199 protein-coding genes, 4 pseudogenes, 1 riboswitch and 1 other annotated feature are annotated in these 224,194 nt (G+C 46.6%); of the genes and pseudogenes, 31 read left to right on the top strand and 172 right to left on the bottom strand.

Annotated features, from left to right (window positions below):
- Window positions 1–213 precede the first annotated feature (213 nt).
- Both ACFO8Q_RS02885 and ACFO8Q_RS02875 read left to right on the top strand, forming a co-directional pair.
- Window positions 214–672, top strand: a pseudogene (locus ACFO8Q_RS02885) (ATP-binding protein); the annotation flags it as partial.
- Between the two features lie 322 nt (window positions 673–994).
- The gene (locus ACFO8Q_RS02875; protein WP_465251874.1) at window positions 995–5,599 is read left to right on the top strand and encodes an alpha amylase N-terminal ig-like domain-containing protein; all 4,605 of its coding nucleotides are present in this window, start codon (window positions 995–997) and stop codon (window positions 5,597–5,599) included.
- Between the two features lie 67 nt (window positions 5,600–5,666).
- On the opposite strand, the gene ACFO8Q_RS02870 is transcribed toward ACFO8Q_RS02875, so the two are convergent.
- Window positions 5,667–6,077 (bottom strand): SRPBCC family protein, encoded by a 411-nt coding sequence (locus ACFO8Q_RS02870; protein ID WP_380024174.1) that lies wholly within the window; start codon window positions 6,075–6,077, stop codon window positions 5,667–5,669.
- Between the two features lie 203 nt (window positions 6,078–6,280).
- Here ACFO8Q_RS02870 and ACFO8Q_RS02865 point away from each other — a divergent pair, with 203 nt between their 5' ends.
- Both ACFO8Q_RS02865 and ACFO8Q_RS02860 read left to right on the top strand, forming a co-directional pair.
- Window positions 6,281–7,399, top strand: a complete 1,119-nt coding sequence (locus ACFO8Q_RS02865) for a virulence factor (RefSeq protein WP_380024173.1) — start codon at window positions 6,281–6,283, stop codon at window positions 7,397–7,399.
- A gap of 371 nt (window positions 7,400–7,770) precedes the next feature.
- On the top strand, window positions 7,771–8,043 hold the full coding sequence (locus ACFO8Q_RS02860; protein WP_380024172.1) for a YkgJ family cysteine cluster protein: 273 nt from the start codon (window positions 7,771–7,773) through the stop codon (window positions 8,041–8,043).
- A 98-nt stretch (window positions 8,044–8,141) separates the two neighbouring features.
- Here the strand turns inward: ACFO8Q_RS02860 and ACFO8Q_RS02855 are convergent, their stop codons facing one another.
- From ACFO8Q_RS02855 to ACFO8Q_RS02795, 13 genes are all read right to left on the bottom strand, one after another.
- Window positions 8,142–8,909 carry an alpha/beta hydrolase family protein gene (locus ACFO8Q_RS02855; protein ID WP_380024171.1) on the bottom strand — a complete coding sequence of 256 codons (768 nt, stop codon included), beginning with the start codon at window positions 8,907–8,909 and terminating at the stop codon, window positions 8,142–8,144.
- Window positions 8,906–9,319 (bottom strand): FixH family protein, encoded by a 414-nt coding sequence (locus tag ACFO8Q_RS02850; RefSeq protein ID WP_380024169.1) that lies wholly within the window; start codon window positions 9,317–9,319, stop codon window positions 8,906–8,908. Before ACFO8Q_RS02850 ends, ACFO8Q_RS02855 begins: the two co-directional genes overlap by 4 nt.
- Window positions 9,320–9,361: 42 nt before the next feature.
- Window positions 9,362–9,730 (bottom strand): YidH family protein, encoded by a 369-nt coding sequence (locus ACFO8Q_RS02845; protein WP_380024168.1) that lies wholly within the window; start codon window positions 9,728–9,730, stop codon window positions 9,362–9,364.
- Between the two features lie 139 nt (window positions 9,731–9,869).
- Window positions 9,870–10,991 (bottom strand): molecular chaperone DnaJ, encoded by a 1,122-nt coding sequence (gene dnaJ, locus ACFO8Q_RS02840; protein ID WP_380024167.1) that lies wholly within the window; start codon window positions 10,989–10,991, stop codon window positions 9,870–9,872.
- 101 nt (window positions 10,992–11,092) lie between these two features.
- Window positions 11,093–12,913 carry a molecular chaperone DnaK gene (gene dnaK / locus ACFO8Q_RS02835; protein WP_380024166.1) on the bottom strand — a complete coding sequence of 607 codons (1,821 nt, stop codon included), beginning with the start codon at window positions 12,911–12,913 and terminating at the stop codon, window positions 11,093–11,095.
- Between the two features lie 120 nt (window positions 12,914–13,033).
- Window positions 13,034–13,591, bottom strand: a complete 558-nt coding sequence (gene grpE / locus ACFO8Q_RS02830) for a nucleotide exchange factor GrpE (protein WP_380024165.1) — start codon at window positions 13,589–13,591, stop codon at window positions 13,034–13,036.
- Window positions 13,592–13,631: 40 nt separating this feature from the next.
- Entirely contained in the window at window positions 13,632–14,660 is a 1,029-nt protein-coding gene (hrcA, locus tag ACFO8Q_RS02825) for a heat-inducible transcriptional repressor HrcA (protein ID WP_380024164.1), read from the bottom strand.
- Between the two features lie 78 nt (window positions 14,661–14,738).
- Entirely contained in the window at window positions 14,739–15,878 is a 1,140-nt protein-coding gene (gene hemW / locus ACFO8Q_RS02820; RefSeq protein WP_380024163.1) for a radical SAM family heme chaperone HemW, read from the bottom strand.
- Window positions 15,878–17,170, bottom strand: a complete 1,293-nt coding sequence (locus ACFO8Q_RS02815) for a tetratricopeptide repeat protein (protein WP_380024162.1) — start codon at window positions 17,168–17,170, stop codon at window positions 15,878–15,880. Before ACFO8Q_RS02815 ends, hemW begins: the two co-directional genes overlap by 1 nt.
- Before the next feature lie 13 nt (window positions 17,171–17,183).
- Window positions 17,184–18,992 (bottom strand): translation elongation factor 4, encoded by a 1,809-nt coding sequence (gene lepA / locus ACFO8Q_RS02810; protein ID WP_380024161.1) that lies wholly within the window; start codon window positions 18,990–18,992, stop codon window positions 17,184–17,186.
- A gap of 105 nt (window positions 18,993–19,097) precedes the next feature.
- Complete coding sequence (locus tag ACFO8Q_RS02805; RefSeq protein ID WP_380024160.1) at window positions 19,098–19,460, bottom strand: DUF3679 domain-containing protein; 363 nt, start codon at window positions 19,458–19,460, stop codon at window positions 19,098–19,100.
- Window positions 19,461–19,559: 99 nt separating this feature from the next.
- Complete coding sequence (gene spoIIP / locus ACFO8Q_RS02800; RefSeq protein ID WP_380024159.1) at window positions 19,560–20,693, bottom strand: stage II sporulation protein P; 1,134 nt, start codon at window positions 20,691–20,693, stop codon at window positions 19,560–19,562.
- Window positions 20,694–20,827: 134 nt separating this feature from the next.
- Window positions 20,828–21,559 carry a cell wall hydrolase gene (locus ACFO8Q_RS02795; protein WP_380024158.1) on the bottom strand — a complete coding sequence of 244 codons (732 nt, stop codon included), beginning with the start codon at window positions 21,557–21,559 and terminating at the stop codon, window positions 20,828–20,830.
- Window positions 21,560–21,750: 191 nt separating this feature from the next.
- Here ACFO8Q_RS02795 and ACFO8Q_RS02790 point away from each other — a divergent pair, with 191 nt between their 5' ends.
- Window positions 21,751–22,674, top strand: coding sequence for a S66 peptidase family protein (locus tag ACFO8Q_RS02790; RefSeq protein ID WP_380024157.1), 924 nt, complete (start codon window positions 21,751–21,753; stop codon window positions 22,672–22,674).
- 82 nt (window positions 22,675–22,756) lie between these two features.
- On the opposite strand, the gene gpr is transcribed toward ACFO8Q_RS02790, so the two are convergent.
- Window positions 22,757–23,764: a GPR endopeptidase gene (gene gpr / locus ACFO8Q_RS02785; protein ID WP_380024156.1), complete on the bottom strand. Its 1,008-nt coding sequence runs from the start codon at window positions 23,762–23,764 to the stop codon at window positions 22,757–22,759.
- 153 nt (window positions 23,765–23,917) lie between these two features.
- Between gpr and rpsT the strand changes: the two genes are divergently transcribed.
- Window positions 23,918–24,184, top strand: a complete 267-nt coding sequence (gene rpsT / locus ACFO8Q_RS02780; protein ID WP_380024155.1) for a 30S ribosomal protein S20 — start codon at window positions 23,918–23,920, stop codon at window positions 24,182–24,184.
- Between the two features lie 28 nt (window positions 24,185–24,212).
- On the opposite strand, the gene ACFO8Q_RS02775 is transcribed toward rpsT, so the two are convergent.
- The 11 genes from ACFO8Q_RS02775 to ACFO8Q_RS02725 all read right to left on the bottom strand — a co-directional run bounded on the left by ACFO8Q_RS02775 (window position 24,213) and on the right by ACFO8Q_RS02725 (window position 30,967).
- On the bottom strand, window positions 24,213–24,521 hold the full coding sequence (locus ACFO8Q_RS02775; RefSeq protein WP_380024154.1) for a small, acid-soluble spore protein, alpha/beta type: 309 nt from the start codon (window positions 24,519–24,521) through the stop codon (window positions 24,213–24,215).
- Between the two features lie 45 nt (window positions 24,522–24,566).
- On the bottom strand, window positions 24,567–25,583 hold the full coding sequence (gene holA, locus ACFO8Q_RS02770; RefSeq protein ID WP_380024153.1) for a DNA polymerase III subunit delta: 1,017 nt from the start codon (window positions 25,581–25,583) through the stop codon (window positions 24,567–24,569).
- A gap of 59 nt (window positions 25,584–25,642) precedes the next feature.
- A complete protein-coding gene (locus tag ACFO8Q_RS02765; RefSeq protein WP_380024152.1) occupies window positions 25,643–26,827 on the bottom strand; it encodes an NAD(P)/FAD-dependent oxidoreductase in 1,185 nt (394 codons plus the stop codon).
- A 237-nt stretch (window positions 26,828–27,064) separates the two neighbouring features.
- A complete protein-coding gene (locus tag ACFO8Q_RS02760; protein ID WP_380024150.1) occupies window positions 27,065–27,325 on the bottom strand; it encodes a hypothetical protein in 261 nt (86 codons plus the stop codon).
- A 117-nt stretch (window positions 27,326–27,442) separates the two neighbouring features.
- Window positions 27,443–28,432 (bottom strand): cation diffusion facilitator family transporter, encoded by a 990-nt coding sequence (locus ACFO8Q_RS02755; RefSeq protein ID WP_380024149.1) that lies wholly within the window; start codon window positions 28,430–28,432, stop codon window positions 27,443–27,445.
- Between the two features lie 164 nt (window positions 28,433–28,596).
- On the bottom strand, window positions 28,597–29,379 hold the full coding sequence (locus tag ACFO8Q_RS02750; RefSeq protein WP_380024148.1) for a hypothetical protein: 783 nt from the start codon (window positions 29,377–29,379) through the stop codon (window positions 28,597–28,599).
- A gap of 155 nt (window positions 29,380–29,534) precedes the next feature.
- Window positions 29,535–29,681, bottom strand: coding sequence for a hypothetical protein (locus tag ACFO8Q_RS02745; protein ID WP_380024147.1), 147 nt, complete (start codon window positions 29,679–29,681; stop codon window positions 29,535–29,537).
- A gap of 13 nt (window positions 29,682–29,694) precedes the next feature.
- Window positions 29,695–29,877, bottom strand: a complete 183-nt coding sequence (locus tag ACFO8Q_RS02740) for a hypothetical protein (protein ID WP_380024146.1) — start codon at window positions 29,875–29,877, stop codon at window positions 29,695–29,697.
- On the bottom strand, window positions 29,877–30,116 hold the full coding sequence (locus ACFO8Q_RS02735) for a hypothetical protein (protein ID WP_380024145.1): 240 nt from the start codon (window positions 30,114–30,116) through the stop codon (window positions 29,877–29,879). The genes ACFO8Q_RS02740 and ACFO8Q_RS02735 overlap by 1 nt, the downstream gene beginning before the upstream one ends.
- Window positions 30,116–30,622, bottom strand: a complete 507-nt coding sequence (locus tag ACFO8Q_RS02730) for a hypothetical protein (protein ID WP_380024144.1) — start codon at window positions 30,620–30,622, stop codon at window positions 30,116–30,118. Before ACFO8Q_RS02730 ends, ACFO8Q_RS02735 begins: the two co-directional genes overlap by 1 nt.
- A gap of 135 nt (window positions 30,623–30,757) precedes the next feature.
- The gene (locus ACFO8Q_RS02725) at window positions 30,758–30,967 is read right to left on the bottom strand and encodes a small, acid-soluble spore protein, alpha/beta type (protein ID WP_380024143.1); all 210 of its coding nucleotides are present in this window, start codon (window positions 30,965–30,967) and stop codon (window positions 30,758–30,760) included.
- 144 nt (window positions 30,968–31,111) lie between these two features.
- Between ACFO8Q_RS02725 and ACFO8Q_RS02720 the strand changes: the two genes are divergently transcribed.
- A complete protein-coding gene (locus ACFO8Q_RS02720) occupies window positions 31,112–31,336 on the top strand; it encodes a spore germination protein (RefSeq protein ID WP_380024142.1) in 225 nt (74 codons plus the stop codon).
- 28 nt (window positions 31,337–31,364) lie between these two features.
- On the opposite strand, the gene speB is transcribed toward ACFO8Q_RS02720, so the two are convergent.
- The 14 genes and pseudogenes from speB to ACFO8Q_RS02650 all read right to left on the bottom strand — a co-directional run bounded on the left by speB (window position 31,365) and on the right by ACFO8Q_RS02650 (window position 49,395).
- Window positions 31,365–32,321: an agmatinase gene (gene speB / locus ACFO8Q_RS02715; RefSeq protein WP_380024141.1), complete on the bottom strand. Its 957-nt coding sequence runs from the start codon at window positions 32,319–32,321 to the stop codon at window positions 31,365–31,367.
- Window positions 32,322–32,665: 344 nt separating this feature from the next.
- Window positions 32,666–33,856: an NADP-dependent malic enzyme gene (gene ystJ, locus ACFO8Q_RS02710; protein WP_380024140.1), complete on the bottom strand. Its 1,191-nt coding sequence runs from the start codon at window positions 33,854–33,856 to the stop codon at window positions 32,666–32,668.
- Window positions 33,857–33,910: 54 nt separating this feature from the next.
- Window positions 33,911–37,351 carry a pyruvate carboxylase gene (gene pyc / locus ACFO8Q_RS02705; protein WP_380024184.1) on the bottom strand — a complete coding sequence of 1,147 codons (3,441 nt, stop codon included), beginning with the start codon at window positions 37,349–37,351 and terminating at the stop codon, window positions 33,911–33,913.
- Between the two features lie 429 nt (window positions 37,352–37,780).
- Window positions 37,781–38,920, bottom strand: a complete 1,140-nt coding sequence (locus ACFO8Q_RS02700) for a glycerate kinase (RefSeq protein ID WP_380024139.1) — start codon at window positions 38,918–38,920, stop codon at window positions 37,781–37,783.
- A gap of 1 nt (window position 38,921) precedes the next feature.
- Window positions 38,922–39,230 (bottom strand): annotated as a pseudogene (locus ACFO8Q_RS02695) (TRAP transporter large permease subunit); the annotation flags it as partial.
- Window positions 39,231–39,453: 223 nt separating this feature from the next.
- Window positions 39,454–39,882: an IS200/IS605 family transposase gene (gene tnpA / locus ACFO8Q_RS02690; protein WP_380024137.1), complete on the bottom strand. Its 429-nt coding sequence runs from the start codon at window positions 39,880–39,882 to the stop codon at window positions 39,454–39,456.
- A 390-nt stretch (window positions 39,883–40,272) separates the two neighbouring features.
- Window positions 40,273–41,244: a sugar phosphate isomerase/epimerase family protein gene (locus ACFO8Q_RS02685; RefSeq protein WP_380024136.1), complete on the bottom strand. Its 972-nt coding sequence runs from the start codon at window positions 41,242–41,244 to the stop codon at window positions 40,273–40,275.
- A gap of 11 nt (window positions 41,245–41,255) precedes the next feature.
- A complete protein-coding gene (locus ACFO8Q_RS02680; protein WP_380024135.1) occupies window positions 41,256–42,410 on the bottom strand; it encodes a Gfo/Idh/MocA family protein in 1,155 nt (384 codons plus the stop codon).
- A 42-nt stretch (window positions 42,411–42,452) separates the two neighbouring features.
- On the bottom strand, window positions 42,453–43,439 hold the full coding sequence (locus tag ACFO8Q_RS02675; RefSeq protein ID WP_380024134.1) for an ABC transporter permease: 987 nt from the start codon (window positions 43,437–43,439) through the stop codon (window positions 42,453–42,455).
- Complete coding sequence (locus ACFO8Q_RS02670) at window positions 43,420–44,919, bottom strand: sugar ABC transporter ATP-binding protein (protein WP_380024132.1); 1,500 nt, start codon at window positions 44,917–44,919, stop codon at window positions 43,420–43,422. The genes ACFO8Q_RS02675 and ACFO8Q_RS02670 overlap by 20 nt, the downstream gene beginning before the upstream one ends.
- 97 nt (window positions 44,920–45,016) lie before the next feature.
- Window positions 45,017–46,183: a levoglucosan dehydrogenase gene (locus tag ACFO8Q_RS02665; RefSeq protein WP_380024130.1), complete on the bottom strand. Its 1,167-nt coding sequence runs from the start codon at window positions 46,181–46,183 to the stop codon at window positions 45,017–45,019.
- Between the two features lie 23 nt (window positions 46,184–46,206).
- The gene (locus ACFO8Q_RS02660) at window positions 46,207–47,379 is read right to left on the bottom strand and encodes a substrate-binding domain-containing protein (protein WP_380024128.1); all 1,173 of its coding nucleotides are present in this window, start codon (window positions 47,377–47,379) and stop codon (window positions 46,207–46,209) included.
- Between the two features lie 72 nt (window positions 47,380–47,451).
- Complete coding sequence (locus tag ACFO8Q_RS02655; RefSeq protein ID WP_380024127.1) at window positions 47,452–48,273, bottom strand: sugar phosphate isomerase/epimerase family protein; 822 nt, start codon at window positions 48,271–48,273, stop codon at window positions 47,452–47,454.
- Between the two features lie 120 nt (window positions 48,274–48,393).
- Entirely contained in the window at window positions 48,394–49,395 is a 1,002-nt protein-coding gene (locus ACFO8Q_RS02650) for a LacI family DNA-binding transcriptional regulator (protein ID WP_380024126.1), read from the bottom strand.
- Between the two features lie 424 nt (window positions 49,396–49,819).
- On the opposite strand from ACFO8Q_RS02650, the gene ACFO8Q_RS02645 reads away from it, so the two are divergent.
- Window positions 49,820–51,865, top strand: a complete 2,046-nt coding sequence (locus ACFO8Q_RS02645; protein WP_380024124.1) for a LacI family DNA-binding transcriptional regulator — start codon at window positions 49,820–49,822, stop codon at window positions 51,863–51,865.
- Between the two features lie 317 nt (window positions 51,866–52,182).
- Here ACFO8Q_RS02645 and ACFO8Q_RS02640 read toward each other — a convergent pair whose 3' ends face one another.
- Window positions 52,183–54,600 carry a DNA internalization-related competence protein ComEC/Rec2 gene (locus ACFO8Q_RS02640; protein ID WP_380024123.1) on the bottom strand — a complete coding sequence of 806 codons (2,418 nt, stop codon included), beginning with the start codon at window positions 54,598–54,600 and terminating at the stop codon, window positions 52,183–52,185.
- Window positions 54,601–54,638: 38 nt separating this feature from the next.
- Window positions 54,639–55,259: a helix-hairpin-helix domain-containing protein gene (locus ACFO8Q_RS02635; RefSeq protein WP_380024122.1), complete on the bottom strand. Its 621-nt coding sequence runs from the start codon at window positions 55,257–55,259 to the stop codon at window positions 54,639–54,641.
- Window positions 55,260–55,429: 170 nt separating this feature from the next.
- Here ACFO8Q_RS02635 and mntR point away from each other — a divergent pair, with 170 nt between their 5' ends.
- The 3 genes from mntR to ACFO8Q_RS02620 all read left to right on the top strand — a co-directional run bounded on the left by mntR (window position 55,430) and on the right by ACFO8Q_RS02620 (window position 57,481).
- Complete coding sequence (gene mntR / locus ACFO8Q_RS02630; RefSeq protein ID WP_380024121.1) at window positions 55,430–55,876, top strand: transcriptional regulator MntR; 447 nt, start codon at window positions 55,430–55,432, stop codon at window positions 55,874–55,876.
- 57 nt (window positions 55,877–55,933) lie between these two features.
- Entirely contained in the window at window positions 55,934–57,019 is a 1,086-nt protein-coding gene (locus tag ACFO8Q_RS02625; protein WP_380024119.1) for a D-alanine--D-alanine ligase, read from the top strand.
- 72 nt (window positions 57,020–57,091) lie between these two features.
- Window positions 57,092–57,481, top strand: coding sequence for an acyl-CoA thioesterase (locus ACFO8Q_RS02620; protein ID WP_380024118.1), 390 nt, complete (start codon window positions 57,092–57,094; stop codon window positions 57,479–57,481).
- 12 nt (window positions 57,482–57,493) lie between these two features.
- Here the strand turns inward: ACFO8Q_RS02620 and ACFO8Q_RS02615 are convergent, their stop codons facing one another.
- On the bottom strand, window positions 57,494–57,772 hold the full coding sequence (locus ACFO8Q_RS02615; RefSeq protein WP_380024116.1) for a YkvA family protein: 279 nt from the start codon (window positions 57,770–57,772) through the stop codon (window positions 57,494–57,496).
- A gap of 73 nt (window positions 57,773–57,845) precedes the next feature.
- On the bottom strand, window positions 57,846–58,358 hold the full coding sequence (locus ACFO8Q_RS02610) for a YdcF family protein (RefSeq protein ID WP_380024115.1): 513 nt from the start codon (window positions 58,356–58,358) through the stop codon (window positions 57,846–57,848).
- A gap of 222 nt (window positions 58,359–58,580) precedes the next feature.
- Here ACFO8Q_RS02610 and ACFO8Q_RS02605 point away from each other — a divergent pair.
- Window positions 58,581–59,057, top strand: a pseudogene (locus ACFO8Q_RS02605) (MFS transporter); the annotation flags it as partial.
- A 45-nt stretch (window positions 59,058–59,102) separates the two neighbouring features.
- On the opposite strand, the gene ACFO8Q_RS02600 reads toward ACFO8Q_RS02605, so the two are convergent.
- The 7 genes from ACFO8Q_RS02600 to ACFO8Q_RS02570 form a co-directional block, all read right to left on the bottom strand.
- On the bottom strand, window positions 59,103–59,573 hold the full coding sequence (locus ACFO8Q_RS02600) for a redoxin domain-containing protein (protein ID WP_380024114.1): 471 nt from the start codon (window positions 59,571–59,573) through the stop codon (window positions 59,103–59,105).
- Between the two features lie 116 nt (window positions 59,574–59,689).
- Window positions 59,690–60,478, bottom strand: coding sequence for an enoyl-CoA hydratase/isomerase family protein (locus ACFO8Q_RS02595; protein WP_380024113.1), 789 nt, complete (start codon window positions 60,476–60,478; stop codon window positions 59,690–59,692).
- A gap of 165 nt (window positions 60,479–60,643) precedes the next feature.
- A complete protein-coding gene (gene leuS / locus ACFO8Q_RS02590; protein WP_380024112.1) occupies window positions 60,644–63,106 on the bottom strand; it encodes a leucine--tRNA ligase in 2,463 nt (820 codons plus the stop codon).
- Between the two features lie 72 nt (window positions 63,107–63,178).
- Window positions 63,179–63,422: a binding site (T-box leader), on the bottom strand.
- 124 nt (window positions 63,423–63,546) lie between these two features.
- Window positions 63,547–64,839: a glycoside hydrolase family 18 protein gene (locus ACFO8Q_RS02585; protein ID WP_380024110.1), complete on the bottom strand. Its 1,293-nt coding sequence runs from the start codon at window positions 64,837–64,839 to the stop codon at window positions 63,547–63,549.
- 75 nt (window positions 64,840–64,914) lie between these two features.
- On the bottom strand, window positions 64,915–67,044 hold the full coding sequence (locus ACFO8Q_RS02580) for an MMPL family transporter (RefSeq protein WP_380024108.1): 2,130 nt from the start codon (window positions 67,042–67,044) through the stop codon (window positions 64,915–64,917).
- An 89-nt stretch (window positions 67,045–67,133) separates the two neighbouring features.
- The gene (locus tag ACFO8Q_RS02575; RefSeq protein ID WP_380024106.1) at window positions 67,134–67,703 is read right to left on the bottom strand and encodes a cob(I)yrinic acid a,c-diamide adenosyltransferase; all 570 of its coding nucleotides are present in this window, start codon (window positions 67,701–67,703) and stop codon (window positions 67,134–67,136) included.
- 24 nt (window positions 67,704–67,727) lie between these two features.
- A complete protein-coding gene (locus tag ACFO8Q_RS02570; RefSeq protein ID WP_380024104.1) occupies window positions 67,728–69,257 on the bottom strand; it encodes a cobyric acid synthase in 1,530 nt (509 codons plus the stop codon).
- A 92-nt stretch (window positions 69,258–69,349) separates the two neighbouring features.
- Window positions 69,350–69,425: riboswitch (adenosylcobalamin-variant (AdoCbl-variant) riboswitch) on the bottom strand.
- Between the two features lie 133 nt (window positions 69,426–69,558).
- Here ACFO8Q_RS02570 and ACFO8Q_RS02565 point away from each other — a divergent pair.
- Window positions 69,559–70,920, top strand: a complete 1,362-nt coding sequence (locus tag ACFO8Q_RS02565; protein ID WP_380024102.1) for a flagellin N-terminal helical domain-containing protein — start codon at window positions 69,559–69,561, stop codon at window positions 70,918–70,920.
- A gap of 67 nt (window positions 70,921–70,987) precedes the next feature.
- Window positions 70,988–71,329, top strand: coding sequence for a hypothetical protein (locus ACFO8Q_RS02560; protein WP_380024100.1), 342 nt, complete (start codon window positions 70,988–70,990; stop codon window positions 71,327–71,329).
- An 11-nt stretch (window positions 71,330–71,340) separates the two neighbouring features.
- Here the strand turns inward: ACFO8Q_RS02560 and ACFO8Q_RS02555 are convergent, their stop codons facing one another.
- From ACFO8Q_RS02555 to ACFO8Q_RS02515, 9 genes are all read right to left on the bottom strand, one after another.
- Entirely contained in the window at window positions 71,341–72,105 is a 765-nt protein-coding gene (locus tag ACFO8Q_RS02555; RefSeq protein WP_380024099.1) for a class I SAM-dependent DNA methyltransferase, read from the bottom strand.
- 190 nt (window positions 72,106–72,295) lie between these two features.
- Window positions 72,296–72,643, bottom strand: coding sequence for a ribosome silencing factor (rsfS, locus tag ACFO8Q_RS02550; RefSeq protein ID WP_380024098.1), 348 nt, complete (start codon window positions 72,641–72,643; stop codon window positions 72,296–72,298).
- Window positions 72,644–72,703: 60 nt separating this feature from the next.
- A complete protein-coding gene (gene yqeK / locus ACFO8Q_RS02545) occupies window positions 72,704–73,279 on the bottom strand; it encodes a bis(5'-nucleosyl)-tetraphosphatase (symmetrical) YqeK (protein WP_380024096.1) in 576 nt (191 codons plus the stop codon).
- Window positions 73,257–73,871, bottom strand: a complete 615-nt coding sequence (nadD, locus tag ACFO8Q_RS02540) for a nicotinate-nucleotide adenylyltransferase (RefSeq protein ID WP_380024095.1) — start codon at window positions 73,869–73,871, stop codon at window positions 73,257–73,259. Before nadD ends, yqeK begins: the two co-directional genes overlap by 23 nt.
- Window positions 73,872–73,895: 24 nt before the next feature.
- Complete coding sequence (yhbY, locus tag ACFO8Q_RS02535; protein WP_380024093.1) at window positions 73,896–74,189, bottom strand: ribosome assembly RNA-binding protein YhbY; 294 nt, start codon at window positions 74,187–74,189, stop codon at window positions 73,896–73,898.
- 123 nt (window positions 74,190–74,312) lie between these two features.
- Window positions 74,313–75,158, bottom strand: a complete 846-nt coding sequence (gene aroE / locus ACFO8Q_RS02530) for a shikimate dehydrogenase (protein ID WP_380024092.1) — start codon at window positions 75,156–75,158, stop codon at window positions 74,313–74,315.
- Between the two features lie 120 nt (window positions 75,159–75,278).
- Window positions 75,279–75,500 (bottom strand): hypothetical protein, encoded by a 222-nt coding sequence (locus ACFO8Q_RS02525; protein ID WP_380024091.1) that lies wholly within the window; start codon window positions 75,498–75,500, stop codon window positions 75,279–75,281.
- A 115-nt stretch (window positions 75,501–75,615) separates the two neighbouring features.
- On the bottom strand, window positions 75,616–76,731 hold the full coding sequence (gene yqeH, locus ACFO8Q_RS02520; protein WP_380024089.1) for a ribosome biogenesis GTPase YqeH: 1,116 nt from the start codon (window positions 76,729–76,731) through the stop codon (window positions 75,616–75,618).
- Between the two features lie 4 nt (window positions 76,732–76,735).
- Window positions 76,736–77,251 (bottom strand): YqeG family HAD IIIA-type phosphatase, encoded by a 516-nt coding sequence (locus ACFO8Q_RS02515; RefSeq protein ID WP_380024088.1) that lies wholly within the window; start codon window positions 77,249–77,251, stop codon window positions 76,736–76,738.
- 212 nt (window positions 77,252–77,463) lie between these two features.
- Here ACFO8Q_RS02515 and ACFO8Q_RS02510 point away from each other — a divergent pair, with 212 nt between their 5' ends.
- Together ACFO8Q_RS02510 and ACFO8Q_RS02505 are read left to right on the top strand one after the other, a co-directional pair.
- Window positions 77,464–77,742, top strand: coding sequence for a hypothetical protein (locus tag ACFO8Q_RS02510; RefSeq protein WP_380024086.1), 279 nt, complete (start codon window positions 77,464–77,466; stop codon window positions 77,740–77,742).
- Window positions 77,739–78,653, top strand: coding sequence for a glycosyltransferase (locus tag ACFO8Q_RS02505; protein ID WP_380024085.1), 915 nt, complete (start codon window positions 77,739–77,741; stop codon window positions 78,651–78,653). Before ACFO8Q_RS02510 ends, ACFO8Q_RS02505 begins: the two co-directional genes overlap by 4 nt.
- A gap of 26 nt (window positions 78,654–78,679) precedes the next feature.
- Here the strand turns inward: ACFO8Q_RS02505 and ACFO8Q_RS02500 are convergent, their stop codons facing one another.
- On the bottom strand, window positions 78,680–80,470 hold the full coding sequence (locus ACFO8Q_RS02500) for a M3 family oligoendopeptidase (RefSeq protein ID WP_380024084.1): 1,791 nt from the start codon (window positions 80,468–80,470) through the stop codon (window positions 78,680–78,682).
- Window positions 80,471–80,503: 33 nt separating this feature from the next.
- The gene (locus ACFO8Q_RS02495; RefSeq protein WP_380024083.1) at window positions 80,504–81,292 is read right to left on the bottom strand and encodes a DUF3891 family protein; all 789 of its coding nucleotides are present in this window, start codon (window positions 81,290–81,292) and stop codon (window positions 80,504–80,506) included.
- Between the two features lie 324 nt (window positions 81,293–81,616).
- On the opposite strand from ACFO8Q_RS02495, the gene ACFO8Q_RS02485 reads away from it, so the two are divergent.
- Window positions 81,617–82,054 (top strand): hypothetical protein, encoded by a 438-nt coding sequence (locus ACFO8Q_RS02485; protein ID WP_380024081.1) that lies wholly within the window; start codon window positions 81,617–81,619, stop codon window positions 82,052–82,054.
- Window positions 82,055–82,111: 57 nt separating this feature from the next.
- Here the strand turns inward: ACFO8Q_RS02485 and hutI (ACFO8Q_RS02480) are convergent, their stop codons facing one another.
- From hutI (ACFO8Q_RS02480) to ACFO8Q_RS02355, 26 genes are all read right to left on the bottom strand, one after another.
- Window positions 82,112–83,395 carry an imidazolonepropionase gene (gene hutI / locus ACFO8Q_RS02480; protein WP_380024079.1) on the bottom strand — a complete coding sequence of 428 codons (1,284 nt, stop codon included), beginning with the start codon at window positions 83,393–83,395 and terminating at the stop codon, window positions 82,112–82,114.
- A 65-nt stretch (window positions 83,396–83,460) separates the two neighbouring features.
- On the bottom strand, window positions 83,461–85,125 hold the full coding sequence (hutU, locus tag ACFO8Q_RS02475) for a urocanate hydratase (RefSeq protein WP_380024077.1): 1,665 nt from the start codon (window positions 85,123–85,125) through the stop codon (window positions 83,461–83,463).
- A gap of 92 nt (window positions 85,126–85,217) precedes the next feature.
- Window positions 85,218–86,729 carry a histidine ammonia-lyase gene (gene hutH, locus ACFO8Q_RS02470; RefSeq protein WP_380024076.1) on the bottom strand — a complete coding sequence of 504 codons (1,512 nt, stop codon included), beginning with the start codon at window positions 86,727–86,729 and terminating at the stop codon, window positions 85,218–85,220.
- Window positions 86,730–86,941: 212 nt separating this feature from the next.
- Complete coding sequence (locus ACFO8Q_RS02465; protein ID WP_380024075.1) at window positions 86,942–88,261, bottom strand: amidohydrolase family protein; 1,320 nt, start codon at window positions 88,259–88,261, stop codon at window positions 86,942–86,944.
- Window positions 88,258–89,538 carry a Zn-dependent hydrolase gene (locus tag ACFO8Q_RS02460; protein ID WP_380024074.1) on the bottom strand — a complete coding sequence of 427 codons (1,281 nt, stop codon included), beginning with the start codon at window positions 89,536–89,538 and terminating at the stop codon, window positions 88,258–88,260. Before ACFO8Q_RS02460 ends, ACFO8Q_RS02465 begins: the two co-directional genes overlap by 4 nt.
- Complete coding sequence (gene hutI, locus ACFO8Q_RS02455; protein ID WP_380024072.1) at window positions 89,535–90,809, bottom strand: imidazolonepropionase; 1,275 nt, start codon at window positions 90,807–90,809, stop codon at window positions 89,535–89,537. Before hutI (ACFO8Q_RS02455) ends, ACFO8Q_RS02460 begins: the two co-directional genes overlap by 4 nt.
- A 12-nt stretch (window positions 90,810–90,821) precedes the next feature.
- On the bottom strand, window positions 90,822–92,483 hold the full coding sequence (gene hutU / locus ACFO8Q_RS02450) for a urocanate hydratase (RefSeq protein ID WP_380024070.1): 1,662 nt from the start codon (window positions 92,481–92,483) through the stop codon (window positions 90,822–90,824).
- Window positions 92,484–92,604: 121 nt separating this feature from the next.
- Entirely contained in the window at window positions 92,605–94,173 is a 1,569-nt protein-coding gene (locus ACFO8Q_RS02445) for a helix-turn-helix domain-containing protein (protein WP_380024068.1), read from the bottom strand.
- An 11-nt stretch (window positions 94,174–94,184) separates the two neighbouring features.
- Complete coding sequence (gene hutU / locus ACFO8Q_RS02440) at window positions 94,185–95,825, bottom strand: urocanate hydratase (protein WP_380024182.1); 1,641 nt, start codon at window positions 95,823–95,825, stop codon at window positions 94,185–94,187.
- Window positions 95,826–95,854: 29 nt separating this feature from the next.
- Window positions 95,855–97,381: a histidine ammonia-lyase gene (hutH, locus tag ACFO8Q_RS02435; RefSeq protein ID WP_380024066.1), complete on the bottom strand. Its 1,527-nt coding sequence runs from the start codon at window positions 97,379–97,381 to the stop codon at window positions 95,855–95,857.
- Between the two features lie 6 nt (window positions 97,382–97,387).
- Window positions 97,388–98,374, bottom strand: a complete 987-nt coding sequence (locus ACFO8Q_RS02430) for an ABC transporter ATP-binding protein (protein WP_380024064.1) — start codon at window positions 98,372–98,374, stop codon at window positions 97,388–97,390.
- Window positions 98,375–98,438: 64 nt separating this feature from the next.
- A complete protein-coding gene (locus tag ACFO8Q_RS02425; protein ID WP_380024062.1) occupies window positions 98,439–99,392 on the bottom strand; it encodes an ABC transporter substrate-binding protein in 954 nt (317 codons plus the stop codon).
- A 27-nt stretch (window positions 99,393–99,419) separates the two neighbouring features.
- Entirely contained in the window at window positions 99,420–100,061 is a 642-nt protein-coding gene (locus ACFO8Q_RS02420) for an ABC transporter permease (protein WP_380024060.1), read from the bottom strand.
- A gap of 22 nt (window positions 100,062–100,083) precedes the next feature.
- Complete coding sequence (locus ACFO8Q_RS02415) at window positions 100,084–100,701, bottom strand: ABC transporter permease (protein ID WP_380024058.1); 618 nt, start codon at window positions 100,699–100,701, stop codon at window positions 100,084–100,086.
- 240 nt (window positions 100,702–100,941) lie between these two features.
- Window positions 100,942–102,306, bottom strand: a complete 1,365-nt coding sequence (locus ACFO8Q_RS02410; RefSeq protein ID WP_380024056.1) for a sigma-54-dependent transcriptional regulator — start codon at window positions 102,304–102,306, stop codon at window positions 100,942–100,944.
- Window positions 102,303–104,315: an ATP-binding protein gene (locus ACFO8Q_RS02405; RefSeq protein ID WP_380024181.1), complete on the bottom strand. Its 2,013-nt coding sequence runs from the start codon at window positions 104,313–104,315 to the stop codon at window positions 102,303–102,305. Before ACFO8Q_RS02405 ends, ACFO8Q_RS02410 begins: the two co-directional genes overlap by 4 nt.
- A 249-nt stretch (window positions 104,316–104,564) precedes the next feature.
- Window positions 104,565–106,304: a nitrilase-related carbon-nitrogen hydrolase gene (locus ACFO8Q_RS02400; protein ID WP_380024054.1), complete on the bottom strand. Its 1,740-nt coding sequence runs from the start codon at window positions 106,302–106,304 to the stop codon at window positions 104,565–104,567.
- 15 nt (window positions 106,305–106,319) lie between these two features.
- Complete coding sequence (locus tag ACFO8Q_RS02395; protein ID WP_380024052.1) at window positions 106,320–107,618, bottom strand: (Fe-S)-binding protein; 1,299 nt, start codon at window positions 107,616–107,618, stop codon at window positions 106,320–106,322.
- Complete coding sequence (locus ACFO8Q_RS02390; RefSeq protein WP_380024050.1) at window positions 107,619–109,022, bottom strand: FAD-binding oxidoreductase; 1,404 nt, start codon at window positions 109,020–109,022, stop codon at window positions 107,619–107,621.
- A gap of 23 nt (window positions 109,023–109,045) precedes the next feature.
- On the bottom strand, window positions 109,046–109,969 hold the full coding sequence (locus ACFO8Q_RS02385) for a DUF6282 family protein (RefSeq protein ID WP_380024047.1): 924 nt from the start codon (window positions 109,967–109,969) through the stop codon (window positions 109,046–109,048).
- Between the two features lie 90 nt (window positions 109,970–110,059).
- Window positions 110,060–110,983 carry an alpha/beta hydrolase gene (locus tag ACFO8Q_RS02380; protein WP_380024045.1) on the bottom strand — a complete coding sequence of 308 codons (924 nt, stop codon included), beginning with the start codon at window positions 110,981–110,983 and terminating at the stop codon, window positions 110,060–110,062.
- A 48-nt stretch (window positions 110,984–111,031) separates the two neighbouring features.
- A complete protein-coding gene (locus ACFO8Q_RS02375) occupies window positions 111,032–112,351 on the bottom strand; it encodes an MmgE/PrpD family protein (RefSeq protein ID WP_380024044.1) in 1,320 nt (439 codons plus the stop codon).
- A 13-nt stretch (window positions 112,352–112,364) separates the two neighbouring features.
- Window positions 112,365–113,315: a glycine betaine ABC transporter substrate-binding protein gene (locus tag ACFO8Q_RS02370; protein ID WP_380024043.1), complete on the bottom strand. Its 951-nt coding sequence runs from the start codon at window positions 113,313–113,315 to the stop codon at window positions 112,365–112,367.
- Window positions 113,316–113,339: 24 nt separating this feature from the next.
- A complete protein-coding gene (locus tag ACFO8Q_RS02365) occupies window positions 113,340–114,077 on the bottom strand; it encodes an ABC transporter permease (RefSeq protein ID WP_380024041.1) in 738 nt (245 codons plus the stop codon).
- A 12-nt stretch (window positions 114,078–114,089) separates the two neighbouring features.
- A complete protein-coding gene (locus ACFO8Q_RS02360) occupies window positions 114,090–115,094 on the bottom strand; it encodes an ABC transporter ATP-binding protein (protein WP_380024039.1) in 1,005 nt (334 codons plus the stop codon).
- An 18-nt stretch (window positions 115,095–115,112) separates the two neighbouring features.
- Window positions 115,113–115,781: an ABC transporter permease gene (locus tag ACFO8Q_RS02355; protein ID WP_465251873.1), complete on the bottom strand. Its 669-nt coding sequence runs from the start codon at window positions 115,779–115,781 to the stop codon at window positions 115,113–115,115.
- A gap of 384 nt (window positions 115,782–116,165) precedes the next feature.
- Here ACFO8Q_RS02355 and ACFO8Q_RS02350 point away from each other — a divergent pair, with 384 nt between their 5' ends.
- Both ACFO8Q_RS02350 and ACFO8Q_RS02345 read left to right on the top strand, forming a co-directional pair.
- Window positions 116,166–117,059, top strand: coding sequence for an AEC family transporter (locus tag ACFO8Q_RS02350; protein ID WP_380024038.1), 894 nt, complete (start codon window positions 116,166–116,168; stop codon window positions 117,057–117,059).
- A gap of 95 nt (window positions 117,060–117,154) precedes the next feature.
- Entirely contained in the window at window positions 117,155–118,414 is a 1,260-nt protein-coding gene (locus ACFO8Q_RS02345) for an MFS transporter (RefSeq protein WP_380024036.1), read from the top strand.
- 14 nt (window positions 118,415–118,428) lie between these two features.
- Here ACFO8Q_RS02345 and ACFO8Q_RS02340 read toward each other — a convergent pair whose 3' ends face one another.
- From ACFO8Q_RS02340 to glcT, 22 genes are all read right to left on the bottom strand, one after another.
- Window positions 118,429–119,373: a zinc dependent phospholipase C family protein gene (locus ACFO8Q_RS02340; RefSeq protein ID WP_380024033.1), complete on the bottom strand. Its 945-nt coding sequence runs from the start codon at window positions 119,371–119,373 to the stop codon at window positions 118,429–118,431.
- Window positions 119,374–119,411: 38 nt separating this feature from the next.
- The gene (locus ACFO8Q_RS02335; protein WP_380024031.1) at window positions 119,412–119,825 is read right to left on the bottom strand and encodes a VOC family protein; all 414 of its coding nucleotides are present in this window, start codon (window positions 119,823–119,825) and stop codon (window positions 119,412–119,414) included.
- A gap of 29 nt (window positions 119,826–119,854) precedes the next feature.
- On the bottom strand, window positions 119,855–120,850 hold the full coding sequence (locus ACFO8Q_RS02330; protein WP_380024028.1) for an N-acetylglucosamine kinase: 996 nt from the start codon (window positions 120,848–120,850) through the stop codon (window positions 119,855–119,857).
- Window positions 120,847–122,358: an argininosuccinate lyase gene (gene argH / locus ACFO8Q_RS02325; protein ID WP_380024027.1), complete on the bottom strand. Its 1,512-nt coding sequence runs from the start codon at window positions 122,356–122,358 to the stop codon at window positions 120,847–120,849. Before argH ends, ACFO8Q_RS02330 begins: the two co-directional genes overlap by 4 nt.
- A 23-nt stretch (window positions 122,359–122,381) precedes the next feature.
- Window positions 122,382–123,131, bottom strand: coding sequence for a creatininase family protein (locus ACFO8Q_RS02320; RefSeq protein ID WP_380024026.1), 750 nt, complete (start codon window positions 123,129–123,131; stop codon window positions 122,382–122,384).
- Between the two features lie 74 nt (window positions 123,132–123,205).
- Window positions 123,206–125,740 carry an NEW3 domain-containing protein gene (locus ACFO8Q_RS02315; RefSeq protein ID WP_380024023.1) on the bottom strand — a complete coding sequence of 845 codons (2,535 nt, stop codon included), beginning with the start codon at window positions 125,738–125,740 and terminating at the stop codon, window positions 123,206–123,208.
- A 121-nt stretch (window positions 125,741–125,861) separates the two neighbouring features.
- On the bottom strand, window positions 125,862–127,595 hold the full coding sequence (locus ACFO8Q_RS02310) for an ABC transporter permease (protein ID WP_380024021.1): 1,734 nt from the start codon (window positions 127,593–127,595) through the stop codon (window positions 125,862–125,864).
- Between the two features lie 12 nt (window positions 127,596–127,607).
- The gene (locus ACFO8Q_RS02305) at window positions 127,608–128,681 is read right to left on the bottom strand and encodes an ABC transporter ATP-binding protein (RefSeq protein WP_380024018.1); all 1,074 of its coding nucleotides are present in this window, start codon (window positions 128,679–128,681) and stop codon (window positions 127,608–127,610) included.
- Window positions 128,682–128,730: 49 nt separating this feature from the next.
- Complete coding sequence (locus tag ACFO8Q_RS02300; protein ID WP_380024016.1) at window positions 128,731–129,822, bottom strand: extracellular solute-binding protein; 1,092 nt, start codon at window positions 129,820–129,822, stop codon at window positions 128,731–128,733.
- 10 nt (window positions 129,823–129,832) lie between these two features.
- A complete protein-coding gene (locus ACFO8Q_RS02295; RefSeq protein ID WP_380024014.1) occupies window positions 129,833–131,041 on the bottom strand; it encodes an ROK family transcriptional regulator in 1,209 nt (402 codons plus the stop codon).
- 137 nt (window positions 131,042–131,178) lie between these two features.
- Window positions 131,179–132,087: a response regulator gene (locus ACFO8Q_RS02290; RefSeq protein ID WP_380024012.1), complete on the bottom strand. Its 909-nt coding sequence runs from the start codon at window positions 132,085–132,087 to the stop codon at window positions 131,179–131,181.
- Window positions 132,087–133,355 carry a sensor histidine kinase gene (locus ACFO8Q_RS02285; protein ID WP_380024010.1) on the bottom strand — a complete coding sequence of 423 codons (1,269 nt, stop codon included), beginning with the start codon at window positions 133,353–133,355 and terminating at the stop codon, window positions 132,087–132,089. The genes ACFO8Q_RS02290 and ACFO8Q_RS02285 overlap by 1 nt, the downstream gene beginning before the upstream one ends.
- Window positions 133,356–133,398: 43 nt before the next feature.
- The gene (locus tag ACFO8Q_RS02280) at window positions 133,399–134,049 is read right to left on the bottom strand and encodes an amino acid ABC transporter permease (protein ID WP_380024008.1); all 651 of its coding nucleotides are present in this window, start codon (window positions 134,047–134,049) and stop codon (window positions 133,399–133,401) included.
- A 12-nt stretch (window positions 134,050–134,061) separates the two neighbouring features.
- Window positions 134,062–134,718 carry an amino acid ABC transporter permease gene (locus tag ACFO8Q_RS02275; RefSeq protein ID WP_380024007.1) on the bottom strand — a complete coding sequence of 219 codons (657 nt, stop codon included), beginning with the start codon at window positions 134,716–134,718 and terminating at the stop codon, window positions 134,062–134,064.
- 80 nt (window positions 134,719–134,798) lie between these two features.
- Window positions 134,799–135,650, bottom strand: a complete 852-nt coding sequence (locus tag ACFO8Q_RS02270) for a transporter substrate-binding domain-containing protein (protein ID WP_380024006.1) — start codon at window positions 135,648–135,650, stop codon at window positions 134,799–134,801.
- 55 nt (window positions 135,651–135,705) lie between these two features.
- A complete protein-coding gene (locus ACFO8Q_RS02265) occupies window positions 135,706–136,434 on the bottom strand; it encodes an amino acid ABC transporter ATP-binding protein (protein WP_380024005.1) in 729 nt (242 codons plus the stop codon).
- Window positions 136,435–136,633: 199 nt separating this feature from the next.
- On the bottom strand, window positions 136,634–137,992 hold the full coding sequence (locus ACFO8Q_RS02260; protein WP_380024004.1) for a glucose-6-phosphate isomerase: 1,359 nt from the start codon (window positions 137,990–137,992) through the stop codon (window positions 136,634–136,636).
- Window positions 137,993–138,055: 63 nt separating this feature from the next.
- A complete protein-coding gene (gene fba / locus ACFO8Q_RS02255; protein WP_380024002.1) occupies window positions 138,056–138,919 on the bottom strand; it encodes a class II fructose-1,6-bisphosphate aldolase in 864 nt (287 codons plus the stop codon).
- 45 nt (window positions 138,920–138,964) lie between these two features.
- The gene (gene ptsP / locus ACFO8Q_RS02250) at window positions 138,965–140,722 is read right to left on the bottom strand and encodes a phosphoenolpyruvate--protein phosphotransferase (RefSeq protein ID WP_380024000.1); all 1,758 of its coding nucleotides are present in this window, start codon (window positions 140,720–140,722) and stop codon (window positions 138,965–138,967) included.
- Complete coding sequence (locus ACFO8Q_RS02245) at window positions 140,715–140,987, bottom strand: HPr family phosphocarrier protein (RefSeq protein ID WP_380023998.1); 273 nt, start codon at window positions 140,985–140,987, stop codon at window positions 140,715–140,717. Before ACFO8Q_RS02245 ends, ptsP begins: the two co-directional genes overlap by 8 nt.
- Window positions 140,988–141,049: 62 nt before the next feature.
- Window positions 141,050–143,080 (bottom strand): glucose-specific PTS transporter subunit IIBC, encoded by a 2,031-nt coding sequence (gene ptsG, locus ACFO8Q_RS02240; protein WP_380023996.1) that lies wholly within the window; start codon window positions 143,078–143,080, stop codon window positions 141,050–141,052.
- 277 nt (window positions 143,081–143,357) lie between these two features.
- Entirely contained in the window at window positions 143,358–144,212 is an 855-nt protein-coding gene (glcT, locus tag ACFO8Q_RS02235; RefSeq protein ID WP_380023994.1) for a glucose PTS transporter transcription antiterminator GlcT, read from the bottom strand.
- Window positions 144,213–144,379: 167 nt separating this feature from the next.
- On the opposite strand from glcT, the gene ACFO8Q_RS02230 reads away from it, so the two are divergent.
- On the top strand, window positions 144,380–144,538 hold the full coding sequence (locus tag ACFO8Q_RS02230) for a hypothetical protein (protein WP_380023992.1): 159 nt from the start codon (window positions 144,380–144,382) through the stop codon (window positions 144,536–144,538).
- A gap of 13 nt (window positions 144,539–144,551) precedes the next feature.
- On the top strand, window positions 144,552–144,983 hold the full coding sequence (locus ACFO8Q_RS02225) for a substrate-binding domain-containing protein (RefSeq protein ID WP_380024179.1): 432 nt from the start codon (window positions 144,552–144,554) through the stop codon (window positions 144,981–144,983).
- Window positions 144,984–145,114: 131 nt separating this feature from the next.
- Here ACFO8Q_RS02225 and sigK read toward each other — a convergent pair whose 3' ends face one another.
- From sigK to ACFO8Q_RS02210, 3 genes are all read right to left on the bottom strand, one after another.
- Window positions 145,115–145,816 carry an RNA polymerase sporulation sigma factor SigK gene (sigK, locus tag ACFO8Q_RS02220; RefSeq protein WP_380023990.1) on the bottom strand — a complete coding sequence of 234 codons (702 nt, stop codon included), beginning with the start codon at window positions 145,814–145,816 and terminating at the stop codon, window positions 145,115–145,117.
- Between the two features lie 143 nt (window positions 145,817–145,959).
- Entirely contained in the window at window positions 145,960–146,256 is a 297-nt protein-coding gene (locus ACFO8Q_RS02215) for a Dabb family protein (RefSeq protein WP_380023988.1), read from the bottom strand.
- A 105-nt stretch (window positions 146,257–146,361) separates the two neighbouring features.
- On the bottom strand, window positions 146,362–147,642 hold the full coding sequence (locus ACFO8Q_RS02210; RefSeq protein ID WP_380023986.1) for an MFS transporter: 1,281 nt from the start codon (window positions 147,640–147,642) through the stop codon (window positions 146,362–146,364).
- 170 nt (window positions 147,643–147,812) lie between these two features.
- Between ACFO8Q_RS02210 and ACFO8Q_RS02205 the strand changes: the two genes are divergently transcribed.
- Both ACFO8Q_RS02205 and ACFO8Q_RS02200 read left to right on the top strand, forming a co-directional pair.
- Entirely contained in the window at window positions 147,813–148,043 is a 231-nt protein-coding gene (locus ACFO8Q_RS02205) for a LysR family transcriptional regulator substrate-binding protein (RefSeq protein ID WP_380023985.1), read from the top strand.
- The gene (locus tag ACFO8Q_RS02200; protein WP_380023982.1) at window positions 148,040–148,369 is read left to right on the top strand and encodes a LysR family transcriptional regulator substrate-binding protein; all 330 of its coding nucleotides are present in this window, start codon (window positions 148,040–148,042) and stop codon (window positions 148,367–148,369) included. Before ACFO8Q_RS02205 ends, ACFO8Q_RS02200 begins: the two co-directional genes overlap by 4 nt.
- Before the next feature lie 169 nt (window positions 148,370–148,538).
- On the opposite strand, the gene ACFO8Q_RS02195 is transcribed toward ACFO8Q_RS02200, so the two are convergent.
- The 20 genes from ACFO8Q_RS02195 to ACFO8Q_RS02100 form a co-directional block, all read right to left on the bottom strand.
- Window positions 148,539–149,696 carry an iron-containing alcohol dehydrogenase gene (locus ACFO8Q_RS02195; protein WP_380023980.1) on the bottom strand — a complete coding sequence of 386 codons (1,158 nt, stop codon included), beginning with the start codon at window positions 149,694–149,696 and terminating at the stop codon, window positions 148,539–148,541.
- Between the two features lie 14 nt (window positions 149,697–149,710).
- Window positions 149,711–151,144, bottom strand: a complete 1,434-nt coding sequence (locus ACFO8Q_RS02190; RefSeq protein WP_380023978.1) for an aldehyde dehydrogenase family protein — start codon at window positions 151,142–151,144, stop codon at window positions 149,711–149,713.
- A 12-nt stretch (window positions 151,145–151,156) separates the two neighbouring features.
- Complete coding sequence (locus ACFO8Q_RS02185; RefSeq protein ID WP_380023976.1) at window positions 151,157–151,861, bottom strand: ABC transporter ATP-binding protein; 705 nt, start codon at window positions 151,859–151,861, stop codon at window positions 151,157–151,159.
- Entirely contained in the window at window positions 151,854–152,579 is a 726-nt protein-coding gene (locus ACFO8Q_RS02180) for an ABC transporter ATP-binding protein (RefSeq protein WP_380023974.1), read from the bottom strand. The genes ACFO8Q_RS02185 and ACFO8Q_RS02180 overlap by 8 nt, the downstream gene beginning before the upstream one ends.
- Complete coding sequence (locus ACFO8Q_RS02175) at window positions 152,545–153,558, bottom strand: branched-chain amino acid ABC transporter permease (protein WP_380023973.1); 1,014 nt, start codon at window positions 153,556–153,558, stop codon at window positions 152,545–152,547. Before ACFO8Q_RS02175 ends, ACFO8Q_RS02180 begins: the two co-directional genes overlap by 35 nt.
- Window positions 153,559–153,573: 15 nt before the next feature.
- Window positions 153,574–154,449 (bottom strand): branched-chain amino acid ABC transporter permease, encoded by an 876-nt coding sequence (locus ACFO8Q_RS02170; RefSeq protein ID WP_380023971.1) that lies wholly within the window; start codon window positions 154,447–154,449, stop codon window positions 153,574–153,576.
- Between the two features lie 54 nt (window positions 154,450–154,503).
- The gene (locus ACFO8Q_RS02165; RefSeq protein WP_380023968.1) at window positions 154,504–155,772 is read right to left on the bottom strand and encodes an ABC transporter substrate-binding protein; all 1,269 of its coding nucleotides are present in this window, start codon (window positions 155,770–155,772) and stop codon (window positions 154,504–154,506) included.
- Window positions 155,773–155,916: 144 nt separating this feature from the next.
- Window positions 155,917–156,915 carry a LacI family DNA-binding transcriptional regulator gene (locus ACFO8Q_RS02160; protein WP_380023967.1) on the bottom strand — a complete coding sequence of 333 codons (999 nt, stop codon included), beginning with the start codon at window positions 156,913–156,915 and terminating at the stop codon, window positions 155,917–155,919.
- A 286-nt stretch (window positions 156,916–157,201) separates the two neighbouring features.
- Window positions 157,202–158,623, bottom strand: a complete 1,422-nt coding sequence (locus ACFO8Q_RS02155) for an aldehyde dehydrogenase family protein (RefSeq protein ID WP_380023966.1) — start codon at window positions 158,621–158,623, stop codon at window positions 157,202–157,204.
- A 19-nt stretch (window positions 158,624–158,642) separates the two neighbouring features.
- Window positions 158,643–160,001, bottom strand: coding sequence for a 4-aminobutyrate--2-oxoglutarate transaminase (gabT, locus tag ACFO8Q_RS02150; protein WP_380023964.1), 1,359 nt, complete (start codon window positions 159,999–160,001; stop codon window positions 158,643–158,645).
- A gap of 214 nt (window positions 160,002–160,215) precedes the next feature.
- The gene (locus ACFO8Q_RS02145) at window positions 160,216–161,328 is read right to left on the bottom strand and encodes an APC family permease (RefSeq protein WP_380023962.1); all 1,113 of its coding nucleotides are present in this window, start codon (window positions 161,326–161,328) and stop codon (window positions 160,216–160,218) included.
- A 174-nt stretch (window positions 161,329–161,502) separates the two neighbouring features.
- Window positions 161,503–163,287 (bottom strand): sigma-54 interaction domain-containing protein, encoded by a 1,785-nt coding sequence (locus ACFO8Q_RS02140; protein WP_380023960.1) that lies wholly within the window; start codon window positions 163,285–163,287, stop codon window positions 161,503–161,505.
- 14 nt (window positions 163,288–163,301) lie between these two features.
- Window positions 163,302–164,279: a 5-oxoprolinase subunit C family protein gene (locus ACFO8Q_RS02135; RefSeq protein WP_380023959.1), complete on the bottom strand. Its 978-nt coding sequence runs from the start codon at window positions 164,277–164,279 to the stop codon at window positions 163,302–163,304.
- Complete coding sequence (locus ACFO8Q_RS02130; RefSeq protein ID WP_380023957.1) at window positions 164,280–165,164, bottom strand: 5-oxoprolinase subunit B family protein; 885 nt, start codon at window positions 165,162–165,164, stop codon at window positions 164,280–164,282. It abuts the gene before it with no gap.
- 12 nt (window positions 165,165–165,176) lie between these two features.
- Window positions 165,177–167,243 (bottom strand): sigma 54-interacting transcriptional regulator, encoded by a 2,067-nt coding sequence (locus ACFO8Q_RS02125; RefSeq protein WP_380023955.1) that lies wholly within the window; start codon window positions 167,241–167,243, stop codon window positions 165,177–165,179.
- Window positions 167,244–167,416: 173 nt separating this feature from the next.
- Window positions 167,417–168,187 carry a LamB/YcsF family protein gene (locus ACFO8Q_RS02120; RefSeq protein WP_380023953.1) on the bottom strand — a complete coding sequence of 257 codons (771 nt, stop codon included), beginning with the start codon at window positions 168,185–168,187 and terminating at the stop codon, window positions 167,417–167,419.
- Window positions 168,188–168,205: 18 nt separating this feature from the next.
- On the bottom strand, window positions 168,206–169,555 hold the full coding sequence (locus tag ACFO8Q_RS02115) for an acetyl-CoA carboxylase biotin carboxylase subunit (protein WP_380023950.1): 1,350 nt from the start codon (window positions 169,553–169,555) through the stop codon (window positions 168,206–168,208).
- Between the two features lie 26 nt (window positions 169,556–169,581).
- The gene (locus tag ACFO8Q_RS02110) at window positions 169,582–169,830 is read right to left on the bottom strand and encodes an acetyl-CoA carboxylase (protein WP_380023948.1); all 249 of its coding nucleotides are present in this window, start codon (window positions 169,828–169,830) and stop codon (window positions 169,582–169,584) included.
- 19 nt (window positions 169,831–169,849) lie between these two features.
- A complete protein-coding gene (locus tag ACFO8Q_RS02105; RefSeq protein ID WP_380023947.1) occupies window positions 169,850–170,827 on the bottom strand; it encodes a 5-oxoprolinase subunit C family protein in 978 nt (325 codons plus the stop codon).
- The gene (locus ACFO8Q_RS02100; protein ID WP_380023945.1) at window positions 170,820–171,695 is read right to left on the bottom strand and encodes a 5-oxoprolinase subunit B family protein; all 876 of its coding nucleotides are present in this window, start codon (window positions 171,693–171,695) and stop codon (window positions 170,820–170,822) included. Before ACFO8Q_RS02100 ends, ACFO8Q_RS02105 begins: the two co-directional genes overlap by 8 nt.
- A 420-nt stretch (window positions 171,696–172,115) precedes the next feature.
- Here ACFO8Q_RS02100 and ACFO8Q_RS02095 point away from each other — a divergent pair, with 420 nt between their 5' ends.
- The 3 genes from ACFO8Q_RS02095 (at window position 172,116) to ACFO8Q_RS02085 (ending at window position 177,774) form a co-directional block, all read left to right on the top strand.
- Window positions 172,116–173,504, top strand: coding sequence for a purine-cytosine permease family protein (locus ACFO8Q_RS02095; RefSeq protein ID WP_380023944.1), 1,389 nt, complete (start codon window positions 172,116–172,118; stop codon window positions 173,502–173,504).
- A gap of 261 nt (window positions 173,505–173,765) precedes the next feature.
- On the top strand, window positions 173,766–175,856 hold the full coding sequence (locus tag ACFO8Q_RS02090) for a hydantoinase/oxoprolinase family protein (protein WP_380023943.1): 2,091 nt from the start codon (window positions 173,766–173,768) through the stop codon (window positions 175,854–175,856).
- Complete coding sequence (locus ACFO8Q_RS02085) at window positions 175,813–177,774, top strand: hydantoinase B/oxoprolinase family protein (RefSeq protein WP_380023942.1); 1,962 nt, start codon at window positions 175,813–175,815, stop codon at window positions 177,772–177,774. Before ACFO8Q_RS02090 ends, ACFO8Q_RS02085 begins: the two co-directional genes overlap by 44 nt.
- Window positions 177,775–178,005: 231 nt before the next feature.
- Here the strand turns inward: ACFO8Q_RS02085 and ACFO8Q_RS02080 are convergent, their stop codons facing one another.
- From ACFO8Q_RS02080 to ACFO8Q_RS01950, 27 genes are all read right to left on the bottom strand, one after another.
- Entirely contained in the window at window positions 178,006–178,962 is a 957-nt protein-coding gene (locus tag ACFO8Q_RS02080; RefSeq protein ID WP_380024178.1) for a carbohydrate kinase family protein, read from the bottom strand.
- 19 nt (window positions 178,963–178,981) lie between these two features.
- The gene (locus ACFO8Q_RS02075) at window positions 178,982–179,734 is read right to left on the bottom strand and encodes a ThuA domain-containing protein (protein ID WP_380023940.1); all 753 of its coding nucleotides are present in this window, start codon (window positions 179,732–179,734) and stop codon (window positions 178,982–178,984) included.
- Window positions 179,735–179,982: 248 nt separating this feature from the next.
- A complete protein-coding gene (locus tag ACFO8Q_RS02070) occupies window positions 179,983–180,957 on the bottom strand; it encodes an aldo/keto reductase (protein ID WP_380023939.1) in 975 nt (324 codons plus the stop codon).
- Between the two features lie 36 nt (window positions 180,958–180,993).
- Window positions 180,994–182,481, bottom strand: coding sequence for a glycoside hydrolase family 32 protein (locus tag ACFO8Q_RS02065; protein ID WP_380023937.1), 1,488 nt, complete (start codon window positions 182,479–182,481; stop codon window positions 180,994–180,996).
- A gap of 18 nt (window positions 182,482–182,499) precedes the next feature.
- Entirely contained in the window at window positions 182,500–183,711 is a 1,212-nt protein-coding gene (locus tag ACFO8Q_RS02060; RefSeq protein WP_380023936.1) for an MFS transporter, read from the bottom strand.
- A gap of 221 nt (window positions 183,712–183,932) precedes the next feature.
- Entirely contained in the window at window positions 183,933–186,122 is a 2,190-nt protein-coding gene (locus ACFO8Q_RS02055) for an alpha-galactosidase (RefSeq protein WP_380023935.1), read from the bottom strand.
- Between the two features lie 52 nt (window positions 186,123–186,174).
- Window positions 186,175–186,990: a carbohydrate ABC transporter permease gene (locus ACFO8Q_RS02050; protein ID WP_380023933.1), complete on the bottom strand. Its 816-nt coding sequence runs from the start codon at window positions 186,988–186,990 to the stop codon at window positions 186,175–186,177.
- The gene (locus tag ACFO8Q_RS02045; RefSeq protein ID WP_380023931.1) at window positions 186,990–187,925 is read right to left on the bottom strand and encodes a carbohydrate ABC transporter permease; all 936 of its coding nucleotides are present in this window, start codon (window positions 187,923–187,925) and stop codon (window positions 186,990–186,992) included. The genes ACFO8Q_RS02050 and ACFO8Q_RS02045 overlap by 1 nt, the downstream gene beginning before the upstream one ends.
- A gap of 58 nt (window positions 187,926–187,983) precedes the next feature.
- Window positions 187,984–189,270, bottom strand: a complete 1,287-nt coding sequence (locus tag ACFO8Q_RS02040) for an ABC transporter substrate-binding protein (RefSeq protein ID WP_380023928.1) — start codon at window positions 189,268–189,270, stop codon at window positions 187,984–187,986.
- A 178-nt stretch (window positions 189,271–189,448) separates the two neighbouring features.
- Window positions 189,449–190,483, bottom strand: a complete 1,035-nt coding sequence (locus ACFO8Q_RS02035; protein ID WP_380023926.1) for a LacI family DNA-binding transcriptional regulator — start codon at window positions 190,481–190,483, stop codon at window positions 189,449–189,451.
- Between the two features lie 322 nt (window positions 190,484–190,805).
- Entirely contained in the window at window positions 190,806–192,035 is a 1,230-nt protein-coding gene (locus ACFO8Q_RS02030; RefSeq protein ID WP_380023924.1) for an ROK family transcriptional regulator, read from the bottom strand.
- A gap of 149 nt (window positions 192,036–192,184) precedes the next feature.
- Entirely contained in the window at window positions 192,185–193,171 is a 987-nt protein-coding gene (galE, locus tag ACFO8Q_RS02025) for a UDP-glucose 4-epimerase GalE (protein ID WP_380023921.1), read from the bottom strand.
- Complete coding sequence (locus tag ACFO8Q_RS02020; protein ID WP_380023919.1) at window positions 193,159–194,352, bottom strand: galactokinase; 1,194 nt, start codon at window positions 194,350–194,352, stop codon at window positions 193,159–193,161. The genes galE and ACFO8Q_RS02020 overlap by 13 nt, the downstream gene beginning before the upstream one ends.
- Window positions 194,349–195,335: a galactose-1-phosphate uridylyltransferase gene (gene galT, locus ACFO8Q_RS02015; protein ID WP_380023918.1), complete on the bottom strand. Its 987-nt coding sequence runs from the start codon at window positions 195,333–195,335 to the stop codon at window positions 194,349–194,351. Before galT ends, ACFO8Q_RS02020 begins: the two co-directional genes overlap by 4 nt.
- Before the next feature lie 156 nt (window positions 195,336–195,491).
- Window positions 195,492–196,205: an urease accessory protein UreH domain-containing protein gene (locus ACFO8Q_RS02010; protein WP_380023916.1), complete on the bottom strand. Its 714-nt coding sequence runs from the start codon at window positions 196,203–196,205 to the stop codon at window positions 195,492–195,494.
- 45 nt (window positions 196,206–196,250) lie between these two features.
- Window positions 196,251–197,069, bottom strand: coding sequence for an urease accessory protein UreD (locus ACFO8Q_RS02005; RefSeq protein WP_380023914.1), 819 nt, complete (start codon window positions 197,067–197,069; stop codon window positions 196,251–196,253).
- Window positions 197,066–197,743, bottom strand: coding sequence for an urease accessory protein UreG (ureG, locus tag ACFO8Q_RS02000; protein WP_380023912.1), 678 nt, complete (start codon window positions 197,741–197,743; stop codon window positions 197,066–197,068). The genes ACFO8Q_RS02005 and ureG overlap by 4 nt, the downstream gene beginning before the upstream one ends.
- Window positions 197,744–197,779: 36 nt before the next feature.
- Window positions 197,780–198,496: an urease accessory protein UreF gene (locus tag ACFO8Q_RS01995; protein WP_380023910.1), complete on the bottom strand. Its 717-nt coding sequence runs from the start codon at window positions 198,494–198,496 to the stop codon at window positions 197,780–197,782.
- 84 nt (window positions 198,497–198,580) lie between these two features.
- Window positions 198,581–200,638 (bottom strand): urease subunit alpha, encoded by a 2,058-nt coding sequence (gene ureC, locus ACFO8Q_RS01990; protein WP_380024177.1) that lies wholly within the window; start codon window positions 200,636–200,638, stop codon window positions 198,581–198,583.
- Window positions 200,638–200,982: an urease subunit gamma gene (locus ACFO8Q_RS01985; protein WP_380023909.1), complete on the bottom strand. Its 345-nt coding sequence runs from the start codon at window positions 200,980–200,982 to the stop codon at window positions 200,638–200,640. Before ACFO8Q_RS01985 ends, ureC begins: the two co-directional genes overlap by 1 nt.
- 15 nt (window positions 200,983–200,997) lie before the next feature.
- Window positions 200,998–201,693, bottom strand: coding sequence for an urea ABC transporter ATP-binding subunit UrtE (gene urtE / locus ACFO8Q_RS01980; protein WP_380023908.1), 696 nt, complete (start codon window positions 201,691–201,693; stop codon window positions 200,998–201,000).
- On the bottom strand, window positions 201,687–202,442 hold the full coding sequence (gene urtD, locus ACFO8Q_RS01975) for an urea ABC transporter ATP-binding protein UrtD (RefSeq protein ID WP_380023907.1): 756 nt from the start codon (window positions 202,440–202,442) through the stop codon (window positions 201,687–201,689). The genes urtE and urtD overlap by 7 nt, the downstream gene beginning before the upstream one ends.
- Window positions 202,405–203,481: an urea ABC transporter permease subunit UrtC gene (gene urtC, locus ACFO8Q_RS01970; protein ID WP_380023905.1), complete on the bottom strand. Its 1,077-nt coding sequence runs from the start codon at window positions 203,479–203,481 to the stop codon at window positions 202,405–202,407. Before urtC ends, urtD begins: the two co-directional genes overlap by 38 nt.
- A gap of 20 nt (window positions 203,482–203,501) precedes the next feature.
- The gene (gene urtB, locus ACFO8Q_RS01965; RefSeq protein WP_380023904.1) at window positions 203,502–204,407 is read right to left on the bottom strand and encodes an urea ABC transporter permease subunit UrtB; all 906 of its coding nucleotides are present in this window, start codon (window positions 204,405–204,407) and stop codon (window positions 203,502–203,504) included.
- Between the two features lie 96 nt (window positions 204,408–204,503).
- A complete protein-coding gene (urtA, locus tag ACFO8Q_RS01960) occupies window positions 204,504–205,688 on the bottom strand; it encodes an urea ABC transporter substrate-binding protein (protein ID WP_380024176.1) in 1,185 nt (394 codons plus the stop codon).
- A 554-nt stretch (window positions 205,689–206,242) separates the two neighbouring features.
- Complete coding sequence (psiE, locus tag ACFO8Q_RS01955) at window positions 206,243–206,713, bottom strand: phosphate-starvation-inducible protein PsiE (RefSeq protein ID WP_380023903.1); 471 nt, start codon at window positions 206,711–206,713, stop codon at window positions 206,243–206,245.
- Window positions 206,714–206,809: 96 nt separating this feature from the next.
- The gene (locus ACFO8Q_RS01950; protein WP_380023902.1) at window positions 206,810–206,935 is read right to left on the bottom strand and encodes a hypothetical protein; all 126 of its coding nucleotides are present in this window, start codon (window positions 206,933–206,935) and stop codon (window positions 206,810–206,812) included.
- A 348-nt stretch (window positions 206,936–207,283) separates the two neighbouring features.
- Here ACFO8Q_RS01950 and ACFO8Q_RS01945 point away from each other — a divergent pair, with 348 nt between their 5' ends.
- Entirely contained in the window at window positions 207,284–207,367 is an 84-nt protein-coding gene (locus tag ACFO8Q_RS01945; protein WP_380024175.1) for a putative holin-like toxin, read from the top strand.
- A gap of 194 nt (window positions 207,368–207,561) precedes the next feature.
- Here the strand turns inward: ACFO8Q_RS01945 and ACFO8Q_RS01940 are convergent, their stop codons facing one another.
- From ACFO8Q_RS01940 to ACFO8Q_RS01920, 5 genes are all read right to left on the bottom strand, one after another.
- On the bottom strand, window positions 207,562–208,479 hold the full coding sequence (locus ACFO8Q_RS01940; RefSeq protein WP_380023901.1) for a pseudouridine-5'-phosphate glycosidase: 918 nt from the start codon (window positions 208,477–208,479) through the stop codon (window positions 207,562–207,564).
- Window positions 208,476–209,570: a PfkB family carbohydrate kinase gene (locus ACFO8Q_RS01935; RefSeq protein WP_380023900.1), complete on the bottom strand. Its 1,095-nt coding sequence runs from the start codon at window positions 209,568–209,570 to the stop codon at window positions 208,476–208,478. Before ACFO8Q_RS01935 ends, ACFO8Q_RS01940 begins: the two co-directional genes overlap by 4 nt.
- A gap of 116 nt (window positions 209,571–209,686) precedes the next feature.
- Window positions 209,687–211,324, bottom strand: a complete 1,638-nt coding sequence (locus ACFO8Q_RS01930) for an MDR family MFS transporter (RefSeq protein WP_380023899.1) — start codon at window positions 211,322–211,324, stop codon at window positions 209,687–209,689.
- A gap of 8 nt (window positions 211,325–211,332) precedes the next feature.
- The gene (locus ACFO8Q_RS01925) at window positions 211,333–211,773 is read right to left on the bottom strand and encodes a MarR family winged helix-turn-helix transcriptional regulator (RefSeq protein WP_380023897.1); all 441 of its coding nucleotides are present in this window, start codon (window positions 211,771–211,773) and stop codon (window positions 211,333–211,335) included.
- Between the two features lie 221 nt (window positions 211,774–211,994).
- Window positions 211,995–212,579: a Uma2 family endonuclease gene (locus ACFO8Q_RS01920; protein ID WP_380023894.1), complete on the bottom strand. Its 585-nt coding sequence runs from the start codon at window positions 212,577–212,579 to the stop codon at window positions 211,995–211,997.
- A 393-nt stretch (window positions 212,580–212,972) separates the two neighbouring features.
- Here ACFO8Q_RS01920 and ACFO8Q_RS01915 point away from each other — a divergent pair, with 393 nt between their 5' ends.
- Both ACFO8Q_RS01915 and ACFO8Q_RS01910 read left to right on the top strand, forming a co-directional pair.
- Window positions 212,973–214,316, top strand: coding sequence for a hypothetical protein (locus tag ACFO8Q_RS01915; protein WP_380023892.1), 1,344 nt, complete (start codon window positions 212,973–212,975; stop codon window positions 214,314–214,316).
- Window positions 214,317–214,321: 5 nt separating this feature from the next.
- Window positions 214,322–214,972: a hypothetical protein gene (locus ACFO8Q_RS01910; RefSeq protein ID WP_380023890.1), complete on the top strand. Its 651-nt coding sequence runs from the start codon at window positions 214,322–214,324 to the stop codon at window positions 214,970–214,972.
- A gap of 586 nt (window positions 214,973–215,558) precedes the next feature.
- Here ACFO8Q_RS01910 and ACFO8Q_RS01905 read toward each other — a convergent pair.
- From ACFO8Q_RS01905 to ACFO8Q_RS01880, 6 genes and pseudogenes are all read right to left on the bottom strand, one after another.
- Window positions 215,559–215,873: a DEAD/DEAH box helicase gene (locus tag ACFO8Q_RS01905; RefSeq protein WP_380023889.1), complete on the bottom strand. Its 315-nt coding sequence runs from the start codon at window positions 215,871–215,873 to the stop codon at window positions 215,559–215,561.
- Between the two features lie 38 nt (window positions 215,874–215,911).
- Complete coding sequence (locus ACFO8Q_RS01900) at window positions 215,912–216,631, bottom strand: DEAD/DEAH box helicase family protein (RefSeq protein WP_380023887.1); 720 nt, start codon at window positions 216,629–216,631, stop codon at window positions 215,912–215,914.
- Between the two features lie 29 nt (window positions 216,632–216,660).
- A complete protein-coding gene (locus tag ACFO8Q_RS01895; protein WP_380023886.1) occupies window positions 216,661–216,825 on the bottom strand; it encodes a hypothetical protein in 165 nt (54 codons plus the stop codon).
- Window positions 216,822–217,880, bottom strand: a pseudogene (locus tag ACFO8Q_RS01890) (TOTE conflict system archaeo-eukaryotic primase domain-containing protein). Before ACFO8Q_RS01890 ends, ACFO8Q_RS01895 begins: the two are co-directional and overlap by 4 nt.
- Before the next feature lie 202 nt (window positions 217,881–218,082).
- Complete coding sequence (locus ACFO8Q_RS01885) at window positions 218,083–218,535, bottom strand: type IIL restriction-modification enzyme MmeI (protein WP_380023885.1); 453 nt, start codon at window positions 218,533–218,535, stop codon at window positions 218,083–218,085.
- 990 nt (window positions 218,536–219,525) lie between these two features.
- Window positions 219,526–221,403 carry an SWIM zinc finger family protein gene (locus ACFO8Q_RS01880; protein WP_380023884.1) on the bottom strand — a complete coding sequence of 626 codons (1,878 nt, stop codon included), beginning with the start codon at window positions 221,401–221,403 and terminating at the stop codon, window positions 219,526–219,528.
- Window positions 221,404–222,029: 626 nt separating this feature from the next.
- On the opposite strand from ACFO8Q_RS01880, the gene ACFO8Q_RS01875 reads away from it, so the two are divergent.
- Both ACFO8Q_RS01875 and ACFO8Q_RS01870 read left to right on the top strand, forming a co-directional pair.
- Window positions 222,030–222,296 (top strand): hypothetical protein, encoded by a 267-nt coding sequence (locus ACFO8Q_RS01875; protein ID WP_380023883.1) that lies wholly within the window; start codon window positions 222,030–222,032, stop codon window positions 222,294–222,296.
- On the top strand, window positions 222,296–222,577 hold the full coding sequence (locus tag ACFO8Q_RS01870; RefSeq protein ID WP_380023881.1) for a hypothetical protein: 282 nt from the start codon (window positions 222,296–222,298) through the stop codon (window positions 222,575–222,577). Before ACFO8Q_RS01875 ends, ACFO8Q_RS01870 begins: the two co-directional genes overlap by 1 nt.
- 392 nt (window positions 222,578–222,969) lie before the next feature.
- Here ACFO8Q_RS01870 and ACFO8Q_RS01865 read toward each other — a convergent pair whose 3' ends face one another.
- A complete protein-coding gene (locus ACFO8Q_RS01865) occupies window positions 222,970–223,770 on the bottom strand; it encodes a hypothetical protein (protein ID WP_380023880.1) in 801 nt (266 codons plus the stop codon).
- Window positions 223,771–224,194 lie beyond the last annotated feature (424 nt).

The following is a 224,194-nucleotide window of genomic DNA, read 5'->3' as shown; positions in this document are numbered from 1 at the left end:
AATCGGTCGTTTAATCTTACATATTATGGATTATCGTGTGTTGTTGCATTTATTCTTGCAATTTAAGCACGATTTGCGAGTCAAATTGGGGCTTGAAGAAGAGTTGCCTTTTTGAAAATGTTATCCCCCGATTAGACAAGTTCCTGTTTTCACAGGTGGGGGAAAATTAAATGAGCGAATGGCGGAATTTTCAGTTGACAAATACATGGCGGGTATATTCATGACAAGCTTAATATCATCGTCATGGGTGCATCGGGGGCAGGAAAAACCTACTTGGCCTGCGCCTTTGGCATCGCTGCGTGCAGAAATTTCTTTCCGGTCAAATATGTGCGTTTGCCAGAGTTATTAAACGAATTGGCAGTTGCACGAGGAGAAGGAATCTACCAGAAAGTGATGAAAACCTATAAAAAGGTGCCCCTGTTAATTCTGGACGAATGGCTCCTTGTCTCGCTAAAAGAGAGCGAAGCCAGAGATCTGCTCGAAATCGTGGAAGCCCGCCATCAAAGAGGATCTACCATTTTCTGCTCGCAGTTCGCTCCTGCTGGTTGGCATGGCAAAATCGGAGAAAGCACGTTGGCTGATGCCATACTCGACCGCATCGTGCATAATTCCTACACTATTACGATCGAAGGCATCGACTCAATGCGTAAGCGAAAAGGAATTATCAAGTAACTGATTTGAAATCACGGGGGCTGTCGAAAGTTGGCGGCTCTCCTTACCAGAAAGGTGGCTCACTTTTTCCGGAAGGCTGGCTCACTCTTCATCGGAATGGTGGCTCTACCACATCGAAATATTCACCGATTCTGGTCATTCCGAATCTTTCGATAAAAAAGAGGATTTTTTCAAACGGTGTCCAAATATAATTTTGTGTCAGTTTTTCACGCAGATTGGTGCAAACGGTTGCACAAGTCCATCACACTCCAACCTAAGGGGGAGAGGCCCAGTCAGATTCCTGCATTTCGAGTACCATCACTTTTTCGGGAGGGATTTTCGGTTGACTTACTCTGTATGTCGTAAACAAGCAGCTTTTTGGACAGCACTTCTCATGCTGTTGTACATCTTCACCGGAGTTGTTCCACCGCAATCATTCGCGGCGGCTCCGAGCGTAACACTGGTCGGTTCGCTGCAGACCGCGCTCGGTGCAGCGAGTGACTGGAACCCGGCGGAACCCAAAACTCAAATGACCGACAAAGGAAACGGTCTGTACGAGTTCTCGGGCAAACTCCCCGCAGGCAGCTATGAATACAAGTTTGCCTTAAACGGCAGCTGGGCTGAGAACTATGGAGCGGATGGCACGAAGGACGGTGCCAATATCAAACTTGATCTGGTATCCGAGCAACAGGTTGCTTTCTGGTTCCACCTGGGTACAAAAAAGAGTGCGAATTCAACGCACTACACTCCGATAGAAAGCGCTGCCATTCCCCATCTCGTGGGAAATCTGCAGACCGCACTGAATGCCGGGTCGAACTGGTCGCCGGAAACTTCAACAGCCTTGATGTATGACTACAACTTCGACAACGTCTACGAATTCACCGGAACGCTGCCGAAAGGAACCTACGAATACAAGGTGACACTTGGCAGCAACTGGGCGGAGAACTATGGACAAAACGGGCAGCGGGACGGCTCGAACCTTATACTGAAGATTATAGACTCATCTGCTGAAGTCACATTTTACTTTAACAACACTACCAAGCAGATCTCGACCAACTATGCGGGTCAATTGTCCGGATCGGACGACACTATTTATTGGGATAACGTAAAACACGATACGCATCAGCTGATCTATCGAGCGCCTTTTGGTGCGGCAAAGACCGGTGAACCGATTCGTTTGCGGATCTCCACCCGCTATAACGATTTAACGGAAGCATCCGTGTCTTATTGGGATGATACCCAGAAGAAGAGGTTCCAGGCACCGATGCGAAAAATCGGCTCCGATGCCGAGAAGCAGCATGACTATTGGGAAGCGGTTCTGAAATCGGATGTTCCAACCCGCTACTGGTATCACTTTGTTCTGAAGGATGGTAAAGCAAAAGCTTTTTACGGTGACGATCCTTCCCAGAACGGCGGAACGGGCCGCATGGTGAACGATAACCCGGCCGATTTTCAATTAACGATTGCAGATAAAGATTTCAAGACGCCGGATTGGATGAAGAACTCGATCGTTTATCAAATCTTCTTGGATCGTTTCTCGAACGGTGATCCAAAGAACGATACACGCAAAGACGATATGGGCAGCCGCGGGTCCACCCCGATCGAGCACAATAAGTGGACCGATCTGCCAGACAATCCGCGGCTGATGGAAGATAAGAACAATGACGGGCAGCCGGATTGGGATGCGGACGGGGACGGCAAACCGGATTACGCCCTTTCCTATGATGAAAAAGGCAATCCGCTCTACAACAAAGACGGTCAGTGGAGCAACGATTTTTATGGCGGTGATTTGGAAGGACTCCGAAAAAAACTGGACTATCTGAATGAAATCGGCATTAAAACCATTTACCTGAATCCGATTTTTAACGCCGCTTCCAACCATAAATATGACGCATCCGATTATTCACGCATTGATGCAATGTTCGGCAGCGGCGGCCAATTCCGTCAACTTGCCAAAGAAGCCAAAGAACGCGGCATGACGATTATTCTTGATGGTGTATTTAATCATGTAGGCGACGACAGCATTTACTTCGACCGTTACGGAAAGTTCTTTAACAACCTCGCTTACTGGGGCAATGATGAGAAAGCCCGGAATCAGAATATCGGCGCGTACCAGGCTTGGAGGATGAAGAACCGGGATAAGCTTTCTGCGGAGGAACAAGCAGAGGTCCCTGCTTGGGATCCTGCAATCCACCACTCCCCTTACGAAGAATGGTTTGACATCAAGCCTGACGGTTCCTATGAAGGATGGTGGGGCTATGACAGCCTGCCTGTCATCAAATCGGTTAACGGCAGCGAGTTGAATGCAGGCGGCAAAACAGGGCTGAATTTCGGAGATTACATTATCCGTAACAACGAATCCATTGCCCGTCAGTGGGTGAAAATGGGCAGCAGCGGGTGGCGTCTGGACGTTTCCCCTGAAGTGGCAGATAACTTCTGGCGGGAATTCCGCAGTTACTTAAAAGGCATTGACAAAGACACCCCCGGCAAGCTGAAATTCCCCAACGGAGAACCGATCATGCTTGCGGAAAACTGGGGTGACGCATCCCATGATTTCCTGGGAGATAAATTCGATTCCACCATGAACTATCGCTTCCGCAATGCTGTAATCGATTTCATGTTGGATCAGCCGTTTAACGACACGGACATCAACCACTCCCCCATCAACGCGCAGGAATTGGATGTGCGTTTGACGGAAATCTATGAGGATTATCCGAAGGAAGCATTCTATGCCTTGATGAATCTGATGGGGTCGCATGACACCATGCGAATTAAACGGGTGTATGGCGATCTTGAACCGGGTGTAATGCATCCGGATAAGTTCAAAGGCCTCACTCCCGAACAAATTCAGGCACGCAATCAATCGGCGAATGACCGGTTAAAGCTGACCTGGATTTTGCAGATGGGCTATCCGGGCGCACCGACCACCTATTACGGGGATGAAATGGGCATGACCGGATATGACGATCCGGATGATCGCCGTTCCGTTCAATGGGATAAAATTGACAAGCCATTGCTTGAGTTCTATAAGAAACTCACGGCCATTCGCAATCAGAATCAGATATTGAAAACAGGGGACCTCAAAACCCTCTACGCGGATCAAAAAACGTATGCAATTGGACGCAGTCTGGTTGGTGACAAAGACGCTCTTGGCCGGACCGAGTACATCACCAACTATGACACCAATGAAAAAATCCGCATCAAAGATGTCAACGGCAAAGCGATAGTACTGATCAACAAAGATCAGGAAAAAACGGTGGAAATCGATGTTTCGCAATTTGCCCGGGACGGCCTTGTCTTCGTGGATGAGCTGAACAATCGCAAGGAGTACACTGTGACAGGCGGCAAACTCACGGTTCAAGCAGGTGGTATGCACGGGTCCATTTTGATCGCGAAAAAAGGTCAGGATCTCCTCCCGCCCCAACAGATTTCTGACTTGAAGGCAGCAGTTGACACAGAAAACACGAAGAAAGTGAATCTCACCTGGACTGCTGTAAAAGATGCGGTGCGTTATACGATCTATCGTTCCACCGTTGCGGGAGGAAGCTATGAGCGAGTAGCAAATGTGAATACAACGGTTTACAGCGAGCAGCCAATCGAGCCCGGCCAAGCATATACGTATGTGATAGTGGCTGTGGACGAAGCAGGCAACCAGAGTGTGTACTCGAACGAGGCAACCGCGGTGCCTTATGCACAAGTTGGTTGGGCGGGTAATCTAACAGGCAAAAATACGGATCATATGATCGGATACACCAACGCTATCACAGACGCCGGTCTTGAAATCTGGGTGGACGGGATTACAAATCAAGCGGGACCCGCTCAAAATCTGGTTGTAGAATTCGGATATGGCCAAATACAGGATCGCAGCGACTGGACTTGGACTGCTGCCACTTTCGCAGGGGAAGCGGGAAATAACGACAAGTATGCCGGTACGTTTACCCCGGATCGGGTGGGGACCTGGTACTACGGGTTCCGCTTCTCGACGAAAGGTTTATCAACGACGAATACGGATTGGGTGATTCCGTCACAAACCCAATATGGAAGCAAGGACGGGAAAGACGATGTCCGGTCAGTTCCTGTCATAGCGAACACCGACACAACCGCACCTCCCGCTCCCACCTCTTCCCACAAAGGGGTCCAGAATACGCGTGTAACCCTGGAATGGGCGGTTCCGGCAAAGGATGACATCGTTGCGTTCCATGTTGTAAGACAAGCAGCGGGAGAAACTTCGTTCCGTGAAGTGGCGCGTGTAGGAGCGGAAGCCGCCTCATTCGTTGACACAACGGTTGTGAACGGAACCGCATATGAATACAAAGTAGTGGCAGTTGATGCTGCTTACAACCGGACCGACTCGAATACTGTGTCCATCACACCGAATGTAGTACCGGTGAAAGTCACGTTCCGTGTAACCGTCCCCTACTATACAGGAACCAACTTCCCGGTACATGTGGCCGGAGAGTTCCCGGGAGCCGCCTGGAATCCTGGTGCATCCGATTATCAATTCGAGTACAAAGGCAATGACATTTGGGAGAAAACAGTAACCCTCGAAGAAGGAATGCAGATTCAATACAAGTACGCGCGCGGCAGTTGGGATCGTGTAGAAAAGGACGGCAACGGGCAGGAAGTCTATAACCGTCTCTTGGTGGTCCGGGATTCCGGCAACGGCACGATGGTGGTCCAGGATACGGTGGCCCGCTGGAGAGATATGAACCTGGTTGTTACCGAACCTGCAAGTGGAACGGTAACTACATCGGCTGAAATTGCTGTGAAGGGAAATACCATTCCGAATTCCAGGGTGACAGTCAATAACGTTGCGGTCACAGCAACTGACAACGGTGATTTCTCCACGATCGTCCCCCTGCAACCGGGAATCAACCAGATTACCGTACATTTTACTGCAGAAGGCTTTTCGACTGAAACGAAGAAAATTACCGTTACCAGACAGTGAGAACGGATTGTGAAATCACAACAACCCAAGAGAAAAGTCCCTTGGGTTGTTGTGATGTTGAGCATTATTAAGAATTGTTGAAATCGCCCTCGAGTACGTTTTTCAAGGTTCTTAAATCCCTCTCTACCAATCCGGCATCCTCCAAATACTTATCATCTGACATACCAGGGAGCTGAAACAGTGTAAAAATTACTTCACTCCCGGAGCCATTCGGTATAACCCGCATGGGATTCAAGATCTCTTGTCCTGGCATCGGACTCACGTAGTGATCCAGCGCCCCGAACTTATTCCTTTCTACGAACCTGATTTTCATCGGACCATCTGGTGTTTCCACAATCCACTCACCATCTGATTTTGTGACTGACTTACAGAACGCTGTGGCCCATTTGGGAAGGTTTTCGGGGTCTGAAATGAATTCATAAACCTTTTCGGGTGGACATTCAATGGAAACACCCAATGTTTTTGAATTTGCAACCAATGACATCTAAATCTCTCCTTATTAACATTAATTAATACGCGCCCCCAGGCATTATAACGATTTTGGACATAAAGTCTTGTAAACAAAATTCAATACAGGCAATGTTCGCCTTTTTTGTGGAGTATCCTCCCCGTTAGCGAACAAGTTTGGACTGGAATATAATATAATAAAGGCACCATTCCAGAATATCGGGGGGAACTATTGTGAAGATCAAGTCAATTGAACCCACGCCCAATCCCAACAGTATGAAAATCACACTGGACGAATGCCTCCCACAAGGGATTCACAAAACATTTTCGCAAAGTGAAATCGCGAATGCCCCGCGTTTTATACAAGACATCCTGAAAATATCAGGAGTTAAAAGTGTCTTTCATGCAATGGATTTTCTCGCCATCGAACGGAGTCCAAAACAAGGTTGGGAGTCGATTTTGACGCAGATCAAAGCAATTTTTGACAGTGCCTTGCCGTCACAATTGCATTCTTATGAAAATGACCCATATGGATCTGCAAAGGTGTTTGTCCAAATGATAAGTGGGATCCCTATGCAGGTTAAAGTACTTACGGAAACGGCAGACGATCGTTTTTCCCTTCCGGATCGATTCACAATAAGAGCAAGTCAGGCAGCTTCGGCTTCCGCTGATTTCTTGAAAGAACGGCAATGGATTCCGCAAGGGATCCGTTACGGTGTCTCACAAGAAATTGGGGAAGAAGTTGTTTCGGAACTGTCAGCCAAATATGATGATGCTACGCTGGATCGTCTATTGAGCCAAGCTTTAAACCAAACCGCTGCAGTAACAGAATCAGTTGAATTCGGAAATTATACTCCGACTGAACCGGATCCTGCAAAACGCTATGCGGCACTTGAACAAATGGAACCCTCCGCCGAAATCCTCCCCCTCCTGATCCAAGCAATGCAGGATACCAGCCAGTCCGTACGGCGTCTTGCAACTGCTTATATGGGAAGCATTGAGGATGATGAGGTCGTACCGCACTTGATAAAAGCATTGAAAGACCAATCAGTTGCAGTACGCCGAACTGCCGGAGATGCTTTGTCAGATCGAGGTGAACAGGAGGCAATTCCCGTAATGACGGAAGCTCTGAAAGATCCCAGTAAAATTGTAAGGTGGCGTGCAGCTCGCTTTCTCTACGAAGTCGGCGACAAATCTGTGCTTTCTGCATTGCGGGAAGCATTAGATGATCCGGAGTTTGAAGTAAGGCTGCAGGTGAAACTGGCAATTGAGCGGATCGAAAGCGGAAGTGAAACGATAGTCCCCGCTTGGCAGAAGCATATGAAAGATTTGATCGGTGATGAAGAAAAGTAATAGGTGCTAAGTCTTTCCTTTCCGGATATCCTATCAGGTTGTTCCAGAGATAAGCTGCTTCCCGCACTGCATCCCGTCCCAATCGAGAGGTTCGCCGGTCTGGGTAAAAACTCAGCCGTTTACTTTAAAGGTTGTCTGACCAAAGCCATCGATCATGTAGGCAATATTATTTTTGTATGGCATATTGAGCCCCTGACTTTCGAAGAAGTTTGGAAACTCCTTAATGAAATAAACATGATTTTCACTAATAAAAGCTTCATTCAATGCAACAATATCCCTAACTGTGATATCTAGCACAAAACAAACATGTTATAATGAACCAATAAAGTGGTGATGGATAAATGCTCAATGAAAGAGAGGGGGGCTGAATTTTGGATTGCCGTGGAGGGTGTGGAGCTTGTTGTATTGTCATCTCTATCTCTTCTCCTATTCCCGGAATGCCCGGAGGGAAACCGGCCGGTGTCCCTTGCGTACACCTTACAACCGAATACAAATGTGGCTTGTTTGGCAAACCCGAGCGCCCAGCTGTCTGCCGCAATTTGCAACCTTCGGAAGATATGTGCGGATCTTCTAACGAGGAAGCCTTTGAGCTCTTGGAAGCCCTCGAAAAAGCGACGAAACTACCGACCCTCGATCCCCGTTGAAACACCCGCCGCTTAGAGATTAAGACGGATTGTATAATACTGTACGATAGTCCCCAACCAATTTGGAACATTTTATGTTTTATCTGATCGACATTTCGTCACTGACCTCTGCACCATTGAAACATTCGGGAGAATGCCTCTTCCCAAACGGCAGCGGAAAAGAAATGCCCCCACCCTTCATAGAACAGGCAGGTGTATGTCTTTCCGTTATCTTTCAGGGCGGCTGCAAGTCGAAGCGAATGTTCAATTCCCACCTGTTCATCCTTGGTTCCATGCACGAGTAAAACAGGGCATGACAATTCATCGACACGGTAGATTGGAGATCGCCACGCGTAGGCTTCAGGTACTTTTTGCGGGGAATCGCCGACCACTCTTTTTAGCATCCGCCGTAAATCGATCCGTTCTTCGTAGGTTAAAGCCAGATCCGACACACCGCCCCAGACAATCACCGATTTGACAAAAGGAAACTCCATTGCTGCAAATAGAGCCATAATCGCTCCCCTGGAAAATCCAAACAGATGAATTTCACTCTTGTTAACTTGAGAAAGTTCACTGAGCCAAGACAGAGCGTCCAGAACATCATGACGATCCTCCCCGCCAAAATCCTCTCGTCCTTCTCCTCCTCGGTTTCCCCGATAAAAGGGAGCAAACACGATATACCCCTCACTCACGAACCGGCTTACCCAAGCCAACCGTGTCATTCCCACATTTCGGATTCCGCCGCGGCAATAGACCAACAAAGGAAAAGGCCCTTCCCCAGCCGGAATCGCGAGATAGCCCTTTACCCGCAGGCCTTGAGAAAGATACGTCACGAGAAAAAGCTCTGCATAGGGGTGGAACTCCGGGATCTCCACTTGATCGATCATTTGCCGGTACTCTGACCTACTTGAAAATCCACCGTTGGCATCTGATGAATTTCGCTTGTAGTAGTATGGATCGTTACATGATATAACCCCGCTTCAGGGAAGGTTTTCTTGAGATGATAAGCCCCTTTTTTATCCGGCTTGGTTTCCAGCATTTCATGTTTTTCAGTTCCGTCCCGCCAGATCTCCAAATCCACGTCGGCATCTTTGACAGGTTCACTGCCCTTGGACACCCGGGCAATCAGCTCAACTTCCTTGCCTGGTTGGATCTCCTTGGGATTAGTAGTGAATTCGATCGTTAATTTTTGTGGGTGGTCTGCATGTCTGCTGTGATCCTCTTGATTGGAGCCGCACCCCGGTAGAGCCACCAAACCAGCTAGAACAAAAGGGCACAGCATTTTTGCGAAACTCATTTCTTTTGCATCCCTTCCAGAAATATTTGATTCACACCTTAATCAATAAAACAACAATACGGCAACGACAAGTATCAAACAGGTGTTGATTAACATCAAACTGACGAAAATAAACGAAACGATTTTACTTGGAGCCCGAAACGTTTCAGTATTGATCCCCTTTCGCTTCTCATAATAATCTTTCGTGGCGAACGCGAACACCAGGCTTCCAAGAATAACCGAACCAATACCAACAACAGCCGAAATGGTATTGGCCAAATGCGTATACGGGGTTGATCGAAACACCACTCCTGCTGCCAGGAAGCCAAGCCCAACAATCGTTATGCTTGTCCGTATCCACGCCAGAAAGGTTCGTTCATTTGCAAGATGTTGTTGAACGTATTTTGAATCTACGGTCTTTTCCTTTTCCATATTTCCACTTCCCGATTCAATACTTCAATCTTCTCGCTCTACCAAAAGCATACACGAAACAACCATGTTGTGCTAAGCGATTTTAGTCACAAAAAAACAAGGGGAAGTCGTTCAGAGAACGCCTTCCCCCTATTTTTCCCTAATCCCAATTCAACGCGTCTTTCGCCGCATCTTTGACTTTCTCGAAGAAGGTCTTTTGCTGTTCGGATGGCTTTACGCCCAATTCATCTCCAAGCTGCCGCAAAATGTCCCGTTGTTTTTCCGTCAAATCCGTTGGCGTGACGACAATCACACGAACGTGCTGGTCACCGCGGTAGCTGCTGTTTATACGCGGCATGCCTTTCCCGCGAAGACGGAACGAGGTTCCTGTCTGGGTCCCCTCGGGGATCCGCAGCTTCACTTTGCCGTCCAGTGTTTCAACCTCAATTTCGTCGCCCAGCGCCGCCTGCACGAAGCTGATCGGCACCCGGCAGAAGATGTCATCTCCGTCGCGGTCAAAGAATCTGTGTTCCCGAACGTAAATCACAACAAAGAGATCGCCCGGTGGCGCTCCTTTGTCACCCGTTTCCCCTGCCCCACTGATTCGAATTCGATTCCCTGTGTCAACACCAGCGGGGATCTTCACATGGATCCGCTTTCGAACTTTGATCGAACCGTTTCCGTGGCACTGCGTACACGGGTTCTTAATGATTTTTCCGTCACCGCCGCACGCTTGGCAGGGACGACGGTTCACCATACGGCCAAGCGGTGTATTGATAATCTGTTCCTGCGTACCTGTTCCCCGACAGACAGAACAGGTATCCGGGTGGGTACCCGGTTTCGCGCCGGAACCGTGACAGGTTGGACATTCTTCCGTTCGCGGAATCTCAATCTCTTTCTCGGTGCCTTTCGCCGCTTCTTCAAACTCGATCTGTAGATTATACTGAAGGTCGGCTCCTCTGCGCGGTCCTCGTTGACGACCACCACCGCCAAAGAACATATCGAAGATATCGCCAAATCCTCCGAAGTCGCCGGCACCGCCGCCGCCAAATCCTGCGCCCGGGTCCGCGTGGCCGAATTGATCGTACCGAGACCTTTTTTCCTTATCGGACAGCACTTCGTACGCTTCCGTTACTTCTTTAAATTTAACCTCCGCGTTCGGATCATCCTTGTTCACGTCCGGATGGTATTGACGAGCCAGCTTGCGGTACGCTTTTTTTATTTCGTCTTCAGTCGCATTCCTGCTGACACCAAGAACTTCATAATAATCGCGCTTACTCAAGAATGGACCTCCTTCCTCAACTGCGTAGCTCCATCTCATACAGAAGAAAAGCCAAAGCCGGGATTTAAACCTGCGACTTTGACTTTTCGCCGCTTGCTATCTTACTTCTTTTCCTCGTTTACCTCAGTATATTCGGCATCGACAACAGTGTCATCCTTCTTGCCTGCGTCTGCGCCAGCTTGCTGCCCCTGTGCAGCCTGTTCGTACAACTTGATGGACAACTGCTGCACAACCTGGCTGAGTTCTTCCGACGCTTTCTTGATTGCTTCGATGTCGGTGCCGTTCAAAGCTTCCTTCAGCTTCTCTTTTGCCGAATTTGCTTTCTCAACTTCCGCTTGATCCACCTTGCCTTCGAGATCTTTCAGAGTCTTTTCGGTGGTGTAGACCAGCGTGTCTGCATTGTTGCGAATTTCTACTTCTTCACGGCGCTTGCGGTCTGCTTCCGCATTCATTTCCGCTTCTTTCACCATACGCTCCACTTCATCCTTATTGAGGCCGGATGAAGATGTGATCGTGATCTTCTGGCTCTTGCCGGTTCCAAGATCCTTCGCCGACACGTTTACAATCCCGTTCGCATCGATATCGAAAGTAACTTCGATTTGCGGAATACCGCGTGGAGCAGGCGGAATGTCGGTCAAAGTAAAGCGGCCGAGCGTCTTGTTGTCGCGAGCGAATTCGCGCTCCCCTTGCAGAACGTGGATTTCCACGGAAGTTTGGTTGTCGGCTGCCGTCGAGAATACTTGACTCTTGGAAGTCGGAATTGTCGTATTGCGTTCAATCAGCTTCGTCATCACACCGCCCAGTGTTTCAATCCCGAGCGAGAGCGGAGTTACGTCAAGCAGCAGGACGTCTTTTACTTCCCCGGTGAGAACCCCTGCTTGAATAGCTGCACCAACAGCTACCACTTCGTCCGGGTTTACCCCTTTGGTCGGCTCTTTGCCGATCAATTTCTTGATTGCCTCTTGCACTGCCGGAATACGAGTCGAACCACCGACGAGAATCACTTTGTCAATCTGGCTTGCAGACAAGCCTGAATCGCTCAGGGCCTGACGAGTGGGTCCAAGTGTTGCTTCCACCAAATCCGCAGTCAGTTCCTCGAATTTGGCACGAGTCAGATTCACTTCCAGGTGCTTCGGGCCAGTAGCGTCAGCCGAAATGAACGGCAGGGAAATCGTTGTGGTTAATACGCCAGACAACTCTTTTTTAGCTTTTTCAGCCGCATCCTTCAGACGCTGCATGGCCATCTTGTCTTGTGAAAGGTCAATGCCTGTATCGCGTTTGAACGTATCAATGAGAAACTTCATAATACGCTCGTCAAAATCGTCTCCACCGAGACGGTTGTTCCCGCTTGTTGCTTTCACCTCGAATACGCCGTCGCCGAGTTCGAGAATCGAAACGTCGAACGTACCGCCTCCGAGGTCATATACAAGGATGGTTCCTTCTTCTTCTTTGTCAAGGCCGTAAGCCAAAGCGGCTGCGGTCGGCTCGTTGACGATACGAAGAACTTCCAATCCGGCAATTTGACCCGCATCTTTAGTAGCTTGACGCTGGGAGTCATTGAAATAAGCCGGCACGGTAATCACCGCTTGTGTTACCGGTTGTCCCAAGTAAGCTTCTGCATCAGCCTTCAGCTTCTGCAGAATCATCGCAGAGATTTCCTGCGGAGTGTATTCTTTTCCTTCGATCGTTTCCTTATGGTTGGTACCCATATAGCGTTTGATGGAGATGACCGTATTGTCCGGGTTGGTCACAGCCTGGCGTTTTGCCACGTCGCCGACCAGCCGCTCCCCGTTCTTGATTGCAAGCACGGACGGGGTAGTACGTCCACCTTCCGCGTTCGGGATAACAACCGGTTCGCCGCCTTCCATTACGGCAACACAGGAGTTTGTTGTACCTAAGTCAATGCCAATAACCTTACTCATGCGAATAGCCTCCTAATTATATGCTGACTGATAGATTATCTTCGAAGTCCCAGAGGTTTTCCGGGTCCCCATTAAAGTACTCGGACTATGCTACGGAGCCTTACGTCACTTTAATGGGTACTATCTTGATACCTTAACCATTGCCGGTCTGACAACCTTGTCATGCAGCAAGTACCCCTTGCGGAGTTCTTCCACCACGGTGCCCGGTGCATACTCATCGCTTTCCACCTGCATTACCGCTTCGTGGAAGTTCGGATCAAACGGTTGCCCAACCGCGTTCATTGCAACTACACCTTCGCGTTCTAGGGTGCTTTCGAATTGACGGAATACCATTTCAACACCTTTTTTCAAAGATTCGGCATCTGAGGTTTCCGCCGCCAACGCAAGTTGGAAATTGTCCACTACAGGCAGAATTTCTTGTACCAATCGCAAAGTTGCGTAGTTGCTCAGATCCTCTTTTTCCTGGCGCGCCCGCTTTCGAAAATTATCGAAATCGGCAGTGCTTCGCAGCAATCGGTTCTGAAGCTCCTGCATCTCCGCAGTCAAACGGGTTACTTCAGCCAGAAGCTCCTCCCGACTGCGAGTATCATTCAGATCTGCATTTTGCTGTTCAGTTGTTTCGGGAGTTTCGCCGTTTGCTTCCGGTGTTTCCTCCATTTGCTTCTGTTCCTGGTTCATACTGTCCCTCCCACATAGCTTGCCAACTCAATGGCGGAAATCATTTGTGAAGCCGCGTTAACAGCTCCGACATTGTTTCGGTAAGATAGTCTAACACACTGATCACACGGCCATATTCCATACGTGTCGGACCGAGCACTCCGATAGTTCCCGCAACATTGCCGTCAATATGATAAGTCGCGGTAATGATGGAGCAATTCTTGAGCTGCTCAAGTTGATTTTCAAGCCCGATCCGCACCTGGATGCCAGGCGTATTTTGCTGATTTAACAGATGGATCACCGTTTGGTTGGTTTCCAATATATCAAGCAGCGGGCGGAGTTTCTCCACATCACGGAATTCCGGTTGATTCAGGATTTTGGCCGTACCTCCGAGATAGACGCGGTCATCTTTTTCCGGCTGGACAATCTGATTCAAGAGGTTCATGACCCCTTCGAACTGATCCATATACCGGTTCAATTCGCCCATAATTTCGTGATAAAGTTTGGTCTTAACAAGGTTTAGCGGAACCCCGGTCATTTTGTCATTGAGAATCGCAACAAATTTGCTGATCTCATCTGTGGAGATACCCTCGGGAACGGAAACCTTCTTGTTCTCCACGTGTCCTGTATCCGTCACAATAATGGCAACTGCCGTATGCTCGGATAAAGGAACCAGTTGAATATGCTTCAGCTTGTTCTCGTGGACCTGCGGCCCCAACACAAGTGAAGTATAGTTGGTCAAGCTCGAAAGAATCTGAGCGGTGTGTTGAACGACCCGCTCCATTGCATCGATCTTTTCCACAAATACTTTCTTTATCTGAAACAACTCTTCCGATGAGAGAGAGAACGGGTTCATTAAATGGTCGACATAGAAGCGATACCCTTTATGCGAAGGGATCCGGCCTGCTGAAGTATGCGGCTGTTCCAAATATCCCATTTCTTCAAGATCAGCCATTTCATTGCGAATCGTGGCAGGTGAGAATGCCACTTCCGAATGCTTGGAGATTGTACGTGAACCAACGGGTTCGGCAGAATGAACATAATCTTCAATGACCATCCGCAAAATCATCTGTTGGCGCTCCGAAAGCATGCTTCTCCCTCCTTGTTAGCACTCTGTCACATCGAGTGCTAATCACTACGTAAAAAATAACAAATCCCGCCAATAGTGTCAACTGATCAGGAATCCTGAAAACACTTCATTTGCGATCGGCAAAGCTTTTTTTGTGAGGCAAACCGCCTCCGCATTGTCTGTCAGCAGCCCTTCCTGCACAAAACGCTCAATTTCACGGCCAAACACGTTGTGCATGTCAACCCCATGCCGTTCCTTAAAACGAGCATGTTCCACTCCCCGAATCATCCGCAGTCCCAGAATCATGGTGTCTTCCCGTTGAATTTCTGCGGGGATTTCTTCCCGTTCGACCACGGGGCGCTTTCCGGACAGACAAGTCTCAATATAACCGGGAACGCTTGACTGGATCACATACCGGACATCGTTGACATAACCGTGTGCACCTGCCCCGGCGGCCAGATACGGCTCATTTCGCCAATACACCTGGTTATGGCGGCAGTCATGGTCTTTTTTTGCAAAATTGGAAATCTCATACATCTGATATCCGTGTGCCTCCAACGTATCCATCAGCAATTGATACATCGCTAGATCCTCTTCTTCGGGCGGCAGCTGCAGCTTGCCGCGCTCCTGCCAGATCGCAAACGGCGTACCTTCTTCCACTTTAAGCGAATAGGCCGAAATATGTTCCGGTTGCAGTTCCACAATTCGCCGGAGGCTGTCTTCAAAGATCGGGATCGTTTGCCCCGGCAGCCCAAACATCAGGTCCAAATTAATTGATGAAAATCCGGCCTGACGCGCTTTTTCGTAACTATGGTACACGGTGAGACTGTCATGCAGTCGGCCCAGCTTTTTTAAAATCGGATCGTGGAAGGACTGAACGCCAAAAGAGAGCCGGTTCGCCCCGCCCTCTTTCAACACTCTTAGTTTCTCCAGATTGACCGTGCCGGGATTCGCTTCGACCGAAATTTCCGCACCTTCAGCGAGACGGAAAAACCGATTTAGGATATTCATCATTCGTTCCGTTTGCTTTACGTCAAACATCGTTGGCGTACCGCCGCCAAAAAAGACGGTCTTCAACGGTTCCCACGGAAGTTCCTTCGACAGCAGTTCCATTTCTTTTTCCAGACCATCCAGATAACGGTCCATCACTTCACCGGTTGAAACATAGGAGTTGAAGTCGCAATAGTAGCATTTGCTTGCACAAAACGGAATGTGGATATAAAGTGAACTCGGTTTCATCAGTATCGGGCTCCACCCAACGCGGAATGAACAAAAAATTTCTTGCGCGGGACATCGATCTGGCTGCCCGCAACGATTTCCGCTTTGCGTTCTTTGTAATAATCATGTATGCGACCCACCCATTGCATATCGGTATGAAGCACCCGATCCAGGATGCCGCGTGCAATCTCTTCCGCTGGACGATCATCCGGCGGAATCACAGACGGCTCCCCGTCTTCCGAAAACTCCAGTCTTTCCTGCCAAGGCAGGCGTGCAGCCTGTGCAAGATACCCGATAACTTCGGGCAGGGTATTGGTTTCCTGGGTCCAGGACAAAGCAAACGAGAAGAGCAGAACATCACCGCGTTCCCAGACATCCGCCCCGATTTCTTGCAACTCGTCGGAGAACGAAGTGATCACTATTCCTTTTTGTCCGGAGGCAAGTCCGTCGGCCAGCGGTTTCACCGGGAGCATCAGCATCCTGCCAAATGCATGGGCGAGCGGCTCGCTTGCCTTTCCGGCGGCCGCCACATACTCATATTTTGGAAACACATCGATTGTCCCAATCGTAGTTTGCAGCGCGGCGAGTACGGAAGCAACCTGTTCATAGCTGAAGTTTACAAACGTAAATCGACCGTTTGAATGGTTCGGTTCATCCGGGTAATCTTCTTCAAAGGTGCGCAACAATAATGTCCCATACTGGACAAAATGCCAGTCGCGGATCGTCTCGGCTTTATGGGCACGATAGCGGCGGAGCATTCCTTTGGTATATTCCAACTGCATTTCACCTTCGCCCGATTCCTTCACTTGTTCCTCAAGTTTAGACACGAATAAGGTTGCTTCACCAGAACGCCCCAGGAAAATCAGCAATTGGGCAATGTAAAACGTCATGCTCATCGCCTGTTCCTGCTCGTAAGCTTTCATGAAAAAATGAAGTGCTTCTTCGTTGTAGAACTCCTTCATCAGCGCAAAAGCGAACTCATAATTGGCGGCAGCCGCGTCAGGAACCAGTTGAACACAGCGTGACAACGGTCCGAGCGCCGACCCGTACATGCCTTCCTGAACCAGTTGATACCCCAAACGAAAATAGGCTTCCGCATCTTCAGTATCCGCCACGACCGCCTCAAACAACCCAGCCGCTTCGTGTTTACCCGACATACGCAGCACAAACGCAAACTTCTCGTAGACCCGCACGTCAAACTCGGGCCGGCGGAGAGCGAAGTGGAGAATCTCCATCGCCCTTTCGTAATTATCTGCTGCAATCTGTTCCTCCGCGTCAGCTAAAATCTGGTGCACTACGTTATCGTTACCCATGGGTCCCCCCTGTTTAGTCCATTTTGAGTACGGCCATAAATGCTTCCTGCGGAACTTCCACCGAGCCGACCTGCTTCATGCGCTTTTTCCCCTCTTTTTGCTTTTCGAGGAGCTTCCGCTTCCGGCTGATGTCCCCGCCGTAACATTTTGCGAGAACGTTTTTGCGCATCGCTTTAATCGTTTCACGGGCAACCACTTTCGTGCCGATAGCCGCTTGAATCGGAACCTCAAAGTGTTGGCGGGGAATCAGATCTTTCAATTTCTCACACAAAATCCGGCCGCGATCATATGCCTTATCCCGGTGAACGATGAAGGAGAGCGCATCCACCACTTCTCCATTCAGCAGAATGTCCATTTTAACCAGATTGGAGGCACGGTAGCCGATCAATTCATAATCGAAAGATGCATACCCTTTGGTGCTCGATTTCAAACGATCGAAAAAGTCGTATACAATTTCCGTCAACGGAACTTCATAGACCAGAGTGACACGGGTTTGATCCAGATACTGCATGTCGATGAAGACCCCGCGTTTTTCCTGACACAGCTCCATTACGGCACCGACATAATCTTTGGGTACGATAATGGATGCCTTCACATACGGCTCTTCCACACGCTCAATCTTGCCTGTTTCGGGCATTTTGCTCGGGTTGTCGATTTGGATCATTTCCCCGGAGGTTGTGTAAACATGATATACCACGCTCGGTGCAGTCGTAATCAAAGTCAAATCGTATTCCCGCTCCAGACGTTCCTGGATCACTTCCATGTGGAGCAATCCCAAGAATCCGCATCGGAAGCCAAACCCGAGGGCACTTGAAGTTTCCGGTTCATATTTCAACGCGGCGTCGTTGAGTTCAAGCTTCTCAAGCGCTTCGCGCAGATCGTTATAATCGGCCGTGTCGACCGGATATAGTCCGCAGAATACCATCGGATTAATTCCCCGATACCCAGGCAGCGGTTCGGCAGCCGGTGCTTTCGCATCCGTTACGGTATCCCCCACGCGGGTGTGTTTTACGTTTTTGATCGATGCGGCAATATAGCCGACATCCCCGACCATTAATTCATCCACTGGTGTCATGCGCGGTCGCAGGGCTCCGATTTCAACCACTTCGTATTCTGCTTTCGTTGCCATCATGCGAATCTTCATCCCGGGTTTAATCGAACCGTTCACGACACGAACATAAATAATTACGCCCTTATAAGGGTCGAAATGAGAGTCAAAAATCAACGCCTGCAGCGGCTTATCCGGATCTCCCTCCGGGGCAGGCACTTTCTGGACGATCTGCTCCAGAATCTCCTCAATGCCAATTCCCGCCTTTGCAGAGGCAAGCACCGCTTCCGATGCGTCAAGCCCGATTACCTCTTCAATCTCCTGCTTGACCCGCTCCGGTTCGGCCGATGGAAGGTCAATTTTATTAATCACAGGGAGGATTTCCAGGTTATTCTCCAATGCCAGGTAAACGTTCGCGAGTGTCTGGGCTTCAATCCCCTGTGCGGCGTCAACTACCAGCAAGGCTCCCTCGCAAGCTGCCAGCGAACGGCTGACTTCATAAGTAAAGTCGACGTGTCCCGGCGTATCGATCAAGTGCAGAATATAGTCCTTGCCGTCCTTCGCACGGTAATTCAAGCGGACCGATTGCAGCTTGATCGTGATACCGCGCTCACGCTCCAGCTCCATATTATCCAGGACCTGCTGCTGCATCTCGCGAGCCTGCAGAGTGCCTGTATATTCCAAAATCCGGTCAGCCAAGGTGGACTTCCCGTGGTCAATATGAGCGATAATCGAAAAATTTCGGATAGATTTTTGTCGTTCTCTCGCGTCCATCACAGATTCTCCTCATAAAAATGCTATCGTACATTATAGCATGACCGGTATAAAATAGCACGACCCGCAAAAACACAAAAGCGATGGCCATGTTACCTGCCATCGCTATCCGATCCATTGCGCTATCAACGAAGCGATCCATTCGATGATCCGCTCCGACAAATTCTGCAAGATGCGACCGATCCCAATACTCACTTCATTCATTGTTTCCCCGAATTCACTTTTGGCAGCCTCAATCTGGCGACTCCACTTGTCGCCAAGAGTGGGTTTGGGCTGGACCACTTCTTTCCCCAGTACGGTCACCTGAATCGCCTGATTGTCCGTGTTTACATGGATCGATTTCGGGGGTCCCCCCGTTCCGACAATCGACTGAATCCCCTGTTCCGCTGTATGAAAACCTACACCGACGAACACCACTGTCATGAACACGAGTCCGGTGTACAGCAGGAACCTTCGCAACCTCCACATGATCCTGAAGCCTCCCTGTCTCCTACCGTCCTATCAATTCTAGCTTTTAGTCCCAGTATGTTCGGGAGGATGCCGTTCTATACCCGGCTTTGCTTAAGATTACTTCGCATTTTGCCCTTCTTTTGCAAGTTCGGTGATCACGTTCGACAGTAGGTCTGTTGTTCGATACACTTCTTCCATCGTATTTTCCGGTCCACCGATTTCAATGATGATCGATTTGGGATGGAGGTCTTGATTGTATCGAGTGTCGAAACGATTATCCTTTTTTGTAAAAGCACCTTTTGAGACTCCCGGATACAGTTCCTGCATTTTTTTATGAACCTGCTTTGCGAACTCCTCGTTTTTCTTGGAGTTTGGATTCATGCCTCCAACTATGAAACTAACCCTTGCAACATCTTGACCATTCCACTTTGCGGTTGTAAATTGTCTCGCCAGTGAATCCCGATGTATATCGAAAACCATCCTGATACCGTTGTTTTTGCTTAAAACTTCTTGCACCGTTTTTCTTGAAAAATCATAGGACTCCTCAAACTTTCCTGGTACCCAGTAATCTGTTTTCGTCTGTATGGATTCGATTTTCTTCTCTTTCAGATCTTTGACCAGACGCTCACCTGCAAGAGTAATATTTTTGTCTTTGTCATATGCTTGGTTAAATTCTTTTACATTGTTAAGTTCAGGCAAATACGCTTCCCTGTTGTGTGAATGATAAATGTAGACAATTGGTTTTCCGTTAGACGGTACTGGTTCCGGTTGCTCTGTTGGCGGCTGGGGTTGAGGCTTTCCCATATCGGCAGGAGGAATGTCTTCACCCGGTGATTCTTTAGAATCTTCCGTCAAAGGTTCAAAATTACTAACCGACATCGCCGCAATCGAACCTCCCAGCATTGTTTCCGGGTGATCGACATCAATATCTGTGAACAAATAAAACAGCAACGAAGTCCACTTCGAACGGGACTCTGGCGGTTTGCCGATTTGCTTGGGATCGGCCGATGCGTAAACTGGAATCTCCTGCCCCATAATGGAATTTAACGACTGGTTGCTGACCGAATGGAGGACGCGGGATGCCAGGGAATGCTGGTTGTTGGCGGCCATCAACTGCACAGCGATCGCACATATGAAAAGGAACAAGACCGCAATCATCAGACTCATGGTGATCACCATGGTCCGCATTCTGCGTGTTCCGACATTTAGTGTCATGGATCGAAAATATCTTGGACGCGGCTCACGGTTCATAGGACTTGCTCCTTTCATTCGATATCTACGAGAATCATATGTTACGAGATTTCCCTTTATGCCTGTTGATGAAAAGTAAAGAGCGCCCATCGGGCGCTCTTTCATAGATTTATCTTGCTAGAGTTTGAGCAAAATTATTTCGCAAATACGTGGTCACCAATTTTCACGGTAACCGTTCTTTGTCGAATCCAATTGGTCGGACTGACGAGATCCGGATTATAGAAATACAAAGCGTCGAAAGTCGGATCCTTTCCGTTTAACGCTTCTTGTACGGCCCTCCTTGCCTCGTCATCGGCCGGCTTGTGAATTTCCCCGTTGTCTACAGGACTGAAGGCAGGAATCGAACCGTAATATTGAAGAATAACTCCACGAATTGTATTCGGAAACTCCGGGCTTTTCACGCGGTTCAGAACCACACTGGCAACGGCTACTTTTCCTTCATACGGTTCCCCTTTTGCTTCCGCATTGACCAAACGTGCAAACAAATCCAAATCCGCTTCATTCATCGATTGGGTTTGCACTCCTGTTGGAATGTACACCGTGTCTCCAATGTTCAGCAAATCATCGTACTCATTATTCACGAATTGAAGTTTCGCAAGAGGAACACCAAACGTTCTTGACAAGTTCCAAAGAGTGTCCCCACGCTGCACAACGTGCTTGGAAGGAATCAACAACGTTTGTCCGGCATTGATCCGGTCGCTTTGCAATTGGTTGGTTCTCTTGATCACTTCCCACGGAATCCCGTACTTTTCACCAATTTTATACAAAGATTCTCCGTTTGCAGCCGTGTGTGAGGAGGAAGCTTCCGCAACACCTCCAAACATCACCCCAAACAGCATCATCAAAAGAGCAATTTTGCGTTTCATCCAATCACTTCCTTTCTTAATTTACCATACCCATTCCTTCCCTTCGCAGAGCATTTTATAATCTATCCGGACCATCTACTACCCTAACACAGAACTGCAGTTGTTTGGGCGTGTAATTTTTGGCATGTCCGATTTTCAACGATCCCGATTTTCTGACATATAATATAGGTGATTGACAGGGGGGCATATCTATGGCAACCAGGCCCGTACTTTTGCGCAGTGGAGATACAATTGGCATCGTTACATTGGGAAGTCCGCTTTCTGCCGATGTAATTGACGCAAGAATTGCCACACTGAGAAATATGGGATTTAATGTTGTGCTCGGAAATTATGTATATTCCTTTCAGGGCTATCTTGCCGCATCAGATCAAGAGAGGGCCTCCGATCTGATGGACATGTTCCGCAACCCTTCGGTAAAAATGATACTCCCCACCAGGGGGGGTGTAGGAGTAGCCGGAATTTTCCCCTATCTTGACTTTAACGTTATAAGAAGAAACCCAAAGATAGTCACAGGTTACAGCGACATAACGGTTCTACTGAACGTATTGCATCAATACGCCGATCTGATCACTTTTAATAGTCTGCTACTGATTGATTTTCGGCCAGAGACTCCTCCATATAACTACGATCAATTTTTTTCCGCTGTGGCCTCAACTAGTTCCCCAAGGAGAATTGAGAACCCTCTAGGCATTCCTTTAATAAGCAGAGTCGCGGGAGACGTAACCGGTCCCATCGTTGGGGGCAATCTCAGCTCTTTTGTGGATGCTCTGGGCACACCTTATGAAATCGATACAAGAGGAAAAATACTTCTGTTGGAGGAAACGCACGAACCGGTTAACAAGGTCTACAGGTTCATGAATCATTTAAAACTGGCGGGGAAATTCAGGGATTGTCTAGGCATCGTAATCGGGGAATGCACAGGTTGTGCGGAAGCATACGGCAAAACATTTGATGATTTGATTGACGAATTTCTTGTTCCGCTCGGAAAACCGCTGATGACCAACTTGGCCACCTCACACGGGGTATTTAAGGCAGCCATCCCAATAGGCGCAAGAGTGAATCTGAATACGACCAACAATACATTGACTGTAATGGAGCCAACAGTAAGAGTCTAGAATAGAGTAGGCGCATGCATTACCGCATGCGCCTCTCACAGATCCGTACGTGCGGGTGACCGGGGGCCTGTTGCGGCACGCATTAGTGTAAAAACATGGCCGCATCTTCCGGCGTGATTGAAGAATGCAGTGCCATATTCAATCCGTTAGCCACCACAGTGGCGATATCGTCAACAAACTGGTCAATCTCCTTTGGTGTAACCATCAGATTCTGCCCAAGCGGCTGCAGAATCTCAAAGATCAACTGTCTCTTTTCCTGTTCGTTAAAATTGCCGAGTATTTGGCTGCATTGATTCCCGGGTACCTCTTGTTCAATGCGCTTGATCAAAAGATCGATCGTGTCGTGAGCGATCGTAACAGCGTCAACAACAGTGGGAACGCCAATGGCGACAACAGGAACACCAAGCGTTTCCCGATTGAGTCCTTTCCGTTTGTTGCCGACACCCGCTCCTGGCGTAATCCCTGTATCCGCCACTTGAATAGTGGTATTCACCCTGTCTAAAGCGCGGGAGGCCAAAGCATCTATTGCAATCACCAAGTCGGGCTTTACATTCTGGACGATGCCCTGAACAATCTCACTCGTCTCAATACCGGTAATCCCAAGCACTCCGGGAGATACGGCGGCGACTGGCCGGAAACCGTCATCTAAAAGCTCGGGCATATGGCTGTAAAGATGACGAGTGACGAATACTTTTTTCACTACCAGCGGACCAAGCGCATCCGGTGTTACGTTCCAGTTTCCCAAGCCGACAATCAAGACCTTGGCGTTGTCCGGAAGATTCAAGAAGGCTCGCAGCTCTTCCGCAAAACGCTTGGCCACTTTTTCCTGCAAATCGGCATCTTTCTGGCGAAGTCCAGGCACCTCAAAGGTAAGGTAATTCCCCACCATCTTCCCGATCCTGCGAGCTCCATTTTGATCCTTCACCTTTAATTTGGTTACCCTCATTCCTTCTTCTTGGTCTACGTCGGTTTCCACGCCCGGTATCTCAGGGATTCCCTGCGCCGCACCCGCCATCTGGTGAGCCTCAACCGCAAGATCAGTCCGCACCGAATACCCGTTCCAGTCCATTTCTTCCTGTGTTTCATTCATCCCTTGTTCCCCCTGTAGTAACGTCCTTTTGGGTAACATTCGCAAAAATGTTTAGGGTTATTCAAATTGGAGTTGCGCTACCACCTATCACGTGATAAAATATCCATTGTCCGTTTAAAAGGATCGTATCCGTGCTGTAAGGAGGTGAACAGGGTGCCGAACATCAAATCCGCAATCAAAAGAGTAAAGATTACCCGTACTCGTACCCTTCGTAACGCTGCGGCGAAATCCGCCCTTCGTACAGCGATCAAGAAATTCGAGCTTGCTGTTGTCAACAACGATCTCGAGAACGCTAAAGATCTGCTTCAAAAGGCTGCTCGTACGCTTGATAAAGCTGTATCCAAAGGCCTCATTCATAAGAATGCAGCTGCCCGGAAGAAGTCTCGTTTGACGAAGAAATTCAACAAATTGGGTGCGTAAATTAAAAGATAACGACGCAAACCCCGATTCACCGCGAATCGGGGTTTTTCCCTGTTGCTTGCTCCAGTTGCTGCTGCGCCAATTCCACTAACCGGCGCACCATGGAACCACCTATTTGTCCACCCACTTTGCCCACTTCGCGGGCGGTCAAATCGCCGTTATCTCCAGGGACAAGCGGCACTCCCACTTGCTGTGCGACTGTATACTTGATGTCATTCGGGTTGGTCGTACAGGACACGTCCTCAGATTTAGTCTTATCCTGTATAATCTCACATTTCAAACGGTCCAACGCCTCTCTTGCTTCCGGTACAAGCAGGCGGTTTCTTCGTCTTGCCACAGACCTGCACCTCCTGTCTGTTTTTAAGGTGCCCCGATCATCAACCTACGATGCATCCGACATGGACAGCAGGAACATTTCAAGTGCCTGTCGATCCTCTATTTTGCCGGTTTTGATTTTATAGTCAATATCTCCTAATTTGGCCAGTAATGCTTCTAACGCTTGTCTTGTGTAACGCTTCGCCTGTTCTCCCGCGATTTTGCATGCATAAGGGTGTACTCCTGTTTGTTGGGCAATTTGTTGAACGGAAAGGCCGCGTGAACTTAGAATCTTTACCTGCAGCATGATTCGGATTTGACGTGTAATCATGAACAACAGGTAAATAGGAGCCTGCTTGCTTTTTATCAGATCCCGCATTAAACGCATTGCTTTTTCCTTCCGCAATCGAACCGCTTCATCGACAAAAACGAATATGTCCTGGTCAAGAGTTCTCGAAACCAGCAGGTTCACGGTTTCTTCTTCAATTGTTCCGTTTTCCCCTGCAAATAATGACATCTTCTCCAGTTCTGTCGAAAGCAGCGTTAGATTCGACCCGCAGACCAAGATCAGCCTGGCGATCGCATCCGGCGTAATGGAAACTTTAAGCTGCCGGGTTTTTTCAAGTATCCAATCGCGCAGTTCCTGTTCTTTAAGCGGCAGGAAAGCGGCCACTCGTCCATTTTTTTGAGCGGCTTTTGTAATTTTCTTTCGTTCATCCAGTTTATCCGCAAGCACGGTCAAAACAACCGTTGAAGTTGGGGAGGGATTCTCCAAATAACGAAGGAGCGCATCAGTATCGTGATCGTTCCGCGGCGACTTGGCTCCCGTAAAAAGAGTTGCATTCTGGACGATCACCAACCGTTTGTCACTCAGGAACGGCAGAGTTTCCGCTTCCCGAACCGCCGCCTGAATCGGTGTCTCATCACAGTGAAAACGAAGCGTGTTTAACGAGTCATCCGGATTCACGGCCTGTTCAAGCGCTTCTACCACTTCCCGAATCAGCAGCTGTTCAGTACCGTAAAGAACGTAGACAGGATGAAGGATCCCTTTTTTGATTTCTTGCATCATCTCACGATAAGACATCAGGATCTAACTCCTAAAAAGCCGTGCTTTCCAGTTTGAAAAGCACGGCTCGAATGGTTTTAGTAAGACTTTGTAAACTGTTTGTTTTTCTTCGCCAGCAGACTCAAACCGCCCAGATTGATCAGCCATTTCGCTTTGGAAGCTTCTTTCATGAGCGACGCTGTAACTCCCTTTGCCCTGAAGCCCTTCACGTTGCCGACACCAACTTCAGCGCCAATCGACGCCAAGGTTCCCATATAATTGAAGACAAATTTCTTCATCGGTTCGCCTTTCATCAAGGCTTGCAGGTTATCTACCACATGATCTCCCATTTGTCCAGCCAATTGCGCGGTTGGCGGGAGCGGACGTCCGTCTTCACCGATAAAGCAGGAAGAGTCCCCAATTACAAAAATGTCCGGATAATCGACAGATTGCAGGAACTCGTTTACTTTGGCACGTCCACGGGGATCACAGTCAAAACCCGCTTCAGAGAGCAGCGGATTCGCTCGAACACCACCGGTCCAAATAATAGTCCGTGCATTGATTTTCTCGCCGGTAGCCAATTCTACCTCATTTTCACCAACCCGAACGATTTTCTCGTTGGTGCGAACCTGCACCCCTTTGTTGGTCAAGACTTCAAGAGCCGTTTCCTGAAGGCGCTGATCCAGCATTGGCAAAATGGTCGGTGCAGCTTCCAAATTGATCAGTTCAATCTTGTTATCCGGAACGCGATACTTGCTTGCCAAGTGCGGAAGGTATTCGGCGAGCTCGCCGCACAGTTCAACTCCGGTCAATCCTGCACCACCCACAACAATACGAAGGCGGGACGGATCTTTGTCAGCCGCATACGCAGCAAAATTTTCTTCAATATGCGAGCGGATTTCTTTTGCTGTTTCAAGGCTCCGCAGCAGCAGGCTGTGTTCCTGCAGTCCAGGAATCCCAAAAAATTCAGGTGCATTCCCCAGTGCATAAATCAAATAGTCATAGGAGTGTTCGCCGTTTTTGCCAATAACCTTTTTCTCCGCCGGTTTAATTCCCTTGATCTCATCTTTTACAATCGTTGCTTCCGGACCTTTGAGAACTTCGGATAATTCAACAGAATAAGGTTCGAAATCGTTACGTCCGCCTGCCGGCTCATGCAACAACGTAGTGAAATAATGGTAGGAATGTTTATTCACGATTGTGAATGGAATTTTGGCTTTCTGCATTTTCACTGCTGCAGCCAAACCGCCATATCCGGCACCTAAAATCAATACTTTTGACATCGTTGTCAATCCCCCTAGAAGTCGGCGCTTGTAAGTGAATGATTAAAGATTAGTGTTCGAATAAGTTCGTCGTTGCATGCACCAACCATTTATGTAGACTTTGTGAAAAATTGTACCTACTTCATTATATCACATTCACTTAATCTGTGAACCAAAAACTTGCTACTTTTTTCACAAACTTTTTCAAATTCCGTAAATGCCCATGAAAACGACAAAACAAAAGCACCCATCGGGTGCTTAGGTCGGCGTTTGTCCCACATATACCGGTTGCTGAGGGACTTGTTGTTGATTCGTATTGATGCGATATGCCATTTCTTCAAACGCCCGTATTTCCGAATCGACATTCAATTCCTGCCAACCATAAATCTCATTCGTTCCACTCTTCTGGGCCATCGCCAGATAGCGGTTCCCTTCATCTCTGCAAATACATATTTCCCAGTGCTCGGGCCGGTTGAAAACGTCTTCCGTCGGATACAGGTAAGTTGTCATCTGGTTCATCAAACCACCCCCTGCATCCTATTCTCCGCAATTGATGAGCGGTTATGCCGTCGACTATCCGCCTCACTGAATAAGCGGACGTCTTGTTCGAAAGCAAAAAAGCCGCCAATGGCAGCTTTACGCGCCTGCAGAGATTCCGGATGGCGGACAATGGGTAACAGGACAAGTCTGACAGTGATCGAGCCGGACTTCATGATGGTAACAAGTGTTGCAAGACTGCGTTTCCAATTGGATCGTCGTATGCCCGATTCCAAACCGGGTCCACATCAGTTCGTGCACTTTTCTTATCACCTGTTCTCCTTCTTCAATGGTGGTAACCGTAACTGCCAGATGGCATGACATCATAATCTGGTTCTGGGTCAACGCCCAGATATGAAGATCGGTTACTCCCGTGATCTCCGGAAGTCCCAGCAGGGCTTTTTCGACTTGATCGGTCTGAATATGATTCGGTGCAGCTTCCAGAAGAATCTTCACACCGTCCCAGGCCATCTTTGCCGCGGCAGCCGCAATCACCAACCCGATCAAGACGGAGAGTATGCCGTCAATTTGGTACCAACCGGTGTAGTAGATCACAACCGCCCCGACCAACACTGCCAGGGACGACAATGCATCCCCCAAAAAGTGCAGCCAGGCGCTCTTGGCATTCATATTGTCTTTTTCTCTTCCCATTAGATACGTCAGAGCCGTATAGATTACAAGCCCGAGCAGTGTAATCCCAAAAACCCAAGCTCCCGATACGGGGTTCGGATTCAAATACTGCTGATATCCCTCATAGATAATAAACAATCCAACTGCAATAAAAATCAGATTGGCCAGAAATGCCGTAAGAATCTCAACCCTGTACATTCCGAAAGTATGCCGGCGGGTAGCAGGTTTTGAAGATTGTTTGACTCCCCACCAGCTGAGTAAAAGAGTAACGAGATCTCCGCCCAAGTGCCATCCGTCAGACATTAGCGCCAATGAACCGGTCAAAAATCCCCCTGCGATTTTCAGTCCAAATACAACGAAGGTCAGAAGGATTCCGTAGCGGATGATGCGTTCCGACGAAGCAAGTGTGTCGTGAAAATGATGGCTTGTATGGTGATTGGCAGAGTGATTCGCAGGCATGGGTATTCCCCCTTTCCCAACTCCTATAACTACTATATCACGATAAACGGAGAAAAGGAACAAAAACAGGAGAATACCCACCGTTATTTCAACGAGAATGCTTATCATTTCCGTTTTTGGAGTTTTACATGAGATTGAAAATTGTTCTCAATAATAATTCTAAACTAAGCTTTTGGGTTCACCATATTCACTCTGGTCATACGACTGCCTGCTGTCTTCGAGGTTCTCCAGTAATAAACCAAAATCAGTATTATGGCGGAGATTCCTCCTGCCAAGATCAGATTCTTTATTGTTTGAGCCGATATCGTAGACGAGGCTGGTACATTTAATTTCACCGCCATCGGGTGGTTTTTAATTTCTTCTTCTGTAAGCAAACGCTGTTGAACCGTATTGAAAAATACATTTTTTCGGTAGGTCATCAGTCCCTTGTTAATTGCTGCTTGCGTGTAAACAATCGTGTCCAGCTCTTTATAAGCGAGAAGTTCCTGTTTTCGGGTCTCCAATTTGCTGAGACTTTCCTTTAACTGATCATTTGTTACCTTGTACTTGTCCACTTTTTCGCCAAACAATTTCACGAGCATGTCTGCGTCCGCTTTCGATAACTTGCCGTTTGAAAAATCGGTCTCCACTGCTTTGATCGCCCGCTGCCCGTCTGCAATGGCGGCTTCCGCTTCGCTCTTTTCTTTCCTAATCGGGGCTGCTTTCTGTTCGATTTTTGACAGCTCTTGCTGACGCTGTTCGACTGTGGGAAGATCGGTTGGCAAAGGAAGCGGCTTCCACTCTCCGAATCGAATGTCTTCCGGATCCACTCCCTTATATTGATTCTGCAAGGCGGTTCTCGCTTTGGTTTCCCGCAGATCATCGGAACTGGCTTGTCCGCCGCTTAATCCCCAGCTTATTCCGAACACAATAGCCAACAGTCCTCCCGCAATCCATTTGCGTTTCATTTGCTCATCTCCTCCACTTCCAGAAAAATCACATGATCTGTTTTTATGTATATTTCTACTGAGTCTATTAATTCATAGAAAAGAAAAAAGAATTGTTTCGAAGAATCGCGAAAAAAGCCTCCGCCAATTGAATTTACGGGCGGAGGCCTTTCGAATCAGTAACTCAGCTTTTTCACCTGTGTCCAAGTACTCCAGTTGTTCCCCGATGATGAGGATTTTTCCCCCGATACTGCCGGTACCGGTTGAAAGGAGAGTGCTGTAATCAAACTCAGGGCGGTCAGAGCGAATACCCATTTTTTCATGACGAGAGACCTCCTATTTGTCCGGCTCCCCAAACCACTGGCCGGTTAGAATATCGACATTGCTGGTAGGAAGCGGTTCCGAATGACTGCAGTACGGACACACCAGATAAAGAATTCCCTGTACCATATCTCCATACAGGCTGCTTTTGTCCAGTTCCATGGTCGCGTGACACCGATCGCATACCGCTTTTGTCATTAACTCTTTCCCCCATCCTCCGTATCCGAAATGTCAGTCGGTTGTTTCTCCGTGTGAATCTCGGGCAGCTTCCCCGTTTGCACCATTTCGGCCAACATTTGATTTTCCTGTTGAATCGGATCAGGATCGGCTCGTATGATCCATTCCCACCGGGGGAATAAATCACGCCGCAGCATTTGTGAAAGAGTCAGTTTTTCAGGCTCCCAATCCCATTCCGGCGGCAATTTGTCATCCATCATTATTCCTGACTCCATGTCACGAGATCTTCTCCACCCTGCTCTTCGGAGAAGATAGGCTGAAAACCGCCTGCTTTCATTATTGCCACGATCTTTTCAGAAATATCATGTGTCACCGAATTGGAATTCTGATCGTCTTTTGCAAAGTCTATTTCCATATGTCCCGTTACTACATAAGTCGCTTCGTGGCGCCCGTCAATCGATTGCAGAACGGACACCGAATCCACTTCACCTGCCTGATGAACCTGATTCATAAACTCTTCATCCGTTATTTGGTCATTCGCCGGGATATGAGCAATGTAATCCAGGTAGCAGCCGGAACCATTCGGTGTAAGCACAACATCCGCGTAAGGACTGGTGTCATCAAGCAAATCAAGTCTTGTGTGAATCAAGGTACTTTGGTCACCCTCCACTGCACCCAGAGGCATATCGATCCGGTTGCGAACCAAAGTCACCGGCGCCCGTTCGTCCATAATATCAATAAAATGCTTTACGAATGTTTCGTACACGTAGGTACCTCCTTTATGCCTTGCGCTTCTCTTCCATTTAGAATTGGAAGGGAACACATGTCTTATGCAATCACAAGAAAATAAACCGGCCACCCGGCGGGACACGCAGATCCCGCAGGTGACCGGCAAGGGACGTTACTTCGACCGCTTCGCCATCTCCGCTTCTGCAAAACTGATCATCTTGCGGACCATGTTCCCGCCGATTTTGCCGACTTCACGGGTGGTCATGTTCTCCCACCCTCTTTGCTGAATGTCGTCATCAAGCCCCAATTCGGATGCAACCTCATATTTGAGGCGATCCAACGCACGGCCTGCGTTCGGATTCAGAACCTGGCGATTGGCCATGAAGTCACCCCCCTGTGAGGTAGGGTGTCATTTATGGGCGGGATTGATACCAAGTTCGGTCTTTTGGGCGGGTGCCCAGAACTGATGACTATAGACTAACATACCCTATCAACATGGAAGCAAACACTGAGGAGCGGATTTACAATGCCGTCATTTATAGCTGGCCCAATTAAAATCAACAGCGTTGCGACGGGAGCGACCATCCTCTTCGGCGATACATTATTTGTTGCACCCAAGACGGCTACCAAATCGTATTCCGGTTCCGGCGGCGGCGCAAACGGGGATTTCTCGGTGCAAAATAACTTCATTAGCAGTACCAACACGATTGATTCCGATTTAATGGATGATACCTTGACTTCCGGTACCTAGGTTCCAGAATATTCTTTTTATGATGAATTCATTTCCCTTTTTGTCGTTTCTTCAATGCAATCAATGTAATAAATTCAAATACGATGTTGGAAGCGGCGGCCGCTGTAATTTGTCCGCTGTCATAAGCGGGAAGAACCTCAACCAGATCAAAACCGACAAAGTGCAAATCGGTCAGACCTCTTACTAAAGCCAATGCATCGTCAATACTCACACCCGCAACTTCAGGAGTACCGGTTCCGGGAGCATAAACGGGGTCGAGGAAATCGATATCAAACGACAAGAAAACGGGCCCTTCCCCAACCCTCTCTCGAATTACCTTAAGCATTTTTGTTACTCCGACTTGCTTAAATTGATTGGTTGTCCAAACTTCAAAACCCAATTCCCGGGCATCCTGCAAGTCTTCCGGTGCGTACAACCCTCCACGCATTCCGACTTGAATGGAACGGGACACATCAAGCAGTCCTTCTTCCACCGCCCGGCGAAACGGTGTTCCGTGGTTGTATTTTTGACCAAAGTAACTGTCCCATGTATCCGAATGTGCATCGAAATGCACTACTGCGACCGGACCGTGTTTCTTGGCAATTGCCCGGAGCTCTCCCAAAGTGATCGAATGATCCCCTCCCAACACTATGGGCAGAATCCCTCTATCAACGATCGGATACAATCCTTCCACGATCTTGTCATAGGTTTCCGCAATATATCCGGGGACTACAGGGAGATCCCCATAATCGACACCGGAAACATATTCAAACAAATTGATGTCTTGCTCAGGATTGTAGGGACGCAACAGAATCGAGAAATCTCGGATCGCCGACGGTCCGAATCTGGCACCCGTGCGAAACGATTGTCCCGAATCGAATGGAATACCCGCAATGACAAAATCCATCTGATCATCAAGTTGATCAATATACGGCAAACGCATAAACGTACGTGGGTCGCAAAATCTTGGAGACTGAAATGAATCTTTCGGTTGGTACTTCGTCATGATTGCCCTCCTTACATGCATAATCTCTGCACGACCTCTGTGATTGGCAAACCGGCTGCAATTGACCGGCCCCCTCTGCCTGTAACTTTCTAAAATAGTTGTTGAAATTGCTGAAAAATAAACAAGCAATTTTTGTGCCAATCAGAAAACGTAGGGTTCACGCCAGATTCCGCCTGTAGGGCTCTATAATCTATTCAATATTGAATAGTTCTATTTATTTTTGAAACATAAAAAAGGAACCCAAGCGGGCTCCCTCCATTCACACACGTTCCAGCAGCAAAGCAACTCCAATTCCCCCGCCTACGCAGAGGGTAGAGATTCCGTATTTCTGATTCTGATGATGGTTACCTAACCAGCATTTTTCTTGCAACTCCGCTGTTCACAGCAGCTAAAGCAACTGACCGGGCTACTTGAGGTGCTACCCTGCTGTCAAATGGCGCAGGGATGACATAATCCTCGGACAATTCTTCAGGTGTGACCAACTCGGCAATTGCATAAACGGCTGCCAGTTTCATTTCTTCATTGATATCCGTGGCATGTACATCCAGCGCTCCCCTGAAAATCCCTGGAAAGGCGAGTACGTTATTCACCTGATTCGGAAAATCGGAACGCCCCGTACCGACCACTTTTGCCCCAGCGGCTTTTGCGTCCTCCGGTAAAATCTCAGGATCAGGGTTGGCCATAGCAAAAATGATAGGATCACGGTTCATTGACCTGACCATTTCCTGCGTAACCGCTTTCGCTACAGACACCCCGATAAACACATCGCTACCTGCGATCACATCGACTAAAGATCCCTGCCGTTTTCTCTTGTTTGTCTGTTTGGCGATCTCTTCCTTCATCCGATTCATTCCCTCGATTCGTCCCTCAAAGATCGCTCCCTTGGTATCGCACAGGATGATATCCTGAACGTCCATACTCAAAAGGAGTTTCGTTGTGGCAATCCCTGCGGCTCCGGCCCCGTTGACAACCACTTGGATCTCGCTTAAGCTCTTGCCCACCACTTTTAATGCATTGATCAGACCGGCTACAGTCACAATGGCCGTTCCATGCTGATCATCGTGAAAGATCGGAATGTTCATTTCTGCCTTCAATCTTTCTTCGATGTAAAAGCAACTGGGGGCCGCAATGTCTTCCAGGTTGATCCCCCCGAATGTCGGTTCGAGCAGCTTCACCATTTCAACGATCTTATCCGCATCATCCGTGTTGAGGCAGATCGGAAATGCATCCACCCCGGCAAAAGATTTAAAGAGAGCCGCTTTCCCTTCCATCACCGGCAGGGCTGCCTCGGGACCAATATTCCCGAGACCCAATACAGCCGTCCCGTCCGACACCACAGCGACAAGATTCCCTTTTATGGTGTAATCATAGACTTTTTCCCGATCCTTGAAAATTTCTTTACACGGTTCAGCTACACCAGGGGAATAGGCAAGACTTAAATCCCGCTGGTTGGCAATCGACATCTTGGTATTTACCGACAGTTTCCCCTGATACTTCTGATGCAGCTGCAATGCTTCTTCCCGTAGATTTGACATGTTCCACTCCACCCTTTTCCCATTCTATTGATTTCTTTCTTTCGCTCGTACCCATTACTTTTTCTTTTCCAATAGAATCAGTAGATCGCCCGTCTCGATGCTGTCTCCGGATTTGATGAAAATTTCTTTCACGACCGCGTCAAAAGGCGCCTGAACCGTTGTTTCCATTTTCATCGCTTCGGTAACAAGAAGGTATTCTCCTTTTTTGACCTTATCGCCAGGCTCCACCATCACCTTGAGTACTTTGCCTGGCATGGAAGTGCCAATCTGTTCGGGATCGGCAGAGTCAGCCTTACGGCGTGATTCCACGGCAACTTCGGCAGACAGGTCTCGTACGGTCACTTCCCTGGGCTGACCGTTGAGTTCGAAGTAGATGGTCCGATTTCCATCCGGGGTCAGGGCACCAACGGAAATTAACTTGACGATCAGGGTCTTTCCTTGTTCAATGTCAACCGCAATTTCCTCTCCAAGCCGCAGTCCATAGAAGAAAGTGGGGGTCTCCAACACCGAAATATCTCCATATTCGCCGGAAATTTTTTCTTTATCCAGGAAAACTTTCGGATACATAATATAGGACATGATGTCATAGTCATTCACAGAACGCCCGACTTTCTCTTCCAGTTCCTGTTTCACTTTGTCAAAATTAACAGGAGGGAGCAATTCACCGGCCCGACAGGTAAAATAATCCCGCCCCTTTAGAACGATCCGGCGGAGCTCTTCAGGGAAACCGCCCGGCGGCTGTCCGAGATAACCCTGGAAGAATTGAACGACAGACTCCGGAAAATCAAGGTGATCTCCTTTTTCATAGACATCCGCCTCGGTCAGGTTGTTCTGCACCATGAACAAAGCCATGTCGCCCACGACTTTGGAAGAAGGCGTGACTTTTACAATATCCCCAAACATCAGGTTGACGGTATGGTAGGCCTCCTTCACCTCTTCCCAGCGATCTCCAAGTCCCACTCCTTTCGCCTGTTGGTGAAGGTTGGTATATTGGCCTCCGGGCATTTCATGAATATAGATTTCGGAACTTGGCGATTTCATGCCGCTTTCAAATCCGGCATAATAGGGACGGACATCTTCCCAGTAATCGGATAATTTTTGCAGGTTTTTCAGATCCAAGCCGGTTTCTCGGTCCATTCCCTGAAGAGCAGCCACCAGTCCGTTCAAACTCGGTTGTGAAGTCATTCCTGACATCGAGCTCAAAGCGCCGTCGACAATATCCACCCCGGCTTCATAGGCTTTAACGAGGGTGGCCAGCTGATTCCCACTGGTGTCGTGAGTGTGCAGATGGATTGGGATTCCCACTTCCTGCTTCAAGGCCCGAATTAATTCATAAGCGGCGTATGGCTTGAGCAGACCTGCCATATCCTTGATGCAGAGAATATGGGCGCCCGCTTTTTCCAATTCCTTGGCCAAGTCAACATAATACTTGAGAGAGTATTTTTGACGATTCGGATCCAGAATGTCCCCCGTGTAACAAATGGCGGCTTCCGCAATCTTTCCGGATTGGCCGACCGCATCAATCGCCAGCCGCATGCCTTCGATCCAGTTCAAGCTGTCAAAAATCCGGAAGACATCAATTCCCGCGTCGGCGGACAGCTGGACAAACTTGTAGATCACATTGTCCGGATAATTTGCATAGCCAACCGCATTGGCTCCCCTTAAGAGCATTTGGAACAAAATATTCGGAATCCGTTCCCGCAACAGATGCAATCTTTCCCATGGGTCCTCATTGAGGAAACGCATACTGGTGTCAAACGTTGCCCCGCCCCACATTTCCAGAGAAAACAGATCAGGGGCTAACTTACCTGTGGCCTCCGAAATTTGCAGCAGATCGTAGGTCCGGACCCTTGTAGCCAGAAGGGATTGATGGGCATCCCGGAAGGTCGTATCGGTAAGAAGCAGCCGTTGCTGGCCTTTGATCCATTCGACCAATCCCTTGGGCCCTTGTTGTTCCAAAAGCTGCTTGGTTCCTTCAGGATAGGCCTGCTTGACGGAAGTGACCGGAACCCGGGGCTTGGCAAAAGTTGGCTTCTTTCCTTTTGGCAGACCCGGATGGCCGTTCACAATCGTTTGTCCGATATACGTGAGCAGTTTCGTTCCTCTATCTTTTCTCTTCGGGAATTCAAACAGCTCTTTCGTGTTGTCAATAAACGAGGTGTCGTACTTTCCAGTAAGAAAATCAGGATGCTGGACGACATTTTCCAAGAACGGAATGTTGGTTTTTACCCCTCGAATCCGGAATTCCTTTAAGGTGCGAAGCATTTTGTTCGCGGCTTGCTCATAGCTGGTTGCCCAAGTGGAGACTTTCACCAAGAGCGAATCGTAATAGGGAGAAATCACGGCTCCCGGATATCCGTTTCCTCCATCCAGGCGAACCCCGAATCCACCACCGGAACGATAAGCTAATAGACGTCCCGTATCTGGAGTAAATCCTTTTTCAGGATCTTCCGTTGTAACCCGACATTGAATCGCATACCCGTGAATTTGAATCGATTCCTGTGACGGAATCCCCACTTCCTCGAGAGAATGCCCTTCTGCAATGCGGATTTGTGACTGCACGATATCGATTCCCGTAATTAATTCCGTAATGGTATGCTCCACTTGAATGCGCGGATTCACTTCAATAAAGTAAAATTTATTCTCCGGGGTCACAAGAAATTCCACCGTTCCGGCATTTCGATAACCCGATTTTGACATGAGTTGAATAGCCGCCTGACAGATCTGTTCACGCAGTGCAGCATCAAGAGAAACGCTTGGAGCCACTTCCACTACTTTTTGATAGCGACGTTGAATGGAGCAATCCCTTTCATATAAATGGACAATGCCCTCATATTGATCGGCTAAGATCTGCACTTCAATATGCTTGGGATTCTCTATGTATTTTTCAATGTATACGGCCGTATTTCCAAAAGCCGATTTCGCTTCAGATCGTGCTCGCTCGATAGCCTCTTGCAATTCTTCCGGCGATCGGACAACACGCATTCCTCGTCCGCCACCACCGGAAGCTGCCTTAATGATCAAAGGGTATCCATGTTCCTTGGCGAACAGGAGCGCCTCCTGCATGGAACCAATCGGCTCCTCTGTACCAGGAATGACAGGAATCTGTGCTTCAATTGCCATTTTCCGCGCTTCCACTTTATCGCCAAACATTTTAATTTGTTCGGCGCGAGGTCCAATAAACACAATTCCCTCTTCCGCACAGCGTTGAGCAAAGCGGTCGTTCTCCGACAGGAATCCATATCCCGGATGAATCGCATCGACATCATTACGCTTGGCAATTTCAATAATCCCTTCAATATCGAGATAGGCTTCGATAGGACCTTTGCCTTCACCAACAAGATAGGCTTCATCCGCCTTAAAGCGGTGAAGAGCCGTATTATCCTGTTCGGAATAAAGAGCCACTGTTCGGATCCCGAGTTCGGTGCAAGCACGGAAAATTCGAATGGCGATTTCCCCGCGATTTGCAACCAAAATTTTCTCGAATTTCTTCATAGTCACTGGATTTCGCTCCTTCCTACCCTCAATCCACAATAAGTATTTTTATCTAAAGTATGAAAACTAAGTAAGAAAACCAACCGGTTAGTATGGTAATTGAGCTAGACCATTTAATCTGTAAATTCAAATAATTGTTCCAAAACCTCGGTCTAGAGTTCTGGCCTCCTTTTCTTGCAGAAAATGACTCTGCGGGTATACTTAACAGTCGATTCTACTTGCTATCATAGTTTATTTATTTTATCACATCAAGAATTTTTCGAAAAATACACGAATACTTCACAAAGTCATCTTTAAACAGTTACAAGAAAGTGACAGATTCCCGTCATGCAAACAAAAACCTCCGGTTATTCCGGAGGTGTCAGGTGTGGTTTACTCTTCTCTCAATTTACTCTCCCTGCTCTATCTTTCAGATATGCTTCAGCCGCTTCAATTGCTTCTAAAAAACTGGAATAAACGGAGGATTTGCTCTGTTCGATCTCCTGCCCAGGATGATGTATGTTCAAACGCCTGCTCGAGTGAACAAGGTCCGGGAACAATGGAAAAGGCTGCTGTCACTTGCAGCATATCCAACTGATCACCGGTGAGATCCATTGCCCCACATATCGCGATCACGGGGATATTATAGTGTCGTGCTTGTCGACTGATTCCAGCAATGCCCTTTCCCGAAAGTGTCTGAAAATCCAGTTTTCCTTCTCCAGTGATCAATAAGTCAGCTTCCTTAAGGTGTTGACGGACGTTCATTGCCTCCATGACCACCTCAATGCCCTGTTTTAACTCAGCTTGGAGAAATGCCACCAGTGCCGATCCCATCCCTCCTGCCGCCCCTACTCCGGGGATGCTGCGTATTTCCATACCCTTTTGTTTCAACACGATGTCCGCAAAGTAATTCAAGCATGCATCCAAATGCTTTACCATCTCTGGGGTTGCCCCCTTTTGTGGACCAAATACGGCGGAAGCCCCCTCCGGTCCGCATAACGGATTCGTTACATCACAAGCCACAGTAAAGGAAGCCTCTTTCACACGGGGGTCAAACTGGGTATCATCCATTGAATATAAATCACGGAGAAACCCTCCTCCCTGCGGCAAAGGTATACCGTTACGGTCATAAAACTCCATCCCGAGTGCTTTGAGCATACCCGTTCCAACATCGTTTGTGGCACTCCCACCAATCCCGATAACAAATTGACGATATCCCTGATCTAGAGCATACCGAATTAATTCTCCTGTTCCGTAGCCGGTGGCGTGCAGCGGGTTTTTCTCCGATTCAATGACAAGCGGAAGCCCCGAAGCTTGAGCCATCTCAATGACAACCGTTTTTCCATCTCCTAGTACACCGTAGGCAGCATGGACCGGTCGTCCATAAGGGCCTGTAACCTTTACCTTGTAAATCGTTCCATTGGATGCAGTAACCATATTTTCCATCGTACCCTCCCCGCCGTCCGCCAAAGGCAGCTCAATAAAACCTGCTTGGGGAAAAACCCGGAGATCTCCTTCCTTAATCGAAGCGCAAAGTTCCCTGGCATTGATGGATCCCTTAAAAGAATCTGGTGCAATGACGATTTTCATTTTATCTGATCAACCACCCCAGCGGAACGGTGACAATGGAAGGGAACAAAATGAGCAGAATCAAAATAATAACTTCAACCAATAAAAACGGCCAAATCCCCTTCATAATATCATCCATGCCAATCTTTCCAACGCCGCAAGCGACATTTAATACCGTGCCAACCGGAGGGGTAAGTAATCCGATAACGTTATTCAGAATAAAAAGGACACCGAAATAAACAGGGTCAATTCCTGCAGCCTCAATGACCGGCATAAGGACAGGGGTCAAAATTAGAACGGTCGGAGTCAGATCCATGGCTGTACCCACAACTGAACGACTACCGGCTAAAGCCGGTAGGTTCCTCTGAGCGACTGAAAGTCGCTGTTCAGGCTAAAGCCTGCTGAAAAGCAACCAGTGGCTAAAGCCACCTAAAGGTTTCGACTGTAACTCGACCTTGCGGCTCAAAGCCGCCGGTCTAGGCTAAAGCCTGCTGAAAGCCACCTATGGCTGAAGCCATCTGAAGTTTCCGACTGAAACTCGGACTTCTTCTAAGTTATTCTTCAATGTCAAAGACATCATCGCCTTCGACTTGCTGACCTTCTATATAGCGGCGGATCGTTTCTTCATTCACCGCTCCGACTGTTGCACAGAAATATCCTCTAGCCCATAAATGCTGGCCCCAGTACCTCTTTTTGAGATGGGAAAACTCGTCCTGCAACATTCGTGATGATCTTCCCTTGAGATACTGAATTACCTTTGATGGAGCCATTGTCGGTGGGCATGATACCAGCAGATGGATGTGATCTTTCCCTACGCTTCCTTTTACAATCGTGATCCCCCGACTGAAGCAGCATTGTCGTATGATTTCTCGTGCTCGTGCCGCCACTTCCCCAACGAGCTCGTGATATCGATATTTTGTTACCCACACGAAGTGGTACTTGATGTCATATACAGAATGTCCACCGGTTTGATAGTCGACCATACTGCTCACCTCTCACTTTATGTTAGAGGTGCTCCGATACACTGTCAACGCGCTGGAAGCTGACCGGCTAAAGCCGGTGGGTTTAGACCTGGCGCATGGAAACTAAATAAGGAATTAATATCTATACTCAAAGAGAGTAGGTGGCTACTCTCTGATACCGAGCAGACTGATCGTTTCACAAATACGGTAGAATATCATAAAATCTTCCATTTCACCCAATCGTTCTAAGCACCTATGAATATTCCAGGATATATTGAATACACAATTTTTTATATACCTGCCGCAAATCATATCCTAAAGGGCGCCGAAACTATTCATATGATTAGAAAAGGGCAGAACGAATTGAACAAGTTCGTCTGCCCTTTATGTCCATCAATAAGTTTTTTGAAATTAAGCCCACCACATCTCGGGTACTTCTTCTTTAAAAAGCACTACTTTAAGGAGTCCAATTGACTTGGATAATCCTTCATCAATGGAAGCCAGCATATCTTCATGTTCAATTGAGAGTACATAATCATATCCCACTGCACGGAGTGCGCTTACAATATCACGCCACATCTTTTCATTCTGACCATACCCTACGGTACGGAACACCCAAGATCGATCCAGTATCTCACTGTAGTGTTTTGTATCAAGCACTCCGTTTACCCGAATATTCGCCTGATCCAAATAAGTGTCTTTTGCATGAACATGGAAAATCGCATTCTCTCGGCCTAACTTTTTTATTGCCTCAACAGGATCGATCCCCTGCCACAAGAGATGACTTGGATCAAAATTGGCTCCTATGCTGGGGCCCGCTTGTTCCCGCAATTTCAGCAGTGTTTCAGGATTGTAAACGACAAAACCGGGATGCATCTCAAACGCAATTTGGCGAATCCCATGAGATTCCGCGAATTTTGTTTCTTCTCTCCAATAAGGAATTACAACCTCATCCCACTGCCACTTAAGAATCTCCATATATTCCGGCGGCCACGAACATGTTACCCAGTTTGGAAATTTCGCTCCGCTGTGATCACCGGGGCATCCGGAAAATCCGTTGATAACGGGAATCTCTAACCTTTCAGCCAGCAGAACTGTTTTCCGCCAAGTGTCATGAGATTGCTTTGCAAATTCCTTATCCGGGTGGAGTGGATTCCCATGACAACTTAATCCACTGATGCTTAAGCCTCGGCTTTCAACAGCTCTCTTGAAAGCGGTTGCTTTTGCCGGATCTTCTAGCAGTTCATCCGGATCGCAATGCTTGTTCCCTGGATAATTCCCTGTACCCAACTCAACAGTTTCTACTCCCATCTCGGCAACCTTATCGAGCATCTGTTCAAAAGGAAAATCTTGATATAAAACCGTAAAAACGCCTAACTTCATTTCGATTCCCCCTATTGAGCAGGTAGCTGAATCCACGATTTGGTATGATTGCTCTCCAAAATAGCATCTATTAATTCCATAATCCGATGACCGTCTTCAAACGTCGCAAAGGAAGAAGTACCTTCATGGTCATTACCGGCTTTTCTTCTGCTGACAGCTCCGTAAAAATCAATAAACAGATTTTTAACGGCATCAGGCCACCCTTCTTGGTGCCCACCAGGGTAATGTGCCAGTACAGCAGCTTGAGGTGAAAGGAGAGATGGATCACGCATGAGTTCCATGTTAGGGTCATCGCGTTTCCCTACCCACAATCGATTTGGGTTTTCTTGATCCCAAGCCAGTGTGGAGTTTGCTCCGGCAATCTCAAAATACAATCTGTTCTTACGCCCGGCGCTTACCTGTGATACAGTAAACACCCCATGGGTCCCATCTTCAAAATGGACCAGTACACTACCGTAATCTTCCGTAGTGATTTTAATTGCTTCTCTGTCGTGCTGTTCGCTTGAGCTGAATGTGCTTACTTCCCCTTTTGGCTTGAAACGAACAGGATGAACCGTTTTCAGATCAGCAAATACTTCCACAATTTTTTTCCCAAGTACATGTTGAACTGTATCACACCAGTGGGAGCCAATATCGGCAATTGCCCTCGAAGCTCCGTTTTGTTCGGGAACCAATCTCCAGTTGTAATCTGTTTCATATAAAAGCCAGTCCTGACAATAGCCCCCATATACTAAATTGACTTTCTCATTTGCAACCAATTCCCGGGCTTGAACGACCATGGGGTAGTGGCGATAGTTAAAACAGACCCCACTGATCCCCGGACTTTTTTTAGCTAACTCCTTTAATTCAAAAGATTCTGCACTGGTTAAAGCCAGTGGTTTTTCCGACAAAACGTGTTTTCCCGTTAATAAAACTGCACGATTAATATGGAAATGCAGATGGTTAGGAGTGCAGTTATGAATCACCTCCACTTCCGGATCTTCGATTAACTCATTAAAGTCTCCATATGCTTTTGGAATACCGAACTCCTTGGCTTTTTCTTCAGCAAGTACCTTAGTAATAGACGCTATGGCTACAACCTTTACATTATTGATGCGTTTCAATGCCTCCAAATGGAATGTTGCAGAAAAACCTGTTCCGATAATTCCAACTTTGATTTGTTCCATAAAGTTTCTTCACTCCGTGCATTCAATTTTTACTGATATTGTTTATCTTTTTATCGTTCGACGACCGAAAGCTACTGCCAAGATAATGATTAATCCTTTTACCACCATTTGTTGGCTTACATCGAGTCCCATTATGATCAAACCGTTATTGATCATACCGATCATCAAAGAACCAAACACAGTACCTATGACAGTACCCATTCCACCGAATAAACTGGTCCCACCCAGAATTACGGCCGCAATAACGGACAATTCATCCCCCTCGCCGAACGTAAACCGGCCTGCGTGCATACGTCCTGCATACAACATACCAGCCAAACCAGCCAATAATCCCGAACCGACCAACACCAAAAGTTTGATTTTTGCCGTATTCACACCGGTGAATCTTGCAGCGCTTTCGTTGCCGCCAGTTGCAAGGGTTTGACGTCCAAATGCGGTTTTTCGGAGCAAAATGTGGCCGATTACCGCTATAACTAAAGTCCAGATAAGCAAGACAGGAACAGGACCAATATCACCGGAACCGAAGACAAAGTTATAAGTTTTGTTTAAAATCGGCACAGGGGCTGTGTTCGTGATCCACATAGCGAGCCCTTTGGCTATCCCCATCATGCCTAATGTGACAAGAAATGAGGGAATCGCCACTCTGGTTACAAGAATTCCATTGATTAATCCTATAAGGGCCCCGGTTCCCAGCCCTGCTACTATACCTCCGGCCACACCGAAACCCGCTTTCATTGCCAGGGCGGCAGTTAATGAAGAAAGTGCAGCGATAGAGCCCACAGAAAGGTCTATCTCAGCGGCTGAAATAACAAACGTCATCGCCACAGCCATAATTGAGATCATTGCCGTTTGACGAGCAATGTTAAGAAGATTATTGCTGGACAAAAAACCTTGATCATAGAGACTGATTGAAAAGTAAATAAACACACCAACGAAGGCAATATAAACGATATATCTTTTCCAATCGAACTTTGCTAAACGATTCGTATTTTGAATAGTATTCGTCATATTAGACGACTTGGATTGCATGTTGCAGTACCTCCTCTGATGCGATCTCCTTACGATCCATTTCCTTCGTTACTCTTCCTTCGTTTAAAACAATGACGCGATCACTTAAGGCAAGAAGTTCAGGAAGTTCCGAGGAGATCACGATAATAGCTTTCCCGCTGTCAGCCAACGAACGGATGATCTCGATAATCTCGGTTTTTGCTCCAATGTCCACCCCGATTGTCGGTTCATCCAAAATCAAAATCTCAGGAGAGTTGGCCAACCATTTGGCCAATACAATTTTTTGCTGATTTCCTCCCGACAGCAACCGGGACGTTTTGAATATATTGTCGGTCTTGATATTCAATCTTGTTACAAACTCCGACGCTATTTGGTTCCCTTTTGCATCATCGATAAACATCCCTTTTTTTATGTTGCTCAAAATCGGCAAAAGGATATTGTCTTTTACACTGTGATCCAGGATCAGCCCCTGCATTCTCCGATCCTCAGGAACAAGGGCTATCCCGGCTTTTATTGCATCCTCAGGTTTTTTAATGGACAGCTTTTGACTATTCATAAGAATTTCACCGCTATCGATTGGATCGATGCCAAAAATGGCACGAACCATTTCGGAGCGCCCGCTTCCCATCAGACCCGCAATTCCAAGTATCTCTCCACGGTATAAATCAAAGCTTACTCCATTCACCCTACGACCTGATGTAAGATTTCTCACCTGGAGTACCGGCTCTTGATTCCTTTGATAATTACGATCTTTCCACTCAAAGGCGTGTTCCAAATTTCCCCCTACAATATGTTGAATAACGGTTTCCATCGTTAATTCACTGCAAGGGGATGTCATCACGTGTTTGCCATCCCGCAAAATGGTAATTCGATCACATATCCGAAAAATTTCGTCCATCCGATGTGAAATGTAGATGATAGAGATTCCCTTTGCTTTTAATTTATCGATCAGTTCAAACAACACTTCTGTCTCGTTTTTTGTCAGAGAGGATGTAGGTTCATCCATAATTAAAATTTTCGTGTTTTGAGAAAGTGCCTTTGCAATCTCTGTCATTTGCCAGTATCCAACACCAAGCTGTTCTACCGGGATATTGCGATCAATATTTACGTTCAATTCATTCAGCAGTTGTTCTGTTTGGCGAATACATTCCTTTTCGTCAATAAAACCTAGATTGTTTCTTGGCTCCCGTGTCAGAAAAATGTTTTGCGCAACGGTCAAGGTGGGCACCAAGCTGAATTCCTGAAAAATCATGGAGACCCCATTTTCTTTCGCATCATTAGGTTGTTGAATACTTACCTCGGAACCGTCGATAAAAATTTGACCCTCATCACCTTGGTAAACACCAGTCAAAATTTTCATCAATGTGGACTTTCCTGCCCCGTTTCCTCCCATCAGGGCATGGACTTCCCCACGTCGCAACTCAAAATCCACGCTGTTAAGCACTTTGATTCCGTTAAACGACTTTGAGATCTGAGACATTCTTAATATAGGTTTTTCCATGTCCATCATCCTTTTTCAGTGATCTGAATGAGGCCGCCATTGATAAATAGCGGTCTCATTCAGATTATTTGCTGGAGATCGAATCACGCGGATGTTCTTACTTTTCAATTTTTACCCATGCATTTTTTTCGGCGGATTTCAAAATTGCGTCAGAAATCAGGGCAATTTGATAACCGTCATAAAAATTCGGGGCTATATCGGTGTCTTCTACGATCGCCTTGAAGAAGTCATAGACCTCGATAATCTTCGTTTCGCCATAACCGATACCCAATGCAGGAATAGGCCATAAGCCTTCACCGTACGGATGAGCCGGACCGGTATAAATGGTTCTGAATCCACGGCGGTCTGCCGGATCGTCAGCGAAGCAAACTTGCAATTCATCTCGTCGCTCATAGTTAAAGTAAATGGAGCCTTTTTCTCCATGAATTTCGAATGTTAAGAAGTTGTTGCGTCCCCATGCGTTTCGGGTTGCTTCAACGCTGCCGATCGCTCCGTTCTCAAAATTGACCAATGTGATGAACTCGTCATCAACGTCTACCGGTTTTTTCGGAACGTCTTGGGATGCTTTTACCGTCCCCAACTTATCTGCCCCGCCAGCTTGAACAGGACGCTCTTTGATCCAAGTTTGTGCGGTAGCCATTACTTCCGTTATTTCACCTACCAAGTAGCGGGCGAAATCGATGACATGAGTTCCAATATCCCCAAGCGTACCGGATCCCGCAACGCTTTTTTGAAAACGCCACGACAAAGGAGAATTGGGATCGGCTGACCAATCCTGCAAATAAGTTCCACGGAAATTGAGGATTCTACCAATTGCACCTTCTTCAATATACTTCTTAGCCAGAGCGACCGTGGGAGTCCGCCGATAGTTGAATGCAACCATATGTTTTACACCGGCTTCTTTAACTGCATCCAGCATCAACTTTGCTTCAGCGGCATTTCGCGCAAGCGGTTTTTCCGAAATGATATGCTTTCCCGCTTTAGCTGCTGCAATTGCAATTTCTGCATGGGAATCATTCGGTGTTGCGATGTCGATAATATCGATATCAGGATTCTCCACCACTCGTCTCCAATCGGAGGTGTACTCATCGTACCCAAAACGAGCGGCAGCATCTTTGGCAGCTGCTTCAGTTACATCAGCAATCATTTTTCGATGGGGAATCGCAGGGGCCGGCCAGAAAAACATCGGCATTCCCGCGTAAGAAAGCGAGTGTGCTTTTCCCATAAAACCAGCGCCAATCATTCCAACGTTTAATTTTTTCATAGATCATCAACCTCCCTAATCGATTACTTCGCAGCATCATGAACTGCCTTAGGAGCATCCTGGTTATAAACCATTTTCCAGGCCTCGAACACGTTTTCCTTAGTTACTCTCAATGCAGGCACAGCAACATATGCAGGCGCTTCTTTGCCAAGTAGCGAATATCCCGCGAGTATAGCCTCCGCGACACCCTGGTCATAAGGGAGTTGTGCGCCAAGCCCTTTAATGGGGCCACCCTGTGCAATATCCAATGCAACGTTTGTACCGAGATCAATCGTTGTAATGATTAAGTCGTTGCGTCCGGCTGTACGGGCAGCTGCCAATGCACCTTCCGCCGGTACATCCCATACAACAAAAATCCCCTTGAGATCAGGGTTTTTCGTCAGCATAGCGGAAGTGACTTTTTCCCCGTCATTCGGTCCGATGATGCCACCGCGATCAACAATTTGAATATCCGGATATTTTTCCTTGATGGTCTTCTCAAACGCATCGGTTCTCTGTTTGGTAACGAAGAAATCCGAGTCGTGGAAAATGACCCCCACTTTCCCTTTACCCCCAAGCTTTTCGGCCATAATCTTCGCAGCTTCCACACCGTTTCCATAGTTGTCGGCTGAAACTACGCTGACGTAATCCTCTCCGTGCTTTAAGTCGTTGGGCGTATTGTCCATAAACACCAACTTTACGCCTTTTTCAGCTGCTTTTTTATAAGCGCTTGCCGTTGAAACCGGATCTACCGGAATACTCACAATGATGTCCGGATTCTTTGCCAATACTGTTTCAATATCAGCAACTTGCTTTTCCGCTTTAAATTGAGCGTCGGTCACGGCTACGACTTCAATTCCCATCTTGTTGAATGCGGCCTTCAAACCCTCAACTTGGGCGGTCGACCAGTCATTGCCAGCATAATGCATTACAATAGCTGCTTTATAACGCTTTTCCTTGATTTTCTTCAGATCATCTTCCGTTAATTTCAGGGTCTTGGCGGAAACAGCTGTTTCACCATGCGGTCCCTTGCTTAGAATTTGACTGTCCGGAAGTGCCTGATTTACAGTAAGTGGACCATTAGTTTCGGCCGGTTTGGTTTGAGTTTCTGTTTGCGGAGTCTTTACTTCTTGGGCTTGGTTTCCGCCGCACCCAGCCAGTAAACCGGCAATCAAGGCGGAACCGAGAAGCAAGGCAGAGTATTTTTTCGCTTTCATAGAACTTACCCCCGTTTTTAAATAAAATTGTATATTCCCAAGCGTTGAAAGACGCTAAGAAATTGGAATCGATTACAGATCAAATAGCTCAAAATTGGATTTCAAATAATCTTTGCTGATTTGAGCACCCTCTTTTGGATCCTCAAAACTATCCAATTCGACCGTTACCCACCCCTGATAGTTTGCTTTCTTCAGTACTTGCATGATCTCATGATAGTTTTGTTTCCCTTTCCCTAAAGGCAAAAATTCACCATTTTCATAATCTTTTAGATGGACATACTTAATTCGATCTGCATATTTTTTGATAATTTCGGCCGGATTTCCGCCACCTGCCTCAATATGCGCCGTGTCCGGACAAAGATTGATGGAAGTAAGAGGCATCAATTTATCCAATTGTTCCGGTGACTGAACGATGGTTCCCAAGTGTGGATGATAGCTTGGAATCAAACCGTACTTTTCAGCAATCGCAACAACCTTATTAAGGCCGTCAGCCAAAGCATTATAATCCGTCTCCAAGACTCCGTTAGCCCGGATAGCTCCTCCACCTACTACCAGGTGTTGAGCGCCCATTTCTGAGGCAAATGCAGCAACCTTTTCAATCTTCCATAATTCTTCTTCCAGGATCTCAGCGAAAATGAAGTTTGCTCCTGAATAAACAGCAATAAACTCCAATGAATAGGTTGTTAACAGATCCTGAAAGCGATTTTTGCGGTCGATGTATTGCATCAAGTTGCCATCAAAAAGTTCAAATCCTTTGTACCCTACTGCCGAGATGTCAGTCAAAGCTTGTTCTGTGGAACCATTTGCAAGATAGTACAAATCTTTTACAGATGTTACTCCCGCGGGATGACCAACCACTCCACCCCATGTATTGGTTTGATATCCTAATTTCATCGAAAACGCCTCCTGGAATAATCCTTTAAATGAAATAATTCTTGTGTGCCTTAGTGCTTATAGGAACAGAGTTCACTATCCCAAATCACCTCCCCAAGCGTAATCGATTACATTATTTGGTTAACATGCATTTCCACCACAGGTTTCCCGGATAATCAGTTGATCCTCAAGTACATACTGCCGTCTTTTCAACTGGTTTCCGTTAATCAATTTTACAAGTAGCTCCATTGCAGTTGTCCCGATCTCATACATCGGCTGAGCAATCGTCGTTATGGACGGTTCAAAAATTGAGGCAATTTTGACATCATCAAATCCCACAACCGCTATATCTTTAGGAACATTCAACGACTGTTCTCTCACAGCTTTTACCGCACCAATGGCCATATCGTCACTGGCAGCAAAAATAGCGGTTGGCGGATTTTCCAAAGCAAGAAATTTCATCGCGAGATTGTAACCGATTTCATAAGAGAAATCACCTTCCTGAATGAGTACAGGATCAATTTCTAATTCGTACTGTGTCATAGCCTGTTGGTATCCCCGCAAACGGTCACGGCTTAAAACGATATTCATTGGACCCGAAATGTGAGCGATCCGCCGATGTCCCAACTGAATCAAATGCTCTGTAGCCTTTCGGGCACTGCTGATGTTATCGATCGATACAGTGGGTATTCTGGAACCCTCCAGATATTCACACGCAAGTACCACTGGAAATTGTTCCGCTATCTCCTCAATCTCCTCTCGATTCATCCGGGCAGTCAACAGAATCATTCCATCAACCTGCTTTTGTCGCAGGAGATTCAAATATTCAACTTCGAGGTGAACACTGTTTTGCGTATCCACCAAGAGAACCTGATAGCCGCTCTTGACAGCTACCGATTCAATCCCGAGCAAGATTTTCGAAAAAAAAGAATTTGTAATGTCTGGTACTACTACAAGAACAGTTTTTGTTTCCATCCTGCGAAGATATCTCCCCAAGATGTTCGGTTGGTACTTCAATCGTTGTATAGCCTCTAACACTTTTTCTCTCGTTTCCTCTGTTACGTTATCCGCGTTACTTAAAACCCGCGATACAGTAGCCGTGGATACATTAGCCAGTCTAGCTACATCGTTTATTTTCGCCATAATTGAAAACCCTTTCATTTTCCAGTTAAACAATCGTGTAATCGGTTACATCGATGCCCTCTAGTCTTCATTTTTCAGAATTCACCGTAATTTACGTAAATATAATTTTGCATCTGGCTTAAATTATATCCACCGATTCTGATTAAGTCAAACTATTTCTAGTTTTTTTAAAAAAGAACCTATTAAGAGGCTTTTTTGAACAACAAGTTTTTTAGTTTACGCAAAAAGTTCTTCTTGGGGTCTATCTTCGCTGACTTTCTCTGTAATTACTGCATATAGATCCTTTTATCTCGTCAAGAACGAATAGATTCATGTGAAATATAGCCTTTTTGATATTCTGGTAGGGATAGTTGACTTTTTTTAAAATTAAAGAATACAATGTTTATGAACTGATTAATGTTATATTTACGTAAAAGGTGATGTTATGGCTACGATAAAAGACGTTGCATTAAAAGCAGGTGTATCGATCGCCACTGTCTCACATGTGATCAATCGAACTAGATATGTTAGTAACGAATTGGAAATGCGTGTTACGAAAGCAATGAACGAACTTAATTATAATCCCACGGATAGCTTGCGTATCTCTAAAAAGGCAAAAACACAAACAATCGGTATCATCACAACCGCCATTGGTGACGAGCTGCTTAACGATTTAGTTCAAGGATTAGATCAATTATTACCTAAAGAAAAGCTTTACCAAATTGTTACTCTATTATTTAAAGGTAACAAATTAACGGTTAAGGATATAAAAAACTATCAACAGCATTATAATCTTGATCATATTATTATTTATGACTGTTTAATTAATGAAAATTTCGATCAAAAATTTAATCCTAAATTCCCAATCATATCTATTGGGCAAAAACAAGCGATCTGTCACAATGCTTTCTGCATTGATTTAGATTATGAAGGCGGTTTGGAAAAATCCCTCAAACATCTTATTAGAAGCGGGCATGAAGAGATTGGCATTATTACGTACCATGGTCAACAATCTTTTAATGAACGGCTTAGAAGTAAAACAAATCAATTGTTTGAACAGTTCGGACTACCTCATAAGCACAATTTGTTTTTCGAAATAGGGAAATCGGAAACAGAAGATACCTATCGTTTGTTTTTTGAAGATGTATTGAAAACGTCTAAAAATATCTCATCTATTATAACGATGCACCCGAATATTATGATTAAGCTATTGGAATATGCGAATCAACAACAAATTAAGATTCCGGATGATATTTCGGTTGTTTCTGTGGGAGGATTTATAACCTTTCCTTTAATGCACCCAAGCATAACGCATGTTTCTATTGATATTGCTGATCTGATCAACTGTTGTATTGGGTATATTGAAGAGGTAAATACAAATCAAATTAGCAAAATCTCATCTAACCTTATTGCATTGGAATCAAGTGTTTCAATTGCTAGGGGCCCTTTTGGTGAAAAAGCTCAGCCGCCACAGGTACTTGAGTTAACCAGTGAGGAAGTTAAGCTATTAAAAAAATCTAACTACTCGGTTGCAGTTTCTTTTCATTGTGCAGGTAATGTATGGGCTAGACTACATGAGCAAGGGATGAAAGATTGCTTTAATAACCTAGGAATTAAAATGCTAGCTGTTACAAATGCCCATTTTGATCCGGAACTGCAATCGATTCAACAGGATGGGCTCTTATCTATGAAACCAAATGCCATTGTTAGTATTCCAGTTGATGAGATTAAAACAGCTGAAAGCTATAAACGAATTGCTGAAAGTAACACAAAGCTAGTTCTTATAAACAACGTTCCGGAAGGATTAACCCAAGAGGATTATGCAACCTGCATATCTGTCAATGAGATGGAAAACGGGAGAATCGCTGCAAGAATATTGGGTAAACATATGTTGGAAACGGGAAGATCAAACTTTGGAATGGTTAATCATGGTGCAGCTTTTTTTGCAACCAAACAACGTGATTTGACCGTTGAAAATACAATGAAAAATGATTTTCCATCACTTAATTTGGTTGCAAAGTGTCAATTTCACAATCTCAGCAATGTTTATGACGTTTGCCGGGAAATGATCCTTCAGCACCCCGAAATTCAAAGCTTATATGTATGCTGGGAAGAGCCTGCACAACAAGTATTAAAGGCTTTAAAAAGTTTAGGAAGAGAAGACATAACGATTGTCACAACAGACCTCGATTATGAGGTTGCGCTAAACATCGCGCGCGGCGGTAATATTATCGGACTAAGCGCGCAGCGTCCGTATGAACAAGGACGGGCTATGGCACTAGCGGTGGCCAACACCCTTTTAGGAAAAAAAATCCCTTCTTTTATTGGTGTTGAACCGTACGCAGTAACTCATGCTAATCTCCAAAAAGCATGGGTTGATATTCTAAAAGAAAAGCCGCCAAAAGAGCTAACCGAAAGTCTGTCATCCACCCAAGCCGGAAATAACCATGTATGGAGTCATGATTATGAATTTAGCGAACAGAAAAAATGAACCTGTTATTTTCCCACAATTTTCAACGCTATTTTTGTTTTTTAACCAAAACAGCGAGAATTTCCCCGCCTTTATAGGCGGTGGGATGAAATCGCTGATAATTACTGCCATCTACACTGGACAGTATACTTCCGTATAGAACGAGTTACTACAGAAGAAGGTGGAAATATCGAAAGTCGTTCTGGATGCTTGGACTTTCATTTGGAAGACGAAGGCGCCTTTTTTTACCAACGCTTTTTTGATCAGAGGTCGATCCCCAGCCAGATAAAATCATATCCATCACGAAGGAATCCCACCATTCCTGCCACTATGCTTGCTTACCTGAATTCGCGAATCGCGTCGATCCATCGGATGGCGGTATGAACCTCCAATTTCTTCCCATCGGTGATGACTGTGATTGCCCCCTGTTGATCCGTTCGAAACACCTTTGAACCGATTCGTTCCAACCTTTTCAGCAGTTCCTTGTGGGGATGATGGTACATATTTCTTTTGCCCGCCGATATGACGGCATAGTGCGGACGAACCCGTTCCAAAAAAGCATCCGTAGTGGAATGCTGACTGCCATGATGGGCAACCTTCAGCACGTCCACAGGTCGAACATAAGGCAGCAGATCCGGCTCCACTTCCCCCTCAACATCTCCTGTGAGCAGAAATGACCTTTCTCCGTAATTCAACTCAAAAACAACCGAATTTGCATTGGTATCACTCCGTGTTCCCGTTCGGATTTGACCGGGATGAAGAAACCTCCATTTCACCCCCGGTTCTACATCCCAGCCAATTCCCGCCTTCGATTCATAAATCGGAATTCCCTTCTCCCGCGCTTTTCGGAGTAACTTTTGAAACACTGGGCTGGGATCGTCATAACCGGATACGATCAGATTGCGAACAGCAATCCGATCCATAATCGTTAACAATCCCAGAACATGATCTTCATCAGCATGTGTGGCAACCATGAAATCGATCGTTCGTACTCCTCTGTGCCTCAAGAATGGAACTACAATTTTTTCTCCCGTGTCAAAATCGGATCCCAGATAAGACGGAACCCCGCCTCCATCCACCAGAATTGTGTTCCCGCCAGGTGTCTCGATCAGTGCGCTATCCCCCTGACCAACATCAAGAAACGTCACGCGCAATACAGGTGTGGGCCAAAGCCAAGCTACAAATAGGGTTACCGATATCATGGCGATCAAGCCAACAACCAAACGGCGAAAACTGCTGCTTAAAAATGGCTTGATCCGGAGGAAGATACTCCACACTTGCTGCCGATACAGGGCCAACAAAAGGCAACCATACATCATCCACACACCCCACGCGGGAGGGCTGGGAATTGTCCAGGTCCAATTCGCGGTTGTATCAGCCAGCCAGACGATCGGTTTGATGAGGAGCCATAGTAACATGCGATAAAACCCAACAAAAGGAAGTGCTGCCCATGGGTGAATTGAGCCCGCAATCAGCAATCCAAACCCAATCGTCACAAGCAGAAAGGTCAACGGCATGATGTACAGATTCGCAAGCAACGCAAACGGGGAAAATTGGTTGAAATGATAGATCAGGATCGGAAGCGACGACAGTTGTGCGGCAAGAGTGACAGCAATGGCGGAGCCCAGCCACAAGGGTCCTTGTAGAAAGGGCATTAAGCGGGGAGTGATTAAAAACAAGCCCAACGTTGTGATAAAGGAAAGCAGGAACCCGATGTCGGATATAATGCCCGGATTCCAAAGCGAAGACAGCAGAGCAGCAATTGCAACCGTGGTAAGAACATCAACCTGTCTGGCGAGAGAGACTCCTATGATAATGAGCGTTGCCATTAATGAGGCACGGACAACGGACGGCCCTGCTCCCGAAAGCATAGTGTAGATCAATATGGTGCTGATGACCGAGATGTTCGCAAATCTTTTGGGCATCCGAAGTTGCTTGGTGAAGTAAAAAAGTGTGCCGGCAATCAAGCCGACATTCATCCCGGAAGCGGCCAGAATATGGGTGACATTCAGCATTTCAAAAGCGGACTCCCATTGCTCGGGCAAGTCAGATGCAAACCCCATAACCAGTCCGCCTGCCAACTCCGCTTCCCCCTTTGGAAACAGCTTGTAAAGAACATCCCACGTATGTTCACGGAGGGGGGCGATTGTAAGTCCGTACAAAGTGGTATCCGTTCCAATCTTTTGAATCTGATCGGGGTTTCGTACCGATAATCGAGCGTGGATCCCCTGCCGTTCCAAGTACTGTTGATCATCATATCCGCCAGGATTCCGTTGAGGGGAGGGTTCCGCCAATCTGCCCCTTACTTCGAGCCGGTCACCGTAGGAAGCTGCAAGCCCATTTTTACGGGAGTCGGTTATTCGGATTCGGTCGCGAAGCAGGATCTGTTGACCGGATTCGGGAGTTAAGGTTTCGACGCGAATTGTATACTGCCACTTTCCATTCAAAAAAACAGGTGTGTCTTCGACAATACCCGTTACTCTGATGTCTCGTTCGTAGCAGTCAGAAAGTTTGTTGGGATGAAAGGCAAGGTAAGAGTGGCTGTAGAGGAATCCAGCGGAAACAAAGAGAAAAGCAAGCAGAAAGATTGGAAAGGGGCGGCGGCGCTTCCAGGAAACAAACGACAATGCCCCAACCAGGAGTAGGATCAGCAGGGTCATTCCAACCAACAGCGGAGGAGGCACGACCGGGGCAAAACCGGCGAGAACAATGCCCGCCACTAAGCAAATCACAATATGAAAGAGGATTCGACGCAAGGGGATCTTTCCTTTCGAAGATTGAGTGATGCGGGGTCCTAATACACAACTAATTGATCTTTAATGGCAGCAAGCAGTTTCGGACCGAAACCTTTTACTTTCAGAAGATCATCCACCGATTGAAAGGGGCCGTTTTGTTCGCGGTACTGGACGATTGCCTGGGCTCGGGTAGAACCGATTCCGTTGACTGCGTCCAGTTGTTGCACTGTGGCGGTATTGATGTTCAGTTTTCCTTCCGGGGAGAGAGCTGTTTTTACAGTGTTCGCTCCCGATTGGGAGTCCCCTTTAACAGGTACGACTACAAGTCCGCCGTCCACAAGTTTCTGTGCGAGATTCAGCGCTTCCAGGTCCGCTTTTTCGTTGGCTCCTCCGGCAACTTGGATCGCATCGGCGATTCGGGAACCTGACGGCAGTGAATAAACGCCTGGGGAATGAACGGCACCCTTCACGTCAACCTTTACTTCTCCCGCCGGTTTTAATCCCGTTGTTTCTTGTTTGCCGCTGGCGGCACCATTCACCTGGCCCTGTTCTTCCGCCTTCGGCAACGGTATTTGGGAAGCCAAACTTGGCCGTCCGTACATATAGACCCCTGAGACAAGCAAAATCACAACCAAAAAACCAACCACAAGAACTTGTTCACGTCTGGTTAAACGCAACATGGAATCACCTCTTCTGCTTCCCCCCAATTTTTTATTTCGCTAGAAAGTGAATGAACCCTTCTTAAGGGAATTAAAATTTTGGAAAATTTTCTTCAATGGCCCGTGTTTGCAAGATAGGGAAGTTCCATAGTACAATAGCGTAGAAGAGGATTTGAAAGTGAGGAAGCGAAATGCTCACACCCAGCATGGAAGACTACTTGGAAAAAATCTACGAACTGATGAAAGAAAAAGGTTATGCTCGCGTATCCGACATCGCTTCGTCACTTGCTGTGCAGCCTTCCTCCGTTACGAAGATGATTCAGAAGCTTGACGAACAAAACTACGTTACGTATGAAAAATATCGCGGCATCATTCTCACCCCACGCGGTGAGCAATTGGGTCGTTTAATGAAACAACGTCATAAGATGCTGGAAGGATTCCTTCGTATGCTTGGTGTCAGTGAGGCAACGATTGAGAAGGACGTGGAGGGAATTGAACACCATGTAAGTCCAAGCACAATGGAAAGTCTGAAAAGCTTGGTCTTGTTCTTCGAGGACTACCCGGAATGTTTGGAGGAATACCGCCAATTCCGAAAAAAGCTTCGGGACCTGGCAGCATCGGACGGCGAATCCAAGTAAAAAGCAGCCTCCAAGCGGGGCTTTTTTGTTTTGCACATCAGGAGAGGAGTGACTTCTTTGTCTCACAAAATTCGCGTTGGCGTCGTGTTCGGCGGTCGTTCGGGTGAACACGAAGTTTCCATTCATTCAGCCCGGTCAGTAATTGAAAAGTTAAACCCCGAGAAATATGAGATTCTCCCGATCGGGATTACAAAAGAAGGAATTTGGCACGTCGGACTCGAGTCGTATAAGGCACTTGACACCGAAATTCCTCCGAAGCTGCTTGCACAAGATACAACTTTAACATCCACCCTCCCGCTTTCTCAAGATCCCAGTCCCACCTTACCGGTTTCAATAAGCGAAACGCTTGATGTAGTCATCCCCGTATTGCATGGACCTTACGGTGAAGACGGAACAGTTCAGGGGCTGTTCGAGCTTCTGAATGTTCCTTATGTTGGGGCGGGTGTTCTGGCATCCTCGGTTGGAATGGATAAAGCGATGATGAAGGCAGTATTTGCACACGCAGAACTTCCGCAGTGCAAGTACGGTGTTTATCTGCGAAGCAGGTGGGAAAAAGATCCCAATCCAATTGTCGAAGACATTGAGGAAAAATTGGGCTATCCCTGTTTTGTGAAACCTGCGAACCTGGGATCGTCGGTTGGCATTTCAAAAGCGAAAAATCGGGAAAGTCTGGTGCAAGCCATGAATGAAGCTGCCCGCTACGACCGTAAAATTATAGTCGAGGAAGGCGTGGATGCACGAGAAATCGAAGTGGCGGTCCTTGGAAATGACGAGCCGCGTGCCTCAATTGCCGGAGAGATCGTGCCCAAGGCTGATTTTTACGATTACAACGCGAAGTATGTTGACGGTACGTCGGATCTGATCATCCCAGCCGATCTGCCGGAAGATAAAATGGCAGAAGTTCGGGAAATGGCCATTCGTGCCTACCGGGCGATCGACGGAGCCGGTTTGTCACGAGTTGACTTCTTCCAGGAACGGAAAACCGGCCGTTTCCTGATTAACGAGATCAACACGTTCCCTGGTTTCACAATCTATTCCATGTACCCAAAGCTGTGGGAAGCAACCGGTCTCGGTTACAGTGAGCTGTTGGATGAACTGATCCGGTTGGCAATTGAACGTCATCAGGATAAGAATCGCAAGTAGGCTGACTCGAATCATGCTCGAACAGCCTTCGACGGGGTTGTAACAGAATGTTCGAAATAGGGAGGATATCAAATGTTTAGGACAACTATACAGCCGCGAGTATCTGAAACCGATGGTGTAGGTCATATTAACAATACAACGGTTCCAGTCTGGTTTGAAGCAGGACGGAATGAAATTTTTAAAATGTTTATGCCTGATCTGTCGTTCGATAATTGGAAAATGATTATTGTGAATATGAATATCGACTATATTGGTCAACTTTTTTACGGCAAAGAAGTAGAGGTATTGACTTGGATAAAACAAATAGGAAACACAAGTTTGGTATTGTACGAAGAATTGCATCAGGACAATCGATTGTGTGCAAAAGGTACCGCGACCTATGTAAACTTTAATCACACAACCCAAAAACCGGAGTTTATACCACAGCACATTCGTGAACAGCTTGAGGCCCATTTGTTTTAAAATCGAGCCCCTTCATTCATAATCGGTTACATCAATTATGGTGCTGTGTCGGCGTTCCACATACCGTTTGTAATTCTTGCGTATCAAAGAAAAAGTTCCGATTAACACAGCAAGATCGTCCGTATACCCAAATACAGTCAACAGTCCCTCCGGAATCAAATCGATCGGAGAAATGAAATAGAGGATGCCTGCCACCATGAGAAATTTATCCCGCCGTGGTGTCTGCTTGTCCCGCATCATGCCTAGCAAGTTGGTTCCCACACGGTTGAAGAAGCCTTTTTTTTGTTCCATGCATTCTCCCTCCTTGTCCGGTGTACTGTCATGATACCACAAAATCCAAAAAGGCGGCCGGTATCCGGTCGCCTTACAAGGAGTCTTTCGTAATGGCTAAAACTTCCCTTACCACCCAGTAAGGTTCAAAAAGTGCCTGACTTTTGGCAGCATACCCGCTAGTGTTCATGTTCAGCTGTTTGGCTAGGAGTTGGGCCCTTTTTTGATGAAAGCGGTTTGTTACAAGAATGGCTGTTTTCATTCCCTCCCGCTCCATGATTTGCTTCGAAAACAGCAGATTCGTGCGAGTGGAATGGGATTGCTCCTCCAGAATCATTACATCATGGGGGATTCCCTTCCCTGCCAGATATCTTCGCATCGCTTCCGCCTCGGAGATATATCCGTCACCATGCGCTCCGGATAGGATCAGTTTCGGGGCGTATCCCTGCCGGTACAACTCATATGCCCAGTTACATCTCTCTTTTAGGGATGGGCTTGGCTCATATCCCCATACCTGTGCCCCCAGGACAATGATGACATCTGATTTGTGCGGCTGAATCGCATTACCGAATCGCACAATGGAAATATATTGCCAACCCCCATACAATCCTCCCACCAGTAGACATACCGCTATACCTTTGTTAAATCGTGATGCCCATTTTCGAAACTGCAACCTCTTCACCTCAATTTATTAGACGGTGAATGGCGGATATGGTTACACGGGACCTTTCATCAATTTTTCCGATTTACTTGATCGAAACAATTCACTTCATCGATCGTGCTCTCTATGTTAGAATTGGAAAAATGCGGAAGATGGGAGATTTTGACGGTGACAGGAACAGCTGTCAGTCTGCTGGCTGCTTTTAATATTGTGGGGACTCTGCTGTCGGGGCAAATTGCGGATCATTGGAACAATCGATATTTTCTTGCTTTTTTATATGCGGGGAGAGCAGTTTCAATCATCCTCCTGATGATGTCAGACGAGCCTTATTTGCTTCTGATCTTCGCCGTATTGTTCGGCTTGGTGGATTTCGCTACAGTGGCTCCCACGTCCATGTTGGCGTCAGAGTATTTCAAACGTTTTTCTGTCGGCGTCGTATTAGGATGGCTGTATTTCAGCCACCAAGTAGGATCGGCATTGGGGGCCTATGTGCCAGGTGTATTGTATGATCTGACCGGAGGATACCCATTTTCCTTTATTTGGGCCATTGTATTGTTGACGGGGGCATCTATAGTATCCCTGTTGCTTCCGGCTGCATCCAAAGAAATTCTTACAACCCCCAGGGAAGCAGCTATGAGCAAGTAAACAGAACAGAGAGGAAGCTGATGTAAGCCTCCCCTTTTCCGTTTGCTACATTTGTTTGATCATCTCCAACTGCTGCAAAACCTCGTCATAGTGTCCCCGCTGTTGTGCCTTAAATTCCAAATTTTGAAAGCGGATCTTGCCTGCTTTATCGATTACGAAAACAGTCCGTTTCGCTACCTCCATCTTCTCGTCCCGAATCCCGTAAGCCTCAGCTGTGCTCTGGTGCCAGTCGGAAAGAAGAGGATACGGCAGCATTCCAAGAGACGCATTGAATACATTCAGCGCGTAAATATGGTCGGCACTTATTGCCAAAACTTCGGCCCCAGCCTCTTCGATTCGTTTGTAATCCCCCTTCCAGAGGGTCAACTCCTGAATTCAGCCGGGTGTAAACGAGAGAGGGAAAAACGCAAGCAGCACGTTTTGTTTGCCTCGGTAATCAGACAATTTTACTTTGTACTGGTGTTTGGTCGAAGACAGTTCAAAATCGGGCGCCTCTTGTCCGACGCTTGGTGTCATAGCCCCACCCCCTTCCGCAATTTTGCATTCTAGTTTAACCAGAAATCGGGTTATTTCATCCAGCCAGTTCCGGCCGCACGCCGAAGCAAGATCCGGATTGCGAACATTGAGTATCTTTATTCCCCGCGGAAATTCGGTTTCCGCTTCTCCAAAAATGCTTGAATGCCTTCCCTTACATCATTGGTTCCGAAACAGAATTTGATAGATGAAAACTCTTGTTTTAATAAGGTTGCCAGATCGGTTTCCAGGCTTTCCGTGAGAAGCCGTTTTGAAAGTGTCAGCGCAATTGGAGGGCCGCTCGCCAATTCTCTGGCAAATTCCATTACGCGCTCATTGAACTCTTCATCAGAGAAGACTCCGTTTATTAGTCCGATTCGTTCGGCTTCGTCAGCCAATACCTCGCGGCCGGTGAAGATCATTTCTGCAGCCCTTGTTTGCCCGACCAATCGGGGCAAAAAGTAGCTCATTCCCGCGTCAGGACTTAACCCGCGTCGGATGTAACCGGTAGTTACACGTGCGCTCGAAGACATAAAGCGCATATCGCATGCAAGTGCAAGTGCAAATCCCGCCCCCGCAGCAACACCGTTTATAGCAGCAATCACGGGTTTATCGCAATGAACGATACCCAGCGCTTGACGCCCTACCCACCCGAGATCATCCAACCGTTCTTGCCGATTGACACCGGACAACTTCTTCATATCCAGATCTGCCAAGTCAAGCCCTGCGCAAAAAGCACGCCCTTTTCCTGTAATGACTACAACGCGAACTTCATCGTCCGACGATGCCTCTGCCAAAGCCCGTTCTATCTTAGAACTGAGATCATCATTGATTGCATTCATGCGCTCGGGACGATTTAACGTCAACGTCCGTACTCCATTGTGTGTATCGATGACAAGTTGTTCCATATCGAATCCTCCTTCAGGTACTCACCTACCAAACGTTCGGTATGTGTACTATTATTACATAAAATCTTCGCGTCCACAGCTAGTTTTTTAAAGCATTCCCGTTTCATTACCAGTGAATCTCATAAAAAAAGGCCCGACCTCGATCAAGGTCGGATCCGTATTATGCTATGCCACTACAATGTTCACCAGTTTGCCCGGAACCACGATGAACTTCTTAATATCGTTGCCTTCAACCAGTTCTTTTACTTTCTCCTGTGCCAACGCAAGTACCTTGATTTCATCCCGGGTGGCGTCTTTGGAGACGATGATGCGGTCCCGAACTTTTCCGTTGACTTGAACCACATATTCGATCTCATCCTGCACCAGGGCAGCCGGGTCAAACGTTGGCCATTTTTGCAGATGAATACTCTCTTGATTTCCGAGTATTTGCCACAGCTCTTCCGTAATATGCGGTGCTATCGGAGACAGCAGCAGCAGAACCGTTTCAATCGCATCCAATTTGGTGCCTGCATCCGCATCTTCCGGATACGCATAGATCGAATTCACCAGTTCCATGATCGCAGAGATGGCTGTGTTGAACTGGAAGCGATCCCCGTAATCTTCGGTGACTTTCTTGATTGCAAAGTGGGTTTGCTGCCAAAGCTTCTTGGCCGCCCCCTGCGAATGGTTGGCAGCCGGACGGTTCGCGAACATCTCAGAGTGGGCCTCTGCAAGACGCCATACCCGTCCAAGGAAGCGGTAAGCTCCTTCTACCCCCTGATCGCTCCATTCCAAATCCCGATCGGGCGGCGCGGCAAACAGCACATAGGTGCGAGCTGTATCCGCGCCGTATTTGCTGACGATATCCTCAGGCGACACCACATTCCCTTTTGACTTTGACATCTTGGCTCCGTCTTTCGTCACCATTCCCAAGGTAAACAGACTTTCGAACGGTTCCTCAAAGTTTACAAGCCCGGCATCATGCAAGACTTTGGTAAAGAAACGGGAATAGAGCAGGTGCAGCACCGCGTGCTCAATTCCGCCGATATACTTGTCAACGGGCAGCCAGCGATTCACTGTCTCCGTATCAAACGGTGCCGTTTCGAGTTTAGCGGAGGCGTACCGAATGTAATACCAGGAAGAATCGATAAATGTATCCATAGTGTCGGTTTCCCGGACTGCTTCCCCGCCGCAGGACGGACACGTTGTATTAACAAAAGATTCATTGGTTGCAAGAGGCGATTTGCCCACTGCCTCGAATTCAACTTTCTCCGGCAATAACACCGGAAGTTGATCCTTCGGAACAGGAACGGTTCCGCACTGTTCACAGTAAACGATCGGAATCGGACAACCCCAATAGCGCTGACGGGAGATCAGCCAGTCACGCAGACGGTAGGAAACGGTACGTTCCCCTTTTCTTTCTTGTTCCAAATCGGCCGAAATCTTCTCGATCGCATCCAAATTCTGAAGTCCGTTAAATTGAGCGGAATCAACCAGCACACCTTCCCCGGTGTAAGCTGCCTTCAACGGCACTTCCAACTGCTCGTCCGCAGGTTGAATGACAACTTTGATCGGCAGATCATACTTTTTCGCAAATTCAAAATCCCGCTCGTCGTGTGCTGGCACACCCATCACGGCGCCAGTACCGTAGTCCGGCAGCACATAGTTGGCAATCCAGATCGGAACGCGATCACCCGTCTTCGGATGAATTGCGTACTCCCCTGTGAACAGGCCAATTTTTTCGGCGTCTGCGGCAGTACGTTCAATCTCGGATTTCTTGCGAACCTCTTCAATAAATTGACGGATTTCATCCCTTTTCGGTGAATCGGCGGTAATCCGTGCAATCTCCGGATGTTCCGGTGCCAGAACAAGATAGGTTACCCCATACAAAGTATCGGGACGTGTGGTGAACACTTTCAGCGAACCTTCATGTCCGTCAATACCGAAGATGACCTCAGTCCCCGTCGATTTTCCAATCCAATTGCGCTGCATTGTTTTTACCCGCTCAGGCCATTCCGAGAGTTTATCAAGATCGGTCAACAAGCGTTCTGCGTAATCGGTAATTCGCAGGTACCATTGCTCCAGATCCTTCTTCACCACTTCGGTGCCGCAGCGCCAGCATTTTCCTTCTTCCACCTGCTCGTTCGCCAGTACGGTGGAACATTCGGGGCACCAGTTGACCGCCCCTTTTTTCTTATAAGCCAAGCCTCTTTCATAGAACAACAGGAACAGCCATTGTGTCCACTTGTAATAATCGGGAGAGCATGTTGTAATCTCTCTGTTCCAATCATACGTGAGGCCAAATTCTTTCTGCTGATTGCGCATGAATGCAATATTGTCGTACGTCCAAGAAGCCGGGTGGCTTTTATTCTTGATCGCCGCATTTTCAGCAGGCATCCCGAATGCATCCCAACCCATAGGATGCAGCACGTTGTATCCCTGCATCCGTTTAAAACGGGCCACCAAATCTCCGATCGAATAATTCCGTACGTGGCCCATATGGAGACGTCCCGAAGGATAAGGGAACATCTCCAAACAATAATAGTTGGGTCTGTCGCTCGACTCCACTGTAGTATGGAGTCCGGTGTTTTCCCAATGCTGTTGCCATTTTTTTTCAATGTTTGCGGGTTCGTATTTCCGTTCACTCATTCACATTACCCCCATAAGTACCCCAAAAAAGATTGATGAAAAAATTAAAAACCTCCCACCCCAAAGCTTTATGCTAGGGACGAGAGGTTGGAAAAACAATTTCAGCTTCCCGCGGTACCACCCTAATAGACAGAACAGCTTATTCGGCATTATCTGTCCACTCGATGTCCGGTAACGGGGACTACTCGGTTGGCAGGTACTTGCTTCCCTGCAACTGCTCAGAGGCGAGATTCTTCGACTGTTCCTGCCAACTCCCACCTTCCGTTGGCTCTCTGAAAGGATTGGATCGAATACTACTCCTCTTCGGCGCATTTTGTCGAATTCGTATGTTTGATTGTTAGTATACGCAGACGGGATTGCTTTTGTCAACCCAATGTGCAATGGAGTAATCGATTCGATTGAATTGTGCTAGTTATGTCCGACCATTGGCAGTTTTCCGCTTATCCCATTTTTCGAATCTGAAACGTTGAGCTTAGAAGAGTCCAATTTTGCGGGAATGGATGCCCAAGCATCCAGTAACTGATTCCCCGCAGCCCCATTTCCTCCACTACATGGAATTTCGCCAACACCGAGCGAGCGTCTTCGAACCATACTTGCCGCGCTTCGTCTCGGGGACCACGGTAGGAATACATGGGTGCAGCAGACTCCGCGTGAAAATGGATATGTCCTTTTGTCCGGATTGCCTGTTCAACAGCCGCTTTGGGCGAAATTCCCGTGGCCCGGCTGCCTTTCTCGTAAGGAGTAGGCCAATTATACCCATACAAGGCCATTCCCATCATAATTTTGTCCGGCGGCATCACTGTACTCGCGTAATTCAATACTCTTCTAACCATATTCAAAGGTGCAATTGCCATAGGGGGACCTCCCACCCATCCCCATTCAAACGTCATGAGGATAACCTGATCGGCCAGCTTCCCCAGTTCTCGGTAATCAAAAGCCCCCATCCACGGGTTTTTGGGATCATCGGACATTTTGGGGCCAATCGTAACAGCAACAGGAATTCCCCGGGGGCGCCCGGCCTTCACTAATGCCCGAATGAAAGCATTATAATCAAACCGATCCTCAGGGTATAAATGTTCAAAATCGATATTTACCCCATGATACCCTTTCGCTTCCACGAGATTCAGGATGTTTTCAATTGTCTTCTTTCGAATTTCAGGATGGCCGATCACAGTTCGAGCGAGCTCCGAACTAAAGCGAGTCCCATCGAAATTCGTTACAGTAACCAGAGGTGCAATATTTTCTTCCTTTGCTCTCTGCAGAGCTCTTTGATCGGGAATTTCCGACAGTGTGCCGTCAGCATGAACCCGGGAATTAAACACTGAAACATATGTTAAACAATCAGAAGTGTCAGCTAGAATTTCCTCATCTGCTTCGTTCCCTGTCGGAATCAGAAATCCGTTTACATCAATCACTTTGTCCGATCGAACGGGTGAGGGGATCCAAATTGTCTCCCCTGCTACCAAGTTCTGCTCATCAAACGTGTCATTGACCGCCTGGATAATGCGAGGCGGAGTACCTACAAGCCTGGCAATCGAATTTAAACTGTCACCTTCCTGAATTCTGTAGGGCCGCAGAGTAGTTGGGGGGCCTGCCGGAATCAGCAAACTCATGCCCGGAATGAGTCCTTCCCCCTCCAATTCGTTCGCAGCCCTGATCCTCTCTACCGTCCCCCCATAGAGTTTTGCGATGGAAAAAAGGGATTCACCTGACTTCACCACGTGGACAAACATTGGCCTCCTCCTTCCATAGCACAGTCAGACTACCATACTATATTCAGAGGACAAGTTTACATAAGACAAATTTCATCATTCGATCTGAATTTTTAAACGCTTTGTCCAGCGGGGAGCCCACCAGTTCCAATCCCCCAACAACTTCATCAACGAGGGTACCAGCAAAAGCCGGATCAGGGTTGCATCCACTAATACAGCCACTGCAAGTCCGAGGCCAACCTGTTTCACCGTTACTACATCCGTAAAAATGAAGGAGCCGGTAAGCATAATGAGGATCAATGCGGCAGACGTAATAAGGCGGCTTGTGACAGCCAACCCTTTGGCCGTCGCTTCCGAGTTATCCCCTAACCGCTTGTACTCTTCCTGAATGCGGGAAAGCATGAAAACTTCATAATCCATGCTGGTTCCAAACACGAATGCAAAAACAAACACGGGAAGGATCGTACTGATCGTATCAAATGCGGCCGCCAACACCCCGAAAGCAGCCACAAGGCTAAGCGAATTCAAAAGCAGCGCTTTGAATGGAAGAATTACCGATTGGAAAGCCAAAAACAACAGTATATAAGTGACTGCAAACGTATAAATCAACGCATGGGGCACTTTCTCCAGAATCTTTTCGTTAAAATCCATTTCGGCTGCTGCAGCCCCTCCGACCCAGGTATCAAAATCGGTTGGTCTCGAACTGCGCAACATTTTTACAACCTGCTTGGCCTCAGCACTATCCCCCGGCACATCCAGCGTCAGCACCAGTTGACCAACATCCCCTTTCACGAATCGGTCACGAACCTGCCGAACCTGTTCAGAAGGGGGATGCTGAAGCAATTGAAGAGGAAGGTTTAACGAAAGCACACTGTCAATTTTTTTGACGTGTGACAGCTTTCCGATTGCTTGCACGTAGTTCCGCAGACGGTCAAAAGTTTGTGCTTCAAGCATTTCCCCGTTTTTACTTTTCAGCGTTACCACCACAGGTGTAAACTTCTCTTTGCCAAAATGATCGTATAAAGTCTCCATAGCGGATCGTGACGAATATGTTTTGGGCAAACCTTCAATTCCGGGGATTCCAAATGTTAAGTTCCGAACCGGTAAGATCATTGCCGTTATGACCAACACCCCAAACAGGATATTCAAGGCGGGCCGCTGCATTACATGTCTTGCAAACGAATACCAGCCCGTAGAATTCGGGTTCCGACCCCGTAAGATCCTTCCCCGGTTAACGCTCGTCCCTAAGATTCCCAATACGGCTGGCAGCAAAGTCAAGGAGGCAACCATTGTCATGCTGACAACCAGCATTCCTCCCAGCATAACCGACCGGGTGACCATCATATCCCAAAACATCATGCTCGAGATGCCGATCACCACCGTCACACCGGAAAAAAACACCGCACGCCCCGAGGTTCCGGTGGCAGCAGCGACCGCTTCACGCACTGAACGTGCCTGAAGTTCCTCCCGATATCTTGATACGAACAACAACGCGTAATCGACACCAACCGCGATCCCTAACATCGTCGGGACATTCAGGACGAACACGGATAAAGGCTGAAACTGACCGATGCCGTATAAAATCGCAAGCGTTACCCCTGCGCTCATGACCCCAACCAGCAAAGGCAAACCCGCCGCTATCCACGTCCCAAAAGCGAGAACCAGAACAACCAACGTGATGGGTAAGCCGATCGCTTCCGCCTTCTTCAAATCATTCTGACTTGCCCGATTTACATCATCATAGAAGGCCGCATCCCCTGCGAGCGTGGTTTTGAGCAGGTCGCTGCGGATACGGCGTTCCAGATCCGGAAGTACGGCACGTGCATCGTCTTCATTTAGGTCTAAACCCACAGTCAAATAAGCGAGCTTCCTATCCCTCGAAAATTGGCTCTCCGACGGTTCCGAAACTCGAATGACATGAGGGGCTTTTTGCAGATTGCCGCTCATCTTGTGAATCTCTTCACGAGCCTGCCTGTTCAAGAGTGTCTGGCCTTCCGGCGCTTCAATCAACACAAGCAGTTGGGCCAGCGGAGCCCCTAATCTGTCCCGCAGGATGTTGCGTCCAATTGACGCTTCCATATCTTCGGCAATAAACCCGCTTCCTTTAAGTACACTCGGCAGCCGCCACGCGAATATCCCGCTGATGATCGCTATACCAATCCACAGGAGCAAAACCGTTTTTCTATGATCATAAACCCAGTATCCGAGCTGTTTAAATCGGTTCATAGATCCCTCCTTGTATCCGTCAAAACCCCCTTTTAATATGCTCATGTTCGGTACGAGTTACCACTGATGGTTTTACGTCATCTTGTTCCTTAACGAAAGACTTCTCCGCCTCTTTTATATTCCACATCCCCGACTCCGTCTCTAACATTCGCTGCTCTTGCAATCGCGAAGAAGAAATCGGAAAGCCGGTTCAAATATCGCCGGACTTCCTCATTAATAGGTTCATGTTCTGCAAGAGTCACTACTCTCCGTTCAGCCCGGCGGGACACTGTACGACAGATGTGAAGAGCGGCCGACACCGGACTTCCTCCCGGCAGGATAAAGCGCTTGATTGGCGGACATTCCGCATCGTAGCGGTCAATCCATTGTTCCAGACGGGTCACCATGTCCGCAGTGATTTTATAGCTGAGCTGCATCCCGTCCGGAGCTTTCACCAAAGCGAGATCGCCGCCTGCATCAAACAACTCGTGCTGGATTTCCGTCAAATCCGCAATCATTTCTTTATGTTTCGCCGGATCCATCAAGACAATTGCCTGACCTACCAACGAATTCAATTCATCAACCGTTCCGTATGCCTCTACGCGAACGGAATCCTTTCTTACACGACCGCCGATGACGCCCGTCATACCTTTATCTCCTGTGCGGGTATATATTTTCATCCGCAGATTCCCCCTTGGCATCGACTAATTATAATTCCACTCACATTTATATTCTTGCATGATCGAGAAAAGCAGTTCAACGTTGATGGCTCTTTCCACCGTATCCGCCCACTGATCAAACGCTTCTTGGCGTCGTCGATGGTTTGAGGTTGTCGCACCGATTGGAGCAAGGCCTTTTTTCATCCGGATTGTGTCGAGGAACGTTCGCCTATACAGATCATTGTGCAAAATCCCGTGCAGATAAGTCCCGATTACAGTGCCGTGCCCGTTGACTGCACCATCCTCTTTTTCACCACCCGCTGCCAGCAGTTGGGCAAAAGGCTGCATGTTTCCCCGTTCCGACTGCCCCATGTGAATCTCGTACCCTTCAATGGGTATTCCGGACAGTTCGGAAGCCTCGTCAGGCAGCTCCAACACCCGCCCCTTCACCTGAACGGTTGTTTTCGCCGAAAGATACCTGGTTCTTACATCCAACAATCCGAGACCCTCTACTTCCGGAATGTTGGACTCGACCAGATCCGGATCATACAGTTTGCTGCCGAGCATTTGATAACCGCCGCAGATTCCGAGAATTCGTGCTGTATCCGCCAGAGATTCGATGCGGGCTGCCAGTCCCTTTTTTTGCAACCACAATAAGTCTTCGATCGTGTTCTTGGTACCGGGCAAAATTATTAAATCCGGCTTCCCCAACTGATCAGGTGCAGATACGAAACGGATGGACACGTCCGGTTCATAACGGAGGGGATCGACATCCGTGAAGTTCGAGATATGCGGGAAACGGATAACCGCCACGTCCACCTCATTCACAGCAGCAGCCGAGGACAATTGATCAAGCACGACCGAGTCTTCGCTTTCAATATAAAGGTCCCGTTGGTAGGGCACCACCCCTAAAACAGGAATTCCGGTCCGCTGCTCAATCCAGGTCAGGCCTGATTCAAGAAGTCTGATATCTCCCCGAAACTTGTTAATAACAATCCCCTTCACCCGCGCGCGTTCCTGTGCATCGAGCAGTTCCAGTGTTCCGACAATGGAGGCAAACACACCGCCACGATCGATGTCCGCAACCAGTACTACGGGAGCATTCGCCACTTCCGCCACTTTCATATTGGCAATGTCACGTTCTTTCAAGTTGATCTCTGCCGGACTTCCCGCCCCTTCTATCACGATGACGTCATATTGATTGCGAAGCCGATCAAGAGATTCCTCAATCATACGCAATGCGGTCGGAATGTACTCCGTACGGTATTTGATGGCTGACATATCCCCAATCGGCACGCCTCTCACGACCACCTGCGCGGTCATGTCACCCTTGGGCTTCAAGAGAATCGGATTCATGTCAACTGTAGCCGGAACTCCGGCCGCCTCCGCTTGCACTCCCTGGGCCCGGCCAATCTCTTTTCCGTCTTGTGTGACATAGGAGTTCAGTGCCATGTTCTGTGACTTGAAGGGCGCCACCCGAAACCCTTTTCTTGCAAAAATTCGGCACAACGCAGTGCAGAGCAGGCTTTTCCCGACATCACTCGCAGTCCCTTGCACCATTACAGTCAAAGTCAATTAAAAATCCCCTTTCGCTTCATCTGCCTGCTTCGCGAATAGGGGGATGTCACTCATCTCCACTACCCCAAATCGCGAGGGCAATGACCGTAATGCAAAATAGGGGTCTGGCTATACAGTGGCGCGACCGCCCGGGAATTCCACCCGGTTCCCTAATTTGGTTCACTTATGATTCAGTTTACCTGATGAGGCGAATTCTGCCAACAGAAAACACAATCGACATTATTAGACAAAATATCCGATCGATTTAATTAGGTTTAAATGATAATCTATTTATTGGGGAAATAGGGGGATTTAAACAATGATTTATCTCAATTCAATTCAGCATGCGTATCAAAACTTACGCTTTGCATGGAATGAACACACTCATGCAGTATCCAGGCTTTCATCGGGGAAGAGAATTCAGACTGCCGCCGATGATCCTTCCGGGCTGGCTATTTCCGTGCGTTTTCACACGCAAATCCGAGGAAACCAACAGGCTCAGAGAAATATTTTGGATGCAGTTTCCCTAGCTCAAACGGCCGAAGCCGGACTCCAGAGCATTCAGGAGCAACTGCTGCGAATCAGGGAACTGCTGGTTCTTGTCCAAAACGGTACTCTTTCGGAGAATGATCGGCTCCATGCGCAGCAAGAAATCGATCAACTGATCGAATCGATCGATTCCATCGGTAAAGGAACCACCTTTAACGGGATCTCTTTGCTTTCTTCTTGGATTGAAGGGACTCCCGCGTCCCCTGGAACACCGGGAACTCCCCCCAGAACGGAAATCATTGTCAGACAATCGCCAACTTTCCAGACATCGTTCGATCTGAATCCAAATTCGGATCAATTCGTTGTACCCAATTACAACATACCGGTCAGGGCTGCGGACGGAAACTTCACCATTACCGCTGCTTTCACACCCATGTGGGGGAAAGGACCGGATAACGGTCCCGATTTGCATGTCATTTCCCCTATTGGAGAAAAGTTCGGTCTGAATGACGGAGGATATTTTAGCAACGGAAAAGCGGGCACCGTCAGCAGTGCCAGCGCTTCCTCCGTTACTTTTAATGGGGAGAAGAGCAACCCTGAAACCATGACATTTATCAGTCCCATAACCGGCGATTGGCAAGTGCGGCTGGTCAATCCGGAAAAAAAGAAGGCTTATCGCATCGAACTTACCATTGCTTATCAATATACGGAGACAGTTACGATTCCAGGCACACCCGGCACTCCTCCTGTCCCGGGAACTCCCGGATCAACCGGAAAAGTAACGATTCAAACCGGGTCAACTACAGGCGATGCGCTTCCTTTGGAGCTATCCTATGTTACAGCGGAAGCTCTAGGGATCCGGAACCTGATTGCAACCGATCCGAATGCGATCGGGAAGATTGACCAAGCAATGAATACGGTCAGTTCGGAACGGACCAAATACGGAATTTATCAGAATCGCCTACAGCACCGGTACGATGTTCTCGACACCCTCAATCTGAATCATGCAAGCTCCGTTTCCAGGATTGAGGATGCAGACATGGCAGCTGAAATGATCACTCTGGTTCGCGGCAAATTGCTTCATGATGTCGGAACAAAGGTACTCGTAAAAGAACTGGATACGTATCGGGACCGGATTGCTGCGCTGTTGACTTTCGCAAAAAATCCTATTGATTCAAATCAACTTTCATGATAATGTAATTGATGGAAATATGAATATACACCAATAATTTATACATAATTTTCGAAGAGGTGGTTATATGGAAATTGCAAAAGCAATTCAAATCATCGAACAGCTATCCGATGGTGTCGACCCTGTCACGGGAGAAGTGTTTCCTATGGAGAGCCCCTATCAGCATGCCGAGACTGTCAGAGCGTTAACGTTGGCCTGTAAAGGATTGGAGGCCCTCAATGAACGAAGCAGAAGGAAAGCAAGACTGCCCCAAAATGCCGGTAAGGCGTGGAGCAGCAGCGAAGATGAAGACGTAATCAACCAGTTTCGCAGTGGGCTTCCCATAAAAGAAATTGCTGAGCGGCACATGAGAACCGAAGGCGCGATTCTGTCCCGACTCGTGAAGTTAGGCGAAATCAAAGAGGAATAGAAGTGACTTCCCTACTTTGCCAGAATGAAATACCTCAAAGCCGTCTCGGACGGTTCCTCCCAGCAAAAATCCGCCCCGATCTCCACATGAGCAAATCCTGCCTCTCGAAGCAACCTCATAATCACTTCCTTCGGATACGCCCGCTGCCAATGAGTCTCTTGGAAGCGCCGATACAACTCATCTTCCACCTGCGCAAAGAAAGTTACATCGTACTCCACCTGACACCGCACAGGATCGAATTGGCTCTGCCATATGTAGGCTACATCATCCCTTACGTCATAAAACGTTTGCTGCCCAAGTTCCTCACGCAGTTTAAAAGGTGTATGCATATCAAACAGAAAAAATCCCCCCGGCTGCAATTGACTGCGAACGGATCGAAACGCCTGAAGCAAATCCGTCTCTTCCAACAGATAATTCAATGAATCGCAAAATGAAAGCGCGCAATCCACTTTCTCCGGGAGCAGGAGTCGTCGCAAGTCCTGCTGCAGAAAGCGGAGAAAGGGAGTCGGATGGGGCAATTTGGCCTGTGCCCGGGTTAACATTTCTTCCGATAAGTCAACTGCAAAGACCTGGTACCCTTCTTCCAAGAGGCGAATCGATATCGTTCCGGTCCCGCACCCCAGATCCGCAACCTTAAAACGACTGCGGACATCCGTTTGATTCCCCAGTTCTCGCTCCAATGTTTCGTGAAACAACCGCATCCATTCGTCGTAAGGCGCGTCCTGCATCAACTCATCATAAAAATCCGCAAACTCCCCATAGATCGTACGTTCCATTCCGACTGCATCCCCCAATAAAGAAAACTTGGCATTCACCAAGTCCTTCGACTTGTGAATGCTTAGTTGCACTTATGTCGATAGGACAAAATTTATAATTTCCTATCGACTAAGAAAAGCTCCTGTCTGAAGCATCGCTGCAAAGATTAAGAAGTGCCCGGTCCTCGAAAAGGTCCGGGCACACAATTTATTACACAATACTTAACTCCCTGGCGTCGCTCCAAATGCGGTCAAGGTTGTAAAATTCGCGTTCTTCTGCACGGAAGATGTGTACAACCACGTCACCACAATCGATTAAAACCCATTTTGCTTCATCATAGCCTTCCATGCCGCGTACCGGAAGTCCTTTTTGCTCCATTTTTTCCTTCACCGCTTTCGCGATGGCTTGCACCTGAGTAGTGGAATTCCCGCTGCATAAGACGAAATAATCCGCGATCACCGATAATCCTCGTATGTCGAGCATTACAATATCTTTCGCCTTCTTGTCTGCAACCGCCTCGGCTGCAATCTTTGCAAATTCCACCATTTTTTCACCCATGCACATGCCTCCTAGGAAAATGTAGAATGGTCCTACTACTTATTCTATGTCAAAAGAGGTTCAAACGACCCGTCCATCCTTCACGACTCGCCAGATTTCATTACGAGCTTGGACGGTTAAAGGGAAGATCGGGTGCCGGCGTTTGATGAGATACTCAATCGTGTTGTCAAATGAAAGAGCTAACGCCATGTTGAGATCCTCTTCTGCCACCTTGCGTAATTCCTCAACCGCCGGATACTCGCGTCCGGGTTCAAGCGCATCGGCAAGATAGACCACTTTTTCAAGAAGGGACATATTTCTGCGCCCGGAAGTATGGTATCTGGACGCATTCAACACATCCTCGTCCGTGATTCCAAATTCCTGCGGTGCAATGGCTGCTGCTATGTGACCGTGCAACAGTTCGGTCACCTCAAAAAACATTTCGTGTATGTTACTATTCTTCGCCATCTGCACCAGCTTTTCCTTCGGCCATTCCCTGCAAAAATCATGAATCCATGCCGCAAGCCTGGCGTGGTCCGGATTTGCCCCGTGAATACGGGCCAGCCGGTCTGCCGTGTGCACTACCCCTTCCACGTGTCGAAACCGTTTTGGTGACAATTCAGCTTTTACTTTTTCACGAATTTGCTCTTCGGTCATACAACCCATTCTCCTCAATAAAGCGAATCACTCGTTCCGGAATCAGATAGTCGACCGATTTTCGCTCTCGCAATCGTTCACGCAACCAGGTCGAAGAGATCTCGAGTCCCGGCATTTCCACGTAATGGATCCGTTCTTCGGAACGGGGAAATACCCTTCGCAAGGTGCTTCTGCATTCATCCATTGCGAACCCGGGCCGGGTCATTCCAATCAAGCTCGCCAATTCCAAAATCCGGGTGGGCGATTGCCAATTGGGAAGATCGCAAAGCATATCCGCACCCATAATAAAGTATAACTCATCATCCGGGAATTGAGACGCAAAATGTTCCAGTGTGTCTACAGTATAAGAAGGTCCCTCCTGCTGCAGTTCCCAGTCAGACACCTGAAAATCGGGCTCGTACCCAACCGCAAGAACTGCCATTTGCAGACGTTTTGCGGCCGGGGTGAGGCCGAACCCGTTCTTGTGGGGCGGAACACCGGCCGGAATGAAAATCACACGGTCAAGTTTTAGCGCCTCTTTAGCTAATCGTGCGGCTACCAAGTGACCAATGTGAACGGGGTCAAACGTTCCGCCAAACAGACCGATTTTCATTCCATCACCACCTGCAACCATCATCTATTTCGGCAGTTCAATCTGCTTGTTTTCCGAGGATTCTCTGTACAAAACCACTGTTTTGCCGATCAACTGGACGAGCTCCGCGTTCGTTCCTTCCGCCAGTTGCTCCGCCACTTCATCCTTGTCGAATTCGCAATTATTCAGGATGGATACTTTGATCAGTTCTCTCGCTTCCAATGCAAGAGACACCTGGTCTAACATGTTTTCCGACACGCCGCCCTTGCCGACCTGCAGAATCGGATCCAGATGGTGGGCCATTGAGCGCAGATACCTTTTTTGTTTTCCTGTAAGCAATTTGATTACCCTTCTTTCATCTTCTTTTCGGGGTCCCCGCAACATGGCGAGACTTATGCTTTAGCATTTAGCGAGACCTTGCGCGGCCTTGCCGCGGTTCCCGTTATTTGCCTCTTTGTCACGTCACTTTGTGGGGTGTTCCAGTTGTTTTCTCATTACTTCAATCGGAGCTTCCACGCCTGTCCACAAAGTGAACGCTTCTGCCCCTTGATAAATAAACATACCCAGGCCCCCATGGGTTTGTGCTCCACGCTGCCGAGCCTCTTTAAGAAGAAGTGTCTCCCGTGGATTATAAATCAAGTCGGAAACAACCAATCCCTCGTGCAGGAGAGAGGGATCAATCGGGGTCTCCTCTATATTCGGGGACATCCCGACGGACGTTGTATTTATCACAAGCTGCACTTGGTTTGTTAAGGATGGGAGATCCTCGTAGGATACCGAATGGGCTGGGCAATAAGAGGCAATTCGTGCAGCCAGCTCGTCCCCTTTTTCCCGTGTCCGGTTGGCAATAAATATTTCCTTCACGCCTTTTAAAGCCATGGACACGGCAACGGCGCGCGATGCTCCACCGGCTCCGAGAATGAGCACCTTCGATTCGGGAAGCGACAAAGCGGTCTCTTCAATCAGTGAACGAACGTACCCGCTTCCATCTGTATTGTGTCCGACCAGTTCTCCGTTTTCATTCACAATTGTATTTACCGCTCCGATCATCTCCGCTTCCGGCGTGATCCGGTCCAAATAATTCATGACATCCACTTTATGGGGAATTGTAACGTTCACACCGCGCATCCCCAAGACCCGGATGCTCTCGACAGCCGCCTCAAGGCGCTCGGGCAAAACATCAAACACAGTATAAACAAAGGAAAGCCCTTTTTCACGAAAAGCCGCATTCTGCATCTGCGGTGAGCGGGAATGGCGAACGGGGTGACCGAACAAACCGGTGAGGGTCAGGTGTTGATTGGCATCCATAACTCTTCCTCCATGAACAAATACTTCCCCTACTATACCAAAATTACGGGAATAGAAAAACACCCCTTCACAGAGAACCGCGTTGTCCTCCATTACCGGGGTGATTGTTCACATTTTTTGCTATCTGCGAAAATCGATTTGCAGGATGATTCCTTGATTCTGAAATGAAAGCTTTACATCATGGAGATGAAACTCATCAAGTGTCGGGTCCTCCCGTCTTACCAAGGAGATCTCTCTTCTCAAACGGTCAATGAACTCATCCATTCGCAGCGGTTGCGAATCCAAACCGGTTTCCAAACGACGTTCTACCAGACGCTTGAGTTCCTGTGTCTGTTGTGCCATACCCAACACCTCAGCTCCTCGCAAATGCTATTGTAATTTACCGTATGCGAGTTGCCAGAAGGGTATGACGTCTATCAATGTGATTTTACAATTGATTTACAGTGCATCTCCGGTATTAAATTATCGCCCGTCTGACAGTTACATCCACTCCTCTCGGGACCTGCAAATGCACTTCGCAAGCATCGCCTCTGACCGAAATCCAGCCAAGTCCGGAAATCACGATGTCCGAATTGGGGCCCTGCTTAAACTTTAATTTATGCGTCACCAAGTCCCTAAGGTGATCTCCGCAGTCTTCACACGGGGGAACCAATAATCCGCCCACATGTTTTGCATAAAGTGAATCCGCATTCTCCAGTTTGGTGCGATGAATGTCTAACTGATTTGCGAAGTAGCAAACGAATGATTGCCGTTCACCCTGGACAAAGTCAAATCGCGCCAGTCCGCCGGCAAACAAGGTTTGTTTATCGTTTAACTGGTACACCTTTGGGTCAATTGTTTTGTCCGGGGTGATCAGCTTCAGGCATTTCGGACATACAAGATCGGTCAATCGATGGAATGTCATGATCCCCGGAGTGTCCACAATCATATGGCTGTAATTCGGAAGGGCCAACTGCACTGTGGATAACGTTGTGCCAGGGTAACGAGATGTCGTGAGTTCGACATCTCCCTTTTCGCCAAACATCCTGATCAACCGGTTGATTAAGGTCGATTTTCCGACATTCGCCGTACCTACCACATAAACATCCCGATCATTCGCAAACCGCTCGATAAAAGTTTTCACCTGCTCCACATAGTGCCCTTTGCTCGCGGAGACAAGCGCAACCCCTTCCAGTACAATCCCCTTTTTCTCAACTTCCTTGCGGAGCCATTGCTCCACCTTATCGAGATTGGTCTGTCTGGGAAGCAAGTCCACTTTATTGGCAACCAGCAATACCGGATTGGTACCTATGTAACGCCGGAGGTTCTCAACCCAGGAACCGGAGAAATCGAACAGGTCGATAACTTTAACCACCAGCGCTTTTTTTCTCCCGATTTCACTGACGATCTTAATAAATTCATCGTCGTGGATGGCGACGGGAGCCACCTCATTATAATGCTTAATGCGGAAACATCTTCTGCAAACCGGGTGTTCCTTCTCCATTGCAGCAGCAACGATATACCCGGGCCGTTCCGGATGTTCCGCTTGCAGCGGTGCTCCGCATCCTGTACATACTTTTACCGCTGTGTCCATTCGGTTAGTCCTCCCATGGAATAATGCCGCGTTTCCGCAATCCTCTCAGCACGAAACGTTCCATCGCGCGCAGAATCTTGGTTCCCGCCCACTCTTTGGTCGCAATCGGCAGTACAAGAATCGAATAGAGACCCATACGATTGGCTCCCAGCACATCAGTAAAAATCTGATCCCCTACCACCACCGTTTCATGAGGCTTAGTCCCCATAATTTGCATGGCTTGGCGGAAAGCCCGTCGAATCGGTTTCCGTGCTTTATAAATTGCGGGTAAATGTAACGGACGGGCGAACTTCTCCACCCGGCTTTGTGTGTTGTTGGAGACGATACAGACTTGAAACCCGCGACTCCTTACATCCTCCAGCCAGGCGATCAGCTTCGGTGTTGCGTATGGAGAATCCCAGGATACAAGCGTGTTGTCCAAATCTGTGATAATCCCTTTCACCCCTTGTGCATTCATCGCATCCAGATCAATATGATAAATCGATTGCACATAAAGCGAAGGGATTAGTTGTTTCAACATATTTTCACCTCAAAGAACTTGCTGATTTCTATATCGTCTGCAGGATGGGTCGATTTATCCAAACACAGTAATCGTACCACAAGACTTGATACGAATCACTATACAGGTTTCATGATGTACAATCAAAAACTTGCCTTAACAAATCGCTGTTTCGATGATACTATATGAATCTAGTAAGAATTAGTATGGAGATTAGCTTTTGAGGTGATAGAGTGGCAATTAAAAATATAATTGTTTTAGGCATGTATCCATATCCTTGGCATAGCCAGCAGATCAGTGATACGATGCGCTCCATGACGAAAGCGTTTCAGGAATATAAAAAGCTGTTTCTCAATCCAAGTGTAGGTTTTCGGCGCGCTTTTCAAGAGGGTTACGGTTTCCGTTCAGATTGGGAATGCAAAGAGGACCAAGGGGTTCTTGTCTGCACCCCCCCATTAGAGGTAATCCCTTCCTCCTTCGGCTTAGGGAACATAAACAAAGCTGGATTATGAAACAATTAAATGATTTAGTGGAACGAGAGTTAGGAGAACACTGGCGGGAGGAAACTCTATTCTATGTTTCTTCAGGCGGGATTGGCCAATCGTACGATACAGTGTTGTCCCTGAAACCGAAACAATTGGTTTTTGATATTCTGGATGACAATCTGGGGTTTCCCGGAATGCAAGAAGAAGAAAAGGCCGTTTTAGAAAATCAATTTAAACTGCTTCTTACTAAAGCCACGCTTGTTACCGCTGTATCTGAGTATCTCGTGAAGAAAACCCAAACTCAGTATTCCATTCCTGTCGAGTGGCTTCCAAACGGAGTAGAGATTGAACGTTTCGGCTATCAGAATGAATACGGACGCCCTTTGGAAGAACTAAAAGATCTAAGTAAACCGTTATTTGGTTTTGTGGGGGCATTGACCAGTTGGATTGACTTCGAACTCTTGTTAAAAATTGCGGATCATCCGAAAACCGGAACGCTCGTATTAGTGGGACCTCTCGTGGAAGGAGCTGTACCTGCGGATTTAGTAAACCAAATGAAAGCCCATCCCAAAATTAAGTTTTTGGGATCGAAACCCTATGATGAAGTACCGCATGTCCTCCATCAGTTCGATGTGCTTCTGTTGCCTCGGAATTATGAACCCCATTCCCTGGCTTCCGATCCTTTAAAATTGTACGAGTATATGGCCACAGGCAAGCCCATTGTCTCTACCGCCTTGCCGAGTGCCTTACGTTTCAGCCGGAGTGTTTTTGTAGGCTCCACCCATCAGGATTTTCTATCTCTATTAGAACGGGCTGAAGAAGAATGGTCTGAGCAGCGGGCAGCAGAAGAAATTGCGCTCGTCCAATCTCTCTCTTGGAAGAGCAGGGCTCACAAACTGATCGCACTGGTTGAAAAGCACCAAAATACTACCTGCTGAGGGTAGTATTTTGGCTTTATAAAAGATTATTCGGTTAATCGCAGAAATTCCTCTACATCCGCAAGAGCCAAGTTCACTGCACTCTGCCAAAAATCGGCCTGAGTAAGGTCCACACCCAAGTGTTTTTGCGCGAGATCTTCCACTGTCATCCGCCCCGTATCCCGAAGCAGATTCACGTATTTCTCTTCAAACGCCGGGCCTTCTGACAGTGCACGGGCATAAACGCCATAGCTGAACAAATACCCGAATGTATAGGGGAAGTTATAAAACGGAACTTCTGTAATATAGAAGTGCAGCTTGGATGTCCAGAAATGGGGGTGGTAGGTATCCAGGGTGTCACGATAAGCTCGTCTCTGGGCATTTTCCATCAGTTGGTTGAGTTCCTCAACACTGACAAGCCCCTTTTTTCGCCGCTCGTAAAATTCAGTCTCAAAGAGAAATCGTGCATGAATGTTAATCAAGAATGCAACCGCGTTCTGTGCCTTCTCATCGAGCAGAACGATGCGTTCCTGATCAGACTGTGCATTTTTCACCGATGCATCCGCCACCACCAATTCCGCGAAGGTCGAAGCGGTTTCCGCAACGTTCATGGCATAATTCTGTACCAACTGCGGCATATCGTCCATCACATGCTGATGGAATCCATGTCCGAGTTCGTGAGCCAGAGTCGATACATTATCCGAAGTTCCCGCATAGGTCATAAAAATACGGGTCTGCTTGCTCTCTGTAAAACTGGTGCAGAATCCGCCAGGCCTTTTTCCCGGACGATCTTCCGCTTCAATCCAGCTCTCCTCAAAAGCTCTTTCAGAAAACCGGGCCATCTTGGGACTTAACCGGGCGAATTGTTCAACAATCAACGATGCCGCTTCCTCATAAGGGATTTTTTTGGCTACTTCCCCAATCGGAGCATGAACATCGTGCCAGGTCAACTTCTCGATCCCGAGCAGCTTGGCTTTCCGGTTTAAGTATTGAACCAACAGACCTTTATTCTCTTCGATCACGTTCCACATGGCTTGAAGGGTTTTCTCTGTCATTCGGTTGATGTCCAGCGGTTCCTTCAAGACGGATTCCCATCCGCGGTGTCGGTAGAGGTTGAGACGAAAGCCCCCCAAATGGTTTAGGGCATGAGCGCAAAGTTCCGCATTGTTCGCCCATTCTTCTTCCCATTTGGCAAACACTGCGGATCGGACAGACCGATCGGGATCATTCATCATGTTCGACGCCTGGCCGACCGAAAGCTCCATTACTTCTCCGTCCTTTTCAAATGGAATTGTGATCCGCCCGACAACCTTACTGTATAGATCCCCCCACGCATGGTAGCCGTCAACGGCAAAATCATTCGCCAACACTTCCATTTCAGGGGGCAGTTTCTCAAGAGCCTGCTGCCTGCGCTCATTGAGCGGAAACGCAACAGGTTGAATCTTCTCGGTGACAAGAAACGCCTCCCATACGTCTTCCGGAATTTGCAGGATCAATTTCTCAAATCCGATCATTGCCGATGCATAAGCACTATGTAATTGAACGACACGCCCGTAGAGCAGCTTCGCTTTGTTATCCTTCACATTCTGCGAAGTCAAACATTCAGTGAACGACATCGATTCCCGTAATCGACTCTCAATGTTCTGGATAAGGTAGATGGGCCGGAGAAGAGTTTCCGCCTCCTCGTTGGAGTGAGGAATCGCCATTTCCTGGATCTGACTGTTCAGCTGTTGGATATCCTGCTCCAACAGATCGAGAAAAGATGCAAATTCCTTTGATTCGCTGCCTCCCGGGAAAAACACATCCAGGTCCCAAGTTTGGCTTAGCTGTTTTTTCATAAAAAATCCCCCTTGTATGATGCGTGAACCAGGTTAAGTATTGAAATTTATGATTCCCACAAAAGAAACTTTTCGCTCTGTCCAAGCTGCATCTTGATAGGCTTGCGCGATTCCAACAACCTTGATTCTCTCTTTGTCTACCGCTTTTGTCATTAGGGACACTTGCACTTCCTTCTCGAACGGAGAGGGTGAAAGACTTACCCTTTCTTTATCGATCCAATGTGCCATAATCACTCGGTTCTTGGTAAACGAAAATTGATCCGATCCCGAAAATCCATTCCGGTACCAGGGAAACTCATCCGACTTGCTGACGCCGGGCTCGTTCAAACAGAGATACAATGACAGATTGTCACAAAATTGAAGCAGGCGAAAATGAAATTGCAATTCGTCCATTGTTGCACCATGTAGATGTAGACGTTGTACCAAACCTTGTTGTCTTTTTCGTTCGGAGCGCAAAAACTCTTGTCCAGCCGGGTGAGTATCATTTTCAAAAAAAGATGCATAATGGAGGCTGCAAAGGAGACCGGCATACGGATTGATTACTTCGACCTCGTCTATCCCCTTTCGATAGAATGTCAGTTTCAGCGAGGAAGGAAAATCGACAAATGAGTATGGCACGTGATTCCGATCATTCCATAGCGGGGTATCATCCAATTCGATCCAAGCCCGATCATGCTGGTAAATCCCCAAAATCACATCCTCGTGTCTTTCGAAACCGGGGAAAAATTCTGTCTTCCAATGCTTGGCGGCTTCCCCTGAAACCTGGGCATGGTCGTGCTGCCGGATCATAATGAAATCGTGGTCTCTTTCATGGACAATCATTTTCGATCACCCCGCCTTATTCCATTATAAACGCGTTAGTTCCTTTTTCTACATCTTGGATACATTTCCTCTTTGTAGGGGGTCTCTCCCCTGAGGATCTCGAAGCCGACATCCAAAAACTCTTGTCCATGGAGAGAAAGGACAATGACTAATGAACAGCTTCTTTTAGACAATCAACTTTGTTTTCTAGTCTATGCATGCAGCCGCGAGATCACACGATTGTATCGTCCCTTGCTTGATCAAATGGGGACCGTGAATGCCCGGCAAATGCCCAACACCTGAAATTTTTCCCGGGCATAAAGTAATACGGGAGGAGAGTGGTCTATGAAACGAAATCATCTTCAAAAAAGGGATGATGTATTTCCCGTAACCATGCCGGACATCCATCCTGTTCAAAAGATGTTCAGGCAAATGTTTGCAGAGATCGAAAATTTCATGAGGCTTCCGGGTGTTCATGGACTCTTTGACAAATTTCCAAATCAGGTGAAAATCGAGGAAACATCTGACGCCTACAAGGTAGTCGTGATGAATGACAGCATGGGTGATCCCAATGACATTGAAGCCCACTACGCCAACGGACACCTGCACTTGCGGCGAACGGTTCAACTCGAGACCCAACGTGATCTCGACCAGGGAACTGTTCGGCAGTCCTATCATGAATATTTTGCACGGACAATTCCCATAGACGGATCAATCAGCTGGAAAGACCGGGAAATCCAAGCCGGAAAAGGATACTGGAGTATTCGACTGCCTAAAAAGTGATAAGGGGAAAAATGGAGTGCCGGTTCGCATTCCATTTTCACTTTGAATCCCCTTTCTTCAATACACCAACTGCCCGTTGGATACAACTGTTTTCCCTTTTTTAATCACTGTATCCACATGATTGATGCCAAAATGGTAGGGAAGATAGGCAAGGCTGGGAGCATTATAGATCACCAGATCCGCCTGTTTGCCCGCTTCCAGACTTCCGATTGTATCGCCCCTGCCAATTGCATGGGCAGCGTTAATCGTTAGGGCGGTGATCACTTCTTCCGGTGTCATCCCCAAGTTGAGGCACCCGAGTGTCATTACGAGCTGCAGAGATTCCGTCGGTGAACTTCCGGGGTTATAGTCCGTAGATAATGAGACCGGCAGCCCCATTTCGATCATTTTTCGTGCACGCGCATGTTTCTGCAGACGCAAGTTAAATGAGGTTGCCGGTAAGCAGACAGCGATGACGCCCGCCTCCCTCATCCGCTCAAATCCTTCGTCTGTGGCGGCCAGCAGGTGTTCCGCCGAGATGCACTTTAACTCCCCCGCAAGCTGTGCCCCGCCCATTGGCTCGATCTCATCTGCGTGGATTTTGCAGCCGAATCCCATCTCTTGTGCTGCGGTTAAAATTCGCCTCGATTCGTCCACGGTAAAAACACCGTGTTCACAAAACACATCGCAGAATTCCGCGAGACCTTGCTGTTTTACCTCCGGCAGCATTTCATGAATCACCAGTTTTACATAGTCCTCAGGTCTTCCTTTGTATTCAGTCGGGACCGCATGAGCCCCCATAAATGTGGAAACGATGTCTGCCGGATGGGTATCATTTAACTGTTTGGCTACTCGGAGCTGCTTAAGTTCATCTTCCACAGTTAACCCGTACCCGCTCTTCGCTTCGACTGTGGTAGCTCCATGGAGCATCATGATGTCCAAACTTGTTCGCGCTTTTTGATAGAGCTCCTCTTCGGTGGACTGACGGGTCGCTCGCACCGTACTTAAAATCCCGCCGCCTTGCGCCAATATGTCTAAATAGGAAACCCCTTGCAATTTTAACGTAAGTTCATGTTCGCGGGATCCACCGTGGACAAGATGGGTGTGCGGATCAACCAGGCCGGGTGTAACCAGGCGGCCTTGTGCATCAAGTTCCTCGATAATGGTAAGGCCGCTGATCTTGTCTCGTACCTCTTTCTCCGGACCGACCGCTGCAATTTTCCCATCCGCAATCGCCACCGCACCATTTTTAACCGCTGCCACATTTGACATCGATTCTCCTGCACGGGGGCCCGGGTGGCCCTGCATCGTCACCAGGCTTCCGATATTGTAAACCAGCAAATCAATTTGCTGTACGTTCATAACCGACACCTCTCAAAAACCAAGCCGCCCGAAGGTCTCTTCGGGCACGCTTGATATTGTACTGACTAAATCCCCTGCATGGGGACACGGATACCATGCTTCTTTGCTGTCTCAACAGCCAACTCATACCCGGCGTCCGCGTGGCGGATCACGCCCATTCCCGGGTCACTGTTTAGCACGCGTGACAGCCTTTCCTCCGCTTCCTTGCTGCCGTCAGCAACAACAACCATCCCCGCGTGCAGAGAATATCCCATCCCGACACCACCGCCATGGTGAACCGAAACCCAAGATGCTCCGGATGCCGTATTCACAAGTGCGTTGAGGATTGCCCAGTCGCCGACAACATCGCTGCCGTCCTTCATCGCTTCCGTTTCCCGGTTCGGGGACGCTACCGAACCGCAATCCAGATGGTCACGTCCAATCACGATCGGCGCAGACAGTTCCCCTTTCCGCACCATTTCGTTGATGGCCAATCCCATTTTTACCCGTTCGCCGTAACCAAGCCAGCAGATGCGTGCCGGCAGGCCTTGGAATGCCACTTTCTCACGGGCCATGGTAATCCAGCGGCGAAGATGTTCATTTTCCGGGAACAGTTTGAGCACCAGTTCATCTGTTTTATAGATATCTTCAGGATCGCCCGAGAGTGCCGCCCAACGGAACGGACCTTTGCCTTCACAGAACAGGGGACGAATGTACGCCGGTACAAATCCCGGGAAGTTAAACGCGTCTTTTACACCCTCATCAAGCGCGACCTGACGGATATTGTTTCCATAGTCAAAAACAACAGAGCCCATTTTTTGCAGATCCAGCATTGCTTGAACGTGGGCCGCCATCGACATTTTCGATAACCGGACATATTCTTTCGGATCGTTTTTCCTGAGTTCTGCCGCCGCTTCAACCGAATATCCACTTGGCACATATCCGTTCAGCGGGTCATGGGCGGATGTTTGGTCGGTTACAAAATCAGGAACGATTCCCCGTCTTACCATTTCCGGATAAATATCAGCCGCATTGCCGACAAGTCCGATTGAAAGAGGCTTGCCCTGTTCTTGTGCCTCCCGTGCCAACATCAATGCTTCATCAAGATCGCGCACCATCACATCACAATAACGGGTGTCAATTCTCCGTTGAATTCGCTCGGGGTCAACCTCTACACAAATCACTACGCCTTCATTCATTGTGACGGCCAGGGACTGAGCTCCGCCCATTCCACCCAATCCGGCAGTTAATGTTAGCGTCCCTTTCAAAGTTCCGTTCGCATGTTGGCGAGCAGCCTCAGCAAATGTTTCAAAAGTTCCCTGCAAAATGCCCTGGGTACCGATATAGATCCAGCTTCCCGCCGTCATTTGTCCGTACATCATCAAGCCTTTTTTATCAAGTTCATGGAACGTTTCCCAATTCGCGTAAGCCGGTACAAGAACCGAATTTGAAATCAATACTCTAGGTGCCAGCGGATGTGTTTTGAAAATCCCGACCGGTTTCCCCGATTGAATCAGCAGGGATTCGTCCGCTTCCAGGTTGGTGAGGCATTCCACAATCTTGTCGAAGCAGTCCCAATTGCGGGCGGCTTTGCCGATCCCGCCATACACCACAAGGTCTTCCGGCCGTTCTGCCACTTCCGGATCCAGGTTGTTCATCAGCATCCGGAGCACTGCCTCCTGCTGCCAACCTTTTGCTGTCAATTGCGTGCCGCGAGGCGCACGGACGGTACGGTTTTTTACTGTTGTCATTCTCATCTCTCCCAACTAAAAAATTATGTCTGGCTACTCGCCGCGTTTCATGTGCCCGGCTCGTGCACATACTCGGTCACCGATTCTCCATGCTAACTGACGTTGGCGGGCTGTTTGATCCACTCCCCTTCCAATAACCGGTTCGCCACATGTTCAATATCCCCGGTGAGAGATCTGTCCTGCAGAAGAGGTTTCACTGTCTCCCGGACCGCGTGGTACAATCTGCTCGTCGCAGGAGCAAGCTTTTCAGGTCCATGATGCTCCGCCGCTTCACATGCTGCAATCAATTCTATGGCGAGTACGCGGGCCACATTCTCGATTACCTCTACCGCATGTCGGGCCGCGTTGGTTCCCATGCTGACATGATCCTCCTGGTTGGCGGATGACGGAATCGAATCCACACTGGACGGATGGCACAACACTTTGTTGTCCGAAACCATGGAGGCAGCTACATACTGTGGAATCATCATCCCGGATTCAAGACCCGGACGCCGGGCCAAAAACGGCGGCAGCCCTCCAGAAAGCTGTGAGTTGACCATTCTTTCCAAGCGCCGCTCGGAGATATTGGCCAATTCGCTCATGCCGATTTTTAGAAAATCCATCGCGAACGCAATGGGCTGTCCGTGAAAATTCCCCCCTGATATGACCTTCCCGTTTTCAAGAAAAATTAACGGATTATCGGTGGCGGAATTGATCTCAATCGACAGTTTGTCGGCGATATAGGTTAACACCTGTCTTACCGCCCCGTGTACCTGCGGAATACAACGAAGGGAATAAGCGTCCTGTACACGGAGTTCCCCCTGTCTTGTTGTCAGCCTGGATCCCTGCAAAATGTCTCTTAAATTGGCCGCAACAGCCGCCTGTTCAGGATAGGGCCGAACCTGTTGGATTGATTCATCATACGCATCCGGAATCCCGCGCAATACCTCAACCGTCATTGCAGCGATAGCATCCGCCATTTTGGCTAAACGTTCCGCCCTCACATAGGTCAACAATCCAATCGCCGTCATGACTTGGGTCCCATTGATTAACGCCAATCCTTCTTTTGCTTTTAAGCGGACCGGAGTTAATCCCGCCTTGGAAAGCGCCGCTCCCGCTGGTAATCGAGCTCCCTGAAAATCGGCCTCTCCTTCCCCCATCAACAGCAGAGCCAAGTGGGAAAGCGGAGCCAAATCCCCGCTCGCACCAAGCGATCCCTTCGCAGGGATTACCGGATGCACGCCGTGATTCAAACAATCAACAAGCAGCTGCAGCGTTTCTTTCGATACGCCCGAATAACCTTTCGCCAGCGCATTGGCGCGGAGCATCATAATCGCCCGCACAACGTCTTGCGGCAGCGGTTGACCCACACCGCACGCATGGCTTCTTATCAAATTCGTTTGCAACTGTTCAACATCTTGAGAGGAAATCGATACATCGGAGAACTTGCCAAAACCGGTCGTAACCCCATACACCGTCTCCTGATTCGCGACCATTTGCTCCACACGGTTCCGGCATCGTATCACCCGTTCCCAAGCCTGCTGCGAAACCGCCACCTTATCCCCCTGCTGGGCTACCTTCATTACTTCCTCCACTTTCAATGTCGATCCGTCTAACGTTACCATGCTACTTATCTACCCCTTTCCCGCTTTAGCAAAATAAAAAGGGCTGCATGGAAGTTCTACCTTCCATACAGCCCTTTTTTCAAAGGCTTCTGTTCAGTTGTCCTGAAGCGCCTGTTCATATGCATCTCACCTTTTTGGTGTTGCTACCAAATATCATATACAATGGAACGAAATTTTGGAATAGACGCCTGTAATAAAAGCCAGGTGACATTTTATATACTCTTTAGCTTATCAAACAATTCATCCACTTTTTTAACGATTTCATTTTCCGGAACCGTTATAAGTTTTCCGTTCTCTTTCACGATTTTCCCATCTACGATAACATCGCAGATGGCATTTGGTTGCAGGGAATAAACCATATTGGCGAACAGTTCCGTCTTTGGTGACAGAGACAAATCATTAAGATCCAATGTAACAAAGTCCGCGCAATATCCTTTTTCCAGTGAACCTATCGGTAACCGTAAGATTTCCCCGCCCATTTTTGTACCCATTTGATAGACTTGGTTGGCGGTAATACAAGTTCCATCCAATCTCGTCACTTTTTGAAGGAGGGCACACATCCTCATTTCTTCAAATACACTGATTCGATTATTGCTGCATCCCCCATCAGTTCCAAGGGAGATTCGAACACCCTCCTGCAGTAAATCGGGAATGCGAGTGACCCCATCCGCCAGGAACATATTGCTGGAAGGACAGTAAGCAAGGGAAGCCTGACGTTCCCCTAACAGGGAAATCTCCGAATCCTCCAGCCACACCAGATGTATTGCAATCATTCGATCATCCACAACACCAAGGGAGTCTAAATAATGGACCGGGCGATGGCCATATTTCTGCAATGTTTCTTCAACTTCAAACATTTCTTCTGCCACATGAATATGAAAGGGGGTATCCAGTTCCACGGCCAGACGATGTCCCGCTTGAATCATTTCAGGGGAAGCGGCATGAGGGCTGTGCGGAGCCGGATGAATGGTAACCATAGGATCGCCCTGATATTTTTTGGCCAAATACCGTGTCCGTTCCACGGCATTTTCTATACTTTCCCGGTAAGCCACCGGTGCACCGTCCCAATCGTACATCGTCCGAGCCAGTACGAAACGAATTCCCAAATCCTTTGCCGCCTGAATGACAGCTTCATCATAGGCCGTACCATCATGATGAATGTAGAAAAAATCACTGACGGTCGTCACGCCGTATTTCAACATTTCCCCGAATGCCAGCAAGGCACCTGTATAAATGGCTTCTTCATCGAACAGAGGGGTATAGCGGTAAAGCGCCTCGGAACGCCACTCCAGAAAAGGCCGGTCAATGGCAATTCCTCTAAGCAAACTTTGAAACGAATGGTTATGAGCGTTGATGGTTCCGGGAACTATGGCTTTCCCTTTAAAGGATTTCACTTGTATTCCGTTATATTTTGCCAATAACTCATCTTTTGTTCCAATATCCTCTATTTTTCCGTTGTTTACGAGAATCGCCTGATTTGAGGCAAAGCGATCCATACTATATATTAGATCAGCTGTAAATATGGTTCTCATCTTCCAGCCCCCTCAGCCTGGTTTAATGTTTGATCTAACCTCAAAATTGTGTGAAGCAGCACGTTCGCCACCTTCTCAATATCTTTCATCCGGCTTTCTTCCTCCGGGCAGTGACTCTTTCCATGAATGCTGGGAACAAAGAGCATGCACGTAGGAGTTAGCGCTGACATATGGGTGGCATCGTGACCCGCCATACTCCCCAATAAACAAGTGGTATACCCCAATGATTCTGCGGCATCTTGACATGTTTTCATAAGTAAGGGATCCATGGCCTCAGGAGGCTGATCAAGAATCACCCGTCTTTGTACCTGAATTCCCCGTTTGGTTTGCACCTCTTCCATTCGCCGCTGCCAGAGAACCATGACTTCTTTTATTTCTTCTTGTGTTTTCCCTCGTACTTCCAGAGTAAAGGTTACTTTTTCGGGAATGATGTTCGCTGCATTCGGCAGCAGCGTCATTTTTCCGACGGTCCCCACTACCTCATCTGAAGGATGATGGAGGCATATATCTTCTAAAGCCAGAATCAGTTCCGATGCTGCAGTTAAAGCATCATAGCGATCGGACATGCGAGTTGTGCCCGCGTGATTCGCTTCCCCTCTTACAGTGATTTCTTCGCGATAGATGCCAGTTATAGCTGTTACCACGCCAACGGGAATATTACGTTCAATTAATCGTTTGCCTTGTTCAATATGAACCTCTAAGAAAGCCGCAAATTCTTCGGAATGGCGTTTGGCAGAATCAAATTTTTGGGCATCCCCTCCTGCTTTAGCCAACGCGTCTGCTAACGATACTCCATTTGGATCATAAATATTCAGAATCTGCGCTTGAGTTAATCTGCCTGCAACTGCCCGGCTCCCTAAGGTCGAAACATTAAATGGATTGGGTTCTTCTGCTGAAAAGGAGACCAGTTCCAGGGGATGTCGGGTTTTAGCCCCATTTTCTTCCAGTACACGCATAATCTCTAAAGAAATGAGAACACCTAAAGCCCCATCATACATCCCGCCATTTGGCACAGCATCGATATGAGAACCAAACGCAATGACAGGCAGGGAAGAATCTGTACCTTCCCGTTTGGCCCAAATGTTGGCTGCCGGATCAACTCTTACGGATAACCCCAATGCATTTAGTTCTTTTTTCAGCCAGTTGCGTGCTTCGATTTCCGCTGGAGTGAAGGTCGTCCGATCGATCCCGCCCCGTTCGTTCCGTCCGATGCTCCCCAGTTCTTCCAGCTGTACCTGCAGACGTTGCGAATTGATTTTCAGTTTTGCGGTTTTCATAGCAGCTTTCCTCCCTCGACTGCCACTCCCCCATCCTTGATCACCATCTCAACCAAATTGACACCAAAGTTATATTGAAGGAATTGATAATTTGGTGCATCGAACAGAACCAAATCCGCTTTTTTCCCCACCTCTATGCTGCCGATCTCGTTGGCCCGCCCAATCGCATGAGCAGCGTTTATGGTACTGGCTGTTAGTACCTCGGCTGGGGTCATCTTCATCGTCAAGCAAGCAAAGTTCATAATTAACGGAAGAGATTCGGTCGGACAAGAACCAGGATTTCGATCAGTTGACAGTGCGACGGGAACTCCAGCTTCTATCATCTTCCTGGCATCAGCAGGTTTTTCCATGAGAAAGAATGCGGTACCTGGCAGAAGGACTGCCACTACGCCTTTTTGGGCCATCATGTGAATCCCTTCATCCGAAGCCTTCAGTAAGTGATCAGCAGAAATGGCACCGATTTTTGCAGCCAATTCAGCTCCTCCAAACTGTACAATCTCATCCGCATGGATTTTGGGAATCAGTCCCAATTTCTTGCCTGCTTCAAGGATTCGCTCAGACTGTTGTAGGGTAAATACGCCCTCTTCACAAAACACGTCACAAAATTCGGCCAGCTTTTCTTCCGCCACCTTGGGCAGCATTTCTTCAATAACAATTCGTACATATTCATCAGGATTCTCTTTAAACTCGGTCGGTACGGCATGCGCTCCCATGAAAGTGGAAACGATATCAATCGGATGCATCTCATTTAATCTTCGGGCCGCCCGGAGTTGTTTGAGTTCATCTTCCACAGTCAACCCATAACCGCTTTTTGCCTCCAACGTCGTAACTCCGTAGAGCAAAAAACGATCCAGTCTTTTCTTCGAAGCTTCAACCAATTCTTCTTCCGGCGCAGCTCTTGTTTGAGCGGTTGAATATAAAATCCCCCCGCCTTGTTTTAAGATCTCGATATAGCTATCCCCCTGCAGCCGCATCTCAAGTTCCTTTTCGCGGCTTCCCGCAAATACTATATGAGTATGGGGATCAATAAGGCCCGGAGTAACGATTTTCCCTTCGGCACAAATAGTTCGTGTCTCCGTTTCTAAACGATCTACATACTTTTGTGCTTCAATATCAGAACCCACAAATGCGATTCGATCGTTTTCAAGAACGATGCCCCCGTGTTCTATGATTTGAAGATCCGTCATCTGCTCTCGTATTTTAGGGGCCGTACTGGCCCCGCCTACTGTAATAACTTGAGCAGCATTCTTAATATATAAAACCTGATTCATTCACATTCCCCTCTAGCCCAACATTGGCATGTGGATTCCTTTATTCTTCGCCGTCTCGATGGCGAGATCATATCCTGCATCTGCGTGACGGACCACTCCCATACCAGGGTCGGTGGTCAATACTCGTTCCAACCGTCTTGCAGCATCTTCTGTGCCATCCGCCACAACCACCATACCAGCATGTAACGAGTATCCCATTCCAACACCGCCGCCATGATGCACGGATACCCAACTTGCACCGGATGCAGTGTTGACCAAAGCGTTTAAGATTGGCCAATCGGCAATTGCATCACTGCCATCTTTCATCGATTCGGTTTCACGATTTGGAGAAGCTACGGAACCGGCATCCAAATGGTCGCGCCCAATAACGATTGGAGCAGAAAGTTCCCCGGATGCGACCATATCATTAATGATTTTGCCGACCCTTGCCCGTTCCCCGTAACCCAGCCAACAAATCCGAGCCGGCAGCCCTTGGAATGCAATCCGTTCTTGGGCCATCTTTATCCATTTGCAAAGTTGCTTGTTATCTGCGAACTCTCGTAGAATCATTTCGTCAGTTTTATAAATGTCCTGCGGATCACCGGACAGTGCCGCCCATCTGAAAGGTCCCTTCCCTTCACAGAATTGAGGTCTGATATAGGCAGGTACAAACCCAGGGAAATCGAAAGCGTTTTTTACCCCTTCATCGAACGCCACCTGGCGGATATTGTTGCCGTAATCAAACACTATGGCTCCTTTTGCTTTCATGTCGAGCATGGCTTGCACATGCACGGCCATGCTTGCTTTTGACCGTTTTACGTATTCTTCGGGATTATTTCGACGAAGCTCGCCTCCCTCTTCCAAAGTCACGCCGATTGGGAGGTATCCATTCAACGGATCATGAGCCGATGTTTGGTCTGTAACAATATCCGGTACAAAGTTCCGGCGCAGCATTTCCGGAAGAATTTCAGCCGCATTCCCCAACAATCCGATTGAAAGCGCTCTTCCTCCTTTCTTTGCATCAAGCGCCAGTTGAATCGCCTCGTCCAAAGATTCGACAAGCGTTTCACAGTAACGAGTCTCAATTCGCTTTTCAATACGGCTCCGATCAACATCTATCGCTATAACAACACCGTCATTCATTGTCACAGCCAATGGCTGAGCACCGCCCATTCCTCCTACACCGGCAGTGACCGTAATTGTTCCCTTCAGAGTGCCACCGAAATGTTGTCTTGCACATTCTGCAAACGTCTCATAAGTTCCCTGGACAATTCCTTGGCTCCCAATATAAATCCAGCTTCCTGCCGTCATTTGACCATACATGAACAAACCTTTCTTATCCAAATCGTAAAATGTACTCCAATTAGCCCAAGCAGGTACTAGATTTGAGTTTGCCAACAATACTCTTGGAGCATCCTTATGTGTGCGGAAAACAGCTATCGGTTTTCCCGATTGAATTAATAGAGTCTCATTTTCTTCAAGTTTCTTAAGTGTCTCAACTATCGATTCAAAAGATTCCCAGTTCCGTGCCGCTTTTCCAATTCCACCATAAACAACAAGTTTATCAGGATGTTCCGCCACTTCCGGATCCAAATTGTTCATCAACATACGAAGAGCTGCTTCCTGAATCCAGCCTTTCGTATTCAAACTCGTACCTCGTGGGGCACGAATCACTTTACTCAATGTTTGACTCATTCTATCTCCTCCTGAGATTGAAAAATTGTATTTCTTACGGAAATCATATAATGATCCGGTCGCTCAATCTCTAGACTATCTTTCGAATGTTTTCAACATTTTGCCTTACTTTATTTATAGTTTAATTTTTTCTTTCATTTTTTGTCTTTTCTAGGTTTTTTTGCGTTTTCCACTGCTTTGGGGATTCACCGCTGATTGCCTTAAAAACACGGCTGAAATAATTAGGATCCTGATACCCTATAATGTAGGCAATCTCGGAAACAGTTAAATCGTCATTGAGTAAAAGTTCTTTAGCTTTCTTCACCCTAAGATGAGTTAGATACTCTACAAACGTCATATTCATAACTTTCTTGAAAAGGTGACTGAAATAATAAGGACTCCTTTTTATTTCCTCCGCCACTTGCTCCAAGGTGATGCTTTTATTGTAATTTTCGTTGATAAAGTCCAGGGCTCGTTCGATCACAATATGTTGAACAGGGAAAACATGAACATCTGAAATTTTGGTAAAGTATTCTTTTAGCTCAGTTACGATTTCGTCAGCCGACTCACTGCTCATAATTTTTTGGCTGTAATCCAGAAACGACGCGAATTGATGCTTTTCATTGGGCACAAACTGTCTAAGCATTCGTAAAAGAATATAAATTAAAGACAATTTGTAATAGACGGGCAGAATTCCGCTAGTTTTCATATGATTCAGGTTGTTTTCCATTTGAGTCAACACAAACTGGAGATTGTCCTTGGAAAGCGCTTCTTCATCAAATGGGTCATCGATCTCGTCGAGAATATTTCTGTTAAAAACCTGCGGATAATCTGCGTAATGAGCCACTTTGCCTTTGTAGTAATAAAATTCCAATGAAAGAAGAATCTTTGCTTCTTCATAAGAATGATACAAATGCATGGGATTTTTATATTCACTGCCGCAAGCAATATAAAGGGAGTAATCGGACTGTTGTTTCACCCAATCATACAACTGAAACCCCAGTTCCTTCACAATCGCAACGGTTTCTTGTTTTTGTTCCCCTTTTTTCGGTGTATACAAAACAACGAAATCATCATGGGTATGATGGAAAATCAATCCCTTTTCGTTACAAAATGATTCAACAACACTTTTCACTTGGGATAAAATTTGTTTTTTCCATAGATCACTCTTATTTCTGATCAGTTCATTTAGATGGCTTACCTTTGCCATCATCACTACGCTTGGCAGGGAATGATAACCAAGCTGATTTGCCTGTTCCCATACTTCCCGCAAATTCGTGACTTGTCCTGAGATGAGGTTCGCAATCCATTGAGTTCTTAATTTTTCTATTTCCTCATGTGGATGTTTTATGATTTTCTTTTCCACAATATTTTTAATAGCGTCCATTAAAGACTGGATGGATAATGGTTTGACAAATAAACGGTACATCCCAACTTCCAAGCACCGTACCGCTGTTTCAAATTCTTTTCGTTCAGTAATTCCTATTACTGTTGACTTATTTGCTAGATTCGATAAAACATGCCAATGTTCATCCGGCAGCATATCAATATTAAGCAGGATTAGGTGATACTCTCCGCTTTCCGTTGCAGCCAAAAACTCAGATGGAGTGGACACTTCAATATACCGGTCAATTGCAAGGTCCGAGCTGTCAAACATCCATTTTAATCCGTTACGTTGAAATTCACTTGTTTCTGCAACCAAAACATCCATGAGGCTCCTCCTTACTGATCCCCCAAGCCTAACCCGAGCTGCTTTGCTTTCCTTTCCGCAATTTCGTAACCCGCATCCGCATAGCGAATAATACCGACACCTACGTCTCCAAGGAAAATATTCCGGAATCTTTCCGCCAAATTTGTACTCCCATCTGCCACAATGCTCATTCCAGCGTGAAGCGAGTAACCAACGCCAACTCCTCCTCCGTGGTGAAAACTGACGAAAGTTGCCCCGTTGGCCGTATTTAAAAGAGCGTTTAAAATTGGCCAGTCCCCAATCGCATCACTGCCATCCTTCATCCCCTCAGTTTCTCTCAACGGAGACGCTACTGACCCTGCATCCATATGATCGCGTGTAAACATAACAGGTGCCTTCAGTTCCTTTCTCGCCACCATCTCATTTACCTTTTCAGCGATCCAAATCCTTTCCTCGGCCTTCATCCAGCATACCCTGGCGGGAAGTCCCTGAAAACGTACATTTGCCTGGGCATACTCGATCCAGTGTCTAATCTTATCATCTGAAGAAAAATGGCTTACCAGTACCTGATCAATCTTGTAGATATCATTCGGGTCGCCGGAAAGAGCAATCCATCGGAATGGACTGTACCCTTCACATTGCAGTTCTCGAATATAGGAAGGGATAAAATTGGGAAATGAGAACGCCTCCTGGAGCCCGGCAGCGAAGGCTTGTTGACGGATGTTGTTTCCGTAATCGAATACGATCGAACCTCTTTCCATAAATCCAATCATAGCTTTCAGATGTTGGACGACGGTATATTTTGCATCCTGCAGATACATCTCAGGAACCTGCTTTCGAATACGGTTCGCATGTTCCACTGTATAATCCGAAGGAATATAACCGTTCAATAAATCATGCGCTGATGTTTGATCGGTGACAACATCCGGAATAACCCCTCTGTTCAGAAGCTCTTGGTAAACATCGGATGCATTTCCAACCAAGGCCACGCTTAGAGGATTCCGATTTCTCAATGCGCTTTCAATATAAGTCAAAGCGTCATCTAAATTATCGGTGGCTACTTCACAGATATTGTACTTAATGCTCCTCTCTACTTTCATCGGATCGATTTCAACAACAAGAGAGGCTCCCCCGTTCATTTTAATGGCAGTCGGCTGGGCACTTCCCATTCCGCCAAGACCACTGGTAAGAATCCACTTACCTAACAAAGAACCTTCAAAATGCTGCTGGGAAATTGCATGAAATGTCTCATACGTTCCCTGCAAAATTCCTTGAGTGCCAATGTAAGACCAGGAACTGGCAGTCGACTGTCCGTAGATTGTAAGTCCCTTATTCTCCAACCGGCGAAATTGAGTCCAAGTGGCAAAAGCGGGAACAACAACCGAATTCACAGCAAGAACCCGCGGCGAATTCTCAAATGTTCGGAAGACGGCTACAGGTTTACCAGACTGGATCAGTAGAGTTTCGTCATCTTCAAGTTGCTCTAAAGTAGAAAGGATCTTACAAACGGCTTCCCTGTTTCGAGCAGCTTTTCCGGTACCGTAAACAACAAGGTTCTCCGGATCTTCCGCAACGTCCGAATCAAGGGTATTCACCAGCATCCGCAAAATCCCTTCCACTTGCCAATTCTTGCAGCGAAGCTGCTCATCAGTAGAAGAATGTAATTCTTTCATCACCGTTCGTCCTCTCGCAAATCTTCAATCTATAGTTGGCCTACTTGTTCTTCAATTGCCTGAATCCAGCTACCGTCTTCAACCACAGAAATCATTTGGTGAATGTCAGGATAAAAAACCCTGTCTTCAATCCAAGCGGAAACTTTTTTTCTTATTAAACCATAAACGAATTCTGTACCTTTCCCAAATTTTAAAGGACGGTGAAATTCCAATGCCTGAGCTGCCGTCAGGAGTTCAATCGCAATTACCTTTTGAGTATTTCGGACCACTTGGCACGCTTTAAGCGCAGCAGGTGTTCCCATACTGACGTGATCCTCCTGATAAGCTGAAGTCGGAATGGAATCTACCGAAATTGGATGAGAAAGAACCTTGTTTTCAGCCACTAAGGAAGCTGCTACATATTGCGGAATCATAAAACCCGAATTCAATCCGCTTTTCTCCACCAAAAAAGCGGGTAATTCGCTCACATGAGGATTGATTAAACGGTCAATCCTCCGTTCAGAAATGTTCGCCAATTCAGTTACCGAAGCTGCCAGCATATCCATCGTCAATGCCAACGGCTCACCGTGGGCGTTGCAGGCGGACACCGAGATACCACCGTCTCCATCATCAAAGATCAACGGATTATCTGTTGCGGAATTCAACTCGGTACGAACGATTTCGGCTGCATGTTCAATCTTGTCTCTGCAGGCTCCATGGACCTGAGGGATCGAGCGAATACTGAGTGCATCCTGAACCCTGTACTCTTTATATTTTTCTGTAATTTCACTTCCATCAGACAAACGGAGCAAATTATTGGCTACCTTTACCTGTCCCTTAAACGGACGAACTTTATGAACCCGATGATCATAAGCGGATTTGTTTCCCTTTAATGCCTCAAAGCTCATGGCTCCCGCGATATCCGACCACTTGGCAAGATTGATGGAATCATAGATTGTGAGAGCACTGATTCCGGTCATACAAACCGTTCCGTTGACAAGCGATAACCCTTCCTTTTCCTTTAAAGAAAGAAGCGGTATCCCGGATCTGCTCATAGCTTCCTTGCCCGACATCAGCTGTTCATTACAATAGGCCTGACCAAGTCCAATGGCTACTAGAGAAATATGGGCCATATGGGTCAAATATCCAACAGAACCTTGAGAAGGAACCCAAGGAGTTACCCTTTCATTGAGCATGCGGATAAGCGTTTCCACCGTTTCCAGGGAAACACCCGAATGCCCCTGGCTGAAGTTTACAACGGCACAAAACATAATCGCCCGAACTTGATCTTCAGGCAGAGGATTCCCTACCCCACATGCATGACTCATGATCACGTTTCTTGAAAGAGCAGAGGATTGCTCGGCCGTAATTCGCACCTTACAAAGGTCGCCAAGTCCGGTGGTGACCCCGTAAATCACACGCTCTTCGGAGACAAATCGATCAACCAGCGCACGACATTTCTTTATTTTCTCAGCTACAAGAGTCGATAACTCAACTCTCGCACCGTATCTGGCAACAGCCACGATATCTTCAATCTTCAGGTCGTCCCCATCTAAAAGAATAATTGATTTTCGCATCGATTCTTACTTCATCCTTAAGATGTTTTGTTGATTGTGAGGCAGTAACAACTCTTGAATATGGGAAAGACTTAGATGTCCTATGATGTACTCATTTTCATCGAGCACAAAAAGGACTTCCGCCCCCGTTCGCAACATCGTGGCCAGAGCCGATTTCAAGTCACTTTTTTCTGAGATTGTGATGGTCTTTTCGTATGTCTTTGTTTTGTTTGACTTTTCCATCGCAGCTTTTACGTTAATCAGACTGATTTGTCTGATTATATCGTCTCCGCCAATAAGGTCTTTCACAAAATCATTATGGGGATGAGCAATAATGTTGAGAGGCGTATCGTACTGAACAACTTCTCCATCTCTCATAATGATAATTTTGTCTGCCAGTCTTAAAGCCTCATCCACATCGTGGGTAACAAACAAAATGGTTTTGTGAAGTTTCTTTTGAATATGGATTAATTCATCCTGCAGCTTTGTTCTGGTTATTGCATCAATGGCTCCAAAAGGTTCGTCCATCAACATAAACGGCGGATCCGCCGCTAAAGCTCGGGCAAGTCCTACCCGTTGTTGCTGTCCACCGGATAACTGGCGGGGATATCTTTTCCGATAAATTTTCGGATCAAGATGCACCAATTCCAGGAGTTCATCAATTCGATCATCAATCTTTTGTCTTTCCCAGCCTAACATTTCAGGTACAACCGCTATATTTGCCTCAACTGTCATATGAGGGAAAAGGCCGCTTTGCTGAATAACATAGCCGATTTGACGTCGCAAGTCATTGACCGGTACTGTCTTGGTATCCTTGCCATTCACAAGTATACTTCCTTGTGTTTGTTCGTAAAGTCGATTCACCATCTTAAGAAGGGTTGTTTTTCCGCATCCGGAACTTCCAAGAAGAACAACAAATTGACCCGCTTCCACTTCAAGACTTACCTTGTTAACAGCCGGTCTTTCACTGCCCGGATAGAATTTGGTAACCTGTTGAAATACAATTCCGCTCATTCCTTTTCCTCCTTAAAATGGGGGACCTCCCAAAACTGTTCGGTCCCCTTTTTCCCCATCCGGTTTACTTAATAATCCCGTTTTGCTTTAAGAACTGTTTGGCCACTGCCGCCGGCTCCTCTTTGTCCCCATCTACTTTCCAATTGAGGGAAGCCATAACCTGATCGGTCAACAAGGCATTTACTTTATTAATAATTTCCCCCACTTCAGGATTATTTTTTAGTACGTCGCCTCTCACTTGGGGTGCAACATGATAGGGAGGCCAAAATTTCTTATCATCTTCCAGAGCTACCAAGTTATATCCGGCAATCTGTCCATCCGTGCCAAACCCGATGGTTACATCGACCTGGCCGCTTGTTAACGCTTTATACTTTAGACCAATATCAAACAGTTTGGCCGATTTAAATTGGAATCCTCCGTACGTCTTCTGCAACCCAGGCAGTCCGTCCGCTCTCTCCGCAAATTCCGGGATCAATGCAAAGTTTAGTTCGGAAGCTTTCGTGGCCAGATCCGACAATTTTTTCAGGTTATACTTTTCTGCCGCTTTTTTAGTAGTCACAAGAACATAAGTATTGTTAAACTGAGTCTTATTAAGAACCTCAATATCCCATTTTTCTTTATAGCCTTTCTTCACCGCTTCATAGACAGCATCCCCGTCACTTTTCGGTTGGTCTTTTAAGATGTCCATTAAAGCAGTGCCCGTGTATTCAGGATAAAGATCAATTTGACCGCCTTTTAATGCTTCGAATGCTACCAGTGTGCCGCCTAAATTCAGTTTCCTCTCCACAGGATAACCAGCCGCTTCCAGAGCTTGTGAGTAAAGCTCACCCAAAATGTATTGCTCAGTAAAATTCTTGGAACCAACTTTAATGGTCGGTTTATTTCCTCCATTTTTTGCAGATGAACTCGCGGAAGAATTAGATGCAGGGCTGCTACCGGTATTTCCACATGCGGTTGTGATAAACACAAGAACAAATATCAAGCAAATCGAGAAAATCTTTTTACTGATTGACTTCATTTTGACTTCCCCCTTTTTTTGTAAACATTATGTTGCAGGCGGGAGGGTTAATTTTTCAATCCCACCAAAAATCACTTCAGCCATTAAAGCCAGAATCGCTACCGGGATCGCTCCCACAAGCAGCATGGAAGGTTGGGCTAACGCAATTCCGTTAATAATGAATTCTCCAAGACCTCCTCCACCGATAAAAGCTGCCAAGGTAGCGCTGGCAATCACCTCAACAGAAGCCGTTCGGATACCCGTAATTATTACAGGTAAAGCTAAGGGGATTTCGACTGTCCGAATCACTCTCGCTTTATCCATCCCCATACCATAAGCGGCTTCAATAATACTTTTGTCTACTTCGTTAAATGCTGTAATCGTATTGATGAGAATCGGAGGACATACCAGTAAAGCCAGAGCAATCAAGGAGGGAGTAAATCCAATCCCCACATAAGGCATCGCAAGCGCGAGAACCGCCAAGCTTGGAATAATTCTTCCAATGTTAATCGCATTCAGAATGACCATGGATCCCCTTTTTTTCTTCACCAGATAAATTCCTAACGGGACACATATGAGAATCCCTATAACAACAGCAATAAAACTTAATGAAAGATGAACATAAATAGCGTGCCAGAAATCTCCTGTGTTCTGTATAACATACTGATAAGCATCAATGAAGATTTCCAAAAGTCTGTTCCCTCCCTTCCTTTTATGAAGCGGGTTTCATTTTTCTTGCAACGATTCGAAAGAAGATATCTGTCATAATGGCAAGAATCGCCACTGCAATTGTGCCGGCAACGATTTTCCCGGGATGGTCTTGGTAAATTCCTTCAAAAATCAATTCACCCAATCCTCCCGCATTGATGTAAGCGGCAATTGCACCAATTCCTATCATGGAGACGGTTGCGATTCGAATCCCTGCTATCACTACCGGTAAAGCCAGCGGCAACTCAATCTTCCATAAGATCCGCCATTTGCTCATCCCCATTCCTTTGGCAGCCTCAATCACAGCCGGTTCAATTCCGCGTATCGCCGTAACTATATTACGAACTAAAATCATTTGGGTATAAGCAACCAATGCGGTTACCGCAGGCTTAAAGCCCAAATCCAGGAAAGGAATCAGCAGTGCAAACAGAGCCAGGCTGGGAATGGTATAAATGACACCAAGAGTTCCAATTATCGGGGTATAAAGCTTTTTAATCCTGGATGCAACAATTCCAAGAGGAACAGCAATCAAAATCGAAATAAGGAGAGATATAGCAACAAAATAAAGATGGTCCACAAAGAGACCCAAAACCCTCTCGAAATTTGAAACTAAATATTTCATTCACAACCTCCTATCTTTATTTGAATGCCATTCGGTAGTTTTCATTATAACGGGCAGTCTGTTTTCAGACCCTAGAATTAAATACGAATTTTTGTACAATTTTGCTTTTTAGTAAGTTAGTTGCCAATGACTCTTCATTTTTTTGCTGTAACCAAGAAGAACTTGCTTTTAATCAAGCAGACGACAAAAAGCGCATTGATTAAAAAATCAAAGCGCCGCTTAATTTTTGTCCCTCTCTTCTCAATTAATAAGATACTTATTCATCTTATACAAAAGACTTTGCCGGGAAATACCCAGTTTCCTCGCAGCAGACGCAGCTTGCCCATGGGATTCTTCCAAAGCTTGAAGAATCATTTGTTTTTCAATTTCTTCTAACTGTTCCGGGAGAGGTTTGGTGTTATTATAGGAAAAAACTCCCGGAATATATGCTTCATGTTTGATTTCCCTCAGTTCTCGCGGAAAGTCCTCAATCGACAATTTTTCATCATGACATAAGACCACGGCTCTTTCAAGTGCATTTTCCAACTCCCTGACATTGCCTGGCCAAGGATAATCGATTAACACCTTCATAATTTCTGAGGAGATCTGATAGTTTTTGTTGTCTCTTCTCCGATGCCGGTTTAAAAATTCTTCCACAAGGACAGGAATATCATCTCTTCTCTCCCGTAACGGAGGAATAGAAATGTCAACAATATTAAGCCGATAATATAAATCTTCCCTAAAGACTCCTTGATCGACCATTTTCTTTAAATCACGATTGGTAGCCGAGATAATCCTTACATCTACATGTTTCGTTGTATTGCTTCCCAAACGTATAAACGATTTTTCTTGCGTGATATGCAGCAGTTTGGCTTGCAAAGATGAGGGAATTTCACCTATCTCATCCAAAAAGATGGTTCCCCCGTCAGCTGCCTCAAACTTTCCTTGTCGACTGGCATTGGCACCGGTAAAAGCACCTTTTTCATATCCAAACAACTCACTCTCCAAGAGTTGTTCAGGAATTGCCGCACAATTAACAGAAATAAAAGGGGCTTTACTTCGACCGCTTAAATCATGAATCATTCTGGCAATCATACTCTTGCCTGTTCCGCTCTCTCCCTCCAGTATTATGGTAGCATTCGTATTGGCTACCCGTTCAACCAGTTGAAGAATTCTTTTCATAGAGGAACTGGAACCGATAAGCCCCTTTGTAAATTCAACATCCTTTAATTTATCCTTCAAAATTTGGTTTTCTTCTTTCATTTTTAACCATTCATAGGCTTTTTCAATAACGATCAAGATTTCATCCAGTTTGGCCGGTTTCACAATGTAATCAAAAGCACCCGCTTTCATTGCGGTAACCGCACTCTCAACATCGCCGTAGGCCGTCATAAGGATAAAAACTTTTTGAGGATACAAAGCCATGAATTCCTGAAGTAACTCGAGCCCGGTTGTATCAGGCAACATCAAATCGAGAAAAACAATATCGATTTCTTTTTCAGCGATTTTTTTACGGGCTTCTTGTCCATTGGCAGCAGTATATACGGTATACCCCTTCTTCGCTAAGGATGAGCTTAGTATCCTTACCAACTTAACTTCATCATCTACCAGCAATATACTTCTCATAGGGAATCACCTTCACGTGTTACCTTTGGTAGTTGAACGAATAAGATCGTTCCGACAGTTTCTGTGCTCGTTGCCCATATCTTTCCATCATGCTGCATAATAATTTCATAAGCGATGGAAAGCCCTAAGCCAGTCCCTTCCCGCTTCGTTGAGAAAAAAGGATTGAAAATCCACTGAAGCTTTGTCGGTGCTATTCCTTTTCCCGTATCCTCAATTTCGACTTCCCAATTCCTTTCATTTCCCTTGACTCGAATGGAAAGAATACCACCTTGTTCCATAGCTTGAATGCCATTTAACAAGATATTCAAAAACACTTGCGTAAGACGGTTCTTGTTCGCATATACGAATGCTTTCTTCACCTCATAATGACGAGAAACAGTTATCTCCTGATCAGTAATTTTTTTCCTCAAATGATGCAGCAATTCATCAAGTATGGCAACGACATTGGTAACCTCTTTTGTATCGTTTTCTTCCCCTTTTGACAACTTCAAAAAATCAGCTAATAATTCATCCATCCGGTCAGAAGTTTCTAAAATGTCATGGATTAATTCAGAAACAAAACCACTCTCCACTTTCAATTCCTTCAGTTCAAGAAGTATTGCTTCCGCAGCTGCTTGGATAATGCTTAAAGGGTTTTTAATTTCATGAGCTATGCCGGCTGTCAGTTGTCCGAGGGAGGCCAATCGTTCACTTTGTCTCAGATATTCTTCCAATTTTTTCACTTCACTTACATCGCGAATGACCAGTATCGCTCCAATGAGTTGGTGGTCTTCACCACGGAATAAGGAAGAATAGATTCTTACCTCGTGCTTCTTTTTATCTTTGTCAAAGATATAGCTCTCGACTTCATCAAATTCTTTACCTTCCTGCAACGTTTTCCATGAAACGAATTCTTCTTTGTTTTCTTTGAACGGGAGATCAATGATAGATTTCCCGATAACCTCTTCTCTTTTGAATAGAGTCAGTTCTTCTGCTCCCCTGTTAAAGGAGGTAATCCTGCCGTCCTTATCTGTGGTGATCACACAATACGGAATCGATTCGAGAGTATAAAATAATCTTCTCTCTTTGTCTCTTAATTCCGCAGCCATTTGTCCCATTGTTCTCGATAACTCTTCGATTTCATCTCTCGTTTGAATAGGATCAAAATTTCTTCGTTTATTTTGATTGTATTCCTTAACCTGTTTGATCAGCCGTAAAATGGGCTTTACCACCCTCGATGTCCCGAAAACGGTGAGAGCGACAGCAATAAGTAAAACAATTATAAATCCTTGCAGTAAAAGAGTCGTTACTTGACGGGAAGATTTCATTGCCTGCTCAGTCGGCTCACCCATAATCAGACCGAAGCCACCTTTTGATAAAGGTCTGTAGGCAACAATCATTTTTTCATTAAACAGTTGCCCCTCCCACATGCCATATCTTTCTTTTTGCAAGTAGTTTCCGATCGGATGATCCTTTAAAGAAGAGTTAATCAATTCCACATTACTATGGCCGATAATTGATCCTTGTCTATCTATGATCGCATTCACGCCAAGTTCTCGAATCTTTAATTCTTTCAGGTAATCAGAAAGAACATTAAGGTTGACAAATGCTATCACCCCCCCTTTATAAACCCCATTATCATCAATGGCAGGATAGGTGATAGCAAACGTTTTTCTCCCGTCCAGAAGCGTGATCATATCCGAAATATAGTAGGTTTTGCTCCAAGAAATATAAGTTCGTATATGATCAAAACTGAAAGGCTCCGGGGAAACCACGTCAGGTATCTTGGTCAGCAGCTTTCCACCTTCATTAAAAGTTTGAATACTCAGATAAAGAGGTTGCTGGGCGGCGATTCTCTCCATTTCCGATAAATAAAACTTTCGATCCGTTTCTGATTCTTTCAAAACATAAGCAGAGATGACTCTTGTGTCATTCACCATGCTTTGAATCATGTTATCAATTCGTTTGCTTAAAGTTCTGGCAATCAAGTCATCGCGATATTCAATCTGTTCTCTGAACGATGAATTCATCACATGAATCGTCAGCCAATAAAGGAAAGACAAAGTAAATAAAATCACAATCAATGTAAGAAGCAAATATCGCTTTGTCAGCTTTGAGTTAAATACATTCATAATGCCCCTTCACCTTCACTCACGCGATCACTCCCATACGGCGAAGAAATAAAAATCCTGACAGAGCCAGGATTTTTATTTTATTATTTATTATATAATATTTCAGATATTTTAATAAAAAAATATTGGGATCTATTTTTTGGTTATTCAAATAACAAGCGGCTTATAAAAAAATGTTCTTCTGGATAAGATTAATTTCTCCTGATTAAACCACCAGTCCCTTTGAATTGTGGAGAATCTTGCAATCAAAGCCTCCTCCCTGTTATTTGAGGCGACAACGGGCTGATCTAATCCGTAGAGCGGATCCAATGTATACAAAGCGCTTCTGCCTAAGAAGTTCTTCTCTGTTCCTATAAAGTTAGAAACAATGGTATATGCTTGAGCTCCCAATGCAATAACATCCCAAGTTGACATAGCCCCGTCCGGGTACCTGTTAACAGAAATAGTCTGATTGATTTCTAAATCCCTTCCATATTCTCCATGCCAACTCGACGGGACAACTATTAGATCCGCTCTGTTTACTGCCATAACTCCGGCAACCTCAGGAAAAGCAGCATCATATCCAATCATGATCCCGATTTTACCGAGTTTTTTTGCTGAGAAAACGGGAATCTTGGTTCCAGGAGCTGCCCAAATTTTATCAGATATATTTAAGTGTGTCTTTCGGTATACCCCTTGGATTTCTCCTTCTGGAGTGACAAGCCCAGCAGAATTATAAAAATGATTATTTTCTTTTTCAATGAATCCAAAAACGAGGTGTAAGCCAAATTCCACCGCAACTTTAATTAATTCTTTTACGTAACGACCATTTATTGTTTCGGCTAATTCATATATTTTCGTTTTACTCAGATTGTCCGTGCAGCCCGTAAGAGATAATTCGGGCAATACTACCAGATCTAACTTTCCATTGTCAAAACGGGTCTTTTCCACTGCATTCGAAATCAGATTCTTGATCTTAACCAGGTTTGCTTCTTTATTCCCTGTAACTGGCTCGTATTGGATAGCTGCTGCCGTTATATCATGAGATTCAGTGTTCTTGGTAAAATCCCACGGAGCAATATAGAGCATTAAGTCTTTATAAAGTTCCGGTCTTCTTTCGTTTAATCTCTTCTTTGCCTCGTTCTTGAATTTGAACGGGTCTATTTCCGCATAAACAATGGTCGGTTCGTCCAGATCCTCATCTGGTGAAGCTATATAAACTGCCTCTGCCAGTTTTTCTCCGTAAGGGGACCATACTGCGCTGGCACCCACCATATGAAATCCATTCTCCGTATTCGATCTGTTGGCACTTACAACGTATAATCCGTTTGTTTCGGCCCTTGCTTGCAGAGTGGAAATCGTTTGTGCTGTCGAATTGGTCAGAAAAACGAGAATATCAGCTCCTTTTATTGCAGCTAAACGGGCGGATTCAAAATAAACGGAGTCCATACATATGTTAATCGCAATCTTGCCTACTTCTGTGTTAAATACAGGAATCTCTAAATCTCCCCAGGCAGCCCAGTGTTCCTCAGTCTCCCATTGATGAATTTTTCTATACTTCCCGATATATCCTTCAGGTCCAATCAATGCTGCTGAGTTGTAATAGATCCCGGTCTCTTCATCAGCCTCAGGCATTCCAATCACAATATAAGTTCCATATTGCTTTGCAATTTTTTCAAAATCATTCGTTGTCACCCCTGGTATGGTGTCTACAAATGGTTGAATCGCTTCCCGATCCCGATAAAAATAACCCGTTGTAGCCATTTCAGGAGTGACGATCAGTTTCGCTCCACTCTTAGCTGCTTCAGTAACTGCATGAATGAGATTTTTTACATTTTGATCTCTTTCGTTTAATTTGGGATTAAACTGAATGCAAGCTGCAACAAATGGTTTCCTGGATTCAGCCATCTCCATTCCCTCCGCTTAACGTAATCCACATGCTTCCGCTAACACATCAACAAGGTGTAAAGCTTCCACTTGTTCCAAACATCCCTGTCTTTCAACCCCTAATCGCATTTGCAACAAGCAACCGGGGTTGGCTGTGACAACGGTAGTGGCTCTTGTCGCTTTGAGCTTCTCCATCTTTTCATCGAGAATTTTCATCGATTCTTCAAAATGCAGAATGTTGTAGATGCCGCCGGAGGCGCAACACAGGTTGCTGTCTTCCATTTCAATAAAAATCGCCCCTGGAATGGACTGTAATAAGTGTCGAGGCTGCTTGTACACCCCTTGCACATTTCGCAAATGACAAGAATCCTGATAGGTGATAACTCCATTCCATTCCTTTTTGAAAGGGAGGGGACCGTACTGCACAAGAATTTCACTGATATCTCTTGACTTGTTGACAAAGTTTTTTGCTCTGTGCTGCCATTGTTCGTCGTTTGCCAGTAGGTGGTCATATTCACGGAGTATCGCGCCACAACCGCCGGCATTATTCACATAATATTCGGCCCCTGATTGTTCAAACGCTTCGATATTGGCTTTCGCCAGTGTCTTTGCATGATCGGTCATTCCTTGGTGGGCGTGCAGAGCACCGCAGCAATTTTGCTTTTCCGGAATCAGCACTTCACAACCCGCCAAAGTAAGAAGGTCAATCGTAAGGCGATTGGTTCGATACATCATTGCATCCGTCACACAACCAGCAAAAAAGGCAACGCGTGTTTTTACTTCTCCCTTGGCTGGAATGATTTCACCCCATTGATTTCGTTTGATCGGGGACTCTAGCGGAGGGAGCATCTTTTCAAATTGGGCCATCGGTTCCGATATTTTATTGAGTATCTTTGTCTTACGGACAATTTTCGCCAAACCTGTCTTTTGATACAACCAAACAAAGTTCCCGATTGCCCGCAATCGCTTGGGATGAAGGAATAAATGGGATAGGGCCAGCCTTTTTGCTTTATCCATCCAAATCTCATTTTTCTTCTCAACTTGCGTTTCCGCGATGACTTCTTTGGCAGCTTCCAATATATGACCATAGGGCACACCAACGGGACAGGCTATTTCACAGGCTCGACACCCTAAACATAAATCGATAGGTCCTGCCAAGTGATCCAGAACGTTAATTTTTCCTTCTGCCGCCAGTTTAACGAGGTTTATTCTTCCACGGGGCGATGCTGATTCTTTCCCCATTGACTCATACGTCGGACAAACAGGTAAACAATAACCGCATTGTACGCATTTGTTGGTTGCATCATAGGTTAGATCGAATAACTGTTGGTTCATTTATGTTAACACCACCTTGGTTTGACCCGGTTTCGGAAATATCTTTCCAGGATTTAAAATGTTGTTCGGATCCCAAGCTTGTTTGATCTTTTTCATCATCAGCAAACCAATCTCACCAAGTTCCATCTCCATGTATGGGGCTTTTAACGTTCCGATCCCGTGTTCTCCAGAAAGAGTGCCACCTAATGAAACTGCCGTCTCAAAGATTTCGCTTACCGCATCTTCCACACGTTTCATCTCCTCCACATTCCGTTTGTCAGTTATGATGTTCGGATGGAGATTCCCGTCTCCGGCATGACCAAATACGACAAGATTCAGTTGATATTTTTCACGGATCTGTTTCAATCTCTCCATCATTGCCGGAATTTGACTGCGGGGGACGGTGGCATCCTCGGAAATCTTGGTAGGTCCCATTTGGGTAATAGCGGGAGATACCATTTTTCTCGCATTCCAGATTTCCAGACGTTCCGCTTCATCTTTCGCAACTCTTACACTGGTTGCCCCTTGTTCATAACATAACGCTTCACATTTGCGTATTTCTTCTTCAACGGCGATCGGATGTCCGTCAACTTCAATGATGATCAATGCCTCTGCATCGACGGGGAGACCGCACGGTTGGTAATTCTCAACCGCTCGAATACATGCATTATCCATCAGTTCCATTGCAGCTGGTAAAATTCCTGACGATAGAATTTTGGTAATCGTGTGACCTGAGTCAACCAAGCGATTAAAAGCAGCCAGTAACGTTCTTCTTGCTTGCGGTTTTGGAATTAAGCGCAAAATCGCTTCCGTAACAATCCCCAACGTTCCTTCTGAACCAACGATGAGGCGCGTGAGGTCATACCCCGTTACATTTTTTACAGTCTTACCCCCCGTTCGAATGATCTCACCGGTTGGTGTAACGACTTCCAAACCAATCACATATTCTTTTGTCGTTCCGTACTTAAGCCCCTTAGGGCCACTGGAATTCTCAAGCAAATTCCCGCCAATGGTGGAAACATGGGCACTGCTCGGGTCAGGCGGATAAAACAAGCCCGCTTCTTCCGCTTTTTTATGAATATCTGCCGTTATCACACCAGGAGAAACGATGGCAAGCAAATTCTCCGGATCAATAATGAGTTTTTGTTTGAAACAGGACATATCTAAAACCATCCCGCCTTCAACCGGCAGGGGCCCCCCGCTTAACGAAGTGGCTGCCCCCCTTGGGTAGACCGGAATCAGGTATCGATTGGCAAGTTTGATCAACTGACTGATTTCTTCAGCATTGTTGGGCTGAATAACAATGTCCGGCAAATATTCGCCAAAGGAGGCATCAAAGCTGTACGAATACCGTTCTTGTAAATCCAGCAGAATGCGTTCTTTTGGGATCATCGCTCGAATTTCCTTGAGAATCTTTTCCTCCATCCCGGTTTCATCCTTTCATGACTCTAAATTCCCAGCAAATGTTTCGGATTCTGCACAATCATTCGTTCAATTTGAGGTTCAGAAATGCCGCATTTCAAAAATTCTCCAACAAAGTTGCTCAAAGCTTCGATCGGAGGAATATTATGCGCTTGGCCATAATCTGTCACCATAACACACGACTCGACACCCAGGCGTTTCACACTTTCCGCCATTTCCTCAACGGTAATGTCGTTAAAATCCCCGCTGCAGGCGAGATAACATTTTTCTAGAAGGGCTCCTTTTTTTGCCAATTCTGTCTGTAAATCGAATGGTACACGGGCTATCCCTAAATCTGTGTGCTGAATCAGAATTTTTTCTACTTTGTGCTCCTTGGCCGCATCAACTAACACCATCACTTCTTCCGGATTCAGATGACCTGTTGCCAGAATGATATTGGACTCTGCAATCAATTCGAGAATTTCATGGACCTGAGGCAATATCCTTCTGTTTTCATCCCAAATTTCCAGACCCTGTTCAGGATGCAATAATGGACGTTGAGTGTTGAAGAAGCGTGTTTTCTTTTGACCAAAGTGGCAGCAATGCTCTTTTGATGAAAAGGTTGGCATCCAAATGATTTTGGCGCCCAGACGAATAGCAGCATCGACTGCTGCTGGTGACAACCCCCCGGTAAAAAAGTTGCAAACCAATCCCCCGTATATATGCAAATGAGGTTCTTTGGCTCGAAGAAGCGTGGCTCGATCTACAGTTTGTGCTTCGTGAGCTTTCAGAACCACCCCCGCCATGCCGGCGGCTTTTACATCTTCTATTAACTCCCAATCTGTTTGCTTTCGTGGAAAAAGACTCGGATAGCTATGGCAATGCAATTCAATGGCACCTTTTAACAGCGGATGAAACGATGACATATCTGGATCTCCTCTCAAAAACACTATTTCAAATTTTTTACGCAAAGATTGTGCCAAGTCGGTGAACAGAGAATGCACCTAGCCATTGGTTCGCTAAACCAAACGAGCAAGGTGCATTTTTTCGTTGAGAACTGCTTACACACAAGCTTTTTCAGGTTTGGCCAAGGCTGCTGTACCTAAATAATCCCCAAAGAATTCCTGAAGTTTGCCAACCAGTTCTTGAAAAACAGGATGTTCGTGATACATAAAGTCATTGTGTTTGCCATCAATCAGATAAAACTGTTTAGGTTCCCGTGCAGACTCATATAAGGACACAGATTCATCCAACGGATGCAACAAATTGTCTTTTCCATGAGCTACAAAAAGAGGCGTTGGTGAGATGTCAGCGACTGCTTTCTCCGCATTCATCCCAATAATGGATTCTGTGAATTGCAAAGCAGTCTGCTTACCAAAGGGTGAAAGAGGCGCTAATTCTTTATTCACGTAATCTTCAGTAGCAGGGTCTAGGGGATAATGAATAAATGGGTCCGCTAATAATGATTGCCCGGTCGTAACACGTCGAATCCGGTCTTCTTCAATTGTTTTCAGTATGTTGTTCCAGTCAACATACGAATGAATTGATTTTAGCCATCTCTCTCCATTGAAAAATCCATTTAAAGCTGCCACAGCTTTCACGCGTTTGTCGGCTGCAGCTGCTCGCACAACATTGGATGCTCCCATTCCCCAACCGATAAGTCCGATTCGCTCGGGGTCTACTTCCTCTTGGATTTTCAGGAAAGTAATGGCATTCTTAATATCCTCTACTTGTTCCTCCAGAATCACTCTGCCCTTAGGTCCTTCACTATTCGCAAATCCCCGATAATCAAATCCCAAGCACACATAACCGGCTTCTGTTAGATTTCGGGCAAAAAGACGCGGATAAAATTCATTGAACCCATTATATCCTGAATTTGGAATAATCGCCGGCCTTTTTTCCCCAGGTTGATAATCATCAGGCAGGTATAAAGTACCGTCCAATTTGTACCCTTCACTATAAAAACTGATCTGACGCTCTTGCATGTGTTCCGCCTCCTAAAAATATGGAAATTGAAAAGACACAGGGATGTTTCAGTCTGATGAAAGCATTGCTGTCAGTTCTCTTATATCATTTAACTCCTCTATACAATCCAGTAGCTCAAGTAATTCTTCGCTTTTTCTTTTTCCTACTATTGGTTTTGTTAGCCAAATAAACTTATCTCTCTTCTCTGCTTTTGTTAAGGGATAATCAAAATCACCTCTCGCTTGCATGACGGGGGAAAGATAATGGCCGCCGTAAGATGTATAGATTTCTATCTGACTTAGTGCCTTTTCTGGAAATTTCCCGTCGAATTGGGGATTTATCAGGGTTTCTATTTTATCCATAATATTCAAGATCTCTTTGTTTTCTATCTCCTCTAGTACTTGTTTTGGCCCCACTTCACCAAAAACAAGATAAGCGGCTGCAGGAAAAGAAAGGTTGTACTGAGCTTCTTCCGTATTCCTGGGGTACCGATGGGACAATCTCGCGGACTCACTAAATGTGTGAATCACGATTTTTTCAACAGAGGTATACGAGATACTGTGCTGCTCCGTAATATACCTTATCGCTTCTATTGCACTCTGTGCCCACCGACAACAAGAATGAGGTTTAAAGTAGAGATGCTGGATTCGGTAATACCTTCCTAATTCATTGGTCAATTCTTCTGCTAGTTCACTTGAAAACAATGAAGGAATACCCGTAAATCCATCTTTCGCCAGATATGCAGAGCTAATGCCTGTCATGCTTCCCCATCCAATACCGTCTTTCACCATAGAAGGATGGTCGATGCACCTCATCATGGGTGAGTAAGTTGAATGATACTCTGCTATCCCCAAGGCATGCTCCAGCGAGGAGGCAGATAATCCAATAATTCTTGAAACACCTGCAGCAGCTCCAAGTGCCCCCCAAGAACCGGTACAATGGTATTCCGGCCGTAGTTCATGGGCCAGAATTCCCGCTCTTATCCCTACCTCATATCCTATAAGAAGTGAAGTCAAAAATTCCTCTCCGGTCACTCCGTACTCTTCCGCTGCAGCAAGTACGGCTGGGAAAATAACAGCACCAGGATGCCCTTTTACCAATCGATGCCCATCATCAATGTCCAACGCATTCGCCATAGTAGCGTTAACAAGGGTAGCTCCTGTTGGTTTCAGTTTTTCAGATGCCCGAAAAACCGTACTGCTTCCCCTGCCCCATTGGTGCGAAGCAAAGTTCTTAACAATCTTGCCTGCTTCGGTTTGGGAACCTGCGATTGTACTGGCAACAATATCGATTAGAGCTTCTTTTACAGAGTGGATTGCATCCGGATTGCATGTACCCAGTGACTCAGTCTCGACGTATGATAGCAATTTTTCTATCTTTGCCGCCATGTTCATCTCCGTCCTATTTGATCAATTTCTGGGAAACAAGCCACTCTCTGGCAACTTCCGCGACATCTTTGTGTTCTACATCCACTGAGTGATTTAACTTCATCATGGTTTCTGTGCTTAAACGGGTTGCTACATCATTGAGAAGGTCAGACAACTCTTTGTTCTTGTCCAAAACTTCTTTTCTAACGACCGGTGCTGCGTTATAAGCAGGGAAGAAAAGTTTATCGTCTTGTAATGTGACTAACTTGAATCCTTTAATCCGTCCATCAGTGGCAAATCCTACAGATACATCAATCTGCCCGTCTTTCAATGCATTGTACAGTAATCCGGTGTCCATTTTTACAACATTCTTCGGCGGAAACTGGAACCCATACTTTTTCTCCAATCCTTTAATACCATCTTCTCGCGCATAAAATTCGGCATTAGAGGCAAATTTGATCTTATCTGTATTTTTCTTTACATAATCTGCAAGATCAGAAATCGTCTTGATGCCCAGTTCATTCGCCTGTTGTTCCCGCATCATGATAGCGTAAGTGTTGTTAAAATCAGCCTTATTCAACCAGACCAAGTTCTTTTCTTTGTCTTTTTCTTTTACCTTTTGATAGGCAACGTCAGGGTTTGTTTCAACAGGTTGTTTGTTATAAATCACTAATGACGTGCCTGTGTATTCCCAGTAGAGATCGATTTGTCCGTTTTCTAACGCTTGACGTACAACCGTACTTCCCATGTTGCTTGCTTCTTTAACGTCGTATCCTTTCTCTTTCAAGTAAATAGAGGTGATTTTCGATAGAATATGCTGCTCGGTAAAATCTTTTCCTCCAACAGTGACCTTTCCCTTGCTGTCAGTTCCAGATAGAGCATTCGGTTGGGTTGTGGTCTCCGGTTTGGATGCGCCACAAGCCGCAAGCAGCATCATAGACAGTGAGAGCATCAAAATTTTGATCCCAATTTTTTTGATATTCATTTGCATCGTGAGTCCCCCCAATTGTTAAAGTGTTTCCAAATTACGTTGTACCCCTCTGGGGATTATGATTTTTTCGAATTTTCCTAATAGAAAATCAATTATAACTGCCAAAAGGGTAACGGGTAAAGCTCCCGACAACATAATGCCTGTGTCGTATAAAGATATACCGGTAAAGATCAAGTCTCCAAGACCACCTCCTCCAATCAGGAATGCAAGAGCTGCTGTGCCCACATTGATTACGATTGAAGTTCGAATACCTGCCAGAATGGCATATAACGAATTCGGAAGTTCCAGTTTCCAAAGGACTTGGTACTGCGTCATACCCATTCCTTTTCCGGCATCAAGAATGGATCTGTTAACACTTTCAATTCCGGCCACTGTATTTCGTAATATGGGTAGTAACGAGTAGATCCAGAGAGCAAAAACAGCTGTCATATATCCAATTCCCAAATAACTCATAACAAGCGCCAAAACGGCAAGACTGGGAACTGTCTGACCAATATTCGCAAAATTAATAACAATCCAATCATATTTCTTGAATCTTGGTCTCGTTATAAAAATTCCTAATGGAACAGCAATAGCTACAGCCAACAAGGAAGATAACCCAACCAATTTCAAATGCTGTTGCAATAAATAGATCAAATCATCGGGATGATCCATAATAAACTGAAATGTTCCCGAAACATAAGCCCAGGCAAAAAGAGCACCAATGACAAGAGTCAGTCCTACTCGAATTGTCAATTCCAGTCTCTTTCCTTGCACTAAAATCCCCCCTTAATTTACGATTGATTTCAGTTCCGCGGGATGAATACCTGTAAAGATTTCAAAATCAGAAAGACTCAACAATCCAATTGGACGCTCTTTTTCATCCACAACCCAAACATCACTCGTTGGTGAGGATAGAATCACTGAGAGGGCTGTTCTAAGGTCTGTATTTACCTGCACAATAAAATTATGAAACTCTTTCCTAACTCCTATCCCTTTCTTGAAATGCTCAATTCTGCCTATTAAATCTCTTACAGAAAATAGTGTCAGCCTTTTTAATGCCCTGTCGCTTCCTACAAAGTCTCTGACAAATTCATTTTGGGGGTTCGATAAAATTTCATCAGGTGTTCCATGCTGCATTAATTGGCCAGACTTGAATATGGCAATCGTATCGCCCAGTCGAATGGCTTCGTCAATGTCATGACTCACAAATAGAATGGTCTTTTTCACGTTTTGTTGAATACGTAAGAACTCATTTTGAATATGTTCACGAATCATTGGGTCCAGTGCACCAAATGGTTCATCCATAAGCATAACCGGTGGATCTGCTGCTAACGCTCTCGCTACACCAATCCGTTGTTGTTGTCCGCCGGACAACTCCCATGGGTATCTTTTGCGATACTCATCTGGGTTAAGTCCAACCATTTCCATCAATTCACTGTATCGTTTTTTTGTTTTTACTCTGTCCCAACCCAGCATGTTCGGAACAACACTGATGTTTTCTTCAATCGTCATGTTCGGAAACAGTCCGACTTGCTGAATCACATATCCGATTGACCGTCTCAGTTCAATTGGATTCATCGTATTGATATCCTTTCCGTCAACGTGAATGGATCCACCGCTTATGGGGATTAAACGATTAACCATCCGAAGAAGCGTTGTTTTTCCGCAACCTGAAGGACCAAGAAACACACAGATTTGCCCTTTTTCAACATGAAGATTAATATTGTCTACCGCTTTCACTTGTTTGTTACCGCTTTCATATACTTTCGACACATTTTTAAACTCGATCATAATGGATCACCCCTTTTGTTAGGTTCTAGCTACCTTCGATACTTTGGCTCCCTCGGGGGAAAGTCTTTTTTGAATTTGACCCAATAGAAAATCTGAGGCAATAGCCAATATGGATACAGCAACCGCTCCCACTTGCACCATTGTTTCGTAACTTGTGGAAATTCCCCTTGCAATGTAAACCCCCAGACCACCTGCACCTATATACGCGGCAATTGCTCCGATTCCGATCGTCAAGACAACAGCCATTCGGATGCCTGCCATGATAATCGGTAACGCAAGAGGAATTTCCACTTTGTATAAACGTTCCCATATGGTCATCCCCATACCAATCGCGGCGTCTCGGATATTTGGGTCTACATTTTTAATAGCGACATAAGTGTTTCGGATAATCGGCAATTGGGAATAAAGGATCAAGGCAAGAAATGCCGGTAAAAAACCAATTCCTTGATTGATAATTGACAGGATCGGAATCATGATTCCAAACAGCGCAATACTCGGTATGGTCATAATAATCCCCGCTACCGCCAATACAAGATTGGCAAGTGTTTCTTTTTGTGTGATATAAATCCCAAAAGGTACCCCAAATAAAATGGCAACACCAACAGCCAGGCCTACTAATTGAATATGTGCCAAAGTCATGTGAAGAAGTTCATTCCAGTTGGAATTGATGAACTCTATAATTGCCAAGATAAGCCCCCCTTAAGTTTTTTGAAAAGCTTGATCAATTTCACATCGACAATTTCCTTGCTTAAAAGTAACAGCAAGATCCGTGCCAACCGCTCGCAACAATAAATCGCCGAAAATTTCATCCAAATGCATCTACAGGAGTAAAAAAATTAGACAGAAATGTAAAAATTTTTTTACAAACAATGAGGGAATCAAGGATGCATGGATTTCACTTGTCGATCACTTGGGCATAGAGGAGTATCCCGAAAATCCGATTAAAGAGAACAAACCTCCAGAATGATTTGCTTCCGGAGGTTGTTGTATTTATTGCTGGTTTTTTTTTAATTTTTAATTGTTTGATCGGTTCATCTCGACTATGATTTATGGTAGAGGGAAGGTGAATCTATGATCTTTCTAACTGTTATCCTACCTGTTCTGCTAATCTTCCTTAGCGGGTATGTTCTCCAACGCTCTTTCAAACTGGATCTGAAACCCATATCAACTTTGGCTATCTATGTATTGTCTCCCGCACTTGTCTTTCAGACATTCTATACAACGCCATTAGATATACGACTGTTCTATATCGTCGCAATCTCGTTATTATTACTGATTAGTTTGATTATCGTTACTTTGCTAACAGCAAAATTGTTAAACTACGATAACAAACAGTCGAGTGCTCTTCTCTTGTCAACAGCCTTCATGAACAGCGGAAATTACGGAGCGCCTATCATCCTGTTCGCCTATGGTGCAACAGGGTTTCAATATGCAGTTTCGATGATGGTGTTCCATTCGATCATCATGAGTGTCTTTGGTGTTTATTTCGCTTCAAGGGGACAAAATGGAGCGGGAATAGCCATCAAGACGGTCTTTAAAATGCCATCCAATTACGCGGTGGTTCTAGCTGTGCTTTTCCAACATTTCCACGTTCAAATACCCGATACCTTCAACGAGGCGATCGATCTGGTGGGCAAAGCTGCAATACCAACAGTTATGCTGGTACTGGGAATGCAGTTGGCCAACGTGACTTCCAAATCTCTTGAATGGCCAGGCATTTGTTTGGCGAGCATCATTCGCCTGATCGCCTCCCCCATTCTAGCTTATGGCATCTGTCTGTTTTTCCCGATTGACCCTTTACTGGAAAAAGTAATTGTGATCCTGGCTGCAATGCCGTCTGCTGCCACAACAACCATGTATGCGATTCAGTTCAATACAAGGCCGCAGTTTGTATCAAGCAATACGCTGGTTACAACGGTGCTTAGTTTCGGGACTCTTACTCTCTTGCTCAACATCATGAAGTGAGAGTCCAACCGGGCTGAGCCGAAAGCTTAACATCTCGTTCCTCAACCTGCAATAGAATAGATAATAGGACGAATATTACGCAGAGGGGACATTTTATGGATCGAAAAGCGGTTCGCGGTTGGGTGATGTATGATTGGGCAAATTCGGCCTTTGTTACCACGATGATCGCTGCGGTGATGCCGATTTTTTACTCGGATGTGGCTGGAAAAACGTTGGATAAGACAACGGCAACATCCTACTGGAGTTTCACCCAATCCATTGCGATGTTTCTTGTTGCGGTCATGGCTCCTTTCCTGGGAGCGATTGCCGACATGTCAGGTGCAAAGATCCGTTTCCTTCGTTTCTTTGCCTATCTGGGGATGCTCGCCTCGATTTTGATGGTATTTGTCGGAGAAGGCGACTACATTCTTGCATCCGTGTTGATGATCGTGGGCATGGTCGGTTTTACCGGAGGAAACGTTTTCTACGATGCTATTCTTCCCGATTTGGTTCCACAGGAAAAAAGGGATTTTATCTCGGCCAAAGGGTATGCGTTCGGATATCTGGGAGGGGGAATTCTGCTCGCCCTGAACTTGGCCATGATTATGCAGCCGCAGTGGTTTTTTCTTCCAGACGGAAAAACAGCCACATACGTAACCTTCGCAAGTGTCGGCATTTGGTGGTTTGTATTCTCAACGCCTCTGTTTCGTAATGTAAAAGCTCGTCCCGTTACGACCGGCCTAACGGCATCCGACTACACGAAGACAGGCTTTCGACGGATTCGGAATACGATAAAAGAAGCCCTGAAATACCCTGAGTTGATGAAGTTCTTAATCGCTTTCTGGTTTTTCAACGACGCTATCAACACGATTATTGTCATGGCAGCGATTTACGGCCGCGAAATCGGGATTGAAACAACGGATTTGATTGCCGCGCTTCTCATCACCCAATTCGTAGGGATTCCCTTTACTCTGTTGTTTGGTAAGATAGCGGAACGACTGGGTTCAAAATCTTCTCTTTACATCTCTCTTTTGATCTATGTGACCATTACGGTACTCGGATTTTTTATGCAAAACAGCTTGCACTTTTATCTGTTGGCTGTGATGGTCGGATTGGTTCAGGGAGGGAGTCAAGCTGTGGCTCGTTCCATTTACAGCAGTCTTGTACCGCCGAGCCGGACAGCCGAATTTTTCGGCTTCCTCAGTTTATCGAGCAAATTTGCATCTGTCTTGGGGCCGCTTGTGTTCGGGCTGGTCGGGATTTTCACCGAATCAAGCCGTTGGTCTATTCTTTCTCTCATTCTGTTCTTTGCAATCGGGATTGCGATGCTCACCCAGGTGGATCTTGTTAAAGGCCGACAAGAAGCGCTCAGGTAAGAGGGGCATGATTTTTAGATTATCGGTTTGGCGTATCGCAGCTCCAAACGGTTGCTGCAGGGTTTTCCGGTGTCATAGGAGACATTGCCTATTTTTTCAATTAAACCGGAATCATGATTGACGCCTGCGTCTGACTCTCCGGACACCGTAAGAAAGGAAATTGTCTCCCTTATTACGGCCTCTCCGTCGGAGAGAGCTTTTTCCCACAGATCCCAAAAACTTTCTGTAGAAGTCTCTTCGAGAATTCCCGGGTGGTTCCACATTTCGTGTGCTTCGTTCAGATAGTCCCGATTGGAGTTCTTTCGCTTATACACGAGCGGCTCGATTCTGCCGAATGTAAGCAATCGCTTGAGGCCGGTCGGATCATGAAAAAATCGTTGTGCACGTACCATGTCCCGATAAGCGTCGTTCCAATCCTTGGCCTCGATCCGACTCGCCAGTTCCGGAAAATACTTTCCTGCTATCCGTTGAAACATATTCACGATGTCAGGAGGCAAATGATTCCCGACATCGAACTGCTTCCAAACCGGGGTTTTCCAGGTCTCAATACCCAAGAACTTCTTGGCTGTTAAGGTATCCAGGATGACTTCGAATCGTTGATGATTCCACTTCACATAGCCGGATTTATAATGGATATACGGATGCATATTGCGGTCAAGCACATGATGGGTGAGAAATCCCAGTACGTAAATTACGGCCGCATCGGGAATCGGCCGCCCCTGCAGATCCCGTACCATCTCGACAAGGAAAGGCCCGCAATGTTCATGGTGAATTGCTTCACCAAGACGGTTTACTCTGCGATCCTTTTTCCAAGGCAGGAAGTTATGATAGAACAAAAAATCGGGCCCCTGGCATCCGAGATGAAACAGATTACTCGTGTCCTTTGTTAGCAGTTCTCTTTGGCCGATATTTCGGAGCAATTCCTGCCCAAAAATCAAATGAGTCCAGATATTCGGCATGTTTCCTTCTCCTCGCGGATTGGATCCGCCACCTGTCTTTATGGTTTTGCCCGTTCCATTTCCTCGATCACAGTCATTCTTTCCAGCAAATTCGAGGTGTGGAATTCCCACTCCAATCCGTCAGGATCAAGAAAATTGACAGTTAATCCAACCCCTCGCAGAACCGGCTCTCTCACTATGGGAACATCATTGTCTCGTAAGTGTTGGACCGCTTTTTCAAAATCTTCGGGAGTGACGGTGAGTGCAATATGGTTGACCCCCATCTGTCCGGATACTTCCTGATCAGACGGCTTTTGGGAACTACAAAACCAGGTCGCACCGGATTCCAGATAAGCATAATCCGGCCCCTTCCGAACAACTGCCATTCGTAAGATCTTGGTATAAAACCGTAAGGATCTTTCCAAATCCTTCACGAAAATCGTAATATGATTTAACCCATGAGTTTGAAACAACCGATTCCCCTCCAGATCCATTCTATGAATCACGATCCAAAAAGAGACAATTCCTGTGAAAGCCGATCCAGAATTTTTGGCTGATCGATGTTCAGCGCTCTAAGACCGCTCAGAACAACTCCGCAAATCGGTTCATACCTCGGAGTCACGATTCGCACGGCAGGACAATTTTGGCGAACGGTTTCAATCAACTGCTCTCGCACCACTCGGCTTTGGCGCAGCACACCGCCTGAAAGAACCATGTCAAATCCGACTTGCCGCAAATGAAGATTTTCGATCACCGCTAGGGCCATTTTTGCCAATTCGCGGCCGGCCTCCTGGAGAATGCTCCGGGCTTTCCAATCACCTTCTTCTCCAAGCTCACTGATAACTGAAGTTAATGCGGCCACTCGATCAATCGAATATTCCGAGCTGTATACCCACGCCATGAGCTCTTCCGGATTCGATAATGACAACTCTTGAAGAACAGAATCTGAAATTTTTGAGATTTTCTCTCTTCCGTCATACGATTGCAGGACATGTACCAGAGCGGCCTTCCCGATCGCATATCCGCTGCCTTCGTCGCCGATCCGGTGCCCCCAGCCGCCTGCCCGGGCCCGTTTTCCATCTCGAGTGATGCCGCATGCAATCGATCCGGTTCCGCATACCACCAGAACTCCGGTTTCACCTCTGACTGCCCCCAACAGAGTCATAATCCCGTCGTTGTCCAGCAATACCTGCTCTGCTAGAATACCTGACTGTTTTAGTGCTTCCCGGACTACAGTTTCCAGAATGGCCCGATCCTGATCCGTGTCCAGACCGGCCATACCAAAAACGGCGGTTTTTACATGCAGAGGATACTGATCCCGTGGAACGAGTGATGACAAGACTGAGAGTAATGCGGTACCCGTACTGTCTGCCCCGATGTTTTGATGGTTGCAAGCGCCTCCCTGCCTATAGCCCAGTACTTTACCCTGTTCATCGCAAATCACCGCTCGGCAGTTCGTTGCCCCCGCGTCAACCGCCAAAACCGGGATGTGTTTCATGCCTGCTCGCCCCATTTCTTTGCTGTCTCATCCAAGTTCCTTAAGGCTTGCTGAATCTTCTCTCCTTGATCGCCCAACCAGGTAACGGTTTTTCTCCAGGCAGTTTGCCGATCCCCGATCATTCTCATGATCTCCGCAGGTGCAGGTCCACCGGGAAGGGATCGAATGGATACGAAATGAACGGGATCAAGCGCTTTTGCAATCATTTCTTCCCTGACTCCCAATGCACCGCCGAGTACGTGAACGGCAGCCTCATCTACCAGTTGAGGTGTGATCTCATTCGCAGCCAGACCTTTTGCCAACGCCAGCCTTACGGTACGGCTCACGATTGAGTGTGACGTCCTGAACGAAAGATTATATTCCCGAACCAACGTGTCGGCCAATTCGGTGATTGTCGCAAAGCTGGCCTTAGCTCGTTTTAAAAGCAATTCTTTGTTAATTTCAGCTGTCCGGATGACAACAGCCAGCAGACGGTACAATTGATCGGCTAAATCCAGGCTCTTCCACAAATAGGGCTGCATATCGTCCTCCGTATCCACAATATCACCAAAAGGAGTATTGTGGAGCATCGTAAGGACCGTCGCCGTATTCCCTACACCGCTTGAACAAAGGGATCGAATATGCTCAAATGACACTGGGTTTCGTTTTTGCGGCATGATAGAACTGATTTGCACGTAGGGATCTGCCACGACAATAGCCCCAAATTCTTGTGTGGACCAGAGAAGGAGATCTTGAACAAACCGCCCCAAACCAAGAAACGATAATTGCAGTGCAGTGGCGATTTCCCCCAGATAATCAGCCCCGCCTATCGCATCGTAAGAGTTTTCAACCAACCCCTCGAACGCCAGCAGTTCCGCCACCCGCTTCCGATCAATCGGGAAACCGGAGGTAGTAAGTGCAGCCGCCCCAAGCGAACTCCGGTTGCAGGTTTGAAAAGCGGCTTGCAATCGAACGACATCCCGCGATAAGGAATCCACCACTGCCATCAGATAGTGGGAAAGTGTTGTCGGTTGTGCCTGTTGTGTGTGGGTATAGCCAAGCATGATTGTATCCGTGTGTTCTTCCGCAACTGACAAAAGTGCCTCTTGTAAAGTTACCAATGACCGGATGGCAGTTAGCAATTTTTCCCGCAATGTCATTCGATACATGGCCACCCCCATGTCATTGCGGCTTCTTGCCAAGTGCAGGTTCCCCGCAATGTCCCCGACAGATTGCAGCAGCAAATGCTCAACCTGGAAGAACAGGTCTTCAAATTCTCCGGTGTAAGAACCGCTGCGGATTGACTCCTTATCCAATTCCACAATTGCCTTCATGATTTTGTTCGCATCCGGCTGCGATACAAGCCGCTGTTCGGCCAACATGATCAGATGGGCAGCATTGATGGCCATCATTGGTTGAAACAAGTGGTGCTTTGCTTCCTCGTAAGCAGGTCTGAGTACAACTTCCGTATAGGTGGCACCCGGAAATTGGTGTCCTTCACGTGCAAAAATCGTATCACGGTCAACCATAGTTCTCTCATCCCTTTTCGAAATTATGGATTTGCCAACCAATCTTGCAGCAGCTTTGACAGATTTTGAGATGCTTCTTCCACAATTCTTTTTCCGGTGTGGAACGAAGTTTCTCCGATTCGCCCCGTATAACCGTCCCAGGCCTTAGGTGAACGCTCCACTACAACATACGGAAGATTGGAAAATGAGGGAGGAGTTTCAAATTCTTCTTCATCGCCCGTCACATTTACCGCCTCCGGGCACAGCGCCTGTACAGCGGATATTTCATAAGGCCCTCCATGGCCACGGCCACTTCCCGTAAAAACTCCCCAGCTGTTCGATGTCTCGGGGGAAACCATCTGCCACCAGTTGACCAGTAAAATACTGCAGGGATCAAACTGACCGGTTACCCATTCCGCTGCTGTCCGGGCAATACCCATGTTGGCATCGTGTGCATTGAGAAGTACGATTCGAGAAAACCCGGAACGACAGATCCCCTGCACAACCTCACACAAATATTCGGTAAAAACCGGTGGAGAAATCGAGATCGTTCCCGGATAGTGCTGGGTCTTCCCCGGACAGGCGGAATAGGGAATCGCCGGATATACAACTGCTTGAAAATTCCCCTGAAGGAGCCTGCTGAAACTCTCAGCTAAAATGAAGTCCGTGCCATATGGAGCATGAGGACCGTGGTATTCGATACTTCCTAGAGGCAGGACCGCAAAATCGGCCGAATCCACCACTTTTTTAAAATCCCGTCCCTGGACGCTTTGGATGTGTATTTCCGAACCCAAGCGAATTCCTCCCTAAGCGGCAACAGCCGCTAAGCAACTTTATTTTTGGGAGGGGAGGGCCCCTCCCCTGATCGTTATTGATGCAGACTGATCATATTGACAAATAAACGGAACGAACCGGGTACCAGACTCGGAATTTGACGGTACCAAGCAAGACTGCTGTACGTATAGGTGCCTTTTCCATAGTTGGCGGTCAGGAATGTACCCGTAAATTCTTTTTCACCAGGATCCCCGTTCGAAATGAGGGCGACATACTCTTTCCCCCATTCAGCCGGGTTGTAGGCTGAACGGTCCTGAACCCAATTAGCCCAGTCTTGCTCAGTAATCTTGTTCGGCGTATTAAAAATGGGATGGTCAGGTGCAAGCATGGTGACTTTTGAGTTTTCATCCGTTACCCGCCACTGAATCAAAGGAGTTCCGATCTTGATCGGATACGGGGCCAACTCCGGTTTCCATTTATCTTCCGGCTTGTGGTATTGCACCACCAGGTTCCCGCCGTTTTTCACATATTCCAGCAAACGGTTGCTGCTTGCCAATAGATCGGGTCGGAATCCATATGCCCGAATCCCAAGCACAATGGTGTTATATTTGGAAAGGTCTCCAAACTGTACTTCATTTGCATCGAGATTGGTTACGTTTACTCCGACTTGACGAAGATATTGATCAATATTGTCAAATCCGCTGGATACGTACCCGACTTTCAATTCGGAGGGGATGCCCAGATCAAACGCCTGAATGTTTAGCACAGACGGTGAAACAAGATAGGTTCGCCCAATATGGGGATACTCTATCACTTGAACTGATTGATTGCTTGTTACCGATCCTCTCACCGCTTTTGCCTTCACCTGGTACTTTCCGTTTGACGTACCGGCCGGAGCCTTCACTGTGAATGAGGCGGACTTTGTTTCCCCCTTCTGGGAGAAGCTCACTGCTGCCTGCTTGGGTTCCACATTCCAGCCTTCAGGTACTTCCAGAGACACGGTGGTTTGGGCAGCACCCGGAGTATAGTTCCGTACACCAACCGTTACCGGAATCGGTTCATCCGATTTTAAAGTGTTGAGAACAGTCGCATTCGGACTCAAGGAGACGGAGAATTCCGGAAGTACGGCAACCGTATTTTTCGGAGACACGGTAACATTCGCCGGTACATCAAATGCGGAATACTCAACTGCTGCGCTCACAACAGGAGCCCGATAGGGATGGAAGCCGTCGGCATTAGCCGGAACAGTTACGTCATATTCGACAATCCCGGTCTGGTTGTAGCCCAGCTGCTTGAAAGAGGTGGCCCCTTTTGCTGCTGCTTGCCATCCGGATGGAAGGTTTAGCTTAACGGATAGATTCTTCAGATCCACCTGACCGCCGTTAAACACCCGTACGGTCACTTTCGCTGTTTGGCCGCGTACCAGTTCACCGGTGTCCGGAATCACTTTTACAACAACCGAATTGCTTTCCGCACTCGCACGATTTAACTGATCCAATTTGGCATTCAAACGGAATAGCAAATCCGCCTTGTCCTGATCACTGAGTGAGGAGGCTTCCACATCCTTGACAGCGGCACGTACATCCTGCAGCATGTGATGAACTTTTTCCGCTACAGTTCTGAATCTGGGATAAGCATTGACAATCTCATCTGCGTCTTTTTGAAGTTGACGGAGATCCTTGGTGACTTTATTGTCCTTGCCTTTTGTTTCAACTTCTTTTGCGAGATCTTCGAATGTAAACGAGATCCCGTCAAACAAAGATCCTTCCTTTGCAGGAACCGGGATAACCGCCTTTTCCAGTTTGTAAAATCCGTCTTGCGGGCCTTCGTGATAGTCACGGCCCATTCCCTGGCTCTTGTGCATAGACCGGGATTCTTCCCCGAGCTGTACATAAGAAGCACCGTAAATTTCATCATAGGTGCCGATCGGTACAGCGGTAGTGAAAGCGTCTTTATTAGCAGGAACATACAATTTTTTAACCTGCCACGGTTTTAATCCTTCCTTCAAATGTTCCGGGAATACATCAGGTTTTGCCGCGTCTTCAAACGCTTTTACAGTCAGTATGTTAATCGCTCTGTGGTGTCCGTGCGTTGAGGGCTCGTTTAAAAAAGCGGGAATCAGCACATCCGGTCGATGCTTGCGAATATTGCGAATCAATCGTTCGTAAGCAACATTTTCATTCCATTTCTGCAGTGTCTCTTCCGGGCTCTTGGAGAAACCGAAGTCGAAGATCGGATCATCGATGTCCTGGCTTAACATCTCTAAGGTGACGTTGGTGATTTTAGAAGCTTCCTGCAATTCTCGAGATCGAATGACTCCCAACGCATTGCCAAGCTCGCTTCCAATTTCGTTTTGCCCTCCTTCGCCCCGGTTTGCAATCACGCTGGAAGTTGCAACCCCCAACCCGAGCGATGAGTACGCAAGAAGCGCACTATGCTCGTCATCCGGGTGGGCCCCAGTGTTCATAAGACTCGCGACCGTAGTAAGTGGTTTAATCGACTTCCATAGATCGACAACTCCGCGTTCCGCTTGAACTTCCCGGGCCGGTAACGGCAGCAAAAAGCTGCCAACCATGCCCAACACCGCAGCCGCTTGAGCTGTTCGAAGAGGCCATTTCCTCTTCCTCATTGTTCAATCCCCCTTTGCAGCTTTCATATATTGCGAACGAGAAGGATCCATCCCCGTCCACGGTGAAACCAGGTTCTTTGCCCAGGATTGTGGAACCCGGATTACTGCCCAATGAACCACCTTACGAAACTGCACTTCCCGCATTATCGCCGGTGACTCTGCGGGTCAAGAACAACACCACAATGATCAAGAAGATTTGAAGCACCCCGTACGCACAAGCTGTCCCGAACTCGAATGAATACATCCGTTGAAAGATTTCAACAGAGATAGGGCGCGTGTTCACTGTAAACAACAAGATCGAAGCGACAAATTCCCCGATCCCTTGCACAAGCGCAAGCAAAGTACCCGCGAGAATTCCGCCAAGCGCCATTGGAAATACCACCCGGCGGAAACTGTACCACCAGGAAGCTCCAAGATTTCGTGCCGCTTCCTCCACGGAGGGGTCCATTTGTGCAAAGGTTGCTGAAGTTGAACGAAACACCAAAGGCAAATGCCGCACAAAATAGGCTAACGGCAAGATCCAGAAAGTGCCTACCAGGACCTGATTGAAACTGAAAACGCTGGGTTGATTGAAAGCAGCGATCAAATTGATCCCCACAACTGTCCCGGGGAGTGCCCAAGGCAGCATAATCATTACATCCATTAACGACTTGCCGCGAAATTTCATACGAGCCATCGCATAGGCTGCCGCCACACCAAAGACGATATTGCCAACCGTTGCGATAAAACTCATCTCAAAACTGTTTCGAATCGGTTCCCATGTCTTCTTGTCGGTAAACAACTTAATATAATGTTCGGCTGTATATTCAGGAGGCAACATCTGAGTGGTCCAGGTTGCATCCTTTGAGAACGAAATTAATACCAACACCAGAATCGGGAGTAAGAGAACCGTCACTCCAAGAACCGAGAGAACCATTGCAAAATAACGGCCAACAGGATTATTCACCTCGGTCCGGTGTACACTGACCCCTTTGCTTTGATTCTGATAATTGCGGCGGCCTTGATACCATCGCATGAGAAAAAGAAACGCAATCGATACGATTGATAGAATCGTAGACTGTCCAGCCGCCATATCCAAATTGCCATTCGTGCGGGATAAGTAAATTTGCATCGTCATGGTTCTTTCGATCCCGAAAATTAACGGTGCGGTGTACGATGCCATTGAAATCATAAACACCAGCAGCGATGACGCAATGATTGCCGGCGTCAGCATGGGAATGATGATTTTTCTCCATATCTGCCAACGGTTGGCTCCCAAGTTGGAAGCCGCTTCTTCCAGTGATGGGTCAAGCCCTGCAATGGCGGCGGAAGCCGTCATGTAAAAATAGGTGTACATGGTGAACGTATGTACCGCCAGAACGCCGGGGACTCCTTTTAAAGAGAACGGAACCTCTTGCAAGCCAAACAGCTCTTTTAGGGCACGGGGAATAATACCGCTTTCCCCGTACAGAAACATAAAGGACAGCACACCAATCAATGGAGGAAGCGCCATTGGGACCATTGCCAGAACGGACAGAATTTTCCGGCCAGGGAACTCATAACGGGCCAAGAGAAAAGCCATGGCGACTCCCACAATTCCACATGTAATGACACTCAGAATCGAGATATAAATACTTGTGAACAAGGCCTCTAGATTGGCGGTGTGAGCTAAATCAAAAAACTTTGCATAGTTTTTGAAAGTAATCTGATCCCCTGCTCTCAGACTGTCAACAAAAGTCTGCAGCAGCGGATAGACGACGTAACCGAGAAGAACGAGAAATAAAGGCGATATCAAAACATAGACGAACCACGGAGCTGACGTGATGACGGTCCAGCGGCTGACAGAAGGTTGAGACGAAGGTAAGGATGGCTGCATATTGTCTCCCTCCTAGTCGACAACGAAAATGGAATCTTTTGCTACCGCAAGCGAGATTTTTTCGCCCCGAGAACGAATATCCGTGCCTGTGTTAATAAACATGGCACGCAGCGAATGATCCCCCGACTGAACCAGATAGTTGACACTCACACCCGTAAATTCGGAAAGTATCACAGTGCCTTGGATGACATTTTCTTTCTGTCCCACCCCGTCATGAAACGCCTCCGGGCGAATCGAAAGCACAACCTTTTCTCCCAGAGCCAAATTCACATGCGGATTGACATTCGACTTTAACCCGACAAGCCGCAGTTCCCCTCCTACGCGAACCGTGATTTCCTGATCACTGACCTCTTCCACCACACCTTCCAGCAGGTTGGTTTCCCCAATAAAAGAGGCGACAAACCGGTTAGCAGGCCGGTTATAAATTTCAATTGGCGTGCCGATCTGTTGAATCCGACCGCCTTCCATCACCATGATGCGATCTGACATCGCCATTGCTTCCGCTTGATCGTGCGTCACGTAGATCGTCGTAATTCCAAGTTCCAATTGCAGTCTTTTAATTTCCGAGCGCGTTTCCTCCCGGAGTTTGGCGTCCAAGTTCGACAATGGCTCATCCAACAGCAAAATGCCGGGTTCGATCACCAGAGCTCTAGCCAACGCAACACGCTGCTGTTGTCCGCCCGACAGTTGATCAATTCTTCTGGATCCCATCCCGGGCAGACGTACCTGCTCCAAAGCCCTTTCCACCCGTTTTTGAATCTCCGGTTTGGACAATTTCCGCACCTTTAATCCAAACGCCACATTTTCGAACACCGTCATATGAGGAAACAAGGCATAGTTTTGGAAAACCATCCCGGTGTTTCGTTTGTTAGGAGGAACAAACGTCATATCCTGCTCGCCGAACAGGATTCGTCCCGAACTCGGATAGTAAAAGCCTGCAATCATGCGAAGCGTTGTCGTTTTCCCGCAACCGCTCGGTCCGAGAAAGGTAAAAAACTCACCAGGTTGAATCCGGATATTGACATTGTCTACACCGATCACTTGGTCAAACTTCTTGCTCACTTCTTTCAGCGTAACGGCGATCATAAAATCCTCCCCCGAAGTTTACAAGGAGGCGGGGCCGAGCCCCGCCGCATTATTTGGCACCCTTGCCCTTGATGTTTTCGTCCCAGTACTGCATCCACTCTTTTTCCTTCTCGGCCATGACCTGCCAGTCAATCGGCAACGGCTTCAATTCAATGTTTTTGAACCAGGCCGGCATTTTGTCTTTGCTGATATCTGTACGGGTAGGGATTTGGAACAAATTTTCCGCCAATTCGACTCGGAGTTTTTCGTCGAACAGGAACTCATAGAACTTCATTGCAGCATCCTTATGCTTGGCTCCTTTTACGACACCAACGCCGTCTACCAGAATCGGAATCCCACTGGAAGGAATCGCAAAGTCAAAAGGCTGCTTCTGTTTTTCTTTTTGAATCAGAATATCCTGGAGATTCCAAAGTGAAAGCGTACCTTCCTGACGGGCAAGCTTTAAGTACAGATTGGTCGGATCTTGAGCGTACTCTTTCGTGTTGGCATCCAGCTTTTTGAGCCACTCGTATCCTTTCGTGGGATCTTTCGGGTCCTGGCGGTAAATCATTGAAGAATAAATCGTTCGCATCGTACCGGAAGCAAGAACTCCGCGGATAATGATTTTGCCTTTATACTTGGAATCGAGAAGTTCGTCCCAATCTTTCGGCACATCTTCCTTCTTCAACGCCTGGGAATTGTACATAATCACTTCCGGCAGGAGCATCTCCCCATACCAGCGGTCTTGCGCATCTTTATATTGGGCTGGAACCTTATCCGCAAAGGACGGTTTTACGGATTCCAGAAGCCCTTCATTCGCGGCAGTGATTAATGCTGCTTGTGTGCCGCCCCACCAGAAATCGGCCTGAGGATTTGCTTTTTCTCCGCGCACGCGTTCCAGAATCTGCTGAGCCCCCATTGTCATAACCTGAACGTCAATGTCGGGATGTTTTTCCTTAAACTTTGGAATCACTGCATCGACAACGTTTTTGTCTCGGGCGGTATAGATCACAAGCTTCTTCTCTTCCGCTCCGCCGCCTCCGTTCCCACCCGAATTCCCATTCGTTCCGCTGCTGTCTCCGCACGCCGAAAGCGAAAGCGCAAGTGCTCCGGTCATAATGCCCATCATCCATTTTTTCATTCCGCTTGTCACACATTTCATCCCCTTTCTTTTAGCTCACAGTAGTGCCCCCAAGTTTTCCGGACAAAGACCGATCCGCTTCCAACACATGGAATACAGCCCCTACTACACCGCCACGGTCCCCGAGCTCAGCAAATTTTAACTCCGGAACAATTGGAACAAGGCGGGAGAGAGAGTCTTGGATCAGTTTCAATCCACAGTCTCCGATGTGAACCATATCACCTCCCAAGATGACCAATTCGGGATTCAGAACGCATACGATATTTGCAATACCGTAAGACCAATGCAAGCAGACTTCCTGTAAAAGACCGTTCGCCTCGGGTGAAACATCGGACAGTTCAGTCAATTTTTTAATGACCCCTGCACTTGTGGAATTCTCATCCAGTAATAGCTTCAAATTCGGATCGGATGCTGCTCGTTCCAACAGGGCCAATGCCGAGTAATTCCCTTCAAACACTCCATATTCCCTATGGTTGCGCTTATCGGGGTTGCCAACGACCATGTACCCGATCTCTCCGGCCGCTTCCGAGAATCCGCGGAACAATTGACCGTTCAGAATGATTCCCGCGCCGATCCCTGTCCCGACATGCATATAAACAAGATTTTGAACCCCGTAGCCTGCCCCTTTATAAAACTCGCCCAACGCCATAAGGTTCACATCATTATCAAGGAAAACCGGCAAGGAAAATCGTTTTTCCAATTCATCCAGAACGGGCCAATCATTCCAACCCGTACTCGGGGAGAAACTAATGATCCCGCTTCCCCGGCGAGTCACACCCGGAAGTCCGACACCAATCCCCAGTACCCGGTCATAATTCACCCTGGCCTCGTGCAGGAAGGACCGAATTTTCCCCTCAAATTCATCGAGAATTTGCCCGCCGGTTGCATCGCCTTTGATCACCACATGCTTTTCCGCAAGAAGTTCACCGTTCAGATCGGAAACCGCAAGTTCCAAACCGGTTCCTTCAAAAACCGCTCCGACAATGGCAAATCCTTCTGCGTTAATCTCGAGCAGGATGGGCCTCCTGCCGCCGCTTGATTCTCCGATTCCAACTTCGCGAATCCACCCCTCTTGGATCAACTCATCCACCAAGGCGGAAATGCTGGGTTTGCTTAACGCAGTCAACTCCGCCAATGCGGCTCGAGACAATTGACCTTGATCGCGCAGAAGCTGCAGAATTGCCGCTCGATTCATTTGTTTCATCAACTGCACATTTCCCGGCGGACGTCTATCGTGCACACAGATCCCTCACTTAGTAAACTTTACTAACTAAGATATTCTGCATAAATTTGCATATACCTTCTGATCGGCAGAAAAAATTTTCAATAAAAAACTGCCCCGGAAAATTCCGCGGCAGTTTTATTATCGTCCGGGTTTCAACCAAACTGCTTCACTTCCATGTAAAAAGCAGACAAAAACTTGCGAACATTGATCCTCGACTTGGTCGTTTTCTCATCATTCTCAAGCTCCTGCATCCGCATCCGGATATCCTGGAAGTCAAACAGCCGGGGGGCAAAATGTTCGAATGTAGGATTGGCATAATCGGTTAAACCAAGAGAAGCCAGATTGGTAAACGCCTGAAGGACCATACGGCGAATACGCTGCTCCATTGCACGGACTTCTTTTTGCAATTCATTCTCATCCTGGATGTCCTGAAACTTCCGGAGGACTTGTAAATACAATTCTTTTAACTGCGGAAGCTCGGGTAACGCTCTCCCTTTCTGCTCTTCTTGCATCAGCCAACGCATGATCAGCAGCAAGTCAGGGGCACCGGCTTCACCGGCAATTCCCAACTGCAGCAGCAGATGGCGCACTTTTTTTTCAAGGGCGGAAGCGGAATCATTCCGGAAAGGGTCTGCCTCCTTTTCGTCCAGGATTTGAAGTGATTTTCGAATCGATTTAAGTGAAGCCGCGAGTGAAAGATGATCGGCCACCCTTTTTAAGACGGATAGAACTTCGAAACGGTTCACCGGTTTTTGGATGAACGTATCCACACCGTGCAGATAAGCCTCACCGATCATTTCTTTATTCTCGACTTGCGAAATCATGATAAATCGCCCCGTGAACCCTTCCGCTTGGAGTTTCTTCATCGTCTCGATTCCATCCTGTCCCGGCATTAAGAGATCAATGAGAACGACATCCACATCGTGGAGCTGGTCCACCGAAACGTGGAGCCCATCATCTGCCTGTCCTGCTACTTCCCCCAGTCCGCTGTCCGAAATAATACGCTCAAGCATCTTGCGAATTGCGGCATCATCTTCAATCAGGAAGAAACGAAGTGACATCAAACACCCTCCCTTCGATGGAGTTGGTGAATCGGTATGCGTATTTCAAAATGGGTCATATCGGGTTGATCGTCACGAATTGTCAAGGTCCCGTTTAAATTTTGAATGATATCCTGTGCATGAGTCAATCCAATTCCTGTCGACGGATTCCCTTCCAAATCATATTTGGTTGTATACCCAGGCTCAAACACCCAATCCCGATCTTCCGGGGAGACTCCGGGGCCGCTATCTGTCACGTGAAAAATCATTTCTCCTTGGTCAAGCTCTACCCGGATCTGAATCCGGCCTGATGACGGTATCGCTTCGACCGCATTGGCAACCAGATTGTTTAATACCGAGAGAAGGGCATAGACCTGATTCGTTGACAGATGGGTATCACACTGATATTCAAATTCAATGTGTTTTCCCAGGAGTTCAGCGTATTTCTCATTTGCACGGACCACCAATCCGCACAAATCCGAAATACTGAGACGAGGCGCCAGTTCTTCTTGATTGATGATTTTGGATAACCCCGCCAAAATCCGCTGCGAATCTTTCTTAACTTCATGGACATGTTCTGCAATGTGCAGGGCCAGGTTCGCTTGCGATTTATCGGATTCCATCAGTCGCTTATATAACTGATAACTTTTGCGAGTAATCTCCTCCAGGTGGCTCATGGATTTCCGCAGGTAGAGGGTCTCTTCATAAAGATTGGAATTGATCATCAAAAGCCGGTCCAACTCTTTTTGGCGAGCTTCACCCAAGGCTCGCACCTGCCGAATCGATAACATATTGTATAAGCCGACCACAAAGAAACTGCGAAGCGCGCCAAACAGAAGCATAATTAAAAAAGACTGCCAAGTGATCGGATAGGATTCCCCGATAATGTGACGAATCAATAATTCCACATAGTTCGAAGTAAGATCCGCAAGAGCCCCTACGACTCCTACTCGAAGCGGATTTTCAAAAAAATCCCGAAGTCTGGTGAGATGAATGATCAAGGCAAAACTAAAGTAATAAAAGGCCGATGGCAAATGCTTGCTTAAGCTTTCATAGAAGAATGCGTGATCCATAAAAACATCCATGCCGACACGAAACCACAAAATCGTGGAACCTGCGAGCACACCGGTTACCAGCACAGGAACAGAGCGAAACCAGAGCATGCCAAAGAAGAAGGCGGCAATGCCAAGTGAGAAACGGAATGTCTCCCCGAACGGGTTCATCTTCATCTCACCCAAAAAAGCGGTCGCCAGCATAATGCCAGCCAGGCGCAGCATACGTTCCCTCATCGTACTTTCATCTCCATTTGGACTATGGAATACCTAAACCCCGTTATGCGATTTTGTTTTCCAAACGTCTCGCAACGATTGACAACGCATAGTTCACGACAAAGTACATAACCGCAACGAGCAAAAAGATCGGAATGACAAAGTTCACGTTATGTCCGTTAATGATCTGGGCATGGTTCATCAATTCCGGCAACGCGATTACTATTGCTAAGGATGTGTCTTTTAGCAGGGAAATAAACTGGCTGACCATTGGAGGCACCATCCGGCGAAGCGCCTGGGGCAAAATAATATGCCGCATCGTTTGAACATAATTGAGACCGGAGGATCTTGCCGCTTCAATTTGTCCTTTTTCAATGGAATTTAATCCGCTGCGTACGATTTCCGAAATCATGGCCGCTTCAAAGATTACAAGTGCTAGAACCGCCGCGATAAACTTGTCCAGCTTGATTCCAATCTCAGGCAGGGCGAAATAGGTAAAAAAGATAATGAGCAGAAGCGGAAGATTTCGAATCGTCTCCACAATCACCGCCAGCACCTTGGAAAACACGGGAACCTTCGCATACCGAAGAATACCGATGACAATCCCAATCAGAAAGCTGAGAACAATCGAGATAAATGCCACCTCGAGCGTAACAAGAAAACCTTTCAGCAGGAATTTGAAATGGTCAGCAGAGTAAGCGCCAATAAAGTCCATTTATTCCCCCTCCTATCTATGGTTTGCGGCCAACCGGCGTTCCAGATATCCAACGCCGAGACTAAGCGGTACAGTCAGAATCAGATAGAACATGGCCACAAAAATATATACGTCAAAGACGACCGCTGTGGCGGAAGAGATCAAGTCGCCGTGGTACATCAGGTCAAGCCCCGCAATCACGCCCAGCACCGACGAGTTTTTCACCAAATTGATAAACTGATTTCCAAGCGGCGGGATTACGATCTTGATGGCTTGCGGCAAAATAATATAGCGCATTGTCTGTGTATACGTCAATCCAGATGACCTGGCTGCTTCCATCTGTCCTTTCGGGACTGACAGGATTCCTGCACGAACTGCCTCCGCAATAAATGCCGCAGTATACACGGTAAGCCCCAAAGTACCCGCAGCAAATCCTTCCAGTTGGATTCCAATAGCAGGGAACCCGAAATAAAAAATAAAAACCACCAGAACCAATGGAATGTTACGAATAAATTCGACATAGCCGGTTCCTGCCCAATTTAAAGGACGAATTGGAGCAATCCGAAATACCGCGAGCAGAGTTCCCAGAACAAAGCTGCCGACAAGAGCAAGCAGGCTGACCTGAACGGTATTTCCGAATCCTTCGAGGTATTGATCCCAATGCTCGATAAGAATTGAAAAATTTAGCATCCTGTCTTTTGTCCCCCTTTTCAGACACTTGAAGCAAGTGAGATGAGCGGTAAAGGCCGCTCATCTCTGTGTCATGCAGTCTATTTGCTCGGTTTTTCCCCGATCCATTTTTCATAGATCTTGTCATACTCGCCTTTGTCCTTAAGTTCTTTCAGGAGATCGTTCACCACTTTGAGGAATTCAGCATCGCCCTTCCTCACTGCGATCCCGTAAGGCTCGTCCGTGAAGGTGCCGCCTACCACTTTATAGTTGTTATCCTGTTTTACCATGCCAAACAGGATGGAATTGTCCGTCGTAAGGGCATCGCCTTTGCCGGATTTGAGGGCAGTAAATGCTTCCGCATAGTTTTCAAATTCGAGAACGGTTGCTTCCGGTGCTTTTTCACGAATGTTCTTTGCGGAGGTGGATCCCTTCACCGCGAGTACTTTCACACCTTTTGTAACGTCCTGAATGCCGTTAATCTTACTGTCTTTCTTGACCAGCAGAGATTGTCCCGCTTTGAAGTATACGTCTGAGAAATCAACTTCCTTCTTCCGTTCTTCCGTGATGGTCATGGTTGCGATGATCGCATCGATTTCCCCGTTTTTGAGCATTGGGATACGGGTCTTGGAGGTAACTTCCTTCAACTCGATCTTGTTTTCATCACCGAGGACTTTCTTCGCAAGGGCCTTTGCAATGTCAATGTCGAGACCCTCGACTTTGCCGCTGGCAGGATCTTTCAAGCCGAACAGGTTGGTGTCATATTTAACTCCAACAACCAGTTTGCCGCGCTGTTTGATTTGGTCAAGCGTTTTCGCCTCAGCTTTTGGCGCTTCTCCCGCGGATTTATTACCTTCCGCTGCCGGTTTTGTCCCGCCGCCGCAACCAACGAGAGCTGTTGCAGTAAGTGCTGCAGCAAGACCAAATCCCATTACCTTCTTCCATCCGTTCATTATGACAATCCCCTTTCGAAATTCCTGTTTCTGTTTTTAGTTTTCTCTCTCTTTTTTAATGATTCAAAATACGGCTGAGGAAGAGTCGAGCCCGCTCTTCACGCGGATTCGCAAAAAATTCAGCCGGTGCTGCCTCTTCCACGATTTGGCCTTGATCCATGAACACCACACGATCCGCCACTTCGCGCGCAAATCCCATTTCGTGGGTCACCACTACCATAGTCATGCCTTCACGGGCCAACTTTTTCATTACATCGAGCACCTCTCCGATTGTCTCAGGGTCAAGTGCCGATGTGGGTTCATCGAACAGCATGATCTTGGGTTTCATGGCCAGCCCGCGTGCAATTGCGACCCGCTGTTGCTGACCACCCGATAATTGGGCAGGGTAGGCGTTCGCTTTATCCGGAATCCCGACTTTTTCAAGATAGTACCTGGCGGTTTCCTCGGCCTCTTTTTCGGAAACACCCATGACCTTGATGGGGGCAAGGGTGATATTTTGCAGGACCGTTTTGTGCGGGTACAGGTTAAAGTGTTGAAATACCATCCCAATATCACGGCGAAGTGCATTGATGTCCGTGCTCTTGTCATTCACTTTCACGTGATTTACAATGAGTTCTCCGTCGGTAATCGTTTCTAATCGATTGATGCAGCGGACCAAGGTACTTTTACCCGATCCCGATGGTCCGATGACTACCACCACTTCTCCTTGTTTAATATGAAGGTTGATGTCCTTTAGGACGTGGAAGTTCCCATAATGCTTATTTACCTGATGAAAATGGATCACATTATCCCCCCTTAAAACCATCTGTTAAAAATATGAATATTTCTTAAAAAGATTGTAAAGGTCAATCTACAGGAATCTACAAAAAACTACAGGATCGAATTTCCATCGACAAAATTTTTTTAAAGAAGTTACTTTGCGAATAATAGAGAATAGTAAAACCCCCACATTTGCAGTGGGGGTCTGTCTGATATACTGTGAGTTAACCGCGCAAACGGTCCTCTAGCGCCGCTTTCTCTTTTTCAAATCCTGGCTTGCCCAATAAGGCAAACATATTCTTTTTATAGGCTTCCACACCGGGCTGGTCAAACGGATTGACTCCGAGTAAATACCCGCTGACTCCACAGGCCTTTTCAAAGAAATAAACAAGATTTCCGAATGAATACGGGGAGATTTCCGGAAGACGAACGATCAGGTTTGGCACCCCGCCGTCTGTATGGGCAAGCAATGTACCCTCGAATGCTTTCTTATTAACAAAGTCCATCGTTTTGCCGGCAATGAAGTTAAGACCGTCCGCATTTCCCGGATCTTCTTCGATCATGAGATCTGCAACCGGCTTTTCCACCTGCAGCACCGTTTCAAACAAATCTCTTCTGCCTTCCTGGATGTATTGACCCATTGAATGAAGGTCAGTCGAAAAATCCACCGCTGCTGGGAAAATGCCTTTGTGATCCTTGCCTTCACTCTCTCCATACAGCTGCTTCCACCACTCGGAAACGTAGTGTAAGGAGGGTTCATAATTGACCAGAAGCTCGATGGTTTTTCCCTTGTTGTACAGGGCGCTACGAACCGCTGAGTACTGGTAGCAAGGATTGTCTTTGAGATTTGGTATCGAATAGGCTTCGAGCGCATCGACGGCACCCGCCATCATCGCTTCAATGTCAATTCCTGCAACCGCAATCGGGAGCAGCCCTACAGCCGTGAGCACCGAATAACGTCCGCCGACATCATCGGGAATCACAAACGTTTCGTATCCTTCTTCTGCTGCCAGTTGGCGCAAAGCACCTTTGGTTTTATCGGTCGTTGCGAAGATTCGTTTGCGTGCTTCCTCTTTGCCGTATTTCTTCTCCATATAATCACGGAAAATCCGAAACGCGATGGCCGGCTCCGTCGTGGTTCCCGACTTCGAAATCACGTTTAGGGAAATATCTTTTCCTTCCAACAATTCCAACAGATGCTTGATGTAAGTTGGACTGATATTCTGTCCTGCAAAATGGATCTCGGGGGTTTGGCGTTTGCCTTTCGGGAGCAGGTTGTAAAACGAATGGGCCAACATTTCGATGGCGGCTCGGGCACCCAAATAAGATCCGCCGATCCCGATCACTACCAGTGCTTCCGAATTTTCTTGAATTCTCTCCGCCGCTTGCCTGATTCTGGTAAATTCAGCTTTGTCGTAGTTGACAGGCAGGTCGAGCCAACCGACGTAATCATTGCCGGGCCCATTTTTCTCGTGGAGCATGCTATGCGCCGATTGAACCGCCGGTTCCAGATACGCGACTTCGTGTTCACCGACAAATGGCAATGCTTTTGTATAATCGAATTGAATCAGTCTTTTTGTCATGGTTTCCCCTCCTGGTGTCCGTCATATGAGTTAGCCTCAGAGGACTACTGGTACAAATCAGTGTTAAGCCCGGTTACTGCTGCCAAATTCACGCATTTTTGCTTTAACCGTTTCCTTAATTGCATCACGTGCAGGCCCTAAATATTTTCTCGGGTCATACAGATCCGGTTTTTCGGCCAATATTTTGCGAACCGCCGCTGCTGAAGCCATTTGATTTTCAGTATTCACGTTGATTTTAGCAGTGCCTAAAGAGATTGCTTTCTGAATATCTTCTGTAGGAATGCCGGTTCCGCCATGCAAGACCAGGGGAACACCCGTAAGTTTCATGATCTCCTCCATCCGTTCAAAGCCTAAATTCGGTTTCCCTTTATAAGGCCCATGAACGGAGCCGAGAGCCGGGGCGAAACAATCGACGCCTGTTTCCCGTACCAATTGTTCACATTCTGACGGAATGGCATACATTGCGTCCGCATCCTCCACAATCAGATCGTCCTCCTGTCCGCCAATACGACCCAATTCGGCTTCAACGGATACTCCCAGAGCATGAGCCACATCCACCACTTTTTTTGTTAACGCAATATTTTCAGCAAGCCGGTGATGAGAACCGTCAATCATGACAGAGGTAAACCCGGCATACATGGCTTCCACGCACTTTTCGAAGGTTGAGCCGTGGTCAAGATGGATCGCAACAGGCACCGTAATGCGATATTCCTCCATCAGTGCTTTTACCATCGCGACAACAAACTTGAAACCGCCCATATACCGGGCAGCCCCTTCACTGACGCCCAAAATGACCGGAGAATTCTCTTCCTGTGCAGCCTGCAAAATCGCCTGTGTAAACTCCAAATTGTTTAAATTAAACTGGCCAACCGCATACTTACCCTCAACCGCTTTATTTAACATCTCAGTCATGGAAACTAAAGGCATTCTTATACCCTCCGAAAAATTGAAGTTTTATTGGAACACGGGAAATTACTGCGCAACCGTAGACGCCGCTTCCATTTCAGAAGCACGAGAATCTTCTGTAAAATCTTTAACCAGTTCGACCACTTCTTCCGCCGTGTGCATCTCCAACGCTTTCGCCGCAAGCTGCTGCATGTCCGCAAGGGAAAGCTTGCTGATTTGACTCCGGGCCGGAAGGATTGACGTGGCACTCATACTGAACTCATCGAGGCCAAGCCCGAGCAGAAGAGGAATCGCAGTAGGATCTCCCGCCATCTCGCCACACATACCTACCCAGCGGCCTTCCCGATGGGCGGCGTCGATGACCATTTTCACGAGCCGCAGGATCGCCGGGTTGTACGGCTGGTAAAGGTACGATACACGTTCGTTCATCCGGTCTGCTGCCATCGTGTATTGAATCAGATCATTCGTGCCGATGCTGAAGAAATCGACTTCCTTCGCGAATTGATCGGCCATTACGGCGGTTGACGGAATCTCGACCATGATGCCGACCTGAATGTCGTCCGCTACCTGAATGCCTTCGACCACCAGCTTCTCCTTTTCTTCGAGGAGAATCGCTTTTGCCTGGCGGAATTCCTCCAACGTCGCGATCATCGGAAACATGAGACGCAGGTTGCCGTGCACGCTTGCCCGGAGCAGAGCCCGCAGTTGAATGCGGAAAATATCCTGGCGTTCCAAGCAGAGTCGAACGGCACGGAAGCCAAGAAACGGATTCAACTCCCCGGGCAGCCCCAAATACGGCAGTTCCTTGTCGCCGCCGATATCGAGCGTGCGCACAACCACAGGCTTCCCGTCCATTTTTTTCAATACAGCCTTATACGCGTTGTATTGCTCCTCCTCAGTGGGCAGCTGATCACGGCCCATATACAGGAACTCCGTCCGGTACAGACCGACGGCTTCGCCGCCGTTGTCGATAACCCCCGTTACGTCCGCAGGCGTGCCAATGTTCGCAGCGAGCTCGACATGATGGCCATCGCAGGTCACTGTCGGTTCATTCCGCAGCTTCGCCCATTCGGCACGCTGCTCTTTGTAGCGTTTCCGCTTCGTGTGGTACAGCTCGACAATGTCTGGGGCCGGATTGATAATGACTTCACCGTCCAGACCGTCGACAATTACCAGGTCACCGTCTTTCACTTGTTCAAGAACGACTTTCGTCCCCACAACCGCAGGAATTTCGAGAGAACGGGCCATAATCGCGGAATGCGAAGTGCGGCCACCGATATTTGTCGTGAAACCCTTTACGTATTTGCGATTTAGCTGAGCTGTATCGGACGGGGTCAAATCGTCGGCGATGACAACAACATCTTCGGCGATCGCCGAAGGGCTCATGAACTTCACACAAAGCATATGCGCAAGCAGCCGCTTCGTTACATCGCGCATATCCGCCGCACGCTCTTTCAAGTAGCTGCTGTTCATGTTCTCGAACATCTCGATGAACATTGAGGCCACTTCATTCAAGGCGTACTCGGCGTTGACCCGATCGTTCCGAATTTTCTCCTTTACCGGATCGATCAGTTCGGGGTCATGCAGCACAAGGAGGTGGGACTCAAATATTTCAGCTTTTTCCTCGCCCAACTCCACAAGAGTCCGTTGTTTGATCGCTCTGAGATCGGCTTTGGATTTCTCCAAAGCCGAGTTGAATTTGTCGACTTCAGCAGCCGGGTCCTCGACCACGCGCATTTCCACGGACAAGTCAGGATGCTCCAAAATGAAAGCCCGGGCGATGGCAATTCCCGGAGAAGCAGCTATACCACGAATGTTAGCCATTCAGCTCCCCCAGCCCTTCGTTAAGGATGATTTCTTGAATAGCCGCGATTGCTTCCGCCTCATCTTCCCCGTTCGCGGAGAACGTAATGATATCACCGCTTTCTACACCGAGAGACAACACGCTAAGAATCGACTTAACCGTCACTTTTTTGCCTTTGGATTCCGCAAATACTTCTGATTTGAATTTGTTTGCCGTATTGACAAGAGCAGTCGCCGGACGTGCATGAATACCATCTTCGTTAGTGATTTTGAATGTTTTTTCCATAAATCCCATCTCCATTCGCTTGAATATATTGGTATTTATTCCCCCACATTTTCAGAAAACAATCACTTGATCGTAATGATTTCGCGATCGCCGATGGAAACCTCGCCGGTTTTATTCAGTTTCACAGAAGCACCATCCGGGAGATTGGAAAAGATCACCGGTGTCATAATCGACGGAGCATGCTCTTTCACGTATTCAAGATCGACTTCCATGATCGGTTGGCCGGCTTTGACTTCGTCGCCTTCTGAGACAAGCACTTTAAAACCTTGTCCTTTCAGCTTCACGGTATTCACCCCAAAATGAACGAGCAGCTCTTTGCCTCCTTCTGATTGAATCCCGATCGCATGTTTGCTCGGGAACACGTTAAATACTTTTCCGTTGACGGGTGAAGCGATTGTACCGTCTTTCGGCAGTATGGCGAATCCGTCTCCTGTCATCCTTTGCGAGAACACTGGGTCCGGAACGTTCGAAATGTCCATTAGTTCGCCGTTTGCCGGAGATACGATCAACTCTTCTTTCACATTATCAACCCCTTTTTCCGAACTTGGTTGGGAAACAGCAGCAGCCGGAGCCGCGCTTGGTTTTGCACCGACCATGATGTCATGAATTTGCGTTCTGAGAATGTCGGATTTGGTGCCAAATATTGCTTGGATATTATTTCCCACTTCAAGCACACCGGATGCACCGAGCTTTTGCAAGCGATCCTTGTCCACGTTTTCCGCATTTTTCACCTGTACGCGCAGACGCGTAATGCATGCATCCAGGTTCTCAATATTCTCTTTGCCCCCAAGAGCAGCAAGAATGTTTTGCGGCAGTTCCGCCGCTTCACCTTCCTGCGCTTCGATCTCTTCAACGACTTCGCGACCCGGAGTTCTCAGATTGAATTTGCGAATCGCAAAGCGGAAGCCGAAGTAATAAACAACGGCGAAGACAAGGCCTACTGGAATTACAAGCCACCAGGCCGTACGATTCGGAATGACACCGAACAAAATGAAATCGATAATCCCTCCGGAGAATGTCATGCCGATTTTCACATTCAGAAGGTGCATGGTCATAAAGGACAATCCAGCAAAAACCGCGTGAATGGCGAACAGTACCGGTGCAACAAACAGGAACGCAAACTCGATCGGCTCGGTAATTCCTGTCAGGAAAGAGGTCAGAGCGGCGGACCCCATAATGCCGGCTACCAGCTTTTTGTTCTCCGGTCGTGCTTCGTGGTAAATCGCAAGAGCTGCTGCCGGCAGTCCGAACATCATGAACGGGAATTTCCCGGTCATAAACGTGCCGGCGGTGAGTTGGACTCCGTCCTTGAGCTGGGCGAAAAAGATTTTCTGATCGCCGCGAACCAGGTTCCCGGCTTTATCGATATATTGCCCAAACTCATACCAGAACGGCGAGTAGAAAATATGATGCAATCCAAACGGTATGAGAGATCGTTCTATAAGGCCGAAAATGAAAGCGGCGAGCGGCTTGTTGGTATCGATCATGATGTGTGAAAACGCATTAAGAGCACCTTGCACTGGTGGCCAGATGAAGACCATGAGAATCCCGAGAGCCAGAGAAGAAACGGCTGTAATGATTGGAACGAAACGTTTACCGGCGAAAAAGCCCAGGTAAGGAGGCAGCTCTATCGCGTAGAATCTTTTGTACAAATACGCTGCCAAAATCCCGATGATAATACCGCCAAATACCCCGGTCTGCAGCGTGTTGATGCCCAGAACGTTGGCATATGACAAGTCTGTTTTTACCAGTTCCGGCGTGACGTTTTTGATTACACCCATTGTCACGTTCATGATCAGGTAACCAATGATGGCTGCGAGCCCGGCAACGCCTTCCCCACCTGCCAAGCCGACGGCCACCCCGACTGCGAACAACAGTGACAGGTTGGCAAAGACGATTCCTCCGGCCTGTTCCATCACATTGGCAATCAGTTGAACCCAGTCAGCATTCAAAGCAGGGACTGAAGCGAGAAGCGACGGGTTATGCAATAAATTTCCAAAAGCAAGTAATATTCCCGCCGCCGGAAGAATGGCTACGGGCAGCATTACCGCCTTGCCCACTTTTTGCAGGACACCAAACAGATTTTTCAACATAGAGGCCACTTCCCTTTACTCTAATGTTTATCGACAACAACAAACAAAAAAGGCATGAGTTACCAAAGAGTCTGCCGTATTAGTATAGGAACACAATATAACCCTATACCGGTCATACAACAGATGCTTTGTTTACTCATGCCTGATCGAATCAGTAACACGTTGTTGACTGTTTATATTTGTTTGTTGTTTAACAAAATTTTAACAATGCCGATTATAGCATGGCCCTTGCCCTTCTGCAACCCTTTTCATAAATACAAAATATCACCACAGGCTGTTACGGTCCCATGTCTTCGTTTTTTTGCGCCAGTCGCTGCAGGTGCAATGTCAAATAGGAAGTCTCCGCGTCATAGACGGGTTTGCGAAGACGCTGCTGCATCACCTTCACAAGCATCCATGCAAGCGAATACATTTCCGGATATTCCCGTTTCAGCAGTTCGTCGAGCTTATGGGCCTCTTCAACCTTCTCTCCCCGTTGTATACGTTCAATGGCGAACCTTAAGTGACTTATGAGGCGGGAGTAATTGAGACTTTCTCTTTGAATCTTCATATTCAGCTTATCTTCGATCAACGCCACCAAATCGGAAATCAGCCGGGAGTGCTCCTTGACTTCAGAGACGTGCCGATTGGTCGTCGCACTGCGAATATGCAGCGCAACAAAGCCGATCTCATCTTCCTGCAGATCGACCCCCATCTTTTCGTTGACCGTACGGACGACATGCTCGGCCAGCTCATATTCATGAGGGTAAAGCTCTTTGGTTTCAAGAAGGAACGGGTTATGGATGGTAATCCCTTGCTCGAAACGTTTGAGGGCAAAAGCGATATGATCTGTAAGAGCAATGTGAATATGCTCGTTCAACGACATTTTTGTATGCTGCGAAATAAAGAAAATGACTTCGTTCATCACTTCGATCAATTTCTCGTCAACCTGCGGTACAAGCTGCGTATACTGTTCTTTTTCCTTTTCGTTTTTAAGAATAAACATCTTTTCCACGGCTTGCAGGGGAATTTGATCCTGAGCTTTCCGGTTGAATCCGATTCCCTTGCCAATCACAACCACTTCCCCGTAGTCGGGATGGGCCGCAATAATGACGTTATTGTTCAGCACTTTCACTACTCGTAAGCTGCTCATTTCCCGTACCTCTTCCGGATACTCCTGTTGATTCGCTTAAATTATCAGAAAAGTATTCGTTCGTCAATAGTTCCAATCAATTTTTCCCCACAGCGGATAGAATCCGTGCCCATTTCCTTCATCTTCTCATAAAATGCATCATCGCTTGAGTACAGCAGGAGGGCATTATGAAGGGACAGCCGACTTCCATCGTCCAAATCCGAAAAGCTGAGGGGCAAGACCATGAGCTATTGATACGAGTCAATCGAACATTTGTTGAGGCCTACGGAATTTCCGGGAAACTGCTGGGAGGTATTTCCTCTTTTTTGGTAAGAGTCTGTATATAAACAAAATGTTCACATCGGCATTGTTCGAGGCGATTATAACTGGCCTTCCCAGAGAAAATTATTAATGGAAGAATCTCTTTGTATTGTTTCAAAGACTCAAATCGATATCAATGAACTTCCATATTTATCGAGAATTTATTATAATACAGATACTTCTTTAAAAAAGCTGATTGATAATTGGTGGCAAGAAAACTATTCGCATCCCCCTTTAATTACTATGAAAGTCGACAAAATGGAAACTTGCAAGGAAATGGTTATAAATGGATTAGGGTATGCAATTTTGCCTAGTATCTTATTGAATGACAACGACAATTTATTTATAAATAAAATAACATCTAAGGATGGTGTCCCTATAGTACGCAAAACATGGATGATCTTTCGAAAAGAATCCCTAGAGATATCTGTAATCAGGGCATTTGTAGAGTTCTTAGAAAATTGGAAATAAATAGATGCGGTTTTGTCATGAATTTGACATAAGAAAATGGAGTGCAAACTGGTAAGAGTTTGGCACTCCATTTTCTCGAATTCATTTGTATTTTACAACAATTCCTCGGAAAGACCGAGGTTTTAGAAGATTTACTCCCGATTCTTCGGCCGAAACTCATGCAGCAATTTGGTCAGCGCACGCTTCTCAATCCGCGATACATAGGATCTTGAGATTCCCAACTCCTCCGCAATCTCCCGTTGCGTCTTCTCTTCCCCGTCCGGCAGCCCGAAACGGCCTCGTATGACCTCTTGTTCCCGCTCGTCCAATAGGGTCAGACGCGAGTAGATCTTGGCTTTTTCCAATTTCAACTGCACCTTGTCAATCACTTCATCCGATTCCGTTCCCAATACGTCGATTAATGTGATTTCATTGCCTTCTTTGTCAGTTCCGATAGGGTCATGCAGCGATACGTCTTTCCGGGTCTTCTTCAGAGACCGCAAATGCATCAGGATTTCATTTTCTATACAACGAGCCGCATAAGTTGCCAATTTGGTTCCCTTGTTCGGTTGAAAACTTTCGATCGCTTTAATTAACCCAATCGTTCCAATCGAGATCAAATCTTCATTGTCTTCGCCCGTATTCTCGAATTTCTTTACTATGTGTGCAACTAAGCGCAGGTTGTGTTCGATTAGTACATTGCGGGCATTCTCGTCACCCGAAGCCATCAGTTTCAAATACTTCTCTTCGTCTTGTTCAGACAACGGCTGCGGGAAAGCATTGTTCTTGATATACGAAATGAACAACGCAACTTCCCGAAACAACCAGGCGATTGTCGCCAAGAGTCCAGGCATGGATGTCCGTCACCTCCCACATGGTATGTACAAAAATGGGTCTGTACTGCGCCTGTGCTTCACTATATGTGGGAGACCGGGCTTTTGTGCCTGTCTTAACAAAAAAGGAAGGCTGAATTTATTTAAACCCAGCCCAACTTATTTTAAATTTCAAAATCGACAACAATGATATCGGACAATTTCGCAACTTCTCTCATATAAGAAACAGCTTCTTGGTGTTTCGGATGAGGACCGTACTCTTCCAGTGCCTGTTTGGATTCAAATCGAACGGTAAGCCCGATCTCGAAACCTTGGCTTCGTGGACAAAAGTTGTAGTTGCATTGGAGATCCAGGATTCCAGGGATTTGCTGTTTTAAATCCTTTAACTTTTGGATCACCTGGTCTTTTTGTTCGGTAGTGGTTTCAGGACTGAACTTTAAGATTACGATGTGTTCAATCATCTCTTGTATCCCCTCTCTTCTTCTAAATGTATATAATTTTCGATAGGTTTGGTTTCATTCCTTCTTGTTTAGATTCAATATGACCCAAAGTGGATCTTTGAGTCCCTAAGCCAGATGCCGGACAACCGGTTTATTATTTTTACGTATCTTCACTACTAATCCTGATGCAACTAAACAAGACAATCCCGCTAAAAGAAAAGTTAGTTGGTAATCGCCAAACAAAGAATGTAACACCCCACCGCCAAAGGCGGCTGTGGCCGCTCCAAGTTGATGGGATGCCCAGATCCAACCAAATACAACCCCGCTTTCCTTACCAAATGAGTCGGCACATAAGCGTACCGTAGGAGGAACTGTGGCAACCCAATCCAATCCGTAGAAGACAATAAAAAGAACAAGACCGAAGGATGATTCACCTATCGCATAAGGCAAAAGCAATAGCGAGAACCCACGCAGTCCATAATACCAGAATAAAAGCCAACGACTATCCCAACGGTCTGTAAGCCATCCGGAAGCTATAGTACCCATGATATCAAAGATTCCTATAACGGCTAACATGCTCGACGCTCTTACTTCAGGAATTCCATGTTCAATACTGTGGGGAATAAAATGTGTTCCGATAAGTCCATTTGTTGAAAGACCACATATGAAGAAACTACCTGCAAGTAACCAAAAATCCTTGGACCGGATGCCTGCTCTCAGCCCATTCACCACAGAAACGAATGGGTTAGTTTGTCGCTGTTCATCAACTTCAGAAGCCTCCACTGCCCCATATGGAAGAACTCCTGCATCGTCAGGTTTGTTACGCATCAGCCATACAACCAGCAAAACGACTATCAGAGAAGCGGCGGACGTAACCCAAACAACAGCTTGCCAACTATACGATGACGTTATTTTTGCAAACAGAGGCAGGAAAATAAGCTGACCCGTCGCTCCGCTTGCGGTAAACATTCCAACAATCAAGCCCCGTCGTTCTTTAAACCACTTGTTGGCTACAACCGCTCCCAAAACGGAGGAAGTTAATCCTGTGCCAAGACCAACCACCACTCCCCATAAGATCGCCATATGCCACTCACTCTTCATCAAAGATGAAAGGCTTGTTCCAATAGCCAACAATGAGAGTGCGATAATCATAATTCGTCTTATCCCATATCGTTCCATAAAGGCGGCGGCAAACGGACCACACAGGCCATACAGCGCCAGGTTGATAGCTAAAGGGAAAGTAACAGCCGTCCGATCCCATCCAAATGATTGTTCGAGGGGAATGATCAGTACACCCGGAGTTGACCGTACTCCAGCTGAAACCAATAGGGTTAAAAATGTTACTCCAGCTACAATCCAGTATATTCGGTGCGATGTTGGTTTCATTGAAGAACCGTAAACATTCATTGGAAACCTCCTCCTTGACAATAGGATAAGCGACAATGATATATTTGTAAAAACGAATAATGTAGAAAACCTCCGTCAGACCATGGCTGATATTACTACCGGATAAACAGGGAATATCCGAATCGGGTCGATGGCACCTACTGCAAGTATACGTTTACCTGAAATTTTGGTTGGTTATTGCAATCAACATCCTAAGGTACAAACTCACGCTGGAAATAGGAAACACCGTTACAATCAGTGAACGGGTGTCGTCTGGGGAATTGGATATTGGTATTTGCACAGCACCTGACTTAGACCTGGGGCTAAAATTTCATCCATTGTTTACTGAGAAGCTTGGTCTGCTGTTGCCTGATACACATCCGCTTGCAGCAGTCAAAAACCTGATCTGTGCAGGCGATTGAAAGGTGAACGCCTAATACTCACCGGGCGTAATTGTGCTTATCGAAGGAAATTGGAAAAAATATTATGGGAAAGAGGCAATAATGTGATTCCCGTCATCCAAACTGGAAGTGTTGAAGCGGTTAAACAGATGGTACAAAAGGGACTTGGTATCGGAATAGTCCCCTTGGCCGTGACCAATCCATTACCGCCAGGGACAGTTGTAAAAGCAGCTCACGATTTGGAACTTGATGTCACAATCGGACTTTTACAAAGAAGGAATGAGTACGTAAGCAGAGCAATGGAAAGTTTAATTAACTCCCTCCAAAATTCATTGCAGCAAGCATAGAGAGTCTTCCGGATTACTAACTTCCAAACTTATATGCCCGCGCATCTCCTGTCTATCCGAATAACTCACAACTGCAATCACATTTGCTTCTACATAACCCTTGTGCATATAAATGCATAAATGTTTTTAAAAAATGGGTACCTCAAAAGATTGAGATACCCATTTTTATTTATTCTCCTACGTACGCTTCACGATAGATTTGTTCAATCTCTCTTTTGGTCAACCAACGCGGATTATTGTTTAACAGACGGTCGATCTTGCTTGCTTCTTCCGCAAGAGCCGGAATGTCTGCCTCCGTTAACCCTTTTACCTCTTTCATTTTCGGAATTCCCACGTCTTCCGAAAGTTTTGCCATTGCTTGAACCGCACAATCTGCCGCTTCACGGAGGGAAAGACCCTCTACATTCTCTCCCATGGCTTTTGCGACTTCCGCAAATTTTTCGAGGTTGGAGACCACGTTGTATTTCATCACAAAAGGAAGCAGCATCGAATTGGATACACCATGTGTGACATGGAATTTTCCTCCCAACGGATATGCTAGTGCGTGAACGGCACCTACCCCTGCATTTCCAAGGGAAATTCCCGCAAGAAGGCTGCCCATCGCCATGTCTTCCCTCGCTTTGATGTCTTTTCCGTTGTAGACAGCATTTCGAAGTGAACGAGAGACAAGTTTGATGGCTTGAAGCGCAATTCCATCGGTCAACTCGCTCGCCCGAATGGCCGTGTACGATTCAACCGCGTGTACCAGTGCGTCCATTCCGGAAGCTGCAGTAACGCTCGGAGGGCATGTCACGGTCATTTCTGCGTCGACAATCGCTACATCGGGCAAGAGATATGGACTTACAATTCCCTTTTTCACGTTGTCCCGAATATCCGTAAAGATCGCGTTGTAGGTCACTTCGCTGCCAGTACCGGATGTGGTGGGGATTAAGATGAACGGAATCCCTTTGTTTTGAACTTTTTCGATTCCGACGAGATCGCGTACATCCCCTTCGTTTGTCATGATAATCGAAAGAACTTTTGTGCTGTCGAGAGCGGATCCGCCCCCAACCCCCACAAATAAATCGTATCCTTTTCCTTTAATCGTTCCGGCAATTTCTTCTAGATTTTCAAACGGCGGCTCGGGAATCACTTGATCGATAATATCAAATGGGATATCGCCAAAGTGCTGCGTTACATTTTTGACAAGACCTGTCTCATTTATAATCTTATCGGTAATGACAAGAATTTTCGTTGCTCCTAGCTTTTGGGCTTCGGTTCTGATCTGTGAAACAGAACCTACGCCAGTAATGAGAACGCCAGGCGTTCGGAAAAACGAGATACTCATATTGCAGCCTCCTATTAAGAAAGTCGGATTCCGATAAATTTGATTTCCATCATATCCTCGATTGCGTATTTAACGCCCTCTTTTCCGATTCCGCTTTGTTTCACGCCGCCATACGGAATATGGTCGTAGCGGACGGTTGAAATTTCATTGATCCATACACCGCCCGTTTCAAGTGTATCCGCTAGTCGGAACGCACGGTTGATGTCTTTGGTGAATACCCCTGCTTGCAGACCATAATCGGAGTTATTGGCAGCGGCAACCACTTCTTCTTCGGTTTCAAATGGAATAACGCAAACAAGAGGAGCGAAAACTTCTTGGCATACTACCTTCATGGAAGGTTCTACTTCAGACAGAACGGTTGGCAAGTAGCTTTGTCCTTCACGTTTTCCGCCCGCAAGAACTTTTGCTCCTTGTGTTACCGCTTCATGTACCCATTCCTCGATACGGTTTGCTGCATCCTGAGTGATCATCGGACCTACATCGGTTGTTTCATCAAGGGGATCTCCCACCTTCAGCGCTTCCACTAGCGGTACAAATCTATCAAGGAATGATTGAAAAACTTCTTTTTGTACATAGATTCGTTGTACGGAAATACAAGCCTGACCCGCGAAAGCAAATCCGCCTTTCACCATGCTCGTCGCGGCGAGATCAAGGTCTGCGTCGGCAAAAATTATGTTCGGTGAATTGGAGCCAAGTTCGAGCGTTACTTTCTTGTTTCCTGCCATTTCTTTGATTTTAAAACCAATCGGGCCGCTTCCGGTAAAGGTTACTTTTTTCACCAGAGGATGCGTAACGAGCGGTTCCCCTAATTCAACACCGGTTCCCATGACAATGTTAAGTGCACCTTTTGGAAGACCTGCTTTTTCGAAAACTTCAGCTAACAAAATGGAGCTGAGAGGAGTTTTTTCGGCCGGTTTTAACACAACAGTATTTCCGGCCGCAAACGCAGGTGCTAACTTATGCAACACCAAATTTAGCGGGAAGTTAAACGGTGTGATCGCCAATACGACTCCAAGAGGGTATTTCTTTGACATACCCACACGGTTTTCACCGCCAACCGCGGCATCAAGCGGAATCAATTCTCCGGTAATCTTTTTTGCTTCTTCGCTGGCAAAACGGAGAACTTGTACGGCTCGTCCTACTTCCCCGCGTGAGTCACGAATCGGTTTTCCCGCTTCTTGACACAACAAAGTTGCGAAGCGTTCCGAATCATTTTCGAGAAGATCTGCTGCTTTGCGGAGAATTGTGGAACGTTCATGAGCAGGAAGCTTCTTCATTGTGTCATGAAATACACGATGAGCGACTTCTACCGCATGATTGGCGTCTTCCAAAGTGGCAAAATCCACAGTTCCAACCAATTCTTGGTTATAGGGATTCCATACTTCAAAAGTCGTACGTCCTCCCCCTACGAGCATTTCACCGTTAATCAAAGAACCAAATCGATACATCCTGCTTCCCTCCTACATTCCCAAGAATGCTTTTTTAACGTGTTCGTTATTGAGTAAGTCCGTTCCGTTTCCTTCAATTGAGATTGATCCATTTTCCAAAACATAGGAACGATCCACGATTTGAAGGGTCTGTCTCACGTTTTGCTCAACAAGCATGATGGTGATTCCGCCCTTGTTGATTTGCTGGATCAATTGAAAAAGCTGCTTCACCAGCAAAGGGGATAAACCAAGGGACGGTTCGTCAAACATCAATAGTTTCGGTCTGCTCATAAGAGCTCGGCCGATTGCCACCATCTGTTGTTCTCCGCCGCTTAAAGTTTTTGCGATTTGGTTTTCTCGTTCCTTTAAACGCGGAAGCAATTCATAGATTTCATCCAATGTTTCCTGGCGGTGTTTTTTCGCTTCCGGAATCGTAGACCCCAGAAGGAGATTCTCTTTCACAGTCATGAGCGGAAACAAACGCCTTCCTTCCGGAACTTGAGCAATTCCGAGACCCACCCGTTCATGTGCCGGAACTGCTGTAATGTCTTGACCCTGAAATTCAACAGATCCACTTGTTAACTTCCGCATACCGGAAATAGAGTTGATCAGCGTTGATTTCCCTGCACCATTACTGCCGACTATACTTACAATTTCCCCTTCGAAAACTTGTAAGCTGGCTCCGCTCAATGCTTGCATGCCACCGTAGTGTACAGATAGATTGTTTACTTTAAGCATGAACTTCACCCCCCAGATATGCTTCGATTACTATTGGATCCTGGGTTACATCTTGCGGGGTTCCCTCTGCAATCTTTTCACCGTACGAGATAACCAATACCCGTTCACAGAGCTGCATAACGGCACGCATGACATGCTCAATCATTAAAATGGTTACACCGGATTCACGAATTTCACGAATGAGTTTTACTGCATCATCGACCTCGCTCGGAGTAAGCCCTGCAAGCACTTCATCCAATAAAAGAAGCTTTGGTTCCGTAGCTAGTGCTTTGGCGATTTCAAGACGTTTTCTGTCAACAATTGTAAGATTTTTTGCAAGAACATCTTTGCGACTGCCTAGTCCTGCTTTTTCGATGACTTCTTCCGCTTTCTCCAACGCGGCTTTGCGGTTATTGGTTCTTGCGAACGCGCCAACCGCCACGTTATAAAGAACCGTCTTATTGCCAAACGGTTTTACAATCTGAAACGTTCTTCCGATCCCCTCATGACAAAGAACGTGAGGCGGTTTGCCTGTAATATCCTTTCCGTTATACACGATGGAACCGCTATCCGGTTTAATGTAGCCGGAAATTTGGTTAAAAAGTGTGGATTTACCCGCCCCATTCGGGCCGATAATTCCATAGATTTGCCCCTCGTTAATGGAAAGTGTCAAATTTTTTGTTACGGTCAGTCCCCCGAATTTTTTATTTAGATCGTTGATTTGCAACAACACGCCCATCGATTACCTTCCGCTCCTTCCTTTTTGACAGAAGATTTTGTAAGGGTTCTAAAATGCCTTTCGGGCAAAACAGTATTATAAGCGCTACGATGGTGCCGTAAATTACAAGATGCAGCCCAGGAATGGAGTCACCCAACGAAACGCGGGTAATTTCTCCGATCGTTGTAAGGAAAAGAGAACCAACAAACGGTCCAAAAACGGTGCCAATGCCACCTACAATGCTTAAGAAAACCATTTGTACCGACATACCGGCACCCGCAATAGTATCAGGAAGAATGTACATGGTAAGCTGACCGAAGTATGTCCCCCCGATGCCTGTGAAGAAGGCGGAGATGGCCGCTGCATAAAGCTTTACACGAGATGTGTTAATTCCAAGAGCTTTTGCGGCATCTTCGTCTTCGCGCAATGCGGTAAGATAGAACCCAAGTTTGGAACGGTCAATGTACCAGGAAACAAATAGAATGATCGCAAGAAATACATAAATGATATAGTAGTACGGTAATTTTTCCACAAATTGAAAATCAAGGAACGTAGCGTCACTTTTGTATGGAACTACAATTCCCTCTGAAGCGCCCAGTTCAATTTTTCCAATATGCTGTACGGTATTTAGGATTGTAAGCAACCCGCCTGAAAACGCAATTGTCGCAATAGCATAATAAGCCCCTTTAAGTTTAAAGGTAGGGACCCCGATTAGGACGGCTACAATTGCGCTGACGATTCCACCTATAATCATCCCGATCCAGGGTGTCAATCCAAGATGAATAAAAAGGAGTGACGAAATGTATCCACCGATCGCCATAAAGGCAGAGTGACCAAAACTTAATTGTCCTGCAAATCCGCCCACAATGTTCCAAGCGGTCGCGAGATAGGCGAAAAGAAAAATGTTGATGCAAGCCAGCAAAATATAATCGTCTTGGACAAAGACTGGTAAAACAAGAAACACTAATGCGGCAATAAGCAGAGGCATAAATCTTTTCATCAGTCTCACTCCTTTTTACCAGTCATGCGGAGATCCAAAGAGTCCGCTTGGACGAATAAATAAGAAAATCAAAAATCCGTAAAGAACGATCATTGGAGACAATGTGTAAGGCACATATAAAGAGGACACCGATTCTACAATCCCAATAAGGAGTCCGCCGATGATGGCCCCCGGAATGCTGCCAAGCCCCCCCAGAACAACTGTCACGAAAGCCATCGTCCCAAATAACGATCCGATAGCCGGGTACAACTGATTGAAGGGAAGTAACGCGACGCCTGCAGCGCCTAATAAAGCCATTCCGACTCCAAATGCAATGCTAAACGTTTTCTCCACAGAAATACCCATTAATTTGGCCGCGTTTCGATCCTGTCCAACCGCACGGATTCTTCGTCCAATTTCGGTCCGATTCATGAAAAGATAGAACAATACGGTAACAATGGCACACAGGAAAAAGGCATACAGTTTTGGCGTGTTGATAATAATGGAGCCCAGTTGAATCGTTTGATCTGAGAAAGATGTTTTCGCTACACGATAATCCGCTTTAAACAGGGCGAGAAACCCATTTTCAATAACAATCGCAATGGCCGCAGTTAATAAAAGAGCGGAGATCGGTTCTCGAACATCTTGCTCCTTGTTTAAGACAGGTTGAATGAGCCATCTATTGGTTACATATCCTATAACAAATATCACCGGAACTACGATCAGCAATGTTAGATAAGGATGAAGACCGAGAAATGTAATCCCGAAATAGGAAATAAACATTGCCATCATCAAAAAGGTTCCATGTCCAAAGTTGATCACGCGCATGATACCGAAAATCAGAGTTAAACCAAGCGCAATCAAACCGTAGACACTGCCCATTAAGATTCCTTGTACAACAGCCTGAAGCAATGGGATGTCCTCCTCTCTTAGGTTAAAGAGGGCGGGTACCCCCGCCCCATTGGTTTATTGAGCTTGATACGGGAAGACGATATTTGCACCTTGACGAGCATCAGATGCCGGGTAAACAGTTACACGCTCGATTTTGCCGTTCACTTTCTGGAATTGCGCAATGACAAGTGACGGATCCGGTAATGTCTGAGTGGAATCAAAATGAATCGTCTTGGTGTATATTACTGTCGGGCCAGATGTAATATTAGAGGCTTTTAACGCATCACGAAGCTTGTCACTATCGGTAGACTTTGCACGCTCCAAAGCGTCTGCGATCGTGTAAATCCCCGCGTATTCCTTGATTTGTTCGCCGGATGGATGAGTTCCAAACTTTTCAACAAACTTCTTGTCAAGCTCTTTGCTTCCCGGTCTGTTAACATCCGGTTCCCAAGCGGAAACGTCAAACCAGTTTAGAGCGTCTTCCCCAGCGTTCTTAAGGAATTGCGGATCTGCCGTACCACCTGAAGTCGAAATGAACGCCTTCGGTTTTACTTGCTGTTGCTTAAATCCTTTTGCCAAGAGAGTAGCATCCTGGACATAGGAAACCATTAAAATAACGTCAGGATTTGCATTTTTTACTTTTGATACAACAGGTGTCAGATCAGCTGCTTTTCGGTCATACGCTTCATTTAGCACGATGTCGTATCCGTTTTTCGGGAGTTCCTCTTTCCAATACTTAGCGACTCCTTGTCCCCAAGATGAGTTTTCGTATACTAAGGCGATCGATTTAATGTCTGACTTTTTCTTCATATCATTCAAAAATTGAATTTGAGTTTTCACGCGCATCGAAGATGTATCCGCAATACGGAAAACATACTTGAGTCCGCGAGAGGTGACCAAATCGTCAGATGGAACACTTGCAAACCAAATTTTCTTTTGCTTTTCCGCTTCTTGGCTTGCAGGTATGGTCATGCCCGATTGGTATGCTCCCGTGATCAACGCAACCTTTTCTTGAGTGATCAAACGGGAAGTTTCCGACTGCGCCACCTGCTGATTTCCTTGGGAGTCTCCCCAAACAACCTGGAGTTTCGCTCCATTCATGCTTTTGATGCCGCCTTTTGCGTTGATCTCGTCGACCGCGAATTGTATTGCTTTTCTGGACTGATCTCCGAGTGGAGCAGCGTCACCGGTTAGTGGAAGAATTGCACCGATTTTAATGTCGTTGGAACCTCCGGAACCTTGGCCGGCAGTCGATTCCTGCTTGCCGCAACCAATTAGACTGACGGATAATAACGAACCTGCAGCCACTAAAGCCAGTGATTTCTTAAAAATTCCTTTCTTCAAGTTAAGAACCCCCTTATTTCTTTTAAAATTTATGTTCAACGACTCATTCTTGAATACGCATTCTGAATACGTATTCAAAATCAGGCCGGAGAAACCTTTGTATGCGCTTTCACCCCTAAGATAAAACAGCGAATGGTTCAACAATCATCTTTTTCGACCGGTTGTTTTACGAATGACAAGTTCAGGTTGAAGTATAATCTGTCTCGGACGATCTGACTCCACACCATGCTCAATCATCTCAATAAGATTTTCCGCCGCTATTTCACCGATCCTAAATTTATGGTGACCTACGCTTGTTAATTGAATTGCATGATGGGAAGCCATACTGATGTCATCGATTCCGGCAAGACTGACATCCTCCGGAATTCGAAGTCCCATTGAAAGTACTGCATCCATACAGGAAAACGCCATTGCGTCCGTTGCGCAAAGAATTGCAGTGGGCGGATTGCTCATATGCATCAACTTCAGGGTGATCTTCCCAACTTCAGACGAACTTGTATCACAAACGTGGAACAAATCCGGTTGAAGTGAAAGTCCCGCCTCTCTCAAGACTTGTTCAAAACCGATTTTACGTTCAAAAAAAGTCGAGATATTAGTTTCCCCTGAGATGTACGCTATTCTTCGATGGCCCAACTCAAGAAGATGGTGCGTAATCATTTCTGCAGCCGAAAAATTGTCAAGTATTACATAGTTGCCACCTTTTCGAGGACGTCTGTTGAACAGCATATAGGGAATTCCTGATCTCTCGATTTCCTCAAACATGGGGTCATCAAGCTTGATCGACGACAACAGAATGCCATCCACCTTATTTCCCCTGATGGAATCGAAAATATCCCGTAATGCCATTGCGCCTTCGAAGTACACCATTGTTTTGTATCCACGGTTTGTGGCCAAATCTACAATTGAGTTCGTTGTTTCCACAAAGAAACCGTTGCTGAGTGTACCTGAAATAAGGGCTATGGTCCGTGTGCTATTCGTTACAAGACTGCGAGCAATCAGATTCGGTTGATAGCCCAGTTCCTCAATAGCACGCAACACCTTGTTTCGTGTATCCGGTTTCACGCTTTCAGGATTATTCAGCACTCGCGAAACAGTCGATTGAGACACACCGGCCATTTTGGCAACGTCTCTTGAAGATATCATGGCCTCTTACCTACTTCCTGCTTTTCATTTTGAATACGTATTCAAAGATTGATTTAAGTATACATTCATAAAAATTTTTTGTCTAGCTTGCAAACACAAACTTTGTGAACTGCCCACCACTTAACCTTCGGTTTGAAGTGGGAGAATTCTTGGCTACATATGTTTAAAAATACGGTTTGATTATTACCGATATCGAACAGTAAGATTAGATAGACTTCAAAGATTCGGCAAGATACGCTTGCAAAAAAGGTGGGGGTTTCCCACCTTTCCCTCGTTTCCATTTGCCTTAATTGCGATTGAACACGACCAGCTTCAACTCGGTCATTTCTTCAATTGCGTATTTCAATCCTTCGCGGCCAAATCCACTTTCCTTGACCCCTCCATATGGCATATGATCCACGCGGAACGTTGGAATGTCGTTGATCATCACGCCGCCGACATGAAGTTTCTCGGCTGCATCCAGTGCCACATGAATATTTTCCGTGTAAATTCCCGCCTGCAGACCATAACGTGAATCATTCACCAACTCAATTGCCTCGTCGATTGTTTTTATTTTATTGATCAAAACGATCAGAGCAAACACTTCTTGGCAGGATACTTTCAGGGTTGGGTCGACATCCAACAGCACTGTCGGCCGGAGAATGTTCCCCTCGACAGTCCCTCCTGCCGCAACTTTTGCACCCTGTTGTTTTGCTTCCTCAATCCAGTCAAGCGAACGTTTCACATCTTTGGGCGAGATTAAGGCAGACAGATCTGTTGCCGGATTGAGCGGATCACCGATCTGCAGTTTATTTGTGGCCTCGACAAATTTTTCAACAAATTCGTCGTATGCTTCTTCGTGAACATAAACACGCTGCAGAGAAATGCAGACCTGGCCTTGGAAGGCAAAAGCCCCGGTTACGCAGCGGGAAATGATTTTGTCGATGTTGACCCCTTTATCGACAATGACGGCAGAGTTAGAGCCAAGCTCCAGTGTAACACGCTTGAGTCCCGCTTTGTTGCGGATTCCGATGCCGACAGTTGGGCTTCCCGTGAAGGTAATGACTTGTACACGGTGATCGGTGACAATTCGCTCCCCTGCAACCGAGCCGCTTCCGGTAACCACATTTAACGCTCCAGCCGGCAAACCGGCTTCCTGCAAGAGTTCTGCAATAAAGAACGACGAAAGAGGAGTCTGAGTGGCCGGCTTTAACACAATCGTGTTTCCGGATGCAATCGCCGGTCCCACTTTGTGGGCGACTAAATTCATCGGAAAATTGAACGGCGTAATGGCACCGACCACTCCAACCGGTTCCCGTACAGTATACGCGACCCGGCCTTCCCCACCCGGAGCTGCATCAAGCGGCAGTGTCTCACCGTGAATTCGCTTTGCTTCTTCCGCCGCAAACTTATAGGTTTGAACCGTTCGCGCCACCTCTCCTTTTGCCGTTGTAATCGGTTTGGCAGCTTCCAATGCAATGATTTGCGCTGCTTCATCCGCACGCTGTTCCAACAAGAGGGCCAATTTTTCCAGGATGCGGGCCCGTTGATGGGCAGGCATTTTCGCCATGATTCCGCGAGCTTGATAAGCCGCTTCGATCGCCTGATTCACTTCCTCTACAGTTGCGACAGGTATTTCAGCAATCGGTTCCCCATTATAGGGTGAATAGAGTGTCTCGTAATTTTTTGCTTCGACCCATTCTCCGTTAATCAATAATCTTTTTTTCATAGGAATTTTTCCTTTCTTTCTACTTGTTCTTATTGAGCACGTCAGCAAAAACGCTCTCGATGACACCAAGGCCTTCTTCCAATTGTTCGTCGGTAATCACTAACGGAGACAGAATTCGAATCACGTTGCCGTACAGCCCCGCCCCCATCACGATCACACCGCGGCGGTTGCATTCTTGAATAATCCGGCCTGTGAGATCTTTATCCGGCTCTTTCGTAATGGGATCTTTCACGACTTCCAGAGCGCACATCGCTCCCAATCCCCGAACATCGCCAATCACCGCATATTTTTGCTGCATTTGCCTGAATCGGGACAGAATTGTTTCTCCAATCGCATTCGCCCGGGCAATCAATCCGTCTTCTTCCATCATTTCGATAACTTTCAATGCCGCCACACATCCAAGCGGACTTCCGCCGTAAGTCCCGCCTATTTCTCCCGGTGCACAACTGTCCATAATCTCGGCCCGTCCTGTCACTGCGCTAATTGGCAAACCGGCTGCAATCGATTTCGACATTGTCATCAAATCCGGAACAACATCAAAATGTTCCATGGCAAACATCTGTCCGGTCCGCCCGAAACCGGTTTGCACTTCATCCGCGATGAAGAGAATGCCATACTTTTCGCAGATTTGCTTCACTCCCTGGACGAATGTTTTCGATGGAACAATGAATCCGCCTTCTCCCTGGATGGGTTCCATAATGATAGCGGCCACTTCTTCTGCAGGAACTTCAGACAGGAAAAAGTCTTCCAGACGACGGAGGATTTCCCGATCCAGCTGTTCAGGTGCCACTCCTTCCGGACTTCTGTAATAATAGGGATATGTCATTTTATAGGTATCCGGAGCAAAAGGACCGAAGCCAAACTTATAGGGCTTTACCTTACTCGTCAGTGACATGGCGAGCAGTGTCCGTCCATGGAATCCTCTCTCAAACGAGATGATCGCTTTTCTCCCTGTATATTTGCGGGCAATCTTTACCGCGTTTTCAACCGCTTCCGCCCCGCTGTTCAAGAAAAATGTTTTCTTTTCATGAGTTCCCGGAGTCATTTGATTCAGTTTTTCCGCCAATTTCACGTAGGGTTCATACATCATGACGTGGAAGCAAGGATGAATATACTTATCAAGCTGCTCCTTCAAGGCCTCAACTACTTTCGGCGGGCAGTGTCCAGCGTTTAAGCTGCCGATTGCCCCGGCGAAATCGATGAACGTATTTCCGTCAACATCGGTAAGAAGCGCCCCTTCTCCCTTCTCCGCAAAAGTCGGAACTGTGTTAAACGGACCGCGTGGTACATTCTTTTCTTTTTTCTCAAGCAGCTCTTGCGCTTTCGGCCCGGGAATCGACGTATTCAGCTGAATAAACTTTTTCGTTGTGCTTTGCATGCAAGAATCCCTCCTGTGGAACAGTGATATGGTGTAACCGTAAGACAGCAATTTGTCTTATATGCTGACTTTTACAAGCAATTATTGTGCCAACTATTGCCGGGCTGGTCCCGTTTCAGAAACGGAAGGATCCGCGTACACCGAATGTTTTTCATTGGGAATCCGAATCAGGTAAATCAATCCAACCACCCACCAACCGGCGATAATAAACCACTCATACGGCCATACCAGCGCCGCCGGCATCCACCAGCCATACCAGCATCTTCCGTCCAAACAGCGGAGCCAGAATGGACAGTACACCGATAAACAGAATCGCATTGGAGGGAGTCTTATACTTCGGATGCATCACGGCAACCCACTTGGGAATCATATTCGAGTCAGCCATCGCGTACAAGATCCGGCTGCCGCCAATCATGAACGCGTTCCAACTGGTCAGGATTCCGCCAATGCCGCCAAGAATCAGGATTTTCGCCGCCAGCGGACTGCCAAAGACAGCCGCCATTGCATCAACCGAAGCAAGTTTCGTATTTTTCAATTCTTCCGCGCCCAAGCTGTGGCCCACACCATAAGTAACTCCAATGTAAAACAAAGCGGCCAGAATTACGGAAAGGATCAAGATATTCCCAATCTGCTTATGGGGAATGTTGATTTCCTCGGCAGCTTGCGGGATCACGTCAAATCCGACAAACAGGAACGGGATCATAACCATAACCGCAAAAATGCCCGACCATCCATCCACCAGCAATGGGGCAGGAGATGGGGTTCCCGAAGTGACCAAGCTTCCGGTGATCAGCAATACCCCGGCCAACCCTAATACGACAGTGCAAATCAACTGGAAGACAGCAGCCGTTTTTACACCGACGTAATTTAACCACGTAATGAAAAATGCGCCCAACATGCCGACTGCCACCCACGACGCATGAACATCCCATCCGGCAACCGTCCACATATGCCCGACCTTATAATTGGGCACAAGGTATTCCAATACGGTCGGCAATGCCACCGCTTCAAAAGCGACAACCGATATATACCCCAAAGCAATTGCCCAAGAAGCGATAAACGACCATCTTAACCCCATCGCCCGGTGGGTATACACGTGTTCGCCGCCCGTTTCCGGCATTGCCGATGTCAACTCGGCATAAGTAAGACCTACAAATAAAACCATAATAGCTCCGATTACAAAGGCAATTAAGGAACCGAGAACTCCGGCCGACTGCACCCAGCCATTGGCCAATACCACCCATCCCCAGCCGATCATGGCCCCAAAGGCCAATACCAATACGTCCAGCCTTCCCAACACTTTGACAAATCCATCCTTTTGGCTCATCTTCTTCGCCCCCTGTCACAGTGATAATTAGTTAAACCAACTTTCAGATAGCGTTTCGCGTGAATCCCCCGTCTGCTGTCTTTTTTAAGCAATTTTTGCGCCAATTTTGTGAACGCGGTTTTTTATAGAATTGCAAGAAATATGCTTTGTTTTTAATTCAAAATTGAATGATCGTTATTCATTTTTGAATGATCGGACAGCCTGGCCAAACAGTTTTTGATAACGCCGGCTCATAGTCGGTTGACTCACTTCTAAAACTTCAGCCGCCTTTGTGATCGTTTTGTATTTTGCAATCGCCATTTCAATTAACTGCAGTTCGGTCAGCTCTACAGCCTGTTCCAGCGGAATAATGGAATTTACCTGCACTGGAGGAAGGCTGACATTTGACTGAACCTGAGATACATTGGCCTTTTGGCTTCCTACGATTGTCGCCAGGTCATTCGCTGTAATCAGTTGGCCGGTTGTCACCACCATCGCTCGCTCGATGGCGTTTTGCAGTTGTCTGACGTTTCCCGGCCAATGGTACGCTTTCAGAATTTCGATGGCGTCTTCGGAAAAATGTTTTTTCAACATAAATTTCTGGTTGAAAAATTGCAAAAAATAGTAGACCAACGATTCCACATCTTCGATCCTTTCCCGTAAAGCCGGAACATACAAAGGAATCACGTGCAAACGGTAAAAAAGATCCTCACGGAATGCTCCACTCCCAACCATCTCTTCCAGGTTTTTGTTGGTAGCCGTGATGATTCGCACGTTGATCGGAATCGGGCGAGTTCCGCCTACTTTGAGAATTTCACGTTCCTGAATCGCCCGCAGCAATTTGACCTGCAGATTCAGCGGCAGCTCGGCCACTTCATCCAAAAACAAGGTTCCATTGTTCGCCAGTTCGAACAACCCTTTTTTTCCTTGGTGAAGCGCACCGGTAAAGGCCCCTTTTTCATATCCAAATAATTCGCTCTCCAACAAGTTTTCCGGGATGGAACCGCAATTGATTTTGACAAAAGGCTGATCCGCCCGCGGACTGAAATGGTGGATGGCGTGGGCAATAAGTTCCTTCCCTACTCCGGACTCTCCGTAAATAGTGACTGTGGACTCTGCCCGGGCAATCCGTTCGACCTCCCACATCAATTGTTTCATGCGATCCGACTGATAAATGATCGGTTTCTCGCCAACCTGGTGATTTTTTCGGAGGCTGTCGATTTCTTTCCGGTATTGTTCGGTCAGCTGCTTTACCTGTTTCAGCTCGCATTCAAGCCGGGTGACTTCCGTGATGTCCCTGGAAGCAATAACGATCCGCTCCACCTGTTTTTTGCGATTAAAAATCGGGTTGCCCACCGCGAGAATTTTTCTGCCAAACCGGTTTTCCTGGATGACCGAGATTTTTCTTTTTTCCTGCAGGACCTTTTGGGTGACCGAAGGCTTAAACCAGCCTTCTTCTACAAGATTCAAAATATTCTGGCCAACCAAGGTAGCCGGATTGACCCCCCACATGTTGTTGGTGCTGCGGTTGGATACACGCAATATTTTCCCTTTCGCATCGACAACCAAAATTTCATCATAAATGGAATCGACGATCGCTTCCAAATCAGTCGTTAAATCCCGCAAGTCCTGAGAAAAGGTTTGTTTTAAACACTCGATTTCCACAGCCCCGCTGTCTAGCCACCCAATAATCTCTTTCTGCTCGTTTTGGATCAATAGGTAAGGAAACAGCAAATCAGATTCTGACAGCATGCGATTTTGACTAATAATTTTAAATTCCTTGCTGAAAGTGATTGGATCGGTCAATTTCTGAGTCTGCAAGAGCAGTGAGTAGCTGTCTGCGATCCCGCTCAGGACTTCCCCTTGTTTGCCAATCAGCAGCCGGGATTTCTGTTTTCGAAGCAGGGCGAGACCTTCTTTCACTGTAAGGGAGTCCTCAACAATAACAAAATCGGTGTTCATGGATTGTATGGTATGCATGGACATCTTCCTTTTTATCTCATCAGTTCGGTCAGCTGCAAAATCTTTTTTTCCCGTTCCCGCCTCGCTTGAATCGCCTGGTCAACAGTAACGGCCAGAAAGCGGGCAATCGAAAGGGGTCTTGATTGAGCGATGATATCCAGATCCGGACTGATCACCGTTCCAATCGTTACAAATCCGCCGCCGGTGGTTGCATCGTTCAGCAGCACGATGATTTCTTCATCGTTCGGGACCATGATCACCCCAATCGGATATACGATATCAACGACATTAAACGAGCTGTTTCCCGCTCCGAAAGGCGGTTCAAAATCTTTCAACGATAAAGTGGCTCCTTTATAACGATACGCCACCCGATTGGACTCGTGGGAAACCTTCCACTCCGTATTGAGAAAAGACTTGACGCCCTGATCGTTGACTCTGTAGCTGGAAAGCCCCATGACCACTCGCAAATCATTGGCATTTTTAAAATGCGGAATAAAATCTGGAGGAATCCGTTTTCCGACCAGTCTAAAAACTCCGGGGAGCGGATCCCCGATCGGAACTTCATCCCCCGCCTCCAGCTTTCGTCCCTGATATCCGCCAAAATGACTGGGAACGTACGTCGATTTGCTTCCCAGAATTTCAGGAACCCGAACTCCGCCGGAAACGCACAGATAGGTTTTGACCCCATTTTTTGAGAGTTTCGCAAAAGATAAAACATCGCCTTCCTGGACTTTGATATTTTCCCACATGGGAATCGGTTCGTTGTTTAAAAACGGCTGAAGGGGCGCACCGGTTATCGCGATCACTGTTTTTTTCTGAAATTCTATTTTTGGACCCAGAAGAGTAATCTCCAATCCGGCATAATCTACCGGATTCCCCAGCAGAAGATTGCCGACCAAAAAGGAGTATTTGTCAGCGGCTCCCGAAGGAGGAACCCCTAAATGGTAGTTACCATTCCGCCCCATATCCTGTACTGTCGTCTGTAATCCGGGCTCTAGAATACGCAGCACCTAAAAAACCTCCATTAATTCCTGAATATACCGCTGTCCTTTCATAAAGTACTCCTCCGCCGAAAATACGATGTCTTTCTTGTGGTAGCAATAGATTCCTTGATTTACTTCCGTCACAATCCGGTTATACTCACTCTCGTCAATCGGTCGGTACTTCCATAGATCACCCGGTCGAGCCAGAAAAAATGTATCCTTCAAATCCGCTAACCTTTGTTCCCGGTGATAGACTGGGACCGCTGACATACCAATTAACTGATAACTTCCAGGACCGGATACCGGATACACAACGGTGAACGCTCCGCCAACCCCAACCGCTTGATTGGGCGTATCGGTTCGGGGACTCAAGTATTTGGGGGTCTGGATAATTTCTTCCCGTGACACACCCAATGGGAATTGCCAAGCCGTTCCCGGCGTAAATCCAACCATGGTGATCAGATAAGGCGTGGACGAATGAGCCTCAATAAATGCCTGTTTATCCGTAAATCCGTTGATTTTCATGACGAACTCAAAGTTTGAAAGGTCTGGAGCCTGATGGCGGCTTTTAAATCTTTCGGAGTACTCCCTCGTGATCGGATCATCATACCAAGTCGGAATTTCCACAATTCGCACCGATAAATTCAGTTCGGAGGGATTGCTTTTGGTAATGTCGATTTCCTTTAAATAATCTACCAAATCATGAGCGGAAATGATTTCAGGATTAAATCGAACCAGATATGAAGCGTTGGAAGGGCAAATTTCAATAATTCCCGGGATATTTCGTCTTCTCAATTCATTCGTGATCGCTAAAGCTTTAAAATTACTTTCCGCACTCATATCACGGGAAATTTCTGCAAAGATGTACTCATCACCCGCAAAATCGAACCGTGTCTCCGGTAATGTAAACACGAAACTTCCCCCTTACTTCATTAACTTATTGATCCGTCGGCTGATTGTCGCCTGACTGACTCCGAGAATTTCGGACACTTTTGTCGCAGTTCCATATTTTTGGAGTCCCAGTTGGATCAACTGCTTTTCCAATTCAGCGACCGCTTCCTTTAAGGGCATCAGCTCAAATACCATCGCTTTCGGCCTTCTTCCTTTCCTTTCTCCGTAGAAGAGGGTTAACACGTCGTCCCGAGTTATAAAATCATTCCGGGTGGTAACGACCATGCGTTCGATAATATTTTGCAGTTCCCGAACATTGCCCGGCCAGTTATAGTTTTCCAACACTTCAAGCGCTTCCCGCGACAGGCTTTTTTCTTTGAGGTAGATACGATTGAATTTCTGCAAAAAATGAACGGATAAAGAAACAATATCCTGGATCCGCTCCCGTAAAGGTGGAATCCGAAGCGGGATTACGTTCAAACGATAATACAGATCCTCGCGAAACCGGTTCTCTTGAACCAGTTCCCACAAATTCCGGTTGGTAGCTGCAATTACCCTGACATCTATAGGGATGGTTTTCACACCGCCCACCCGTACAACTTCTCGTTCCTGCAGGACTCGCAGCAGTTTAACCTGCATGTTTAAGGGAAGTTCGGCAATTTCATCGAGAAAAATGGTTCCCTGGTTCGCCATTTCAAACAGGCCGGGTTTCCCTTTGTGGTCAGCGCCGGTAAAAGCTCCCTTTTCATATCCGAACAATTCGCTTTCGATCAGATTGTCCGGGATTGCTCCACAGTTCACGCGAATAAAAGGCTGATCTTTTCGTTTACTCGATTCATGAATCGCCTGGGCAAACACTTCTTTTCCCACCCCCGACTCCCCATTGAGAAGAACAGTCGAATCGGCGGCCGCAATCCGCCTCATTTCATCAACCAAATCTTCCATCACCCGGGAACGGTAAATGAGGTCTTTTTTCGTTTTCGAGTTTGTTATGAATTCATTCAGTTCCTGTTTATATTCTTCCGACTTCCTCTGAGCCATCTCCAGCTTTTCACGAAGCTGATTGATCTCAGTAATATCTCTTGATATGACAATGATTTTTTGCAGTTTCTCATCGTGAAAAACCGGATTTGCAACAGACCAAATCCTTCGTCCCTGCAATGTTTCCTGAATACAGGTCAGTTTTTTTTGTTGTTTGATGCACAAATCGAAAATGTTCGGCCGGAAGATCCCTTTCTCTTCAAATTCTCGTACATTCTTTCCGATCACCTGCTCAGGCCGTTCCACCATCCAAAAGTCCTGGAGGAACGTGCCCGCCAGCCGGATCACATCCCCTGCCGAATTCACGACCAGAATCTGCTCATTCGAGGATGAATAAATTGCTTGCAAATCTTCATTCAAGTTGCGGACAAATTCCAACTCCTGCACAGCCTCTTCAAACTGTTCGCGCAGAAAGAAAATATGGACGACTCCTGATATTTCCCCATTCGTCAAAAGAGGAGTGAAATTTCCGATAATCTGCTTAAAATTAAGAGAACTGTCGACACTGATGAATTGTTTCCCTGCAAGAACCTGTTCAATATTTTGATTTACCGTCAACAAGGTTTTATAGTTTCGCGAGAGAAGAAATGATTTTGACAATCCTAAAATAGTTTCCGCCATTTCATTGATAAACGTAATTTCCAAATCTGAATTTGTCGTGATAATTCCAATCCCGGCACCGTTGAGAATCCGGTTCATTTGTTCAAAATGAAGCTGATTGATTTTATTGCGGGCTTCCTGCACCGTGCTGAATCCGACTACTTGTCCCGTCTCGTCAACCCCAATCACAGCTGAAATATTGTAATAAAATTCAACCGGGTGACTTTCCGGGACTTTTAAAATATCTCTCTGATACTCGATTTTCTGTTCCAAATCCGGAGAGTTTCGTAATTGTTGCAAAACCGAAGCCAGATTCACATACCCTACAAAGTTTTCATCATCACACACCAAAGCGATTTCCGATTGATATTCATGGAGAGTTGTTATCGCTTCGTGAAGTGTGGAATCCTTATGTACGGTTGCGCCAATGGATTGTAAAATCTCCCTCCAGACAATCATCAATTTCACTCCTCTATCAAATACAGAAAATTGCTCCTAGTGGAATAATACCAGAAATTCGCTTAAAAATATTCATTTTTGAAAACTAATCAAAATCGATATTACGGTTCTTTCATAAATGAAAATCAATCCCCAAAAAGAAAAGGCTGTTGAAGAATCAACAGCCCCCCTGCCTAAATCCCTAATACCTCTTGAATAGAGGAAATTTGAATCTCATTTTCTTTCAACGCTTCTGCAATCGCTTTCGCCAGTTGCGGAGCTCCGGGAGTATCCCCATGAACACATACCGTTTCCGCTTTGATCGATACCTTTTCTCCGGTATGGGCAACCACTTGCCCTTCTTTTATCATTCGAACCACCCGATCCGCCATTTGACGGTAATCCTGGATGGAAGGCCCTTTCCTCGTGAGAACGATCGAACCAGTCGCCGTATGTTCTCGGTCCGAATACACTTCTTTTGCCACGGGGATCCCCATTTTTTGACCCGCTTCTACAACGGCCGAATGGTTCATCGCAAACACAATGGTATTGGAGTCAACTTCGGCAATAGCCTCCAGGATCGCCCTGGCCAATTTTTCATCTTCCATTGCCATCATATACAACGCTCCGTGAGGCTTAACATGCTGAATCTTGAGTCCCAATCCGGTGGCAAATTCACGCAGTGCCCCTACCTGGTAGGTGATATAATCTTTGATTTCAGCCGGGGTACAATTCATATAACGGCGGCCAAACCCCATCAAATCAGGAAAGCCAGGATGAGCCCCGATGGCTACCCCATATTTTTTCGCCAATTCCGCCGTTTTCCGCATGACGTGAGGATCCCCGCCGTGGTAACCGCAAGCGATATTGGCCGATGTGATATATTGCATCATTTCTTCGTCATTTCCCAATTGGTATAAACCAAAACTTTCTCCCATATCGCAATTCAGGTCGACTTTCAACATCGCTGATCATCTTCCTCCCTAATTAGATGTAACTAGCAAATGATCCAGGAAACGAGTTGTATAAATTCCACCTCTGAATTCAGGGTCTTTTAGAATCAACTGCAAGAGCGAAAGATTCGTTTTCAAACCTTCGATATGAATATTTTCCAACGCTTGTTCCATTTTGCGCATCGCATCGTTCCGGCTTACTCCATGCGTGATGATTTTCCCTATCATTGGATCGTAAAAGGGAGAAACAGTGCTTCCCTCAACGACCGCAAAATCCAATCGCACTTCTTCAGCCGGCAGGGTCAGCTTTTGCAGGGTACCCGGAGAAGGGAAGAATGTCTTCGGGTCTTCCGCATACAATCGGCACTCGATCGAATGACCGTTCTTTTGGATATCTTCTTGTTTATAAGGCAATTCTTCTTTGGCCGCTATACGAATTTGCAATTCCACAAGATCCAGGCAGGTTATTTCCTCCGTCACCGGATGTTCTACCTGCAGGCGGGTATTCATCTCCAAGAAATAAAATTCCTTGTTCTCGTCAAAAATGAATTCCATGGTACCTACATTGGTATAACCGATTTGTTTCACTCCCCGCAACGCGGTATCCAATAACTTCCGGCGCGTTTCTTCATCCAAAAATGGCGAAGGGCTTTCTTCCACAACCTTTTGGTTTCGCCTTTGCACGGAACATTCCCTTTCGAACAAATGGATCGCATTCCCATGGTGATCACAGGCAACCTGGACTTCGATATGATGAGGATTGGAAATAAACTTTTCCAAAAAGAGGGTCCCGTCTCCAAAATAGGAACTTGCCCGCTGCATGGTAGAAGCATATATTTTTTTCAATTCTTCGGCATTATGGATCAGTTGCATTCCGATCCCGCCGCCGCCGGCACTCGCTTTCAACATTAACGGATAGCCCAACTGTTCTGCAATCTCAAGCGCCTGTTCCACGGAGTACAATTGGCCATCCCATCCGGGGACAACAGGTACCCCCACTTTGTTCATTTGGCGGCGAGCTTCAATTTTGCTGCCCATTTGTTCAATGATGCTGGCAGCCGGTCCAATAAAGGTAATTCCTTCTTCTTCGCATCTCCGGGCAAACGCGGGATTTTCAGACAAAAAACCGTATCCCGGATGAATCGCCGTCGCACCGGTTTGCTTGGCAGCTTCTATAACCTTGTCAATATCAAGATAGCTTTTTTTCGCCTGAGCCGGTCCTACACATACCGCTTCATCCGCTTCTTCCACGAACGGGGCCTCCACATCCGCTTCCGAATAAATGGCCACCGTTTTGATCCCCAGACGTTTACAGGTACGTATAATGCGACGGGCTATTTCGCCGCGATTGGCAATTAACATTTTCTCAAAACAACTCATCAGGTTTCCTCCATATTTCAACCAGCTTATCCGGCTTTTACAATCGCGATTTCTTGTCCCGCATCCACCACATCTTCGTTCTCTACCACAAAACGTTCCAGCACACCGTCAACTTCGGCTTTGATTTCGTAGAAATTTTTCATTACTTCAATCAATCCAACCGTATCTCCGGCTTTGACAAATTGCCCTTCCTTCACATAGACATCTTGATCCGGACTTGGTGTGCGGTAAAAAACACCGGGAACCGGAGAAAAAATCGATTTTTCTGCAGACATGTGATGCCTCTCCCTTCGTTTATTCAGCTGCGATCGCTGATTTGACCTTTTCGATATTGGATTTGACTTCTTTGCGTGCTGCCAGCGCTTGTTCAAGGGATACCGGTACAAAACGCGCTTTCTCATTGGTCTTGATTTGGGCCATACGATTTAAATCCGCACTGATCACGGTTGCAATGGTGGCATACCCCCCGCCGGTTACCGCATCATTCAACAATGCGATCGGTTCGATGCCGTCCGGTACCTGGATCGAACCGATCGGATATCCCAAATCCACAACATTTGACGGATTGCTTCCCGCACCGAACGGCTGCTCGCGCGGAATAAAATTCAAGCGTTCTCCCTTAAAGCGATACCCCACCCGGTTCGCCTCCGGCGTAACTGTCCAATCTATGGTTAAAAACCGGTTCTTGCTTTCCTCGGTCAACCGATAGCTGCACAATCCCATCAAAACACGAATTTCGTGTGTTTTTGCAAACTGCGGAATCAATTCGAACGGGATTCGGGTACCGGGTTTTACCGATTTGGTTTGCATATTTCCAATTTGCAGCAGATCGCCCGCTTGCAGCGCCCGTCCCTCAAATCCGCCGATCCCGCAGAGTGTGTAAGTCGAACGGGATCCCATTATCAACGGAACGTCAATTCCGCCGGCCACCGCCAGATACACCCTGGCTCCTTGCTTGACAAAATCAAATGATAAGACATCCCCCTTCTTAATCACGAGGGTTTCCCACATTGGAACCGGTTGCCCGTTCACCTTGGGAGGAATTTCACCGCCTGTAATCGCAATCCGTGTATCTTGCTGAAATTCCAGTTCAGGTCCCATGTAGGTGATTTCCAAAGTTGCAGAATTCTCCTCATTCCCGACGAGCAAATTGGCAATCGTGAAAGAGTACTTATCCATCGCTCCGGATGGAGGCATTCCGATTTCGTAATAGCCGATACGTCCAAGATCCTGTACCGTGGTTTGCAGTCCCGGTTTGACAACTTTAATCATGATACAACCTCCCCAAAGCATCCTCCGAAAACTTTTTGGGATTTTCCATCACTTCACCAGGGGTATACGTAATTTCTTTCGTACGGTATTGGAAAGTTCCGTTTTCCACCTGTTTTCGTATCGATTCGAATTCGTCCATCGTGACGCTCCGATAGCGGAAAATGTCCCCTTGACGCGGAAACACCATCGAATCTTTAAAATCAGGAAGTTGTTGATCTTTATCGTAGATCGGTGCCGCCGCCACGCCGAACAATTGATATCCGCCAGCGCCCTGCACGGGATAAATGCAGGCAAACGCTCCGCCAAATCCAAAAGCTCTTTCCGGGGTGTATGTGCGGGGACGGACATATTTCGGCACTTCGATTTGTTGTTCCCGAGGCACCATTTGGAAACAAAAGGGCAACCCCGGGACAAATCCAACCATCGAGACTAAGAATGGATGCATCGTAAGAGCTTGGATAAAGTCCTCTTTTGAACCATATCCATTGATTCGTGCCGCGTACTCCAGATCGGTCGAGTTTGGATCTTGATGTCGATCCCGAAATCTCATCAGGGCTTCGTGAGTCCATGGATCTTCAAATAAGATCGGGACATCGACAATCCGGGAATTAATTTCAATCTCATTCAAATCAGAGACTGATTTTTCCAGTTCCTTCAATTCCTCAATCAATTGGTTGGGAGGGAATATTTCAGGATCAACGCGAACCATATAAGAAGCATTGGCCGGGCAAATATCCACGATTCCGGCCAATTGTTTTTCCCTTAACTTCCTTGCGATCGCCATCCCGCGAAAGTTGGCTTCCAAACTCATGTCCTCTGCCAACTCAACAAAAACAAATTCATCGCCACCATACTCATACCGGATCACTCTCGTTTCACCTCACACAAAATTCTGACTACGGATCCAACAAAAGATAATACAGGATCTTTCATTTGTGATTACAAGCAAAGAACGTGCCAACCAAAAATTGATGAGGGGGCCAGCATAGACCGTATGCCGTATGCTTTTCTAACCGAACCCACATCGGAAGACGGGTAAATGCCTTTCATTTTTGAAAGATAGTTTTTCAGTTTTGCAAAACTCCGGTTCGTTTTTGATGAGTAACTCTTGCATTTCTTTTTGAGGTCGAGTGGACTCAAAGTATTTTCTCTTTTTAAAAAATTGGCATAATATTTGCTTGGTTCAGTAATAGGAATTTCAACTTTGTTCTGTCACTAGGAGGTGGACAACTTATTTGCCCGTTGGCTTCGATATCAATCTTGATTCCTAAAAGGAGGTCAAAAAAGAATGGCGGAAATTCTCACAAACAGTAAACAAGAGAAAAAGGAAGACTACGCATTGGAGAAAGTCCCACCTCATTATCGAATGAACTGGTGGAGCATTACGAACGTGACCTTGGGTGTTGCGACTGCAATGATATTCATGCAAATGGGAAGTTTGATGGCACTTTCCTTCGGCAGCGTGAATGCGTTACTGGCGGAAATCTATGCAACTGTTATGGCGGGAGCTTTAGGAATCGGCATCGCGTATTATGCCGCGAAGTCCGGCTTGAACACAAACTTGATGGCCCGCGGCGGCGGATTCGGCTATATCGGAGCTTCCATAACTTCTTTTATCTACGCCATCAATTTTATTATGTACTGCGCTATTGAAGGGGCGATCATGGCCAGCGCTGTCCATGAGTACTTGCAGGTTGTTCCGGTTTGGGCTCTGATGGTCTTCTTCGGACTCATCGTAATCCCTTTCAACTGGTTTGGCATGAAACAGCTTGATAAACTTCAAAAGTGGTCGCTGCCAATTTTCATTATTCTATTGAGCGCCGGAATCATAGCAGCAGCCAATATGGCACCAGTGTTCAAAGGCAGCATCTGGTCATTCTTGCCGCAAGGAGCCCAAGCTGGTGGAAGCGCCCTTTTAACCTGTATCGGCATTATGAACGGACTCGTGGGGATCATGGCTTTGCTGGTGTCCGACTATGCCCGTTTTATCAAGAAGGAAGAATTTAAGATTGGCGTCTTTGCAGTCGGATTTATCCCGCAGCTTGTGTGCTTTTTCATTATGGGACTAATCGGCATCTGGTTCGGAGTTCGTATGGGGGAGGCGAATCCGGGAGTGTACTTCGTTCATGTGATTGGAGTTGGAGGAGCGCTGTTTACCATTTTGACCCAGCTTCGGATTAATATTACCAATCTGTACAGCGCCTCGCTTTCTCTTTCCAATTTCTTCGAGCATGTGTTCAACTTTAAACCGGGAAGAACATTCTGGGTGGCGTTTACGGCGATTGCAGCGATTGCGGCGATGTTGGCAGGAGCGCTCGATCATTTGGGTCCAATGCTGACTTTCCAAGGGGTATTCTTATTCGCTTGGGCGGCTATCCTGGTAGCCGATGCTGCAGTTGTAAAACGCACTTTAAAAATCGGTCCGCAGTATTTTGAACATCGCAGCGAATACTTGTATCCATGGAATCCCGTTGGGGTAGTATCGCTACTCGTCTCCAGCATCGTCGGTTCGTTGGCCGCGTTCGGCTATATGGGAGTCTTCCTGCAAAATATCGCGGCATTCTTCGCAGCAATCATCGGCTTTGTACTGACGATTGTACTGGCTATCGCAACCAAAGGGAAATATTACGCAAAAGATTCGGCCAACGATATTTCCTATGACGAACTTGTAGCCTAACCCCAATTGTTCGGATACCAACAATCACACCCCTCACGATTCAATCGCGAGGGGTGTTTGTATGTCTGCACGAAACCGATTTTCGCACCATTTTATTTCAAATTTGAAAAATCACTTTTCATTTTTGAAAGAAAACGTGTTGCCAAATTCATTATTTTGAGTGTAATTACTTACTCATGGGACACAAATAAAAGATAAAAAGATACTGGCATGAATATTGCAAAAAATCAGTCATTAGTACAAGTGTAAAGGGGGAATAAAATGTCCAGGTATCGTGTAGCTGTCGATGTTGGGGGAACTTTCACGGATGTTTTTATCTTTAACGAAGAAACGGGTGAAATCTCCGTTACGAAAACACCTTCTACTCCTCACAATCCGGCAAATGGGATTATTAACGGAATCGGGCAATCGGGTATTTCACTGCATGACGTATCGATTTTCTCCCACGGCACCACAGTGGGAACCAACGCATTAATCACGAGGAAATTACCAAAAATGGCATTAATCACAACCAAAGGCTTCCGTGATGTGCATGAAATCCGGAGAGGTACAAAACTGGATCTTTGGGATGCTTACAACGATGTCGCTCAGCCATATATCAAACGGCGGGATCGGCTTGAAGTGGAGGAAAGAGTCGATTACAAAGGAAACATTCTGACACCCCTAAAGGAAGACGACGCCCGAAAAATTGCACACACCCTGAAAAAGCGTGGAGTTGAGTCAATTGCCATCTGTTTCATCAACTCTTATGTGAACGCTGAAAATGAAATCCGAATGAAAAAGATTCTGGAAGAGGAACTGCCAAACGTCTATATCTGCACTTCCTCCGAAACGCTCCCGGAAATCTTTGAACACGAGAGAACCAGCACGACAGTAGTCAATGCGGGACTTGGTCCCGTTGTTGGGAAATACATCAAGGAATTGACTTCGGAACTCCGTTCGAAAGGGTACAAAGGAAACGTACTCGTCCTTCATTCCGGTGGTGGGGTCATGACTTCAAATACAGTCCCGCGTTTTGCCGCCCGCCTCGCAAGTTCCGGGATTGCCGCAGGAGCTATCGCCAGCCGGTATATCGCCCAAATGTGCGGTTTCGAAAATGCGATTGGTCTGGACATGGGTGGGACAAGTACCGATATTTCTCTAACTTATAACGGAGAACTGCGAATTACAAAAGATTGGTACATTGAATATGGCTATCCAATCCGTTTTCCAAGTATCGAACTGATCACTATTGGGGCTGGAGGAGGAAGCTTAGCCTGGATTGATCAAGGAAACTCTATGAGGAACGGTCCGCAAAGCGCCGGTGCCGATCCCGGTCCAGCATGCTATCTTCATGGTGGAACAGAACCCACCAACACAGATGCGAACGTCGTGTTGGGCAGATTGAACACGAAACTGCTGAACGGACAAATGTCTTTGGATAAAGAAGCAGCCGAGACAGCGATCACCGAAAAAATCGCGAAACCATTCAATTTCGCAACGGTGGATGCTGCAAACGCCATTATCAAAGTAGCGAACGCCAACATGTGCGATGCCGTTCGATTGGTTTCCATTCGCCGCGGTTACGATCCGCGAGACTTTGCTCTCGTTGTCTTCGGGGGAGCCGGCGCTTTGCATGGAGCTCATTTGGCCCAGGAATTGGATATTCCCAAGGTGATCGTGCCTCGCTACCCGGGTATCACTTCCGCAATGGGCTGCTTATTAGTGGACATCCGGCATGATATTTCGAAAACATACCTGGTGAATGCTGCTGAAGCAAACGTGGAAGATATCGAAAAAGAATTTGCTTTGATGGAGAAAGAAGCGATTGCACTTTTGGAAGCCGAGGGTACCACGGGAGAAGACATGCAGCTGATTCGTTATATCGACATGAGATATCTGGGACAATGGCGCTCACTCTCAGTACCGGTTTCCCGCCCTCTCAAATCATTAGACGACTTGATCCGTTCCTTCCATCAGGAACATGAGAGAGAATTTTCTTTCTCCAACGTTGACCAAGGCATTGAAATTTATGGTCTCCATGTGGCAGCCATCGGTGTCGTACCGAAACCGAATCTGCCCGAGTGCGTACCGATCGGGAATCTGGAAGACGCTCTGTTGGAAATTCGTGAAGTCTACTTTGAAGAGTCAGGAGGCTTTGTCCTGACCCCGGTCTATGATCGTTCCAAGCTGCCGGCTGAAGCGGAATTTACCGGTCCTGCTATCGTTGAACAGCTCGATTCGACCGTAGTCGTTCCACCGGGGGTACAAGCGAAAGCCGACAGATTCCTCAATATCATTATGACTATTACGAAAAGAGGTGAAACTCATGACTTTGCTGCAAAGACAGAAGTTGGATCCGGTAACATTTGAAGTATTGAAAAATGCTTTCGTCAATCTGGTCGACCAGATGTCTGAGCAAATTCTTCGAACCTGCTACTCTTTCGTAATCTATAACCGCGATTTCAGTTCCTGCCTGTGCGACGCCCAAGGCAATACAGTGATGCAGGGAACACAGGACATTGCAGTCCATGTTGGGACTTTGCATTTGTCGGCAAAGGCGGTCTTGGAAGACTTTACGGAAGATATCTCTCCCGGGGACGTATTTTTAGTGAATGATCCGTATCGCGGCGGTACCCATTTTTGTGATGTGAGGGTAATCCGGCCCGTTTTCTATCAAGGTGAACTGATCGCCCTCATGCAATCAAACGGGCATTGGGCTGATGTGGGCGGATCGACTCCCGGTTCTTTCGATATCAACGCAAAAGAGCATTTCGGAGAGGGAATGCGGATTCCCCCGATCCGAATCTGGGAAAAAGGTGTATTTAAGAAGGATGTCGCCAATTTACTGCTGGCCAATATGCGCCTCTCGAATGAGAGACTCGGGGATTTGAGAGCGCAAGCGGAAGCCACGCGCGTTGGAGAAGATCAGCTTCTCCGCTTAATTGAAAAATACGGCAAGGATGTCGTTGTCACCGCATTTGAAGAAGTGCAGAACTATGTGGAACGAGTTGCCCGTTCCCGAATCGCCTCACTGCCGGATGGAACCTGGGAGGCAATCGATTATATCGACATGGATCCGGCTGTCGGCGAAGGGTTAATTCCGATCCAGGTCAAGATGACGATCTCCGGAGATGAGATCCACTATGACCTGTCAGGAACACATCCTTATATCGGTTGTTTCCTGAACGCCACGTTTGGTTCTGCTTTCTCGGGCATTGTGGCCGGAACCAAAACCTTCTTCCCGGATGTTCCTTTAAATTCAGGATTTTATCGAGTCATCCATGCGAACTTACCCGAAAATACGGTGGTCAATGCTCCCCATCCGGTAGCCGTTACCGGTTTTTGCTCCGGTGCCTACGAAAAAATCATGAATGCGATTTTTGAACTTTGGTCACACGTGATGCCGGAACGGGCACTCGCCTGCTGTTTTAATCTCGAGTATCTTTTAATCGGCGGATGGGACCGACGGGAAGGATATCAGAATTACTTCATGTGGTATGATTGGATGGCTGGCGGCCACGGCGGCCGAAGCGGAACAGACGGGGCCAATGCAATGTCTCCCCTGTTCGGCCTCGGATTAAGCATCCAGCCAATCGAAGGACAAGAACGATTGACTCCGGTCGTGACAAGTAAACACCAAATTCTGATTGATTCGGGAGGCCCGGGAAAATTCCGTGGCGGATGCGGTGTGGAAAAAGGTGGATTCCTCACTCAAATGGATCGTTCCGTCATGTCCTATTGCTGTGACCGTTCCCGTTCGGTCACTTGGGGATTGTTTGGAGGTTTACCGTCCAATCCGCACGGGGCATGGTTAAATCAGGGAACCGAAAATCAACGGTTTCTCGGAACCGTATTTTCGAATGTTCCGGTTGAGGAAGGAGATTCCTTCATTCGTCCTTCCGCAGGCGGCGGCGGACTTGGTGATCCTCTTGAGCGCGATCCGTACTTGGTGCTGGAAGATGTCATTGACGGCTATGTATCGATTGAAAGGGCCCGTAAAGATTATGGCGTTGTGATCCGCTGCAGGGATGAGGAAACTCTGCAATATGAACTGGACGATGACAAAACGCTTCAGGAAAGACAGTATATCCGGGAAAACCGGCGGCAATGGATGTCTGAGGATCCGGAGACAGTGATTGAAAAATATCGCAAGGGTGAAATTGATGAACTCGACGTCCTGCGCCGGTATGGGGTGATCATCGATCGTCAAACAAACAGTTTGCTCCCCAAAACAACGGTACAGTATCGAAACATGCTGCAAAAGAGAACTGTAGCGTATTGGTCGTAGAAGGAACTTCAAAACCGATTGCGAAGTAATGGGAAGTCTTTGATTGGAAAGTAGAGAAGCCCTGAACTTTCGTGTTCAGGGTTTCTTGTCCTCGATATTGATAAATATGGATATTGATAAATATAGATGCAAAGGTAAAGACTGCCGTAAATAATGCCCCCGCCGTAACCAACACACTAAACGGTCGGAGCCGAAGTTTCAAATCCTTGGAACTCGTAATCAACATCTCCCTCAATTTACTACCATTTCATAGTTCGGCAAGGAAGAGATAGCTCCCATTTTCGTACATACCAGTGCAGCCGCTTTATTTGCGAAAAAAGTCATTTCCTTAATTTTTTCAAAGTCATGGATGGTCTGCAGAGGATGTTCGAATCGGGATAACTGAAACAAGACAGCACCAACAAAAGCGTCCCCTGCCCCTGTGGAATCAACGGCCTTTACTTGTATACTCTTTACAATGGCAGAGTGCTCCCCGGTGGAAACGAAAGTTCCATCTTTGCCAAGTGTGACGGAAATCCATTTGGCCCCATACTGGTGAAGAATATCCACGCCAGCCTCAAGTTTTTCCGTTCCCGTAATGAACTGCAGTTCTTCTTGACTCACTTTCACAAAATCGGAAAAGGATAGAGCCTTTTTTGCCAATCTCCTAAATTCCCCTGTGTTCCCCTTCCAGAGAAACTCCCTGTAGTTCGGGTCAAAGGATATGAAAATTTTATTGTCCTTCGCCAATTCCATCACTTGAAAGTACGTATCACGGGAAGGGCCTTCCAGCATAGCAGTTGCCGACCCAAAATGGATAATCTTCGACTGCAACATTTTAGGGATATCCAGTTCTCCAACTGTTAATAATCCGTCAGAACCTCTATGGAAAGTAAAGTCCCTCTCTCCATCGGCTTGCAGGGATACAAAAGCCAGTGTCGTACGGGAATGCGGGTCTAGAATGAGCATTGATGTATCCACATTCACATCCTTTAGCGTTCTCATCAAAAAACGACCAAAAGGATCATCCCCGACCTTTCCCGCAAAAATGGCATGTCCGCCTAATTTCGAAATAGCTGCTGAGACGTTAGCCGGTGCTCCGCCGGCTTGTTTTAAAAAGTGAGTTCCCTCTAGTAAATCAACTTCAATATCCGTACAAAAAAAATCGATAAGCAGCTCTCCAATACATACAACCGCATTGGTGTTAATCATGTTCTACACTCCCCTCTTACTTGTTTTCCACAGTCTCTACTTTGTTTTTAATAACTTCTAAAGGTTTTGCATTTCCAAACACCAAACTTGGCCCATTTACAGGCGCAGCCCAACGAACCGCATTGGAGATGACCTTCAAAATTTCCGGATGGTAATAGGTAGGGTAGGTTTCATGCCCGGGTCGGAAATAAAATACCTTTCCACGGCCTCGCGTATACGTGCAGCCACTTCTAAACACCTCTCCACCTTCAAACCAACTGACAAAAATAAGTTCTTCCGGTTGGGGAATATCAAAAAATTCACCATACATTTCTTCCGATTCCAATTCAATGTACTGATCAATACCTTGCACGATCGGATGAGCCGGGTTTACAACCCATAAACGCTCCTTCTCATTAGCCTCACGCCATTTTAAGTCGCAAGTGGTACCCATCAGTTTCTTGAAAATCTTGGAAAAATGCCCGGAATGGAGAACGATGAGCCCCATTCCTTCAAGAACCCGCTTTTGCACTCTTTCGACGGTTTCATCGCTAACCTCGTCATGAGCCTGATGCCCCCACCATATCAAGACATCTGTTGTATTTAAAACCTCCTCCGGTAAGCCATGTTCCGGTTCATCCAATGTCGCTGTCCGCACTTCAAATTGTTCTTGTCTTAATGGGACGGCAATCGCATGGTGTATTCCTTCAGGATAAATTCTTCTAACCTGTTCATTGGTCTGTTCATGTCTGTTTTCGTTCCAAACGGTTACTCTGATTGTGTTTGACATTACTTTTCACCCATCCATTCTATTAGATATAGAAGGGGACCCATTTTTTATTCCCCATCTGAAGAAACACTTTTTGAGGATCATTCCAGAAAATTCGATTACTGTAAACGATTACATTGAATGGAAAAACAACAATGGGCTAGCTTCTAGGTAGCAGTCTATAACATCATGTAAAGGTTTACAAGACTATTTTGAAAAAATGTTTGAAATAATTTCCTATATCATTATCTTGGCGGGACCCCTAAATTTTACGGCAGAGCTCTACCTCTCGAACTTACATAGAGGGTATACCATTCATTTCTGGTGAGTGTTATGTTTACTGCATCTTCACATGCCCGTATCCGATCAGGATTAACGGTGCCGATTACGGGTTGAATGCCTGCCGGGTGCTTCATTAACCACGAAAGTACAATGGCCTCAGGAGTTGTTTGTTTTTGTTCAGCCATTTCTTGAACCAGTTTAGCAGTCGCTTTGATGGAATCACTTTGATCATCTACTAACTTCCCGGAGAACACGCCTTGAGCAAGAGAACCCCAAGCCTGAATTTGAATATTCTCTAATCTGCAATACTCTAAAGTGCCTTCCGGGAAGATGTTCTCTGTCGCTGCGTTCTGGTTTACATGCACACCTGTTTCCAGCCAGCCGATTTTGGCCAAACTCATTTCTAATTGATTGATGACGAAAGGCTCATCGCAATACGCTTGCAGCAAACGAATTTGTCCCGCACTCATGTTCGACACTCCGAACCAACGAACTTTACCGGAAGCCTTTAAATCATGGATCGTTTCAGCCACTTCCTCCGGATCCATAAGCGGGTCTGGCCGATGGAGAAGAAGAAAGTCTATGTAATCAACACCCAATCTTTCCAAAATTCCATCTATACTGCGTCGAATATGTTCTTCAGAAAAATCATATCGACCGGGTACACCTGAACTTTCTTTGAAACGGATTCCGCATTTTGACTGAATAAACATCTTCTCTCTTAGATTTGGTTGTTCCTTCAGGACTTCACCAAATACTTTCTCTGCTTTACCGAACGCGTAAATATCCGCGTGATCAAACATGTTAATTCCAATTGAAAGCGCGGACTCGATTGCTTCGCTCGCTTGTTTTACATGTTCACTTGTAATCGGGTTTTGGTTCCAGCCTCCGCCTAGTCCCATACAACCTAACACCAGGCGACTAACGGGGATGCCACGGCGATTGAGTGGTACTATTTTCATAACTTGTCACTCCTATTTTGATAGTGTTTTGATTGGTTATCCGGTAATACTCTTTTTTAAATTCCATTTTTTAAGCTGAACAATATTTAGAGGCCCATCAGAAAAGAAATAAATATTGACTGCTTCTTTGCTTGGGTACACTCTTGCTGTCATCACTTTTTCCCCGTCATTGACGAAAATTTCAATTGATGATTTATCAATAAAGATGTGTAGCTTTAATCGGTTATCTATTAAATCAACGGTTGCCTTTCGAATACCGCCGGGTCCTGCCCCGGATTGATTCCGATCCAACATTAGCACCTTTTCATTTTTATCATAGGCCAGCACGGTTTCTTGTTTAGCACGATCGTCTACTCTCAGTTTTAAACCGAATACAAGAGCATCTTTCGCATCAACTTCCATCTGCAGTTCGATGCAGTCCCCAGATACCTCCGCTAATGATTGCACCCCTTGAATCGTCAAAGTGCTATATGAGACTTCCTCTTCCCTTAACTTTTCCAATTCAGGTACAGGAGTGCAAAACAACTGGTTATCCTTCAAGGTAACTAACCTAGGCAGTGTCATGGCCCCGGCCCATTGATATTGCTGGGTTGGCATTTTGCTTTCCCACATGTCCATCCAGGCGATCAGAATCCGCCGACCTTGTTCATCGATCATCGTTTGGGGGGCATAGAAATCAAAACCGTAATCTAACATCCGGAATTCCTGATGGCTGAATGTTCCGGTTTCATAATTCAACTGTCCAAGAACATACCCGGATTGATGCAAATTATGATAGAGATTCCCTTCCGGTGTCATTCCCTGAGGAGACATAACAAGCACATCCTGCCCACCAAGATGGAAAAAATCCGGGCATTCCCACATATACCCGAAATTCCCTTCGCCCCTTGCCATAACGTTCACAAAATCCCAATGAATCAAATCATCGGAGCGGTAGAGAAGAACTTGACCTTCGTTTCCCATGGTTTTGGAACCCAGAACCGCATAATAGCTATTTTGGTGTTTCCATACTTTGGGGTCCCGGCAATGATTAGGATGGATATCCCCGGCGGGAGGATTAGCAATCACCGGATTTTCTTTTAGCTTGGCGAATACGCCCCCATCTTCACTAACGGCCAGACACTGAGATTGTTCTAAATCTGTATCATGATTTTCCCCTGTCCATCTGTTTCCTGTGTACATGAGATAAAGCTTTCCATCTTTTTCGATGGCACTTCCGGAAAAGCAACCGTCACGGTCATACTCTTCGCTTGGGGCGAGCGCAATGGGGAGATGCTCCCAGAACACAAGATCCTGACTTCTCACATGTCCCCAATGCATAGGCCCCCATTGGGGTGAATAAGGATGATGTTGATAAAACAAATGATATTGTCCGTTGAAATAACAGAAGCCATTAGGGTCGTTAATCCAGCCTGCGGGGGCTGAAATATGATATTGCAATCGCCAATGGTTGAGCGATACCTCTTCTTTTATTCCGTCAATACACTCCTGAGCTTTTTTTATTAAAATTTGTTGTTTGTCCATTCTCACTTCTCCTCAGTACTATTCCCTCTCTAATCCAATGCTTTTTCCAGAAAATCCAATTGTGCCTTTCTGAACCATTACCGAATTTTTCCTGTCGACGAATTGATAAACCAATACTCCAAGAATCCCCGCCATAGAAAAAAACGCCAAATCCTTATACAATGCAGAACCGCCCAACCGCTCAAGGACTGCTCCTCCAACCGCGGAACCAATAATGCCTGATAGGCCGAAAAAGACTGAGATAAACAAAAGATGGCCGGTAGCCTGCAGTTCCTTAGGGGCCAATTTACTGATAAATTTAAAGGATGCCGTGTAGAAAATGCCGAAAGATAACCCGTGAAATACTTGCAGAAGAATTATCAATTCCGAATTATCGGCTATCGAGCTGAGCAGCCAACGTATGGTGTAAATCACCCCGGCTATGATTATAAATGTGAGTTCACTATAACGGCGAAACCAAAAACGACTTGTGGCAAACGCCAAAGCTTCGCTTAACACGGCCACAAACCAGGCCAGGCCAATTAACGACTCTCCACCGCCAAGTTTCGAGATATAGAGACCGAGAAAGCTGTCATTTGTACGATGTCCAATGCTAAAAAACATCGAGATCAGCAAAAACATGAAAAACCGTGGGCTTGAAGCTAACTTTACCGCATCGGTAACCCGCACCGGAGTATTGCTTGATGGCACATCAAAAATCCTCCACGATACTAAAAATGCAATAATAATATAAAACAAATAAGGATAGTACATATTCCTTATCCCGATCTGTGAGAGAATCTGACCACTTATTAAGGCGGTAAAGGCGAACCCGAGAGAACCGAATGTGCGGATGCTTCCAAAACTGATTTTATAGCGTTCGGATGTCCTTTGTGTCAAACTGTCAGCCAAAGCGCCTGTTGGGGCGTTAAAGAAAAACATCAAAGCACAAGCTGCCAATAACCCCAAAAATGTTGACATCTGAAACAAAATTGTGCTGCTGAACAGAACCCCAAACAAGCAGATCAGGATCATTCGCTTTATCGTTTTATATTTATCACTCATAATCCCCCAAAAGGGTTGGGAAAACAAGGCAGCACACGGACCGATCGCCATCAGCCAGCCGATTTCAGTTTCGCTTAAACCTTCGCTTTGAAAATAAACAGGCAAAAAACTTATGATGATAGTTACGGATGAATGATAGAAAAACAGAAATGTTCTTAAATTCAAAATCGGCCAATGCTTTATCATATGGTTTCTCCTCTTTAATCCCAACCCGCTCGTTGTTGTTCGGTTCGTACTGCAAGTCCAACTACTACCCTCTTTACTTAGTAATATTGCAGGATCAGATGCAAAGGTTTGCAGTAGTAGATTACAATATGGTGTAATCGTTTACAATACTATTTCAAAAAAATTTGGAAATCATTTTTTGAACAGGGCGATGACAGGCATCGCCTCTTTTTCATATCCATTTAGTCTTGTGCTTTCAATCGCCAGATGACGCTTTGGAAATCACCATGCAGTTCAGGAACCAGGAGTCCCGAATACATCAATTCATCACCGCCGTAGATCTTGCCGTTCTCTGTCATCTGATAGTCCAATTCAGGATTTAGTCCTTTCAGCTTGATGGTTGCAAACGGAGCGTTCGCTTCTGCCAGCACTCGGAAGTAAGCCACAAAAGCCTCTCTTTTATCCTCCGATACAAACATCCATGCGGTTTCATTCCCTTCAAAAGGACTAAGCAGTCGATAAAATTCTCCAAATTGGATTAAATGCCTGATTTGTTTATACGCGATTACCTGCTCCTTTACAAGCTCCTTCTCATCTTCCGTAAGCTTGGTCAGGTCGAGTTCATAACCGAAATTGCCTGCCATTGCAACATGTCCACGCATCTCCAACGATGTGATTCGATGCACCTGGTGGTTGGGAACTGCGGAAACGTGAGCCCCCATGGAAATTGCGGGATAGACCATACTGGTTCCGAACTGGATTTTCAAACGGGATACAGCATCCGTGTTGTCACTGGTCCAAGTTTGCGGCATGTAGTAGAGAATGCCCGGATCAAAACGTCCTCCTCCACCAGAGCAGCTTTCAAACAGCACATGCGGGAAGGCCGTTGTAATTTCCTCCATCACCCGGTAAAGTCCGAGCATATAACGATGGGCGGTCTCTCTTTGCCTTTCCGGCGGCAAAACCGCAGAACCGATCTCGGTCATATGCCGGTTCATGTCCCATTTCACGTAAGTGATGGGGGCACTGGAAAGAATGCCGGACACCATTTTGACAACTGCATCGCAAACTTCTTTGCGGGAATAATCCAGAATCAACTGGTTTCTTCCTTCGGAACGATTGCGATTGGGAACATGCAGGCACCAGTCGGGATGCATGCGGTACAAATCGCTGTCGACGGAAATCATCTCCGGCTCAAACCAGAGACCGAACTGCATATCCATGCTGCGGACCCGTTCTACCAAATCCTCCAGCCCGTTAGGAAGCTTGTTCTTGTCCACGAACCAATCTCCCAGTGAGCTCATATCATCGTCCCGCTTCCCGAACCAGCCGTCGTCAAGAACAAACAGTTCAATCCCAAGCTCTTTTCCGGTCTTTGCAATGCTTTCGATCTTTTCCGCATTGAAATCAAAGTAAGTGGCTTCCCAGTTATTGATGAGAATCGGTCTTTCCTTGTCCCGGAAGTTGCCACGGCAAAGGCGGCTGCGATACAATTTGTGATAGGTTCTGGACATCTGACCGAGGCCGCTTGCAGAGTAGACCATCACGACTTCCGGTGTTTGAAAGGATTCACCCGGCTGGAGCAGCCAAGTGAAATCGAACGGATTAAGCCCTAACGAAACACGGGCCCCCTTATACTGATCCACTTCCACCTGAGCGAGGAAATTTCCGCTGTAGACCAGATTCAATCCGTACACTTCCCCATGATCTTCGTCGGTACCTTTTCTTAATAGGGCAAGAAAAGGATTTTGCTGATGGCTGCTGGCTCCGCGACGGCTTTCAATCGATTGGTTTCCGACAACGAGCGGGCGTCGTTCGATTTGCCTTTCCCGGCCCCAGGCACCGGAAAGTTGCATCAGTTCAAACTCGGAATCGCGGAAATCCACATTCATGCTTAGAGTCCGCAGAAGTTTCAAGTCCTCTTTTCCGTTATTCAAAAAACGGACTGTTCGGGTGATCACATCCAGTTTGTCGTAGGCGGTGTAAGACAGAATCACTTGAAGTCCAATCAAGTCATCCTCAAGTACGATTTCCAACGTTTCTGCCTCGTCTTCACTCTCCACGTAAGTCGCCGGCAGCCCGTCCAGCTTGGGTTTTCCCTTAAAGATTTGATGGTTCCGGTATCGTAAATCGGTAATCGTAGAGCCATTCTCAAGTTGTACCTGGTAGGCAGGCGATCGAAAATCAGTGTTTCCGTATGCAGGATATTCCTGCGGAAGCGTATCCAGAGAAAATGTCCGGTCAGAAGGATCTGGATTAGGAGAAAAAGCCCGATCCACAAATTGCAAAGGATTCGACAGATTGGATGATCTGATTTTCTTCCCCCAATAGATATGAGCTAAATACCGGTCCCTGACAATTTGCATTACATAGCTTGTACCGTTCGCTTGCAGGTGAAATGTCTGATTCGATGCATTATAAGAGATTCCCATGTTTACCACTCCTAGAGCAAATGATGTGTCAGTATTGTCCTATGTTTTTGGTTTATCCTTTTACTGCACCGGACGATAGCCCGCTTATGAAATACTTCTGCAAGAACAGATAGAGCACAATAATGGGTAAAGCGCTAATCAACGAACCTGCAGCCACCCAACCGACATTACTAACGTATGAAGAGAAAAATTGGGCCAAGGATACAGTGATCGTATGTGTTTCTGTTTTTTGCAGGAAAAACACAGAGAATTGATAGTCATTCCAAACACCTACCCCTGTCAAGATAATGACAGTTGCAGTAACAGGTTTTAACAATGGCAGGATGATCCTGAAGAAAAGCCCGACCCGGCTCGTACCGTCAATCATGGCCGCTTCATCCAATTCACGGGGAATGGTGCTGATAAACCCTGTATAAAGGAAAATAGTAATCGGTAAGTTATAGGTTACGTGCAGTAAAATAACCGCCCATTTCGAATTTAATCCGCCAATATCAACGACAAACTGGTAAAGCGGCACCAGGCTGGTCAGAGGCGGAACGATGAGAGCCGCAATAAAAAGGGTATACATAAATTTGTTCAAACGGGTTTTAAATCTGGACAACGGATAGGAAGCCAAAGCGCCCAACACTACAACAAGAATCACAGAAATAACAGTAATTACAACATTGTTTAAAAAAGCCTGCCCCAGTTTGGCTTGAACCCATGCATTCTTGAAATTTTCAAGGTACAGAGTCGAGGGCAGCAACCATTTCGAACTCAGATCGTTAGCGGGTTTGAACGATGTGGTTATGAGCAGATAAAAAGGAAGAATATGAGTGATGCTGATAAAAATCGTTGCCAACAGGAGCCATTTTTTTGGACTTCTCATCAATCTAACTCCTTTCTTCTCAAATAAGTCAAAGCGGTTATACTAATCAATGAAATCATCACAAACATGAGATTTCCAAGCGAGGCCGCGTATCCGGCATCCTGGCTTGCAAAGTATAACTTGTACATCAACGTTGACAAGGATTGTGATGCATATCCCGGCCCCCCGTTTGTCAAGGCAACGATTACATCAAACAACTTAAGACCGCCAATCAGATTCAATACAATATTGATAGTTATCGAAGGCATCAGCATGGGTAACGTTACGTTCCGGAAACGCTGGAAAGCGGATGCTCCGTCAATTGTCGCAGCTTCATAATAATCCTTCGGAATCGATTGCAGACCCGCCAAGTAAATCACCATGGCGATTCCCAAATATTGAAACGTGTTAACGAAGGTGATGATCCAGACATTTAACTTCGGATCGCCCAATAAGAGCAGGGGTTTATCCTGAAATAACAGGATGATGTCATTCAATGCCCCTCCTTTAAACTGAAAGAAGAAGTACCAGATATACCCCATAATCAACGGACTGATAATCACTGGCAAGTACACGATCGTACGGGTGATTCCCCGGGTTCTGATGCTTTGGTTAAGCAGCAAAGCATAAAGCAATCCGATTACATTTTGAAAAAATGTACTCCCTATGCCATAAATCAGGGTATTTTTGATGACAGTCCCGATATTGGGGTCACTGAGCATTCGTTTGTAATTATCCAGTCCAATCCAATTAAAGCTTTGGGAGTATCCATCCCAGTTCGTGAAAGAAATCTGAAGCCCTTTCAGAAATGGATAAAAGATAAAAGCGCAAAACAAGAGTAAAGCGGGCAAATACATCAGGTTCAGCCAAACCGAGGAATTCATATTTTTCTTTCGTTTCTTTCTTCCCGTCTTGGCATTAATCCCTTGACTTGAAACCGCCATTAACTCCTCCATGGTTTCTCACTCCCCCTCATTGGTTAGAGTGGGTTACCTGGAAAGGTAACCCACTACCTTATTTCTGTTGCTGACTGCGGAGACGATTTACTTCTTTTTTCATTGCTTCAGTGTAATCGTTGGGAGTGATAGATCCGGCCAGTAATTCTTGACCCTTGGTGCACATCACGTCCCACATGCCGTTTGGCAGATAAACTCGGTCAAAATAAGAGAATACACGGATGTTTGCATACTTTTCATAGTACTGGGTCAATTCGGCCAAATCAGGCTTAATATCCTTAATACCTGCCGGGAGTTTTGTAGCCTCCGCCATTTTCTTCAGATTTTCCGGCTTGGCGAAGAAAGTGATAAGTTTCTTTGCTTCCGCCAAGTTTTTAGAGTCTTTCCATGCGGCCATTGTATGTCTTTCTCCACCCGAAAAAGAGGGTTCGTCGCCCGGCACGATGGCAGGTACCGGCATGTAGCCTGCATTTACATTGGGATTTATTTTCTTGGCCTCTTGAACAAATCCGGGTCCACCCACACTAAAAGCAATTTTGTTTTGGGCAAAAAGCTGGGGACGATCAGTAGGCCGTGCGGTCAACGCGTCTTGGTTAATCAAGCCCTTTTTGTTCATTTCAGCGAATTTTTCCGGGAGATAAGTCCACTTCGACCAATCCATCGTATTGTTTAACAATGCGTCAGCATAGTTCTCTTTTGGACTGATCAACAAGGGTGTCGCGAACTGGTCAAAGAATTGTCCGATCGTTCCGGTATCAATGCCCGAGAAGAAGAAAGGCGATACTTCCCCGTTGCTTTCTTTCTTGATCTTTTCAGCGGCAGCCATTAATTGGTCAAACGTTTGAGGCGGTTCAATTCCATATTTCTTTAATACATCCGCGTTATACGTAATACCGTCTTTGGCTTCGTTCAGAGGCAAAGCATAAACCTTTCCCTGCTTGTCAGTGAGCACCGGCTTCATTGTATCCGTCAGTTTGGAAGCCCACGGCTCATCTTTTAAATCCGCGACATATTTTCCGTAACGAATTTGAGCCCACCCATGAGTGTCAAATACATCCGGCAAATCATTCGCGGCCATCTTTACTTTCAAGATATTTTCATACTCGTTCCCAGGAAATTGCACTTCAACTTTAATATTGGGGTTTTCCTTTTCAAACTCTTTAACGATCTGGGTGAATGCGTCTTTTTCAGCCTGTTCACCTATCGTGCTGTAAACCGTCAGCTTCTTTGTACCGTCTTCAGATTTCCCATTTGTCTTCTGATCGCCACTTGATGAACATCCGGTAACAGCCAGAAAAATTGACAAAGCTGCAGATACAACTAGCGGAACAAATTTTTTCTTCATGTTGACCCCTCCCTTTTACTCAAGGCACACCTTAGAAATTAAAGGAAAAACTTTCTTTTAATTAAACAAAACGGACCGTGATGCAGAATCCCCCCTTTCAAGGACTCGATAGATACTTTTTTAAATTAATTAATTTAAGAACAATAGAGCAACCACAAATGGTGATCTCCTCGGTATTCTATTTCCTCTCCCCTCCACAACTCTGCCTGATAACGAGTTTGGTTGGAACGACCACCTTAAGAGGCACTTCTCTGCCATTCAATCTTTCCAATAACAGATTTACTGCCGTTCTTCCCATCTGTTCGGTAAACGCTTTCACCGTTGTCAAAGAAGGGGTGACGTATTGGGCCAATTCAATATCATCGAAACTTACGATCGCCACATCATCCGGCACTTTGATTCCGGCTTCGTGCAAAGCACGAACTGCTCCAATCGCCATAGGATCGCTTGCAACAAGGAATGCGCTCGGGAGGTTTCCTTTTTCAATGGCCCTTTTCATCATTTCATATCCATCCGTTGTGGTCCAATCTCCCAAGTAGAAATGATTTGAATGGTCGAGTCCCCGATTCTTCATTATTTTTTCATATGTTACTAAACGTTCATCCGGTAATTCGGTTCTTCTTTCGGAACCATGAGTTCCAATATAGATTCTTCCTCCGATATACCCGATTTTCTTGTGACCCAGATTCAGCAAATATTCAATCGCCGTCTCAGTGGCTCTTCCAAAATCGATCACTACCGAATCATAGCGTTCCGGATCTGGGGAATAATCAACAAAGACGATATTGTTCATCTGCATCGAAATCTTTTCAATATCATCAGCCGCGATCTTTCCCACAACGATCAGACCATCCAATTCATTCACTGAGAAATCGGATCCGTTTCCTCCCGCTCTCATTGTTTTGGCAATCTCGATGCCCAAGTCCGAGAACTCTCTTTCAATCCCTTCACGAATCGACAAGAAATAGGGATCATTATATTCCTCTTGTTGGGAGCACCAAAGGAGAAGCCCCAATTTAGCATTTTCCTCAATGTTTACATTGTGTTTTATGTTCCGTTTTCGTGACGGTTTATACTTCAATTGTTCCGCAATGGCAAGAATCCGCTGCCGGGTTTCCTCCGTTACCGAAAGAGTATGATCTTGATTCAATACCCTCGAAACAGTTGCATTTGATACATTCGCACGAAGAGCAATATCTTTGAGTGTAGCCATTTGTCTTCCCTCATTTATTGTCGGGTAATAGTGTTTGGAGTTATACTCATTACTAAAAGTTTACTAAATAAACCGTTGTCCATATCATAACAATAGTTCAGAATAATTTCAATAGTGATTCTGCAAACGGATTCAAAAACTGTGTATTCGTCCCCCCCTTAACTCCATCTATATTTAAGTTTTTTAGAAAAAACCGGCTATCCTCCCCATCATCCAAACGGAAGTATTTTAGTTATTTTTTACTAAAATATTTACTTCAATCCGGGAATTGTCGATAAAAAAAGAGCATCGAATCCGACGCCCTTAATCTTACTAATTCTTTTTATACCTCACTGACTCCTGTTGGTGTAAACAATTTATGAAGCAGCAGAGTAAATCCGCCGATCGCGATCGCATTCGGCCCAAGCTGTGAAATAACGATAGATACTGCTTTCGCGGGTGTTGTGAGAGCCCGGGCTTCCACCGTTTGTTTCAGCGACTCCAATACGAATTTCTCCGCACGAGATACCCCTCCACTTAAAATAATTAAAGAAGGGTTCAACGTATTAATCAGATTGGCAATTCCAATCCCAAGATAGCGACCTGTCTCCGCCAACACTTCGATGGCCAATGGATCCCCTCGTTCTGCCGCAAGATAAATCATTTCACTCGTAATTTCCTCAATGTTTCCGTTGACCTCCTGCTCAAGAATGGACCTTTTCCCAAGACGTATTGCCTGCTGAGCCCTCCTTGCAATGGCCGGTCCGGCCGCCAACGCTTCCAGACAACCAAAGTTGCCGCAACTGCATTTGGGGCCGTTTACATCGATTGTGGTGTGCCCTATTTCCCCTGCCGTAAATGATGTTCCATGGTACAACTGGTGATCCATGATAATTCCTGCCCCTATACCGGTACCGATATTTACGGAAATAAAATTGCCGATACCCTGTCCCTGACCAAACCAACTTTCCGCCAAAGCAAGTGCCCGGACATCATTTTCGATTTCAACCGGCAGGTTGAATTCTTTTTCCAGAGCATCTTTGACTGGAATGTTACGCAGATATAAGTTAGGAGCATAGATTGACACGCCTTTTTCCGGATCGACGAGACCGTGCATCCCGATTCCAATCCCAAGAAAACAGCCCTTATACGTACCGGTCTCCTTAATAACCGTATGAACATTCTCTTTCAGAATCTGCAGGAACTCTTCCACAGTTGGACTGAAGGGGACTTTAGCTTCCGCCTGCCGGATAATTTTTCCTTCCAGCGTTGCTGTTACAGCCCTTACTTTTTTTGCCCCCGCATAGACGCCAACGACATAAAATGCAGAAGAGTTGATCCTCAGCATAATAGGCTTTCTGCCGCCGGTTGATTCACCCAAGTCGCTTTCCACAACCAGTTTTGACTCTAACAATTCCCCTACAATATTGGTAACTGTCGGAGGAGTCAGTTTCGTCAATTTCGCAATCTCCGCTCTGGAAATGGGGCCATGCAGTCGGATCACGTTGAGTATCGTGGATTTGTTTAATGATTTCATCCATTGAAAGCTGCCGACCTGAATTGACTTTGACATTTTACTGTCCTCCGATTAAACATAATCACTCTCTATCTGACGAGAATATCGACCCTTAAAAAGATTTCCCCATTCTTTTCGATTATAATATAATCCCATTCACCCGTGTGAGTCAGAAACTCATTTTCTTTCTCCCTCAAACCGATTCTCTATTTGTCGTACCCGTTCGGATGAGTCTTGTGCCAATTCCACGCACTGCGAATAATCTCCTCCAAGCTTTCAAATCCGGGCTGCCATCCCAATTCTCTCTTGGCCTTTTCCGACGAAGCTATGAGAACCGCAGGATCTCCCTCACGACGGGGACCAACATTTGCAGGTATAGGATGCCCAGTCACTTCCCTGGCTTTGCTAATGACCTCCCTCACTGAGAATCCGGTCCCATTTCCGAGATTAAAAATTCCGCTTTCATTCTTTTCCCGCAGTCTTTTCAGTGCCAGCCAGTGAGCATTGGCCAGATCCATCACATGAATATAATCGCGGATACACGTTCCATCCTCTGTCGAATAATCGTCCCCAAAAATCGAAACTGCTTGGCGCTGGCCGAGTGCAACCTGCAGAACAATCGGAATCAGATGGCTTTCCGGGGTATGATCCTCCCCGATATGACCGTCCGAATGCGCTCCTGCCGCGTTGAAATAGCGAAGCGAAACATACTTGATCCCGTAGGCATTGTCACACCATTTCATCATCTTCTCGATGGCCAGCTTGGTTTCTCCATAAGGGCTCGTAGGTTCGGTCGAATCATCTTCCCGGATCGGAATGTTCTTTGGTTCGCCATAAGTCGCAGCGGTTGAAGAAAATACAATTTTCTTTACACCGTATTGATTCATTTTGGTGAGCAGACGCTGAGCCGCAATCACATTATTGTCGTAGTACTTGAGCGGCTCCTGGACACTTTCCCCAACCAGGGAATCTGCCGCAAAATGGATAACAGCCTCAATGTCATGTACTGAAAAGATAGTATCAAGCACATCCGAATCGCGAATATCTCCCACATAAAATTTGTTCGCCAACACCGCCTGGCTATGGCCTTTTTGCAAGTTGTCCAAAACGATAACGTCCTCACCTTGCGCCAGCAATTCCGCTACCGTATGACTGCCGATATAACCGGCTCCCCCCGTCACTAAAACAGACACAGTTCCGCCTCCTCCGTTACTTCACGCGCACCGTTCCCGACAGCACAAACATAAAAGGTTGGAGTCAACCCTGTTTTGCCTTGATAGCCATCGACCACACGTGATTTGAAATCCTCCAGTGCATCCTTGTGCACCAGACTTACTGTACAACCGCCAAAACCGGCCCCTGTCATCCGGGTTCCGATGCAGCCGTCAACATTACGTGTTTCTTCAAAAAGCGTATCCAGCTCAAAACCTGTAACTTGGTACAAATCCCGAAGCGATTCATGGGACTGAATCATGTATTGCCCAAATGCTTCCAGGTACCCCGCCTCAAGAACTTTTGTGGAAGCTGCTACCCGCGCGTTTTCCCTCACTACATGCTCCAAACGCCTGCGTATCACTTCAGACCGAATGGAACGTTTCACTTCTTCCCACTGCTCCACAGTGACATCCCCAAGACAAGTTGAGGAAGCAAGAGCTTGCTTAATCATCGTAAAACCTTCTTCACATTCTTTACGGCGCTCGTTATATTTTGAATCGCCGAGTCCCCGTCTTTTGTTTGTATTTGTAATAACCAACTGATAAGCGCCCAATCGAAGAGGCGTATACCTGTAATTCAAAGTATCGCATTTCAACAGCACAGCATGGTCAGCTTTCCCCATACCTACGGCAAACTGATCCATGATTCCAGAGTGGACACCAACGAATTGGTTTTCCGCACGCTGAGCCAGTTGAACCAACTGCAGCATCGGGATGTTCACTTCGTGGGTGTCCTTTAACGCGACTGCTGTTACCAGCTCGATCGATGCAGAAGAGGATAATCCCGCACCGTTTGGAATATTCCCGTGGAACAGCAAATCACAACCTTTCAGTTGAACACCCATTTTGTTGAATTCTCGGATGATTCCTTTGGGATAGTTGGCCCATCCGTCTTCCTCCCGATAGGTGAGATTATCCGCATCCACTACCAATTGATTGTCAAATGCGGTTGAAGCCAAGCGGAATCGTCCGTCTGTCCGGGGTGTAACAATGGCCCAGGTGCCGATAGTCAAGGCCGCGGGAAAAACAAATCCTCCTGTATAGTCCGTATGTTCCCCAATCAAATTCACTCGTCCAGGAGCAAAGAAAATCCGAGCTTCCTTACTGCCAGTTGAAAAAATATGCTCAAACTTCTGTTTTAATTGAAACAGTTCGTTCATTTCACCAGCCGCCCTTCCTTCTCCAGATAACGACGATAAGCCTCCCTGAGCTTCTCCGATGTTTCTTCGACCGCTAGGGGATTGCACGCTGCCCATGCACCCATTTCCGATGAGGCATAGAATTTGATTTTATTCGCATCACGCAGCGGGGGATAAAATTCGATATGAAAATGATAGTACTCCTCGACGTTCTCATCGTTTACCGGACGTTGATGCAGCACCATCATATATGGGAACAGCCGGTCGAACAGCGTGTCCATGGCTCCGGTCATATCTTTCAACATGGCGGCCAGACTTCTCTTTTCCACGGATGTGAAATCACTGAGAGCTGTCTTGTGATTCTTGCTCACAATGAACAATCCGTACGGGTAATCGGTGAAAAATGGGATATAGGCAATAAAATGTTCATTCTCATGGATCACGCGACCTTGGAACTCTTTCTCAGCCCGGTTCATGTCACAGATCAAACAACCGCCTGTCGCTTCATGATGCTTCCGGCAATTGTCCAGTTCCGTCCGGATTTTGAGCGGCATTTGGGAATACGCATAGATTTGGCCGTGCGGATGAGGCATGGTAACGCCGCATTCCTCTCCCCGGTTCTCAAAAATCATCACATACTTGTGGTGCGGATCGCGGCTTAGTTCGACAAACCGTTCTGTCCAAAGGTCGACCAGTTTTTCGACATGATCCACCGACAGTTCAGGAAGAGTTTCCGTATGATCGGGTGAATAAAGAACCACTTCACACTTTCCGTACGATTTCTCGGTCTTATACAAGTCCGATCCGACCGGATCCGGCTCAGGGGGCTCGAACATCAGTGCCGGAAAATCATTATCATATTTGTATACATCATAATGGTCGGGAACCTTTCCGGATCCCGGACAAAACGGGCACCAATCTTTCGGCATATTCGGCCGGTCCTGCCGGTGGGAAGCCACCATAGTCCAATCGTCTAACAACGGGTTGTAACGCAACTCAGCCACTCTTGGATCCTCCTCCGGGCATATTTTCGTCATAAAAACTAAATTAAATTAATTAATTATATATCCTTATAGTAATCGTTAGCACCTTGTTTTGCAAACAAAAAAATTGCCGGCTTTTCACCGGCCCTGAAGCTGTCAATACCGAATTGTCTTTTTCTAAATCCAGAGTTTAAAGAGCCCTTCCGTTATTCCCAAGTTATACATGTAATACAAACCAAATGCTGTACTGATTACTCCCGTAATTCGGGTCAGGGTACGATTGATCCCTTCTTTCTTAGCAGTAAACACAAAGGGAATTGCAATCATGGTGGTGAAACAAAGCATGCCAACAACCGTTCCCGCTCCGAACACAAGAATATAAGCAAGACCTTCCCAAACACTCGATACGGTTGCCATCGCGAGCAGAACCATGGCTGCACTTCCTGCAAGTCCGTGTACCAAGCCGATCACCATCGATTTAACATAGGACACGTCTTGGTGAGTATGATCATGACTGCCAATGCGTTCATGGGAGTGAAAATGCTTATGTACAAATCCGCTATGTTCATGCTCGTGTACGTGTATTTTTCTTTTCCGAAGTGAAAGCATGCTGGTAATGCCAAGGTAGGCGAGCATGATTCCAACCAGGAATTCCAGAGACATGGCCCATTTTGCGGGTATCTCGTTCTTCATCAGAATCAGAAACATGCCGACAAGAAATAAAGTTGCCGTATGACCGATCCCCCAGAACACGCCGACCAAGGAGGAACGCCACAATTTCTTGCTGTGTCCGGCAATAGTTGAGACTGCAATCACATGATCCGGTTCAAGAGCATGCTTCATTCCCAGAATAAAACCGACTGATAGAATCGATAGCAAACCTGTTTCCATAGAAAGCCCCCTCTCCTCTCTCTTAAGAACCTGTTGGGCCTAATGCTATTTTCGGATTTGAGGGGCCGGTTTCCCCAATAATTCCCGTCGAATCAGATCCCAGCATTCATGCATCAAGCTTTGCAGTCTCCAAACAGACGGACCCAACATACGCATCACAAGTCCGTTCCGGGCGAGAAGACTGGTTCCGGCGTACAACTCCTCTTTCTGGTGAGAATCAAGAAACGTTTCTAGCATCTTAACATGATCATGGGTAATCTGTTCCGACAACACCCAAAGTGTCCCGATATGCGTATATCCGTCAAAAATCCCTCGAGATGTGTTCCAGCGAGCGGGTTCCAGCAAGAGGGAATCCCAGACTGCCAATTGTCCCTCCCAAGACACGGAAAATTGGCTTGCAATTTTCTCATACTGGAACAGCTCACCTCGTCCGGCTCTGCCAGGTGTGATGATTTCCCCGACGATCGCTTGAGCACCCCCTTGCATCTCAAGAACGGTTTCTCCAAAATAGTTGGCTCCGTGGTACGGAACCAAAGCTTCCGGAAAATATTCCAGAAGAGCCCCTTTCCTTACATTGAATCGCTGGATTTGAGAAGTCTCTCCCATTTCGAGTGAAGGATGCAGTTTGCAGGAGGATTGGTTGGTCAAATAAAGGCTGGCCCCCTTTTCCAAGGTGCATTCGATCTCCTGAGTATCCCCGTTAAACAGGCCGGGTGAGGAGTCCATCAAATAAAGAAGGAGCTCTCCTCTTTCGCCGGCGAACGGTTTTGCCACTTTCAAAGGGGATTGATGGAAGGAGTGAAGAAGCGCACTTCTTCCCTCTCTGACTCCGACTGTTCCTTTCCAGACACCATGTACTCTCACTGGGCCTCCCTCATTGAGCCGCCATGATATTCCTCTGAGATCCACTGTACAATCTTCGGAACACCTACATTCTTAAACAAATTGGTGAAGACAAAAGGTTTCTCCCCACGCATTCGTTTCGAGTCCCTTTCCATCACTTCGAGACTCGCTCCAACGTGAGGGGCCAAGTCGATCTTATTAATCACCAATAAGTCCGAGCGGGTAATCCCGGGTCCTCCCTTGCGGGGAATCTTTTCCCCTTGAGCCACATCAATGATATAGATGAACATATCCACCAGTTCCGGACTGAACGCTGCCGCCAGATTGTCACCGCCGCTCTCGATAAAGATGATATCCAGATCATCGAAACGTCTTTCCAATTCCTCCACCGCGTCAAAATTCATGGACACATCCTCGCGGATGGCCGTATGCGGACAGCCTCCCGTCTCCACCCCAATAATCCGCTCTTTCGGCAGGACACCGGTTTTGGTCAAAATCTCAGCATCTTCCTTTGTGTAAATATCGTTGGTGATGACAGCCAGGCTGTAGGTTTCCTTCATCATCCGGCACAGCTGTTCGACTAAAGCGGTCTTTCCCGATCCTACCGGCCCTCCGACACCGACCCGCATAGGCCGTCCTCCCATGAAACTTCTGTGTTTCCATTCATGATGATGATGGTCGTGACCTTGACACATATCAATTCCTCCTCTTGTTTGCGGTCATTGTTTCAATCAAGACATGAACAAACGGGAATACAATGTTTCATGACGCATCGCCCCGATTTCCTGGGCAATCGTATGACTTGACAGGCGATTGGGGGCAGGAGGGGCAAGCACTATACGCTCGGCCTCCTGCTTGATCACCGGCAGCAAACTTTTCAGGACCTTCTGCCCTTCCGTCTGTCCGATTGGCATCGCCCGAAGGGCGTTCTGAATGAGAGCGTTCACTCCGGCGTAAAGATGGCTGGCTATTGCATTCTCCGGTGATTGTTGGAGGTGCGCACAAATCCAACCGTGAACGATGCAGGCATTGCCATAGCTTTCTCCCGAACGGATCCAGTTGTCATATTCCTCAAGTCCGCATTCCGGATATAAGTCCAGAACGATACGGAGGTACCTCTTCCCGATCTTCACCCCGCCTTCCCGGGACTCCCGGGACAGTCGGGAAAGAGTGAGCCGCCGATCCAGCGTTCTCAGGTTTTTGCGGTACACTTCTTTTTCAGGCTGATCCGCGATTATCCTGTCTGCATACCAATGGGCCCAAAAAACGGCCGCTCCTTCCATGGGAGCAAGATTGCCCGTAACGTAAGATCCAAGCCATTCGGACAGCTCCTCGCCGTTCTGAATCCTGTTTTCCTGCAAAGCAGTCTCCAAGCCGAAGGAATGGGAAAAGACTCCTGTCGGAAAGGCCGAATCAATCAATTGAATCAAAGGAAGCAGGGAAAACACGATTCATCGCTCCTTAAATAAAGCTTCTATCGAAGTCCCTTCCACAGAAGCAGGGGCGTCAATTAGAGGAAACTTTCTAAGCTGTTAAAACAGGAAATACCTTTGTGCCATCGGTACCGTCTTCGCCGGTTCACAGGTGGCCAGGGTTCCATCGCTCTTCACTTCGTATGTGTCCGGATCCACCTCAATCCGCGGAGTCGCATCGTTATGAATCATGTCCTTTTTGCCTATATTCCTGCAATTTTTCACCGGCAGCACCTTCTTTCTGAGGCCCAATTTCTCATGTACCCCCGCTTCGTATGCCGCCCCGGATATAAACGTGATGGAGCAGCTTTTCACCGCTAAGCCGAACGATGCAAACATTGGCCGTCCAATGACCGGCTGGGGAGTAGGGATCGAGGCATTCGGATCTCCCATCGCTGCATATGCAATGAAGCCGCCTTTCAATACCAACTCCGGTTTGACGCCCAAAAAAGCCGGCTTCCATAAAACAATATCAGCCCATTTCCCCTTTTCGATCGAACCCACGTAGTCGGAAATTCCATGGGCAATCGCGGGATTCATTGTGTATTTGGCGACGTACCGTTTCGCCCGGAAATTGTCGTTCTCTCCCTGCTCCTCCGGCAGCGCTCCCCGCTGTTTTTTCATTTTGTCGGCGGTCTGCCACGTGCGGAGAATCACTTCTCCCACTCGCCCCATGGCCTGGGAGTCGGAACTGATAATACTGAATGCCCCAAGGTCGTGAAAGATGTCTTCCGCCGCGATCGTCTCCGGACGGATCCGCGAATCGGCAAAAGCGACATCCTCCGGGATACTGCTGTCGAGATGATGGCAGACCATCAGCATGTCTAAGTGCTCATCAATCGTGTTAACGGTGAATGGCCGGGTCGGATTGGTCGAAGAAGGGATCACGTTGGCTTCACCGGCCAAGCGTATGATATCGGGTGCGTGTCCTCCCCCTGCCCCTTCTGTATGATATGTATGGATGGTGCGTCCGGCAATCGCCTTGATTGTATCCTCCACAAAGCCAGCTTCATTCAAAGTATCTGTGTGTATGGCCACCTGAACGTCATATTTGTCGGCTACTGTCAGGCAGGTATCAATAGCCGCCGGGGTGGTGCCCCAATCTTCATGCAGTTTTAAGCCGATGGCTCCCGCCTCGATCTGCTCCTCCAATGCCTTTTCTCCCGACGCATTTCCTTTTCCAAGGAACCCGAGATTCATCGGAAATTCTTCTGCCGCTTCCAACATGCGATGAATATTCCAGGAGCCCGGGGTACAGGTAGTGGCATTCGTACCCGTAGCAGGCCCGGTTCCCCCGCCAATCATTGTGGTGATGCCGGAAGCAAGGGCCGTCTCAATCTGCTGGGGACAGATGAAATGAATGTGAGTATCGATCCCACCCGGCGTTACAATCAACCCTTCGCCGGCGATCACTTCCGTTGATGCGCCTACTGACAGATCCGGATGTACGCCTTCCATTACATCGGGATTTCCTGCTTTTCCAATCCCAGCTATGTATCCGTCCTTAATCCCGATATCCGCTTTGACGATGCCCCAATGATCCAGGATCAAAGCATTCGTAATCACCAAATCAAGAACTCCGTCGTCGCGCACAGCCCTTGATGATTGTCCCATCCCGTCCCGAAGCACTTTACCTCCGCCAAATTTGCATTCATCCCCGTAGACGGTAAAATCTTTCTCCACCTCAATAATGAGATCGGTATCGGCCAGCCGCACCTTGTCACCCGTTGTAGGACCAAACATGCTGGCGTAAGCCTCACGGGACATAAGAAGACCTTCCTGCACAGTCGCCGTACCTTGTTCTAAGGCTTCTTTCACCGATCCGGATACAAGACCATTATGACCATAGACCTCTTGCCGACCCCCGACAGCCACCAAAGTAACGGGCTTCTCTTCTCCAGGTTCGAAGCGAACCGCTGTCCCAGCCGGGATATTGAGCCGCATTCCTTTTGCTTTCTCCCGATCGAAATCCAACTCTCTGTTCACTTCATAAAAATGAAAATGCGAACCGACCTGAACCGGACGATCCCCCCGGTTGACCACCGTTAAAGTGACCGCTTTTCTCCCCGCATTAATCAAAATCGGCTCGTCCTTTACCAGATATTCTCCCGGTTTCATCATTCGATCCCCCCCTTTTCCTGCAGCCCAACCTCTTCTCTAGGACGAATCGGGTGGTGAACAGTCACCAGTTTCGTTCCATCGGGAAAAGTCGCTTCCACCTGTACTTCATCAATCATGGAAGAGACCCCTTCCTGTACATCTTCCTCCGCGAGGATCGTGGTGCCCCATTGCATCAACTCCGGTACCGATTTGCCGTCGCGCGCTCCTTCGAGGATTTCATAAGTCAGGATCGCCATTGCCTCCGGATAATTCAGTTTCAAACCGCGCTGCTGCCGTCGACGAGCCAAGTCCGCCGCGACCACGATTAACAGCTTCTCCTTCTCGCGCTCCGTTAAATGCATATGTACCTCCTTCGTTTAAACAACCAGGTGTTGGCGAATTACTTCTTCGTTAATTTTCGCCGCTTTCCCCTCCGCCGCAATGGACCCTTTTTCAAGAACATAGTAATAATCGGCTGAACTTAGGGCAAAATCCAGACTCTGTTCCACTAACAGGATGGCCATTTCCCCTTGTTCTTTAAGCCTCTGGATCACGTTTTCAATTTCCATAACGAGATTTGGCTGAATCCCTTCTGTGGGTTCATCCAACAATAGAAGTCGCGGGCGTGAAACTAACGCCCTGGCGATGGCAAGCTGCTGCTGCTGCCCGCCGCTGAGGTCTCCCCCTTTTCGATGGAGCATCGTCTTCAGCATCGGGAACATGTCATAAATCTCGTCCGAAATTTTCCTTTCTTTTTTGGGGAGGGCTTCCGTCCCCAAGAGCAAATTCTCTTGTACAGTCAATTGCGGGAAGATCTCCCGTCCCTGGGGAACATAAGCGATCCCAAGGCTTGCCCGCTGTTCCGGTTTCGCCCTGCTAATCTCTTTTTCATTCAGAAAAATTTTCCCGTGGCGTGGGCGAAGCAGGCCTATGATCGTTTTCAGCAGAGTTGTCTTACCGACACCGTTTCGCCCCATTAAAGAGACGACTTGCCCTTCGTTAACGCGAAAATCTACGCCCCTTAGGATGACGGTTTCTCCGTAGCAAACTTCTAAACCTTTCATCTCTAGCATACAGCTTCTTTCCTCCGACCTAAATATACTTCCGCCACACGCGAATCCTCCTGAACCTCCGTAATAGTGCCCTCGCAGAGAATCTTTCCCTCATGCATGACTGTCACCCTGTCAGAGAATTTCCGGACAAAATCCATGTCATGATCAACCACCAGAACCGAGCGGCTCTTAGCGATTTCCTGAATGAGTTTGCCTGTCTTCTCTGTTTCCGTTTGAGTCATCCCCGCCACCGGTTCATCCAACAATAGCAGTTCAGGCTCCTGCATCAGCAGCATGCCAATTTCCAACCACTGCTTCTGACCGTGTGAGAGTGACGATGCCTTGTCATTCGCCCGGTCTTCCAAGTTGATCATGGCCAGCTGCTTACCGATCACTGCTCGTTCACCGTCCGTCAATTTGGCCCTCAGAGTAGAGAGCAAACCGCGATTCTGCTTCATCGACAACTCCAGGTTCTCAAATACGGTTAGACCTACGAAGATTGCGGGAGCCTGAAATTTGCGTCCGACACCGTACCGGACAATCTCATGCTCCTGCTTGTTGGTTAAGTCGATCGTTTCTTTGAAAAGAACTTCCCCCTGTACAGGCTTCACTTTCCCGCAGATCACGTCAAGCAAAGTCGTTTTTCCGGCACCGTTCGGTCCGATCAGAAAGTGCACTTCCCCTTGTTTCATTTGGAAATTAAGCTCCTGAATCGCTTTGAATCCGTCAAAATCAACCGTGATGTTTCGGGTGCAAAGAATTGTGCTCATAAACCTCATCGACCACCTTTCTCGCAGCAAATTTCTGCTTTGCCTTCGCAAACACCCCAACGACTCCCTGCGGTAAAAACAGAACTACAATCACAAACAAAGCACCAAGGAAGTAGAGCCAAATATCCGGGAAGGATTCGCTAAAGAAACTTTTTGCCCCGTTTGTCAAAACTGCACCGATCACAGCCCCGATCAAGGTACCTCTTCCACCGACAGCCACCCACAAAACCATCTCAACCGAAGGGATAATTCCCATCATGGCCGGGGAGATAATGCCCACCTGGAGGACGAATAGGATACCGGCAAGACCCGCCAGCCCCGCGGAAAGTGTATAAACGAACACTTTATAAGTCGTCGGATCGTACCCCGAAAATCTTACCCGACTCTCTCCATCTCTGATCGCCACCAAGATTTTCCCTGTTCTGCTGTTGACCAATTTTCGACATAAAAAGTAAGCGACAATCAGAACTACCAAGGTCAAATAATAAAGAAACAGTTTGACGGAGGGGGAGGACAAAGGAAACCCAAACACAGTCCTAAAACCTGTAAGACCATTTGTTCCTCCTGTATATGCCTGTTTGCCGATAAAAAGTGTGACCATCACAATCACGACTGCCTGGGAGAGAATCGAAAAGAACACTCCCTTGATCCGATTCCGGAAAGTAAAATACCCGATCAAACCAGCCAGGATCATGGGTACCCCTACAGCTGCGAGAATGGCGAAGAAGGGGTTGCCAAAAGGCACCCAGAACCAAGGCATCTCTTCCAAACCGCTCCAAGACATAAAATCGGGCAATTTCCCGGTGCTCGCTTCCAGCTTCAAATACATAGCTATACAGTAGGCTCCCAGACCAAAGAAAACCCCGTGGCCAAGACTCAAAATCCCTGTATATCCCCAAATCAGGTCGAGCCCGACAGCCAGAATGGCAAAAGCCAAAAATTTCCCCAGCAGATTCATCCGAAAATCCGAAAAGAACAACGGTGCCACTGCCAACAAAAGAATCACCAGCAGACCGATAATCAATTTGTTTCGGCTCAATGGCTCTACCTCCTTCGAAATTAATCCAGTGCCCGGGTCTTGACTGAAACCAGACCGGAAGGCCGCCACTGCAAGAAGGCAATGATCAATAAGAAAATCAGGACCTTGCCAATCGTAGCGCTGGTTCCGTATTCAAACAGTGTATTCAGAAGACCTATTCCCAAAGCACCGGCTACTGTTCCGATCAATTTTCCAACCCCTCCGAGAACCACGACCATGAAGGCATCGATAATATAGTACGTTCCGATTGAGGGTCCGATCGGCCCCAACAATGTGATAGCGCATCCGGCCAAGCCGGCAATGCCCGAACCGACAGCAAAACTGTAGGAGTCCACCTTGCGTGTGGAAATTCCAAGGCAGGCTGCCATATTTCGATTCTGCATCACAGCCTGCATCCGTCTCCCCTGCGACGTCTTATACAAGCTGAAATACATCCCCAAGATGGCTGCTGCCGCAAGTACTAAAATAAACAGCCGCTTGTAAGGAAAAACAACGCCAGTCATAATCTCCAATCCCCCATTGAGCCAGTTGGGAGCCACCACAGCCACATTCGGGGCCCCAAAAATCGTGCGTGCCAACTGCTGCATCAATAAGCTGACACCCCAGGTTGCCAGAAGACTGTCCAAAGGACGGCCGTATAGGTGTCGAATCAATGACCACTCCAATACCCAACCCCAAAAAGCGGCGATCAGGAAAGCGACAGGTAACGCGAGAAAGAAATAAAAATCAAACATGGCTTTCGGAAGATAGTGCGAAAATAACAGCTGTGTCACATAAGCGGAATACGCTCCGATCATGATTAATTCGCCATGGGCCATGTTGATCACATTCATCAGCCCAAATGTGATTGCCAGACCTAAGGAGATCAGAAGCAGGATGGAACTCAGACTCAACCCGTTGAACAATTGAGGTAAAATGACTTCCATGGATTTACCTCCAAGTATTTGATGTTTTTAAAATAGGCGGATCAACCCAGACGGGTTGATCCATATTCCTACACTTTCAGGTTCCAATCAGGATCGTTACTTCAGATTTTTCGCCCACTCATAAGTCTTCAGGTAGGGATCCGGTTTTACAGGCTGACCGGAATTCCACACCTCCTTGAACTGCCCATCCTTTTGGATCTCGCCAATCCGAACAATCTTATAGGTGTGCTGGTTCTCTCCATCAAGTTTTACAACTCCTTCCGGTGCCTGGAAATCGATTCCTTTGGAAGCTTCTTTCACTTTGTCCACATCTGTAGACCCGGCCTTTTTGACCGCTTCCGCCCAGAGATAGACACCGAAATAACCGGCTTCAATCGGATCATCCGTCACACGGTCTTTTCCGTACTTATCTTTGTACTTCTGGACAAACACTTTATTCTTTGGTGTATCGGTTGTCTGGTAATAGTTCCAGGAGGCTAGATGACCCGTAAGAAAATCTGCCCCTATACCACGAATCTCTTCCTCTGCGATACTTACAGACATCACCGTGGTGTCCTTGGCTGTGATTCCCGCATCCTTCAACTGCTTAAAGAAGGCGACGTTGCTATCCCCGTTCAGAGTATTAAAAATCACATCCGGTTTTGCCTGCTTAATCTTGCTTATGACGGTGCTGTAGTCGGTATGACCAAGCGGAGTATATTCCTCCCCCACCATCTCCCCGCCTTCGGCAGCCAGCTGTGCCTTGATGATCTTATTGGCCGTTCTTGGGAACACATAATCGGATCCGAGTAGGTAGAACTTTTTGCCCTTGTTCTTTAACAACCAGGATACCGCCGGAACAATTTGCTGGTTCGGAGCTGCACCCGTATAGAAGATATTGGGGGAAGCCTCCAATCCTTCATACTGGACAGGATAGAACAACAGCCCTTTGTTTTCTTCCACCACAGGCAGCATCGCTTTTCGGCTCGCGGATGTCCAGCCGCCAAAAATCACGGCAACCTTATCTTTTTGCAAAAGCTTTCGGGCCTTCTCCGCGAAAGTCGGCCAATCCGATGCTCCGTCTTCAATGACCGGTTCCAGCTTTTTGCCGAGTACGCCTCCTGCAGCATTGATTTCTTCAATGGCCAACAGCTCTGCATCTCTTACGGACGTTTCACTGATTGCCATTGTTCCGCTCAAGGAATGCAAGACCCCTACCTTGATCGTATCCCCGGAGCCGGAAGATGCGGTTGTGCCTGTACCGGAGTTGGAACAAGCGGACAGGAGCAGCGCACCGGTCATAAGAGCGGCTACAGCAAGTGATTTCTTCTTTTTTGTCATGCTGGACGAACCCCCTGATTATGTAGAATGATGTAGCGGCCCGGGTCTGAGGCTCCCCCGAATGGCCATATAAATAAAGAAGCCCTTTTCAAAAACTCCTTCATCCTGACAAAGACACATTGACTCTGTTTGCAGGTTGAAAATAAAAGTTTTAGCAAGGGCTTCTTTGCCTCCGACCTGTTTGACACCTTTGTCTAAACAGCCTCGATTCATTTGTGTCAGCTTTCGTTACTCTTATCGTCATTATAGTAAAAAAAGCGGACTCAGCAAAATGTTTATGTTAGGTTTCCTGACATATAATTCAACATGAGCACGGTGTCTCAAAATTTGCCGTAGTCTTTTTAACCATTTTTATTTGGGATTTATTCTGATCGATACGTTTCCAAACGAGGAGCAGGGGAGCTTGCCAGGTGTTGTGCCGCCGTCCGCGACAGAATCCATTTGGGGAATGTCCGGGCAGAAATACAAAGAGCCAGTTATATCGATAACCGGCTTGCAAACCTTTTTTTCCACGATTACGGTCTTTCACGTGGAGTTTTATTAATGATGTAGTAACTTATAATTAATGTCAAAATCACGAGAGAGTAAAATAAAGTATTGATTGGATCGTTGTGATCCACAATGATTAACCGGAGCATCGCGGTAATTCCGATATAGACGAAATACCGCAGTGGAAAATGATAATCTTCTCTGAAATACTTTACGATCATCGAGATAAACTCAAAATAAAGGAAAAACACCAAGATTTTTTCGAGGAAATGATGGAACTCCGTATGATCGGAATGAATGATAAATCTGATAAAGTCATAAATTTCTTTTGCGAGTAAAATACACAATATACCGGAAAGTACAATTAAAGACAGATTTAAAAAAAATTGCAAAACCTGGGCTATGGATATTTTTTTGAGTTTGACTTTAGCCTCTTTTACTGATTGGAATGAATTTCCATCCGCAGTACTAAGCAAGGAAGCCTTTACCTCTTTCATAGAAATCCCTCCATAACAAAAAAGTTAAAAGATACACGATCCCGGAAGGTATAAAAAGAGCCACAATTGCTTGTGGCTGAAATTCAATTCTGTTTCTTACAGCACAAACTTATACATGTAATCTATACATTCGACCTCTGTTTCAAAGTACCCCATTATTTTTTGCCCGTTCAGGTTAACCACCCATTTGCCTTTTTGTTTGTCAAAGCTGTAAGAAAGCAATGTAAGTTCCTCCCCACTAGAGTTTTTTATAATCTCTGAACAGCTTTACTAATTCGAATCTTCACTTGTCGAATCCTTTGACGAAAAACGTTTGTTTTTGTCGCGTACCCCCTTTTCTTGTGTCTACTAGCTGTCTTTACTCTAATTATCTAATGTTGTTCAACGGATGGTATAAGATTCGTAAGATATCCTTACACACAAATAAAGTTTTTAATGAAACACGCTTTACATGTGCACCAGAACATATGTTCGATTTTATTCCAAAAATATGCTATACTTGATCTTGTACAATAGAATAGGCTTCTCAAGGGTGGTCGGTTCAACCCTCCGCAGAGAGGGGGTGAGGCCATGACGGTATATGAGGCGATCTCTCTGATGATAGCTTTCGGTTCGTTGATCGCGTTGTTACTGTCAGATAGAAAAAGAAAATAGACCGCCCTTGAGCTGACAACTCGTGCGGTCTACTTCGAGAACCTTGAGCCGGCCCCCTGAGGGGCAGCTATTGTACCTGACCGTAAGTGTTCCCGCACTTACGGTCACCTTTTCCTATACGATTTCGCAGAAACTTTTATGTCTGTAGTTTACCATAGCCCCTGCATCCTTTCAATCGGCCTCACGACCACGCCCTACGCTATAATCCCCTGGAAAGCCACCGCAATTTTGGCGGCGACTTCTGCATTATGCTTCACCAGGGTGATATTGGTTTGCAGGCTTTTGCCACCTGTCAATTGTTTAACCCGATCCAGTAAAAATGGGGTCACCTGCTTGCCCGTGATTCCGTTCTCCTTTGTTTCCCGGAGTGCCTGAGCAATCACCGCTTCGATCTCGTTATACGCCAGTGCGTCTTTTTCAGGGACAGGGTTTGCGATCACAAGCCCACCCTTTAATCCCAGTTTCCACTTTGTATCCATGACGGTCGCTACCTCTTCCGGGGTATCGAGTCGGAAATCCACCCCAAAACCACTCTCCCGTGAGTAGAACGATGGGAATTCACTGCACTGGTACCCGACTACAGGTACCCCGTGGGTTTCCAAATACTCCAGCGTTCTGCCAATATCCAGAATGGATTTGGCACCAGCGCAGACTACAGCGACATTGGTCTGAGCCAGTTCGGTCAGGTCCGCCGACACATCCCATGTGGTTTCGCCTTCCCGATGGACGCCCCCGATGCCGCCAGTGGCAAATACATGGATACCGGCCAATTCGGCGGCAATCATCGTACCGGCAACCGTTGTGGCCCCCATTTTGCGGGTGGCAAGAATATATGGGAAGTCGCGGCGGCTCACTTTCTCCACTGACTTGTTGGTGGCCAATTCCTCAAGTTCTTCTTCATCTAAGCCAATTTTGATTTTACCGTTCATGATGGCGATGGTGGCGGGTACCGCGTTGGTAGCCCGGATAATTTGTTCCACCTCTTTGGCCATCTGGACGTTTTGCGGATAGGGCATTCCATGCGAGATAATCGTCGATTCCAAAGCGACAATGGGCAGTTTCTTTTCCAGGGCATGCTGAACTTCTTCGTGAATAGCGAGATATTGTTTCATGATAATCGCTCCTCCAAATAAGCCTCGAGTTGATCCGGTTTCAAAAGCGGCGATACGGAATGCTCCGTTTGCAGTGTTAAAGCGGCTGCGGCAAGTCCTATCTTACAAGCGTGCAGCAAGGACTCTCCTCTGATGACGCCATACAACACACCTGAAGCAAACGCATCACCGGCTCCTGTCACGTCCACGACCTCCGTTTTAAAGGCAGGCAGATATTCGGATTCTTCCGGTGTTGAGCAGAATATCCCCTGCTTCCCCAAAGTGACGACAACGTTGTTGACTCCTCGCTTTCTGATTTTTCCGCATGCTTCTTTGCAGTCCGAAAGGGAGTGAATTTCCATTCCGGCAAGAAGCTCCGCTTCCTCCCGATTCGGCAGAATGGTGTCGATCCCTTCCAAACAAGGAGCGAGTTTCCTCGCTTTCGCTGAGGAAACCGGGTCGACATAGAGAGAAATGTTCTCAACCCTGCATCGATCGATCAGATAACGGAGGCAATCCTCCGAAAAATTGGTGTCAGCGAAAACCACCTGGGAGGAAGCAATGTGAGACCATTTCTCACCAAGCATGTCCGGCGTGATTTTGTCGTAAATCTCCATATCCGCTAAGGAAATCACCATTTCTCCATCCGTATCAAGCAATGCGGTATAGGTTCCTGTCCGCTCCGTGGACAACATCCAGACCTGACTGACATCCACCCCGAATCTTTTGGTCTCGTTCAGAATCCATTTGCCTTCTTTGTCATCCCCGACGCAGGAGATCAATGAAGTGATGCAGCCGAGGCGCCCCAGATTTTCCGCAATATTGCGTGCCACACCCCCGCATGATTCGGTTATTGTGACGGGATTGGATGTATGAAGATGCACCTTTTGCTTGCTTCGTGCTTTGCGGTCCAAATTGGCCCCGCCGATGCATGTAACCAGTGATTTATCGCGTAAAATATAGGCGCGTCCTTTAATCTCCCCGCGTCTTGTCAAGCTGGCGATATAACCGGCCACGGCAGACCGGGAAATTCCCATTTTGTTGGCCAGTTGTTGCTGTGTGATGAAAGGATTCATACGTATTTCCTGCAATATCTGTGCCTCTTTGTCCATCCGACCGCCTCCTTCCCAATATCACAAACAAAAGTTTATAGAACAGACAAGTGTTTGTAAAGAGATTCGGAACATAAAAAAGGACGTGCCGACACACGTCATTCAAATCACTTCCATTATGAATTATCTGCTTGTTCCCGAATGGCAAACGTCTTCCCCGATTTCTCCTCCGCTTCAGGTTTGAATCGGTTGGAAGTGCGAAGCGGAATTTCTTTCAGAAAGAAAGTAAGCAGAAAAGCAAAGAAAACAGTTAACGCTCCTGCCAGAAACACTCCCGACAAAGAATAGCTCAGGGCTTCCCGCAAGAGCAGAATCAGCTTGCCGAATAACTCCTTCAATTCCGGAGGCAAAGAGGCCTCGATCCGGGCCAGCTTCGCCGGATCCATGAGGATCTGAGGGTTTTGAAGGACACTCAATTTTTGGGACAGTTGGGGATCACGCTGTACCACGGCCCCCATACCTGATTCTGCCGCCAGTTGTCCCATTTTTTCCGTTATCCGGTGACTCATGATGGTTCCCATCACTGCAACCCCAATCGTTCCCCCCAGCTGTCTGAATAACTGAGCGGATGCAGTGGCAACACCCAATAAGTTTTGATCGACCGCATTTTGAACGGTCAGGGTGAAAATCGGGAATGCAATCCCCAACCCCAAACCGACAATAATCATGTTAATAACAGCAATCGTATTGGTCGTCCCGGTAGTCATAAATGACATTGAGAACATTCCGGCCGCCATCACCAACACTCCGGCCAAGGCCAGCAGCTTGTACTTTCCAGTCTTTGTGGTCAATTGACCGCTTAATGAACTGGCTACCACCATACTGAGCGTCATCGGCATCATAACGAACCCGGAAGCCGTCGCGGATGTTCCAATGACCCCCTGAACAAAGAACGGCATATACATGACTGCCCCAAACATGCCGGCCCCCATCGTGAATCCGACCAGATTGGATATGGTAAAAATACGATTTTGAAACAGCAATAACGGCAGGACGGGACTCGTTACCCTGCGTTCAATCATGATGAAGATTGCCAGAGCTGCGAGAGAAGCGCCAAACAACCCCAAGATTTCGGTTGATCCCCATTCGTACTTTGTCCCCGCCCAAGAAAACGCCAGCAGCATAGGAACCATGGTCAGGGTTAAAAATACGGATCCGAAGTAATCGACAGTCTCCCCTTCTTTGCGTTCAGCCGATGGAAACAGCCACCAAATTAAAGCAAAAGCAACAAAACCAACAGGCAGGAAAATCCAAAATACCCAATGCCAGTCCGTATGATCGACAATGTACCCGCCCAAGGTCGGACCAAATACACTCGCCAATCCGAATACGGAGCTCATCAACCCCTGCCAGCGCCCCCGTTCCCTGGGCGAGAAAAGATCCCCCACTGCAGTAAACGCAGTGGACAGAATCATCCCACCGCCAAATCCCTGAATCCCGCGGTAAATGATCAGCTCGACAATCGATCCTGCTAATCCTGCAAGAAACGATCCGATGATAAACATTCCGATCCCTATCAAAATAAAAGGCTTACGTCCATAGATATCGGATAATTTTCCGACGAGAATTGCAGTTACGCTCGAGGCCAGCATGTAGATTGTGAATACCCAGCTGAAATATTCAATACCGCCCAGTTCCGCAATGATTCGCGGCAGCGCGGTACCCACAATCGTTTGGTTCAATGCTGCAAACAACATTGCCGCCATGATCGAAATCATGATGGTGATCTTTCTTTTTTGGTCTAAATGTTCCATTCTAGTTATCACTCCGCACCTTTGGATTGAATATTTTTTAAAACCTGGTGATAAATTCGGATCAGATGATCGAGATCCTCATCAGACAATCCCTCGTAGTGTTTCTTCATCATCAGTCGTCTTTGCTCCCGAATGCTTTTCAACATTTCCTTCCCTTTGTCCGTAATATGCAAAAGGACAATTCGCCGATCTTCCTCCGACCGTTCTCGCTGCGCATATCCACTTGCGATCAACTTGTCGGATAAACCGGTCACTGCCGGTAAACTAATCTCTAATGCTTCGGCCAGTTCGGACACCTTCTGCGAGCCTTTCTCCTCCAAAATGTGAAGCATCCATACCTGTGAACCGGAAATTCCCGGCTCAAGATGTTTGTTCCACTCCATCGTGATTTTTCGCTTGACTTGGCTAAATACTTCTTCAAGTTCTCTGAGCTTGCTTTCGGAACCCATTTGTGCCCTCCAAAAAGAATTGCATTCAAATTGATTAACAAATTTAAAAATAAACCATCCAAATAGTTAAGCATCTTAACTATTTATCAGTATAATGGAAACTTGCGCAAAACCGCAAGCATAAGTAAGAAAACTTGGCATTCGCCTTTGAGTTGGGTGATCTTTCAAAGCCGGTAGGGCCGTGCTAACAAGCAGCCAGCCGCATCCGCTCCTTTTACCCTTCAAACAATCTTGAGTCCTTCTTTAACTACAAACGACACGCAGGGAATGCGTTCCGATTGGACCGTATCTTCCGCTCCGAATACCTGAGCCAGTTCATAAGGTTCACCTGGACGAACCAATACATACTGCTCAATCGTAAGATTGGCAGGGTCGACAATCCAATATTCGGGTACGGCAAACCGTGCATAGGACTCCTTTTTCATAACACGATCCCGTTTTGCACTGTTCGGGGACAGGATTTCGATAACAAGATCAGGTGGCCCCACCACTCCGTGCTCCTCAATGAGGAATTCCCGGCTGCGATGCACCATCAGAATGTCGGGTTGTCGGGTTTCATTGTCCGAAAGAATCACGTCTACGGGAGCATGCAGAATAATGTAATGCTGATCGCATGAACTCTTCAGAATGTGTTCCAAGTTGCTACTTATTCTCTGATGAGTGGTAGTCGGAGAAGGCTTCAGTTCCAGCTTTCCTCCAACAATTTCATACTGATTGCCGTCCTCCGGAAGCTTCATATAGTCCTCGACAGTCCATCCCGATTCCTTGATCGTCAGTGGATTCTTCTTCTTGCCGTCGTATTCCATCGATTTCACCCCGGTTCCGTAGATTTACTTACATCAAGTATAGCACAAATGTTCGTATTTAGTGAAACCGGATTTTTCTGCAGGATTTGCGGAATCTGCTAGAAGTTGAACAGATTAGTCAACTTCTGGTTGGAATAACAACATGTTCAAACGGACGTGTGATTGCCTCTTCTACAAGGCCCCACTGATCGGGATAAATCTTTCGAACTTCATTCCATAACATTTCTATTCCTCACTTCCAACATCGCCTGTATTATTTAAACAAAATGAGAGGTGTCGATTATTCTACAACCTTATTCACTAGAATCTTTTAGCTATTTGAGAGGATTTTAGCCTGCTCTTGCAGAATCCTTCAGAGGTTGTGGAACAAAAAATAGAATGAGGGATAGTAGAATGTCAACCGAACTTGATAAATCGAAAGTGAATGGTATTGTTTTTCAGGAACCGGAAGAATGGATCCAAACCTATATGAAGCTCCCTTCTCAGGCGCTTTATGATTTTGTGATGGATACGCTGGATCAACACTTGAACGATGCGTTTCTCGAAAAGATCGATCTTGTGGAGTATTTGTTCGATGTACGGGAACAAATACGACCGACGCAGGAAATGGAACTGGTGCAAAAGCTGCGGACACGGGAGCCCGATTATTATCGCGGTATTTTTTGCTATTTCGAAAATCATGTAATCGAATATGCCCTTTTCCGCAATGAACCAGACAAGACAAAGGAAGCTCTGCAGTATTTTATTCAGGACCCGGTTAACGGGATCGACATGTTGATACCGGTGTTGCGGCTCCTCTATCTTTATGGGGATACGGAGATGGCACTGGAATGCTCCCAAAAGGTGTACAACCAGGTGAAAGACTCGCCAGAATTGATTCCCGGGGCTGAAATAGAATTTGCTGATGTACTCTACATGGGGATGTGGCAAGAGGCGTATCGGCAGTTACAGGCCGGGAATGACGTGGATTCCAGTCAGTTGAATGAACAGATTGCCGAGTGGGATTATGAGGTGGATGAAGACGAAGTAGAGGAAATTAAAAAGAGGCTATCTCAAGCTGACATAACAATTGAAAATCCTGCAGGACCCTGGCTAGCCAGAGAAGCCCGTATTCTCTGGTTGCGTCAAACTTCCTGGTTCTTCTTGCGTTATATGTTGGAACGAAAACGGATCGATTTTATCTCTAGTGATACGATATGGTGCGCGTTCTTTGACTTTCTGGAACGGAAACAGCCGGAAATCGCGAAACTCGACCCGGAAACCTACTTTGATTTCAATCTGCAGGAGTTGGGTGGGTATCTGGCAAAAATTCTTTCCGCGCAGCAAGCAAAGATATTCGCAATCGCATGGGGAATCCCCTACATTTACGATTTTCTGCTTGAGCATCTCGTTATTTCCCCACAACTGCATAAGAAAGCCATTGATGTCGTCCGTCGGTTAAAGCCATTGTTGATGGATGGGTATCGGGATACCCTGTGGAAGTATGATTTTGTCCACCGCTGGATGCCGCCCGATACGTTTCCTGATTTCGAATCAGAAGAAGTGGAAGCATTCCGGGCTTCATTCGATAAACAGAAACCGGCAGCGACCAAGAGCCGACTGCAATTGTATCATGAAACACAGAAAACAGCGCTGATGAATCAGCGGAAAGAAAGACAAGCAAAAACAGAGAAGTCCAAGAAGATAAAATCCAAAAAAACGGAAGCCAAAAAACAACGCAAGAAAAACAGGAGGTAATAAACATGGCGAAAACAAATCAAGGCAAATGCTCCTATTGCGGAGGAATTTTTGGGAAAACCGCAATGAAACGGCATGTAAACGGGTGTAAATCAAGAGGTCCGGTCGTGCCGGAAGACAAAAGGTTTTGCATTCTGGTTCAGGGAAAATATTCTCCCGAATATTGGATGTATCTCAGTATTTCCGAAACTTCCACATTGGCGGATTTGGACGATTTTTTACGATCAATATGGCTGGAGTGCTGTGGACATCTAAGTGCTTTTGAAATCAACCGCACCCATTTTACCAGCGATCCAAACTCTTCCTACAGGGAAAAAGGGATGAACCACAAGCTTAAAAATGTATTGGATGTCGGAATGGAATTCACTCATCTATACGATTTCGGTTCTACCACGGAACTCAAACTGAAAGTAATCTCAATGGAGGCGGGAGCGAAAAGGCAAAAAAAGATTGAGGTCATGGCAAAAAATCTCCCCCCTCATATCGAGTGTTCAGAGTGTGGTGACGCCGCTGTCGAACTTTGTTGCGAATGTATGTGGGCTGGAACGGGCTGGCTTTGCGACAAGTGTGCGAAGACACATGAATGCGGAGAAGAAATGCTGCTGCCGGTCGTCAATTCCCCACGAGTAGGGGTGTGCGGATACACCGGCGGGTGAGGATGAATGAGGCGATCTCTCTCATGATTTCTTTCGGTGCGTTGGTCGCGTTAGTACTGTCGCAATAAAAACAAATGACCGCCCTTGAGCTGACAACTCCGGCGGTCTACTGCGGAAAACATTGAGCCGACCCTAAGAGGGGCAGTTATTGTACCTCGACCGTAGGTGTTCCCGCACCTGCGGTTCCTTTTATTATACGAAAGTGTACAAACTTTATGTCTGTAGTTTACCATAGATGGCGTAAAACTCAAATTCCCAAGGCTATGGGACCTTGCCTCCGATTCTATGATCAACACACCTCATCGATTTCATAATCCTGTGGATTTCATAATCCTGTGGATTTCATAATCCTGTGAATGGTTACTGTCACCCGTGATGCATGTAAAACACCCGTCCCATCCCACAAAAGTACTACCGATTGCCCAAATCGGTTGGCCGCACTGGATACATCTTGCACCGGATTTTTTTCGCTTAACGGTACGTTTGAGAGAAGATACAATGAGTTTCTTGTCATCAGACGGATTGCTTTCCATATACTTCGCAACAAATTTTTCAATAGAAATTGGAACCATCACAATCTATCCTTTCAGTTTTGTTTGATACCCCATATCCCGGTATCCTGCAAACGTTTTTCATACATTCTCATCAACAGGGGGATGTGAGGATCTACGTAATCATAGATTCGGACTACACGTTTGTTACTGTGCAAACGGTGTAATCGTCCCGCATATTGCTGCAGAGTGCCTTTCCAGGAGATCGGCATGGCGAGGAACAGTGTGTCCAGCCGGGGATCATCGAATCCTTCCCCAATGAATCGTCCGGTGGCAATCAGAACGCGTTCCTCCTCTTCCGGAATACTCAGCAGTTTGTCAGCCACCTGTTGGCGTTGTTTGTTCCCCATGCCACCTCGGAGCACAATGACATCTTTGGCAAAACCTTTCAATCGGTTTGCAAGTACTCCACATGTGCGGTCCGTTCCGTTAACACCAAGGGAGACCTGCCCTCGTCCAAAGCTTTTAGAAGATCGTCAAATATTAAAGCATTCCGGCTCTCATCCAGTGCCAAAGCTTCATAGATCCGGTGAATGGCCGCGTTTTCGTTGGGTTCCGGCAGACTGAAACTGGTGTATCTTGGAATGACAACATGTTCAAAAGGGCCCGTGGTTGCCTGTGATTTGGCATCCACCCGAAACCGGATCGGACCGCACTGCATCATGACAATCGGATGATGTCCGTCCTTCCGGATTGGCGTAGCGGTTAATCCTGTCACATACTTTGCTTTGACTTGCCGAAGGACTTGCTCAAAACTGAAAGCTGAGAGAGGATGGCACTCGTCAACGGTGACCTGACCGTATTCGGCAACAAAATCTTTTACAGTTCCCCGAAAATTGACACTTTGCAGCATAGCGATATCGATAAAACCGCCGCGTTTGTCCCGGCCGCCTCCAATTTGACCGATCTCCTTCACCGCAATATCCAGAAAAGCAGCCAGCTTTTGTCTCCACTGCTCCATCAACTGTTTGCCATGCACCAAAACCAGTGTGTTGACCTTACGGGCCGATATCAGATACGCGGCGACCACAGTCTTGCCAAAAGCGGTGGTTGCGGACAAAATCCCATTTTCATGCTTCAGAAGCTCTTTCGCCGCCAGATCTTGCAATGGAGTCAATTCTCCTTTAAAGTTAACATTTAGCGGATTCCCGGATTTCGTTGATCGGAAAAATCGGCCTCGACGTTATGATCCCTCAACAATTCCAACACCTGATCCTGAAATCCTCGCGGCAGAACCAGATAGCGGTCCAGTTCTTCTGCACAATTGATTACGCGAGGTTTGCCAAATGTGGATAATCTCATGGCCTGAGCTTTATAAAATTCGGGATTCTGAAAAGCGCAATCCGCAATAGGCGATTGATCATGGCCGACGGCAAACCGGTTTTTTCAATGTAGATCAAATTGCTTTGCACAATCTTCACTTTTGAAGGCAAAGGACCCTCGATGCGGTGACCAATTTTTTGATCCAATTCCGATTCCAGAGACAATAAAGTCTCGGAATCACCCTGATCGTCCATCAAAGTTTGATGGATCCCCAGAATGCTGCCCTTGAAGCTTTCTTCCTGTACAATTCGTTCAGCATCCTCAGCCTGCATTTTGGGCAAGGTGGAAAGAAATAACCATTGATCCTGATAAGGTGTATAGTTTTCGTCCTGGAAGAGTGTATTGCCCTTCAGACCAGCATTCCCCTGCAGAGGCAAGGCAATCAAATTTCCAAAACCGCCTTTTGGCATCGTATCCTGATTCGGAAACAAACGGTCATAGGAATCCAAACCGATCTGATACCTTTTTTCCATGGTGCGGGTTAAAATCACACACCCGAGTTGACGGGCCAGTGATGCCGAAACAGGACGATCGAAAAAAATCCAGACGTGAGCCATTCCCGGACCGGGAACGTTCAAGCACTGTCGAGGTCTTCATCTGCTTGCACGTTTCAAGAAAACAGGCGGAATCTTCTTTCCAAGTTGTCTTGTCAAAATCAACGGCCAAAAACCAACAAGTTTCGTCCGGCAGCAGCGGGTAAATCCCAATCGTCTGTCTCCCCTTCAGATGATCAAAGATCACCTGAACCGTCACCGGCAAAAAAATGCGATGTGGGCAGTCCGAACATTTGATTTCGGTTTCTTGCAAACCGCTTTGTTCCACTCATTGGCGCAGGCCGGGGAGTAACCGGATTTTCCGTTCTTGCTCTCCCACCGGACAGCGTACACATCTTCTCTGCCAAGGAACAGACTGCGAAACAATGCAATCTTTTGTTTCGGTGAAGACTGCTTCGTGACCAACTCGGTTTCCGGAGTGGGATTTGAGGATCGAGAATCAATGAATGGCTTGTTTTCGGCATCTTTTTCCGGGAACATACCCAGAAGGGTTCTTAACCGTTGATTCTCTTCCCGCAGCCTTGCGCATTCCTTGAGGGCTTTATGAAGTTGTTCCTGAAGATCTTCAAGTCGTGACCGCATTGTTCCCCACCGCTCAGCAATTGTTTACTTCTTAAGATAACGTAAAATCGAGTGCGGGTGTCCCTGTTCAATTTTTTCCTGCTTCTGTCAACAGTTTTCTTCATTTGGGTGGATCGGAAAAGTTAAGTCGGCAAGTCCAGGGACGTACAATGGTAGGCTGCACAATGCGCTGGATATCTACCTCCGATGTAAAATGTGCTCCCCTCTGGGACCTTTCATCTTCTGACATACTATGTTCAAACAGGGTTCCAAAGATCTCCGGACGTATCATGGACCAGTCAGACTTGCATGCTTCCAGAAGTTGTTCAATTTCATTGGGTGTTAAATCAATAACATATACATCTTTAAACAATCCACCATTAAAGTACGGGATATCTCTTCCCCGGCGCTTCCTCTCATCCTGTTCATTCAAACGTTGAAAAAGCAGAAATAACGTATCCCCCGTTCTTTCCTTTTTCTTAATACAATCCAATAATACATTCGTAAAATGTTGACGTGGCAATAATGCTATATCCTCAGCAAACATGGCGAATACACATTGAAGAATAAACAACCTTTCTTCACTATTTGGATAACGGTGAAGTAGAGACCGATAAACTCCGATTGCAAGATCTGCCGCCTGCTTGGAACCTCTGATTGGGTTTCCGGAAAAATTGGCTCCTCATCAAGCATAAAGAGGAGTGCATCGATGTAGCGATCTATTTGTTGAAGAGGGATTATGGAAAGAGGCTTCCCATATTCTCTGTTAGGGTCATGAATCTCAATTGTATGAAAGTTGCTCAGAATGACGTATTTAGGGCTAGGGTTGATTCCCAACCAGTAATGATAAATTTGGTCATAATGTCTACGTAAATTTCGTTCAGAGGGACGCTTCATCTCGATCAGGAGGCGCTCCCCCAGAGTAGGTCAGCTCGGGCATACTCATCGGGAATACGATGTTCGAAGCGTGCCCCAACCTTTATCCGATCAAGTCCGAAACAATTGAAGAAATCATTACAAAAAGTCTGCGACTAGCCCCGCTAACAAGGGCCAAACTCGTAAAATGATTTCAATCCACGCATCTGTTAGATACTCCCCGTTATTACGCCAGAAATCACAAAAATTCTCTTCTTCCTCTGAATTGACCGAATCCGGTGATGACGATAATAACTCCTTGCACGATTGCTTCGATAGGGCTTTTGTTCCACTCAAACCACGCTCCTTGAAACTTTCCCAGCTGGCAAAGCGGTCAAGGAGTTGGTCAAGCCGCCTTACCAGCTGGGTGGGAACGTGGTTAGCAAGTAATTCTCGGTATTTTCATCCATAATTTTCACAATGTAAACCTCTTCTACATTTTGTTTTAGCTTAGGAATCGCTGTTTCTTTATATAAAAATCTTACTACCAATATATCTTGCTTTCAAACCTATCATAGACCCGCCCGGCACTTCTACACCCTCTTGGTACAGCACAGGGACTGTTGGCAACATAGCCTATTTTTTCAATGGGTGTGATCTCAACCTTGATTGCCTCATCATCGTACCGGTTCTCGGGGTCCTTAATAAGCTATATTGTCTCCAATCCGGCTAACCGAATCTCTTCCATCAAAGAGCGGAACCGGTGATACTCCGTCATGATTTGGCGGTAAAAAGTGTTCCATTCATCATGTTTTCCTGAGATTGAACAGACCTCTTTCAAATCTTTCATCCACCTCGCAGCTTGTGTATATCCAGAACGATTTCTGTGCCCTATATATTGCTGCGCAAGTTCGCGATAAACGGGAATCAGCTTTGCAGGATCATATTGCTTCATTTCTTTAAACAATTTCAGCCGCAGCGCCTCATTCATGTGAATTCGGTTCTTCTGCCTTGTGAATTCCGCCCAAGCCTGTTCCTTATCGCCCACAAACAGAAGCATACTGATTACCAATGAACCATCTTTCTTTTGTGTGCGTATGTAATCAAGCCATTGGCTGATTTTTTTCTGTTTTTCTGATTCCAGGTCTAGCAGTTCAACATTTCGTTTAAACAATTCAAAATCAGGAAAGGCCAAAAACCATTTCTCGTACCACGTTCTCTTCCCAGTTTCGTCTCCTGCACGCTGGCAAAGATTGATCATCCATTCATAATAAGGTTCGTTTAAGTGTGGATGTTTCTCGATAATCACTTGTAATCCGGCAATCGCTTTTGGCCAATTTTCATTTCGCTCATAATGTTTGACAAAACTGCAGGCAACCGAGAAATCATGGGCATCCGAACCACCCAGTACCTCTGCGGCTTGTTGCGCTTCTTGTTCCTGATTCAACGAAAGACACAACTCCACCCACCAATGCACAAGAATCCTACGATGCCTTTCCTCCTGGAAACGCGGGCTGTTAAAAAACTCCTTGTCCAAGAGCATGATTCTTTCCTTCAAAACCCACAGCTGCCTTAATGTTGGCACGCAATGAGTCAAGATGGAGGTCCATCCCAACAAACCATCCAATGTTTTACATTCTCTGACAATCCATTCGATCAGTTCGTGGAGAAATTCCTCGGCTTTCGGATTTGTGTCGCGGTACTTTTTGATCCGTTTCAGCGCCTCCCACAAATAATCCTCGATAACGGTAAATCCATCGCTTAACTCACTGCTGTATTCATCCTCATATTTATTAATCCAATCTTCCATCCCTTTTAAGGTAACCAGCAAACCTACGGTGCCGGAAATATAGTGGTCCGGCGTAACAAGTTTTAGAAGTTCCTGTGCAAATCGGTGCAATCTGTTCAATCCAGCCTCAAAATCCCATTCCAGTCTGTCTTCGTCATCATGATAATATTCGTAATCCCATCGATCATCGTCGTCATCGGAAGAGGTTTCAATTCTGGTAAACAGATCCTCACAATCTTTAAGAACAAGGGGAACTTCTTTTTGGTAATATGCGATTGAACTGTACAAGCCCAAGTGGCGGATTTGATCCGCATTCAGCTTGGAGGTTCGCTCCCTGTCAATGAGGAGTTGGCGGATGGATTCCCTTACTGTTGGGTCGGCTGCCACAAGCTCTTGCAATATTTCCAGCAGGTGTTGTCTCTCCAGATCTTTCAGTTGTTGCTCCAGGTCATCTGGTTCTTTAGAGCCTGGTTCAGTTTTTTCGACCGGTTCATACGCATTTTCAATTGCATCCAACTGCTCCGCATCTTCTCGAATAAAATAAACGACGGCAGCCATGTGCTTGCAGTACCCATCGTACGGACAGTCACAGCGGCTTTTGGAAAAATCGGACAAGTGAATTTTGACATTGTAATCGCCGTAATTGCCAAGTACAGTGGCATGGATCCAGGGTTTCCGGATCTGAACGTTCTCTACAAGTCCCTGTTCAAAATAACTGATACCTCTATCAATGATAGGGTCGGGAATAAACCGATCCATCCCGGATATCAGTGAAGTTAAAAGTACACTTTGTTTCATTCGTTCCCTCCTCCCAAATCATCAAGCTTTTCTCCAAGGGAGTTCCGCTCCCGTTGATCAGCCAACTTCTCCCGATTTCTTTTCTCATCTTCCCAAGTAATACCATATGGAAAACCATTTTGGTAAGTCCTGCAATAAAACAGAAATTCGATTCCCAATACTTCAAGTTCCCGGATGGCACATTCCAGACTCACGCCAAAACGTTTTTAGTAGCCCCGAACAAGATTTTTTCCCACATACTTTGGGATCCAGTGTTTTGCGGCCTGAAGACGGCCATGCCTGTCCAACCTTTTATGGCAGGGTACTGAGGATTTTGATTTTCTCTTATTCGCCACTATACATCAATTCCTGTTCTCCCCGCTGACTGATCCCTTGGCTGTGAAGCCGCAGAATTTCCCGATACTGGTTCATAAAATGACCTCCACACGAATGTTTGACACTGCTCTCAAACAGTGCATAAGATCATTCTAACAGAAGGATCAGTCCAGTGGCACTCTTGTCCGGAAGGCTGACTCCAAAACTGTTGGATGGGTGGCTCTCATCTTACTTATGTGCAGTTACGACAGCACATGACTGCATAAAACATGTTATAATAAACCAAACATGAACAGTGGTGGTGGATTCTTATGGAAAAAATTCAATCTCCAGATGATTTAATGGAACGAATCGGGAGGATGACCAGGGACAATTCCGTTTGCCAAATATTTATACCGGGAAAAGGCAAATTTACAATCGTGTTACACGAGGAAGATTCTCAATCGATTGCTGCCGATGCAGAGTCGGACGATGAGCTGCGGGAAATGATTGAAAAGAGCTTAGAAGCTTATAAAAGAGGAGATTATATGACCACATCCGAGTCTATCAAAGCTCTTTCTCCAAAGGATTTTGCATAATGAAAGGCGATGAAGTCATTTGGCCTGCTCCCGTTCTAGCAAAACTTCGTTCTTATAGAAATCCACGTTTCACTCCGGAGGAAACCTACGATTTCATTGCTCAATTTATGATCGAGACGGAAGATTTGTTAGTAAACCCGGTAGTAGGAAAGACCTACACCGAGGAGTATGGGAAGTACGTGGGCTTTTCCAGAATAGTCGTTCGAAAGTTTAAAATTTATTACAACCGTATCCACAATCACATAGTGATTGTGGGGGTCAAATTCCCAGGAGAACAATAACCGTCATTTCTGCTTAGGGGAAAAATGACGGTTTTGTTTAGTTGTTAGTCTGATTTGACCACGAATAGGTCTACTTCTTTTTGTTAAAGAGTCCGTAATGTTTAAGACTGGCAATCCGTAAATAACAAGTCGCTGCATACTTTGCAGTGGTTTTTCTTGTTTTCATCAAAAAGTTGGCTGACGAAGAACAATGGAACGTTTTGTCCAATCGGATCACGATGTTATCGCTGGTGATGGTGAAAGGGCGGGTCCATTAGTCAAAAAAATCAATTATGACACGAGAAAGAAAGAGCCAGACAATTCGAATCACTTTGCTTTCATTTGATTCCTCCGAATTATCAGGAAACAACGAGTGACGGTTAAAACGATGAGTTCCTTACCCAAAGGGATGCCTATTTCTCATGAATTTGCGAAATATTGTTGGCTTCCTGAATGAAAAAATCGATGAAGTTTCGTCCGAACCGGGATATTAAATATCCGTCGTTCTTGGATAATCTCCTCAGTTTGTCTAACTTTTTGTTTTTACCTTTCGACAGTGCCTCCAAATAAGATTGCATCTCTATCACATTATTGTAAAGGTAGTCCAACTCTTTATCCCTTGTGGTCGCCAGTAACCCCAATATCGCTAATTTTTCCCGTACCGCGTTATATTGATCATAATCGATACCGAATTCATTCATTATCGCTTGGAAATCCATAGCCTGAAGTCCTATGTTGTAAAGACTATAGTACATTTTTAGTACCGCAATATCGACCAATCTTAGATTCCGCATGGTGTCGTAATAGGTTAATACAAAATCTTCTTGTAAATCCTCCAACGAGAATAGATTTAGCATTCCATTGACGATATATCCGATCTTTTCTTCTTGTACCTCATCCACTACGTAATCCATCACGATGCCGAGATACTTATCTTTAATTGAACCTAGGGGTTTTGTTTCCAACCTGGAAAGTCGTTGATTAAACTCCGCTTCTTTTTTCTTTACTTCCAGCATGAATTTCTCTATGTTCCGTTCAATTCGTTTCTGTTTATATGAGAAATAAACTGTGGTTACACCGGGTAAAAATGTACCCACTACAGATTCTGAAAGCAGTTCTCCAATTATTGAAGCTGTTCCTTCCCCTCCCACATCAAAAATATCTCTAATTCTTTTTGAAAACCCTTTCTGTTTCTGATCCTGGTTTTGGCTCATACAATCTCCATCCTTATTAAAGTTTCTGAATCAGACTTCACTAAGGTTAAAAATCCCACTTACTTTTCCCTGGATACTCGATCTCCACACTCCGATCGGCTATGACTTACATTCTTTGTACGCCTAATGTATTGAGACTTTCGTAATCTTCTCGATTAATTTCCGGGTTCTCGGTATGTTTGGATTAGCGATGACCAAAGCATCTTTCTCTGTTGTGAAAAAACGGTCAAGACAGATCAATGTCATGACCGTTCCCTTTTTGGTTTCTACTTCCCTCTGTAAGTGGTAAACCAAGCAGGCCGCTTTTTTGTCGACCTACCACCATTCTTGGCAAATGTAAAGTGAATACCGCGACCTCTTAAGCCCCGTAATCAAGTTGGACAACCTCCGAAATAAGAGCGATACTATACGTAGGAGGATTGAT

The sequence above is a fragment of the Effusibacillus consociatus genome (assembly GCF_042652925.1).
GTDB lineage: Bacteria > Bacillota > Bacilli > Tumebacillales > Effusibacillaceae > Effusibacillus > Effusibacillus consociatus.
The sequence above is the reverse complement of the archived record's forward strand: the minus strand, read 5'-3'. Positions and strand labels throughout refer to the sequence as shown.

Coding starts and splice junctions, on each gene's coding strand:
- ACFO8Q_RS01915 (WP_380023892.1), top strand. CDS start 212,973: ATGTCAACCGAACTTGATAAATCGAAAGTGAATGGTATTGTTTTTCAG.
- ACFO8Q_RS02085 (WP_380023942.1), top strand. CDS start 175,813: ATGACTTTGCTGCAAAGACAGAAGTTGGATCCGGTAACATTTGAAGTA.
- ACFO8Q_RS02745 (WP_380024147.1), bottom strand. CDS start 29,681: ATGAAAAAATGGGTATTCGCTCTGACCGCCCTGAGTTTGATTACAGCA.
- ACFO8Q_RS02855 (WP_380024171.1), bottom strand. CDS start 8,909: ATGATCGATCAAGTGGAGATCCCGGAGTTCCACCCCTATGCAGAGCTT.
- ACFO8Q_RS02245 (WP_380023998.1), bottom strand. CDS start 140,987: ATGGAAAAAACATTCAAAATCACTAACGAAGATGGTATTCATGCACGT.
- yqeK (WP_380024096.1), bottom strand. CDS start 73,279: ATGACCGAAGAGCAAATTCGTGAAAAAGTAAAAGCTGAATTGTCACCA.
- glcT (WP_380023994.1), bottom strand. CDS start 144,212: ATGAGCAGCTTACGAGTAGTGAAAGTGCTGAACAATAACGTCATTATT.
- ACFO8Q_RS02345 (WP_380024036.1), top strand. CDS start 117,155: ATGGATCGAAAAGCGGTTCGCGGTTGGGTGATGTATGATTGGGCAAAT.
- ACFO8Q_RS02155 (WP_380023966.1), bottom strand. CDS start 158,623: ATGAAAAAAAGATTATTGATTAACGGAGAATGGGTCGAAGCAAAAAAT.
- ACFO8Q_RS02790 (WP_380024157.1), top strand. CDS start 21,751: ATGGCAACCAGGCCCGTACTTTTGCGCAGTGGAGATACAATTGGCATC.
- spoIIP (WP_380024159.1), bottom strand. CDS start 20,693: ATGAACCGTGAGCCGCGTCCAAGATATTTTCGATCCATGACACTAAAT.
- ACFO8Q_RS02140 (WP_380023960.1), bottom strand. CDS start 163,287: ATGCATACCATACAATCCATGAACACCGATTTTGTTATTGTTGAGGAC.
- ACFO8Q_RS02315 (WP_380024023.1), bottom strand. CDS start 125,740: ATGAGGAAGAGGAAATGGCCTCTTCGAACAGCTCAAGCGGCTGCGGTG.
- ACFO8Q_RS02305 (WP_380024018.1), bottom strand. CDS start 128,681: ATGATCGCCGTTACGCTGAAAGAAGTGAGCAAGAAGTTTGACCAAGTG.
- ACFO8Q_RS02380 (WP_380024045.1), bottom strand. CDS start 110,983: ATGCAAGAGCGTCAGATCAGTTTTTATAGTGAAGGGTACAAATTGGAC.
- hutH (WP_380024066.1), bottom strand. CDS start 97,381: ATGCGAAAATCAATTATTCTTTTAGATGGGGACGACCTGAAGATTGAA.
- ACFO8Q_RS02215 (WP_380023988.1), bottom strand. CDS start 146,256: ATGATTGAACACATCGTAATCTTAAAGTTCAGTCCTGAAACCACTACC.
- urtA (WP_380024176.1), bottom strand. CDS start 205,688: ATGACCGGTGCGCTGCTCCTGTCCGCTTGTTCCAACTCCGGTACAGGC.
- hutU (WP_380024077.1), bottom strand. CDS start 85,125: ATGACAACAGTAAAAAACCGTACCGTCCGTGCGCCTCGCGGCACGCAA.
- ACFO8Q_RS01875 (WP_380023883.1), top strand. CDS start 222,030: ATGGAAAAAATTCAATCTCCAGATGATTTAATGGAACGAATCGGGAGG.
- ystJ (WP_380024140.1), bottom strand. CDS start 33,856: ATGTCAAATCTACGGGAAGAAGCATTGCAGCTGCATCAGAAGTATCAG.
- ureG (WP_380023912.1), bottom strand. CDS start 197,743: ATGTGTCAAGGTCACGACCATCATCATCATGAATGGAAACACAGAAGT.
- ACFO8Q_RS02340 (WP_380024033.1), bottom strand. CDS start 119,373: ATGCCGAATATCTGGACTCATTTGATTTTTGGGCAGGAATTGCTCCGA.
- ACFO8Q_RS02670 (WP_380024132.1), bottom strand. CDS start 44,919: ATGGAAAAACCTATATTAAGAATGTCTCAGATCTCAAAGTCGTTTAAC.
- ACFO8Q_RS02565 (WP_380024102.1), top strand. CDS start 69,559: ATGATTTATCTCAATTCAATTCAGCATGCGTATCAAAACTTACGCTTT.
- ACFO8Q_RS02495 (WP_380024083.1), bottom strand. CDS start 81,292: ATGATTGTCCATGAAAGAGACCACGATTTCATTATGATCCGGCAGCAC.
- ACFO8Q_RS02525 (WP_380024091.1), bottom strand. CDS start 75,500: ATGGCACAACAGACACAGGAACTCAAGCGTCTGGTAGAACGTCGTTTG.
- ACFO8Q_RS02065 (WP_380023937.1), bottom strand. CDS start 182,481: ATGGACAAACAACAAATTTTAATAAAAAAAGCTCAGGAGTGTATTGAC.
- ACFO8Q_RS02645 (WP_380024124.1), top strand. CDS start 49,820: ATGGCTACGATAAAAGACGTTGCATTAAAAGCAGGTGTATCGATCGCC.
- speB (WP_380024141.1), bottom strand. CDS start 32,321: ATGACGAAGTACCAACCGAAAGATTCATTTCAGTCTCCAAGATTTTGC.
- ACFO8Q_RS02010 (WP_380023916.1), bottom strand. CDS start 196,205: ATGGAAACAGGTTTGCTATCGATTCTATCAGTCGGTTTTATTCTGGGA.
- ACFO8Q_RS02175 (WP_380023973.1), bottom strand. CDS start 153,558: ATGAAAAGATTTATGCCTCTGCTTATTGCCGCATTAGTGTTTCTTGTT.
- ACFO8Q_RS02620 (WP_380024118.1), top strand. CDS start 57,092: ATGTTTAGGACAACTATACAGCCGCGAGTATCTGAAACCGATGGTGTA.
- urtD (WP_380023907.1), bottom strand. CDS start 202,442: ATGAGCACAATTCTTTGCACCCGAAACATCACGGTTGATTTTGACGGA.
- ACFO8Q_RS02070 (WP_380023939.1), bottom strand. CDS start 180,957: ATGAAAATAGTACCACTCAATCGCCGTGGCATCCCCGTTAGTCGCCTG.
- ACFO8Q_RS02815 (WP_380024162.1), bottom strand. CDS start 17,170: ATGGGTAACGATAACGTAGTGCACCAGATTTTAGCTGACGCGGAGGAA.
- ACFO8Q_RS02030 (WP_380023924.1), bottom strand. CDS start 192,035: ATGTCAAAGTCAATTCAGGTCGGCAGCTTTCAATGGATGAAATCATTA.
- ACFO8Q_RS02485 (WP_380024081.1), top strand. CDS start 81,617: ATGAAACGAAATCATCTTCAAAAAAGGGATGATGTATTTCCCGTAACC.
- ACFO8Q_RS02370 (WP_380024043.1), bottom strand. CDS start 113,315: ATGAATATCAAAAAAATTGGGATCAAAATTTTGATGCTCTCACTGTCT.
- ACFO8Q_RS02330 (WP_380024028.1), bottom strand. CDS start 120,850: ATGAAACACATCCCGGTTTTGGCGGTTGACGCGGGGGCAACGAACTGC.
- nadD (WP_380024095.1), bottom strand. CDS start 73,871: ATGAAAATCGGTCTGTTTGGCGGAACGTTTGACCCCGTTCACATTGGT.
- ACFO8Q_RS01865 (WP_380023880.1), bottom strand. CDS start 223,770: ATGAGCCAAAACCAGGATCAGAAACAGAAAGGGTTTTCAAAAAGAATT.
- ACFO8Q_RS02460 (WP_380024074.1), bottom strand. CDS start 89,538: ATGAAAACCGCAAAACTGAAAATCAATTCGCAACGTCTGCAGGTACAG.
- leuS (WP_380024112.1), bottom strand. CDS start 63,106: ATGAGTGAACGGAAATACGAACCCGCAAACATTGAAAAAAAATGGCAA.
- ACFO8Q_RS02090 (WP_380023943.1), top strand. CDS start 173,766: ATGTCCAGGTATCGTGTAGCTGTCGATGTTGGGGGAACTTTCACGGAT.
- ACFO8Q_RS02845 (WP_380024168.1), bottom strand. CDS start 9,730: ATGGAAAAGGAAAAGACCGTAGATTCAAAATACGTTCAACAACATCTT.
- ACFO8Q_RS02675 (WP_380024134.1), bottom strand. CDS start 43,439: ATGCAATCCAAGTCGTCTAATATGACGAATACTATTCAAAATACGAAT.
- ACFO8Q_RS02805 (WP_380024160.1), bottom strand. CDS start 19,460: ATGTGGAGGTTGCGAAGGTTCCTGCTGTACACCGGACTCGTGTTCATG.
- ACFO8Q_RS01925 (WP_380023897.1), bottom strand. CDS start 211,773: ATGGGTTCCGAAAGCAAGCTCAGAGAACTTGAAGAAGTATTTAGCCAA.
- ACFO8Q_RS02060 (WP_380023936.1), bottom strand. CDS start 183,711: ATGATAAAGCATTGGCCGATTTTGAATTTAAGAACATTTCTGTTTTTC.
- tnpA (WP_380024137.1), bottom strand. CDS start 39,882: ATGGTCGACTATCAAACCGGTGGACATTCTGTATATGACATCAAGTAC.
- ACFO8Q_RS02115 (WP_380023950.1), bottom strand. CDS start 169,555: ATGAGTTGTTTTGAGAAAATGTTAATTGCCAATCGCGGCGAAATAGCC.
- ACFO8Q_RS01920 (WP_380023894.1), bottom strand. CDS start 212,579: ATGGAATACGACGGCAAGAAGAAGAATCCACTGACGATCAAGGAATCG.
- ACFO8Q_RS02465 (WP_380024075.1), bottom strand. CDS start 88,261: ATGAGAACCATATTTACAGCTGATCTAATATATAGTATGGATCGCTTT.
- ACFO8Q_RS02045 (WP_380023931.1), bottom strand. CDS start 187,925: ATGGAGGAGTTAATGGCGGTTTCAAGTCAAGGGATTAATGCCAAGACG.
- ACFO8Q_RS02585 (WP_380024110.1), bottom strand. CDS start 64,839: ATGTTTGTCCACGTGGTGAAGTCAGGTGAATCCCTTTTTTCCATCGCA.
- ACFO8Q_RS01910 (WP_380023890.1), top strand. CDS start 214,322: ATGGCGAAAACAAATCAAGGCAAATGCTCCTATTGCGGAGGAATTTTT.
- ACFO8Q_RS02055 (WP_380023935.1), bottom strand. CDS start 186,122: ATGGGAATCTCTTATAATGCATCGAATCAGACATTTCACCTGCAAGCG.
- ACFO8Q_RS02185 (WP_380023976.1), bottom strand. CDS start 151,861: ATGCTTAAAGTAAACAATCTATCTGTACACTACGGTGGCATGCAAGCA.
- ACFO8Q_RS02700 (WP_380024139.1), bottom strand. CDS start 38,920: ATGAAAATCGTCATTGCACCAGATTCTTTTAAGGGATCCATCAATGCC.
- ACFO8Q_RS02075 (WP_380023940.1), bottom strand. CDS start 179,734: ATGTCAAACACAATCAGAGTAACCGTTTGGAACGAAAACAGACATGAA.
- ACFO8Q_RS02575 (WP_380024106.1), bottom strand. CDS start 67,703: ATGAAAATATATACCCGCACAGGAGATAAAGGTATGACGGGCGTCATC.
- ACFO8Q_RS02515 (WP_380024088.1), bottom strand. CDS start 77,251: ATGTTGAAACAACTAATCCCTTCGCTTTATGTGCAATCGATTTATCAT.
- ACFO8Q_RS02685 (WP_380024136.1), bottom strand. CDS start 41,244: ATGAAGTTAGGCGTTTTTACGGTTTTATATCAAGATTTTCCTTTTGAA.
- ACFO8Q_RS02375 (WP_380024044.1), bottom strand. CDS start 112,351: ATGGCGGCAAAGATAGAAAAATTGCTATCATACGTCGAGACTGAGTCA.
- ACFO8Q_RS02660 (WP_380024128.1), bottom strand. CDS start 47,379: ATGAAAGCGAAAAAATACTCTGCCTTGCTTCTCGGTTCCGCCTTGATT.
- ACFO8Q_RS02795 (WP_380024158.1), bottom strand. CDS start 21,559: ATGAAACGCAAAATTGCTCTTTTGATGATGCTGTTTGGGGTGATGTTT.
- hutU (WP_380024182.1), bottom strand. CDS start 95,825: ATGAAAGAATTACATTCTTCTACTGATGAGCAGCTTCGCTGCAAGAAT.
- ACFO8Q_RS02740 (WP_380024146.1), bottom strand. CDS start 29,877: ATGACAAAAGCGGTATGCGATCGGTGTCACGCGACCATGGAACTGGAC.
- ACFO8Q_RS02615 (WP_380024116.1), bottom strand. CDS start 57,772: ATGGAACAAAAAAAAGGCTTCTTCAACCGTGTGGGAACCAACTTGCTA.
- ACFO8Q_RS02110 (WP_380023948.1), bottom strand. CDS start 169,830: ATGTCTGCAGAAAAATCGATTTTTTCTCCGGTTCCCGGTGTTTTTTAC.
- lepA (WP_380024161.1), bottom strand. CDS start 18,992: ATGGACGCGAGAGAACGACAAAAATCTATCCGAAATTTTTCGATTATC.
- ACFO8Q_RS02105 (WP_380023947.1), bottom strand. CDS start 170,827: ATGATTAAAGTTGTCAAACCGGGACTGCAAACCACGGTACAGGATCTT.
- ACFO8Q_RS01940 (WP_380023901.1), bottom strand. CDS start 208,479: ATGAAACAATATCTCGCTATTCACGAAGAAGTTCAGCATGCCCTGGAA.
- ACFO8Q_RS02270 (WP_380024006.1), bottom strand. CDS start 135,650: ATGAACGGATGGAAGAAGGTAATGGGATTTGGTCTTGCTGCAGCACTT.
- ACFO8Q_RS01930 (WP_380023899.1), bottom strand. CDS start 211,324: ATGGAACATTTAGACCAAAAAAGAAAGATCACCATCATGATTTCGATC.
- ACFO8Q_RS02720 (WP_380024142.1), top strand. CDS start 31,112: ATGCCGTCATTTATAGCTGGCCCAATTAAAATCAACAGCGTTGCGACG.
- ACFO8Q_RS02650 (WP_380024126.1), bottom strand. CDS start 49,395: ATGGCGAAAATAAACGATGTAGCTAGACTGGCTAATGTATCCACGGCT.
- ACFO8Q_RS02275 (WP_380024007.1), bottom strand. CDS start 134,718: ATGCTAAATTTTTCAATTCTTATCGAGCATTGGGATCAATACCTCGAA.
- ACFO8Q_RS02040 (WP_380023928.1), bottom strand. CDS start 189,270: ATGAAGAAAAAATTTGTTCCGCTAGTTGTATCTGCAGCTTTGTCAATT.
- ACFO8Q_RS01945 (WP_380024175.1), top strand. CDS start 207,284: ATGACGGTATATGAGGCGATCTCTCTGATGATAGCTTTCGGTTCGTTG.
- pyc (WP_380024184.1), bottom strand. CDS start 37,351: ATGAAGAAATTCGAGAAAATTTTGGTTGCAAATCGCGGGGAAATCGCC.
- mntR (WP_380024121.1), top strand. CDS start 55,430: ATGCTCACACCCAGCATGGAAGACTACTTGGAAAAAATCTACGAACTG.
- ACFO8Q_RS02665 (WP_380024130.1), bottom strand. CDS start 46,183: ATGAAAAAATTAAACGTTGGAATGATTGGCGCTGGTTTTATGGGAAAA.
- ACFO8Q_RS02595 (WP_380024113.1), bottom strand. CDS start 60,478: ATGGAACAACTTGTCATCGATACACACAATGGAGTACGGACGTTGACG.
- ACFO8Q_RS02095 (WP_380023944.1), top strand. CDS start 172,116: ATGGCGGAAATTCTCACAAACAGTAAACAAGAGAAAAAGGAAGACTAC.
- ACFO8Q_RS02560 (WP_380024100.1), top strand. CDS start 70,988: ATGGAAATTGCAAAAGCAATTCAAATCATCGAACAGCTATCCGATGGT.
- argH (WP_380024027.1), bottom strand. CDS start 122,358: ATGGTTGACCGTGATACGATTTTTGCACGTGAAGGACACCAATTTCCG.
- ACFO8Q_RS02555 (WP_380024099.1), bottom strand. CDS start 72,105: ATGGAACGTACGATCTATGGGGAGTTTGCGGATTTTTATGATGAGTTG.
- ACFO8Q_RS02125 (WP_380023955.1), bottom strand. CDS start 167,243: ATGATTGTCTGGAGGGAGATTTTACAATCCATTGGCGCAACCGTACAT.
- ACFO8Q_RS02580 (WP_380024108.1), bottom strand. CDS start 67,044: ATGAACCGATTTAAACAGCTCGGATACTGGGTTTATGATCATAGAAAA.
- hemW (WP_380024163.1), bottom strand. CDS start 15,878: ATGAAACCGAGTTCACTTTATATCCACATTCCGTTTTGTGCAAGCAAA.
- ACFO8Q_RS01905 (WP_380023889.1), bottom strand. CDS start 215,873: ATGGGGAACAAACAACGCCAACAGGTGGCTGACAAACTGCTGAGTATT.
- sigK (WP_380023990.1), bottom strand. CDS start 145,816: ATGCCTGGACTCTTGGCGACAATCGCCTGGTTGTTTCGGGAAGTTGCG.
- ACFO8Q_RS02725 (WP_380024143.1), bottom strand. CDS start 30,967: ATGGCCAATCGCCAGGTTCTGAATCCGAACGCAGGCCGTGCGTTGGAT.
- ACFO8Q_RS02230 (WP_380023992.1), top strand. CDS start 144,380: ATGAAGGGACAGCCGACTTCCATCGTCCAAATCCGAAAAGCTGAGGGG.
- aroE (WP_380024092.1), bottom strand. CDS start 75,158: ATGGATGCCAATCAACACCTGACCCTCACCGGTTTGTTCGGTCACCCC.
- ACFO8Q_RS01985 (WP_380023909.1), bottom strand. CDS start 200,982: ATGCATTTAACGGAGCGCGAGAAGGAGAAGCTGTTAATCGTGGTCGCG.
- rsfS (WP_380024098.1), bottom strand. CDS start 72,643: ATGGGTGAAAAAATGGTGGAATTTGCAAAGATTGCAGCCGAGGCGGTT.
- ACFO8Q_RS02445 (WP_380024068.1), bottom strand. CDS start 94,173: ATGGATGTTTTGGTTGCAGAAACAAGTGAATTTCAACGTAACGGATTA.
- ACFO8Q_RS02195 (WP_380023980.1), bottom strand. CDS start 149,696: ATGAGTATCTCGTTTTTCCGAACGCCTGGCGTTCTCATTACTGGCGTA.
- ACFO8Q_RS01870 (WP_380023881.1), top strand. CDS start 222,296: ATGAAAGGCGATGAAGTCATTTGGCCTGCTCCCGTTCTAGCAAAACTT.
- ACFO8Q_RS02750 (WP_380024148.1), bottom strand. CDS start 29,379: ATGAAACGCAAATGGATTGCGGGAGGACTGTTGGCTATTGTGTTCGGA.
- ACFO8Q_RS02765 (WP_380024152.1), bottom strand. CDS start 26,827: ATGTCAAAAGTATTGATTTTAGGTGCCGGATATGGCGGTTTGGCTGCA.
- ACFO8Q_RS02850 (WP_380024169.1), bottom strand. CDS start 9,319: ATGAGTTTCGCAAAAATGCTGTGCCCTTTTGTTCTAGCTGGTTTGGTG.
- ACFO8Q_RS02160 (WP_380023967.1), bottom strand. CDS start 156,915: ATGATATCTTCAAGAGACGTTGCCAAAATGGCCGGTGTGTCTCAATCG.
- ACFO8Q_RS02680 (WP_380024135.1), bottom strand. CDS start 42,410: ATGGAACAAATCAAAGTTGGAATTATCGGAACAGGTTTTTCTGCAACA.
- ACFO8Q_RS02430 (WP_380024064.1), bottom strand. CDS start 98,374: ATGAGCGGAATTGTATTTCAACAGGTTACCAAATTCTATCCGGGCAGT.
- hutH (WP_380024076.1), bottom strand. CDS start 86,729: ATGGTAACGTTAGACGGATCGACATTGAAAGTGGAGGAAGTAATGAAG.
- ACFO8Q_RS02425 (WP_380024062.1), bottom strand. CDS start 99,392: ATGAAGTCAATCAGTAAAAAGATTTTCTCGATTTGCTTGATATTTGTT.
- ptsP (WP_380024000.1), bottom strand. CDS start 140,722: ATGGCTAACATTCGTGGTATAGCTGCTTCTCCGGGAATTGCCATCGCC.
- yqeH (WP_380024089.1), bottom strand. CDS start 76,731: ATGGACACAGCGGTAAAAGTATGTACAGGATGCGGAGCACCGCTGCAA.
- hutI (WP_380024072.1), bottom strand. CDS start 90,809: ATGAATCAGGTTTTATATATTAAGAATGCTGCTCAAGTTATTACAGTA.
- ACFO8Q_RS01895 (WP_380023886.1), bottom strand. CDS start 216,825: ATGAGATTATCCACATTTGGCAAACCTCGCGTAATCAATTGTGCAGAA.
- ACFO8Q_RS02735 (WP_380024145.1), bottom strand. CDS start 30,116: ATGATGGATGACAAATTGCCGCCGGAATGGGATTGGGAGCCTGAAAAA.
- ACFO8Q_RS02390 (WP_380024050.1), bottom strand. CDS start 109,022: ATGGAGGAAAAGATTCTCAAGGAAATTCGAGCGATGATCCCAAAAGAA.
- gpr (WP_380024156.1), bottom strand. CDS start 23,764: ATGAATGAAACACAGGAAGAAATGGACTGGAACGGGTATTCGGTGCGG.
- ACFO8Q_RS02410 (WP_380024056.1), bottom strand. CDS start 102,306: ATGAGAAGTATATTGCTGGTAGATGATGAAGTTAAGTTGGTAAGGATA.
- hutU (WP_380024070.1), bottom strand. CDS start 92,483: ATGAGTCAAACATTGAGTAAAGTGATTCGTGCCCCACGAGGTACGAGT.
- ACFO8Q_RS02310 (WP_380024021.1), bottom strand. CDS start 127,595: ATGCAGCCATCCTTACCTTCGTCTCAACCTTCTGTCAGCCGCTGGACC.
- ureC (WP_380024177.1), bottom strand. CDS start 200,638: ATGAAACCGGGAGAATATCTGGTAAAGGACGAGCCGATTTTGATTAAT.
- ACFO8Q_RS02190 (WP_380023978.1), bottom strand. CDS start 151,144: ATGTATCGATTTGGTTCTTTGATTAACGGTGAAATGCTCGTAGGGGGA.
- ACFO8Q_RS02395 (WP_380024052.1), bottom strand. CDS start 107,618: ATGAACCAACAGTTATTCGATCTAACCTATGATGCAACCAACAAATGC.
- ACFO8Q_RS02300 (WP_380024016.1), bottom strand. CDS start 129,822: ATGAAATGTGTGACAAGCGGAATGAAAAAATGGATGATGGGCATTATG.
- ACFO8Q_RS02290 (WP_380024012.1), bottom strand. CDS start 132,087: ATGTCACTTCGTTTCTTCCTGATTGAAGATGATGCCGCAATTCGCAAG.
- urtB (WP_380023904.1), bottom strand. CDS start 204,407: ATGGAAGTCATTTTACCTCAATTGTTCAACGGGTTGAGTCTGAGTTCC.
- ACFO8Q_RS02415 (WP_380024058.1), bottom strand. CDS start 100,701: ATGAAATATTTAGTTTCAAATTTCGAGAGGGTTTTGGGTCTCTTTGTG.
- fba (WP_380024002.1), bottom strand. CDS start 138,919: ATGCCTTTAGTTTCCATGACTGAGATGTTAAATAAAGCGGTTGAGGGT.
- ACFO8Q_RS02260 (WP_380024004.1), bottom strand. CDS start 137,992: ATGACAAAAAGACTGATTCAATTCGATTATACAAAAGCATTGCCATTT.
- ACFO8Q_RS02635 (WP_380024122.1), bottom strand. CDS start 55,259: ATGTTGCGTTTAACCAGACGTGAACAAGTTCTTGTGGTTGGTTTTTTG.
- ACFO8Q_RS02505 (WP_380024085.1), top strand. CDS start 77,739: ATGAAACAATTAAATGATTTAGTGGAACGAGAGTTAGGAGAACACTGG.
- ACFO8Q_RS02755 (WP_380024149.1), bottom strand. CDS start 28,432: ATGCCTGCGAATCACTCTGCCAATCACCATACAAGCCATCATTTTCAC.
- psiE (WP_380023903.1), bottom strand. CDS start 206,713: ATGAAAGAGGTAAAGGCTTCCTTGCTTAGTACTGCGGATGGAAATTCA.
- ACFO8Q_RS02050 (WP_380023933.1), bottom strand. CDS start 186,990: ATGAGAAGTCCAAAAAAATGGCTCCTGTTGGCAACGATTTTTATCAGC.
- ACFO8Q_RS02350 (WP_380024038.1), top strand. CDS start 116,166: ATGATCTTTCTAACTGTTATCCTACCTGTTCTGCTAATCTTCCTTAGC.
- ACFO8Q_RS02405 (WP_380024181.1), bottom strand. CDS start 104,315: ATGAATTCATCGTTCAGAGAACAGATTGAATATCGCGATGACTTGATT.
- ACFO8Q_RS02035 (WP_380023926.1), bottom strand. CDS start 190,483: ATGGCTACACTCAAAGATATTGCTCTTCGTGCGAATGTATCAAATGCA.
- ACFO8Q_RS02280 (WP_380024008.1), bottom strand. CDS start 134,049: ATGGACTTTATTGGCGCTTACTCTGCTGACCATTTCAAATTCCTGCTG.
- ACFO8Q_RS02360 (WP_380024039.1), bottom strand. CDS start 115,094: ATGATCGAGTTTAAAAATGTGTCGAAAGTATATGAAAGCGGTAACAAA.
- dnaK (WP_380024166.1), bottom strand. CDS start 12,913: ATGAGTAAGGTTATTGGCATTGACTTAGGTACAACAAACTCCTGTGTT.
- grpE (WP_380024165.1), bottom strand. CDS start 13,591: ATGAACCAGGAACAGAAGCAAATGGAGGAAACACCGGAAGCAAACGGC.
- ptsG (WP_380023996.1), bottom strand. CDS start 143,080: ATGTTGAAAAATCTGTTTGGTGTCCTGCAAAAAGTGGGCAAGGCGGTA.
- ACFO8Q_RS01935 (WP_380023900.1), bottom strand. CDS start 209,570: ATGGACAAAGAGGCACAGATATTGCAGGAAATACGTATGAATCCTTTC.
- holA (WP_380024153.1), bottom strand. CDS start 25,583: ATGTCTTATCGTGAGATGATGCAAGAAATCAAAAAAGGGATCCTTCAT.
- ACFO8Q_RS02145 (WP_380023962.1), bottom strand. CDS start 161,328: ATGAGCCAAAAGGATGGATTTGTCAAAGTGTTGGGAAGGCTGGACGTA.
- gabT (WP_380023964.1), bottom strand. CDS start 160,001: ATGCAAAGCACAACGAAAAAGTTTATTCAGCTGAATACGTCGATTCCC.
- ACFO8Q_RS01880 (WP_380023884.1), bottom strand. CDS start 221,403: ATGAAACAAAGTGTACTTTTAACTTCACTGATATCCGGGATGGATCGG.
- ACFO8Q_RS02400 (WP_380024054.1), bottom strand. CDS start 106,304: ATGGCTGAATCCAGGAAACCATTTGTTGCAGCTTGCATTCAGTTTAAT.
- ACFO8Q_RS02120 (WP_380023953.1), bottom strand. CDS start 168,187: ATGTTGAAAGTCGACCTGAATTGCGATATGGGAGAAAGTTTTGGTTTA.
- ACFO8Q_RS02020 (WP_380023919.1), bottom strand. CDS start 194,352: ATGAACGAACTGTTTCAATTAAAACAGAAGTTTGAGCATATTTTTTCA.
- ACFO8Q_RS02210 (WP_380023986.1), bottom strand. CDS start 147,642: ATGAATGTTTACGGTTCTTCAATGAAACCAACATCGCACCGAATATAC.
- hrcA (WP_380024164.1), bottom strand. CDS start 14,660: ATGCTTTCGGAGCGCCAACAGATGATTTTGCGGATGGTCATTGAAGAT.
- ACFO8Q_RS02285 (WP_380024010.1), bottom strand. CDS start 133,355: ATGAGGGAACGTATGCTGCGCCTGGCTGGCATTATGCTGGCGACCGCT.
- hutI (WP_380024079.1), bottom strand. CDS start 83,395: ATGAACGTACAGCAAATTGATTTGCTGGTTTACAATATCGGAAGCCTG.
- urtE (WP_380023908.1), bottom strand. CDS start 201,693: ATGCTAGAGATGAAAGGTTTAGAAGTTTGCTACGGAGAAACCGTCATC.
- ACFO8Q_RS02760 (WP_380024150.1), bottom strand. CDS start 27,325: ATGAACCAGATGACAACTTACCTGTATCCGACGGAAGACGTTTTCAAC.
- ACFO8Q_RS02500 (WP_380024084.1), bottom strand. CDS start 80,470: ATGAAAAAACAGCTAAGCCAAACTTGGGACCTGGATGTGTTTTTCCCG.
- ACFO8Q_RS02180 (WP_380023974.1), bottom strand. CDS start 152,579: ATGGGCGTGTTGTTGCAAATCAACGATCTAAATAAAAAATTCGGGGGA.
- ACFO8Q_RS02655 (WP_380024127.1), bottom strand. CDS start 48,273: ATGAAATTAGGATATCAAACCAATACATGGGGTGGAGTGGTTGGTCAT.